This is a genomic window from Algoriphagus halophilus (assembly GCF_041729275.1).
In the GTDB taxonomy this organism is placed as follows: domain Bacteria; phylum Bacteroidota; class Bacteroidia; order Cytophagales; family Cyclobacteriaceae; genus Algoriphagus; species Algoriphagus halophilus_A.
On sequence record NZ_CP146486.1, the window covers coordinates 692,060 to 922,745 of the forward strand.

The 230,686-nt window shown below is 39.5% G+C and carries 217 protein-coding genes, 3 tRNA genes and 33 pseudogenes (1 of these 253 only partly in view); 93 read left to right on the forward strand and 160 right to left on the reverse strand.

The features are described from left to right. Positions 1-779, forward strand: the 3' portion of a protein-coding gene (locus V8V91_RS03675) for an ADP-ribosylglycohydrolase family protein (protein ID WP_373398821.1). 406 nt of this gene lie to the left of the window's left edge; 779 of the gene's 1,185 nt are visible here — the last part of the coding sequence; its start codon lies beyond the left edge, outside the window; it ends in the stop codon at positions 777-779. 33 nt (positions 780-812) lie between these two features. Here V8V91_RS03675 and V8V91_RS03680 read toward each other — a convergent pair whose 3' ends face one another. The 9 genes and pseudogenes from V8V91_RS03680 to V8V91_RS03720 form a co-directional block, all read right to left on the reverse strand. Beyond that, positions 813-1,217, reverse strand: a complete 405-nt coding sequence (locus V8V91_RS03680; protein WP_373398822.1) for a hypothetical protein — start codon at positions 1,215-1,217, stop codon at positions 813-815. Next, complete coding sequence (locus V8V91_RS03685; protein WP_373398823.1) at positions 1,193-1,393, reverse strand: hypothetical protein; 201 nt, start codon at positions 1,391-1,393, stop codon at positions 1,193-1,195. The genes V8V91_RS03680 and V8V91_RS03685 overlap by 25 nt, the downstream gene beginning before the upstream one ends. 547 nt (positions 1,394-1,940) lie before the next feature. Continuing rightward, positions 1,941-2,528, reverse strand: a complete 588-nt coding sequence (locus tag V8V91_RS03690) for a hypothetical protein (protein WP_074224448.1) — start codon at positions 2,526-2,528, stop codon at positions 1,941-1,943. A gap of 1,041 nt (positions 2,529-3,569) precedes the next feature. Next, entirely contained in the window at positions 3,570-3,989 is a 420-nt protein-coding gene (locus tag V8V91_RS03695) for a hypothetical protein (protein ID WP_373398824.1), read from the reverse strand. Between the two features lie 536 nt (positions 3,990-4,525). Further along, the gene (locus tag V8V91_RS03700; protein ID WP_074224450.1) at positions 4,526-5,044 is read right to left on the reverse strand and encodes a thioesterase family protein; all 519 of its coding nucleotides are present in this window, start codon (positions 5,042-5,044) and stop codon (positions 4,526-4,528) included. Then, a complete protein-coding gene (gene pncA, locus V8V91_RS03705) occupies positions 5,037-5,675 on the reverse strand; it encodes a bifunctional nicotinamidase/pyrazinamidase (RefSeq protein ID WP_373398825.1) in 639 nt (212 codons plus the stop codon). Before pncA ends, V8V91_RS03700 begins: the two co-directional genes overlap by 8 nt. Continuing rightward, positions 5,665-7,152: pseudogene (locus V8V91_RS03710) on the reverse strand (nicotinate phosphoribosyltransferase). The gene pncA and the pseudogene V8V91_RS03710 overlap by 11 nt, the downstream one beginning before the upstream one ends. Before the next feature lie 58 nt (positions 7,153-7,210). After that, a pseudogene (locus tag V8V91_RS03715) lies at positions 7,211-8,019 on the reverse strand (DMT family transporter). A 199-nt stretch (positions 8,020-8,218) separates the two neighbouring features. Continuing rightward, positions 8,219-8,869: an ABC transporter ATP-binding protein gene (locus V8V91_RS03720; RefSeq protein WP_373398827.1), complete on the reverse strand. Its 651-nt coding sequence runs from the start codon at positions 8,867-8,869 to the stop codon at positions 8,219-8,221. Positions 8,870-9,020: 151 nt separating this feature from the next. Between V8V91_RS03720 and sucC the strand changes: the two genes are divergently transcribed. Further along, positions 9,021-10,235, forward strand: a complete 1,215-nt coding sequence (gene sucC / locus V8V91_RS03725) for an ADP-forming succinate--CoA ligase subunit beta (protein WP_074224455.1) — start codon at positions 9,021-9,023, stop codon at positions 10,233-10,235. A gap of 23 nt (positions 10,236-10,258) precedes the next feature. After that, positions 10,259-10,335: transfer RNA gene (locus V8V91_RS03730), tRNA-Arg, on the forward strand. A 677-nt stretch (positions 10,336-11,012) separates the two neighbouring features. Here the strand turns inward: V8V91_RS03730 and V8V91_RS03735 are convergent. From V8V91_RS03735 to V8V91_RS03750, 4 genes are all read right to left on the reverse strand, one after another. Beyond that, complete coding sequence (locus tag V8V91_RS03735; protein WP_373398828.1) at positions 11,013-11,555, reverse strand: hypothetical protein; 543 nt, start codon at positions 11,553-11,555, stop codon at positions 11,013-11,015. Between the two features lie 399 nt (positions 11,556-11,954). Further along, on the reverse strand, positions 11,955-12,674 hold the full coding sequence (locus V8V91_RS03740) for a hypothetical protein (RefSeq protein ID WP_373398829.1): 720 nt from the start codon (positions 12,672-12,674) through the stop codon (positions 11,955-11,957). Positions 12,675-12,845: 171 nt separating this feature from the next. Further along, complete coding sequence (locus tag V8V91_RS03745; RefSeq protein ID WP_373398830.1) at positions 12,846-13,604, reverse strand: endonuclease/exonuclease/phosphatase family protein; 759 nt, start codon at positions 13,602-13,604, stop codon at positions 12,846-12,848. 74 nt (positions 13,605-13,678) lie between these two features. Continuing rightward, a complete protein-coding gene (locus V8V91_RS03750) occupies positions 13,679-15,250 on the reverse strand; it encodes an FG-GAP repeat domain-containing protein (protein WP_373398831.1) in 1,572 nt (523 codons plus the stop codon). A 185-nt stretch (positions 15,251-15,435) separates the two neighbouring features. On the opposite strand from V8V91_RS03750, the gene V8V91_RS03755 reads away from it, so the two are divergent. Continuing rightward, the gene (locus V8V91_RS03755) at positions 15,436-15,660 is read left to right on the forward strand and encodes a hypothetical protein (RefSeq protein ID WP_373398832.1); all 225 of its coding nucleotides are present in this window, start codon (positions 15,436-15,438) and stop codon (positions 15,658-15,660) included. 23 nt (positions 15,661-15,683) lie between these two features. Then, positions 15,684-15,812 carry a hypothetical protein gene (locus V8V91_RS03760; RefSeq protein WP_373398833.1) on the forward strand — a complete coding sequence of 43 codons (129 nt, stop codon included), beginning with the start codon at positions 15,684-15,686 and terminating at the stop codon, positions 15,810-15,812. 374 nt (positions 15,813-16,186) lie between these two features. Here V8V91_RS03760 and V8V91_RS03765 read toward each other — a convergent pair whose 3' ends face one another. Genes V8V91_RS03765 through V8V91_RS03775 form a run of 3 tightly spaced genes read right to left on the reverse strand, consistent with a single transcriptional unit; the run spans position 16,187 to position 17,078 of the window. Continuing rightward, the gene (locus V8V91_RS03765) at positions 16,187-16,624 is read right to left on the reverse strand and encodes a hypothetical protein (RefSeq protein WP_373398834.1); all 438 of its coding nucleotides are present in this window, start codon (positions 16,622-16,624) and stop codon (positions 16,187-16,189) included. Positions 16,625-16,650: 26 nt separating this feature from the next. Then, positions 16,651-16,884 (reverse strand): DUF3078 domain-containing protein, encoded by a 234-nt coding sequence (locus V8V91_RS03770; RefSeq protein WP_373398835.1) that lies wholly within the window; start codon positions 16,882-16,884, stop codon positions 16,651-16,653. 23 nt (positions 16,885-16,907) lie between these two features. Continuing rightward, positions 16,908-17,078 carry a hypothetical protein gene (locus V8V91_RS03775; RefSeq protein WP_373398836.1) on the reverse strand — a complete coding sequence of 57 codons (171 nt, stop codon included), beginning with the start codon at positions 17,076-17,078 and terminating at the stop codon, positions 16,908-16,910. A gap of 48 nt (positions 17,079-17,126) precedes the next feature. Here V8V91_RS03775 and V8V91_RS03780 point away from each other — a divergent pair, with 48 nt between their 5' ends. From V8V91_RS03780 to V8V91_RS03805, 6 genes and pseudogenes are all read left to right on the forward strand, one after another. Next, positions 17,127-17,402, forward strand: a complete 276-nt coding sequence (locus V8V91_RS03780) for a DUF202 domain-containing protein (RefSeq protein ID WP_373398837.1) — start codon at positions 17,127-17,129, stop codon at positions 17,400-17,402. A 3-nt stretch (positions 17,403-17,405) separates the two neighbouring features. Beyond that, a complete protein-coding gene (locus V8V91_RS03785; RefSeq protein WP_373398838.1) occupies positions 17,406-17,681 on the forward strand; it encodes an SLC13 family permease in 276 nt (91 codons plus the stop codon). A gap of 17 nt (positions 17,682-17,698) precedes the next feature. Further along, positions 17,699-18,034: an SLC13 family permease gene (locus tag V8V91_RS03790; protein WP_373398840.1), complete on the forward strand. Its 336-nt coding sequence runs from the start codon at positions 17,699-17,701 to the stop codon at positions 18,032-18,034. A 62-nt stretch (positions 18,035-18,096) separates the two neighbouring features. Further along, entirely contained in the window at positions 18,097-19,185 is a 1,089-nt protein-coding gene (locus tag V8V91_RS03795; RefSeq protein WP_373398841.1) for an SLC13 family permease, read from the forward strand. A gap of 45 nt (positions 19,186-19,230) precedes the next feature. Continuing rightward, positions 19,231-19,518: a hypothetical protein gene (locus V8V91_RS03800; RefSeq protein WP_373398842.1), complete on the forward strand. Its 288-nt coding sequence runs from the start codon at positions 19,231-19,233 to the stop codon at positions 19,516-19,518. After that, a pseudogene (locus tag V8V91_RS03805) lies at positions 19,448-20,334 on the forward strand (Ppx/GppA phosphatase family protein). Before V8V91_RS03800 ends, V8V91_RS03805 begins: the two are co-directional and overlap by 71 nt. A gap of 14 nt (positions 20,335-20,348) precedes the next feature. Here the strand turns inward: V8V91_RS03805 and ppk1 are convergent. The 5 genes and pseudogenes from ppk1 to V8V91_RS03830 form a co-directional block, all read right to left on the reverse strand. After that, a pseudogene (gene ppk1, locus V8V91_RS03810) lies at positions 20,349-22,472 on the reverse strand (polyphosphate kinase 1). 115 nt (positions 22,473-22,587) lie between these two features. Beyond that, positions 22,588-24,545, reverse strand: a pseudogene (gene gyrB / locus V8V91_RS03815) (DNA topoisomerase (ATP-hydrolyzing) subunit B). A 235-nt stretch (positions 24,546-24,780) separates the two neighbouring features. Next, positions 24,781-25,083, reverse strand: a complete 303-nt coding sequence (locus V8V91_RS03820) for a CoA-binding protein (protein WP_373398844.1) — start codon at positions 25,081-25,083, stop codon at positions 24,781-24,783. Next, entirely contained in the window at positions 25,064-26,029 is a 966-nt protein-coding gene (locus tag V8V91_RS03825; protein ID WP_373398845.1) for a GNAT family N-acetyltransferase, read from the reverse strand. The genes V8V91_RS03820 and V8V91_RS03825 overlap by 20 nt, the downstream gene beginning before the upstream one ends. Next, positions 26,026-26,839: pseudogene (locus tag V8V91_RS03830) on the reverse strand (1-acyl-sn-glycerol-3-phosphate acyltransferase). Before V8V91_RS03830 ends, V8V91_RS03825 begins: the two are co-directional and overlap by 4 nt. Positions 26,840-27,015: 176 nt before the next feature. On the opposite strand from V8V91_RS03830, the gene V8V91_RS03835 reads away from it, so the two are divergent. The 3 genes and pseudogenes from V8V91_RS03835 (at position 27,016) to V8V91_RS03845 (ending at position 30,040) form a co-directional block, all read left to right on the forward strand. Beyond that, on the forward strand, positions 27,016-27,840 hold the full coding sequence (locus tag V8V91_RS03835; protein WP_373398847.1) for an SDR family NAD(P)-dependent oxidoreductase: 825 nt from the start codon (positions 27,016-27,018) through the stop codon (positions 27,838-27,840). Positions 27,841-27,876: 36 nt separating this feature from the next. Further along, positions 27,877-28,774: pseudogene (locus tag V8V91_RS03840) on the forward strand (class I SAM-dependent methyltransferase). Positions 28,775-28,787: 13 nt separating this feature from the next. Continuing rightward, positions 28,788-30,040 (forward strand): annotated as a pseudogene (locus V8V91_RS03845) (aspartate aminotransferase family protein). Here the strand turns inward: V8V91_RS03845 and V8V91_RS03850 are convergent. The 4 genes and pseudogenes from V8V91_RS03850 to V8V91_RS03865 form a co-directional block, all read right to left on the reverse strand. Further along, positions 30,006-30,565 (reverse strand): annotated as a pseudogene (locus tag V8V91_RS03850) (1-acyl-sn-glycerol-3-phosphate acyltransferase). The pseudogenes V8V91_RS03845 and V8V91_RS03850 sit on opposite strands and share 35 nt — an antisense overlap. 11 nt (positions 30,566-30,576) lie before the next feature. Beyond that, positions 30,577-31,364 (reverse strand): annotated as a pseudogene (locus V8V91_RS03855) (patatin-like phospholipase family protein). Continuing rightward, positions 31,354-32,192, reverse strand: a pseudogene (locus V8V91_RS03860) (MBL fold metallo-hydrolase). Before V8V91_RS03860 ends, V8V91_RS03855 begins: the two co-directional pseudogenes overlap by 11 nt. A 54-nt stretch (positions 32,193-32,246) precedes the next feature. After that, entirely contained in the window at positions 32,247-33,194 is a 948-nt protein-coding gene (locus V8V91_RS03865) for an acetyl-CoA carboxylase carboxyltransferase subunit alpha (RefSeq protein ID WP_074225185.1), read from the reverse strand. A gap of 411 nt (positions 33,195-33,605) precedes the next feature. Between V8V91_RS03865 and V8V91_RS03870 the strand changes: the two genes are divergently transcribed. The 5 genes from V8V91_RS03870 (at position 33,606) to V8V91_RS03890 (ending at position 37,970) form a co-directional block, all read left to right on the forward strand. Further along, positions 33,606-33,679, forward strand: a tRNA-Asp gene (locus V8V91_RS03870). 798 nt (positions 33,680-34,477) lie between these two features. After that, positions 34,478-34,551 (forward strand) — tRNA-Asp (locus V8V91_RS03875). Between the two features lie 51 nt (positions 34,552-34,602). Further along, entirely contained in the window at positions 34,603-34,854 is a 252-nt protein-coding gene (locus V8V91_RS03880) for a GIY-YIG nuclease family protein (RefSeq protein ID WP_373398848.1), read from the forward strand. Between the two features lie 171 nt (positions 34,855-35,025). Then, positions 35,026-35,277: a GIY-YIG nuclease family protein gene (locus tag V8V91_RS03885; protein ID WP_373398849.1), complete on the forward strand. Its 252-nt coding sequence runs from the start codon at positions 35,026-35,028 to the stop codon at positions 35,275-35,277. 386 nt (positions 35,278-35,663) lie between these two features. Next, entirely contained in the window at positions 35,664-37,970 is a 2,307-nt protein-coding gene (locus tag V8V91_RS03890; RefSeq protein WP_373398850.1) for a GH92 family glycosyl hydrolase, read from the forward strand. On the opposite strand, the pseudogene galE reads toward V8V91_RS03890, so the two are convergent. The 5 genes and pseudogenes from galE to V8V91_RS03915 form a co-directional block, all read right to left on the reverse strand. Further along, positions 37,967-38,988: pseudogene (galE, locus tag V8V91_RS03895) on the reverse strand (UDP-glucose 4-epimerase GalE). The gene V8V91_RS03890 and the pseudogene galE overlap by 4 nt on opposite strands. A 66-nt stretch (positions 38,989-39,054) precedes the next feature. Beyond that, entirely contained in the window at positions 39,055-42,114 is a 3,060-nt protein-coding gene (locus V8V91_RS03900) for a PKD domain-containing protein (protein ID WP_373398851.1), read from the reverse strand. A 63-nt stretch (positions 42,115-42,177) separates the two neighbouring features. Next, positions 42,178-42,561, reverse strand: coding sequence for a gliding motility-associated C-terminal domain-containing protein (locus tag V8V91_RS03905; protein WP_373398852.1), 384 nt, complete (start codon positions 42,559-42,561; stop codon positions 42,178-42,180). Next, positions 42,534-44,054 carry a PKD domain-containing protein gene (locus tag V8V91_RS03910; protein WP_373398854.1) on the reverse strand — a complete coding sequence of 507 codons (1,521 nt, stop codon included), beginning with the start codon at positions 44,052-44,054 and terminating at the stop codon, positions 42,534-42,536. The genes V8V91_RS03905 and V8V91_RS03910 overlap by 28 nt, the downstream gene beginning before the upstream one ends. Further along, a pseudogene (locus V8V91_RS03915) lies at positions 44,039-45,312 on the reverse strand (IgGFc-binding protein). Before V8V91_RS03915 ends, V8V91_RS03910 begins: the two are co-directional and overlap by 16 nt. A gap of 162 nt (positions 45,313-45,474) precedes the next feature. Between V8V91_RS03915 and V8V91_RS03920 the strand changes: the two are divergent. The 13 genes and pseudogenes from V8V91_RS03920 (at position 45,475) to V8V91_RS03980 (ending at position 53,252) form a co-directional block, all read left to right on the forward strand. After that, positions 45,475-47,093 (forward strand): annotated as a pseudogene (locus tag V8V91_RS03920) (ABC-F family ATP-binding cassette domain-containing protein). 9 nt (positions 47,094-47,102) lie between these two features. After that, entirely contained in the window at positions 47,103-48,002 is a 900-nt protein-coding gene (locus V8V91_RS03925) for a sodium:solute symporter family protein (protein ID WP_373398855.1), read from the forward strand. Continuing rightward, positions 47,984-48,148 (forward strand): hypothetical protein, encoded by a 165-nt coding sequence (locus V8V91_RS03930; protein WP_373398856.1) that lies wholly within the window; start codon positions 47,984-47,986, stop codon positions 48,146-48,148. Before V8V91_RS03925 ends, V8V91_RS03930 begins: the two co-directional genes overlap by 19 nt. A gap of 41 nt (positions 48,149-48,189) precedes the next feature. Beyond that, the gene (locus V8V91_RS03935) at positions 48,190-48,495 is read left to right on the forward strand and encodes a hypothetical protein (RefSeq protein ID WP_373398857.1); all 306 of its coding nucleotides are present in this window, start codon (positions 48,190-48,192) and stop codon (positions 48,493-48,495) included. Positions 48,496-48,546: 51 nt separating this feature from the next. Continuing rightward, positions 48,547-48,951 carry a hypothetical protein gene (locus V8V91_RS03940; RefSeq protein ID WP_373398858.1) on the forward strand — a complete coding sequence of 135 codons (405 nt, stop codon included), beginning with the start codon at positions 48,547-48,549 and terminating at the stop codon, positions 48,949-48,951. After that, a complete protein-coding gene (locus V8V91_RS03945) occupies positions 48,878-49,498 on the forward strand; it encodes a class I SAM-dependent rRNA methyltransferase (protein ID WP_373398859.1) in 621 nt (206 codons plus the stop codon). Before V8V91_RS03940 ends, V8V91_RS03945 begins: the two co-directional genes overlap by 74 nt. Continuing rightward, positions 49,498-49,659 carry a hypothetical protein gene (locus V8V91_RS03950; RefSeq protein ID WP_373398861.1) on the forward strand — a complete coding sequence of 54 codons (162 nt, stop codon included), beginning with the start codon at positions 49,498-49,500 and terminating at the stop codon, positions 49,657-49,659. Before V8V91_RS03945 ends, V8V91_RS03950 begins: the two co-directional genes overlap by 1 nt. Positions 49,660-49,712: 53 nt before the next feature. Beyond that, a complete protein-coding gene (locus V8V91_RS03955; protein ID WP_373398862.1) occupies positions 49,713-50,168 on the forward strand; it encodes a hypothetical protein in 456 nt (151 codons plus the stop codon). Between the two features lie 164 nt (positions 50,169-50,332). Continuing rightward, a pseudogene (locus V8V91_RS03960) lies at positions 50,333-50,494 on the forward strand (hypothetical protein); the annotation flags it as partial. 47 nt (positions 50,495-50,541) lie between these two features. Then, positions 50,542-50,796, forward strand: a complete 255-nt coding sequence (locus V8V91_RS03965; RefSeq protein ID WP_373400870.1) for a hypothetical protein — start codon at positions 50,542-50,544, stop codon at positions 50,794-50,796. Between the two features lie 23 nt (positions 50,797-50,819). Continuing rightward, a complete protein-coding gene (locus V8V91_RS03970) occupies positions 50,820-51,548 on the forward strand; it encodes a TonB-dependent receptor (protein ID WP_373400610.1) in 729 nt (242 codons plus the stop codon). 65 nt (positions 51,549-51,613) lie between these two features. Beyond that, the gene (locus V8V91_RS03975) at positions 51,614-52,621 is read left to right on the forward strand and encodes a TonB-dependent receptor domain-containing protein (RefSeq protein WP_373400612.1); all 1,008 of its coding nucleotides are present in this window, start codon (positions 51,614-51,616) and stop codon (positions 52,619-52,621) included. A gap of 34 nt (positions 52,622-52,655) precedes the next feature. Further along, on the forward strand, positions 52,656-53,252 hold the full coding sequence (locus V8V91_RS03980; protein ID WP_373398864.1) for a hypothetical protein: 597 nt from the start codon (positions 52,656-52,658) through the stop codon (positions 53,250-53,252). A 65-nt stretch (positions 53,253-53,317) separates the two neighbouring features. On the opposite strand, the gene V8V91_RS03985 is transcribed toward V8V91_RS03980, so the two are convergent. Next, positions 53,318-53,782 (reverse strand): hypothetical protein, encoded by a 465-nt coding sequence (locus V8V91_RS03985; RefSeq protein WP_373398865.1) that lies wholly within the window; start codon positions 53,780-53,782, stop codon positions 53,318-53,320. Between the two features lie 213 nt (positions 53,783-53,995). Here V8V91_RS03985 and V8V91_RS03990 point away from each other — a divergent pair. Next, a pseudogene (locus V8V91_RS03990) lies at positions 53,996-56,453 on the forward strand (ligase-associated DNA damage response DEXH box helicase). Here V8V91_RS03990 and V8V91_RS03995 read toward each other — a convergent pair. The 4 genes and pseudogenes from V8V91_RS03995 to V8V91_RS04010 form a co-directional block, all read right to left on the reverse strand. Then, positions 56,450-57,897, reverse strand: a pseudogene (locus V8V91_RS03995) (TrkH family potassium uptake protein). The pseudogenes V8V91_RS03990 and V8V91_RS03995 overlap by 4 nt on opposite strands. A 2-nt stretch (positions 57,898-57,899) precedes the next feature. After that, positions 57,900-59,246, reverse strand: coding sequence for a Trk system potassium transporter TrkA (trkA, locus tag V8V91_RS04000; RefSeq protein ID WP_074224521.1), 1,347 nt, complete (start codon positions 59,244-59,246; stop codon positions 57,900-57,902). 165 nt (positions 59,247-59,411) lie between these two features. Next, positions 59,412-60,656 carry a DNA recombination protein RmuC gene (gene rmuC / locus V8V91_RS04005; protein ID WP_373398866.1) on the reverse strand — a complete coding sequence of 415 codons (1,245 nt, stop codon included), beginning with the start codon at positions 60,654-60,656 and terminating at the stop codon, positions 59,412-59,414. Further along, entirely contained in the window at positions 60,646-61,659 is a 1,014-nt protein-coding gene (locus tag V8V91_RS04010; RefSeq protein WP_373398868.1) for an alpha/beta fold hydrolase, read from the reverse strand. The genes rmuC and V8V91_RS04010 overlap by 11 nt, the downstream gene beginning before the upstream one ends. 60 nt (positions 61,660-61,719) lie before the next feature. Between V8V91_RS04010 and V8V91_RS04015 the strand changes: the two genes are divergently transcribed. Further along, positions 61,720-62,004, forward strand: coding sequence for a divalent metal cation transporter (locus V8V91_RS04015; protein ID WP_373398869.1), 285 nt, complete (start codon positions 61,720-61,722; stop codon positions 62,002-62,004). Further along, positions 61,995-62,963: an NRAMP family divalent metal transporter gene (locus V8V91_RS04020; RefSeq protein WP_373398870.1), complete on the forward strand. Its 969-nt coding sequence runs from the start codon at positions 61,995-61,997 to the stop codon at positions 62,961-62,963. Before V8V91_RS04015 ends, V8V91_RS04020 begins: the two co-directional genes overlap by 10 nt. Positions 62,964-62,969: 6 nt before the next feature. Here V8V91_RS04020 and V8V91_RS04025 read toward each other — a convergent pair. Then, a pseudogene (locus V8V91_RS04025) lies at positions 62,970-63,829 on the reverse strand (neutral zinc metallopeptidase). Between the two features lie 268 nt (positions 63,830-64,097). On the opposite strand from V8V91_RS04025, the pseudogene V8V91_RS04030 reads away from it, so the two are divergent. Then, positions 64,098-64,842 (forward strand): annotated as a pseudogene (locus V8V91_RS04030) (DUF1080 domain-containing protein). Between the two features lie 74 nt (positions 64,843-64,916). On the opposite strand, the gene V8V91_RS04035 reads toward V8V91_RS04030, so the two are convergent. The 4 genes from V8V91_RS04035 to V8V91_RS04050 form a co-directional block, all read right to left on the reverse strand. Next, positions 64,917-65,300, reverse strand: coding sequence for a hypothetical protein (locus tag V8V91_RS04035; RefSeq protein ID WP_373398871.1), 384 nt, complete (start codon positions 65,298-65,300; stop codon positions 64,917-64,919). Continuing rightward, positions 65,267-66,061 carry a hypothetical protein gene (locus V8V91_RS04040; RefSeq protein ID WP_373398872.1) on the reverse strand — a complete coding sequence of 265 codons (795 nt, stop codon included), beginning with the start codon at positions 66,059-66,061 and terminating at the stop codon, positions 65,267-65,269. Before V8V91_RS04040 ends, V8V91_RS04035 begins: the two co-directional genes overlap by 34 nt. 12 nt (positions 66,062-66,073) lie before the next feature. Further along, entirely contained in the window at positions 66,074-67,249 is a 1,176-nt protein-coding gene (locus tag V8V91_RS04045; RefSeq protein WP_373398873.1) for a histidinol-phosphate transaminase, read from the reverse strand. Positions 67,250-67,605: 356 nt separating this feature from the next. Next, the gene (locus tag V8V91_RS04050) at positions 67,606-68,073 is read right to left on the reverse strand and encodes a histidine phosphatase family protein (RefSeq protein ID WP_373398874.1); all 468 of its coding nucleotides are present in this window, start codon (positions 68,071-68,073) and stop codon (positions 67,606-67,608) included. Between the two features lie 155 nt (positions 68,074-68,228). Between V8V91_RS04050 and topA the strand changes: the two genes are divergently transcribed. The 11 genes and pseudogenes from topA (at position 68,229) to V8V91_RS04105 (ending at position 78,414) form a co-directional block, all read left to right on the forward strand. Continuing rightward, positions 68,229-70,184, forward strand: a complete 1,956-nt coding sequence (topA, locus tag V8V91_RS04055; RefSeq protein ID WP_373398875.1) for a type I DNA topoisomerase — start codon at positions 68,229-68,231, stop codon at positions 70,182-70,184. Further along, positions 70,154-70,579, forward strand: coding sequence for a topoisomerase C-terminal repeat-containing protein (locus V8V91_RS04060; RefSeq protein ID WP_373398876.1), 426 nt, complete (start codon positions 70,154-70,156; stop codon positions 70,577-70,579). The genes topA and V8V91_RS04060 overlap by 31 nt, the downstream gene beginning before the upstream one ends. Continuing rightward, on the forward strand, positions 70,566-71,816 hold the full coding sequence (locus tag V8V91_RS04065) for a carboxypeptidase-like regulatory domain-containing protein (RefSeq protein WP_373398877.1): 1,251 nt from the start codon (positions 70,566-70,568) through the stop codon (positions 71,814-71,816). Before V8V91_RS04060 ends, V8V91_RS04065 begins: the two co-directional genes overlap by 14 nt. A gap of 29 nt (positions 71,817-71,845) precedes the next feature. Next, positions 71,846-72,577 carry an NAD-dependent deacetylase gene (locus V8V91_RS04070; RefSeq protein ID WP_373398879.1) on the forward strand — a complete coding sequence of 244 codons (732 nt, stop codon included), beginning with the start codon at positions 71,846-71,848 and terminating at the stop codon, positions 72,575-72,577. A 45-nt stretch (positions 72,578-72,622) separates the two neighbouring features. Beyond that, a pseudogene (locus V8V91_RS04075) lies at positions 72,623-73,559 on the forward strand (DUF5996 family protein). A gap of 113 nt (positions 73,560-73,672) precedes the next feature. Further along, entirely contained in the window at positions 73,673-74,725 is a 1,053-nt protein-coding gene (locus V8V91_RS04080; RefSeq protein WP_373398880.1) for a serine hydrolase domain-containing protein, read from the forward strand. Next, complete coding sequence (locus V8V91_RS04085; protein ID WP_373398881.1) at positions 74,713-76,089, forward strand: YfcC family protein; 1,377 nt, start codon at positions 74,713-74,715, stop codon at positions 76,087-76,089. Before V8V91_RS04080 ends, V8V91_RS04085 begins: the two co-directional genes overlap by 13 nt. A 27-nt stretch (positions 76,090-76,116) precedes the next feature. Further along, entirely contained in the window at positions 76,117-77,139 is a 1,023-nt protein-coding gene (mgrA, locus tag V8V91_RS04090) for an L-glyceraldehyde 3-phosphate reductase (protein WP_373398882.1), read from the forward strand. After that, positions 77,136-77,384 (forward strand): hypothetical protein, encoded by a 249-nt coding sequence (locus V8V91_RS04095; protein ID WP_373398883.1) that lies wholly within the window; start codon positions 77,136-77,138, stop codon positions 77,382-77,384. The genes mgrA and V8V91_RS04095 overlap by 4 nt, the downstream gene beginning before the upstream one ends. Next, the gene (locus tag V8V91_RS04100; protein ID WP_373398884.1) at positions 77,360-77,671 is read left to right on the forward strand and encodes a hypothetical protein; all 312 of its coding nucleotides are present in this window, start codon (positions 77,360-77,362) and stop codon (positions 77,669-77,671) included. Before V8V91_RS04095 ends, V8V91_RS04100 begins: the two co-directional genes overlap by 25 nt. Beyond that, on the forward strand, positions 77,644-78,414 hold the full coding sequence (locus V8V91_RS04105) for an MFS transporter (protein WP_373398885.1): 771 nt from the start codon (positions 77,644-77,646) through the stop codon (positions 78,412-78,414). The genes V8V91_RS04100 and V8V91_RS04105 overlap by 28 nt, the downstream gene beginning before the upstream one ends. Here the strand turns inward: V8V91_RS04105 and V8V91_RS04110 are convergent. Continuing rightward, complete coding sequence (locus V8V91_RS04110) at positions 78,344-79,135, reverse strand: hypothetical protein (protein WP_373398887.1); 792 nt, start codon at positions 79,133-79,135, stop codon at positions 78,344-78,346. The genes V8V91_RS04105 and V8V91_RS04110 overlap by 71 nt on opposite strands. A 200-nt stretch (positions 79,136-79,335) precedes the next feature. Here V8V91_RS04110 and V8V91_RS04115 point away from each other — a divergent pair, with 200 nt between their 5' ends. From V8V91_RS04115 to V8V91_RS04125, 3 genes are read left to right on the forward strand one after another with little or no spacing between them, the layout of a single operon-like run. Continuing rightward, complete coding sequence (locus V8V91_RS04115; protein ID WP_373398888.1) at positions 79,336-79,665, forward strand: hypothetical protein; 330 nt, start codon at positions 79,336-79,338, stop codon at positions 79,663-79,665. Then, positions 79,638-80,459 (forward strand): histidinol-phosphate transaminase, encoded by an 822-nt coding sequence (locus V8V91_RS04120; protein WP_373398890.1) that lies wholly within the window; start codon positions 79,638-79,640, stop codon positions 80,457-80,459. Before V8V91_RS04115 ends, V8V91_RS04120 begins: the two co-directional genes overlap by 28 nt. Beyond that, positions 80,460-81,077, forward strand: a complete 618-nt coding sequence (locus V8V91_RS04125) for a GNAT family N-acetyltransferase (protein ID WP_373398891.1) — start codon at positions 80,460-80,462, stop codon at positions 81,075-81,077. On the opposite strand, the gene V8V91_RS04130 is transcribed toward V8V91_RS04125, so the two are convergent. The 8 genes and pseudogenes from V8V91_RS04130 to V8V91_RS04165 form a co-directional block, all read right to left on the reverse strand. Further along, entirely contained in the window at positions 81,067-81,768 is a 702-nt protein-coding gene (locus V8V91_RS04130) for a GIY-YIG nuclease family protein (RefSeq protein ID WP_373398893.1), read from the reverse strand. The genes V8V91_RS04125 and V8V91_RS04130 overlap by 11 nt on opposite strands. Next, a complete protein-coding gene (locus tag V8V91_RS04135) occupies positions 81,762-82,373 on the reverse strand; it encodes a PolC-type DNA polymerase III (RefSeq protein WP_373398895.1) in 612 nt (203 codons plus the stop codon). The genes V8V91_RS04130 and V8V91_RS04135 overlap by 7 nt, the downstream gene beginning before the upstream one ends. Positions 82,374-82,431: 58 nt before the next feature. Further along, a pseudogene (locus V8V91_RS04140) lies at positions 82,432-84,017 on the reverse strand (NAD(P)/FAD-dependent oxidoreductase). A 450-nt stretch (positions 84,018-84,467) separates the two neighbouring features. Then, positions 84,468-85,482, reverse strand: a pseudogene (locus V8V91_RS04145) (UDP-N-acetylglucosamine 4,6-dehydratase family protein). A gap of 263 nt (positions 85,483-85,745) precedes the next feature. Further along, complete coding sequence (locus V8V91_RS04150; RefSeq protein WP_373398896.1) at positions 85,746-86,354, reverse strand: nucleoside-diphosphate sugar epimerase/dehydratase; 609 nt, start codon at positions 86,352-86,354, stop codon at positions 85,746-85,748. A gap of 237 nt (positions 86,355-86,591) precedes the next feature. Continuing rightward, positions 86,592-87,200 carry a sugar transferase gene (locus V8V91_RS04155; protein ID WP_373398897.1) on the reverse strand — a complete coding sequence of 203 codons (609 nt, stop codon included), beginning with the start codon at positions 87,198-87,200 and terminating at the stop codon, positions 86,592-86,594. Positions 87,201-87,231: 31 nt separating this feature from the next. Continuing rightward, complete coding sequence (locus V8V91_RS04160) at positions 87,232-88,371, reverse strand: aminotransferase class I/II-fold pyridoxal phosphate-dependent enzyme (RefSeq protein ID WP_373398898.1); 1,140 nt, start codon at positions 88,369-88,371, stop codon at positions 87,232-87,234. Positions 88,372-88,733: 362 nt separating this feature from the next. Next, positions 88,734-89,657 carry a glycosyltransferase family 4 protein gene (locus V8V91_RS04165; RefSeq protein WP_373398900.1) on the reverse strand — a complete coding sequence of 308 codons (924 nt, stop codon included), beginning with the start codon at positions 89,655-89,657 and terminating at the stop codon, positions 88,734-88,736. A gap of 268 nt (positions 89,658-89,925) precedes the next feature. Between V8V91_RS04165 and V8V91_RS04170 the strand changes: the two genes are divergently transcribed. Further along, the gene (locus V8V91_RS04170) at positions 89,926-90,414 is read left to right on the forward strand and encodes a sugar transferase (protein WP_373398901.1); all 489 of its coding nucleotides are present in this window, start codon (positions 89,926-89,928) and stop codon (positions 90,412-90,414) included. Between the two features lie 20 nt (positions 90,415-90,434). Then, positions 90,435-90,626, forward strand: coding sequence for a sugar transferase (locus tag V8V91_RS04175; protein WP_373398902.1), 192 nt, complete (start codon positions 90,435-90,437; stop codon positions 90,624-90,626). A gap of 607 nt (positions 90,627-91,233) precedes the next feature. Here the strand turns inward: V8V91_RS04175 and V8V91_RS04180 are convergent. The 28 genes and pseudogenes from V8V91_RS04180 to V8V91_RS04315 form a co-directional block, all read right to left on the reverse strand. Next, entirely contained in the window at positions 91,234-92,391 is a 1,158-nt protein-coding gene (locus tag V8V91_RS04180; RefSeq protein ID WP_373398903.1) for a glycosyltransferase family 4 protein, read from the reverse strand. Positions 92,392-92,727: 336 nt separating this feature from the next. After that, positions 92,728-93,288, reverse strand: coding sequence for a hypothetical protein (locus V8V91_RS04185; RefSeq protein WP_373398905.1), 561 nt, complete (start codon positions 93,286-93,288; stop codon positions 92,728-92,730). A gap of 334 nt (positions 93,289-93,622) precedes the next feature. Next, the gene (locus tag V8V91_RS04190) at positions 93,623-94,126 is read right to left on the reverse strand and encodes a capsule assembly Wzi family protein (RefSeq protein ID WP_373398906.1); all 504 of its coding nucleotides are present in this window, start codon (positions 94,124-94,126) and stop codon (positions 93,623-93,625) included. Positions 94,127-94,400: 274 nt separating this feature from the next. Then, a complete protein-coding gene (locus V8V91_RS04195) occupies positions 94,401-94,571 on the reverse strand; it encodes a hypothetical protein (protein ID WP_373398907.1) in 171 nt (56 codons plus the stop codon). A 71-nt stretch (positions 94,572-94,642) separates the two neighbouring features. After that, positions 94,643-94,822 (reverse strand): WxcM-like domain-containing protein, encoded by a 180-nt coding sequence (locus V8V91_RS04200; RefSeq protein WP_373398909.1) that lies wholly within the window; start codon positions 94,820-94,822, stop codon positions 94,643-94,645. Continuing rightward, positions 94,815-95,447, reverse strand: coding sequence for a glycosyltransferase (locus tag V8V91_RS04205; RefSeq protein WP_373398910.1), 633 nt, complete (start codon positions 95,445-95,447; stop codon positions 94,815-94,817). Before V8V91_RS04205 ends, V8V91_RS04200 begins: the two co-directional genes overlap by 8 nt. 164 nt (positions 95,448-95,611) lie before the next feature. Then, entirely contained in the window at positions 95,612-96,007 is a 396-nt protein-coding gene (locus V8V91_RS04210; protein ID WP_373398911.1) for a hypothetical protein, read from the reverse strand. Next, complete coding sequence (locus tag V8V91_RS04215) at positions 96,000-96,152, reverse strand: hypothetical protein (RefSeq protein ID WP_373398912.1); 153 nt, start codon at positions 96,150-96,152, stop codon at positions 96,000-96,002. Before V8V91_RS04215 ends, V8V91_RS04210 begins: the two co-directional genes overlap by 8 nt. An 11-nt stretch (positions 96,153-96,163) precedes the next feature. Then, positions 96,164-96,664: a sugar nucleotide-binding protein gene (locus V8V91_RS04220; RefSeq protein WP_373398913.1), complete on the reverse strand. Its 501-nt coding sequence runs from the start codon at positions 96,662-96,664 to the stop codon at positions 96,164-96,166. Then, positions 96,550-96,864, reverse strand: a complete 315-nt coding sequence (locus V8V91_RS04225; protein ID WP_373398914.1) for an NAD-dependent epimerase/dehydratase family protein — start codon at positions 96,862-96,864, stop codon at positions 96,550-96,552. The genes V8V91_RS04220 and V8V91_RS04225 overlap by 115 nt, the downstream gene beginning before the upstream one ends. Continuing rightward, positions 96,861-97,472: a UDP-N-acetylglucosamine 2-epimerase gene (locus tag V8V91_RS04230; protein WP_373398916.1), complete on the reverse strand. Its 612-nt coding sequence runs from the start codon at positions 97,470-97,472 to the stop codon at positions 96,861-96,863. Before V8V91_RS04230 ends, V8V91_RS04225 begins: the two co-directional genes overlap by 4 nt. Beyond that, positions 97,469-97,984: a UDP-N-acetyl glucosamine 2-epimerase gene (locus V8V91_RS04235; protein WP_373398918.1), complete on the reverse strand. Its 516-nt coding sequence runs from the start codon at positions 97,982-97,984 to the stop codon at positions 97,469-97,471. Before V8V91_RS04235 ends, V8V91_RS04230 begins: the two co-directional genes overlap by 4 nt. Then, positions 97,981-98,142, reverse strand: coding sequence for a hypothetical protein (locus tag V8V91_RS04240; RefSeq protein ID WP_373398919.1), 162 nt, complete (start codon positions 98,140-98,142; stop codon positions 97,981-97,983). Before V8V91_RS04240 ends, V8V91_RS04235 begins: the two co-directional genes overlap by 4 nt. Further along, positions 98,139-99,001 (reverse strand): annotated as a pseudogene (locus V8V91_RS04245) (UDP-N-acetylglucosamine 4,6-dehydratase family protein). The gene V8V91_RS04240 and the pseudogene V8V91_RS04245 overlap by 4 nt, the downstream one beginning before the upstream one ends. Then, positions 98,988-99,422: a hypothetical protein gene (locus tag V8V91_RS04250; protein WP_373398920.1), complete on the reverse strand. Its 435-nt coding sequence runs from the start codon at positions 99,420-99,422 to the stop codon at positions 98,988-98,990. Before V8V91_RS04250 ends, V8V91_RS04245 begins: the two are co-directional and overlap by 14 nt. A 38-nt stretch (positions 99,423-99,460) precedes the next feature. Continuing rightward, on the reverse strand, positions 99,461-99,874 hold the full coding sequence (locus V8V91_RS04255) for a glycosyltransferase family 2 protein (RefSeq protein WP_373398922.1): 414 nt from the start codon (positions 99,872-99,874) through the stop codon (positions 99,461-99,463). Next, positions 99,871-100,449, reverse strand: a complete 579-nt coding sequence (locus tag V8V91_RS04260; protein WP_373398923.1) for an acyltransferase — start codon at positions 100,447-100,449, stop codon at positions 99,871-99,873. The genes V8V91_RS04255 and V8V91_RS04260 overlap by 4 nt, the downstream gene beginning before the upstream one ends. Further along, entirely contained in the window at positions 100,436-101,050 is a 615-nt protein-coding gene (locus V8V91_RS04265; RefSeq protein ID WP_373398925.1) for a glycosyltransferase family 4 protein, read from the reverse strand. The genes V8V91_RS04260 and V8V91_RS04265 overlap by 14 nt, the downstream gene beginning before the upstream one ends. 560 nt (positions 101,051-101,610) lie before the next feature. Beyond that, positions 101,611-102,717: a hypothetical protein gene (locus V8V91_RS04270; RefSeq protein WP_373398927.1), complete on the reverse strand. Its 1,107-nt coding sequence runs from the start codon at positions 102,715-102,717 to the stop codon at positions 101,611-101,613. Positions 102,718-102,920: 203 nt separating this feature from the next. Then, positions 102,921-104,332 (reverse strand): annotated as a pseudogene (locus V8V91_RS04275) (lipopolysaccharide biosynthesis protein). A 32-nt stretch (positions 104,333-104,364) separates the two neighbouring features. Next, complete coding sequence (locus tag V8V91_RS04280) at positions 104,365-104,883, reverse strand: DapH/DapD/GlmU-related protein (RefSeq protein WP_373398928.1); 519 nt, start codon at positions 104,881-104,883, stop codon at positions 104,365-104,367. A 97-nt stretch (positions 104,884-104,980) separates the two neighbouring features. Next, positions 104,981-105,637, reverse strand: a complete 657-nt coding sequence (locus V8V91_RS04285) for an NAD-dependent epimerase/dehydratase family protein (protein ID WP_373398929.1) — start codon at positions 105,635-105,637, stop codon at positions 104,981-104,983. A 2-nt stretch (positions 105,638-105,639) separates the two neighbouring features. Then, complete coding sequence (locus V8V91_RS04290) at positions 105,640-105,975, reverse strand: NAD-dependent epimerase/dehydratase family protein (RefSeq protein WP_373398930.1); 336 nt, start codon at positions 105,973-105,975, stop codon at positions 105,640-105,642. 4 nt (positions 105,976-105,979) lie between these two features. After that, on the reverse strand, positions 105,980-107,290 hold the full coding sequence (locus tag V8V91_RS04295) for a nucleotide sugar dehydrogenase (RefSeq protein WP_373398932.1): 1,311 nt from the start codon (positions 107,288-107,290) through the stop codon (positions 105,980-105,982). A gap of 1,134 nt (positions 107,291-108,424) precedes the next feature. Then, positions 108,425-109,591, reverse strand: coding sequence for a polysaccharide biosynthesis tyrosine autokinase (locus V8V91_RS04300; protein WP_373400613.1), 1,167 nt, complete (start codon positions 109,589-109,591; stop codon positions 108,425-108,427). Positions 109,592-109,658: 67 nt separating this feature from the next. Then, complete coding sequence (locus tag V8V91_RS04305) at positions 109,659-110,867, reverse strand: hypothetical protein (RefSeq protein ID WP_373398934.1); 1,209 nt, start codon at positions 110,865-110,867, stop codon at positions 109,659-109,661. A gap of 5 nt (positions 110,868-110,872) precedes the next feature. Beyond that, the gene (locus V8V91_RS04310; RefSeq protein WP_373398936.1) at positions 110,873-111,685 is read right to left on the reverse strand and encodes a polysaccharide biosynthesis/export family protein; all 813 of its coding nucleotides are present in this window, start codon (positions 111,683-111,685) and stop codon (positions 110,873-110,875) included. A 277-nt stretch (positions 111,686-111,962) separates the two neighbouring features. Next, positions 111,963-112,991 carry an Atu2307/SP_0267 family LLM class monooxygenase gene (locus tag V8V91_RS04315; protein ID WP_373398937.1) on the reverse strand — a complete coding sequence of 343 codons (1,029 nt, stop codon included), beginning with the start codon at positions 112,989-112,991 and terminating at the stop codon, positions 111,963-111,965. 157 nt (positions 112,992-113,148) lie between these two features. Here V8V91_RS04315 and V8V91_RS04320 point away from each other — a divergent pair, with 157 nt between their 5' ends. Then, the gene (locus V8V91_RS04320; protein WP_373398938.1) at positions 113,149-114,258 is read left to right on the forward strand and encodes a hypothetical protein; all 1,110 of its coding nucleotides are present in this window, start codon (positions 113,149-113,151) and stop codon (positions 114,256-114,258) included. 117 nt (positions 114,259-114,375) lie between these two features. On the opposite strand, the gene V8V91_RS04325 is transcribed toward V8V91_RS04320, so the two are convergent. The 4 genes from V8V91_RS04325 to V8V91_RS04340 form a co-directional block, all read right to left on the reverse strand. Beyond that, on the reverse strand, positions 114,376-116,079 hold the full coding sequence (locus tag V8V91_RS04325; RefSeq protein WP_373398939.1) for a family 43 glycosylhydrolase: 1,704 nt from the start codon (positions 116,077-116,079) through the stop codon (positions 114,376-114,378). A gap of 104 nt (positions 116,080-116,183) precedes the next feature. Next, a complete protein-coding gene (gene msrB, locus V8V91_RS04330) occupies positions 116,184-116,624 on the reverse strand; it encodes a peptide-methionine (R)-S-oxide reductase MsrB (RefSeq protein WP_373400614.1) in 441 nt (146 codons plus the stop codon). Positions 116,625-116,688: 64 nt separating this feature from the next. Further along, positions 116,689-116,868, reverse strand: coding sequence for a hypothetical protein (locus V8V91_RS04335; protein WP_373398940.1), 180 nt, complete (start codon positions 116,866-116,868; stop codon positions 116,689-116,691). Then, positions 116,859-117,590 (reverse strand): polysaccharide deacetylase family protein, encoded by a 732-nt coding sequence (locus V8V91_RS04340; protein WP_373398941.1) that lies wholly within the window; start codon positions 117,588-117,590, stop codon positions 116,859-116,861. The genes V8V91_RS04335 and V8V91_RS04340 overlap by 10 nt, the downstream gene beginning before the upstream one ends. A 161-nt stretch (positions 117,591-117,751) precedes the next feature. Between V8V91_RS04340 and V8V91_RS04345 the strand changes: the two genes are divergently transcribed. The 7 genes from V8V91_RS04345 (at position 117,752) to V8V91_RS04375 (ending at position 120,710) form a co-directional block, all read left to right on the forward strand. Continuing rightward, complete coding sequence (locus V8V91_RS04345) at positions 117,752-118,369, forward strand: glycerophosphodiester phosphodiesterase (protein ID WP_373398942.1); 618 nt, start codon at positions 117,752-117,754, stop codon at positions 118,367-118,369. 17 nt (positions 118,370-118,386) lie between these two features. Beyond that, complete coding sequence (locus V8V91_RS04350; RefSeq protein ID WP_373400615.1) at positions 118,387-118,533, forward strand: glycerophosphodiester phosphodiesterase; 147 nt, start codon at positions 118,387-118,389, stop codon at positions 118,531-118,533. A gap of 219 nt (positions 118,534-118,752) precedes the next feature. Continuing rightward, positions 118,753-119,169: a response regulator gene (locus V8V91_RS04355; protein ID WP_373398943.1), complete on the forward strand. Its 417-nt coding sequence runs from the start codon at positions 118,753-118,755 to the stop codon at positions 119,167-119,169. 68 nt (positions 119,170-119,237) lie between these two features. Further along, positions 119,238-119,663: a hypothetical protein gene (locus V8V91_RS04360; protein ID WP_373398945.1), complete on the forward strand. Its 426-nt coding sequence runs from the start codon at positions 119,238-119,240 to the stop codon at positions 119,661-119,663. An 11-nt stretch (positions 119,664-119,674) separates the two neighbouring features. After that, positions 119,675-119,998, forward strand: a complete 324-nt coding sequence (locus tag V8V91_RS04365; RefSeq protein WP_373398946.1) for a hypothetical protein — start codon at positions 119,675-119,677, stop codon at positions 119,996-119,998. Between the two features lie 2 nt (positions 119,999-120,000). Further along, positions 120,001-120,228 carry a LytR/AlgR family response regulator transcription factor gene (locus V8V91_RS04370; protein WP_373398947.1) on the forward strand — a complete coding sequence of 76 codons (228 nt, stop codon included), beginning with the start codon at positions 120,001-120,003 and terminating at the stop codon, positions 120,226-120,228. Then, on the forward strand, positions 120,225-120,710 hold the full coding sequence (locus tag V8V91_RS04375) for a LytR/AlgR family response regulator transcription factor (protein WP_373398948.1): 486 nt from the start codon (positions 120,225-120,227) through the stop codon (positions 120,708-120,710). The genes V8V91_RS04370 and V8V91_RS04375 overlap by 4 nt, the downstream gene beginning before the upstream one ends. Before the next feature lie 17 nt (positions 120,711-120,727). Here the strand turns inward: V8V91_RS04375 and V8V91_RS04380 are convergent, their stop codons facing one another. Further along, positions 120,728-124,489: a PAS domain S-box protein gene (locus V8V91_RS04380; RefSeq protein ID WP_373398949.1), complete on the reverse strand. Its 3,762-nt coding sequence runs from the start codon at positions 124,487-124,489 to the stop codon at positions 120,728-120,730. A 124-nt stretch (positions 124,490-124,613) separates the two neighbouring features. Beyond that, positions 124,614-125,072: a hypothetical protein gene (locus V8V91_RS04385; RefSeq protein ID WP_373398950.1), complete on the reverse strand. Its 459-nt coding sequence runs from the start codon at positions 125,070-125,072 to the stop codon at positions 124,614-124,616. A gap of 343 nt (positions 125,073-125,415) precedes the next feature. On the opposite strand from V8V91_RS04385, the pseudogene V8V91_RS04390 reads away from it, so the two are divergent. The 9 genes and pseudogenes from V8V91_RS04390 to V8V91_RS04430 all read left to right on the forward strand — a co-directional run bounded on the left by V8V91_RS04390 (position 125,416) and on the right by V8V91_RS04430 (position 133,203). Next, positions 125,416-126,821, forward strand: a pseudogene (locus tag V8V91_RS04390) (sulfatase). A 258-nt stretch (positions 126,822-127,079) separates the two neighbouring features. After that, positions 127,080-128,255 (forward strand): DUF4856 domain-containing protein, encoded by a 1,176-nt coding sequence (locus V8V91_RS04395; RefSeq protein WP_373398952.1) that lies wholly within the window; start codon positions 127,080-127,082, stop codon positions 128,253-128,255. 61 nt (positions 128,256-128,316) lie between these two features. Next, positions 128,317-129,444, forward strand: a complete 1,128-nt coding sequence (locus tag V8V91_RS04400) for an imelysin family protein (protein ID WP_373398953.1) — start codon at positions 128,317-128,319, stop codon at positions 129,442-129,444. An 85-nt stretch (positions 129,445-129,529) separates the two neighbouring features. Further along, positions 129,530-130,308 (forward strand): annotated as a pseudogene (locus tag V8V91_RS04405) (HTTM domain-containing protein). A gap of 32 nt (positions 130,309-130,340) precedes the next feature. Next, on the forward strand, positions 130,341-130,805 hold the full coding sequence (locus tag V8V91_RS04410) for a hypothetical protein (RefSeq protein WP_373398954.1): 465 nt from the start codon (positions 130,341-130,343) through the stop codon (positions 130,803-130,805). Continuing rightward, positions 130,786-131,151: a beta-sandwich domain-containing protein gene (locus V8V91_RS04415; RefSeq protein WP_373398955.1), complete on the forward strand. Its 366-nt coding sequence runs from the start codon at positions 130,786-130,788 to the stop codon at positions 131,149-131,151. Before V8V91_RS04410 ends, V8V91_RS04415 begins: the two co-directional genes overlap by 20 nt. Further along, positions 131,148-131,549 (forward strand): TonB-dependent receptor plug domain-containing protein, encoded by a 402-nt coding sequence (locus V8V91_RS04420; RefSeq protein ID WP_373398957.1) that lies wholly within the window; start codon positions 131,148-131,150, stop codon positions 131,547-131,549. The genes V8V91_RS04415 and V8V91_RS04420 overlap by 4 nt, the downstream gene beginning before the upstream one ends. Then, positions 131,540-132,421, forward strand: a complete 882-nt coding sequence (locus tag V8V91_RS04425) for a hypothetical protein (RefSeq protein ID WP_373398958.1) — start codon at positions 131,540-131,542, stop codon at positions 132,419-132,421. The genes V8V91_RS04420 and V8V91_RS04425 overlap by 10 nt, the downstream gene beginning before the upstream one ends. A 26-nt stretch (positions 132,422-132,447) precedes the next feature. Further along, positions 132,448-133,203: a TonB-dependent receptor domain-containing protein gene (locus tag V8V91_RS04430; protein ID WP_373398959.1), complete on the forward strand. Its 756-nt coding sequence runs from the start codon at positions 132,448-132,450 to the stop codon at positions 133,201-133,203. 91 nt (positions 133,204-133,294) lie between these two features. Here the strand turns inward: V8V91_RS04430 and V8V91_RS04435 are convergent, their stop codons facing one another. The 4 genes from V8V91_RS04435 to V8V91_RS04450 form a co-directional block, all read right to left on the reverse strand. Next, positions 133,295-136,024 (reverse strand): WD40/YVTN/BNR-like repeat-containing protein, encoded by a 2,730-nt coding sequence (locus V8V91_RS04435; RefSeq protein WP_373398960.1) that lies wholly within the window; start codon positions 136,022-136,024, stop codon positions 133,295-133,297. Between the two features lie 142 nt (positions 136,025-136,166). After that, the gene (locus tag V8V91_RS04440; RefSeq protein ID WP_373398961.1) at positions 136,167-137,201 is read right to left on the reverse strand and encodes a DJ-1/PfpI family protein; all 1,035 of its coding nucleotides are present in this window, start codon (positions 137,199-137,201) and stop codon (positions 136,167-136,169) included. Between the two features lie 107 nt (positions 137,202-137,308). Further along, a complete protein-coding gene (locus V8V91_RS04445; protein WP_373398962.1) occupies positions 137,309-138,001 on the reverse strand; it encodes a GlxA family transcriptional regulator in 693 nt (230 codons plus the stop codon). Beyond that, positions 137,965-138,222, reverse strand: coding sequence for a hypothetical protein (locus tag V8V91_RS04450; RefSeq protein WP_373398963.1), 258 nt, complete (start codon positions 138,220-138,222; stop codon positions 137,965-137,967). The genes V8V91_RS04445 and V8V91_RS04450 overlap by 37 nt, the downstream gene beginning before the upstream one ends. 286 nt (positions 138,223-138,508) lie before the next feature. Between V8V91_RS04450 and V8V91_RS04455 the strand changes: the two genes are divergently transcribed. The 14 genes and pseudogenes from V8V91_RS04455 to V8V91_RS04520 all read left to right on the forward strand — a co-directional run bounded on the left by V8V91_RS04455 (position 138,509) and on the right by V8V91_RS04520 (position 150,528). After that, a complete protein-coding gene (locus V8V91_RS04455; RefSeq protein WP_373398964.1) occupies positions 138,509-139,108 on the forward strand; it encodes a hemin ABC transporter substrate-binding protein in 600 nt (199 codons plus the stop codon). After that, positions 139,087-139,371, forward strand: a complete 285-nt coding sequence (locus V8V91_RS04460; RefSeq protein WP_373398965.1) for a hypothetical protein — start codon at positions 139,087-139,089, stop codon at positions 139,369-139,371. Before V8V91_RS04455 ends, V8V91_RS04460 begins: the two co-directional genes overlap by 22 nt. Then, positions 139,371-140,440, forward strand: a pseudogene (locus V8V91_RS04465) (FecCD family ABC transporter permease). Before V8V91_RS04460 ends, V8V91_RS04465 begins: the two are co-directional and overlap by 1 nt. Beyond that, positions 140,433-141,251 carry a heme ABC transporter ATP-binding protein gene (locus V8V91_RS04470; protein WP_373398967.1) on the forward strand — a complete coding sequence of 273 codons (819 nt, stop codon included), beginning with the start codon at positions 140,433-140,435 and terminating at the stop codon, positions 141,249-141,251. Before V8V91_RS04465 ends, V8V91_RS04470 begins: the two are co-directional and overlap by 8 nt. Further along, positions 141,238-142,287, forward strand: coding sequence for a hemin-degrading factor (locus V8V91_RS04475; RefSeq protein ID WP_373398968.1), 1,050 nt, complete (start codon positions 141,238-141,240; stop codon positions 142,285-142,287). Before V8V91_RS04470 ends, V8V91_RS04475 begins: the two co-directional genes overlap by 14 nt. Before the next feature lie 41 nt (positions 142,288-142,328). Beyond that, on the forward strand, positions 142,329-144,608 hold the full coding sequence (locus tag V8V91_RS04480) for a TonB-dependent receptor domain-containing protein (protein WP_373398970.1): 2,280 nt from the start codon (positions 142,329-142,331) through the stop codon (positions 144,606-144,608). After that, on the forward strand, positions 144,605-145,027 hold the full coding sequence (locus V8V91_RS04485) for a hypothetical protein (RefSeq protein WP_373398972.1): 423 nt from the start codon (positions 144,605-144,607) through the stop codon (positions 145,025-145,027). Before V8V91_RS04480 ends, V8V91_RS04485 begins: the two co-directional genes overlap by 4 nt. Next, positions 145,009-145,665 (forward strand): HmuY family protein, encoded by a 657-nt coding sequence (locus V8V91_RS04490; protein ID WP_373398973.1) that lies wholly within the window; start codon positions 145,009-145,011, stop codon positions 145,663-145,665. Before V8V91_RS04485 ends, V8V91_RS04490 begins: the two co-directional genes overlap by 19 nt. Positions 145,666-145,920: 255 nt before the next feature. Further along, on the forward strand, positions 145,921-146,568 hold the full coding sequence (locus tag V8V91_RS04495; protein WP_373400616.1) for a rhamnogalacturonan acetylesterase: 648 nt from the start codon (positions 145,921-145,923) through the stop codon (positions 146,566-146,568). 11 nt (positions 146,569-146,579) lie between these two features. Continuing rightward, entirely contained in the window at positions 146,580-147,317 is a 738-nt protein-coding gene (locus V8V91_RS04500; protein ID WP_373398974.1) for a rhamnogalacturonan acetylesterase, read from the forward strand. 110 nt (positions 147,318-147,427) lie between these two features. Further along, on the forward strand, positions 147,428-147,763 hold the full coding sequence (gene rhaM / locus V8V91_RS04505) for an L-rhamnose mutarotase (protein ID WP_373398975.1): 336 nt from the start codon (positions 147,428-147,430) through the stop codon (positions 147,761-147,763). Next, on the forward strand, positions 147,756-148,424 hold the full coding sequence (locus V8V91_RS04510; RefSeq protein ID WP_373398976.1) for a glycosyl hydrolase: 669 nt from the start codon (positions 147,756-147,758) through the stop codon (positions 148,422-148,424). The genes rhaM and V8V91_RS04510 overlap by 8 nt, the downstream gene beginning before the upstream one ends. A gap of 8 nt (positions 148,425-148,432) precedes the next feature. Beyond that, the gene (locus V8V91_RS04515; RefSeq protein WP_373398977.1) at positions 148,433-149,131 is read left to right on the forward strand and encodes a glycosyl hydrolase; all 699 of its coding nucleotides are present in this window, start codon (positions 148,433-148,435) and stop codon (positions 149,129-149,131) included. Then, complete coding sequence (locus V8V91_RS04520; protein WP_373398978.1) at positions 149,110-150,528, forward strand: glycosylhydrolase-like jelly roll fold domain-containing protein; 1,419 nt, start codon at positions 149,110-149,112, stop codon at positions 150,526-150,528. The genes V8V91_RS04515 and V8V91_RS04520 overlap by 22 nt, the downstream gene beginning before the upstream one ends. Before the next feature lie 148 nt (positions 150,529-150,676). On the opposite strand, the gene V8V91_RS04525 is transcribed toward V8V91_RS04520, so the two are convergent. The 27 genes and pseudogenes from V8V91_RS04525 to V8V91_RS04655 all read right to left on the reverse strand — a co-directional run bounded on the left by V8V91_RS04525 (position 150,677) and on the right by V8V91_RS04655 (position 172,124). Next, positions 150,677-153,112 (reverse strand): glycosyl hydrolase family 18 protein, encoded by a 2,436-nt coding sequence (locus V8V91_RS04525; protein WP_373398979.1) that lies wholly within the window; start codon positions 153,110-153,112, stop codon positions 150,677-150,679. 34 nt (positions 153,113-153,146) lie between these two features. Next, entirely contained in the window at positions 153,147-153,341 is a 195-nt protein-coding gene (locus tag V8V91_RS04530) for a contractile injection system tape measure protein (protein ID WP_373398980.1), read from the reverse strand. Between the two features lie 16 nt (positions 153,342-153,357). Beyond that, the gene (locus tag V8V91_RS04535) at positions 153,358-154,605 is read right to left on the reverse strand and encodes a contractile injection system tape measure protein (RefSeq protein ID WP_373398981.1); all 1,248 of its coding nucleotides are present in this window, start codon (positions 154,603-154,605) and stop codon (positions 153,358-153,360) included. Between the two features lie 112 nt (positions 154,606-154,717). Next, positions 154,718-155,725 (reverse strand): hypothetical protein, encoded by a 1,008-nt coding sequence (locus V8V91_RS04540; RefSeq protein WP_373398983.1) that lies wholly within the window; start codon positions 155,723-155,725, stop codon positions 154,718-154,720. After that, positions 155,695-156,306: a hypothetical protein gene (locus tag V8V91_RS04545; RefSeq protein ID WP_373398984.1), complete on the reverse strand. Its 612-nt coding sequence runs from the start codon at positions 156,304-156,306 to the stop codon at positions 155,695-155,697. The genes V8V91_RS04540 and V8V91_RS04545 overlap by 31 nt, the downstream gene beginning before the upstream one ends. A gap of 38 nt (positions 156,307-156,344) precedes the next feature. Further along, entirely contained in the window at positions 156,345-156,872 is a 528-nt protein-coding gene (locus V8V91_RS04550; RefSeq protein WP_373398985.1) for a hypothetical protein, read from the reverse strand. 47 nt (positions 156,873-156,919) lie between these two features. After that, positions 156,920-157,399, reverse strand: coding sequence for a contractile injection system tape measure protein (locus V8V91_RS04555; RefSeq protein ID WP_373398986.1), 480 nt, complete (start codon positions 157,397-157,399; stop codon positions 156,920-156,922). A gap of 73 nt (positions 157,400-157,472) precedes the next feature. Then, positions 157,473-157,907, reverse strand: a complete 435-nt coding sequence (locus V8V91_RS04560) for a hypothetical protein (RefSeq protein WP_373398988.1) — start codon at positions 157,905-157,907, stop codon at positions 157,473-157,475. A gap of 25 nt (positions 157,908-157,932) precedes the next feature. Further along, positions 157,933-158,556, reverse strand: coding sequence for a hypothetical protein (locus V8V91_RS04565; protein ID WP_373398989.1), 624 nt, complete (start codon positions 158,554-158,556; stop codon positions 157,933-157,935). 5 nt (positions 158,557-158,561) lie between these two features. Beyond that, the gene (locus tag V8V91_RS04570) at positions 158,562-159,419 is read right to left on the reverse strand and encodes a hypothetical protein (protein ID WP_373398991.1); all 858 of its coding nucleotides are present in this window, start codon (positions 159,417-159,419) and stop codon (positions 158,562-158,564) included. Positions 159,420-159,558: 139 nt separating this feature from the next. Then, the gene (locus tag V8V91_RS04575) at positions 159,559-160,188 is read right to left on the reverse strand and encodes a hypothetical protein (RefSeq protein ID WP_373398992.1); all 630 of its coding nucleotides are present in this window, start codon (positions 160,186-160,188) and stop codon (positions 159,559-159,561) included. Positions 160,189-160,250: 62 nt separating this feature from the next. Further along, on the reverse strand, positions 160,251-161,006 hold the full coding sequence (locus tag V8V91_RS04580) for an adhesin (protein WP_373398994.1): 756 nt from the start codon (positions 161,004-161,006) through the stop codon (positions 160,251-160,253). 19 nt (positions 161,007-161,025) lie between these two features. Then, entirely contained in the window at positions 161,026-162,669 is a 1,644-nt protein-coding gene (locus tag V8V91_RS04585) for a hypothetical protein (protein WP_373398995.1), read from the reverse strand. 5 nt (positions 162,670-162,674) lie between these two features. Further along, a complete protein-coding gene (locus V8V91_RS04590; RefSeq protein ID WP_373398996.1) occupies positions 162,675-164,159 on the reverse strand; it encodes a hypothetical protein in 1,485 nt (494 codons plus the stop codon). A 188-nt stretch (positions 164,160-164,347) separates the two neighbouring features. Beyond that, positions 164,348-164,599: a hypothetical protein gene (locus V8V91_RS04595; protein ID WP_373398997.1), complete on the reverse strand. Its 252-nt coding sequence runs from the start codon at positions 164,597-164,599 to the stop codon at positions 164,348-164,350. A 14-nt stretch (positions 164,600-164,613) separates the two neighbouring features. Next, positions 164,614-165,027, reverse strand: a complete 414-nt coding sequence (locus V8V91_RS04600) for a GPW/gp25 family protein (protein ID WP_373398998.1) — start codon at positions 165,025-165,027, stop codon at positions 164,614-164,616. Positions 165,028-165,032: 5 nt separating this feature from the next. After that, complete coding sequence (locus V8V91_RS04605) at positions 165,033-165,332, reverse strand: PAAR domain-containing protein (RefSeq protein ID WP_373398999.1); 300 nt, start codon at positions 165,330-165,332, stop codon at positions 165,033-165,035. A gap of 7 nt (positions 165,333-165,339) precedes the next feature. Further along, positions 165,340-165,837 (reverse strand): hypothetical protein, encoded by a 498-nt coding sequence (locus tag V8V91_RS04610; protein ID WP_373400871.1) that lies wholly within the window; start codon positions 165,835-165,837, stop codon positions 165,340-165,342. Then, a pseudogene (locus V8V91_RS04615) lies at positions 165,838-167,132 on the reverse strand (phage baseplate assembly protein V); the annotation flags it as partial. A 4-nt stretch (positions 167,133-167,136) separates the two neighbouring features. After that, positions 167,137-167,775, reverse strand: coding sequence for a LysM peptidoglycan-binding domain-containing protein (locus V8V91_RS04620; protein WP_373399000.1), 639 nt, complete (start codon positions 167,773-167,775; stop codon positions 167,137-167,139). Positions 167,776-167,800: 25 nt separating this feature from the next. Next, positions 167,801-167,983 (reverse strand): DUF5908 family protein, encoded by a 183-nt coding sequence (locus V8V91_RS04625; protein ID WP_373399001.1) that lies wholly within the window; start codon positions 167,981-167,983, stop codon positions 167,801-167,803. A 1-nt stretch (position 167,984) separates the two neighbouring features. Beyond that, positions 167,985-168,290, reverse strand: a pseudogene (locus V8V91_RS04630) (phage tail protein); the annotation flags it as partial. Between the two features lie 150 nt (positions 168,291-168,440). Next, a complete protein-coding gene (locus V8V91_RS04635) occupies positions 168,441-168,896 on the reverse strand; it encodes a phage tail protein (protein WP_373399002.1) in 456 nt (151 codons plus the stop codon). A gap of 40 nt (positions 168,897-168,936) precedes the next feature. After that, positions 168,937-170,130, reverse strand: coding sequence for a phage tail sheath family protein (locus V8V91_RS04640; RefSeq protein WP_373399004.1), 1,194 nt, complete (start codon positions 170,128-170,130; stop codon positions 168,937-168,939). Positions 170,131-170,263: 133 nt separating this feature from the next. Beyond that, complete coding sequence (locus V8V91_RS04645) at positions 170,264-170,458, reverse strand: hypothetical protein (protein WP_373399005.1); 195 nt, start codon at positions 170,456-170,458, stop codon at positions 170,264-170,266. A 174-nt stretch (positions 170,459-170,632) separates the two neighbouring features. Next, positions 170,633-171,535 carry a hypothetical protein gene (locus V8V91_RS04650; RefSeq protein WP_373399006.1) on the reverse strand — a complete coding sequence of 301 codons (903 nt, stop codon included), beginning with the start codon at positions 171,533-171,535 and terminating at the stop codon, positions 170,633-170,635. A gap of 7 nt (positions 171,536-171,542) precedes the next feature. Further along, the gene (locus V8V91_RS04655; RefSeq protein ID WP_373399007.1) at positions 171,543-172,124 is read right to left on the reverse strand and encodes a DUF4255 domain-containing protein; all 582 of its coding nucleotides are present in this window, start codon (positions 172,122-172,124) and stop codon (positions 171,543-171,545) included. 217 nt (positions 172,125-172,341) lie between these two features. On the opposite strand from V8V91_RS04655, the gene V8V91_RS04660 reads away from it, so the two are divergent. After that, entirely contained in the window at positions 172,342-172,647 is a 306-nt protein-coding gene (locus V8V91_RS04660; protein WP_373399008.1) for a hypothetical protein, read from the forward strand. Here V8V91_RS04660 and V8V91_RS04665 read toward each other — a convergent pair. The 4 genes and pseudogenes from V8V91_RS04665 to V8V91_RS04680 all read right to left on the reverse strand — a co-directional run. Next, positions 172,636-173,357 (reverse strand): annotated as a pseudogene (locus V8V91_RS04665) (ATP-binding protein). The gene V8V91_RS04660 and the pseudogene V8V91_RS04665 overlap by 12 nt on opposite strands. 244 nt (positions 173,358-173,601) lie before the next feature. Further along, positions 173,602-173,988, reverse strand: coding sequence for a hypothetical protein (locus tag V8V91_RS04670; protein WP_373399009.1), 387 nt, complete (start codon positions 173,986-173,988; stop codon positions 173,602-173,604). Between the two features lie 39 nt (positions 173,989-174,027). After that, positions 174,028-175,374 (reverse strand): hypothetical protein, encoded by a 1,347-nt coding sequence (locus tag V8V91_RS04675; protein ID WP_373400872.1) that lies wholly within the window; start codon positions 175,372-175,374, stop codon positions 174,028-174,030. A gap of 33 nt (positions 175,375-175,407) precedes the next feature. Beyond that, a pseudogene (locus tag V8V91_RS04680) lies at positions 175,408-175,830 on the reverse strand (DUF4157 domain-containing protein); the annotation flags it as partial. A 383-nt stretch (positions 175,831-176,213) separates the two neighbouring features. Here V8V91_RS04680 and V8V91_RS04685 point away from each other — a divergent pair. Then, positions 176,214-176,903, forward strand: coding sequence for a PAS domain S-box protein (locus tag V8V91_RS04685; RefSeq protein ID WP_373399010.1), 690 nt, complete (start codon positions 176,214-176,216; stop codon positions 176,901-176,903). Between the two features lie 8 nt (positions 176,904-176,911). On the opposite strand, the gene V8V91_RS04690 is transcribed toward V8V91_RS04685, so the two are convergent. The 6 genes from V8V91_RS04690 to V8V91_RS04715 all read right to left on the reverse strand — a co-directional run bounded on the left by V8V91_RS04690 (position 176,912) and on the right by V8V91_RS04715 (position 182,355). After that, on the reverse strand, positions 176,912-177,283 hold the full coding sequence (locus V8V91_RS04690) for a PH domain-containing protein (RefSeq protein WP_373399011.1): 372 nt from the start codon (positions 177,281-177,283) through the stop codon (positions 176,912-176,914). 193 nt (positions 177,284-177,476) lie between these two features. Further along, positions 177,477-178,211 (reverse strand): polysaccharide deacetylase family protein, encoded by a 735-nt coding sequence (locus tag V8V91_RS04695; protein WP_373399012.1) that lies wholly within the window; start codon positions 178,209-178,211, stop codon positions 177,477-177,479. Beyond that, on the reverse strand, positions 178,204-179,688 hold the full coding sequence (locus V8V91_RS04700) for a glycoside hydrolase family 9 protein (protein WP_373399013.1): 1,485 nt from the start codon (positions 179,686-179,688) through the stop codon (positions 178,204-178,206). The genes V8V91_RS04695 and V8V91_RS04700 overlap by 8 nt, the downstream gene beginning before the upstream one ends. Beyond that, positions 179,613-179,924 carry a hypothetical protein gene (locus tag V8V91_RS04705; protein ID WP_373399014.1) on the reverse strand — a complete coding sequence of 104 codons (312 nt, stop codon included), beginning with the start codon at positions 179,922-179,924 and terminating at the stop codon, positions 179,613-179,615. Before V8V91_RS04705 ends, V8V91_RS04700 begins: the two co-directional genes overlap by 76 nt. A gap of 366 nt (positions 179,925-180,290) precedes the next feature. Next, the gene (locus V8V91_RS04710) at positions 180,291-180,578 is read right to left on the reverse strand and encodes a hypothetical protein (protein WP_373399015.1); all 288 of its coding nucleotides are present in this window, start codon (positions 180,576-180,578) and stop codon (positions 180,291-180,293) included. A 139-nt stretch (positions 180,579-180,717) separates the two neighbouring features. Further along, a complete protein-coding gene (locus V8V91_RS04715) occupies positions 180,718-182,355 on the reverse strand; it encodes a beta-N-acetylhexosaminidase (protein ID WP_373399016.1) in 1,638 nt (545 codons plus the stop codon). Between V8V91_RS04715 and V8V91_RS04720 the strand changes: the two genes are divergently transcribed. Beyond that, complete coding sequence (locus tag V8V91_RS04720) at positions 182,356-182,559, forward strand: hypothetical protein (RefSeq protein ID WP_373399017.1); 204 nt, start codon at positions 182,356-182,358, stop codon at positions 182,557-182,559. 107 nt (positions 182,560-182,666) lie between these two features. On the opposite strand, the gene V8V91_RS04725 is transcribed toward V8V91_RS04720, so the two are convergent. From V8V91_RS04725 to V8V91_RS04770, 10 genes are all read right to left on the reverse strand, one after another. Next, a complete protein-coding gene (locus V8V91_RS04725) occupies positions 182,667-182,855 on the reverse strand; it encodes a hypothetical protein (protein ID WP_373399018.1) in 189 nt (62 codons plus the stop codon). Between the two features lie 259 nt (positions 182,856-183,114). Continuing rightward, positions 183,115-183,768 (reverse strand): DUF3748 domain-containing protein, encoded by a 654-nt coding sequence (locus V8V91_RS04730; protein WP_373399020.1) that lies wholly within the window; start codon positions 183,766-183,768, stop codon positions 183,115-183,117. A gap of 53 nt (positions 183,769-183,821) precedes the next feature. Then, the gene (locus V8V91_RS04735) at positions 183,822-184,022 is read right to left on the reverse strand and encodes a hypothetical protein (protein WP_373399022.1); all 201 of its coding nucleotides are present in this window, start codon (positions 184,020-184,022) and stop codon (positions 183,822-183,824) included. Positions 184,023-184,166: 144 nt separating this feature from the next. Beyond that, positions 184,167-184,568 carry an FG-GAP repeat domain-containing protein gene (locus V8V91_RS04740; protein WP_373399023.1) on the reverse strand — a complete coding sequence of 134 codons (402 nt, stop codon included), beginning with the start codon at positions 184,566-184,568 and terminating at the stop codon, positions 184,167-184,169. After that, the gene (locus V8V91_RS04745) at positions 184,565-184,969 is read right to left on the reverse strand and encodes an FG-GAP repeat domain-containing protein (protein WP_373399024.1); all 405 of its coding nucleotides are present in this window, start codon (positions 184,967-184,969) and stop codon (positions 184,565-184,567) included. Before V8V91_RS04745 ends, V8V91_RS04740 begins: the two co-directional genes overlap by 4 nt. Further along, positions 184,852-185,823: an FG-GAP repeat domain-containing protein gene (locus V8V91_RS04750; protein ID WP_373399025.1), complete on the reverse strand. Its 972-nt coding sequence runs from the start codon at positions 185,821-185,823 to the stop codon at positions 184,852-184,854. Before V8V91_RS04750 ends, V8V91_RS04745 begins: the two co-directional genes overlap by 118 nt. Then, entirely contained in the window at positions 185,784-186,131 is a 348-nt protein-coding gene (locus tag V8V91_RS04755; RefSeq protein WP_373399027.1) for a hypothetical protein, read from the reverse strand. Before V8V91_RS04755 ends, V8V91_RS04750 begins: the two co-directional genes overlap by 40 nt. A 170-nt stretch (positions 186,132-186,301) precedes the next feature. After that, positions 186,302-187,645, reverse strand: coding sequence for a Gfo/Idh/MocA family protein (locus V8V91_RS04760; RefSeq protein WP_373399028.1), 1,344 nt, complete (start codon positions 187,643-187,645; stop codon positions 186,302-186,304). Between the two features lie 496 nt (positions 187,646-188,141). Next, positions 188,142-188,831, reverse strand: coding sequence for a sugar transferase (locus tag V8V91_RS04765; RefSeq protein WP_373399029.1), 690 nt, complete (start codon positions 188,829-188,831; stop codon positions 188,142-188,144). A gap of 66 nt (positions 188,832-188,897) precedes the next feature. Then, the gene (locus tag V8V91_RS04770) at positions 188,898-189,581 is read right to left on the reverse strand and encodes a WecB/TagA/CpsF family glycosyltransferase (protein ID WP_373399031.1); all 684 of its coding nucleotides are present in this window, start codon (positions 189,579-189,581) and stop codon (positions 188,898-188,900) included. A gap of 786 nt (positions 189,582-190,367) precedes the next feature. Here V8V91_RS04770 and V8V91_RS04775 point away from each other — a divergent pair. The 3 genes from V8V91_RS04775 (at position 190,368) to V8V91_RS04785 (ending at position 192,168) form a co-directional block, all read left to right on the forward strand. Next, a complete protein-coding gene (locus V8V91_RS04775) occupies positions 190,368-190,646 on the forward strand; it encodes a hypothetical protein (protein WP_373399032.1) in 279 nt (92 codons plus the stop codon). A gap of 80 nt (positions 190,647-190,726) precedes the next feature. After that, positions 190,727-191,464, forward strand: a complete 738-nt coding sequence (locus V8V91_RS04780) for a hypothetical protein (protein ID WP_373399034.1) — start codon at positions 190,727-190,729, stop codon at positions 191,462-191,464. 11 nt (positions 191,465-191,475) lie between these two features. Then, positions 191,476-192,168 carry a right-handed parallel beta-helix repeat-containing protein gene (locus V8V91_RS04785; RefSeq protein ID WP_373400617.1) on the forward strand — a complete coding sequence of 231 codons (693 nt, stop codon included), beginning with the start codon at positions 191,476-191,478 and terminating at the stop codon, positions 192,166-192,168. Positions 192,169-192,208: 40 nt separating this feature from the next. Here the strand turns inward: V8V91_RS04785 and V8V91_RS04790 are convergent, their stop codons facing one another. Then, on the reverse strand, positions 192,209-192,370 hold the full coding sequence (locus V8V91_RS04790) for a hypothetical protein (RefSeq protein WP_373399035.1): 162 nt from the start codon (positions 192,368-192,370) through the stop codon (positions 192,209-192,211). 150 nt (positions 192,371-192,520) lie between these two features. Between V8V91_RS04790 and V8V91_RS04795 the strand changes: the two genes are divergently transcribed. After that, positions 192,521-192,892: a hypothetical protein gene (locus V8V91_RS04795; RefSeq protein ID WP_373399036.1), complete on the forward strand. Its 372-nt coding sequence runs from the start codon at positions 192,521-192,523 to the stop codon at positions 192,890-192,892. Next, positions 192,835-194,391 (forward strand): Ig-like domain-containing protein, encoded by a 1,557-nt coding sequence (locus tag V8V91_RS04800; RefSeq protein ID WP_373399038.1) that lies wholly within the window; start codon positions 192,835-192,837, stop codon positions 194,389-194,391. The genes V8V91_RS04795 and V8V91_RS04800 overlap by 58 nt, the downstream gene beginning before the upstream one ends. A 145-nt stretch (positions 194,392-194,536) precedes the next feature. Here the strand turns inward: V8V91_RS04800 and V8V91_RS04805 are convergent, their stop codons facing one another. The 25 genes and pseudogenes from V8V91_RS04805 to V8V91_RS04925 form a co-directional block, all read right to left on the reverse strand. Then, complete coding sequence (locus V8V91_RS04805) at positions 194,537-195,550, reverse strand: glycosyltransferase (RefSeq protein ID WP_373399039.1); 1,014 nt, start codon at positions 195,548-195,550, stop codon at positions 194,537-194,539. A gap of 4 nt (positions 195,551-195,554) precedes the next feature. Next, positions 195,555-196,421 (reverse strand): glycosyltransferase, encoded by an 867-nt coding sequence (locus V8V91_RS04810; RefSeq protein ID WP_373399041.1) that lies wholly within the window; start codon positions 196,419-196,421, stop codon positions 195,555-195,557. Positions 196,422-196,602: 181 nt separating this feature from the next. After that, the gene (locus V8V91_RS04815; protein WP_373400618.1) at positions 196,603-197,019 is read right to left on the reverse strand and encodes a glycosyltransferase; all 417 of its coding nucleotides are present in this window, start codon (positions 197,017-197,019) and stop codon (positions 196,603-196,605) included. Continuing rightward, a complete protein-coding gene (locus V8V91_RS04820) occupies positions 197,007-197,756 on the reverse strand; it encodes a hypothetical protein (RefSeq protein ID WP_373399043.1) in 750 nt (249 codons plus the stop codon). Before V8V91_RS04820 ends, V8V91_RS04815 begins: the two co-directional genes overlap by 13 nt. 10 nt (positions 197,757-197,766) lie before the next feature. Further along, positions 197,767-198,732 carry a hypothetical protein gene (locus V8V91_RS04825; RefSeq protein ID WP_373399044.1) on the reverse strand — a complete coding sequence of 322 codons (966 nt, stop codon included), beginning with the start codon at positions 198,730-198,732 and terminating at the stop codon, positions 197,767-197,769. Next, positions 198,704-198,880, reverse strand: a complete 177-nt coding sequence (locus V8V91_RS04830; protein ID WP_373399045.1) for a hypothetical protein — start codon at positions 198,878-198,880, stop codon at positions 198,704-198,706. The genes V8V91_RS04825 and V8V91_RS04830 overlap by 29 nt, the downstream gene beginning before the upstream one ends. A gap of 227 nt (positions 198,881-199,107) precedes the next feature. After that, positions 199,108-200,277: a hypothetical protein gene (locus V8V91_RS04835; RefSeq protein ID WP_373399046.1), complete on the reverse strand. Its 1,170-nt coding sequence runs from the start codon at positions 200,275-200,277 to the stop codon at positions 199,108-199,110. Positions 200,278-200,420: 143 nt separating this feature from the next. Further along, complete coding sequence (locus V8V91_RS04840) at positions 200,421-201,479, reverse strand: glycosyltransferase (RefSeq protein ID WP_373399047.1); 1,059 nt, start codon at positions 201,477-201,479, stop codon at positions 200,421-200,423. Positions 201,480-201,623: 144 nt separating this feature from the next. After that, the gene (locus V8V91_RS04845) at positions 201,624-202,541 is read right to left on the reverse strand and encodes an alpha-1,2-fucosyltransferase (protein ID WP_373399048.1); all 918 of its coding nucleotides are present in this window, start codon (positions 202,539-202,541) and stop codon (positions 201,624-201,626) included. Between the two features lie 9 nt (positions 202,542-202,550). Next, on the reverse strand, positions 202,551-203,843 hold the full coding sequence (locus tag V8V91_RS04850) for a lipopolysaccharide biosynthesis protein (RefSeq protein WP_373400620.1): 1,293 nt from the start codon (positions 203,841-203,843) through the stop codon (positions 202,551-202,553). Between the two features lie 112 nt (positions 203,844-203,955). Continuing rightward, entirely contained in the window at positions 203,956-206,271 is a 2,316-nt protein-coding gene (locus V8V91_RS04855; protein ID WP_373399049.1) for a GumC family protein, read from the reverse strand. A 10-nt stretch (positions 206,272-206,281) separates the two neighbouring features. Continuing rightward, entirely contained in the window at positions 206,282-207,061 is a 780-nt protein-coding gene (locus V8V91_RS04860) for a polysaccharide biosynthesis/export family protein (RefSeq protein WP_373399050.1), read from the reverse strand. Between the two features lie 21 nt (positions 207,062-207,082). Beyond that, on the reverse strand, positions 207,083-207,805 hold the full coding sequence (locus V8V91_RS04865; protein ID WP_373399051.1) for a 4'-phosphopantetheinyl transferase superfamily protein: 723 nt from the start codon (positions 207,803-207,805) through the stop codon (positions 207,083-207,085). A 9-nt stretch (positions 207,806-207,814) separates the two neighbouring features. Further along, positions 207,815-210,340 (reverse strand): amino acid adenylation domain-containing protein, encoded by a 2,526-nt coding sequence (locus V8V91_RS04870; protein ID WP_373400621.1) that lies wholly within the window; start codon positions 210,338-210,340, stop codon positions 207,815-207,817. A gap of 26 nt (positions 210,341-210,366) precedes the next feature. After that, positions 210,367-211,424, reverse strand: a pseudogene (locus V8V91_RS04875) (condensation domain-containing protein). A 20-nt stretch (positions 211,425-211,444) separates the two neighbouring features. After that, positions 211,445-211,840 (reverse strand): condensation domain-containing protein, encoded by a 396-nt coding sequence (locus tag V8V91_RS04880; protein ID WP_373399052.1) that lies wholly within the window; start codon positions 211,838-211,840, stop codon positions 211,445-211,447. Between the two features lie 22 nt (positions 211,841-211,862). Beyond that, on the reverse strand, positions 211,863-213,011 hold the full coding sequence (locus tag V8V91_RS04885; protein WP_373399054.1) for an aminotransferase class III-fold pyridoxal phosphate-dependent enzyme: 1,149 nt from the start codon (positions 213,009-213,011) through the stop codon (positions 211,863-211,865). Continuing rightward, positions 213,008-213,145 carry a hypothetical protein gene (locus V8V91_RS04890; protein WP_373399055.1) on the reverse strand — a complete coding sequence of 46 codons (138 nt, stop codon included), beginning with the start codon at positions 213,143-213,145 and terminating at the stop codon, positions 213,008-213,010. The genes V8V91_RS04885 and V8V91_RS04890 overlap by 4 nt, the downstream gene beginning before the upstream one ends. Beyond that, a complete protein-coding gene (locus tag V8V91_RS04895; protein ID WP_373400622.1) occupies positions 213,142-216,528 on the reverse strand; it encodes a beta-ketoacyl synthase N-terminal-like domain-containing protein in 3,387 nt (1,128 codons plus the stop codon). Before V8V91_RS04895 ends, V8V91_RS04890 begins: the two co-directional genes overlap by 4 nt. 16 nt (positions 216,529-216,544) lie before the next feature. Continuing rightward, positions 216,545-216,760, reverse strand: a complete 216-nt coding sequence (locus tag V8V91_RS04900) for an acyl carrier protein (protein WP_373400623.1) — start codon at positions 216,758-216,760, stop codon at positions 216,545-216,547. Continuing rightward, complete coding sequence (locus V8V91_RS04905) at positions 216,757-218,325, reverse strand: amino acid adenylation domain-containing protein (RefSeq protein WP_373399056.1); 1,569 nt, start codon at positions 218,323-218,325, stop codon at positions 216,757-216,759. Before V8V91_RS04905 ends, V8V91_RS04900 begins: the two co-directional genes overlap by 4 nt. A 48-nt stretch (positions 218,326-218,373) precedes the next feature. Further along, positions 218,374-219,518, reverse strand: a pseudogene (gmd, locus tag V8V91_RS04910) (GDP-mannose 4,6-dehydratase). Positions 219,519-219,563: 45 nt separating this feature from the next. Beyond that, complete coding sequence (locus V8V91_RS04915) at positions 219,564-220,523, reverse strand: GDP-L-fucose synthase family protein (protein ID WP_373399057.1); 960 nt, start codon at positions 220,521-220,523, stop codon at positions 219,564-219,566. Between the two features lie 7 nt (positions 220,524-220,530). Then, the gene (locus V8V91_RS04920) at positions 220,531-221,541 is read right to left on the reverse strand and encodes a mannose-1-phosphate guanylyltransferase (RefSeq protein WP_373399058.1); all 1,011 of its coding nucleotides are present in this window, start codon (positions 221,539-221,541) and stop codon (positions 220,531-220,533) included. Between the two features lie 775 nt (positions 221,542-222,316). Then, positions 222,317-222,595 (reverse strand): hypothetical protein, encoded by a 279-nt coding sequence (locus tag V8V91_RS04925; RefSeq protein WP_373399059.1) that lies wholly within the window; start codon positions 222,593-222,595, stop codon positions 222,317-222,319. Positions 222,596-224,209: 1,614 nt separating this feature from the next. Between V8V91_RS04925 and V8V91_RS04930 the strand changes: the two genes are divergently transcribed. Both V8V91_RS04930 and V8V91_RS04935 read left to right on the forward strand, forming a co-directional pair. Then, entirely contained in the window at positions 224,210-225,265 is a 1,056-nt protein-coding gene (locus V8V91_RS04930; RefSeq protein WP_373399060.1) for a right-handed parallel beta-helix repeat-containing protein, read from the forward strand. 191 nt (positions 225,266-225,456) lie between these two features. Continuing rightward, entirely contained in the window at positions 225,457-230,526 is a 5,070-nt protein-coding gene (locus V8V91_RS04935; protein ID WP_373399061.1) for an Ig-like domain-containing protein, read from the forward strand. Positions 230,527-230,686: the final 160 nt, after the last annotated feature.

Here is a 230,686-nt window from a genome sequence, read left to right on the forward strand (position 1 = left end):
CGCTCAAACTTACTTGGCTCCAAGAATGGGCAAAAGTGAGTCAACCTTATATCCAAGGGAACCTGGATGGATATGCCGATTCCTTAAGCAGGTTTTATGGAGGTGAAATGGTTTGTGCAGGCCTATTGTATGCCCCGGCCATTGGTGCCGTTTTTCCTGCCAATCCTGAAAAAGCATATCAAGAAGCCTATAAGCTCTCTATTTATGACATAGGATATGCTAGAGATTTAACGGCTTTAGCTGCGGCCATGACCGCTGCAGGAATGAGGCAGGGAGCTACCAAAGAAGATTTGTTAGCGTCTTTGAGAATAGATCCCAGAGGGTATTATGAAAGCAGATTGGTGGGAAGAACTGCTCAACGGATTTTGGTAGAGGCCCTTAGAATACATCATCAATCCTTGGAGTTAGATAGCACGGAATTCAGACTGAACCCCAACAGTGAAGGATTAAAATATGCCTTTGCAGAATTGGACCAACGGCAGCAGGACATGCCTTTTCATGCAGGTGAAATCTACCTACAACTATTGACAGCCATGCTGTATGCGGATTTTGATTTTCAGGGAACGCTGGTTTTTTTGGTGAATTATGGGAGAGATAATGACACCACCGCTGCAGTGGCTGGGGGTATTTTGGGTGCTTTTTATGGATTTGATCAATTGCCAAGCTCCTCCAAAGAAAAAGTTGTCCAGGTAAGCAAAGAAATACTGGGCATCGATTTAAAAGAACTGGCAAAGAATTTAACAGTACACATTAGTCAAAATAAAAAGCTCCCGAATTAATCCGGGAGCTTTTAGCTGTGGTAGTTGAATAGGTTAGAAAAACAGGGTTCTACTTCTTCCCAATGCATCCGTCAATTCCATGTACACTTGATCTGCTTTGAGGTCTTTTAAAGTGAAATCTTGCTTGAATGCCTCAGGCTGATCGATGAACTCTTCATAAATCAATTCTCCAGAGGAAGCAGAATGAATCTCCACTTTTACTCCCGGCTTGGTTAAGCCAATCACAGAAAGGTTGATGGTATTGTCATCTATTGCTTTTCCATATGCCATCAAAGGAAGGTGATCTGCAGGGATCGGTCTATCTATGGTTTCTACTTCATAAATCACTTCCTCCTCTTTGGTCTCAATTTTCACCAAGTAATCTCCTTCTGGCAACCCATTCAGGTTGAATGGAACCACTACATCTGTGTTTTTCAAATGAACTTTTCTGTCTGCCAATTTTTTCCTGACTCATCCAGGATGGAAATTTTGGCATTCCCTACTTCACTCTTTAAAGTGACATTGATTTTCTTGAATGTGGAATTGACTCCTGACAATTCTCTTAAGTCATCCTCTGCAGCAAGAGCGCTAAAAGATATTGCGCTGGCCATTGCTAATGCTAAAATAGTTTTCATAATTATGTTGGTTTAGATTTATACTTATCTTTTTACCAACGCTGTACCAAGTTTAAATCTCCCTGAAATTTCCAGGAGGAAGGATTTCCACTCTACCACAGAAAAACAGAATATTATTTGGATGCTCTTTAATAAAATGAGCTCAATCAGATAAAAAACCTACAGAATGCGGGTATTCTGTCATAAAACCGAACGATTTGGCTATGTTTTAGAAATTCCCAGGTTACAGTTGAGGGATATTTTTACTGCTTTTTAACATAAAAAATAAAGTGAAAAAAGTATGGAGATTCTTTGTTGGCCCAAGTACCTGTACGCATTTGTACACCTTTGTTCACCCAGAGTCATTTTCACGAAAGGGCAAAAACAATTGCAGCAAGAAACCGCCTAGCGTCCTCTTCCTCAATCAATTACCTCATCCTTTTATTTTTGAAGGTGTTACTCGCTTTTGATGAGTCAAGAACCATTTAGGTGATGTGTCCAATTTTCATGGATAAAAAAAAGCCCTGATCGTGAGATCAGGGCTTACTTCTAATAAGTTGGTTTAGAATTAGAAGAAAATGGTTCTTGTTCTTCCCAAAGTGTCTTTTACTTCAAGGTAAACATCCTCAGAGTTCATTCCTTTGAAGGAGAAGTCTTTTCTGAATCCTTCTGCTTGGTCAATCGTTTCCTCATGGATGACTTTTCCACTTTCTGAAGAATATACTTTTACTTCTACTCCAGGCTCGGTCAATCCTACTACCGCAAGACTTACAGTGTTTTCATCCACCACTTTTCCGTATGCCATTAAAGGTAGGTCTTCTACAGGAATTGGGGAATCGGTCGTGTTGACAGAATAGATTACTTCTTCTTCATCTGTTACAATTTTAATTTGGTACTCACCTGCCGGTAAATTTTGCATATTGTAAGGAACCACGATACTTTCATCCTTTACGTGAACCCTCTTTTGGTTCAGGCTTTTTCCTTCTTGGTTAAGGATAGAGATTTTTGCATTTCCAACCCCCTCTTTTAAAGTAACATTGATCTTTTTATAGTTGGTGTTTACAGCTGAAAGATCTTTCAAATCTTCGTTTGCGTTTGCTGTCAATGCGCTAAAAGATAAGGCGCTAGCCATTGCGAATGTGAATAAGGTTTTCATAACTTGTTGGTTTAGTGTTGTGCTTACCTTATTGCCAAGCTCGTACCAAACCAATGGCTTGTGCCAAAACCACATGTAATGATTCTTCTTTTATTTTACTTTTTTAACAGTTTATCAAAATTAAATTTTGAAAAATTCATGATTTTTTAACAAAATCTGTCCACTTCCAATTCACTTTACTGTTCGACTGTCTTACAAGCGGACATATTTCCGGGTTATCCAGGATTTTCAGGGTTACAAAAAAATGAACTTGTTAAGGAAATTTAATTTCGAAAAAGCTTCAAAATCTTTTTATAATTTTTGTTGCCAAAAATAAACTGTACGGTACTGTACATATTTTGTCCGTTAGGATTCAAGTATTCGGACAAAGCATTGACTCATCTTCTTTTCTCTTTTGATTATTTATGAAGATTTCGAGCTGGATTTAACTGAATCTGGATCTTTACTTCTTATCCAAGGCATGATCTCCTCAAATAGAATTATGTAAAGAATCAATTCACTTTATTTACTATTCTACAATTCTTTAGAAAGCTGGTAAAAAATAGCGGAGTCAAGGAAACGTAGGTAAACTTGAACCCCTCCCTCTCATTATTTATGAAGAAATTAACAATATAACGATTCATTCAATTTTTTTGATTGGTTTGGATTGGAATCTGCCTACCTGTTTGAGTGCCTCTTTACCTGGGTTTGGAATAAGTAGCCTTTGATAGTTGAACAAAGATTGAATCAACAGTTTCCTTTCCTGTTTAAAAAAAAGTCTGTTGTCCCCAAGGAATATCCACACATTATATAATCAGTCTCTTGGTAAATGAAACTGTTTTTGGTTTTCAAACAAGTTGCTCTCGTCTTTTCCCTGAAGCCAATGGTTCAGCTTTTGTGGGCTAGTTCAATCCCTCCAATTTCGTTTTAATAAACGACGGCAATTCCAACCCTCCTTTTCATCCTATTTGATGTGTTGTCAACTTATTTTAGGACGAGACACAAAAAAAGCCTTAACCCGGAGGTTAAAGCTCTTTCATCAACTAAACTAGGTTTGAAAGCCTAAAAATGAATGATTCTAGTTCTTCCTAAGGCGTCAGTTACTTCTAGGTAAATATCTTCTGGGTTGATCCCATTGAAAGTAAAGTCTTTCTTGAAACCTTCAGCTTGGTCGATGTATTCTTCATAGATTACTCTTCCTCCTTTTTCGGTTTTCACTTTTACTTCCACACCTGGTTCTGTAAGGCCTATGACAGCCAAATTGATCGTATCATCATCTAACAGTTTTCCATATGCCATTAAAGGCAACTCTTCAGTAGGAATCGGTCTCTCCTTTGTTTCTACCGTGTACACTACTTCCTCGTCGTCAGTAGATATTCGTACTTGGTATTCTCCACAAGGCAATTCATCCAAATTATAAGGGACCATGAGGTCGTCATTTTTTACATGTACCTTTCTTTGATGAAGTTTATGACCATTCATATCGATGATGGCAATTTTGGCATCACCTACACCTTCTTTAAGTAATACGTTGATTTTTTGAAATTTGAATTTACGTCAGACAAGGCTCTTAAATCGTCGTCTGCGTTGGCTAAAGCGCTAAAAGAAAGTGCGCCTGCCATAGCTAAAGTGAATAAGGTTTTCATAACAGTGTTGGTTTAGTGTTGTGCTTTCTATGATGCCAAGCCCATACCAAAACCTATTTCACTTGCCAAACCTTAAGATTTCAAACAATCTTATTCTTAATTTATTTTAATTTTTACGAAATAATATTTTAATGTATCGACATTAAACCGAACAATTCCGCACAGTTTTGAAACAATTTCTTGTTCGGTTGTCATGCATGCGGACAAATTTGTACCGTATTGCAAAAAACAGAGGTTACACTTTATTGCATTTTTTATGAAAAAATAATTTTTATTTTTTCTTAACCCATTGATTACAAAATGCTTAAAATCAAAAAACCTGTACGCTTATGTACAGGCTTTGTTCGCTGAGACACAGATTTTTGATTTATGTCAATTGTTATGGATCAAATGATCCTTCAGGGTTTTAACCCTTTCTTTGATGTCTATCGTGGAAATATCCAAGTTACCAGAGGTAGCTTTTAGAAAATCAGCCACTGCTCCTTCATGATCGGTAGACTTCCCTTCCGCCAAGGTAACATAGCGCATGGTCGTCCATAGCAGAGTCTTCAATTGCTTTTTACGATCATCAGTCATGTAATATTCAATGACCACCGTATTATGGTTATGCCAGATGATCCTACTCATGATCCGCACCCATTCCCCCACCATAGCCGGTTTGACATAACTGATATTATGGTTAAAAACCACCCACGCGGCTTTATACTTCCTAATTAGGTCCATTACTTCCAACCCATACAGTTTAGGCACCTGATCTTCTCTGGCATTGAAGAAATAATCAAAGTACTTCGCATTATTCAAATGCCTTAATGGATCACAGTCTTGAAACCGAATCACCACTCGGCTCTCCGTTTCCGAGGGGTAGTGTTTTTCCGGATCGTATTCAAACATGTCTTTTTAGTATTTCTTGACTATTAATTAATTTAATCCCTAACCCAAGCAGCTCCTCTATGGCAAAATCACCATCCATGGGATCCACATTTACCGCGCGGGTGGCATCCACAATCAGATAAGTTTCAAACCCCAAACCATGTGCATCCAAAGCTGTAAACTTCACGCAGTAATCCAATGCAAGTCCCGCGATGTAAACTTTCTTAATTCTATGAACTTTGAGGTATTTCCCTAATCCAGTATCTCCCTTTCTGGCATTGTCAAAAAAACCTGAATAGGAATCCACTTCTGGGTTTTTACCTTTTTGAAATATGGCTTTCCATTTATCCTGTTTTAAATCCGGATGAAATGAAGCCCCGGAAGTTCCCTGAACGCAGTGGTCTGGCCATAAAATTTGATCCATTCCCCCTAAGCCTATAAACTCCCCTACTTTTTTACCAGGGTGATTGGAAGCAAAACTGCCATGATTCGCGGGATGAAAATCCTGGGTAGCCACAATAAATTGAAAATGCTCCTGCAATGAATTAATGGTAGGAATGATCTGATCCCCCTCTTGTACCGCCAATGCCCCTCCCGGTAAAAAATCATTCTGAACATCCACTATGACTAAGGCTTCTTCTTTACTTTTCATCTTTCGGGTCTAACTGTTGTGCTTTTAAAACCAATTCTGTTCTCAAATGGTGCAAATTCTCCTCTAAGCCTACCGGATACAGGTGAGGGTTGACCATTCGTTTATGGGTTTTATCAAATGATTCTAACTGTTCCTTTGCCCTTTGACGAATCCTCTCCAGACCTGGGGATTTGTACACTTGCTTTCCTTTCCTGAAAATAGGCTGGAGCAATTCCTCTTCCTGGTAAAAATAAGGCATGATCCTTTTTCTTCTGGTACTATCAATTGGATCAATAATTACCAATCCTTTGGGATTGATTTCCTGATCCTCCAGGTAAATCATATCTGCTACAGCCTTTCCTTTCGAATAATACCGCTTTACATTATGGACACCTGGGATATTGATTTTCAATGACTGCTGTGAAATTTTTATTTTTGGAACATAGGTTCCATTCTCTATTCGAATGGCAGATAGCTTATACACTGCCCCCAAAGCCGGTTGATCAAAGGCCGTCACCAATTTGGTTCCTACTCCCCAGACATTAATCGAAGCTTCTTGACCTTTCAAGGAGGTAATGATATGTTCATCTAAATCGTTGGAGGCCACAATTTTGGCTTCCGGGAAGCCCGCCTCGTCCAACATTTCCCTGGCTTTGTTGCTGTAATAGGCCAAATCGCCTGAATCAATGCGTATTCCAAGCATTTCCTTCCCTTGCTTTCTTAGGGCCTGCCCCACTTTGATGGCATTTTTGACTCCGGTGATGGTATCATAGGTGTCTACCAAAAAAATGCAACGATCGGGAAAAGCATCCGCATATGCCTCAAAAGCCTCCATTTCAGTTTCGAAGGACATAATCCAGCTATGTGCATGGGTGCCTGACACAGGAATCCCAAACAGTTTCCCTGCCATGACATTGCTGGTGGAGCTACACCCCCAATATAAGATGCCCTGGAGGCCGCTAATGCCCCATCAATCCCTTGGGCACGCCTAAGTCCAAATTCCAACACGGGCTCCCCCTTGGCTGCTAAATTAATCCTGGCAGCTTTGGTGGCAATCAAGGTCTGGAAGTTGAAGATATTTAATAAAGGAGTTTCCAATAACTGGCATTGAATCAATGGCCCTTTCACCCGGATCATCGGGGCATTCGGAAAAACCACGGTACCTTCTTCCACAGCATCAATATCACAGCTGAATTTCATGTTGGATAGGTACTTGAGGAATTCGGATCAAAAAGCAATTCACCTTCTTGATTTTTCATTCCCGCTAAATAGTCGATATCCTCTGAACCGAACTTGAAGTTCTTGCAATAATCCATCACATAATCCAAACCTGCAGCTAAGGTAAAACCACCTTGAAATGGATGCTTTCTAAAAATAAATTAAATACGGCTTCCTGCTCCGCTTTACCTGATTTCCAATAGGCATAAGCCATGGTCAGTTGATAGAAATCAGTTAATAAGGCCAAAGAGCCCTGATAAAGATCTTTAGTGATTTTCATAAAAGAATTGCTAGCCTATAAAGGTACTATGGATGCGTACTTCCACAAACTTTTATCCCTATGCATTTTTAACCCGGTAATTCAGGATGACCCCTAATAACAATAGCCCCATTCCCACATAGGCCATGAACGTATACGCTTCTCCAAAAAAGAAGAAACCGAAGATTAATGCATAAAAAACGCCCAGATAACTCAAACTGGAGATCCTGGAGACATTGGCATTTTGGTAAGCAACGGTCATAAAATATTGAGCGGTCTGTGTACAGATTCCGATCCATAATAAAAAGGCCCAATCCCAACCCTCCGGTTGAACCCAAGTGAAGAAACTGACAACTCCGGCAATTGGAAGCGTCACTAAGGGGAAATAAAAGATGATCACTAAAGGATGTTCTGTGTTTTTCAGCTTCCGGATCACATTGTAAGCCAATCCGGAAAACAAGGCAGAAATGAATCCGATACTTGCATAAAGCAGGTTTACACGGGTATCAAACCCTTGTACCATGACCACTCCCGCAAATGAAATAGCGAAAAACAGAAACTGGATAGGCTTCACCTTCTCTTTTACCAAGAAGATCCCAAGAATGGTGGTCAAGATGGGAGATAGATATTGTAAGGTAACCGCACTGGCCAATGGTATTTTTTGCAGTGTATAGAAGAAGGAGATCAATCCCACAGAACCTACCACTCCTCTCAGTACCAAAAGTTTTTTATTTTTCCGAACACAGGCACATGTTGCCTTCTTAACATGGTAAAGCTGAACACCAAACTAAAGAGAGACCTGAACAAGATAATTTCTATGGCAGGAATATGAGGAATGTACTTGACAGAAACATTCATCAATGCAAAAAAAACTCCAGCCAATAACATGGACTGGACACTGCTTATCTTCACAAGTAATTCATTTGGTGGTTATCAAGATCAAATGTAAAAAACCGGAAGAAAGTTCAAGAAAATTGGAAGGAATTAAAAATAGGGAAGCCTGGATTAACTAACTGGTTTTAATTCATCTGCCACCCTCCTATTTCAACTATAAAAGCTGGAACCCATCAAGAGCTCATTGGACCAATTATATAATCAGACCATCTTTCATGGTTAATTGCCTATCCGCCATACCTGCCAGTTCTTCATTATGGGTGACGATTACAAAAGCCTGACCCAATTCCTCTCTCAATGTAAAGAACAGGGAATGTAAGGCTCTCGCATTTTCCGTATCCAAGTTTCCACTGGGTTCATCCGCAAACACCACTGCTGGATCATTGATTAAGGCCCTGGCTACAGCGATCCGTTGCTGCTCCCCTCCTGAAAGGGTGGAAGGTTTATGGTCCAGGCGGTGACTGATACTTAACAATTCTGCCAGTTCCCCAGCCCGCTTCTCCAATGCAGCGGGGTTCCCTCCTTTGATCATCCCTGGGATCTGGATGTTTTCCGATGCTGTAAATTCAGGCAATAAATTATGGAACTGAAAAATAAAGCCTATTTGTTGATTGCGGAACTTGGCCAGATTTTCCCCGGTCAATTTCAAGAGATCTTTGTCCTGCATGGTCAGGATTCCGGAATCCGGTTTGTCCAAGGTCCCCAAAATATGTAAGAGGGTACTTTTCCCTGCACCCGAAGAACCGACAATAGAAACTATTTCTGAGGATGAAATTTCTACATCCACTCCCTTTAATACATGTAGATTTCCATAGTGCTTATGGATACCACTGGCTTTCAGCATAGTAAGATTTTTTACAAATTTAAAATTAGGACAAATCTCTTCCAGATACTCAATTAATTCATAATAAACGCGATTTTTTGAGAAGAAAGGACAAATCTAGGTTTGATTTATCGGCTCTTAGGACTTAACTTCGGGCAAAAATTTTCATAGGATGAATATTCACGAATATCAGGCTAAAGAAGTATTAAAAGGTTATGGAGTTCGCATTCAGGAAGGTATTGTAGCCGACAGTCCAGAAGCAGCTCATGAAGCAGCAGTAAAGCTAAATGCTCAGACCGGAACTTCCTGGTATGTGATCAAAGCTCAAATTCATGCCGGTGGCCGAGGCAAAGGCAAAATCCAGTCTACTGGATCAAACGGTGTGGTTCTTGCCAAAAAACTAGAAGATGTAGCTGAAAAAGCTAAAAATATTCTGGGCGGGACTTTGGTGACGCATCAGACAGGACCGGAGGGGAAATTAGTAAACAAAGTGCTAGTTGCTGAAGATGTCTACTACCCAGGAGCATCCGAACCAAAAGAATATTATTTATCTATCTTATTGGATAGAGCAACTGGAAGCAATGTGATTATGGCTTCTACAGAAGGAGGAATGGACATCGAAGAGGTGGCTGAACATTCACCTGAAAAAATCATCAAAGAATGGATCGACCCTAAGGTAGGTCTTCAAGGTTTCCAGGTTAGAAAAGTAGCTTTCAAACTAGGTTTAACCGGCAACGCGTTCAAAGAGATGGTAAAATTCATTGCTGCTCTTTACAAAGCATACGAAGCCACTGATTCTTCTCAATTTGAAATCAACCCCGTGTTGAAAACTTCAGATGACAAGATCTTGGCAGTAGATGCAAAAGTAAACTTGGATGACAACGCACTATACAGACATAAAGATCTTGCGGAGCTAAGAGATTTGTCTGAAGAAGATCCATTGGAAGTTGAAGCTGGAAAATCCGGATTGAACTATGTGAAATTGGATGGAAACGTGGGTTGTATGGTGAACGGTGCTGGTCTGGCCATGGCCACTATGGACATGATCAAACTTTCAGGTGGTGAGCCTGCCAACTTCCTTGATGTAGGAGGAGGAGCCAATGCTACTACTGTTGAGGCTGGTTTCAGAATCATCCTTCAGGATCCTAATGTAAAAGCGATTTTGATCAACGTATTCGGTGGTATCGTAAGATGCGACAGAATTGCGAATGGTGTAGTGGAAGCCTATAAATCAATCGGTGATATTCGAGTTCCGATTATCGTAAGATTACAGGGAACCAACGCAGTCGAAGGTGCTAAAATCATTGACGAATCAGGATTGAAAGTTGCTTCTGCGATCACCTTGAAAGAAGCTGCTGACAAAGTTCAGGCAGTTTTGCAAGGATAATACATTACTGAAAATAATTTCAGGCACGCGTAGTTCAACTGGATAGAATATCGGATTTCGGCTCCGAGGGTTGAGGGTTCGAATCCTTCCGCGTGTACCAGAACCCCGGGTGAAAACTCGGGGTTTCTTTTTTTAGCAAACTTTAGTATAAGAAATTAATCACTTCCCATACCAGACAGACAAGATTAATTTGTTGGTATTTTATCCCTTTTTAGTGAAAAGTAGCGATAGCCAATAAATAATTAAAGTGAGAATGGTTCCGATCACAATTCCATAACTAAACCGCCAAAACCATCGCATTGCAAGCTGTCCTCCCTGAAATATTTCTTTCTCGGAAAACGAGAATGAAAGGTTACCCGCAAGTAAAAAAGAGATTGGTACCCAAAGAATTCCACTGATGATCATGAGTTTTAGGAATCCAGAAAGAATTTTGTTCAGTTTTCCAGTTGGTATTCTCATTTCTTCAATACCCCAATAAATGGTTAATGGTAAAGAAATCATCCCAGGCCAAGTTATCAGCGTTCCAAAAGGAATTGATGAGTCATTAACCAATGCTAGGGAAAGAACAGGTGAGCCTGTCACTAAAAGGACTATAGTGCAAAGTGTCAAAATTAAAGCCCCGAAAAAATATATCTTTCTTTTCTTCACCTTTTGTTATACGTGAATTGATTTCAAAACACTTTCAATTACTTGGTTTTGGCAATTATTTTTGGTCATTCTTTTAATCTAGGGAATCAAATGTATTTGAATAATATCTATTGTATTTGGACCAGTGTTTTACAACCTTTCTTTTTGGATACGGATTCTTATTAAAATCCAGCTCGCAAAAAGAAGCAGCATAACTGAGGTATAAAACGGTACAACCCAAATTATTTCAGCTTCAAATTTTAGGGTAATCAAAAAGGAACCAAGAGAAATTAATATAGCCCAAACAGCATAACCAAGTTCATCATAAAACCAAGCATAGGGAAATAAATGTGCTCCTGTTATGATGGCATAAGTCATGATAAAATAATCAGGGTACTTAATTAAAATAAAGATCAAGAATGGAAAATAAATAAGTTGAGCAAAATTCAACCAAAGGCCAAGTGGCTGCAATGAGTTGTCTTTTACTTTCCAATTTGTTTTCAAGATTTTTGATAATCCATAAGCAAGAGGAAGGAGAATTGCACCAATCATAAAAGTAAGAATACTCCTATTGTATGAAGAGTATTCTAAAGTCCATATATAGGAAATTAGTAACCATAAAACCCCAGCAGACAGTATGAAATCAATTCCATTTTTGGCTTGCAATTGAATTTCCAATTTTAATTCTTTCAAGTCTTTTTTTCCATAATTAATTTAATGACTTAATGAATGTTATTCGGTAAACCTTGAAAAGCCATTTCAGTTCAACCTAACTCGCAACTAACAGCTTTATCCTTAGGAATTTGATAATAGTTGAAATCAAATTAAGAATTTTGCCGATCTAATAAACTTTGCTTCCGAAAATTCCTTGAAGATTGAAAAGTTTTAATTGTCTCGACTCCTGTTTTGGGAAAATAAAGGTGAAAAAATCGAAAGTACATCGATAATGAACCCCATCTAATTAGATAAATTATATTGAGTAAGAACTTTCTAAAGTTCTAGTTTTATTCTCCAAAATCAACACATTATATACGAAGCCACATTACTATATCTTTATAAAGACACCTAGTATCCTTATATAAAAAAGGAGGACTAATATTTAAACAGTTCATCGGCGATAGAGCGCCAGAGATCACTTCTACCGATTGGTCTGATAAAAAGGTATAAAAGGTTGGCAATTCCCACAATGATCAAAGCCGGATGCCACCGCTTTAGCCTCCAACAAATAATTACAATGGGCACTATATAGATCAGGGTAGAGACAAAAAGTACGTCTATAAAGTCGTAAGGAGGAGGAAACCCAAAAATCAAAATGGTCGGAATGACTGCCAATCGACCCAATGCTGGCATCAAGGACCAAAAGACAGAAGATATCATCCACATGGCATGGTCTTCCAATTTATTTACTTTGATGATCGCCATCAGAACACTCACCCCAAATCCAATGATCGTTACCAAATCTGTAAAGGAAACTCCATATAAAAAATCTGCAGATATGATTGGATTCAGCTCTAGGTCAACCGCTGCTTTTAAATTCAGGGGAATAATGGTGATCGCTGAAAAGGTAACCCCTCCTGCCAGGAAAAGGGAAAGAATACCGTAGTATCTATGCTTTTTGACGTTCCCCCTTGTAATTAAATAGGGCTGGACAATCATCATGACATACCATAAGATGGCAGATAAACCATGCATATGTTGATGCCAAGTGGCTTCTGTCAATCTGAAAAAATATCCCCTTGAAAACCCCATCAATGCAATGACCAATGGAATAATGAGCCATTTATGTGCATTCTTAAAATTCGCTAGTGTCATATGGAAAAAAATTTAAGGAATTAAAATACAACTTTTAATCAATAAGAATGATCATCATATGGAATTGATGAATTGGAATCTACTAGGGCAATATCGGTATGGGGTATCAAAAAAAAATGCTGAAAATTTATTGAACCTAGAATAACGAACCCAGTAGAGGACTATTCATGCTTAATGGAACCTGATTTCTGATTGAATGGGTAAATGGTCCGATAGATGATTGCCTAGATAAACTTGTTTTTTAAAGGTCTTCTGTGGGAAATCCTGATCAATAAAAATATAATCAATCTTCTTGGTTGGGTCTTTCTCCGGGAAAGTAAGGTCATCCTCTGCTTGTGTCAGCTGAAATCTTGTTTTTAACAATTCGATTTCTGGGCTATTAGGCAAGGTGTTGAAATCCCCTGTTAAAACCACAGGATACTCTCCTCCCAAATACATCAAAATTTGTGATACCTGGGTCATCCTTGTCGGATGATCCAAGGCAAGATGTGCCGTAGCAAACCGTACCGTTCTCCCCGAGGCTAATTGAACCTTGGCAGAGAGAAATGCCAAGGTGCTGGTATCTCCATTGGGCCTAACACTTAAAATCCGATCATTTCTCACCTCTTCCAAGGGGAATTTGGATAGAATACCCAATCCATAAGCTCCCCCATCATACGCAAAATGTCTGGCGAATAGAGGATGCATCTTGGTGATTTGGGCCAAAATTTTCATTTGGTCCTGCTTCCCTGATCGATTACAGACACTGTCCACCTCCTGCAATCCTACAATATCTACCTGACTTTTTAGAATAAAATCACCTATTTCCCGAATACTCAATTTCTCCTCCCTTGTTGCACCATGATGGATATTGTAACTCATCACTTTGAGCGTTTGCGCATTTGAAATAATTGGGATTAAAAGTGCAAGGGTAAATATGATCTTGAGCATATAAAATAAATTTAAAGGACCGACTTGAAATTGACTTTTTAAGCTGGATAATTATTGCAAGGTTTAAAATTCTATCAATCTTTAATTTTATTCTCCAATATCAGCACGCTGGGGATTTCCTCCATTCCTTGTATCAATAGTTTGGTATATTCCAACACATTATGTGCATAAGCCCCTAAGACTATATCCTGATCTCCATCCTGATCTAAATCTCCCACATCCATGGTCAGCCACTTCCCCAATGCAGCATCCGGAATCACTTTTGGCTGAAAATCCCAGCCCCCCTGATTTTCGAACAGGATAAACTGTTGCCTGGGATCTTCCAGTTCATCATAAAAAGCAATGGTTGCCAAATCTAAATCACCATCTAGATCCACATCCAGCGCCATGGCCTTTGCAGCACCATATTGAGGATAAAACCAAACTTCTTCAAAATCTCCCTTCCCCTTGTTTTCATAGATACGGAAACCGTGGTAGGGTTTCAATACGGAGGAATAATCCCAGTTATCTCCATTGCTAACCAACAAATCCATTTCCCCATCTCCATTAAAATCCTGTAATTCAAAATAGCTGCTCCCCATGACCGGAGAGAACCTAAGCAGGACCCGTTCCTGATCAAATTGCCCATTACCCAGATTATAAAAAACGGAAATCCGCTCGTTTCCCTGGCAAAATAAGGCCACCAGATCTACCTGCCCATCCTGGTTCAGATCCGCCGCTTCTACTTTTCGGGCCCCTGCCCCACCCAGTTCTGTGGGGATTGAAGTCATATCTCCATTCCAATAGACCGAAATCCCTCCGCCATGATTCCCATAATTACATAAGATAAAATCGGCCTGCCCATCTTGCTGTAGATCTTCCCAAACTCCAAAAACGGGCCTTGGCAATCCATTTAAAACAAGGTTCCAGGAATTGTTGGTCAAATCCATCTCATACATGGCACCCTGGGAAAGATCATTGGGAGCAATGGAACCTATGCTGATAAAATCATAGACCTGAGGTGATTTCCGAATAAACTGAACTGCCGGACTTCCCATAGAAGGAAGCGTATACAACTCATCCTGTAGGTCTTTTGCATACAACTGGTTGTTGTTCCCATCAGCAATCAACAGCTCACCTCGCTCCTCATTGATTGCCACCAAACTTGTCTTGGGACTTTTGATGCCTTCAATGAACAAATTTTTGGCCTCAAACCCCTCCAATGCAACTCGATCATGCTTCGCTTCCTGCCCAGGTAAGCCATCGGGAGCCTGGGCTTCGTAAAACTCCATAATCCATTGAAAGTCCTCCTTTCCGATGATAGGTGTAGATGGATATATACCCATTGATTTCAACACCGCGGTCTCTTCTTCGGTCTTGTCCCAAACTCCCAAACTATCCTGGGCCTCCTTGATGCCCATCATAGCAGCCATCTGCGGCAAAACTTGCATTTTCCACACCTGTTTTGGCAATAGATCCGGACTGGGAAATGCATGACATGCCCCACAATAGCTTTCCGCGAGTTGCTTTCCCTTTAGATTTAATTCGTTTTGGGCCAATGTGAAATTAATTGGAAACATGAAGAGGACCAGCCACCAAATACAGCCTTTGATTGGTGTTTGGTGAAGCAAAAGCTTATTGATGAACCAATTGATGAACTCTTTCAAATTGCCTTGAATAAAAATTCATCTAAACTAAAAAAACGCCTCAATTTTAAAATCAAAACAACTTAATCTTTTATTTAAACTTCATTTTAAGTTTTGAATGGTTGATCCATCAGTTTTAATTTTCATTTTTTTCAACTGTTGGTTGCACTGTTACCCAAAGATCCGTACTGGAAAATAAAAGGGAAATGAAACAGTTAATAATCCTTCTTTTCACGGTTTTACTGGTATGGTCCTGCTCCGAAGAGGAACATCCAACAGGGGTTTTGATTCGAGTAGAAAATAGTTCTTCGGTGGATTTTGAAGATATTTTGATTAGTTCAGGGGCTAGCCAGGTGGAATTTGGAAAGGTAGCCGGGGAAGCAAGTCGGACTACAAATTCTTTGAATCCGCCTACCGGTATGGGTATGTAAAACTAAATGCAGATGGAAAGGAATTGGTCATCCAACCTTTCGATTACGTGGGAGAGACTCCTTTGTCACCTGGATATTATACCTATCAATTGGGTCTTGAAAATCCTGGGACTTCTTCCAGCAATTTGACCCTGAAATTAATAGTGGATTGATTTTTCTTGATTGAATTTATTCTTCCTAACAGGAAATGACATATTAATTCTCCATCATTCATCGTTTATAGGGGAAAAAGAACAAAAAGTCACCAATGAAATCCCGGGGTTTTCTTCGGAAGATTCCCTATATCTTCCAAATAATCGACTGTCTTCCTAAATGAGTTAAATAAAAAAATAGGATTATTTAAAGAAGAATATGGAGGAAGCACAAAAAAGCAAAAAACTGGCCTTAGGGCAATAAAAAAGCAGGAGAAGATCTCCTGCCCTTTATTTGAAAACTAAACCAACTATTATTTAACTACCACAATGAATTCAAAAATAATACAATTATAATTAAATCAAAATGCCAAATAAAAATTTGTTAAAATTTATTACTCTTCAGGGAAGTTTCCTCGCTTAAATGAAATACCCAATGCCAACCCTTGGCTAAATTGGATTTTATCGTCTTGATCAATATCGTAAATGCTTAAACTGGTCAAACTAACATTGATCAGGTTGGAAACTTTCGCCTCAAGACCTAGATCCAAGCGATGATCTATGGTATCAAAAGCCAAGGTTTCGTAATTGGCAAACATCTGATACCTCATTTTCAATGTCAGGTTCTCACTCAACTTTTTATTCCAGTCAGCCAATAAGTTAAATGCCAACCATTCAGTCCTTACTTTCTTTCCAACTTCTACTCCATAGTTGTTTTCCACATTGTTATAGAGTTCCGTATCTGTTACAAAAGTCCATCTTGGAGCTAAGGGAGAAATCCTCAGACTAAACTCATCATTGGGCTTGTATTCAAATCCCAAAGAAGTGGTCAAATAGCCTGGATTTAAAAATTTTGAGATTAGAGTTTTATCATCTTCTTCAAAATTGTAACCTGGGGCAAACTGAGATAAAAAGTTGACCGCAAAAAGTAATTCCACTTGTCATTAATTTTGTATCCTACTTTGGAGTCCAAATAAATTCTATCAGTAGACTTACGTCCATCTTCATCTTTATTCTTCACAATACCATAGGCAAAATCCATCGTATTGTCCCAAGTCCATTTGTCTTTGGCATAGTTGGCTCGACCGTTCAAATACGTACCGACAGCAATGGAATTCACTCCCCTCCTTGCCAATTGCTACTAAAGGAACCTTGATTCAAGTTTAAACCACCACTTATTTCTTTCAACCAATAACTAGTATCGGCAGGGATTAATTCTGTTTCAGTTTGGGCAATTAAATTCCCAGCTAGAAAAAGAAGAAGGAAAAGTGTAGAAATTCTTTTCATAATTTATCAGATTAGAAATAAATAAATTTTAAATAATATAATACAAATATGGAAAATGACTTTGAAAGTGAACTCATAATTAGAGATTATTTGGCTCGACAACGTACCAAACTGGCCAACCAGCGTACCCTACTTTCATTTATCCGGACATCTTTATATTTTTTAGTAAGTGGTATAGCATTGTTTGAGGTTGAGAAACTAGACCATGTGAAAGAGCTGGGATACTTGGCACTGGCCTTGAGTTTAACAATTTTAGGAACAGGTATCTATTCATTTTTCAGTACCAAGAAAAAACTCAAAAAAGGAAATTACCTTAATATGTGACCTATGACTTTTGAAATCGGTATGACACTGGGCATAATCCTATTGGGGGTTGTTTTGTTTTTTACAGAAAAACTCCCCATTGATGTGGTATCTATTTTAGTCATGGTCCTTTTTCTTCTCACGGGCATATTGGATATAAAAGAGGGTTTTGCTGGGTTCTCTAACTCAGCAACTCTTACAGTGGCCGCAATGTTTATTTTGTCTACCGCAATTTTCAGCACTGGAATTCTGGACTCATTCAGTTACAGGCTAAGTAAGCAGGCCCAAAAAGTGAGCTAAACCTCATCATTACCCTGTTGATTTCCTCGGGAATCTTATCCGCTTTTATCAATGACACGGCGGTGGTGGCACTCTTGATGCCTGCAGTAATACAATTGGCCAAAAACAATCAAATCCCGGCCTCCAAATTACTAATGCCTTTATCTTTTGGCGCGTTGATGGGAGGAGTATGCACTTTACTGGGAACCAGCACAAATATTTTGGTAAGTGGGATTGCAGAGCAGTCGGGGTTACCTTCCTTCGGGATTTTTGAAATGAGCCTCATGGGAATGATTTTCTTGGCTTCAGGTATCCTTTACATGGTGTTAGTAGGACGTTTCCTGCTTCCTAAACGAAAAAAAGAGCATGGCTAAACGATCACTTAGATTTAGGGAATTACCTCACCGAAATCATCATTGAAGACAATTATCCGCAGTTGGATGAACCCATTTCCAAGCAAAAACTTTTTAATCAATACCCGATTAAGCCCTTACAGATTATCCGGGACGATCAAAGAAAAATCAGGGTTTACCCCAATTCTCCCATCATCAAAGGAGACATCATCCGGGTGAGTTCAGACAAAGAGTCTTTAGAAAAACTGAAATCCTATCAAGGAATCAAATTGAAAGCAGAATTGGTCTGGGATGAAACATTAGTTACCGGTAATGAGGAACGATTGTATGAAGCAGTGGTGACTCCGAGCTCATTTTTGATCAAAAAAAGTATCAAAGAACTCAACTTCAAAGAATTATTCAACCAAGTCCTGGTCATAGGAATTCGTCACCGCTCAGGAATGCTGAAAACACAATTGACCAAAACCAGTTTGGCGGCAGGAGATATTTTATTGTTGAGAGGTACTGAGGAAAGTATTCAATCGGTGCATGAAACGGAGGGGTTATTAATTCTATCCGAAACAAAAAGTAAAGTCCTCAATAAAACCAAGACAGCCTTGACTTTATTGATTATGGCGACAGTATTGGCACTCGCAATCTTCCATATTTTTCCCATTGTGGTAGCTGCCGTGGCTGGGGCGGTGGCCATGATCGTGTTCGGGATCATCAATACGGAGCAAGCCTATAAAGCAATAGACTGGAAGGTTATTTTGATGTTAGCAGGAATCCTTTCCATGGGTACGGCCTTGGAAAAAACCGGTGGTTCCGCACTTTTAGGCCAAAGTATCGTCCATTTACTGGGTGATTTTGGGCCTCGGGCAGTGCTCTGTGGGATTTTTGGCTTGACCTTTATGCTCACCAATGTCATGTCCAATAATGCTACGGCCGCATTAATTGCCCCCATCGCAATCAGCATCTCAACAAACCTGGGCGTAGATTCAAGACCATTTCTCATGGCTGTAACATTTGCGGCCAGCCTGAGCTTCATGACTCCCATGGGCTACCAAACCAATACCATGATCTATTCACCTGGTAATTATATGTTTAAGGATTATTTAATCGTAGGAACTCCTTTGAACTTGCTGTTTTGGGTGATTGGAACGCTTTTAATTCCCGTTTTCTTCCCTTTTTAAGCTCCTTTGGCAAAATAGTTGCGCATCATTTAAAAAATCAGACGCATGAAGATCTTAGGGATAGTATTAATTCTTGCAGGAGCATTTATGTTCTTTAGCAATAGCATCAGCTTTACTACTAAAGAGAAAGTAGTAGATGCAGGACCCATCCAAATCAACGCAGACAAACAACACAAAGTCGACTGGCCTTCCTATGCCGGTGGAATTGTGGCAGCCGCAGGAGTTGTTTTATTGATATTCTCCAAAAAAATAACTCAGGAAGTTGAAATTCGCCGCCGTAGATATTGGTTCCAATGCCATTCGTATGCAGATCACGAATGTGACCTACTATGAGGGGGTTTACAATTTCAAAAAACTGGAATATTTAAGATTTCCCCTTCGATTGGGCCTGGATGTGTTCCATACCCAAAAAATCAGTGACCTGAACCGGAGGAAATTCATCAAACTGATGAAAGCCTTCAAAATCCTGATTGATCTATACGAGGTAGATGATTACATGGCCTGCGCCACTTCAGCGATGCGGGAAAGTTCGAACGGGAAAGATATTGTCGAGGAGGTCAGGGAGGATATCGGACTGAAAATCAACATCATTGATGGTAACAAAGAAGCGGAACTCATCAACAATTCCCTCAAAAGTCTCATCGATGAAAAAGCTTATCTACACATCGATGTAGGAGGCGGAAGTACCGAACTCAATATTTACCATAAACGGATAAAAATTGCTTCTAAATCCTTCCAAATAGGATCTGTGAGGGCATTGGAAGACAAAGTCCTGGAACCTGTCTGGAAGTCGATGGAGAGTTTCATCGCGAAGAACTTGGAAAAAAATCGAATATCATTTCCATAGGTACTGGTGGAAACATCAATAAAATCTTTGAATTGACCGGTCCTCGGAAAAACAGGAAATTCCTGGAGTATTCAAAAATCAAAGAAACCATTCATTACCTCGAATCACTGACCTTTGATGAACGGGTCAACAAATTGAACCTGAATCAAGACAGGGCGGATGTCATTATCCCTGCCGGAAAGATTTACCAGCGAGCGATGAATGCCGCCCAGTCTACTAAAATCATGGTCCCCGATCTGGGACTGAAAGACGGGATCATGCAGATTTTATTCGATAAGCACCAAAAGAAAAAGCCTCTTTAACAGAGGCTTTTTGATCAGGATTCTACCAGCTGGACTTGAATTACTTTTTCGGGGTCCAAATGGAAAAACTCTTTATGAACGTTGAACTCTTCCTCATCCCCTACTGGAGATTTGGCAATAAAGGTTCCGTCTTCCTGCATGACATAGGCATTGACATTGTCTTTGAGATTATAGGCCAGAATATTCATTAACTGCTTTTCCAACAAAGGAGCTTCTACCTTAAACAAGGATTCCAACCTTTTATCAAAACTTCGGACCATCATATCGGCACTTCCTGCATAGGTCCTGGTATTTCCATTGTTATGGAAGTGATAGATCCTGGAATGTTCCAAGAAATCACCCACAATGGAAATCACCTCTATCTTATCACTCAATCCTTCCCGCTGAGGGCGTAAGCAACAAATCCCTCTCACTATTAATTTAATGGTCACTCCTGATTGGGAAGCTCTATACAAGGCATAGATGATTTCTGAATCCTCCAAGGAGTTCACTTTAATAAAAATCCCACTTGGAAGACCTTTCCTGGCATTTTCTGCCTCTTCTTCAATGAACTCGATCAACTGGTTACGCATGTCCCTAGGAGCGGTAATCAAGTTGGTGTATTGGGAAGGCATGGAGTGCCCCGTGATTACGTTAAAGAATTCAGATACATCATTGGCCAAGGTCTCATTGGTGGTCAATAAACCAATATCGGTGTAGAGTCTGGCGGTATCCTCATTATAGTTTCCAGATCCCAAATGAACAAAGCGGGTGATTTCATTGGCATCTTTTTTCACAATGAGCAACAGCTTTGTATGGGTTTTGAGATGGGTAATCCCATAAATCACAAAGCAACCGGCTTTTGAAGTCTTTTTGCCTCCCGGATATTGTTTTCCTCATCAAAACGTGCTTTCACCTCAAACAACACGGAAACGTGTTTCCCATTTTCTGCTGCCTTTAACAAAGCCTTGGTAATCTGACTGTCTTTGGCCAATCTGTAAATGGTCATTTTGATGGCCATTACATCAGGGTCTTCGGCCGCCTTATTGATCAAATCCAAAATGGAATCGATGTTATTATAAGGGTGATGCAATAAAATATCTTTCTCCTTCAGTGTCTCAAAGATATCCGCCCTTCCCTCTTCAGGATAAGAAAGTGGATTGACCGGAGGATGGACCTGAGGCAAGCGTTCTCTAAACTTCTTGTTTCCAACAATCTGCCACATGCCCGTGAAATCGATCATACTGGCTCGCTTGACCAAGAAAACTGAATCCATTTTCAAGTTCCAACGCTCCAAGAGGGAATTGAGCATCCATTTGCTATACCCCTCCTCTATCTCAATCCGAACGACACGGCCGGTTTTTCTTTCCATTAATTTTCGCTTCACTTCCTCCAGGAAATTCGCGTCCATGTCCTCTGACTCCTCCAGGGTGAAATCCCCATTTCTGGTAATCCTAAACAAACTGATCCCCTCAATCTCCACATTCCTGAAAAGTGACACAATATGCTCACGAATCACTTCCTCGATCGGAATCAATAACAGGGAATTATCTCTTTCAATCTCGAAAAACCTCGGGATATTGGATGGAATCTGAACAAAACTCAGCTTCTTCATATCCTTCCGCTCTCCCGGACTGGTGGTCACCACACCAAAAATCAGCAGGCGATTCATCAAAATCGGAAAGGTTCGATAACCATCGTATACCATGGGGGTAAGCATAGGATAGATGGCTTTTTTAAAGTAATCCTTTACCGTTTGTTTTTCAGAATCAGTTAGCCTGGAAATATTACACAAGGAAACCCCTTCCTGATCTAGGCCAGGAAGAATCACATTTGTGAAATGCTCATGTTGATCTTTATGAAAAACCTGACAATCACTCATCAATTTAGTCTTGAAGGGTTCTTCCCGAAGACCTGAATAATCGACACGCTCTTTGTCATAATCCAGGTAGTTGTAAAGAGACCCGACCCTGATCATGAAGAACTCATCCAAATTCGAGGCAGTAATGGCCAAGAATTTTAACTTCTCAAAAATTGTCCGGTTTTTTCTTCGATTGATCTAATACCCGATCATTAAATTTCAGCCAGCTTAAATCCCGGCTTACCAGGTCACTTTTTTGGATAATCGATTCGTATTTATCTTTTAATGCCAGTTTCATAAAAGTTTACTATTTGGGTAGGCAATTTAAAATTCCTTTGTCAAATCCAAGTTTATCTCCTTGTTAAAGAATGAAAAAGGGGCACAAAGGCCCCTTTATTGTTTATTAAATCGCCTTAGGTATCAATTTTGGCATATTTAGCATTCTTCTCGATAAACTCTCTCCTTGGAGCTACCTCATCCCCCATCAACATGCTAAATAAGTGATCGGCCTCCGCGGCAGAATCGATGGTCACTTGTTTAATGGTTCTCACGGAAGGATCCATGGTGGTGGTCCACAGCTGCTCTGGGTTCATCTCACCCAGACCTTTGTATCGCTGAATCCCTACGCTATCTTCTTTTCCATCCTTCGCCATTTCCTTGGTCAATTGCTGACGCTCTTCTTCTGTCCAGCAGTACCGCTCGTCTTTCCCTCTCTTCAACAAATAAAGAGGAGGCAATGCGATGTATACGTAGCCATTTTCAATCAAGGATCTCATATACCTAAAGAACAGCGTCAAAATCAAGGTTCTAATGTGAGACCCATCGATATCGGCATCCGTCATGATGATGATCTTGTGATATCTCAAGTTGGACAAATCAAGCTCTTTGTCATCATTGACTGTTCCAAACTTCACTCCCAGTGCAGTCAGGATATTCTTGATTTCATCGTTATCGTAGATCTTATGCTCATGGGCCTTTTCCACGTTCAGGATCTTTCCTTTCAATGGTAAGATGGCTTGGAAATCACGATCACGACCTTGTTTGGCAGATCCCCTGCGGAGTCCCCTTCGACCAAGTATAGTTCACAAATTGATGGATCAGAATTCGCACAATCGGCAAGTTTACCTGGAAGACCTCCGCCACCCAGGACATTCTTACGTTGCACCATTTCACGGGCTTTTCTAGCCGCATGTCTGGCCTGAGCAGCAAGAATCACTTTTCCTACGATGATTTTAGCCTCTTTTGGATGTTCTTCCAACCAGGACTGCAAGGTCTCTGAAACTGCAGAATCCACAGCACCTACTACATCCGAGTTGCCTAATTTTGTTTTGGTCTGCCCTTCAAACTGAGGCTCTGCAACCTTCACGGATATCACCGCTGTCAATCCTTCCCTAAAGTCATCTCCGGAAACATCAATCTTCAGTTTATCCAGCATCCCGGACTTATCTGCATAAGACTTCAATGTACGGGTCAATGCTCTTCTAAATCCGGTAACATGTGTTCCACCTTCATAGGTGTTGATGGTGTTTACGTAAGAAACCACATTTTCAGAGTAGGAAGTGTTGTAATTCATGGCTACCTGAACAGGTACTGAATTGAATTCTCCTTCGATGTAAATGGGTGCTTCGATGATTTTCTCACGGGTATTGTCCAAATACTGAACAAACTCTACCAACCCTCCTTCTGAGTAAAACTCATCAGATCTTGCATTGCCATCTTCCTCGATTTCCCTCAGGTCTTTCAAGAAGATCCTGATTCCTGCATTCAGGAATGCCATCTCTCTCAATCGATTGGCGATGGTTTCATACTTGTATTCTGTATGGGTAAAGATGGATGCATCAGGCTTGAAATGAATCATAGTCCCTCTCTTATCCGTGGTACCCACCTGTTTGGCAGGATACTGGGGAACCCCAATCTTAAACTCCTGCTCAGTGATGACTCCATCTCTGTACACAGTGGCCTTCAAATCCGTAGAAAGGGCATTAACACAGGAAACCCCTACACCGTGTAATCCTCCGGACACTTTGTAAGTATCTTTGTCAAACTTACCCCCGGCATGAAGGACCGTCAATACCACTTCCAATGCGGACTTTTGCTCTTTTTCGTGCCAGTCTGTTGGAATACCCCGACCATTATCTTCCACCGTGATGGAATTGTCGGTATTCACTGTCACATGGATCGTGTCGCAATGTCCTGCAAGTGCCTCATCAATGGAGTTATCAACTACTTCCCATATCAGGTGATGAAGACCTTTGACACCGACATCGCCGATATACATAGCAGGCCTTTTCCGCACTGCTTCCAAACCTTCCAATACTTGGATGTTCCCTGCACCGTAATTCGCGGGTTTATTAGCTTTTTCTTCACTCATATTTTCTGGAGAAAACCCTCAAAAAGGGCTATAGAAAGGTGATTTTGTGTTCGTTTAAAGAATACGCAAGATAGAAAAAAGTGACTTAACCCAGCTTTTTTGAAGGCTCAAAATGTCATTTTGAAAGCTCCTAAACTCGGATTATTACTCCCTGATTTTCAGTACTGTCCAGAGCTGACCATGACCAAGGTACACCCATTGATACATTCAATGCCCTGCTTCTCTGCCCGCTCCTTCAAAGAGGGGTTCTCCGCTCCGGGTTAAAAATAATCCGTTGAGGTGCCAAGGATAAAAAATAGTCCTCCCATTCCTGCTGGTTCCTCGCGTTTAAGTATAAGGTGATGGTATGAATTCCTTGGAGTGCAGGTTTATTCCCCAAGGGCACAATGTCCTTTCCCAACACCGATCCATTCTTGATGCTGATGGGTATAAATGGTATATGGGCCCGATCCAGAAATACGGCAGCAGTATAGGCATACCTGGTTGGATCTGGGGTGGCTCCGGCGATTAAGGTGGTTTTATTTTTCTCTGCTTCCATACACCCTATCCCGCTCAAATGTATCCATATGCCGGTGTTTTTTGGTTTCGTAGATATCCGCCAAGGTGATCAATATCCCTGTTTCTTCTACTTCTCCAAACTCATCGTTCATCGCGGTACCAAAAGTCATCATGGTAGGCGAAAGATTCATGTACGTATTGATCAAAGGAGGTATGTTTTCACCATATCCCCTCACTCTTGAATTCAGGACTTTATACCCTTCCTTGTAAGGCAATCCCTCAAATGGATTACCCTGCGATGGCAAATCAGATTCATAGCCCAACTGAATTTCCGGCTTGGGGGTCACCAGGGCCTCCTTATCAGGAAAATAATGGTTCATGAACATCAGCAACAAATCCCTGGCTTCCCGATGATAATGGGGATACATGGTCACTTTCCCAAATAAGTACTTTACCTCTGGATTGAGCAACACCACTGCCCCCAATCCATCCCAGAGATTATCCAAACTGAAGATCCCTTTTCTATTATCTATACTTGGCTGATACTTAGGTTGTACAAAAGATCTACCTAATTCTATGGTATAAGGAAGAAAATCCTGGATAAACTTTTCGGAAAAATCAAATAAATGCGTGGTAGAAAGGTTGATCGTCCCGTCTTCTCCTATTGCTTTTTTACAATTGATCAATCGATATCCCGCAACTATTTCTTCATCCTCAGCACTCCATGTGATCAATTGATCATAGCAGTTTTCGCAGGTGTCATTTTCATCCAGATCCAATTCCAGTCCTGTTCCTCCCCCGGCGGCTCTAAATGTCAATTCCCTCAACCTACCTATCTCTCTCACCACATTTGGAGCATTGTGAATATTTACCAAAAAGACCAGATTATCCCCATTGTTCGCATACCGAAGAAACCGTTCTTCAGTAAGCTCGGCTTTGATCAAAGCCCTGTCCACTGGAGGAATAATGTCTGCTTCTTTACTCATGTTTTTCCTAATTTGTATACCATTTCCTTAACCTGCAAGGCCCATTGTGCATCGGTCTTACTAGAATCCATAGTTTGATAAGGAATGGCCTCACCAAAGTGGATCGTCACTTTTTTACCTTGCTGTTGGTACATTTCATCTGCAAGGTAAAACATTTCAATATTTGCCTGAATCCCGATTTTCTTTCTCCAATTAGCCAAATTGTAAAAAACTTCGAATTCTTCCCTTCAATGAAGCAAGGAATAATATTTTTTTATACTTTTTTGACTTGGTTATAAAACTTTTCTTCCACAATAAGTCACGAATCCCTTCCTCAGATTTTCTCGAAACCAAACCTGCTGGAAAAACCATTACCACATACTCTTTGGCATATACTTGGTCAATGTTATCCAGATTCTTTTGAGAGTTTTTCCCGAGTTTATTTACCGGTACAAACATGGGCTGAAAATTCTCGAATGACATCAATAAGTCATTGACCAAGAACCGGATATCCTTTCTGATCTTTCCCACTGCATGCATCAACGCGATTCCGTCAATACCACCCAGGGGATGGTTCGCTGCTATAATCACCCCTCCTGTTTTGGGAATATGCTCAGCGCCTTCTAGCTCCACCTCTATTTTCAACTCTTCGATGACCGCATCCACGAAATCCATTCCTCTCAAATGATGAATCCTGCCCATTATTTCATTGAGCCAATCCTCATGAATCACATTTCGTATATATGAAATCACAAATCCAGGAAGCCATTTTAATAGCTTGGGATTCTTTTCATGTATCACTTTCTTAACATCGATAAATTTATCGGGCATGGGGCAATTATCTCTTAACAAGAGCTCAAATCGGACAAAGCCAACTCAATCTCCTAGAAAAATAAGTTTAAAAATAAGAAAAAACAGAGTTTTTAAAGCTTTAGATTGAAACTTTACCACTAGTGCTCTGAAAACCAATTAACTTAATTTCTTATTCAACCAAATAGAAATCAACGATGAATCTAGTCATAACAGGAAGTACTTCGGGTATTGGAGTGGAAACGGTAAAAGCCCTTTATCCCCTTTTCGATAAACTCATTCTTCCTGTAAGAAATTTAGGAAAAGCAGAAAAACTGGTTTCACAATTTGACCATCCAGAAAAGTTTGACTGCCTGGAAATGGATTTGAGTTCCATGCAAAGCGTGCATCAGACCGGCAAACAAATTACAGAATCCTATGGTCAAATCGATCTTCTGATCAATAATGCAGGGGGAATGTTTCCAAAGGGCAAAAAAACCAAAGAGGGGCTGGACTGGTCGTTTGCAGTCAACCATTTAGGGCATTTCCATTTAAGTCAATTGCTTCTTCAAAATTTGATCCGTTCGAAAGGAAAACTCGTGTTTGTCAGCTCAGAATTCCATAGAATGGGATCAGTCAAGCTCCATGACTTGGGGCTTCATACAAGCACCAGTAGCTGGAAAAACTACAGCGACGCCAAACTATATAATATCCTGACAAGCAAGAAATTCCACAAACTATACTCGGAAAAAGGTTTAGCTTCCTATTCCCTCCACCCCGGAGCAGTCAACACTTCCTTTGGCTCTGAGTCAGATCCATTGTCCAAAATTTTCATAACGATCACCAAGCCCTTCTTTATCAGTCCTCAAAAAGGGGCTCAAACCTCCATTTTTCTCGCTAAATCCAATAAAGACGAGCTTCAGTCGGGAGGTTATTATGATAAAAAGAAACTAAAAAGCCCAAGTTCCAAAGCCAAGGATGCTGCGTTACAGGATAAACTTTACGATTTCAGTCTTCAACAGTTGGAAGAAATCCTTTCCTGATTATTTCCCTATTTTTGCATACTGAATTAAAAAGGCATGCAAGAAGAAACCATTCTATCACTTAGCCCTTCTGAATGGGCAGATTATGAACTTATAGACACAGGGGGATTTGAGAAGTTGGAACGGTTCGGACAATTTATTTTAAGTAGACCTGAGCCCCAGGCGATTTGGGATAAATCACTTTCTGATGGAGAATGGAAACAACAAGCCCATGCCCATTTTGCCAAGGAAAAAAACAACCTGAAAAAGGAAAATGGGAGCAACTGAAAAAGATGCCCCATAACTGGGCCATCAGCTATTCTAATCCGGAAGGATTGGACATCCGATTGAACCTTGCCCAAACTTCATTTAAACACATCGGTCTGTTTCCTGAACAGGCAGTAAACTGGGATTACCTCTATACAAAAATCAAATCTTGCCCGGTAGAAAAACCGAAAGTCCTGAACTTATTTGCCTATACAGGTGCTGCTTCTGTAGCTGCAAGGGCGGCCGGCGCGGAAGTCACGCATTTGGATTCCGTCAAACAAGTGGTCACTTGGTCGAGACACAATATGGAATCCTCAGAATTGGAAGGAATCAGATGGATCATTGATGACGCCATGAAATTCATCAAGCGAGAAGCCAGAAGAGGGAATATCTACCAAGGGATCATCTTGGATCCTCCTGCTTATGGCCGAGGACCCGACGGTGAAAAATGGGTATTGGAGGAACAGATCAATGAGATGCTGAAAGTATGCGCAGAGATCTTGGATAAAGAAAACCACTTCCTGATCCTCAATATGTATTCCCTGAGCTTTTCCTCCTGATCGCTGCAAATTTGATCAAAACGAATTTTGATGCTGTGAAAAATGCGGAACATGGGGAATTATATCTAAATGACCGATTCGACAAAAAATTACCGCTGGGCATTTTCTTCAGATTTTCTAGTTATTGAACCCTATCTATTCATGAATAATAGACAACTATTTCTTCAACATTTAGCACAAACCACTGACTTCCCTTTATTAATTGAAGTAGAAAAAGCGGAAGGAGTTTATTTACATGGCCCAAATGGTGAAAAATATATTGATCTCATTTCAGGTATCGGAGTAAGCAATGTGGGACATAGACATCCCAAAGTGTTGGAAGCCATTCAGGCCCAACTCGATAAATACCTGCACCTGATGGTGTATGGGGAGTATGTACAAAGCCCTCAAACCAAATTGGCGGAAGCTCTTTGTAAGACCCTACCCCCACATTTAGATAATGTGTATTTGGTGAACAGCGGATCTGAGGCGATTGAAGGAGCTTTAAAATTAGCAAAAAGGTATACCGGCAAAAGAAACATCATTTCCTGTGTCAATGCCTACCATGGAAGTTCCCATGGCGCCTTGAGTGTGGGAGGGAATGAAATTTTCAAAAGGGCCTATAGACCCTTACTCCCCGGTGTCACCAATATTCATTACGGGGCATTGGCTGATTTGGAACAGATCAATCCCGATACTGCCGCCGTGGTCATGGAGACCATCCAAGGGGAAGCCGGAATCCGAGTGGGAACCAAGGACTATTTCCAGGCGCTCAGAAAGAAATGCGATGATATGGGCGCGCTCTTGATCCTGGATGAAATTCAGGCAGGATTCGGAAGAACTGGAAGATTCTGGGCTTTTGAACATTTTGAGATCGTCCCGGATATCATTGTTTGTGCCAAAGGGATGGGGGAGGAATGCCCATTGGAGCTTTTATAGCCAACAAAGAAGTGATGGGGGTATTTAAAAACAATCCTTTACTGGGCCATATCACTACGTTTGGAGGACACCCTGTCTCCGCTGCAGCCAGTATTGCAACCATAGAAGTCTTAAAAAACGAGTCCCTGATAGATCAGGTCGAAGGGAAGGCCAACCTGATCAAATCCTTACTGATTCACCCCAAGATTCAAGAAATCAGAAACAAAGGACTGATGATGGCGGTAAAATTTGAGTCCTTTGAAGTATTGAAACCAATCATCGACCGGGCAATAGCGCTTGGTGTGATTACAGATTGGTTTCTGTTTTGTGATGACTCCATGCGGATTGCGCCCCCTTTGACCATCACTGAAGAGGAACTTAAAAAAGCCTGCCAACTCATCCTGCAGGCGATCGAAGCCCCTAAAAATAAACAAGGTCTGGATGGATTTCCAGACCTTGCTTTTATACGATACCTTTCTCGGGATGCTTTCCGGTAACGGTCCTTCCAAAGGCTTTTAATTCTTCAATTTGTGCATCCATATTACCATCAGGATAGACACAAGGTCCGATTCCTGCTTCCTTCTTATTATAATCCAGATACCCCACTACAATGGGAACATTGGCCCCTAAGGCAATATGATAAAATCCGGACTTCCATTTTTTCACCTGTGAACGGGTTCCTTCGGGAGTGACCATGATCACCAATTCATCCCGTTCTTTAAGCATGTTCACCATGGCTTCGGTGTAGGTTTGCTTTCGCCCCCAGGAATCCTTTTTCTGTCAATTCCTATTGCCCCCAAGCCTGATAGCAGCCATCCCAATGGCCCTACCATTACTTCTTTCTTGATGGTAAACCTGACCGGAATATCCATTAAGAAAAATGCAGCTCTTGCATATAAAATATCCCAATTGGAAGTATGGGGGATTGCGATTAAGACCGCCTTTTTTACCCCTTCAGGCCAGTTGGCATTCAAGGACCAACCCGAAATCCAAAACACAAAGCGGGACAATAACTTCATCATATGATTACTTTTTACTCTTTTTTAGTTGCCAGCTCCAAAATTGCAGGATTTTCGTCAATATATTGTAATGCCTGTTCATAACCTGCCTGAAATAATTCTGGTGCCTTTTTGATATCGAAGACTCCATATTTGCCCAAGCCCGGTGCTTCTATAAAAAAATCACATTTGGACTTCCTGCTGTATACATTGTAGTTCATCGACATGATAACGGACCGCTCGATCAGGCTTTTCATATTCCTGATATTGCTTTCCTCAGGCAAATGGTTGCAATTGATCCCAATCACAAAGTCACAGATCCCTTCCAATGGTTCAACCGGAAGATTATTCAGAACTCCTCCATCGACGAAAAATTTATCCCCGATCACAATCGGGTCAAACATCCCTGGAATACAGGAAGAAGCAAGAATTGGATGGATTAATTCCCCCTCTGAAAAATAGACAACTTTCCCTTTTTTGATATCCGTGGCCGCTACTGTCAAAGGAATTTGTAATTCACTGAAATTATTGTGCTTCAGATACAGCTTGAACAAATCCCCCACCGAATTCATCTTTAAGAAACCCGTAAGGGATATGGCGGGACGCATAAATTTAAAGTAATTGGTCTCCACTATGATCTTTAGAACTTCCTCTGGTTGATAACCATTGCAATACATCGCTCCTGCTATGGCTCCAGCTGAAGTACCGCTCACTTTGGTCGGGAATATTCCTGCCTCATTCAATCCTTTGAGAACTCCCAAATGAGAAATCCCTCTTACTCCTCCCCAGATAACGCAATCCCAACTTTTAAATCAGATTTCATGAAGCTTGAAAGTTTGATCCAACCTCACTCCTTTGTCGGTCATTTTAACGGTGCAGCACTCATGGACAGGATCATGCTCCAAGAATAGTATATACTTTTCCTGTGCTGCTTCTTCCAAAAATTCGGCTTTCTCATCCATGGTTAGTAATGGTCTGGTATCATATCCCATTACATAAGGCAACGGAATATGCCCTACCGAAGGCAATAAATCTGCCACAAAGACCAGGGTCCTTCCTTTGTACTGGATCTTTGGAAGCATTTGTTTATCGGTATGTCCATCTACCGTCATAAAGTCAAACCCCTCAAAAAGTGAGGGTTTTTCCAGATCGACAAAATCCAGTTGACCCATTTCTTCCATAGGTAGGATATTTTCCTTCAAAAAGGATGCTTTCTCTCTGGGATTCGGAACGGTAGCCCATTTCCAATGGGCTTTATTGGACCAGTAGGTTGCTCTTGGAAAAGTCATTTCATATTGGCCGTGGGAACCATAACCGACTCCCCCTCCACAATGATCAAAATGCAAATGTGTTAGAAAATTATCCGTGATATCCGTGGGATGAACCCCTAACTTCAATAGGTTTCCTTTCAGGGAATCCTCCCCATGAAGGTAATAATGGGAGAAAAACTTGGCATCCTGTTTATCGCCAATCCCATTATCAATCAATACCACCCTGTTTCCATGTACCACCAAAAGTGATCTCATCGCCCAGGTGCAAAGATTGTTCTCATCTGCAGCGTTGGTTCTTGACCAAAGGGTTTTGGGAACAACGCCAAACATTGCTCCTCCATCCAACTTAAAAAACCGGTATTTACTACGTATAAATCCATTTTGTATAGAAAGAAAAAGCCCGGGCTTTTTTAAAAGACCGGGATTCAACTTAGTTACTCAACTACTACGCCCATCGAGCAAAATTTGTCGATGCGCTGTTCAATTCTTTTTTCTGCTTTGATCTTATCCAGCTCTTTTAATGCCTTCACAATAGTTTCTTTCAATGTGAGCGACATCTGTTTCATGTCTTTATGAGCTCCGCCTAAAGGTTCTGGAATGATATCATCGATCAAGCCATTCCCTTTCATGTCTTTCGCAGTCAGCTTCAGAGATTCAGCAGCCTGCTCTTTGTAATCCCAGCTTCTCCACAAAATTGTAGAACAGTTTTCCGGGGAAATCACGGAATACCAAGAGTTTTCAAGCATCATCACCCGGTCTCCAATCGCAATCCCCAATGCCCCACCTGAAGCTCCCTCTCCTATGATAATACATATCACAGGGACTTTCAACATGAACATCTCTTTCAAATTTCTGGCAATTGCTTCTCCTTGACCTCTTTCTTCTGCCTCCAATCCAGGAAAAGCCCCTGGAGTATCAATCAGTGTGACAATTGGCTTACCGAATTTTTCAGCCATTTTCATCAGACGCAAAGCCTTTCTATACCCCTCGGGATTTGCCATCCCAAAGTTTCTCAATTGGCGCTGCTTTGTGTTTCTGCCTTTCTGCTGTCCGATAAACATGACGGTTCTGCCATCTATATCACCTAAGCCACCTACCATTGCTTTATCATCTGCTACGGTGCGGTCACCATGTAACTCAATAAAATCGTTGGTTATTTCATAGATATAATCTAATGCATAAGGTCGATCTGCATGTCTTGAAAGCTGAACTCTTTGCCAGCGGGTCAAATTTTGAAACGTTTCTTTTTTCAAAGTCAGGATTTTTTCTTCTAAAGACTTTATATCTGAAGTCAAATCTATGTTTCTACCCTGGGCTAAATCCTTCATTTCCTGAAGTTTCTGCTCTAAATCAGCTATTGGTTTTTCGAATTCTAATACCATTCTGGTGATTTTTGGAAGGTTAAAGATAAGCAATATACCCTTGAGAAATAAAATTTTTACTCAATCACTTTGGAAGCTATTGATTTTCAAGAGCTATTGTATTCAAAGTCTTTAAATTGTTAATTACTTCAATACTACACTAAATCTAAGGACTTCGCAAAGGTCTTTACTTTAGGCTGTTTAAACAAATCTCCTATTCTCTGGATACGTTAGGCACCTTGGTTTCAGAAATATCACCTCTTCAAATGCCTTTTCTCAAAAATTTATCTCCTTGAATCAGAAGTCAATACAATTTAACTCATCTTTTTTTTTGTCCTCCTTTTGTAAAAATGATTCAAAAACCTACCTTTGCATCACTCAAAAACGACGGGGATGTGAAATTCATGTTTTCAGGATGTTTTTGAAGTAAACGGAGTGGTAGTTCAGCTGGTTAGAATGCCTGCCTGTCACGCAGGAGGTCGCGGGTTCGAGTCCCGTCCATTCCGCTTAAACTTGATGAAAAAGTCATCATAGATTGGTTATAGTATTGGAGTGGTAGTTCATCCCGATATTTATCGGGAGGTTAGAATGCCTGTCCCGACACATCGGGAAGGTCGCAACTTCGAAAGGTTGCATAAAGAAACCTCAATGACATCACTTAAACTTGATGAATAAGTCATCATAGATTGTCTAAAATATTGGAGTGGTAGTTCATCCCGATATTTATCGGGAGGTTAGAATGCCTGTCCCGACACATCGGGAAGGTCGCAACTTTGAAAGATTGCATATTTAAACCTTAATGACATCACTTAAATTTGATGAATAAGTCATCATAGATTCTTTAAAATATTGGAGTGGTAGTTCATCCCGATAATTATCGGGAGGTTAGAATGCCTGTCCCGACACATCGGGAAGGCCGCAACTTCGAAAGGTTGTTTAAAGAAACCTTAATGACATCACTTAAACTTGATGAAAAAGTCATCATAGATTGGTTATAGTATTGGAGTGGTAGTTCATCCCGATATTTATCGGGAGGTTAGAATGCCTGTCCCGACACATCGGGAAGGTCGCAACTTCGAAAGGTTGCATAAAGAAACCTCAATGACATCACTTAAACTTGATGAATAAGTCATCATAGATTGTCTAAAATATTGGAGTGGTAGTTCATCCCGATAATTATCGGGAGGTTAGAATGCCTGTCCCGACACATCGGGAAGGCCGCAACTTTGAAAGATTGCATATTTAAACCTTAATGACATCACTTAAATTTGATGAATAAGTCATCATAGATTCTTTAAAATATTGGAGTGGTAGTTCAGCTGGTTAGAATGCCTGCCTGTCACGCAGGAGGTCGCGGGTTCGAGTCCCGTCCATTCCGCTTAAAAGCTTCGAGTAATTTCGAGGCTTTTTTTGTTTCAACTCATTTTTTATGTGCTATTACACATATATCATTCAATCCCTAAAAGATCAATCTTTTTATATCGGTTACAGCAAAGACCCGGAAGCAAGGCTCGTGAAGCATAATGGCCATCACAAAGGTTATACCTCCAGAAAACAGCCTTGGAAACTGGTCTGGAAAGAAAAGTTCAGCTCCAAATCGGAGGCTTTTGAAAAAGAAAAATTCCTGAAGAAACAAAAATCTAAAGCATTTTTATTGGAACTCATTCATCATTCCAAGTAGAAATAACTCATTTAACGAATGCTGGTTAGAATGCCTGTCCCGATCCATCGGGAAGGTCGCAGTTCAGTACAGTTGTCGGAACATGTCCCGTCTCCCGAATACTCGGGATAAACTATTCCGCTAAAAAGCTTCGAGTAATTTCGAAGCTTTTTTTGTTTCAACTCATTTTTTATGTGCTATTACACCTATATCATTCAATCCCTAAAAGATCAATCTTTTTATATCGGTTACAGCAAAGACCCAGAAGAAAGGCTCGTGAAGCATAATGGCCATCACAAAGGTTATACCTCCAGAAAACAGCCTTGGAAACTGGTCTGGAAAGAAAAGTTCAGCTCCAAATCGGAGGCTCTTGAAAAAGAAAAATTCCTGAAGAAACAAAAATCTAAAGCATTTTTATTGGAACTCATTCATCATTCCAAGTAAAAATAACTCATTTAACGAATGCTTGTTAGAATGCCTGTCCCGATCCATCGGGAAGGTCGCAGTTCAGTACAGTTGTCGGAACATGTCCCGTCTCCCGAATACTCGGGATAAACTATTCCGCTTAAAAGCTTCGAGTAATTTCGAGGCTTTTTTGTTTGTGATCAAACTAAATCTTTAGCTTTAGGACTTCCAGCCTCTGAATGCCTGTCCCGAATCATCGGGACAATACTTTAAACCTATTTCCTTTAAACCTATTTCCTGCCTACCTGAAACGATCCGGATCGGGTCAAGCTATGGAATCCTTTCCGAATAAAGCATTCGCCATAGTTATTGCTTTTTCGTTTCTTTGATTCCTGGCGACAATACGACACGTAAACCCAAAGTAAATGAACTTCCGAATACTACTTAGCCTCCTCTTTTTAAACTGTATTTCCTCCATAAATGCTCAGGAACCCAACTCCCCTGTGGATTTGGTCTACCCCTATGTGGACAGCAGTAACTCAAGGTGGTTCTTCTTTAATTCGGCTTCCCGCCCCTTCGGAATGGTCAATTTAAGCCCTGACACGGATATTGATGGTGCCTGGGGAAGTGGATATAGATACCAAAGCGATACCATCAAAGGGTTTAGCCATATCCATGCCTGGCAATTGTCTGGGTTATCCGTGCTGCCGTTGGTCAATTTTGACCTGGAATCTTCTAAAGATTTCGGCTCCCCTTTTAGCCATGCCCATGAAATCGTAAAGCCGGGATATCATCAGGTATACCTGGATCGTTACGGCGTGAAAGCGGAGCTTACCTCCACCTTAAGAACTGGTTTCCACAGATATCATTTCACCGAACCGGGCCAACAGCAACTCTTAATCCGTTTGGGTGGAAAGCTTGGGCCTTCCCAACTAATTGATGGATCCATTACACAGATCTCTCCAACCACCTACCTGGGATCCCTTGTCAATGGAGCTACTTCCCGAAGACCATTTGATACCCCGGTTTTCTTTGCCATCCAATTGAACAGAGCAGTTCAATCGCATATCGGTTGGAATGCCAAGGAAGTAAACTCAGACCTGGAACAAATCAATGGGCCGGATTCCGGACTTATTCTTTCCTTTGATGACAGTTCCGATGAGTTGTTGATGAAAGTAGGAATCTCTTATGTCAGTGAGGAGCAGGCCTTGTTGAACCTTGAAACAGAAAACAGCCAATGGGATTTCGATCAGATAAAGGAAGCATCTTTTACTGAATGGAATAATTACCTGTCCCGAATCCAGGTTTCTGGGGGGACAGAAAAGGCTCAAAGAAGGTTTTACACAGACTTATGGCATGCTTTGCAAGGGAGGAGAACCATCAGTGATGTCAATGGCCAATATGCTGACATGACTTCCGGGAAACATCGGATCAAACAGATTCCCTTGGACGCTTCCGGCAAACCGAAGTTCAGGCATTTCAATTCGGATTCATTTTGGGGAGCACAATGGACCCTCAACACCCTTTGGCATTTGGTCTACCCTGAAATTACGGAGGAATTTGTCAATTCCATGTTGCAATACTATCAAGATGGGGGATTGATCCCCAGAGGTCCATCTGGAGGAAACTACACCTATGTCATGACGGGGGCCTCCAGCACTCCTTTTATCGTCAGTGCTTATCAAAAAGGAATCAAGGGTTTTGATATTGAAATGGCTTATGAGGGCCTGAAGAAAAACCATCGCCCAGGAGGCATCATGGAAAAAGCCGGGTATGAGCACAAAACCAATTTGGGAGGAGGATTTCAATACTATTTAAAGAATGGCTATGTGCCTTGGCCAATTCCAGAGGGTCGTTTTGGTGCACACCAGGATGGACCAAGCCTTACCTTGGAATATGCCTATCAAGATTGGACGCTGGCTCAATTGGCAAAAGCATTGGGAGACCAAGCCGCCTATGAGGAGTTTTACCAGCGGTCTTTCAACTACAAAAACACGTTTGATCCCGAAACAGGCTGGATGAGACCGAGAAATGTTTCCGGGGCCTGGAAAACTCCATTCGATCCCCATGATTACAATGCAGGGTTCAACGAAGCCAACGGAAGCCAGGCTACTTGGTTTGTACCCCATGATTTAGAGGGGCTGGCAGCATTGATGGGAGGAAAAGACAAGGCCATTCAACGGTTAAATGAATCTTTTGAGCAAGCCGAGAAACAAGGGTTTACTTCCGGAACCTCGCATTCCCAGGAAGCTCATCCTGAATATCGAAGAATCCCTATCAATTATGGAAACCAACCTTCCATTCAGACCGCCTTTATTTTTCAAAAATTGGGAAGACCCGATCTGACCCACTATTGGACCAGGGCTATCGTGAACAAAGTATACGCTGAATTAAGTCCTGATTCCGGATACAATGGGGATGAGGACCAGGGCCTCATGGGAAGCCTGGCGGTACTGATGAAAATTGGTCTTTTTCAGATGAATGGTGGCACGGAAGCGAATCCTTCCTACCAACTAGGCAGCCCTATTTTTGATGAAGTGCTCATTCATCTTCATCCCAACTATTATCCAGGCAAGGAATTCACGATCCGTACCTTACATAATAACCCAAACAGCTATTATGTAAAATCAGGAGTATTTAATGAGCAGCCGCTGAAGGAATTGGAATTGACGCATCAACAGATCACCCAAGGAGGAACCTTGGTTTTGGAAATGAGTGAGGAGGCGAACTAAGCAAGTTCGCCACTCAAACTTTTTTCCCAGTTCCAGGAATCCCGAAGGGAATCCTCCAAGGAATATTGAGGATACCAGCCTAACACTTGGTTGATTTTTTGGGTATCCGCCCAGATTTTAACCACATCTCCAGGTCTTCTTGGACCAATGGTATAATTGAGTTTCAGGTCATTGACCTGTTCGAAGGTCTTGATGATCTCCAATACGGAGTTTCCGTTTCCTGTTCCCACATTGAACACATCGTAAAAGGAATCGGCTTGTTTTTCCAGATAGGCCAATGCCTTCACATGGGCATTTGCCAAATCCATCACATGGATAAAATCCCTGATGCAGCTTCCATCAACGGTATCATAATCATCTCCGAATACAGTGATTTTTTCCCTGATCCCAGCCGCAGTTTGGGTAACAAAAGGAACCAAATTATTGGGGGTACCATTCGGCAGCTCTCCGATTTTCGCACTGGGGTGCGCACCTACCGGATTAAAATAGCGCAAGGAAACCACTCTCACTTTCGCATTACTTTTCACAAAATCCACCAGGATATCCTCACAGATCTTTTTGGTATTCCCATATGGGCTTTCCGCATCTTTACGCGGTGTTTCTTCCGTAACCGGAAGTTGATCGGGCTGACCATACACGGTACAGGAAGAGGAAAACACGATATTTTTGACCCCTTTCTGCTGCATGAAATCGAGTAAAACAGTCAAAGAGCCTACATTATTCTGATAATACTTCAACGGAAATTGAGTGCTCTCCCTACTGCCTTAAAGGCCGCAAAATGGATTACTCCCTCAAAAGCATGCGCTGCATAAACGCTTTCCAGAACCTCTTTGTCATTACAATCGCCTTCGAAATAAATAACTTCTTTTCCGAGGATTTCAGACAATCTGTTGATGACATTTGGATTGGAATTCGAAAAATCGTCCAAAATAATGGGCTCATACCCAGCTTTGACAAGTTCCACAGCGGTATGTGAGCCAATATATCCAGCTCCTCCTGTGATTAAAATCTTTTTCATATTCTTAAAAATTTACTGAGGCAAAACTATCTAAAACTGGGCATTTAGAATAATAAAAATCAAAAATCACCGAATTAAGGTGAAGGTTCCTGTTTCAGAATCGGATCCAACCCCGTTTTCCAAGGAAAATTCATAGGTGATTTTATAGGTAAATACTCCGGAATCCACAGAAGTGCCTTTCAATTCCCCATTCCAGCCCTCATTTCCGGAATAAATCAATTGGCCCCATCGGTCCCAAATCATCAACTGATAGGTAATAGGGCAATTGGAAATAGGCTCATATACCCCCTCAGATGGCAAAAATCCCGAGGGCATCCGAACCTGGGGTATGGAAGGCTGTATGACCCCGCTTCCGGTCACCACACAACCATTGGCATCGGTGACAGTGACAGAAAACTCCCCTGAGGACAGGCCGTCAATGATCGCCCCGCTCAAACCATTGTCCCAACCTATTTCATAGGGAGCTACGCCTCCAGCGGGAATCACTTCCAACACACCATCCCCTCCTCCTGGGCAACTTGGGCTGATTTCATTGAACGTAAGCGTCAATGGTTCCGACCCCTCAATGATCCCTTCCACTGGTATGCTGCAGGACCTCGAATCGAGGATGGTATGGGAGAATGGCCCTTTTGGCAAGCCTGTCACTGTCAAAAACGATCCATCCCATTCTGATTGCTGACCTTCCACCTCATAAGGGGGTGTCCCACCCGAAACCCTCAATTGATACGAACCATCTGCAGCATCATGGCAGCTTACTTCATTGGTAAGGGGTTCATCAAGAAGACTCAAAGGCTCCAAATCTTCCAGTTCAATCATCAATACCTCTTCCCCGCAGCCAGATAAATCGGTGATTTTTACCTCGTATGTTCCCTGGGATAGATTGAAAGCACTAAAGGATTCCAACAATGGATCATGACTCCACTCCACCTGGTAATTTCCAGAACCACCTTGAGGATCCAACACAATGGAGCCATTCGATTCTCCAGGGCAAGCAGGGGATAATTTTTCAGAGATACTTACTTCAAATTCCGGGTATATGAATACGTCCAACACTTGCGAAATCCCAGCACATAAGGAATTGACCAAACTGGTGGATTCATAATACAAACTTCTCACTGGTGCATTCTCCTCCCATTGCACCTCCACTTCGATGGTATCCTGCCCATCTATAATAGTTCCTCCTGTTACCTCCCATTGATAGGTATTTTGATCGGAGGGAAAGGGAATAGAATAAGTCACCACATCGGACAATACCCCACAAATTCCCTCGGGACCTAATGGCATATCAGGTTCAGCATTATTGGAAACCTGCACTTGGATTTCTTGGATCTCCCCTTGACAACCATTTTCTGAATAAGGAATGGCTTTTACGGATCCATTTTGGGTTTCCACATCCCACTTTACCGTGATGGTAGAATCAGTACTCAACAATTCAATTCCATCAACCACTTCCCAAACTACTCTTTCAAAATTATCCGTGTTTTCAAAGGTATAAGTCACTTCATCAGCATTGAGGCATATGGAACTGGGGCCTATCAGTTCCCCTTCGATTTTATTCACCTCTACTTCAAACTTAAATTCTTCCTCGCTGTCACAGTTCCCTTCGCCGGTAGATGCCAATACCACCACCTCAAACACTCCCTCTTCTTCAAAAGTGTGGGCCACTTCTTTTCCGGATTTCAATTCAGTTCCATCTCCAAAATCCCATAGAAATGATTGGAACATTGGATTATCCGGTATGATTTCCCAAATTCCTTCCTTCCCAAAACAAGCCACCTGATCCCCTTCTACCTCAAAATCGTAGGTGGATTCTGCTTCAAACTGAACATTTTCCAAGCTGGCTCCGGTTGCGTATCCATAGGAGGAAATAAAACCATCTCCATAAGCATAGGCTATCAGGCCTTCTGGATTGGACAGGGAATTCCCTCCTTCAATGATGACCAGTTGGGCATAGCTAAAATCGGTGTTTCCAGGTACGGGAAGAAATTCAGCTCCTACATTTTGCCCATTTAATAAAGTTTGGCCTGCTGCCTCTGTAGGGACCATCACATTGGCGTAGTGCTTTAAAATTTCATCTCCAACGGGAGTGGAGAATAGAATGGACTTGATCCTTTGGTTGTTATCACTATAGGTGATCAACGAGGGATCTCCCTGTGCTGAGAAGGTGTCATTAAAATCATTACAAGCTTGGCTTTTTGCCAAAACGGAAACAGCTGTTGGGTTGGAGGATTCAATAGACACCACTTCTTTGGGACCAAACTCCAGTTTCAAAAATTCACCGGCGTCCAGGTTGCCCACCGAACCACCATTGACAGTTACCTCGGTATTATCTTCTGAAGCCAGCACCTTCACAATTTCTCCGGAAGTCCTACCTGCCAAAGGAACATGGATATAGGATTTTCCCCAATTTTTTACTGGATATGCCTGTTGAAACAAATGATCACCAGTGGTTCCACAATCCCCGGCACTGGTCAATTTATTCCCCCCAAAAACAGCGATATTTTTACAATCCCCATCCGTGCTATTCATCACCCTGATCCGGGAACCTGTCAAATCCCCTTTGGCTTTGATTTGGTAACTCTCCCCTGCATTCAAGAATATGGTTAAGGGAGCATTGGCAGGAATGGTATTGACGGTATTCGTGGAAGTCACAATTTCAATCTCTGTATTGTTTTCCACCGCCAAAATCAACAGCGTACTCTCATAATTCAAGTTTGCCCCGGGATCTTGGCCTGCTCCAAAAACATCGGCATGTGCGGTCACATAATATTCCTTCCCCAACGCCGTGATGGGTAACACCACCGTTCCATCCAGACTGCGTTGCCTTTGGTTAACAGCATGTACTGCAATCTCTCCTGAGGAGGAAATAAATGCGGCTTTGGTTTCAACTGTGCCGGAACTCCTATGAATCAAGTCCTCCCCATTGTTGAACTCATAATAAAATTGCTCTCCTTTTTGGATTGAAAACGGAATATCCTTACCTCCCGCTTGAATCATTCCTTCACTGTCTTCATTGGCTGTGATGATCACGGAGGCTAAATCCGGTTGATTGGGACGGTTATTGTTTTCCATAAATCCCAAAACAAACTTCTTCCCTAGTGTACTCAGTTGGGCGTACCCATTCAAGCTTACTAAAAAGTAAATACGCAAAACAGAAATAAGCGTCCTAATTTGGGCATCGTGTAAATTTCACCTGATTAAAGTAAACCCTCCTCGCTTCTCAATGGTTTGAACTTCTCCTTCCATTGGAAAAGAATAGTGGTATAAATAGGTATAGGTCCCGGACGGGGCCTCTTCATTTGACACCATTCCGTCCCAACCAGTGGTACCTGTATAAATCAATTGCCCCCATCTGTTATAGACCCAGAGCTCAAATTCAATTTCACAATTGGAAACACCTTGAAAGAGGTCTCCCGAAGCATCCGGCTTAAACCCAGTAGGCATTCGAACCTCCGGAGCTGCTTCCAACACTTCTCCTGTTCCTAAACTAATACAACCTGAATTATCCAGAACAGAAATCTGATAGGTACCTCGTGGAACTCCAATTAATTGATTCCCTTGCCCCTCTGGCACTTCCCATGTGTAAATGTATGGGGCATCTCCCCTCCTGGAATTGCCAATAACTCTCCGTTACTTCCTCCTGGACATGCAGGTTTTTCCAATCTCACCGATACTTCAAGTGCAGGCGGTGAAGTAATCTCGAAAGCCAGAGGAATTACACAGCCATTGGCATCGCTAAACTCCCATTCATAGATCCCTTGCGGTAAATCAATCAAATTTATTACTCCTGTAGTAGTCTGACTTCCTTGATATTCATAGGTATAGGGAGCCACTCCGCCAATCAGTGATACCGCTAATTTACCATCGGATTTCCCGTAACAGGAAGTTCCTTCTACTTGGACGGATAACACCTCCAGTTGATTTGGTTCTTTGACCTCCAGCGCTTCCAGGGAGAATTCACAACCATTGGCATCCACTACTTTTACCTCATAAGTGCCCGCCGACAATCCTGTTGCCTTCAACTGTTTCAACCCCGCATCATGAGACCAATTCACCTCGAAAGGTGCCACTCCTCCAATTACTTCCAACTCAATTTCTCCATTACTCTCCCCAGAACAAAGAATCGTGCTTTCTTGCACTGACCTTAATTCCAAGCGATCTGCCACCTCAATTTCCAACGTTGGTGAAACGCCTCCACAGGAATTATCCACCAAACTGGTCACCGTATAATTTACTGATCCCTGGATGCCGGGCTGATCCCAGATTACCTCAATGCTTCCATCATCTGAAGTCGAACGAATGGTACCCCCAAGGACATTCCACTCATAGGCTCTTCCCGGACTCGAGTCAGGCACTTCATAAACAAATGGAGTCGTTGGATCGAAACATACCTGGGTTGGCCCTTCTGGCATGACTGCTTCCAGCTGTTTATTGATGGTTACCTCCAACCGGATGGTGTCACCTGGGCAACCATTTTCAGAATAGGGAATTGCAATAATACTGGCCAGATCATTGGCGGGACCCCAGTTTACCAAAATGGAATCTCCATAATTTTCTACGATATCACCACCCTCTACTTCGAATTCAAGCGTTGAAACCTGATTGGAAATAGCATCTGAAAGCTTATAGATCATTGCTTCTTCCTCAGGACATACGCTGGATATTCCTTCTATTTCCAACTCAGAAGAGAGGTCTATCACTTCTACTTCAAAAACCACTTCCTCTTGTTCCTCACAGGTAGTTGGACTAATCGAAGCCTTGACCAAAATTTCATAATCTCCAGGTTCGGTGTAGGTATGGGTTACTTCCTTGCCTATTTTCACCTCGGAACCATCGCCAAAATTCCATTCAAAATAACTGAAGTTCGGGTTTTCAGACTCAATCACCCAGGTGCCTTCGTGGTTCAAACAGGCTACTTGTTCCCCATTTACCTCAAATTCATAAGAAGATTCTGTTTCAAAATTCAAATTATCCAATGCCGCACCTACAGCAAATCCATACGATTCAATAAACCCAAAACCATACACATAGCCATTGAACCCTTCGGAGTTCACCAATCGGTGCACCCCTTGGGAAATATTGATCCTGGCATAGGAATAAGAGGGATCTCCCGAACCGGGGAAAACCTGGTCCCTAGATTTTGTCCGTCCAAAAAGGTAAGACTCTCAGTCCCTGCTTTCACTACCAGATTTAAATAATGTGATACAATCGAGGGTAAATTCAAGGCATTGAACTGAATTTCCTTGAGCAACTGTTCACTAGGGCTATAGGTCATCATAAAGGGATCTCCATTGGAATAATTGGGATCGTTGGGCTCGTTGCATTCCTGGCTTTTTGAAAAGACGGTAACACTTGCCGGTTTGGAAGTCTCGATTTTTGCAGATTCATGGATTCCAAAGTCCACACTTAAAAACTCACCGGCATCGATGGTGCCTCTGTTTTGGCCACCAATTGTAACTTGGGTGCCATCTTCTGAAGCAAGTATTTTCACTAACTCCCGGAAGTCCTTCCCGAAAGTGCCACATGTACAAACGAGGTTCCCCAGCTGGAAGTGGGATAGGTTTGTTGAAATAAATTATCCGGTGCGCCTCCACAATTCCCTACGGTAGTCCATTTATTGCCTCCAAAAACAGCAATCTTTTTACAACTATCCGCATTTTCCCCGATCACCCGAACCCTGGAGCCCGTTAGATCCGCCTTGGCTTTCAACTGATAACTTTGTCCTCGATTTAAAGTAATGGTAAAAGGTACTCCAGGGACATTCCCACCATAAGCCTGCACAGAAGAAGTGATTTCAATTTCTGTATTGTCCTCCGTAGCCACCACCAATAATTCACTTTCATCATTGACATTGGCGACAAAGGGTACTGGAACTGTCAAAAGCTCATAATGGGAGGTGACTAGGTAATCCATGCCCAAGGCACTGACAGGCAACACCACTGTTCCGTCAGCAGAACGGAAACGCTCATTAAACGCATAAACCGCTATCTTTCCATTGGAGCTGATGTAAACTCCTTTGTTCTCAATAACTCCGGTATTCCGATGTAGTAAATCAATTTCTTCCGAAGGTACCATATGGGCAAATTGCTGTCCCTTGGAAAGATTAAAGGGAACGTCCCTCCCGTTATACTCGATGTAGCCCACCGCGTCTTCATTCGCAGAAATAACAATTACGGCTTGATCGGGCGCATCTGGCAAAACTCGATTATTGTCCATGAAACCCACCCAGAATTCCTTTCCTACTGTGGAGAGTTGGGCAACTGATTTTTGGCAATAAAAAAAGCAGCAAAAAAGAAATAAAAATCCAAGTAAAATTCTCTTCATAGAAACCCAACTAGTGGAAATTGCTTCAATATAAACAACCTGCGAAACAATAGTTTAAATATTCAGACTATAGACAGGATTTTAACTTAGAAAAGCGCTTTCCCAACCTGCTCAACAAAATTTTATTCCTATCTTTGCGGCTCAAAAAAGAAGCAAAACCGAATGATTTCAGTAGATAACCTTTCTCTTAAATTTGGAAAAAGAACACTTTTTGATGAAGTAAGTGTCAAGTTTACCCCAGGTAATTGTTACGGGGTAATCGGTGCCAATGGTGCCGGAAAATCTACTTTTTGAAAATTCTTTCCGGAGATATAGAAAGTACCAGTGGTTCCGTAAATATTACTCCTGGCCAACGAATGGCCGTATTAAGTCAGGATCACTTTAAATTCGATGAGGTAGAAGTCCTGAAGACCGTATTGATGGGCCATAAAAAGCTCTTTTCAATCATGGAAGAAAAGGATGCCATCTACCTGAAGGAAGACTTTTCTGAAGAAGATGGGATCAGAGCTTCTGAATTGGAAGCGGAATTTGCTGAAATGGATGGCTGGAATGCTGAATCCGATGCGGCTTCCCTACTTTCTGGCCTTGGCATCACGGAAGACCTTCATTACCTTCCTATGAACCAACTGGCAGGGAATCAAAAAGTACGGGTGTTATTGGCCCAGGCACTTTTTGGTAATCCGGATATTCTGATTCTGGATGAACCTACCAACGACTTGGATTCAGATACCATCGAGTGGTTGGAGAACTTCCTGATTGATTTCAAAAACCTGGTCATTGTCGTTTCTCACGATAGACACTTCTTGGATACCGTTTCTACCCACATCGTAGATATTGATTTCTCCAAAATCAAGATTTATTCAGGTAACTATACCTTCTGGTATGAGTCTTCCCAGCTTGCATTGAAGCAACGATCTGAGCAAAACAAGAAGGCGGAAGAAAAGCGTAAAGAACTTCAGTCATTCATTGAACGATTCTCTGCCAACGTGGCAAAGTCCAAGCAAGCCACCTCCAGGAAGAAAATGCTTGAAAAACTGAATGTGGATGAGATCCAACCTTCTTCCAGAAAATACCCTGGCATCATCTTCAAACCTGAAAGAGAAGCGGGAGACCAGATATTTATGACCGAAAACCTGGAATTGAAATCAGATGGGGTCACTTATTTCACGGATGTTAATCTAATGGTGGATAAAGGAGATAAAATCGCGTTCATCTCCAAAACCAAGCAGGCAGTCAATAAGTTTTTCCAGACAATCATGGAGGAAATCCCCGTGCAGACAGGGAGTTTCAAATGGGGGGTAACCATCAACAAAGCCTACTTACCGAATGACAACTCTGAGTATTTCAATTCTGACCTCAATCTGATCGATTGGTTAAGACAATATTCCTCTAATCAGGAGGAAGCGTATGTAAGAACTTTCTTGGGGAGAATGCTTTTCACAGGTGAGGAAACACTTAAAAAATCTTCTGTTCTCTCTGGTGGAGAAAAGGTACGCTGCATGATTTCCAAAATGATGCTTCAAAATCCAAACCTATTGGTCATGGATGAACCTACCAACCACTTGGATCTGGAGTCGATTACTGCTTTCAACAATGCCGTAGTGGAGTTTACGGGAACTGTTCTGATGTCCTCTTATGACCACGCATTTGTTCAATCTTCTGCCAACAGAATCGTGGAATTTACCCCAAATGGGACGATTGATAGAAGAATGCCTTATGATGACTATTTAAACTCTGAGGAAATTAAAGCGATCAGAGAAAAAATGTACGGAACTAGTTAAGCTTAACTCTTGCTGCTGACTTCGATCATTATTTATCTGGCAATTACGGTTGCCATCGGAGCCTGGTCCACCCGACTGGTGAAAAGCTCCAATGATTTCGTGTTAGCGGGAAGGTCTTTACCTCTTTTCCTATCAGCATCTGCATTATTTGCAACATGGTTTGGCTCCGAAACGATTTTCGGAGCCTCTTCTGTTTATTTGGAGGAAGGGTTGATAGGCGTAATCGAAGACCCCTTTGGAGGCGCACTTTGTTTAGTATTGTTTGGTCTGTTTTTTCTCCGTCCCATGTATAGAATGGGTGTATTGACCATTGGGGATGTATTCAGAAGGATTTTTGGGAAACGTGTGGAGTTTTTTGCCTCCGTCTTTATGATCCCTGCCTATTTCGGATATGTGGCAGCTCAATTGGTGGCCTTGAGCTTAATATTAGGATCCATTACGGATTTAACGCTGGTGGAAGGGATTTTAATCTCCTCAGGCATAGTGGTCTTTTACACCTTCCTGGGTGGAATGTGGGCCATTTCAATCACCGATTTTATTCAAACTACCATGATTGTGGTAGGATTACTATGGGTATCCATCATGGTTGCCTCAGAAGCAGGCGGAGTTCAGCATATTTTATCCCAAGCCCCGGAAGAAAGCTTCCAGTTTTTCCCTACAGGGGGTGCCATTTCCTGGATCAACTATTTTGGAGCCTGGATCATATTGGGTCTGGGCAGCATTCCAAGTCAGGATATTTACCAGCGAGTCATGTCCTCCAAGTCTGAAAAAGTAGCCGTAAGATCCACGTATCTGGCAGGGGGTTTTTATTTGACTTTTGGGTTATTGCCCTTATTCATAGCCCTGGGAGCAAAAGTGCTTTACCCGAACTTTATCTGGAAAACAAGCAAATGCTCCTGCCCACCATGATTCTTGCCCATGGGGGTCTTCCCATTCAGATTGTTTTCTTTGGGGCCCTGATCTCCGCCATCATGAGTACTACCAGCTCAGGCTTATTGGCACCGGCAGCCATTCTTTCTGAAAACCTGATCAAACCTTTTTCGGAGAAAAACTGAAAGACCAATCGCTGTTATGGATTCTGAGAGGCAATATAGTTTTGGTAGCCCTGGTCGCCACGTTCATTGCCACCATGGAATCGAATATTTATGACCTGGTCGCGGGAGCTTCCATTTTGATGCTGGTTTCCCTGTTTGTCCCTTTGACAGCAGGTCTGTACTGGAAAAGATCGCCTGCAGGCTGTCTGCTTTCCATGATGGTAGGAATGCTTTCCTACCTGATCTCCGATCAATTGAACCCGGTAATATATTCACATCTTATTGGATTGATATTTAGTATTTTAGCAATGATAATCGGAAGCATTAGTTTCCCAACACGAACCCCACAACTCGATGAATTATCCTAAGATCATATTAAAAAAGGAAAGGAAATCTCCTTAAAAAGGAAGCACCATTGGGTGTTTTCCGGAGCAATATTTCAAAAGCCGGATCACCTGGAAAACGGTGAATTGGTTGCTGTCTATTCCTCCAGAGAGGAGTTTCTAGGAATAGGGCATTTCTCTCATGGCTCTATCATGGTCAGGATCATATCCTTCGAAAACAGGGAAATTGACCAGGAGTTCTGGAATGTCAAGATCCAGTCAGCCTATGCCTTGCGGCAAAGTTTAGGCTTGACAGCCAATCAGGAAACCAATGTCTATAGGCTTGTTCACGGAGAGGGGTTTAGTGCCCGGTCTGATTGTGGATTTTTACAATGGCACTGCCGTCATTCAAGCCCATCACGTGGGGATGCATGCCCATATCCAAGAAATAGCCCAGGCGATACACCATACCTATGGGGAAAAGTTGGCCGGGGTCTTTGATAAAAGTGCAGAGACCCTTCCCAAGAATCTGGGGATCTCCTCCAATGAATGGATCATAGGGAAGCCTAACACTGATTTGGTAAAAGAATACGGAGCCACGTACAAAATTGATTGGGAGAAAGGGCAGAAAACCGGGTTTTTCATCGATCAACGAGAGAACAGGAAATTGCTTGCCTCCTATTCTTCAGGGAAAAAGGTCTTAAACACATTTTGCTATTCGGGAGGGTTTTCGGTGTTGGCGCTCAAAGAGGGAGCTAAGGAAGTACACTCCGTAGACATCTCTCCCAAAGCAATCGAACTCACGGAAGAGAACGTAGCCTTGAATCCTGAGATCAAAGGCAAACACAAATCCAAAGTAGCTGATGTGGTCAAATACATTCGGGAGATAGGTGATGATTATGATATCATTGTGCTTGACCCTCCTGCTTTTGCCAAGAACATGAAAGCCAGGCACAATGCCGTCCAGGCCTACAAACGATTAAATGCTGAGGCTTTGAAAAAATCAAACCAGGAGGAATCTTATTTACCTTTTCCTGTAGCCAAGTAGTGGATAAAGCGTTGTTTGCCCATACGATTACGGCTGTCGCTCTGGAATCGGGCAGAAACATAAAAATCCTTCATCAAGTTACCCAACCAGCGGATCACCCAGTGAATATTTATCATACAGAAACTGAATATTTGAAAGGACTCGTATTATTTGTGGAGTAATGCCTGATAATTCGAAGCCATTCAACTATTTTCACCTATCAAAATAAAAGATCATGTATACAGGATTACAACATTTACATTCAGGCCTTGCTTACTTAGTGCTATTGGCCCTCATTATTATAGTGATTTATGCCCTACTAGGCAGTTTATCCAATAGACAGTTTACGGATAAGGATAGAAAAATTGCATTGATCGGTTTTATCCTTTCTCACCTTCAATTGACAGTAGGACTCATCCTCTATTTTGTAAGCCCTCTCGGATTTGAAATGTTGAAATCAGGTTCGGCCATGTCGGATGCTGCAGTTCGATTGACGGCGGTAGAACATCCATTGGTCAATATCATTGCGATTGTACTCATTACCATTGGATATAGCAAGGCCAAAAAAGGAAGCATTCCCAGAGCTCGTTTCCGTAGCATTTACATGATGTATGCGATTGGATTGGTATTGTTACTTTCAAGAATCCCTTGGGCAGCTTGGTTAGGGTATCTTCCAAAAACTTCCATATAAGTCCGGCAAGTCATTGTCGGACTTTTTTGTTCCCGATTGCTCCAATTAAACAATCTGTCCTTTGAATTTGCCTTTTGAATAGTCAAATAAAGCCTATTTCACATTTTTGCAACTTTGTTTCATTTACGCTAGTTTAATCTAGAAATGGATTCTATTTTTGTTTCGTGAAACTTATACAATACGCCATTTTCTTTTCATTGGTCCTCCTTTTTGGTTCAAAAAATACCTATGCCCAAAAATGTGATTTATCCATAAGGGGCAGGATTTTGCACCAAGAAAACAATGATCCTATTGTAGGAGCCTATATCTGGGTAATTGAAAGTGCCACCGGGGCAGTTTCTGATGAAAATGGAAACTTTATAGTCAAGAATCTTTGTCAGGGGATTATCACCTCACCATTCAATACCTGGGACATAAGGAGATCCAAGACAGTATTTCATTATCCTCCAACAACTTCAACAAAACCTATAGACTGGAAGAAGAATCCCTTGATTTGGGAGGTGTGGAAATTCACGGTCATCGGTTTGCCGTGCAAACCACGACAGCGGTTACAGCCCTATATGGGGAAGCATTGCTGGAAGCGAGAGGTGAAAATTTGGGGAAAGTCTCAAGCGGATCTCTGGGGTAACCACCTTTTCCACAGGAAACAGCATCGCAAAACCCGTGATCCATGGGATGCATAGTAATAGAATCATGATTCTCAACAATGGAATCAGATTAGAGGGTCAGCAATGGGGAGCAGAACATGCACCGGAAATCGATCCTTTTGTAGCAGATGAGATTACGGTCATCAAAGGGGCTGAAACGGTAAGGTATGGACCTGAGGCAATGGGTGGGGTTATTTTGGTAAACCCTGCTCCTATTCCTACCAAGAAAGATCCCAAGACCAATATTTACCTCAATGGTGGAACCAATGGAAGAATGGGCAACATTTCCATTTCCCATGCGGATGGATCCAATAAAATCAAAGGATTGGGTTACCAGGTCCAAGCCTCTGCCAAGAGGGCTGGAAACATTAAATCACCGGATTACTTTCAGGGAAATACCGGATTGAGCGAGCTGAACTTCTCTGGTTCTGTGGGATATAGCAGCTCCAAATTAGGGGTAGAAGGGTACTATAGCTACTTCAATACCACCTTAGGGATTTTAAGGGATTCCCATACGGGTAATTTGGATGATCTACTTGCCATTATTGAAAATGGAAGACCCTTTTCAGATCCAGGCTTCACCTATGAAATCATCAATCCCAAGCAGGTGGTTTCCCATCATTTGGCGAAAGTCAAATCTCATTACCATCTTTCCGATACCTGGAAATTGAATTTTCAATATGGTTTCCAAACCAATAACAGACAGGAATTTGATAAAAGAAGGGGGATTTAAATGAAAGGCCCAGTTTAGACCTCCAGCTTTTCACGAATACGCTTGACTTATTTATTGATCATAATCTGAAAAATGAGTGGAGTGGAAGTTTTGGTCTAAATGCGATCCAACAGGCCAATAACAATGTTCCTGGAACAGGTGTCACTCCTTTGATCCCGAATTATGACATGATCAATTTGGGGATTTATGCCATTGAGAAATACAGTAAAGGGCCTTTGGAGTTGGAGGGCGGATTACGCTTTGACACACGATCCGTAAATACGGCCAGGTATGTGGATTCAGAACTACAGGAAGCGGACTTAAGCTATACCAATTTCTCGGCATTCATTGGAGGACTGTATCAGATCAGCCCAAAAGTCACTTTCAATTCCAACTTAGGAACAGCATGGAGACCTCCCAATGTCAATGAGTTGTTCAGTGAAGGGTTGCACCATGGAGCAGCTGCAGTAGAAATCGGAGATCCGGACTTGAATTCTGAAAAATCTCTGAAATGGGTAAATGCCTTTGAATACGATGGAGGAAGAACCCATCTGGAACTTACTGCCTACGCAAACCATATTTCAGATTACATCTATTTAAATCCGACGGGTGAAACCTATGTTTCCTTACGAGGTACGTTCAATGTCTATGAATATTTACAGGCCAATGCCTTCTTTTATGGATTTGATTTCTCGGGAAGCTATGTGTTTACTGAACGATTAAGTGCCTATGCGAAGGGTTCAATCATCCGGGCAAAAAACACCGATGAGAACAACTATTTCCCATTTATTCCTTCCGATAGAATGGACTGGGGGCTGGCTTACCAATTTGGATCCCTGAAAAATTCTCAGACCAATAAATTGACGTTGAGCAATATGCTGGTGGCCAAGCAACATAGGGAACCTGATTTTGATCTTGCTCCTGCCCCTTCTGCATATGCCTTGTTCAACCTGGCCTATCAAAAGAAATTTATCCTGGGTGAAAACCAATTGAATGTAGGGGTACAAATTCAAAACCTGTTCAATACCTCCTATAAGGAGTACATGAATCGATTCCGTATTTCACGGATGATATGGGTAGAAATATTCTCTTAAAAATAAATTACCAATTCTAAACTTTAACCAACGTATGAATTACTTCAAAAAACCTGCTTTTCTAATGGCAATGATGGTTTCACTGGCTTTTGCTTCTTGTAACAGTGAAGACCCGGTTCCTGAAAATGACGAGGAATTGATCACAGATGTGACTTTGAGATTTACAGAGGTGGATGCAACGGGCAATGCCATTGGAACCCCTTTTGAATTTGTCGCATCCGATCCTCAGGGAGTGGAATTAGGTGACCCAACCATTGAGACCGTAGAATTAACGAAAGGAAAATCCTACCAGATGGAAATCTTCCTTTACAATTCCATTGAGGATGAGGATATCACCGAAGAAGTTCAGGAAGAGGCTGATGAACATCAGTTTTATTTCTTGGGAACTGCGTTTGTAGGTTCTCCAGTCTTAACCTACACGTACGATGACGAAAATGGAGAGATCATTGGGCTGAAGGGGCAAGTGGAAGTCGCTGAATTCCCAGGATTCAACAATGCCAGCATGCGGATCATCTTGAGACATGATTTGGATAAAAATTATCCAGGAGCGGATAATCCTAACTTCGAAAATTACACTCAAGCAGGAGGTGAAACGGATTTGGATCTCACCTTCCCTCTGGTGTTAAACTAATTAAGACCTGAAACAGAAAAGCAGCTTTACCAGCTGCTTTTTTTGTTTGAATTCAGGAATGATTTTTATTCTTGATAGTTGGCTCCTACATCCCCCGCCACTAAAATCACTTCATAGTCTGGCCCCTCACTGGCAAGGTGTACTTTTACATGCCCATTGAAAGTCTGGAAACTTTCATAATTGATCACATTGCCATTGGAGAGCTCCGTCAAAATAGTGGCTCCCACCAGGGAGCTGGCATAAATTGGGCTCAACATCGCAGCCATGGGAGCATCAGGGGTTCCATAAGGACCATAATGCAAATGGGCAGGATAGGTTACTGCTGTACTTCCTTTCGCTCCTTTAAGGGTAATGACCAATTCCAATTCCCCGGTTGGTAACTCCCCTACCTCTAATTCTCCGGTATACTCATAATCGCTTGCCTGCTGCAACTCATAAACGGTGGATCGCACATACCGAGAAGGTCTCTCTACCTCTGTGCATCCAACAAACAATACTCCAATAACAAAAGCTAAAACTAGTTTCCTCATAAATAATTTCGTTCAACAGTAAAACGATTTCACTTCTCATATGTTTTCTAATCTCAAAAGTGAAACATTCCTGACCAATATACAACGTCAAACCTAAGCAATTAATGCTGTAAATGGCCAAAATAAAAATCGACAATTTCCTTCGATTGATGGGTTTCATCAAAGAATTCTCACATTTTCACAGGTGCAATACTTTTTAAAAAGTAACAATATATGAAGGACAAAAGGCTCCAAATCGCATTCAATTACTTTCAAACCAAAGGCTGGAAGCCCTTTCCTTTTCAAATTGAAACTTGGAATGATTTTTGGATGGCAAATCCGGGTTATTGAATGCCCCTACCGGATCAGGAAAGACATTCGCCTTGTGGTTTCCTGCAATTTTGGAATACATCCATCAACATCCGGACAGCTGGAAAAAGCCCAAAAACAATGGAATTCAGATAATTTGGGTAACCCCATTGAGGGCTTTATCCAAAGACATTCAATTGGCCATGCAGGAAGTCTGTGAGGTGATCGGGTTGCCTTGGAAAATTGCGGTGAGAAATGGAGACACGGATGCAAAAACCCGGGCTGCTTTGAAAAGAAGGCCTCCGGAATGCCTGATTACTACCCCTGAAACACTCCATGTGTTGATCTCCCAGAAAGATCATAAACAATTATTTCAAACTGTCAATGCGATTGTAGTAGATGAATGGCATGAATTAGTGGGCAATAAGCGTGGCGTCCAGGTTCAGCTGGCATTAGAATATATTCAATCCATCTGTCCTTCGACTTTTCGAAGATGGGCTGTTTCTGCCACCATCGGAAATTTAAAGAAAGCAGCAAAAGCTTTATTGGGGACCCATAATCCTACCCATATTGTAAAAGCGAACATCGGTAAGGAAATTTTGGTGCATCCGGTATTTCCGGAGGAAATTGAGAAATACCCTTGGTCAGGGCATTTGGGAATTCGGATGCTCGAAAAAGTCATTCCAATTATTGAAGCAGGAAAAACGGTGTTGCTCTTTACCAATACCCGTTCCCAAACTGAAATCTGGTATCAAAAGATATTGGAAGCAAGACCTGATTGGGCGGGCTGGATCGCCATGCACCATGGCTCTTTGGATATGTCCGTGAGATCCTGGGTGGAAGAGTCCTTACATGAGGGAAGGTTAAAATTGGTGGTATGTACCTCCAGCCTGGATTTAGGAGTGGATTTTAGACCGGTAGACCGGGTCATTCAAGTGGGAAGTCCCAAAGGCGTTTCCCGTTTTATCCAAAGGGCAGGGAGAGCGGGGCATCAACCGGGATTGCCTTCTGAAATCTTCTTTGTACCTACCAATGCCCTGGAATTGATTGAGTGTTCTGCTCTTCGAGATGCCATTGAACATAATGAGATGGAATCCCAATTTCCACCAGAACTTCCCTATGATGTTTTGATTCAGTTTTTAGTTACACTCGCTGTCGGTGAAGGCCTAAATCCTGAAGAAATTTATCTCGTTGCCAAAAAGACCAAATCCTTTGAAAACCTATCGGAATCAGAAATGAGCTGGTTGATGGACTTCATTACCAAAGGTGGTGCATCCTTGGGCAGCTATGAGGACTTCCTCAAAGTCAGTCTGGATGAAGATGGGCTATACCGGGTGAAAAGTAAACGGATCGCCATGAAGCATCGGCTTTCAATGGGTACGATTGTTTCGGAGGTGATGCTCAAAGTGAAATTTAAAAACGGAGCGTATTTAGGAAGCGTGGAAGAATTCTTCATTTCCAAAATGAAAATCGGAGATCGCTTCTTCTTTGCAGGCAGAAGTTTGGAGCTCTTACAGGTCAAAGGGCTTACAGCTACCGTAAAAGTTTCTGAAAAAAGACCAAAAATGTAGTTTCTTGGATGGGGGCCAGAATGTCCCTCTCCTCCAAACTGTCGGATAAAATCAGGGAAATACTCGAGTACTACAACCAAGGCAACTACATCTCAGAGGAGATTGTGAGGGTGTTGCCCATTCTGGATTTACAGAACAAATTATCCCTAGTACCCAATAGGGATACCTTCCTAATTGAATCCCATCAAAGCAAAGAAGGCTTCCACTTATTCTTCTACCCCTTTGAAGGAAGGATGATCCATGAATTGATGAGTGCGTTGATTGCCTACCGCATCAGCATCAGTCAACCGGTGACGTTCAGCATTGCCATGAATGACTATGGGTTTGAACTTTTATCCGATCGCTCCATTCAGATAGAGGAGCTGTTGGAGGAAGATTTGTTTTCACTGGACAACTTCCAGGAAGACATCCGGCATTGCGTCAATGAAAGTGAAATGAGCCGAAGGAAATTCAGGGAAATCGCCAGTATTGCAGGGTTGGTGTTCCAGGGCTATCCTGGAAAACCTACCACTTTTAAGCATATCCAAGCGAATTCAAGTTTGCTGTTTCAAGTATTTGAATCCTACGATCCGGACAACTTATTGCTCAAACAAGCGCATGCAGAGGCCATCAATCAACAAATGGATCAGGAAAAAATGATCAAGGCATTGAAGAAAATCAATTCCCAACGGATGGTATTGAAAAACCCGGTTCAATTCACCCCTTTTTCATTCCCCATCATGGTGGACCGATTGAGCCGCACGTCCATATCCTCCGAATCCATAGAAGATAGAATCGTCAAAATCCAATCACAATTCGAAATCCAGGATTAATTGGCTCTCCAGAAGAATGGGGTAAAAGAATCAAAATCGTAAATAACTCCAATCTTCCCAGCAGCATAATAAAGGAAAGAAAAATCTTCGCAGTCGGGCTGAAGAAGGAGAAATTATCAACCGGTCCTACTTTACCAATGGCAGGTCCCACATTCCCCAAACAAGTGGCGGTTGCCCCCAGCGAAGTCTCCAGATCATATCCCATAATGGATAGGACAAATGCTCCAAATACGAAGATCAGCAGGTACAACAACAGGAAGTTCATGATGTGGGTTACAATTCTACCGGTCACGCGATCCCCATTGATAATCAGAGGTACGATGGCCCTGGGGTGTACCAATCTTTTAAATTCCAGGTAGGAGTTTTTGAAAAAGGTGAGGTGCCTCACGAATTTGATACCACCGGCGGTTGAACCCGCAGAACCACCCACGAATAACAAAATAAAACAAATGAAGGTCATTCCCTGACCATATTGGGTATAATCATCTGACACAAAACCGGTGGTTGTAATGAGCGAAACAACCTGAAAGGCAGATTTACGGAATGCCAATTCGGCATCTGATCCAATTTTGGTGAATATTGGGAAAAACAAGACCACTGAGGTAGCGAGCACAATGAAAGCATAGGCCTTAAATTCATCGCTTTTTAGCACTCTTCTAAACTTTCCAACCAATCCGAAATAAATCACCGTAAAGTTGGTCCCCGCCAAAAACATAAAGAAGATGGCAGTATACTGGATAAATGCAGAGTCGTAATAGGCCATACTTGCGTTCTTGGTGGAGAAACCACCTGTTGCCAGCGTGGTTAAGGCATGATTGATGGCATCATAGAACGTCATCCCCCCTACCCAATACAACAAGGTAGCCGCGATGGTCAAACCTACATAAACATACCATAACCGCTTGGCAGTTTCTGAAATCCTGGGATGTACCTTGTCAGAAGTAGGTCCAGGGGATTCAGCCACAAATAATTCAATGCCACCAATACCCAATAAGGGAAAGATCGCGACGGTCAATACGATGATCCCTAAACCTCCTATCCACTGCAGCATGCTTCTCCAGAACAAAAGCCCTTTGGGCATGGCTTCTATGTCGTTCAGGATGGAAGCTCCTGTGGTGGTGATCCCGGAGGTAGTTTCAAATAAGGCATCCGAAAAAGAATAGATTTCATGGCTGAGGATGAATGGAAGCATTCCAAATCCCGCCATAAAAATCCAACTCAAGGAGACGATTAAATAACCTTCCCGCTTCCGGATATTTTGATCCTGCTTGGAGAAGGAAAAAAACAGAATCCCTCCGATGACCATGGTGATCACCGCAGAACTTAAAACCGGCCAGGGATCTTCATTAAAATGCAATGAAAAACCAACTCCAGGAAGCATCAACAGTGATATCAGCACCAAGAGGGCTCCCATGATTTTGGCGATCTCTTTAAAGTGAATCATAGTTAATGAAAAAGTTTTTCGAGGGGAAGTTTTGCTTCGGGAAGGGCCAGTACAATCGCTTTGTCGTCCATTTGAAGTAAAAAGTCTCCATCCGGAATAAATACCTTATCCCCTCTGATGACACCGGCTACGATGGCGGAATCCGGAAAATGAAGTTCTCTTAACGGTTTTTTTACCAATCGATTGGTTTTACATACCGAATACTGGATAAACTCTGCATCCACCCCATAGATCCCGGATACTGCATCCACCGTTCCTTTTTTCAGGTACCTTGAGATCTCATTCGCGGCTACCAGCTTCTTGTTGATCAGTGAATCCACTCCGATACTATGGGAAATATGAATGTATTCACGGGTGTCCACATGGGCGATGGTTTTGTATACTCCGTGATTTTTGGCAGTCAGAGAGGTAATGATATTGGTTTCTGAAGACTCCGTCAATGCCAAAAATGCATCCATTTGCTCCAATCCTTCCTCTACCAGTAATTCAATGTTTTTATAATCCCCATTGATGACCAGGGTATTGCTGAGGTTCTCTGCCAACCATTTACATCTTTCTTTATCCTTATTGACCAAGGTCACTCTAAAGTGGTCTTCCAAACGCAATGCAGTGGTCAGGGCCATGTCATCACCTCCAATGATCATCACGTTCTTGATGGTCACCTTCTTTTGGCCCAATACGTCCATGATGCTTTCAGTATTCTTTTTATTGGAAATAAAGAACACATGGTCATTGTTTCGGATGATGGTACTTCCTCTTGGAATGATCGTTTTTTGATCCCGTAGAATGGCGATAATCCGGATATCTTCAAATATGGGATTCGTCTTGGTATCCATGATCCTCTGGTTTACCAAGGGATTGGATTGGTCCAAGGTAATCCCAACGATATTCAATTTACCTCCGCCAAAGTCAAATACTTCGGTGAAGCTGGAATTCTCGATCATGTTAAAGATTTCCCTGCTGCATAGCATGGTGGGAGAAATCAAATTATCGATTCCTAGATTATTGAAATAGTTTACGTTTTCAGGATTCAAATAGGAGTGGTTCCTTACCCTGGCCATGACTCTTTTTGCCCCCAACTGTTTTGCCAAGACTGCAGTCACAATGTTGGTCTTTTCGGAAGTGGTCACACACAGTACCATGCTTGCCCGCTCCACATTTGCTTGTTGAAGGACTTCAAAAGAGGTAGAATCTCCCTGTACTGTCAATACATCCAACTTCGAAGCCACATATTCCAGTACTTCCCGATCTGTATCAATCAGTGTGATATCCTTATTATCATAGCTTAATTGCTCGGCCAAGTGATATCCCATATCTCCTGCGCCTGCAATCACGATATTCATCCCCATAGAGGTAATTCGAGTGATTTAAACAGCTGCAAAATTAACACCTTTCTACATGGCAATCAGCCATATATCCTAAATCTTTTGCAATTCAGGTTTCAAAGTAGTTAATATGATCTTTTCTGTTAAATATATTCCCAACTTTTTCTCCAAAAATTCGGATTTCTGGTTTTACTCCTCCAATAATTTGGAGCTTTCAATTTCCGGAAGTTCTTCCACATCTTTCAATTTCCGTTGAATGGCCCGGGTTCGTGCTCCAACCAATTTATCGAGTTCAGAATTGGCCTCTCCCAATTTCTTTTGGGTTTTCTCTATCAAGGCTCCAAACTTCCCGAATTCCGTCTTGATACCGCCCAAGACCTGCCACACCTCGGAACTCCTCTTTTGGATCGCCAAGGTTCTAAAGCCCATCTGTAGGCTATTTAAAATCGCTGACAAAGTCGTCGGCCCAGTAATCAATACCTTATATTCCTGTTGGATCTGTTGGGACAACCCTGGTTCTCTTAGGATTTCAGCATATAAACTTTCTACCGGTAAAAATAAAATGGCAAAGTCTGTAGTATGTGGGACCTGTATATACTTGTTGCTGATATCCGATGCCGCTTTTCTCACTGCTTTGATCAATTCAGCTCTTGCAAAATCAATCGCCGACTTATCGACCAAATCGTAAGCATCTACCAATCTTAAATAAGATTCCTGTGGGAATTTGGAATCCACGGGCAAAAGCACTTGGGATTCATTTCCCGGCATTTTCACGGCAAACTCCACCCGTTCTCTTCCAGTTTGCCCAATGGCCGCATTCAAGATATACTGATCCGGCGTCAATACATTGTCCAAAATGGCCTGAAGCTGATATTCCCCCAACACACCCCGGCTTTTCACATTGCTCAGCACCCTTTTCAAATCTCCGACCCCATTGGCTAAACTCTGCATCTCCCCTAAGCCTTTTTGTACGGATTGTAATTGCTTACTGACCATTTCAAAAGACTGACCCAGTCTGGTTTCCAAGGTCTTTTGAAGCTTTTCATCTACTGTTTCCCTGATTTTTTCCAGCCGAAGTTCAGTCGTCTTCATCAATTCATCCTGCCTTCGGTTGAGGTCCTCAAACTTTTCTTTTTGCAGGGAATTAAATTCCTGAACATTCCTTCTAAAAACCTCTCCAAAAGTCTTCAACGCTTCATTCTGATCCCTCGATGTGGCGCGTTGATTGTCAAATAGCAGCCGAAATTGAGCCGTTAGGTTTTCATTGGCTTCCTTTCTGGATTGAATCAATGCCAACTCCACCTCCCGGCTAACCCGTTGCAGTTCGGATTGCAGGAGCTCCTTTTGGGAGGAATCGTTCCTTCTATAAAAAATCAGTACAAGGATGATCACTTGGGCAACCAGGACAAGGATCAACAAAGATTCAGTAGACATGGGTTAGATAATTAGGCCCCTTAATGTAGTCCTTCCTGATTTCTACCCCCAAAAATGATAGATATTCTGCGACAGTTTCGGTCGGTAATTCTTCCATTGGAACATGTCCCGCCTCCTCAAATACCACTAAATGGGAACCGGGAATTGCATTTTCGATGAGGTATGCTTGTTTTAAGGGGATCCATTTATCTTCTTTTCCCCACATGATCAACGTAGGCATTTTGACCACATCGAAGTCAAAATCATATTCCCTGGGGATGGACAAACGGTCCAAAGTAGCCTGCCTGTTTCCATCCCGAAGCATGAGCTCATAATACCGGTCAATTTTATCACTGGTGATTTTATCAGAATCAAAATACACCTCTTTCATGTTCATGGCAAAGAGGAATTTGGGGGTACATTTCAGTAATAGTTTTGAAAAAATAGGATTGGAAGTCAGCTTGAAAATCAATCCTTGATTTTGACTGTCTTCCTCCTCATCCAGACTCCGGATGGAAGGCATAGGAGCACCTGAAGCATCAATCAAGTTCAGGCTCAATACCTTATCGGGCCTGGTCGAGGCCATTTGCAAGGCCACAGCCCCTCCCATAGAATTACCCGCAACATGGAATTTATCCAGCCCTAAGTTCTCTGCCAGGGTCAGGGCCAAATGGCTGTAATCTTTAATCGAATAGCGCTGTAAGTCATCAGGTCCTGTCAATCCATGGCCAGGAAAATCAAGGGAAATGGTCATAAAATAAGGGCTTAATTCCTCCTGCCAACTTTCCCAGGTATGGAGGGAAGAAAAGCTTCCATGAAGCAACAGGATAGGATCCCCTTCCCCCATGATTCGTACATGGACAATTTGACCGTTTACATTGATAAAGTGGGATTGAGGGGTGGCATACTTTTGATCCACTTCCTCACGGGAAATGTCATTTCTATATAAAAGCAATAAAAAGAACACCAATGCCAAAAGCAGGGTAAGAATTACTTTTCCGATTCTTTTTATCCAAACCATCATTTATTTTAAGCTTTTATTTGCTTTCAATTAAAATCTACAAAAATCTCTTAAATCTCTATTTTGCAGAAAACTTTCAATTTGTCTATTTCCCGATTTTTCAAAAACCTTGGTCCCGGACCGGTCATTGCCGCGGCATTCATTGGGCCAGGAACTGTTACGGTCTGCACCCTTGCCGGAGTAAATTTTGGGTACTCCCTGCTCTGGGCCTTGATTTTATCCATTTGTGCCACACTTGCACTCCAGGAAATTTCAGGAAGAATAGGCATCAGTACAGGACAAGATTTGAGCCAATTGCTACGAAACAGCAAATCCAATACTTTTTTAAACTTATTTCTATGGTTTTAGTTTTGCTGGCCATCGTATTGGGGAATGCTGCCTACGAATCAGGAAATATTACCGGTGCCAATTTAGGACTTGAAATATTTTGGAAGGCCCCCACCCTGCAGTTTGGAGTATTCACGCTACAGACCGGGAATTTTCTGATCGGAGCCGTTTCGTTGACACTCTTGTATGTAGGAAACTACAAAAGTCTCGAGAAGTTATTCATTGCGCTGGTCATTTTAATGTCCATTGCCTTTACGGTAACGGCCCTACTTACGAAGCCAGATTGGTCTATGGTTTTCAAAGGGTTTATTCCCAGCTGGAACAACCAGGAATTTCTGACCATCGTTTCTTTGATAGGGACTACCGTGGTCCCATACAATCTCTTTTTGTATGCCAGTCTAGCCAATAAAAGATGGAAAAAAGAAGAAGGAATCTCTTGGATGAGAAAGGATATCGGGATTTCTGTGATCCTGGGAGGCCTGGTATCCATGGCCATCCTTCTGGTAGGTGCAGGTAGCATGAGCACGGAAGTGAGCAATGTCCTAGATGTTTCCAAAGGATTGGAACCCGTCTTTGGTGCCACTGCAAAATACCTGATGGGCATAGGGTTTATGGCCGCGGGTTTAACATCCTCGCTAACGGCCCCCTTAGCCGCTGCTTTGGTAGTATGTGGGATTTTTGGATGGGATCAGGATCTAAAATCCAAAACCATGAGGATATCCATGAGCTTGGTCCTGATACTAGGCTTGACCTTTGCCTCCTTTGGAATCAAACCGGTCCAACTAATCACCTTGTCCCAATTGGCAAACGGGATTTTATTACCCCTGATCAGTGGATGGATCATCTGGGTAGGTGCTCAAAAATCCATCATGGGAAACCTCCAGAGCAGCTTCAGGAGCAATCTTTTATACCTGGCCATTTGGATCATCACCCTGGTCCTTGGGCTAAAAAGTATCGGTACAGTTTTCGGAATCTGGTAAGGTCTTTTATAAGTCTGTAGCGCTGAAGGTATCCCCTTGGGATAAATCCCCTGTATCAAATCCTTTCTTAAACCATCTCACCCGCTGGGCCGAGGTGCCATGGGTGAAGGAATCCGGAACAACTCTTCTTCCCGATTGTCTCTGTAATCGGTCATCCCCTATCGCATTGGCGGCATTGAGTGCTTCCTCTAAATCACCTGCATCCAACCAGTCCATGGATTCCTGGCTATGATGCGCCCATACTCCTGCCAGAAAATCAGCCTGGAGTTCCAACCTTACCGAATATTGATTGTATTCCTTCTCGCTTAGTTGCCCTCTCAATTGGTGGACCTCATCGGTGATCCCCATTATTTTTTGGATATGGTGTCCTACTTCATGAGCGATCACGTAAGCTTGGGCAAAATCACCCGGGGCATTTAATTTTCGCTCCATATCCTCAAAAAACTTAAATCCAGGTATAGCTTCTCATCTGCCGGGCAATAAAAGGGGCCGGTTGCAGCAGAAGCATTTCCACAGGCAGATGAAACAGCATTGGTAAACAACACCAGGGTGGGATTACGATAATTTTCCAATTCCCGGTTCCATACTTCCTCTGTATTGGCCAAAATCGTGGCACTGAACTCTTTCAACAATTCCTCTTCTGCCGTGGGCTCATACGTGCTTTCTGTGGCAAATCCCTGACCTCCCCCATTTATCATCCCTCCAATAAAAGTCAAGGGGTTGGTTCCTGTTGCAATGGAAAATACCACCAGGATCCCCACGATGATTAAGCCGGTCTTTGAAAAAGTATTTTTAACAGAGGGCCGATCAGAAGTGGATTGAATCCTCCTCCCCCATTCCTGAACCACTTTTTCCCCTTCTGTCATCTATATTGGAGCTTTGTCTTTTTCCTTGCCATTTCATTGGGTAAAAATTTGTTGGTTAAACATATTATTGGACCGGTATCGCCCTTTGAACAGATTAGGTAAATTGGACCACTGGGAATAGATTCGGTAAGTCCAATAACCAATCAATAGATAAAAATAGCTATTTTTCATATTCACAATCGTGGCTTAAATCAATTAATTTAAATTCAATCATACCCAGCACATGCTTTTAAAACCTACAATCCAACGATTTCTAACAAATTCAGCGATGGCAATACTCCTGATGGTTGCCATTTCAATTTCTGCCTATGCCCAAACAGGAGTTGGGGTCAAGCCCATTAAAGGGGCAAAACTTTTACTGGACGGCACCGAAAAAATGTTGCATAAAAACTGGGAATACTGGGAAGGTCCAAGGTTTTCCAGTACCCTGCCCATCAAATGGCCTGCTACCACGGATCCAGTAGACGGAGGACCAGTCATCAGCAGCAACGATCCTGCCGGTGCCGGAGGAAAATACGGAGCGGCCGATATCGTGACAAAAACCAAATACAGGGATTTCAGGGCACATGTGGAGTTTTTGTAAAAGATCCAGGAGGAAACAGCGGAGTATATTTGCAGAACAGGTATGAAATCCAAATTCTGGATGGAGACAATACCAACCATGGAATGGCGGCCATCATCAATGAAAAATACCATCTACCGATGCCTACAACGGTACAGGAAAATGGAATGCATATGATATTGTCTTCAAAGCGGCAAGATTTGAAAATGGCGTGTTGACAGAAAAGGCCAGAACCACCATATATTTCAATGGCATCAAAATCCATGAAGACGAACCCATCCAACAAGTGTGGGGAGGCCCCAATTCCGGCATCGACGGAGGAAATGACGGAGGGAAAGGAATTACTGACACTCCGGGAGGCTTAAAGCTACAGGCAGAGGGACATGATGTTTTTTATAGAAATATCTGGATCAAAAAATTGGATTTAGATGGTAAAAGCACTGATTTCTAAAAGGTACGCCCACCAAAAAAAGCCCCAGACAAAAATCCGGGCTTTTGCAAATTAATCAATAATCAAACCCATTGTTATGATCTGCTTTCAGCAGAACTGTCTTTCAATTCCTTTTGATCTAAAAAAGGAACGGTAAATTCTAAATTTCTTATCCAAGAGAATACTCTGGGAATCAATGGAACCAAAATCATCACGCTTCCTACCGTCAATACATGCAAGGGAACGGTGAAATAACTTCCAGAGCTGAACACTCCCAAAATCAACACCGTGCTCAATGGTAGGGAAACCGCCAGAATATTGATCCCTAATCCCAGGTCAAAGGTCCCTTGTTCAACCTCTATCTCCTGATCCCTTTCCAGGTGACGTACTGCCGACATATGTGCGAAGGGCCAAAATGAACAAGCCGAAAGAGGGAATACCACCGCTAATAATACGGCCGCTTCACTTGGCAAATCCACCAATGCAATAAATCCGCACTTAGAACCAAGCTGAAGCCCGCTCTTAAGATCAATACAGAAGCAATGGACTGGATCTGTTCTCTCTTCAGGATTACCGAAACCCCAATGAACAGCAATACCAAAGGAGTCATCACATCTTTCAACATCAGGATAGATTCACTGATGAATCCTGGAAGGTTCTCCAGTCTTAGGCCAAAAGAAAGCAATAGCAAGGCTACCAGGATCACCAAGTTGATCGGCTCCTGAAACATGGATAGAATCAATTCTTTTACTTTTTGCCCGTTTGACCGGGACCCCAATCCCATGTGCTTGTAATACCAGCCCATGGCCAGGAGGTAAGAAAAGATCAATACATATACTTTGTTGCCAATATCTGCCAAGGCTCCCCAGGCCAAGGCATCTTCTCCAAGATATTCCAGTAAAAACGGGAAACAGGACAATCCCGGGGCAAGGGATGGAATCATCAACAACCAAGTCCGCATCTCGGCACTATCTTTTGAGAACCCCAATAATGGCAAAATGAACTTGCTGGTAAAAAGCATGGTCACATTCCACACTAGAATCAATAGAGGGAGAAACATCAACTCTGAATCAACCTCTATTTTTAATAAGGCAACAAAGATCATGGCAGGTAATGCCAAATCAAGAATAATCGTTTTAAGGCCTTTTTTATGTTCATCTTTTACCAGCCTGTTTTTCAACAGGAACCCGATTAGGATCAGCAATAAAAGCGAACATGTTTTTTGTAAGGCGATGGACATATAAAGGCTGTCTTAGGCGGTTACTTTCTTGAATGTTTCGACGAAAATTTCCATTTCGGATTTGGTTCCCATACTTACGCGGCACCAGTCCTTATTATTAATGTCAAACACCCGGATTCCAACCCCTGAATCATACATGGCTTTCAAAAACTCCTTGCCATTCATTTCAATAGGGAAAATCATGAAACTGGTATAAGATGGAATGATGTCATAGCCCAAGGAAGCAATCGCATTCCTGGTAAATTCACGGCATTCTGAATTATATCCTCTGCATTCTCCCATAAACTGGGTTTCCTTCATACTTGCAATGGCTCCTTTTAAAGAAGTTGAACAAAGTCCCATGGTGCTCCTTACCATACTGGTAATGCTTTCAATTCTTTCTGGGGTAGCCACGATGTATCCGATTCTTAATCCGGCCATTCCGTGGATTTTACTGAATGTTCTCGCAACAATTACATCCTTTCCTTCGGCTACAAGGCCCACCATGCTTTGAGAAGCCGCATCATCCAAGAATTCCAGATAGGCCTCATCGACGAAAATCGGGGTCTTTTCTGATGCAGATGCACAAAACTTCTTCAGATCAGCTGAATTGGTAATAGAACCTGTGGGGTTGTTTGGATTACATACATAAATGAGCTTGGTCTCTGAATCGATGGCGCTTTCCATGGCAGGAAGATCATGTGCATAATCTGCAGTCAGAGGTACGGGCTTCCAGGTCCCTCCCATGGATTGAGCCGTATTGATCAAAGACATGTAAGAAGGATCTGCTGCAATTATATTTCCCCCATGTTGAAATCTGGTAATGGCCACTTTCTCCAAAAGATCCGTAGATCCAGGGCCCAACATAATATGGTCCGGGGTCACCCCCTCTTTTTCTGCGATCATGGAGATCAAGGTATTGGCATCACCATGCGCATAACGGTTTCCTGAGGCTGCTGCTTCGGCAATTGCTTTGATTACTTGGGGAGCTGGCCCATAAGGGTTTTCATTTGCATTTAACCGAGCGACCATTTTTGGTTCAGCGATCGGAAAATCCGGTAAATATTCTCCGAGTATACTTTCTGGAGCATATGAAAATGCAGTGCTTGCTTTTCTAGTTGGCAAAGCGAAAGAAGGAGCAGCTATCAAGGATCCTGCAGATAGCAAACTCGTTTTCATCCAATCTCTTCTGTTCATTGATTTAAACATGGTTTCAATGGTTAGGGTATATATTTCTTTGAAGGGTATTCAATTATAAGCACCCTCCTTCCTTGTAAGAAGGAGAACACAGGTATTCTTTAGGGAGCACTTTCCTTTAGGCTCTGGTAATCATATCCGGGATTAAATGCTTCCGGTCAGGTGGGTCTATTGTAAAAATCATTGGATTTTGCAGTTTTTAAAACATCAAGGTGTTTTAAAAAGCATTTACTCCATTTTTTTTGTGAATTTATAGAAAATAGGTTTAAAAAGAAATCACTAATCAGTGATATTTTGATAAAAAATAATTTTTGGGTTAAAAAATATACTAGAACTAACAGGGAATCATGGCAATCCCAAAAAACAGGTCATTGGAGAATTTCAATCAAAGAACCGGTGTTCACACCTACCATGCTCCAATCAGAGATTTCCAGATCCAGGCATGCCATCATTCCCGGTTGCATATTAATGTAGTTCTCCCCAGAAATATGAGAGACTAACAGACTCAGGATGGGATTGTGACCTATGATTAAGCAAGACTCCGCATGTGTAGGACATCCTTCCAGGATATGGATCAATCCACCGAGATTGCTTTCGTAAATATCCCTTAAGAATATCTCTTCTTTGATTGAGATATACTGCTGGATAATTCCGGCTGTTTGCATGGTTCGTTCAGCAGTGGAACAAAACATAAAATCAATAGAAAGCGATCTACTTTGGAGTTCTTTTCCCAATTGATTCAACTTTTCTTTGCCTTTGTTTGTCAATTGTCTTTGAAAATCTGTTCCTTCCGAAAAACCTGCTTCTCCATGCCTTAATAAAAATAAACGCTTCATATTGATAAGATTAGGTCCTTTATTTACACCAATATTTCATCAAAAATCCCTCCAATTCTTCCTTCATATTTTTTATTTATTTGGAACAAAAAAGTATGCCCTCTATTTTTAGCAATCCAAATCGGGCATAAGAGCCCAAAATAAAATTGATTTTTATGTCGAAAAACCTTGTCATTGTCGAGTCCCCTGCCAAAGCCAAAACCATTGAAGGCTACCTAGGTAGTGATTATAAGGTTGTTTCCAGCTATGGCCATGTGAGAGATCTCCCAAAAGGAGATAAAGCAATTGATATCAAAAATAGGTTTGAACCTACTTATGAGGTTACTGCCGATAAAAAAGAGGTCATCAAAAACCTTAAATCATTGGTCAAAGATTCTGAGATGATCTACCTGGCGAGTGATGATGACCGCGAAGGAGAAGCTATTTCTTGGCACTTAAAAGAGGTGCTGAAACTGAAAGATGAGCAAACGAAAAGAATTGTATTTAGGGAAATCACCAAAAATGCAATCACCAAGGCCATCGAAAACCCACGTGGAATTGACATCGATTTAGTCAATGCGCAACAAGCCCGGAGAATCCTCGATAGATTGGTGGGTTTTGAGCTATCCCCTATCCTATGGAAGAAAATAAAGACAGGACTTTCCGCGGGAAGGGTTCAGTCTGTGGCCGTACGATTAATAGTGGATAGAGAACGTGAGATAGAACATTTCAAAGCGAAGTCTAGCTTTAGGATTACCGCTATTTTTGAGGTTTCCGGAAAAACCTTTAAAGCTGAACTCCCTAAGCGATTTGATACAAAAGCGGAAGCAGAGGAGTTTTTAAAATCCTGCTTGGCAGCAGATTTCTCCGTGGGAAATCTCGAAAAAAAACCAGGCAAGAAATCCCCTGCGGCCCCATTTACTACTTCTACCCTGCAGCAGGAAGCAAGTAGGAAGTTGTATTTTTCTGTGGCCCAAACCATGTCTGTGGCCCAAAAGCTATATGAAGCGGGTAAAATCACCTACATGAGAACTGATAGTACCAATCTATCTGATGATGCCATGAATTCTGCAAAAAATGCGATTCATGATTCTTATGGAGAACAATACCATCAATCCAGAAAATACGCCACGAAATCGGAAGGGGCTCAAGAAGCACACGAAGCCATTCGTCCAACCGACTTTTCCGTCAACCAAATTTCGGGAGACAGAAACGAACAAAGACTGTATGATTTAATCTGGAAGCGAGCCATTGCTTCCCAAATGTCGGATGCACAGCTGGAGAAAACCACCATCACAATCGACATTTCCAATTCTGATTTGAACCTTGTGGCTACCGGGGAAATCATCAAATTTGACGGGTTCTTAAAAGTATACCTGGAAGACACAGATGATGAGCCGGAAGATGATGACAATGCCAACAAATCACTACTTCCTCCGCTTACGGTGGGGCAGGAACTGGCTTTGCAGGAGATGAAAGGGAAAGAAACCTTCTCCAGACCGGCACCACGATATACGGAAGCTTCTTTGGTGAAGAAATTGGAAAAACTGGGAATCGGAAGACCTTCCACCTATGCCCCAACGATTTCTACGATTCAAAGAAGGGAGTATGTCATCAAAGAATCCAGAGATGGCCTACCTAGGAATTATGTGGAACTGTCCATTGCAGATGGTCAATTCAAAGATGAAACCAAGACTGAGATCACCGGAGCAGAAAAACAGAAATTATTCCCTACCAATATTGCAATGGTGGTCAATGATTTTCTGGTGGAGCATTTTCCAAATGTCATTGATTTCAGCTTTACCGCCCGTGTTGAAAAAGAATTTGACGACATTGCCTCGGGAGGTCAGGTCTGGCAGGACATGATCGACTCCTTTTATGGCAATTTCCACCACAGCGTAGAAGAAACGGAACAGGTTTCCCGTCAAGACATCAATACCAGCCGAGTGATCGGAACGCACCCTGAAAATGGTAAAACCATCACCGCACGACTGGGAAGATTTGGACCTTTGGTGCAGATCGGTGACAATGAGGACGAGGACAAACAATTCGCCAGTCTGAAAAAGGACAATTTATTGAAAACATTACCCTTGAAGAGGCTTTGGAATTATTTAAGCTTCCTAGAGACGTAGGAATGTTTGAAGACAAAAAGATGGTGGCTGCCATCGGAAGGTTCGGTCCTTACATTCGACATGATGGTGCTTTCTTCTCTTTAGGCAAAGATCAAGACCCACTGAGTATCAATGAAGAGGAAGCCATTCAACTGATTAAGGACAAGCGAGAGGCCGATGCGAAAAAACACATCAAATCCTTTGATGAAAACCCTGAAATCCAGGTATTAAATGGTAGATGGGGACCTTATATCAAAATGGGTAAGAAAAATTTCAAAATCCCGAAAGATAAGGTAGCAGAAGACCTGACCTATGAGGAAACCATTGATATTATAGAAAATCAACCGGAACCAAAGAAAAAGGGAGATTCGCTAAAAAGAAAAGCTAAGAAATTATCGCCTTATGCCTTTCAATAGGATCATTTTATCCAAGCCAAAATCAGTTCATAGTCTACTGATTTTGGCTTTTTTGTTGGTAGTATTCTCCAACTCTTCCGAAGCCCAAAACACCTTGAAAGGAAGAGTGATTGAATACAGCACGGAGACTCCCATTCCCTATGCCAGCATCTTTTTAACCAATACCACCCTGGGAATCACAGCAGATGAACAGGGAGAATTCACCTTGTCCATACCCGATGGAAGTTACAATGTGCTTGTTCGAATGCTTGGGTATGAACCCTTGACATTTTCAATCAATACCAATCGTCTTCCCAAAAAAGGCTTTCAGGTTCAACTTAATTCCGAGGATCAGGAACTGGAGGAAATAGATGTGGAAGAAGAACGGGATCCGATCTGGTACCGCAACCTGGAACTGTTCAAAAAGTATTTCTTAGGCACTTCAAAAAACGGGCAATCCGTACGAATCGATAATGAAAAAGACTTACTTCTGGACAGAGAGTCCCATCCGGATATCCTTCAAGTGAGTGCCAAAAATCCCATTCAACTGGACAACCCCAATTTGGGGTATCATGTGGAGTTTTTATTGGTTGATTTTGAATATGATTTTAAAAAAGAAACCATCCTATATAAGGGATATCCCTTGTTCATTCCCTATGAAGATGTAAAAAGGGCAAAGGCTAAAAAATTCCAGAAAAACAGAGGCCTTGCCTACCGGGGAAGTTTGCAGCATCTTATTCATTGTCTGTATTTAGGGGTTAGCGAAGAGGAAGGGTATGTCCTCCAAAAAATGAAATCCATCCCTAATCCCGACAAACCTAGCCCAGCGATAATGGAGGAGGCCAGATCTTTAGTTAAAAGCAGTACCTCCACCGCTCTTAAGGACAGCATCCAAGTGCATGTCTTGTCCAAATCCACCCTACCTGATTCCATTTTAGTCCTACAGCAACAAGCACTTGATCCAGAATCCCTATTGGATAGAGAAAAAGAAGAAGGAAGGATATTTCTGAATTTTTCTGACCACATCCATATTACGTACACCAAGGAACCGATGGCAAGAGAATACCCTGGGGCCCCATTAGGTAGCTACAGAAAATCCAACCAGATTTCCAAAATAAAACTGAATGATCCAAGGGTGGAATTATTTGCATCAGGAAGCTTTGATGATCCTTTAGGGATCATGGTAGAAGGGTACATGGCTTGGGAAAGAGTCGGCGATTTAATGCCAATTGATTTTGTTCCCACCGATGAGAAATAGTCCATGGGGTTCCTTGCCTATGGATTTTTTTGAAGAAATTTGATTACCTACTATTTTTACCAAACCATGGAGAAAAAAAGCTGGTCGTTTTATCAGGTGCAGGAATATCCCAGGAAAGTGGAATAAAAACTTTCAGAGATAGCAATGGACTTTGGGAAAACCATGACATCATGGAGGTTGCTTCACCCGAAGGATGGAGACGGAACCGGGCGCTGGTCCAGGAGTTTTACAATCAACGGAGAAAGCAAGCGAGGGCCTGTCAGCCGAATGAGGCACATAAAATATTAGCAAGATTAGAGCAGCGGTTTAACGTCACCATCATTACCCAAAACGTGGATGACCTTCATGAACGTGGTGGATCCTCCCATGTCATTCATTTGCATGGGGAATTATCAAAAGCCCAAAGCAGCAAAAACCCGAATCTAGTGTATCCGATGGAAGGATGGGAAATCAAAGAAGGTGATTGCTGTGAACTGGGAAGTCAGCTCAGACCACATATCGTTTGGTTTGGGGAGCCTGTCCCGAAGATGGAAGAGGCAATTGATCATGCAGCATCTGCCGATTATTTTATAGTCGTTGGAACTTCCTTACAGGTTTATCCGGCAGCAGGTCTCATTGATTATGTCCCCAAAAAAGCTAAAAAGTTCTTAGTAGATGTGGTCATCCCAAACTCTGCTTTGACTAAAGATGTCTTTTGTATAGAAAAAAGGGCCAGTGAGGGATTGAAACATTTGGAAAGTGTTATTTTAGGAGAATTATAGGAATTCAGTTTTTCATTTTCATATCTTGAATAAAAAATTTTTACTATGGCAACTAAAAAGTCTCCTTGGCCAGTTTTTCAATTTGAGGAATGTAAAGAAACAATCACGCTTGTTCATCAATGGACCCAGGTTGTCGGCAAGGTTAGGCTTAAAAAACACCATGGCAGAACCATTCCTGGCATGTATCGCTCTACGTGGATCACCAAGGGCTGACTACCGGAAATATTCCTTATGAACACGGGCTTTTTGAAATCATGTTTGATTTCATCCACCATGAACTTAAAATAAAAACCAGTTCTGGTACCAGAGACCGGTTCTCACTGGGCGGGCAAACTGTTTCCAGTTTCTATGAATTGTTGATGGAAAAACTCAAATTCCTGGGAATTGAGGTAAAAATCCATGATATGCCAAATGAAATAGCTGGTGCCATTCCTTTTTCAAAAACTCCCAGCGAATCCCCTACCAAGCGAACCAAGCCCAAAACTTCTGGAAAATATTGGTTCAAACTCAAAATGTATTCTTGAAATTCAGAAGTAAATTCACCGGTAAACAAAGCCCTATTCATTTCTTTTGGGGCTCATTTGACCTGGCGTATACCAGATTCTCCGGAAGAAAAGCCCCTACATTCCAAGGTGAAATGCCCAATATGCCGCTAGAAGTCATGCAGGAAGCGTATTCCCATGAGGTTTGTAGCTTTGGTTTTTGGCCTGGAAGTAATGCATACCCTACCCCGGTATATTACGCTTATATTTACCCCAATTCACCAGATTTTCAGAATCAGCAAATTCAGCCCAGCACTGCCTATTGGAACGAAAGCATGGGGGAATTTATGTTGAATTATGAGGAGTTACGGACCTCTGCCAATCCGGCTGAAACACTACTTTCCTTTTTGCAAAGCTCCTATGAGGCAGCGTGTAAAGTAGCTGATTGGGACCGTGAAAATTTAGATTGTGATTTTTCTCATTTAGAAAAAAAATCATGAAAAACGGGTTCATTTTAGTTCTAAAAAACACGTAAAGTGTTACATTAATGAATTAACACCAACCCATTGATAATGAAAAATAAAACTAGAATAATCCTTTCGGCAATTGCCTTGTGGTTTGTTCTTTTTTAATTCTGGATTGGTGGAACAGTTATCCGAAAGTCAAAGTAATTCCCATAGTTACGGTTGAGACGGTGCAGGATAAAATTGATTCCTTGCTCCAAAACTCATTAAGGGAATATACGCTTGCAGGAATTGGAGTGGGAATTGTAAAAGATAGAAAAATCATTTATCAGAATGCATTTGGCTATCAAAACCTACAAACCCTGGATTCTTTTTCAGTCAAAACCTTAGTTCCAACTGCATCCATTTCAAAACTATTTACCGCCCTTGCGATCGCAAATTTCCTATCCACCATAGATATCAAGGCAGACCAACGGATTTCAAGTTTAAGCATTCCAACATCCGCTGAAAATCAGCTGGGGCAATTAACTTTTAGGGATTTTCTGGAACATCAAACGGGCTTGAAGAATCCGGGATTGGTCAAGAAACTATTTTCTCCAGATGTAGCGAAGCCTCTGAAGGAATACGGGGACCATTTATGGATGGAGGATCATCAGATCCCTGACAGTCTTCCGTATGAGTACCATGATGGGAATTTTGATATGCTTGGATTTTTCCTTCAGGAATCGTCGCAGCAATCCTTTGAGAACTACCTGAGAACCAATGTTCTTATTCCTTCAGGAATGACTCACTCGTTCTTTACCAAGCAATGGCCCATCGACACCATCCCCGCTGTGGGATACCAGGAAACATTAGTTTGGAGGAGAATGGAACCCCGCCCCATCACTTTTGAAAGAAGCCCATCCCCCTCTTCAGGTCTCATTAGTTCCATTGAAGATTTGAACCTGTTTCTCATTCACCTTCTTCGGGGTGAAATGGGAATATTTCAGGAAGAGCTGAACTGGCTTACCCCTGAAAGCGGCGAGGCTCCTTTGGGATTCCAGAAAATTCAGCTGGCAACCGGTGAATGGCATGGGCATTATGGGGGTCAAGCCGGATATAGCTCCCTCTTGATTTACTCACCTAACCAGAACTTGGGACTGATCCTTCTTGTGAACACCCGAGATTCAAAGAATTTCAGAAAAAAATCATGGATCAATTAGTGCAAATCCTCTCATCTATCCCCCTTCCACATGAAAAGAAACTTCCCCATCCGCTTATCATCATGTTGGTATTTATAGTAATTGCAGGGATCAGCACCTATTTCATACATTCAGGGGTATTTGAGAGGGAAATTGATGAAAGTACCGGTAGGGAAATTGTCATCGCGGGAAGTTTTCATGAAGTGGAGGATCAAAATGCAAGTGTATATGACATCTTATTGGCCGTTCCGGAAGGAATCATAGAAGGTGCGGATATATTGGTATTGATCTTATTGATCGGAGGGGCATTCTATGTAATTGAAAAAACAGGAGCGCTGCATATTGGCATTGAGGCATTGATCTATACGTTTCGAAAACGGCAATTTCTGTTGCTCCTCTTCCTGGGATTGGTATTTGCCTTATGTGGTGCCACTTTTGGAATGCAAGAAGAAGTCATTGCCTTAGCCCCTGTCTTATTGATTTTAGCCAAAAAGTTGCATTACGATATCCGATCCATCTTAGCATTGAGTTTGGGAACGGCATTGGTGGGAGGAGCTTGCTCCCCGATCAATCCTTTTGGCTCTTTGCTTTCTCTCAAAATTGCCAACCTAGAGTTAGGTGAAGGTCTTTGGTTTAGAAGCTTCCTATTTATTTTCATTGTTTTATCCTGGATATTATATCATATCTGGAATGGAAAAATCAAACATGTAGAACAGGCCACCATCACATTTAAGCCGGTTTTTATCTCTACCAGAAAGAAAATCATTCTATTCATCATGACGCTGGGGATTCTATCGATGGGTTGGGGCATCACCCAAAAAGATTGGGGGTTCAATGAAATGTCTGCCTTGTTTTTCCTGGTGGGATTTAGCTGTGGCATCATCGGCAACCTGGGAGTTAACGGAACAGCAAGGGCCTTTACCGAAGGTTTTGGAGAGATGATTTTTGCCGGAGTGATTGTAGGGCTCGCGAGAAGCATTTATATCATCCTTGAAAATTCTGCGATCATCGACCCATTGATTCAGGGACTCTTTTCCCCTTTGGAAGAACTCCCTACCCAATTGGCAGCCATTGGAATGTTTCTGGCGCAGGGACTGATCCATATTCCGGTACCCAGTACATCGGGTCAAGCCGTACTAACCACTCCTTTGACAGCCCCACTAACGGATTTGCTTGGGATTTCCAGGCATATCGCAGTCATGAGCTATCAATATCCCGCAGGATTTATGGATTTAGTAACCCCCACCAATGGCGGGATGATGGCAGTGATCGCCGCTGCAGGCGTGAATTACAACCAATGGTTCTCCTATATTTTGAAAAGCTGGTTGCTTTTGATGGTTTTGGGGTTGATTTCTGTTATTTTAGGCATAGTTTATTTTGCTTAGAACCTTTTAAAACCCAAAAAAACACGGATGAAAATCAACGATCACAATCCATTGCCTACCTATCATGCTGATTCTGAAAGGTATGATCACATGAAATTCAGAAAATGTGGAAACAGTGGATTAAAATTACCTGAAATAAGTCTTGGACTCTGGCATAACTTCGGCCATAATGCGGACTTTACCTTGGGTAGAAAAATATTGAGAAGAGCCTTTGATCTTGGAATCACCCACTTTGATTTGGCCAACAATTATGGTCCTCCTTATGGCTCGGCAGAAGAGAATTTTGGAAGAATTTTCCAAAAAGACTTTAAATCTTATCGGGACGAATTATTGATTTCCAGCAAAGCCGGATGGGATATGTGGCCGGGTCCTTACGGGAATTTCGGATCAAAAAAGTATTTGATCGCAAGTTTAGACCAAAGCCTCCAAAGAATGGGATTGGATTATGTGGATATTTTCTATCACCATAGACCCGATCCAGAAACACCCTTGGAGGAAACAATGGGGGCCTTGGATCAAATCGTTAGACAAGGAAAAGCCTTGTATGTTGGGATTTCTCAATACAGTGCAGAAGATACGATCAAAGCGTATGATATCCTGAAGAAAATGGGGACCCCTCTTCTGATCCATCAGCCAAGATATAGCATGCTGGACCGCTGGGTAGAAGGTGGTTTATTGGATGCAATTGGAGAAAGAGGAATAGGAAGCATCGCTTTCTCTCCCTTAGAACAAGGAATGCTGACCAGCAAATACTTAAAAGGTATTCCTGAGGACTCCAGGGCAGCAAAAGATGGCAGGTATTTAAAGGCTGAACAGATCTCTGAAGAAAAGCTTTCCATGATCAGTAAACTCAATGGAATTGCGAAGACCAGAGACCAGTCCTTGGCACAAATGGCGATTGCCTGGTTACTGAAAGACCCAAGAATTACTTCGGTTTTGGTGGGAGTTTCCAAACCTGAGCAACTCGATGACAATGTGGCGGCCATCAACAATACTGTTTTTGGTCCCGCGGAAATCGAACAAATAAAATCAATCATCGGGGCTTCATGAAATTGATTTCCAGCAGAAGTGCCTTGATTTTGATCGTCATTGCTCAATTTCTTGGCACTTCTTTATGGTTTGCCGGTAATGCGGTGGCATCTGAAATAGGTGCCTTGTTAGGCGAACCAGAATTAATAGCCTCCATCACCTCTGCTGTCCAGTTTGGATTTATCATAGGCACATTTTTTTATGCTTTTTTGCAATTCCGGATCGATTTCCTCCTGGAGATGTGTTTTTCTTCAGTGCCATATTAGCGGCCTGTTTCAATATTCTGGTAGTTCTTCTCCCCTTTCAGCTCCCCTTCATCTTGTTTTGCAGATTTCTGGTGGGTTTCTTCCTGGCAGGGATTTATCCCGTAGGGATGAAAATAGCTGCCGATTATTTTGAAAAAGGACTGGGAGCTGCATTAGGGTTCCTGGTGGGTGCGTTGGTGCTTGGAACCGCTTTCCCCATCTTATTCATGGACTCGGACTTCAACTTTCCTGGAAAATCATCTTTTGGATTACCTCTGCATTGGCAATACTGGGAGGAGCTCTTGTAGGCTTTTTTGTACCAGATGGACCTTTCCGAAAATCCAACCCCAAATTCGACATCAGTCTATTACCTAAACTCAGTAAAATAAATGCCCTTAAAAGTGCTGCTTCCGGCTATTTTGGTCATATGTGGGAGCTGTATACTTTCTGGGCTTTTGTGCCGATGGTGATCGCATTTCTATCAGAAGGGAGCTTCTCCTCCTCTAAGATTTCTTTATTATCCTTCTCAGTCATCGCTATCGGAGGAATTTCCTGTGCGGTGGGGGGAGTCATTTCCCAAAAAGCAGGAAGTAAAAAAGTGGCTTTATTCTCATTATTGGGATCAGGGGTATGCTGTATTTTCTTGGTAATTGCTCCCAGTGTTCCGAGCACAATTTGGATAATCTTTCTATTGATTTGGGGAATACTTGTGACTGCCGACTCTCCTCAATTCTCCACCCTGGTTTCGCAGTCTGTACCTGCTGAATTCAAAGGGACGGCCCTAACGTTGGTAAATAGTATGGGGTTTGCCTTAAGTATCGTCAGTATTCAATTCGCACAGTTATTACTGACTTGGTTACCCATAGACCAAGCTTTGGCTTTGTTGGTGGTAGGGCCATTGACTGGAATCCTCCTTTTCAGATTTTTTGCAAAAAAAAGAGGCCTCAACCTGAAGCCTCCTAGCGTAAAGTCAAACCGGACTATCGCACTACATTTTCTAAAGTGGCCAAGTACACCCACTTTTGATCTCTTGAATTTAAACCTTCATTGACAGCCTTTTGTTGCGCAGCAGTTTGATTTAAATCTTCATATGCCTGCGCATTAAAGAATTGCATGTAATCCTTATACATATTCAGGGTTAAATGTGTTGATTTTGCTTCTGACCCAAGGGGTAACGCAGTTCTCAGAAAGCTCCAATGCCCCATCAGCCCTTGCTCAATCCTACTTTGATGGATCGGTCTAAATACCTCCGTTTCCGCCTCTTCATATTGCTGAAATTTTCCCTCATAGGCTTTCATCAGGTCAAAGGAAGCCAGTACCCCTGGTTTCATTTGGAAATTATCATCTGTCGAGACTATTTCCTGCATGTAAAGCCTCATGGGAGTATCCTTGATGGCCAGGGCATTCTGAAACAGTTTAGCCACCTGGGCATCGTTTAAATGAGGGTAAGCAATTTTTGTATAGTCAATCAGCGTGGACTCATCCAGGCCATTCATCATCTTGACAGGATCATTGTAATAGGTGATGGTAATGTATTGAAAGGTACTTTGGTCTGCACCTGATTGTAATGCCCAAAAATCCCATCCTTTGATTTTATCATCATTTAATGCTTGACGGTAAACTTTCTCCATTAAATCTTTATACTCGATGTAATCGAAAATCTGATCATTTTCGACTTTGATGAAATCGAATACCATGTACTGAGTTTGCTGAGCCCGAATACCACTTGCCATGAGCAGGCCAAAAAACAAGAATATTATAATCTTTTTCATATTACTTTGGGTTTAGGGTAAATTGTGCTTTGCTTTAATTTAAAAAATAATTTTGTTGAATTATTAATATGAGAGAGATTATTTTATTTTATTGATTTTTTCAGCAAAAAAGCTAATTTTAATAAAGTAATGGAGAAAATGCAATATTTTTAAAGTATTGCACTTCTACTTAGAATATCAACAAATAAACCCTCAAATAAATGACAGGATTATCAAGAAGATCATGGTTAAAAAGAGCAACTCTAGGGAGCAGTTTTGCACTTTTGGGAGGAGCTGGACTCACCAATTCCCTTTCTGCAGAGGAAATCAGGAAGTTTAATCCTAGGCCAATGGATGGTCCCATCATGTTGGGATCGAATGAAAACCCCTACGGACCTTCAGAATTAGTCCGAAAATCCATGAGCAGTGGATTTGATTTGGGCTGTAGATATCCCTGGAGATACAACTCAGACCTGGTGAAAATGATTGCCGCAAAAGAGGGGTTCCTGAAGACCACATCGTCATGGTGGCAGGTTCAACGGAAGGACTGAAAATCACCGGATTGACTTTTGGAGGAGGAGGAGAAATCATTTCCTGCGAACCCACTTTCCTGGCGATGATGGATTATGCCAAGTTATGGGGAACTTCCATCAATTGGGTTCCTCTCAATAAGGACTATGATTTTGATTTGGATGAAATAGAAAAAAGAGTCTCCTCCAAGACCAAGCTGATTTTCCTTTGTAACCCGAATAACCCTACCGGAAAATTGCTTCCGGCTCAGAAAGTCCTTGATTTTTGTAATTCTGTCAGCAATAAGGCCATCGTGTTTTCTGATGAGGCTTATTACGATTACATCACGACGCCCAATTACCCCTCCATGGTGGAATTGGTAAAGCAGGGCAAAAACGTCATCGTCTCAAAAACATTTTCGAAAGTATATGGACTGGCAGGAATCAGGTTAGGCTATTTAATTGCAAAACCTGAATTGGCAGAAAAGCTCTCCGAAAGAGTGGTTGCCAACTTAAACATCATGGCCATCGAAGCGGGAAAAGCTGCACTGCAAGACCAGGAATTTTATGATTTTTCAGTCAGTAAAGCGAAAGAGGCAAAATCCATGATCATCCAAACCTTGGATGAGCTGAAACTCCCCTATTTGGAGTCGCATACCAACTTTGTCTTCTTTCAAACAGGGAGAGATATCGTGGAATTAAATAAACAAATGGCCGATAAAGGGTTTATCATTGGCAGGCCTTTTCCACCCTTAACGGATTGGTGTAGAATCTCGACGGGTACCATCGAGGAGGTTGCCTTATATAATCAAGCCATTCGAGAAGTTTTAGGCTAAATGTTGCATCAGCATCTGATTTTAGAAAATGACAAAGTCCTGCTTCGACCACTTCGAAAGCAGGACTTTCCCATACTCAGGGAATTATGCACGGACCCTAAGATGTGGACCTGGTTCACTTTTGACTTAAGTACGGAAGAGGGATTTACCAATTGGGCGGACCCTGCTTTACATGGGGAAAGGCTTCAATTTACCGTGGTGGATAAATCTACCGGTCAACTCGTTGGATCCACTGCATTTGGAAACTACGCCCCGAGGGACCAACGTATAGAAATTGGTTGGACCTGGCTAGGCAAAGCCGCCCAAGGAACGGGGATCAACCAGGCGATGAAAAAGGTCATGCTGCAATATTGTTTTGAAAAACTGAATCTAAAAAGGGTAGAAATCAAAACTGATGTACTGAACCTGCCTGCAAGACATGCCTTGTTGAAGTTGGGAGCAGTGGAAGAAGGGGTGCTTCGTAGCCATACCTTGATGGTACATGGCAGAAGAAGGGATACGATTTATTATAGTGTGCTTCCGGAAGAATGGGAAAAAATCAAAAAAGATCAGGAGACGGGGTTTAAAACCTGGATTTGGTCCGGAGCAAGTGAGGGAAGGAATTGTTTCAGAATGTAAAAGTTTCCGGAACAGTGGGAACAGGCTCCAGTTGTTCCAAAATGGATTCCAGCTCGGTCATTTCGTTGAAATATCCGTAGCTTTTTAAAACTCCCCTGTCAAATACACATGCGGCAATTTCCTGATCAGACCTCCCCTTAAACTTCACTAGAATCTCACGCTTACTTTCTTCTATCAAATGGATGAATTTCTTCGCATTCCGACTGTATTCCTGAGGAGGAAGTTGTGAGTTACAGGTGCCCTGACAGCTTAAAAAATCCCCCTCCTTACAGGGAGCTTTTCTCAATCCACAAAGTCTTGGACATAGGCCAAAAGTTTTGATTCCTACCTTCAAATAGGCATGGGCTTCTTCGGAAGAAAGGAATGATTCCAAAGGCCGTAAGTGCTTCGTTACTTTGGCGATTTGAAACCGGATAAACCCGGAACCATCTGTGTATTGAAATAAGCCCCACATGGTTTTTGGCAATTTGAGTGCGGAATTATACTTAGGCCACAAACGCTTTATTTCCAGAGCCTCTACCAATAATGCCATCATTTCAGAACCGGTCAATTCCCATTTCAAATCAAACACTTCCGATTTTAACTTTTGTTTGAGACCTGGCAATAGGTTACCGGAAAAATGGTTCTTAAATCGCTCTTTGATATTGATTGCTTTGCCCACATAAATCACCTTTCCACGCTCATTCAGCATGTAATAAACCCCGCATTTTTCGGGGAGTTGCCTGAATTTTGAAAGAGAAATATTCGGTGGCAAGAAGGCTTCGCCTGAATTCTTTTTAGGGAAGCAGCAATGATATCAGGCTTTTCCTTGATCATTTCATCAAATAAGATGGCAGTGGCCCTGGCATCTCCCATCGCACGGTGCCTTGCTAAAATCGGGATATTTCTATGCTCGCAAATTCTTCCCAAGCTATAGGAGCTTAGACCGGGAATGACTTTTCTTGCCAACCGTACGGTACATAGCTTATCGGCTTTGAACTCCCTGCCGGATCTTGCGAAGCTTTCCCTGACAAAGCCATAATCAAAATTGACCGAATGGGCCACAAATACCCTTCCATGAAGGAGGTTCCATAATTTCTCCCCAACCTCCTCAAAAGTCGGAGCATTCTGAACCATTTCATTATCTATTCCCGTAAGACCCGTGATGTAAATGGGAATGTCTTGCTCAGGATTTAGGAGGGTTTCAAATTCGGCGATGATCTTATTGCCATCATGGATCAAAATCGCTATTTCGGTGATCCCGCAATTTTTGGCGGTGCCTCCGGTAGTTTCAATATCCACGATTGCATATTCCATAGCCCAAGATAAAGAATTGGTAGGAGCTCTTAAGGAACTATGTCAGGAATTGACACAATCAGTCTCCTTTCCTACGATAGGTTTCAATTAATTTTTCAGCACATCGTTCCCCATCCATGGCCGCAGAAACAATCCCCCAGCATATCCCGCCCCTTCCCCGCAAGGGTACAGGCGCTTGATCTGAACATGCTCAAAGCTCTCCCGATCTCTTGGTATTCTTACAGGAGAAGAGGTCCGGCTTTCTACTCCAATCAACTGGGATTCATTGGTATAATACCCTTTCATTTTTTGGCCAAATGCCTTAAAAGCCATCGCCAGTCTTTCCGCTATTAAATCAGGTAAAACTTCCCTCATTTCCACCGAGGCCAGGCCCGGCTGGTAGGAGGTATCCAAAAGCGTCGAGCTATTCTTTTTAGTTACAAAATCAATCATTCTCTGCGCTGGGGCCACTTGGCTTTTACCCCCTAGTTCCCAAGCTTTCCTCTCCACCTCAGCTTGGAACTCCATGGCGGCCAAGGGACCATACTGCTGATAGGCAGGTAAATCCTCCAACTCTACTGACACCACGATTCCTGAATTGGCAAACTTACTGTCTCTCCTACTTGGACTCATGCCGTTGACTACTAGCTCCCCGGGAGCAGTTGCAGCAGGTACAATGTACCCTCCTGGACACATGCAAAAACTAAATACTCCTCGTTGTTTTCCTTTATAGGAAGTTTGTGTGACCAGTGAATAAGCAGAGGCAGGTAAATAAGGGCCTCGATCCACTTCACAATGATATTGAATCCGGTCGATCAAATTCTGGGAATGTTCGATTCGAACTCCTAAGGCAAAGGGTTTTGCCTCTATCGTGATCTGCTTCTTATAAAGTAAATGGAAGATATCCCGGGCTGAATGTCCGGTAGCCAGGATCACCCCGAGACCTTTGATTTTTTTCTGATGTTGGGTAATTACCCCTTTGATTTCATTGCCTTCCAAGATGAAGTCATCCACTCTACAATCAAAATGGATTTCCCCTCCTGCATCCAAGATGGTGGTTCTAAGGTCCGCAACCAGTTTCGGTAACTTATTGGTGCCTATATGCGGATGTGCATCCACCAAGATCTCTTCCGTGGCGCCGTGGGCTACCAAAATCTCCATGATTCGTCGTACATCTCCACGTTTCTTGGATCGGGTATACAGCTTTCCATCTGAATAAGTACCGGCCCCTCCTTCCCCGAAGCAATAGTTTGAATCTGGATTTACCAGGTGATGTTTCGTAATCGCTGCCAGATCCCTTCGCCGGGCCCTGACATCTTTTCCTCTTTCCAGGATGATGGGCCTGACACCAAGTTCAATGGCTCTTAAGGCAGCAAACAAACCAGCAGGACCAGCTCCCACGATGAGGATGGGATCTTTGGAACTCACATTTTGATAGGTAGGAATATGATCAATTAAGGAAGGAGCCTTCTCTTGGATAAAAAGTTCTGCTTGGACATTGATTTTAACTTTCCTGCCTCTTGCATCAATGGATCGCTTTACCTGCCGGGCAACCACATCAGTGGAGTCAATTGGAATCCCTGCCTTCTTTAAAACTGTTTCTTGAAATAGCTGAGGATCATAAGCCTGCTCAGGGCTCAATTGAAGATTGAAATCTTTTTTCATGGTAAGGTATTTATCCTTAAATAAGAAGACAAAGATAGGAAGGAATTTGGAAGATTGTGTCGGCAGTGGGCAATCCCAGTGGTAGGAAAGTCAGAAGTCTAACGTGAGAAAGCAGAAAAATTTGAGAAGTATGAGTTATGATTTGAAAAATAGGAAGTTGAAAGTTGGAAATAATGATAAAAGGAGGCTGCTGGATGTTTTGTTGTCAGCTTGAGCCTGTAATATTTTTCAATAACGCAAAAGGAAATGATTGATTTTTTTGTAACCAATATAGCGGTCACGTTGAGCACTTGAGAGACGAGAGTCTCGAAATTGAAAGGTCCTCGACTTCGCTCGGACTGACCTTCTTTTCATGTCATTAAATCAATCTGTAATTGGTAGCACTGGAGCGACGAAAGTCGCTTATTTGGAAGGTCAATTCTTTAAAATCAATTCATCCGGTCCAGCACTTCAAACCTGGATGAATTGGAGATAAATTCGGCGCACGATCACTTTTAAATGACTCACCAGATCATTTTCAGAGTTTTTACCGATCAAATTCATGAATAGTTCTATTTGCCCATCAATTTTGTGGTAAGCTGCTGGAGCCACCTGGGCAATCTTGATTTTCGGATGGTGCGTAATTTTCACTGTCTCAAAATCGTTTAACAGCTCCTCATACAACTTCTCTCCTTCTCTTAAGCCAGAGAATACAATTTTGATATCCTCGTCCACTTTTTTCCCTGAAAGCTGGATCATTTTTTTAGCCAAATCCAGAATTTTCACCGGCTGTCCCATGTCAAAGACATAGATCTCTCCCCTTCACCCATCACACCTGCTTCCAGCACCAATTGACAGGCCTCTGGAATAGTCATGAAATACCGAGTGATATCAGGGTGCGTCACCGTAATTGGTCCCCCATGGAGAATCTGTTTTTTAAACAGGGGAATTACCGACCCATTGGAACCTAAAACATTTCCGAATCGGGTGGTTATGAACTTGGTATGGTATTTTTTGTGGTTTCTTTCTAGGTACTCATTCAAAGCCTGCACATACATTTCAGCAGTCCGCTTACTGGCCCCCATCACATTGGTAGGGTTCACCGCTTTATCTGTGGATACAAAAACGAATTTATCTACTTGGGAAAGCACAGAAAGATCAGCTAAAATCTTGGTACCGATTACATTGGCATGAATCGCCTCTTCCGGATAATTTTCCATCATCGGCACATGCTTATAGGCGGCAGCGTGGAAAACCACCTGAGGTTTATAGGTTCTGAAAACCTCTTTCATTTTCTTTTATTCCTTACATCACCAAGAATGATCTTGATAGAGCATTTAGGCCATTTTTCCTTGAACTCTTGTTCCACATCATATAGTGCTGACTCGGCGATGTCTAATAAGATCAACAGTTTAGGTTCATAATGGGAGATCTGTCTACAAAGCTCGGAGCCTATGGAACCTGCAGCTCCCGTCACTAAAACCACCTTATCGATGAGGTCTTCCTGAATTCTTGGATTATCCAAACGAATTTGTTCCCTGCTGAGAAGGTCCTCAATTTTAATTTCACGGATAGCCCCGGCAGTCAATCCTCCATTGATCCATTGGTCTACGGGAGGGACGATAGAAACCGATACCTTTAATCGCAGGCATTCATCGATGATTTCATTTTTTCTCTGAACAGAAAGATCCCTAACGGCAATAATCAATTCAGTGATATGATTATCCTTTACTAATTTCTCCAATTCAGTTAAACCTCTGAAAATCCTTTTTCCATCAATGTTTTTCCCTTCCTTTTTGGATCATCATCCAAGAAAGCTACCGTATTGAACAGGCTTTTACTATCTCTTTTAATGGCTTCCTGCGCAATGATTCCAGCTTCTCCGGCACCGAAAATAATCCCGTTTTTCATCTCCCTGGCGGTAATCCCATTTTTCAGATAAACAAATAGCTCTTTGACCAAGAGGCGATAGAATATCAGCATGAACATAGCCGATAAACTGGCGATGATCAATACGGAAGTTGGAAGTAAGAACCGATCATTTAGGAAATTGCCATGGAAAAAATTCAAGAAAAGGAATAATACGAAGTTGATGATGACCGTTTTAAATATGTTCGAACCATCTCTGAATCCCGTATGCCTTACAATTCCTTCATAACTTCTTGTGTTTTGCATCACCAGAAGACCGCCTACCATAAATGTAAAGGAGCCTGCAAAAGCGTCGTTTTGCTCGATTAGTGCTAATTCAAAATTGAATCGGACTAAGTATCCAAAAAGGGCACACTGCAATAAGATAAAAGAGTCTAGGGTGGCTATAATCCATCGAGGAAGAATTTTTAGCCTTGTTAAAAAATTCATAGTAAAACTTTTGTCAAATGATCAATATTTGAATTCAAACATATTTTAACCAGAGTAAGCAAATATATGATTATTTCTCAAGAAAATTACCATTCAGCCAAAGGACCTTCAGTATTTTTCATTTAAATCCAATATTATTTTGCATTATTCGTATAATTAAGAATTATTTTGACGACTCCGCAAAATTATCAAATTTCAACTTAGAAATTAATCTTATTGTTCTAAGTACGAAAAATTTTATTGGAGTGGATTGTTCACCACACGTTTCGCAGGGGACCCTCTAAACTTTTCCGAACTGACATGACCCTTTTGGGTAATTCCTTTTCCGGCCAGTACATTAAAAAATGTCTCAAATAAAATCCTCATATCCAGCTGAAAAGAGCAATTAGTCACATATTCTACGTCGTACTCGAATTTCTTCTCCCAGGAAATGGCATTTCTACCATTAATTTGAGCCCAGCCGGTCACTCCTGGTCTTACCTCATGCCGCTTACTTTGCTCTTCGGAGTACAAATACAGATACTCTCTAAGAAGAGGTCTCGGCCCTATCATACTCATTTCACCCTTCAGCACATTAATCAATTGGGGAATTTCATCCAATGAACTAGCCCTGACCCATTTTCCCAATGGATTGATTCTTTGATTATCTGGTAATAAGAAACCAGATTCATCATAGGCATCGTTCATTGTTTTGAACTTGAGTATATAAAACAGTTTGCCATTGAGCCCCGGTCTGACCTGTGAAAATATGGGAGAGGATCTATAATACACTCCTAATACAAGATAGAGTAGGATAAAAACTGGAGAAAGTGCAACAAGCATTAAAAAGGATATGAGAATATCCATTGGCCTTTTTATGTACTTATTATAAAACACTTTAGAAATAACTTTTTTGAATTTCCTTCTCGATGATTCCAACAATTTCCTGTTGCTGATCCATGGTCAAACTGGATGAACTGGGTAGGCAAAGGCCATTACTAAATAATTTCTCAGCGACTCTTCCTCCATAAAATGGAGCTCTTTTAAATACAGGCTGCAAATGAAGAGGTTTCCACAAGAATCTGGTTTCAATTCCATTATTCAATAAAACAGACCTTAATCGATCATTGGAAAAGCCTGTTTTCTCCTCATCTATCAAAATTGTGGTCAGCCAGTAATTTGATTCACTTTCACTTCTTTCCTGATGAAAGGATATCCCAGGAAAATCCGCTAAAAGAGTCCTATATCGAGTATTGATTTCTCTTCTTCTCTTGACAAAACTTTCCAACTTTTCAAGCTGCGCCAATCCTACGGCTGCAGTCAAGTTGTTCATCTTGTAATTATAGCCAATCTCAAGATGCTGGTAATAGGGCAGGTCTTCTCTTGCTTGAGTAGATAAGTGTGCGGCTTTTTGAATTAACTCCGTATTGTTGGCGATAATCGCTCCTCCCCCACCTGAAGTAATGATTTTGTTTCCATTAAAGGAAAAGATCCCAATATCTGCGAAAGTACCACAGGATTTTCCTTCGTATTTACTACCCACCGCCTCTGCCGCATCTTCTATCACTGGGATATTGTACTTATTGGCAACCTCCATCAGTTCATTGATTTTGGCAGGCATTCCAAATAAGTGCACCAATACAATGGCTTTCGGTTTTTTCCCTAATGCAAGACGAGACAGAATAGCATCTTCCAATATCTCCGGAGAGATATTCCAGGTATCTATTTCACTATCCACGAAAATAGGTTGGGCTCCCAAATAGACGATTGGGTTTGCGGAGGCACAAAAAGTAAAAGACTGGCAGATCACCTCATCCCCAGGTTCTACCCCTAACAAAACCATGGCTAAATGGAGTGCAGAAGTACCTGAGTTCAGGGCTACAGCCTGATGTGTCTTGATCTTTTTGGAAAGTTTGTTTTGAAATCTATTAATAAAGGACCCAAAAGTAGCCAAATTACCCGATGATATAGCCTGTTCAGTATAACACTTTTCATTACCTTCAAATACCGGAAAGGAAAGAGGGATTTTGTACGCCATGTATTAATATAGTGTAAAACTTTTCTAAACATACTACTTAAAGTACAAAATCCCAACACTGAATAAAAATGTACAGCTACTATAGAGGCAGATTTGCTAAAAAATTAAGTATATCGGAGTTTCGGCTCCATTAATTTAAATTGATAGTACTGTCCTTAAGGCCTTCTCTATCCACCGTGGCTTTTCTTTTTTCTTAGCTCCTTTCTCCCTGATTTCCAATACTCTAGGAGAAAGATTCACCTTTTTCTTAACATATTTAATAGTGACTTGATCAAGCCTCCAACCAAGGATAAATACAATAATCGAGATCAAGGGGAGCAATAAAATATCTGAAAAATCCCTCATCACAAAAACCAGAAAAATTATTGTAAACTGCAAAAACCTAATAGTAAAGCAACTTGGTTATGCTTTAGGCCCATTCTCATCAAGAAATGGTGCACATGGGATTTGTCAGGGCTCATTGGCCCTTTACCTTGAGATATCCTTCTTACAAATACTCTTGCCATATCGTATAAGGGATAAATCATCAATGCTACAGAGAAGCCAAAGGTAGATTCAAACTTCATAAAAGATCCTTCCGGTAATCCTTCATTGACTTCCATAAAGCTTATAATTAAGGTTCCTAGGGTAAAGCCTAAAGTCAATGAACCAGTATCCCCCATAAATATTTTCGCAGGATGCCAATTAAATATCAAAAAGGCTAGGACACCTCCCAAAAAAGTAAAACTAATCAAGGCATAACTTTCTACCCCCTGAATATAAAACCAGGATCCCAGCAAGCTGAGTGAAATTACGGCAATGGTTCCTGCCAGTCCATCCAATCCGTCGATCAGATTGAATCCATTTGTTAATGCCAATAGAACCAAGGTAGAAAAGGAATAACTCGCAAATAGATTTAATTCCTCAATACCAAGAAATCCATGAAAAGTACGAATACGAATATCTGCCACTACCACGACCAATAAAACAGAGATCAATTGACCCAGCAATTTCTTGGAAGCCCTCAATTCCACAAAATCATCCCTCAACCCTACAAAAAACATCAATAAGATTCCACCATACACAAATCGTATATCCGGTAATGAAAATTGCCAGATCCAGATTCCCAAGGAAATGGTCGCCGCCATGAAGAACCCGATTCCCCCCATGGAAGGAACCACATGTTGATGAATTTTTCTACCACCTGGGGAATCTGACAACTTATATTTGGTAAAAAGTTGAATCAGTACCGGAAAAAATAAGACTGCTGTTGCAAAAGATGATAAAAATGCAAGTATATAATACATGTTAATTGGTTTAGAATAACAAAAAAACAAAAATAAGGTCCAATAATGAAAACAATTCCATCTTTTAACGTATTTAAGTCAGAAATGGCAACAATTTTGGACTAATTTTTCTGAATATTTTAAAAAAAATCAAAAATTTGCTTTGTTTTGATGACCATCTGCAAATTTATGTATTCACAAATATTCAATCTTTTTTTTGAGGAATTTTCAAAATTGACCAATTTTAAACTTTAATAGAATTCAAGTTTCCTAAAAAGCTTTTTTAATAATGACTAATAATATTTTCAGAAAAAATGAAGAATTTGAGGTATATGTTAGTCCAACAAAGCCCAAAAATGAAAGTAATGATTCTATTCACTCCCCTTATTATAATTGGTACAATCTAACTTTCAAGAGGGTAGTTGATTTAGCTGGAGCTTTTGGGTTTATGATCTTCTTTGGATGGTGGATGTTTCCCATCGTTGCGATTCTAATCAAGCTGGATTCAAAGGGACCTGTATTTTTTAAACAAACGAGGGGAGGAATCAATAATACAACTTTTAATTGTTACAAATTTCGATCTATGAAGATTGAAAAAGAAGATGATCTAAAGCAAGCCACCAAAAATGACCCAAGAGTTACGCGAATTGGAAGGATTTTGAGAAAAACGAGTATTGATGAATTACCCCAAGTCTTTAATGTCATCTATGGAAACATGTCTATTGTAGGGCCACGACCTCTGATCGTAGCTCAAAATGAAGAGTATTCTAAAAAATAAAGGGCTATGAAAATAGACATTTGGTAAAACCTGGTATCACCGGTTTAGCTCAAATTAAAGGGTATCGAGGAGAAACAGTTCTTTCACACTCCATCTACTTTAGATATAAATTGGATATCTATTACATTAAAAATTGGCACCCTTTATTTGATATTAAAATCATGCTCACCACTATTAAGTCCTTATTTGAGGGAGATGATATGGCTTACTAAGAAGCCTTTCTGCATTATTTTTAAAGATTGTCCAGCAAACAAAATGAATTTTAGCACATTCCTGATGAATTTTACTGGGAATATTTTTTTCAATAGACTGGTCACTGTCAAGTCGCCAAAAAATCAATAATTAAACAATTATCCATTCATTAACTTTATATATTCGATTTCTTTCCCAAAATTAATCTCCTCCTAAACCATCAATTGATAATTGAGCAGGGAGGATCTCTAATTACCTATTTAACTCCATTATTGCAAAAGATCATATTTTACCAATGAAGGACACCAGGTCAGATCAAAAATATTGGCTTTTACTTTAAAGGCTAGAGATTTCTTCTCGAAAATGGAAAGCGAAGAGAAGATTAAAGTTCATTTCCAAAAAGATCATATCCAAATAGAAAAAGTTCTTCAAATGAAAAGAAACAACGGGTGTCTTCTATTCAAATAGAAGAAAGGATGATACTATTACACTATTACAAATAGTAGTAATATCAATGAGTTTAAAAAATGATACATGTTCTACGGCATAAAAATGCCCCCAAAAAAATCAATCTTTTGGGGGCATTTCCTTAATTAATACCTTTATTCTTAGGACTCAGAATATATTTTAATTCAGATTAACTGGACTTTCACTTAAGGATTCTGTTTTGACTTTAACTTTTTTAATCTTTTTAGCTTTCATCTCCCTTAATTCCAAAACTTTAGGTTCAAGCTCCACCTTCTTCTTTAGATAAACGACAGTGACTTGATCTAATCTCCAACCTAAGAAAATTACCAAAACAGCTAAAATCGGCAAAACTATATGATCTGAATAGTCTCTCAGGGTAAATGCTAAGACTATCATTAAAAATTGTAAACTTCCTAAAATCAATGAAACTTGATTGTGCTTTAATCCCATACGCATCATAAAATGATGTACATGAGATTTGTCTGGAGTCATAGGGCCTTTCCCCTGTAAAAGACGACGCGTGAAGACTCTTGCCATGTCATACAATGGAAAGATCATCAACGCTACGGCAATCGAGAAAGTAGAATCGAATTTCAAAAAGGTTTCAGTTGGAAGACTTTCATTGATTTCCATAAAGGCGACAATAAGAGTCGCCAGTGTAAATCCAATCGTTAATGAACCTGTATCCCCCATAAATATCTTTGCTGGATGCCAATTAAAGACTAGAAAAGAAAGAATACCTCCTATGAAAACAAAACTAATCAATGCATAACTTTCAATTCCTTGTACTAAAAACCATCCTCCGAGACAAGTAAGCGTTATGATAGCAATAGTTCCAGCTAATCCATCAAGGCCATCAATAAGATTAAATCCATTTGTTAATGCTAATAAGACTATTGTCGTGAAAATATAACTTGCTGAAATAGGCAATTCATTTATTCCCAGGAATCCATGAAATGTTTTAATTCTAATATCAGCTAGAACCACCACTAATAACACAGCCATTAATTGTCCAAGCAATTTTCTGGAAGCCTTTAATTCTACAATGTCGTCCCTCAACCCAACAAAAAACATGAAAAGTATCCCTCCAAAAATATACTTTATATCAGGTAAGGGGAATTGCATGGTCCAAATTAAAAGAGAAATCGCTGCGGCAACAAAGAAACCTATCCCTCCCATAGAAGGGACAAATGATTTATGAATTTTCCTACCACCAGGAACATCCCCTATCTCTGCTTTTCTCAATACTTTGATTAAGATGGGAGTTACTAAAAAACCTATAGAAAAGGCAGTTAAGGCAGCAAATAAAAAGTACATATAATTGGTTGGTTTAATGGCATAAATTTATGAAAAACCTACGACAAAAGCTTAGCCATTAACGATTTGATAATTTAAACTTATAATAATTAAATATTGTAAAAAACACTTTTATTGATCCAAATGATTTGAAAATCTATTTGATCAACATTTCCTTGATTGTAAAATTTATTCAAACACATCAAATTTATATTATTAAAAACTTAGTTACGAAATTTATATTTCCTGAAAATGATGTTCTGAAAAACAAAATGGGGAGTTTCTCAACAAATTAAACTAGAGAAACACCAAAATAACTCGAAAATTTATTTGAATAAAATTACAAATCACACCTTACTATTGCTTATTCCAAAAATATATCAAACTAGTTTGAGCTAAAAATGATGTTAAATTTTTCCCTTTTGGAAAATCAGGAGTGCTACTTGGGTCTATCTGCCATTGATAATTTCGGGCATGGATTATTTGTAATTTTGAGCTTAGTAAAAGGTTAATGAATTGCTTGTCGTAAAGGAATCCAAATGATAGGTCTACCCAGGGCTTTCGCTCTGTTTCTTGTAGTTGAGCTTTGTAGTAAAAGTCTTGATTATTGTCTAGCCTCTCCATAATAAATCCAATTTTATCTAATCTTTCAACTAAAGATAATTCTAAAGTTTGAACATTGGATCCTACGCCTACTCCAACCCCCAACGGTTGACCATAATTAACAAAACCTCTCGCTGGATTATGGGTATGCCAAGACAGTCCACCTTTAATACTATGCCTAATAATTCTATTTAGAGATTCTTGTTGATGCGTAATTTCACTTCGAATTAAAAGTTTTTTACTAAAGTTTTGAATCTTAATTAATTTATTGAAACCAAAAATATAGGCTCTAGCGTGTTCAGGGTTCAAAATCAACTCCCTCCAACTGTAAGGATGATCCCTTCTACCATATTCAAAGTAAATTTCTGCATGAGCCTTTGGAACAATAAATCTACCAAATAAAGTAAACGTTTGATCTCTACCATTCCCATCATAACCTACCGTATTTCCATTATCAAAAACATTTTTTTCTGAAAACCTTCAAAAACTGGAAACCAATCTAAGAAGGTATTTCCTCTTTTAGCATTATACTGTTGAAAAGTTCGCGCAAAACCAAGAAATAATCCAGGTATCCATTTAGGGTTATAAGAAATAGAAATGGCATTTAAATACCTCCAATCTCCAGAAAATTGAGTAAAATAAAGGGAATTCAATTCTTGGTTTTGAGAGGAGAAATTCCCGAGTTTTCCAACCTCCCCATTATCAATTGTCCTTCAAAATTTCCTAAGAATGTTTTCGCAGGCTTGGTTGTATTGAATGTTAAATGGGGAAAACCTTGGGCATTATTCGAAAAAGTTAAGGAATTAAATTGACCAGGACCCCACCAGATATTTTCTGTAGCAGCCCCAATTTCAAATGCTCCATATTGAAAAGTTAATTTTGACTGCCCCCACCATGGGCTGTAATACCATCCTTTTCCGAATCTTTCTGGAAAATCTCCCCAATTCCAAAAAAAGAATCTATCTTTTATTTGGGAATTGGACATCCCCTCCAATCCTGTTGTAAAACCTGAATTCTGCGCTAAGACCATCTCTGGTCTAAAATCAAAATTCAGAAATTCCCACCTGACATTAATTCCTGAAGATAAATAGGTTTGAAAGCCAGGATTTGGTATTAAGCCATAATCGGCCCATCCATAAGGTCGGCCTGTCAATAATTTAGATGTATTAATTACAGGATAAAAAGAAAATTTGACCTTGCTTTCAATGCTATTTACTTGTAATAATTGAAAATATTTTGAATAAAAATTTGATATAGGCCTAAATAAAAGAGATTTCTTTGTGGTGGTTGAATCTATTAATTGATGTCTTCTAACTTCCTCCTCCAATGACGGGAATCCAGCAGGAATAGTTTGAGAATAAGTTCTATAGCAAAAAATAAAGTACAAAAATAAAGTACACCTAAAGAACAATTCCTTTTTCATCATTTTACCAAGAATAAAACAAATCCTTTTCAAATCGATAATCGTCTTTTTGAGACTCCTCTAGTAAGTAGTCTGAAAATACTAAAAGTTCTCCTTCCTTTGTCAAGAATTGGAAGCCGTTGGCATATCCACCTGGAACAATTACTAGTTGAGGAGACTCATAATCTAATTCCATCACAATAGGTTTATCGGCTTCATTAGTTTCCCAATTCAGAATTCTTGTTAAAACTAGTTTCACCCTCCCTTTTAATATAAGAAAAGCTTTTTCTCCTTTTTGTGTGCTTGCCAGGCCCTAATTTGGCCAAGTGATGCTGGAGAAATGATATAGAACCTTTTAAATGGAGCTAAATCAAATGAGTTGCAAAAAGCTAATCCTCCCCTTGAATCTTGAAATTTTTCTAATTCAAAAATCTTTAAATTATTCAAAAGTAATCTTAGTTAATGATTTAATATTTCTTTCTCTCAAAAAATAATTATTCAATAATTTCTTCGATTCACTCCCCATATATCTTAATTCCTTCTCAGATGAATTAATAAATTTCTCAAAACCATTTTGTATATCAACAATATTATCAGGATCAGAACTTCCACCAATATTAAATTGGGAAACCATAGCAGGTACCTCTCCTTTCATTATAGCAAAAATTGGCTTTTGATAACTGAGGTAAGTTTGAAATTTACTAGGAATCATAATCTCATAAATTGGAGCATCGATCAAGGAAATAATCAAAACATCACTAGCTTGAAAGTAATCTGGCATTAACTCCAATGGCTTTCTTCCTTCAAAATTGACATTCAAAATATTTTCCGAATCAACAAACAATTTCAACTCTTCCATAGCAGAACCATCTCCAATCAAATTAAACCATGCATTTGGAAATTTGTTAGAAACCGATTTAAAGCCTGCTAATACGTTTCTCAGATTTTGAACTTTTCCCAAATTACCTGCAAATGTAAAGTTAAATTCTCCAGGCAATTTTATTTTTGAAGTAGACTCAGATTCAATAATTGGCCAATTTGGTATCCAATTAGTCGATTTTTGACCTTTCAAATAAGGTTGGAGTTTGGGTATAAATCCTCTGCAGGATAAAGCAATTCTATCAGAATTATTATAAACAAAAGAAACAAGGCTATTTAATCCAAATTCGAGTGCTTTTGACTTCTTAAACCCATAAGCATAAACAGTATCTGGCCAAAGATCTTGAGTCCAAATAGTTAAAGGTTTTTAAAAAGAATTTTAATCAAATTACCTGGTAAAGCTACGGTTAAAGGACCGGTTTGGTAGACAAATATTCTATCAAATCTTTTTCCTATCAAAAGAGCAACAATTGAGGCAAAAAATACAAAGCTAAAATAATTCAAGACTTTAATTAACTTGTTTTTTTGGTATCCTGGAATAACTAATATTCTATGAACTGGTATTTTATCAAAAAAAGTTTTTTGATAAAATTTATTCTTAAATCCCTTGAAGGTTTTTCCAAAAGGATAAGAAGGAGTCCTAGTCAAAACTTCAACCTCATACCCATTAGAATGCCATTCTTGTGCCAGATCATTTATAATAAAATCCTCTGGAAAAAAAGCTTCACCTATTATCAAAACCTTTTTAGCCAAGGATAGGATAAATTTTATTGTACAAAGTTGGATGAGAATCCATAAAACATTTCATTTCCTCAATCATTTCCTGATAACTAGTAATTTGACTAAATTCATTTTTAAATTCAGTCATTAAGCTTTTATCAACTTCTTTTCCATCCACAGCATTTATTTTCAAGAAGGAACCGAATGTGGAATTGAAAATTTCCAAAAGGTCATATTTTGAAATTGGTTCACCATTAGTAATGTGAAACAAGCCCTCTCTTTTTTGAAAACGCAATCTTTAATGACTTTTGCCAATTCAAAGGTGGTTACACCACCCCAAATTGCCTTAGTATATCCATTGGTTTCTCCTTTTTGATTCATAAACCAATGAAAGAGTCCTTCGCCATTCGATTTTAATTCAGGGCCAATTATAGAAGTCCTTAAAGTAAGATGCCTCCCTCCTATTAATTCTCCCAAAGCTTTCCCCCTGCCATAAATATCATCTGCATCTCTAAAATCAGCTTCAATATATCCGCCTTTCTTACCGGAAAACACACAATCTGTTGAAATATGGATTACTTGTCCTCCATATTTATCTGCCTCAGATACCAGCCAGTGAGGAAAATATGAATTAATGAATATCGAATTTTTGGATTTTCTTGAGAACCCTTTATCAAAATGCCAATGCAATTGATAAGATAATCTGGTTTAAATTCTTGAATTATTCCAGATAATCGAGCTGAGTCAGTAATGTTACAAATTATCGTGTCCTCATGAAGTTTATTCCGATACGATAGATCTTTGAGATTTATTGAAGAATCATTTTTCAATCGAAAATAAACCTGATGCCCCAACATACCAGTGGAACCCAGCAACAATACTTTTTTCATATTTTATTCCAGGTTACTCTATTTACAATTGAAGTATAACTTTGGATAACGCGAATCACCCTTGTGGAACAGTTTCTTACTTCATATTCAAATGGAAGATGTTGTTGCCCACTTTCATTTAATCCTCTGGCTATTGGGATTGATTGAAGCATGCTTTCTTTGGAAATCCCACCCAAAACAATGGTTCCTGCATCGATTGCTTCTGGTCTTTCGGTACTGGTCCGGATACTTACTGCAGGGAAATTCATCATGGCAGATTCTTCTGAGATAGTACCTGAATCGGATAAGACCACAAAAGCTTCCTTTTGTAACTTTACATAATCAAAAAATCCCAAGGGCTCAACATTTCTAATCAATTCATGGAAAACAATTCCCCTCTCTTGAATTCTCTTCTTTGTACGCGGATGCGTACTGAAAATAATTGGCATTTTATATTCTTCAGCGACACCATTCAAGGCTTCAGAGAGAACCTCAAAATTATTTTTCAAATCAATATTCTCTTCCCTATGAGCACTGACAACTAGATATTTCCTTGGTTCTAAACCTAATTTAAATACGACATCAGAAGATAAAATCTCTAATTCAAAATTATCCAATACTTCTTTCAAGGGGATCCTGTAACGAAAACATGATCTTTACGAAAACCTTCACTTAATAAATATCTTCGACTGTTCTCCGTATAGGTCAAGTTAATATCTGAAATATGATCAGATATTTTTCGGTTAATTTCTTCCGGTACATTCTGATCAAAGCAACGGTTCCCTGCTTCCATATGAAAAATGGGGATTTTAAGGCGTTTTGCAGCAATCGTACATAATACACTGTTGGTATCACCTAAAACCAAAAGCGCATCAGGCTTAATTTCTGTAAGAACTTCATAAGATTTAGCAATTACATTTCCAATGGTTTCGCCAAGGTGACTACCAGCAACATTCAAATAAAAATCAGGTTCTCTTAGCTGAAGATCTTCGAAAAAGATCTGATTTAGGGTGTAATCATAATTTTGCCCGGTATGAATCAATGTATGATCAAAGAACAGATCACATTTCTTGATGCATTCTGCAAGGCGAATGATTTCAGGTCTAGTACCAATTACTGTAACAACTTTCAACTTACTCATGAATTTCTCCAATTTTTAAGTTCCTCTTGAATATAATCAAGAGCTAATAGCTTTTCTTTAATCTCGGAAATAGAAAGTCTCATTGTATTATGAGAGTTATAATCTTCCAATTCAGCAATTTTGGTGCTACCCTCAGTAAAATAATTTCCGTAATTCAAATCGCGGTTATCAGCTGGAATTCTAAAAAGTCCCCCATATCTTCAGCTTTTTCCATTTCCTCTTTTGTGCATAAAGTTTCATATAGCTTTTCTCCATGTCTAGTACCTATCACGCGAATAGTGTTATCTACTTCAAAAAGTTCTTTCAATGCTAACGCAAGGTCTCCAATGGTGCTAGCTGGTGCTTTTTGAACAAAAAGGTCACCTTGATTCCCATGCTCGAATGCAAAAAGAACTAGATCCACTGCTTCTTCTAGAGACATGAGATAGCGTGTCATCTCAGGATTGGTGATAGTTAATTCCTTTCCTGACTTTAATTGTTCCACAAATAAAGGAATAACAGAACCTCGTGACGCCATCACATTTCCATATCGGGTCAAACAAACTTTGGTTTTATCCTCCTTAATATTTCTAGATTCCGCAACCGCTACCTTCTCCATTAAAGCTTTTGTCATCCCCATAGCATTTATGGGGTAAGCAGCTTTATCGGTACTCAAACAGATTACATTCTTCACTTTATTTGCAACACATGCCTTTATCACATTCTCTGTTCCCAATACATTTGTTTTCGTTGCCTCAATAGGGAAAAACTCACAAGAAGGTACCTGCTTCAATGCTGCTGCTTGAAACACATAATCCACTCCCTTTAAAGCTAAATCCAAGCTATGGTAATCACGAACATCACCAATGTAAAATTTAATTTTAGGGTGATTTAAAGCTACCCTCATATCATGTTGCTTTTTCTCGTCACGAGAAAAATTCCAATTTCCTCAATATCAGAATCGAGAAAACGAGAAAGTACAGCATTTCCAAATGAACCGGTACCTCCGGTAATTAACAGGGTCTTATTTTTGAACATTATTAGATATTCTAGATTGAATTTTTAATAAAACAAACGAAGGAGTATAAAGAATCTTAGATATAAATTCAGATTGACTGGAACTTATTTTAAATTTTTTAATTAAAAAATAAATTAATTGAAAATTCAAAGAGGCAAAATAGTAAGCTGATTTTACAAAAAAAGGAATATTATAAAAATTTGATTTGAAATGATTCAAATCAGTTAAAGAATCCCAAATTTGGGCCTTTACTTGAAGATGAACTTTAGCTTTTAAAGCAGCATTAGAACCTCTAATTCTAACTTTAGATAAAGTTTCATTTATAACTCCCAAATCATATTTAGTAGCTAGACTAAGCCACAGAAAACCATCTTGACCAAAACGCATATCCTCAGCAAAACGAAATTCTGGATTGTCATCAAAAACTTGTTTTTTAATCATTACACAGGGTGTAGCGACAGGTGAGGATATTAATGATTTCAAAAAACATTTCCATAGAAATTTTTAACATTAATGCTTTTTAAAATTTCACCAGAATCATTAGAAAATAAATCATATCCTGTATGAGACCAAGAACAATCATTATTGATCATATAGGATAATTGCTTTTCAAGTTTCTTTGGATACCAGAGGTCATCTGAATCCAAAAAAGCTATAAAATCTCCATTTGCCTTAGAAATACCAAAATTCCTTGCATAAGCTGGCCCTGAATTTGAAATTTTAAAATAATTAATTTTATATCTATATCTGGTCAAAAAATCCGAATCATCTTCCTGACTTCCATCATTAACAACAATAATTTCATAATTATCAATAGTCTGAAAAAAAATACTACCTATTGCTTCTTCTAACCAAGAAAAATTAGAATAAAATGGAATAATAATAGAGATCATATATACTTAATAATCTTTGCAGGATTTCCTGCAACAATTACATTTGAAGGAATATCTTTTGTGACTATTGAACCAGCGCCAATAATAGAATTAGAACCAATATTATTACAATTGGATAAAATAATTGAATTCATACCAATCCAAACATTTTCTCCAATAATTAAAGGTTTTCCAATAGGTAAACTCCTAGGATCAACACCATGATCATGAGTTTGAATACTTACATTTTCTGACAATAATGAATTTGAGGAAATTTCAATTCCACCACTAAAATCTATTTTACAAAATCTACCAATAACAACATTTTTGCGTAAATTAATATAACCACTATTTAACTCAGAAGTAAAACTTACAAACTCACCAATAGATACATTATTATATAATTTAATTGATTTAGGAAACCTATATTTAAAACCACGAAGGATAGAAACATTAGATCCACAAAAACCTAAATTCTTGTTATTGACAAAATAGGAATATTTATTAGATATTATTTCAAAAGTCCTAGAAATAAAAAGATTAAATAATCCTATTAATCCTAATAGTTTGTAGTTCCAAAATTTATTCAACATCATTTCCTCCTAATGAGTGTAGTAATAATTCTAAATGAGTTTTTGAATTTTTCGAAAGATATAAAGTAATATCCGCATAGGAATTGGTAGTTAAATAAGAAATTAAACTAATATCAGAACACAATTTTATAACATTACAAAAAATACTATCAGAAGATTTAACATCAATTTTTAAGCAGTTCTTATTATTTTTCATTAAAAAAGGAATCCCTCCAACAAAGCTTGTTATTATAGCCACTCCAAAAATCATAGATTCATATAAAACTCTAGGAAAACCTTCATGATATGTAGGTAAAACCAAAATATCACTTTTTAAATATAATTTTTTTAAAAGCTCAGGATCCGAAACAGATCCAAGAAATTCAATATTTTCAGAAAGATTATTATTGATAACCAATTTTTCCAATTTATCTTTTGATTTTCCTGATCCTACAAATCTAGCTTTAAACAAAAAATGAGACTCATTTTTAAGTTTAATTAAGGCGTCAATAAGTTCAAAAACACCTTTATCTTCTTCAATTCTTCCAACAAAAAGCAAATTAAAAACATTATTATAAAAATAACCACGATTTTTAAAAATATCTGAACAATCATAATTTATCATCGGTTTTATCGTAAAAACATTTGAATTAAAATTAGAAATTTGTTTAGAAAAAATGGAGAAACTGTGTTTATAAAGCTTGATTTTGAAAAAGAAATTTTGAAAATTTTGAATTAAAACCCTTTTGTCCCCTTACATACAATCCAAAAGGCTTTCGTAATAAAACACAAAATAATGCAGAATATTTAAAGCTATTGGGATAAAAAAGATAAAAGTAATCAACTTTAAACAACAGAAAAAATAAGTGTAAATATGCTTTAATGTAAGAATAAATTTTATTACCGCTTTTATTAATTGCAATACATTTGACATTAGTAACTGAAAGATTATAATTATTAACAGTATCTAAATCACTTTTTTTTCCTTAAAATGAAAAGTAGAAACATTAAAATGTTTTGACAAATCATAAAGAAATTCACCAGTTTTATCATAAACAAATAAATTCTTTGATTCATCTTCAAACAAAGCATTACTATTAATAATAAGTAAGGATTTCAAAATCTAATTTATTAAAGAATATGCTATAATGTGAACAATAAAATAACTCAAAACAGAAATAATATTTATATAAATTTTATTGCGATAAGGAACAGATAAATAAATAAATATAAAAAAAGTATAAAAAAGAAATAAAATCCGATTAACCGTCTTTGATCAATAACACTAGCTTGTACAACCAAGAAAACTAATCCGATAAAAATTGATATCAAATACTTCTGATTTAAAAACAAATTAACATTAATACGAATATTTTTAAAAGATAGATAACAAAATAAATAACAAATAAATAACCAATTAAGAAAAGAGGAAAAAAGTAAAGGAAAGTTCATGAAATTATAAACTTCAGGACGACTTGGATCATAATTACTTGAAAGTTTAACCCAAAAAGGAACAGGTTGAATTGCATTGTAAAAGATTGATAAAAAATCACCTATAAAAAAAGGAATAGTTTGCAATTTAGAAATTAAACCATTTGTTTCTTGGACACTAGATATATAGTAATCATTAATAAATAAATAAATATTAGATATTGAAGATAAGTTTCCGTATATAAAATAAACGCCTAGACCAATAAAAATAGATATAACAAAAGAAGTGAAAAATCTATTAGACTTATTCTCTTTATAGCCCATAAAACTATAAACAAACAGATAAACACTTAAAAATAGTCCAGATTCAATTCTAAATAAAGATGTAATTAAAACAATCACCAAAATAACAAATAAATTATAATAACTAAATTTTTTTAATGAAGTGTATATTACAATTAAATAAAAAAGACCGATATGACAATCCCTAAGAATTTGACTAGAATAAAAAAACAAAACTGAAACTAAAGGCAAAATTAATGAAAAACGAAATGCGATAGTAGCACGAACTTTACTAATTAATAGAATTTTATAGAATATTACTGGTATAAATGAAGAAATAAATAAAGATGATAATTGTAAAACAAAATAAATATCTAAATTAAACATTTTAGCAATCCAAGCCCAAGATGTAGAATAAGATAAATATCCAACCATATTCCTATTTATCAAGGTGAAATCTTCCCAAATATAAGACAAACTATAATAAAATGAAGATTTGCTCAAGGCATCAAAAGTCCAAGGAAGAAATGCATTAAAAGTATCATAGGCTAAAAGATAATTAAAATTATTATCAAGCATATACCAATAACACATTACTAAGTAAATAAATCCATAGATAAAAAATTTTGATAAATTAATAATTCATGATTTGAATTAGTAATTTTTGAAAATAATTTTAATGTATAACCACCAGTAAAAAACAATTATTGTAAACACTATTGCAGAAATTGTTACAAAATTAGCAGAGAACAATAAACATAATATAAACAACAAATACTTAATCACTTCTTCCCTAATATATTACTTAATAAGAACTTAACTTCCAACAAAGGTTTAGAATTAAAAATCATACTTAAAGAAAAATACATAAATGTCATTGAGAATATTTGAATAAATAATTTTAGAGTATTTGATTCAAGAATAAAATACTTTCCAATAAAATAAGTTATAATTGATGACAAAATAGAAAAAATCAAAATATATTTAATATCAAAAAACACTTCTTTAAATGTGTAATTAATAAACTTACCCCCTATATATATATAAATAATTCCAGAAATAATTGTCACAATAGTTATACCATATAATATTGAAATTACATCCATTTTAAGTACAAAAAACAACATTACTAACCTTAAAACTTGCCTAATAATTGAAATAATTAACAAAAGATTAGTCTTACTTAATACTAAAAATATATTTATAAAAAAAGAATACAAGGTTATGACTAATCCGCATATTGACCAAAGACGAAGATATTTGGCACTATCTAACCATTTTTCTCCGAATAAGCTAATAATTATATTTTCTGAAGAAATATAGATAAAAAACATAGTAGGGAAAATAACAAACATAGAAACCTCAATAACCTTCCTATATCCATTTTTTAATTCAGCTTTATTGTCTCCTAATTTAGATAAAAGTGGATATGTAACCCTTTGCAATACAATAGAGGAAGTTTCAACAACATATGAATTCAATTTTCTTGCCTGTGAAAAATAACCCAATTCAATCTTTGAATAATATTTTCCAATCAAAAGAGACTCAAAGTTAGAAACAATTTTGTCAAATACACCAATAATAAGCAATCTACTTCCAAATGAAAGGTGTCTTTTTAGAGAGGATATGCTAAACACCAACTTGGGACTCCAATCACTAAAATACCAAAGTAATATTGATTTAAAAATAGGCAGTAACAATAAATTTATTGCCAAAGCCCATATTCCATAATTATTATTTGCCAAAAAAGAGTAATTACAAAGGCAATAATTATTCCTATAAACGAAGATAATGCGATTGGCTTAAAATTTAAATCCCTACTAAAATGAACAATTTGTACTAATGATAAAGATCTGAATATTATTGTTAAAAATACTAATCTGGAAAGCCATAATAGAAGTGGCTCGTCGTAATATGATGCAATAAAAGGTGATAAATTATACAATAACAAATACAAAATCAAGGAAACACCAAGATTAAAATAAAAAATAGTTGACAGATCTTTCTCCGTAACTTCTTTTTCACGAATTAAAGATTGACTAAATCCTGCATCAACAAATGAATCTGATACAATAGAAAAAATAATTAATAACTCAATAATCCCAAAATCACTTGGAGATAAAATCCTAGATAGTATAATTGTTAAAATAATATTAATTACACCTGAACCTACCGTACCAAATGCATTCCACATAACCCCTTTAAAGGCAGATTCTCGTAATCTTTTCAAATTCGAGTTCTTAAAATTCTAGAAGGATTTCCAACTATAATACTATTTCGGAGAACGGATTTAGTTACTACAGATCCAGCACCAATAATTACCCCGTCTTCTATTTCCACTCCATCCAAAATTACAGAGTTAGCTCCTATCCAAACATTACTCCCAATAATAATTCCTTTTGAGGTAAAGCCTTGTTCATTAATATTTTTATTAATATCTGAAAATGAATGATTTGAACCTACTATCACACAATAAGGAGCAATTAGCGCATTTTCTCCAATTTTAACATTCCCAATTAATATTGTCCCTTTATTTATTGTGGTATATTGGCCAATGCTAACATTATCATTAACCCCTCCTCTAATTTCAACAAAATCTCCTAAATATGAATTATCTGACAATATTACATTCCTGAATAATTTAACATATTTCCCTAGAAATACATTATTACCAAACATTAGGTTTCCCCAAATTTCAACATTCGAAGATATTTTGAGATTTCTTAATTTACCTCCAAAATACAAATAATTGTAAATTAAACCTCTAATATAAATGAAAGCATTACTAATTTTATTGTAATGATTCAACAAATTATTTGATTTGATAAGATTCAAAATATTCTTAAATAATATTATAATGCCAAAAACTCACCTCTTTAATTCCAGAACAAAAATCCACTAAAACATTATATCCTAATTTATTTTGCCCCTTCTCAATACTTGCCAAAGAATGAGGAATATCTCCATTTCTAGTTGGACCAAATTTTATTTCAACTTTTCCAATTTCAGGATCGAATTTGGCTAGGTTCATTTTCAACAGTTCTACCAATTGTAAAAGGGTGGTTCTTTCCCCACAAGCAGTGTTATAGACCTGGTTCAAAGCCTCTTGATTTTCAGTGGTCAAACTTAGGAGGTTCATCTGGATCACATTATCAATGTAGGTGAAATCCCGCGAATAGGAGCCGTCACCATTGATCACAGGACTTTCATGATTCATCAATTTCTTCACAAAAAGTGGAATTACAGCAGCATAGGCTCCATTTGGATCCTGACGTCTACCAAATACATTAAAATATCTTAAGCCAATAGTATCCAAACCGTATGTTTTATGAAAAATATCTGCATACAATTCATTCACATATTTTGTAATTGCATAAGGGGATAATGGCTTTCCTATTTTATCTTCCACTTTTGGTAATACCTCTGAATCACCATAGGTAGATGAACTTGCAGCATAGATAAATCTCTTTACCCCTTGATCTCGTGCGGCAACCAACATATTTAAAAACCAGATACGTTCACCTCATTGGAAGTGATAGGATCATAAATGGATCTAGGTACCGAACCCAATGCTGCTTCATGCAGCACATAATCTATTCCTTCACAGACTTTTTGGCATGTTTCCAAACTTCTGATATCTCCTTCTATTAATTGGAAGTTTTCATTTTTCAGAAATGGCTCAATATTATGGAGATGGCCCGTTGCGAAATTATCCAAGCAAACCACTAGTGCTTCTAGCCCTAACAAAACTTCACAAAGATTTGAGCCGATAAAACCAGCTCCCCCAGTTACCAATACTTTTTTGCCTTGAAGGCTGTCTTTAAATTGTTCGAACATTTTTCTATAACCTTGAATCAACCAACTCTTTCCCCAACACTGACTTCACATCATAAATCACTTGATTATCAGACTTTTGAAGGGGCCAGTTTTTAAATTCTTTATGTGCAACTGCTAAAATAATGGCTGAATACTCTTCCAAATTAGGTTTCGTACCTCCATTGATAATATCGATACCATATTCATGTTTGACTTCAGCAGCACTAGCCCAAGGGTCATATACATCCACATTGATATCATAAGAAAGTAATTCTTGATAGATATCAATCACCCGGGTATTTCTTACATCTGGACAGTCCTCCTTAAAGGTAAAGCCTAAGATTAAGACTTTTGAATCAATCACTTTAAGATCCTTACGCATCATATGTTTGATCGTCTCAGTCGCCACATGTTTCCCCATGGAATCATTCAATCTACGTCCTGCCAAAATAATCTCTGGATGATATCCTACCTCCTGGGCCTTTTGAGCCAAATAGAATGGATCTACCCCAATACAATGACCTCCTACTAATCCCGGACGGAAAGGAAGAAAATTCCATTTGGTACCAGCTGCCTCCAAAACTTCCTGCGTATCGATATTTAGCAGATTAAATATCTTACTGAGTTCGTTGACAAAAGCGATATTGATATCTCTCTGAGAATTTTCGATTACTTTGGCAGCCTCAGCCACTTTGATGCAAGATGCTTTATGAGTTCCTGCAGTAATGACTGATTTATATAACTGATCCACATACTCTGCAACTTCTGGAGTACTACCTGAAGTCACTTTTAAAATCTTGGTTACTGTATGCTCTTTATCACCCGGATTAATCCGTTCAGGGGAATACCCTGCAAAGAAGTCCTCATTGTATTTCAGACCAGAAATTCTCTCTAAGACAGGTACACATTCATCCTCAGTCACTCCAGGATATACAGTAGATTCATAGATCACCACATCTCCCTTTTTCAAAACCTTGGCTATCGCTTCTGATGCTTTTAGCATAGGAGTCAATACCGGTCTATTATGCTTATCCGTAGGTGTTGGCACAGTGACTATGTAGATATTTGCAGTTGAAATAGGAAGGATAGCATCTGTGATTACCAATCCTTTTCCTTTTTCATCCAAGTCCTGAGCGGTTTTAACTAGAACAGCTTGAAGTAAATTATCTTCTACTTCCAATGTCCGGTCATGGCCCTTTTGGAGTTCATCTACGCGTTTGGGGTCGATATCATAGCCTACAGTTTTAAATTTCTCTGCAAAGGCCACAGCCAAAGGCAGCCCCACATAACCGAGGCCAATGATGGCTATTTTACTATTTTCTAGGTTGGTTAGCATTTTAATTAATAAACTTATAAAGTCGAAACTATGACTCCAACATAAATACTAGGTTCAAGTCTTTCACACTCAACTTTAATTTGAAAAACTTTAATTTTTAAATTTTAAACTCTAATAACAGCTTCGCCCTTTCAGTCCCATTTTCTGAATTGGATTGAATTAGTATTCAATTAAACTGATTCAATTCCCATTCATTTGGAACTTAGCGCAAAATCAAATTCACCGTATTTTGATGAACTTTTCAGATTTTTTATTAAAAAAAGAGCCTCTTTTTTAAGAAAAAGGCAATAATGGTTCAAAGATACATAAAGCGAGTAGTTTTTGTACTCATTTTTTATCCTATTTTTAAGTGGAATTTTAATATACTTAAAACTGCATTTGATATCTTAAAGGGTGATTGCTACTCTCCGAATTCATCAAACAAAGCTCCAAATCTTAAATACTTGGAAACCATATTTTTGAGGAAATTTTCATTTTTTTGCTCTGTACATAGAAGAATCAAGTTGGGGAATAAGTGAACAAGAAGAAATGTATGATATCAGATTTTTGATATAAGATTAGAAATTGGTTGGCAAAATTTGAGGGTACGAAGGACAACGTATTTGGTATGTGGTATTTGGTGTGTGGAATACACGGTCTGTAGTATAAACTGAAGACTGCTTTCACCCCTAGCCCCCTAAAGGGGGAACGGATACGTTTACCACTCTTTATTCATTCTTCTGAATTCAAACTTCTGACTTCCCTTCGTACTTCGTATTTCCAACTTCGTTATTCTCTCACCTCCTAGCCCAAAAAAGGTGAAACGGATTCATTTTCAGACAAGCCCCTTTCAGACTTCTAATTTCATACTTCTGACTTCCCTTCGTACTTCCAACTTCGTACTTCTCTCAACTCCCAGCCCTCTAAAGAAGGAACGGATTCGTTTTCAGACAAGCCCCTTTCAGACTTCTGAATTCAAACTTCTGACTTCCCTTCGTACTTCGTATTTCCAACTTCGTTATTCTCTCACCTCCTAGCCCAAAAAAGGTGAAACGGATTCATTTTCAGACAAGCCCCCTTTCAGACTTCTAATTTCATACTTCTGACTTCCCTTCGTACTTCGTATTTCCAACCTCGTATTTCGTAATTCAGATACTATTTCCTTCTCAAAGCTCTTTTCCACCAGGGAAGGGGTGTAGCTTCTTCATGGTAGCCATAGGAATTCCCTCCGTATCCATAACCATAACCATAGCCATATCCATAGCCGTAACCTTTGTCAATATGCATGTCATTCAAAATTCCATAAATTTTGGTTACCCCTCCTTTTTCTACCAAATTATTCAATATCTGGGTATTCCCTTTCATGGAATAACCTTGACGGAATACGTAGAACGAGATATCTGCCAAGGCAAATAACTCCTTGGTTTCAGAAACTAAACCTACAGGTGGACAATCAAAGATGACCACATCGTATGCTTGCTTGATTTCGTTGATAATATGAGTGAACTTATCCTGAAGTAATAATTCTGCCGGATTGGGCGGAATAGGGCCCGATAGGATCACGTCAAGATCTTGATGACCAGATGATTTTACTACAGACTGCCATGGGGTATCCGAACTCAGACAAGTACTCATCCCTTTATCATTAGGCAATCCAAAATCTTCCGCGATCTTAGGTTTCCTTAAATCTAAACCTATCAAAATGGTTTTCTTTCCCATTAAGGCATAAACGGAAGCCATATTGATGGATACAAAAGTTTTCCCTTCGCCAGAAATACTTGAGGTAAATAAAATAGTCAAATTCTCCTTTTGCTGACTTAGGTAGGACATATCTGCCCTCAAAGATCTAAATGACTCAGTAACAGTAGATCGAGGATTATTTAAAACCGGTAAGGCATCATCAGAATTATTTCTTCCCACCATCCCAATTAAAGGAACCTTGATCTGATTTTCCAATTCCTTAGGATCCTCAATTTTGGTATTCAAGAAATCTTTGATGGTAATAAATCCAATTGGTACAATCATACCTAAAATCAATCCTATCAATAAGTTTAAGGTACGCTTAGGTGCTACTGGTTCTTGCCCCGCCTTCGCAAAATCCAAAATGGTATTTTTGGGCATATTGGAAGCTTTTGTGATTTCAGCTTCCGCTTTCTTTTGCAGTAAATACACATAAATATTCTCGTTGATTGTGAACTTACGTTGTATTCCTATTAAATCTCTTTCCGTCTTGGGAAGGGAGTTGATATCAGCTTGAATTAATCGAATTCTATTATTCAAGTCTGCTAATACATTTTGAGTATTGCTTAATGCCAGATTCACATTCTCCTGCAATTGCTTTTTAGTGTTGGCGATCCTGGTAGCATTTTCCCGAACTGCAGGTGCTTGATCAGAAAAATTGGATTTTAAACGAATTTGATCCGCTTGTAGCTCGGCTAAGGCATTGACCAAAGAGTTTAATAAAGGATCTGTTACCCCAATAATGGATGGAGCTACCAACTCTCCCCTGACTATTTTCAAGGTAGGAATTTAATGTCTGGTAATATTTAAGACTTACCTCCGTTTCACCTTTTTGTTTTTCTAAATCCTGTAATCGTTCAAAAATAACAGATCCCTCTTCGGAAAGATTAAACACATTATTTTCCGATCGGTATTGTTGCAGTCTGTTTTCAGAAATTTCCAAGGAATCAGAAATCCCCAACAATTGATTTTCTATAAATCGAATAGTGCTCTCTGAAGCCCTGTTTTTCTCATCCAATTCACGCTTTAGGTACATCTCCATCAATTTATTGATGTAGTCTTCACCCAGTCTCCTAACAGGAGTTTCTAAACTTAATGATAGAATAGATGCTTGTTTGTTGATTGGAGATACTGATAATTCCTCCTTGTATTTCAATGCTAGAGTTGGTGTATCAGTTATTCTGAACTGATAATTCTCTCCTGGATTCGCATAAATACTATTGATTTTAATAAAAAGGTTTCCTTCTTCAATTTGCTCTCCAAAAGAATAAACTGATTTCTTCAAAGAAGCATCTTCCAATTTGGATTTATAAAAAGGGTCTGCAGGATCGTAAATGCTAAATTCATCATTTTCAATTTGCAATTCAAAGGAGTTTTCATCCAACACTTCAATTCGGAACATTCCACCAACCCATTGAGGTTGTTTCCAATCTACTGAAACGATAATTGGAAGCTTATCATATAGTTGATTCGTTGTGATAAAACCTTCTCCGAAATACTGAACATTCAAATTCAATTCAGAGATGGTCTCCTCTGCAAGGGAAAATGACTTTAGTATTCCAATTTCATTTTCAATATTGTTCTTTCCCTGTAAGCCAAAACCTGCCGACTCGAATAAATCCATACCCAAGGAAGGTTCTTCATCTTCAATGAGTACACTGGATTGAACACTATAAATATTGGTTGCATATCTATTGAATAAAAATGCTGAAACTAATCCCGCGAACATAAATGCAAGAATCAAAGGCCAATATTGTAGGTAATTAAACAATAAAACCTTTAGATCAATTTCATCTTCCTTTTGTACCATAAATGGATTCTGACCCGAATTTGCTGGGTTTGGAGTATTGGGGTACATATAACTTATTTGATTAAATTAAGAATAAGTGCTAAAGCCGTTATTGCTGAAATAACTAAAGCAATGGATTGGGCCGCATTTTCACCTGCTCCCACTTCTCTCACTTTCATGGGTTCTACATAAATCTGATCATTCGGCTGTATAAAATAGAATTCCGATTCTACTACATGCCTGTCATTTAAGTTCAATCGATGGAGACGAGTTCCCTCAGGATATTGTCTGATCAATAATACTTCGTCTCTTTTAGCAATAGGAGTTAAATCACCGGCATTTGCTATTGCCTCAAAAATGGTCATTCTGTCCTGCAACACCACAAACTTTCCAGGTCTTCTAAATTCACCTAGTGCTGAATAACGTATCCCTCCCAATTTTACTTTTACGTATAATTCTGTAGTCACATAAACTCTTAATTTTTCCTCAATGGCAATTCGTGCTTCTTCCAAGGTTTTATCTTTAACCACTACTTCTCCAACGATCGGAAGTCTAATTTTACCTTCATTATCAACGGTATAGCCGGTCATATAATAGATATCACCTCCAGATTGGGAAGCTACATTTCCCATTTGTCCAGATATCCCACCCATTGCTTTATTGTTAAATCCATTTTGGATCATATCATCAACTGTTTGGATGTTCACATCGATGATATCATTGTATTGCAATCTATATTCAGGGATTTCGTAGGAAATTAACTCCCCATCTTCAATTGGAGTATCTCCTTCTTGGTTTTGGAGATAAATAATCTTCTCATTGGATACACAAGCTGAAGCAGCTATGAAGGCTAGGATAGAAACCATCCCAAGTCGGAATCTCCGCATAAATGAATTTTTAATAATCTTCGTCAAAAACTGGGCAAACTTAAACATTTTAACAGAAAAGAAGGATAAAATTTACGAATTCACAATAAGAGAATGGTAAATAACAGTTTTATAAGGATGTATCTCAAGTAATAGGGTTTAAGAGGAGCATGAAAAAATGAAAATTAGACCTAATTAAATCTATCGATCCTATAGGATGAATTTGGATGAGATTTGCTTTATTTAGAAAATAGGATTTATACCTTTTCTTTACATGGAAACGTCAAATTTGTTTCCTTTACCCTCTTTTCACCAAAGGAATGACTTCATTTCCAATCATTTCAATGGCTTCCATCAACTGCTCATGTGTCAATCCTGCATTATCCATCTGGAACTTAAATCTTGAAATTCCTCCCAGCGCTTCACTGTGTCTAAGGATCTTTTCAGCCACTTCCTCTGGATTCCCAATCACTAAAGCTCCTGTCTTTCCGGTTTGTGCATAAAAATGATTCCAGATGACCGGTGGCCAACCCCGTTCTTTCCCAATTCTGGTAAATGTCTCGGCATAACCAGGATAATAATTTTGTAGTGCCACTTCCTTGGTTTTTGCAACATACCCCAAAGAATGCAATCCCACTTTCAGATCCTCCTCAGCATAACCTGCTTTGATGCCGGCCTCTCTATATAAATCGATCAATGGCCTAAAACGATGGGTCTCTCCCCCAATCACCGCCACCATCAATGGCATCCCCAATTGACCTGCCCGGACAAAAGAACCTGGAGTACCACCCACCCCTAACCAAATAGGAAGCTTTTTTTGGAGCGGCCTTGGGTAAATGCTTTGATTGTTTAAGGCAGGTCTGAACTGTCCCTGCCAAGTGACAGTCTCCTGATCCCTGATTTGAAGCAAGAGACCGAGCTTTTCGGAAAAAAGCTTGTCATAATCATTCAGTCTTAATCCAAACAAGGGGAAAGCCTCGGTAAAAGAACCTCTGCCAGCCACTATTTCTGCTCGCCCTTTGGATATCAAATCCAGGGTTGCGAACTCTTGAAATACTCGTACGGGATCAGCTGCACTGATCACGGAAACAGCGGAAGTCAATTTGATACGTTGGGTTCTTGACGCTGCAGCAGCCAATATAATTGCTGTAGCTGAATCCAAAAACTCTTTTCGGTGATGCTCTCCTATCCCAAATACATCCAAACCCATCTGGTCTGCATATTCTATTCTTGCTAAAAGTTGTTCCAATGACAAAACGCTCTTTTGTCCGTCTATTTGTACATCACCTGCTTCTGTGGCAACAAAACTATCTATTCCTATTTCCATTATTCTCCAAATCCATTTGGCATTAAACCAAATTCCTTCACACTAAATTCCCTTCCTCCACACAATAATTGAGTGAATTCCTTAGTTAAAAAATTTTAAGTCAATTTTCTCTTTATCAATTTTCAATAGTTTTGACTTTATTTTTTTCTCAACGCTTATGAACAACTCTAATCCAATCAAGCAGTTTGTTTTTCTTTCACTGGGAGTCTATATCCTTTCCTATGGGTTTCCTTTTCCGCTGGACAACATCCCCTTTACTCATGAGGTCTTTTCAAAATATGTCCTCTCACTCCAGGAAAAGTATATTCTGTTTTTCGGCAAATCTTTCTTGGGTCTTCCTGAGCTGGAAAAAATCCAGAGAACGGGAAGTGGTGACACTACCTTTGATTATGTGAAAATCCCGGCTTTGCTCACCTTTTCAATTTTAGTGGCCATCGGGCTATTCTCCCTCAAAAAAGTACGTCTCCATGCGGTTGATTTCTACCAATGGGTATTGATTTATGCCAGGTATTATGTAGGCTTAACGCTCATTTCCTATGGCATCGCAAAATTTCTAATAGGTCAATTTCCTGGACCAAGTTTCTATTCCATGGATATTTTGGTGGGAGACATATCTCCCATGGGCTTGGCCTGGAGATTTTTTGGATATTCAGACACCTACAAAATATTTATGGGCTTATCAGAGCTGATCGCGGGATTTCTATTACTATTAAGAAGGACAGCCATCTTAGGTGCACTGGTAGCTATATCAGTTTGTCTCAACATTGTATTGGTCAACTTCTCCTTTGATGTACCGGTAAAGCTTTTTTCCTCTCATCTATTGTTCTTTTCCATTCTAATTCTTCTCCCTGGAGCGAAAGCATTGTTTGATTTTCTGATTCTCCACAAGTCCAGCAAATTAGAATCGATGTCTCCTCTTTTTACCTCGAAAAAGTGGAAAATAGCATGGGTTATAGCCAATATCTATTTGGTAGGAATAATTCCCTTATCAAGAATGTATGGGCATTACAGCAGCCAGGAATTCCGAGCCATGGAAAATGAATGGGAAGGTTTGTATGCTGGATTTGAAAATGAGGCTGCCAGCCCATGGACCAAAATCATTGTTGAAAAAAACTACCTGGTCTTAAAACCTGAAGGAGGAACCCAAGAATTTTATACCATTCAAGAAATAAAGGAGGGGGAAATGTTTTGTGGAAAAACACCGAGGATGAGGATACCCCTCATGAACTATCCATTAAAGCACTGCCCACCCAGCAATACGAACTGAAAATCCGAATTGGAGAAAAGGAAAACACCCTTGTAGGAAGTAAAAAGTCAGTATCCGATTATCAATTGACAAAGCGAGGTTTTCATTGGATCAATGAATACCCTTTCAACCGCTGATTTATTGAACTTTCAGCGTTGCCACTTTTTCACTCATCCCGTTTTCATTAATGGCTTCAATGGTGAAATAGTAATCCTTCATCCGGTCCATGGTCTTGAGCCAATACTCATTGTTGCCAAGAACCATGATGCTGGTATAGAGTTTATCGGGAGCAGTGCCGTAATAGATGTTGTAGGCATAAGCATCATCCACAGGTTGCCATTTGATAAATGCACTTCGCTTGTCTTTCTCGGTCCTCAATACCACAAATCCATTGACTTTTTCAGGCGCTTGACCGGCTCCTTTACCAAATACCCTCAACCCACTCAATGCAAACTCCCCGGTGGGCATGTGAACATTTTCCAATCGGATAAACCGGGCCTTGACAGGGCTTTTGAGTTCTATATACTCATGTGGAACATCTGTATGGTTTTTGCTTTTGTCTTTCAAAACCTTCCAGTTTTTACCGTCCTCTGAATACTTCAATACATATTGGTGATACTGATCATTGTATTTCCCCAATCGGTTGGCTGCCACATCCTGGTCTGCATAATTAATCTGTACCGCATGCACGGTACTCACTTCCCCTAAATCTGATTGGATCCACTCTCCTGCATCCCCCGTCTTGGCAGACCAATAGGTTTTCAGATCCTCATCGTTGGCCTTATTCGCAGTATAACTCCCCAAGGTAGAAGAGACTTGCATGGGTTTACCATAATTCAGGAGCATCCAACCCGTAAATGCACCCGGCTTATCCGTAGCAGGCAAATAATGGGGGTAATCGCCAAAAGCGGTATTGGCCCACATCACATCATCTTGATCAAACCCCGCAGGCCAAATCCCCAATCTTCTTTCAAAGGTATTTTTGACCGAAATCATGATGGTACTGACATGCCAATAATTCCCTTGATTATCCTGAAAGGTTGCTCCATGCCCAGCTCCCCTGGCAAAGCCTCCCAGCTTCATACTTAGGGGATCGGATTGGGGTGTAAAAGGTCCCAAAGGGGAATCTCCCACTACCACTCCATCGGAATAGCCACTGAACTCTGTTCCAGGAGCCCCATATTGCAAGTAATATTTGCCATTGTGCTTGGTCATATGTGCTCCTTCCATAAATGGATCCAGAAAGGTATTGTCCATATGCTCTCCAAATCGTTGCCAGCCATATCGCCAGGGCTCCAGCAGATACATTTCCTTTCTAGTGCCAATCGGATTTAGCGTATTGGAATTCAGTTCGATCCCATAAAGGGGATATCGATTGGAGCTTCCGTTGTACATATACAGTCTGCCGTCGTCATCTGTGAAAAAATCAGGGTCCCAGCCTCCTATTTCAAATTTCTCCACCAAGGGTTCCCATTCATTCGCCAGGGGGTTCGTACTCATCCAAATGGTAAAATCCGGTTCATAGGTAGATCCCATCACGAGGACTGTATCGCCTTTAATGCCTACCGCCGGCGCACAAAGTTCATCATAGACCTGATTCCATGGATTCAGAAAAAACCTGGAATGAAAGGTCCAGTGATACAAGTCCGGACTAGTCCAATAACCCCATTGGTTGGTACTGAAAAGGATGTAATCCCCTTTGTAATTGACAATGACCGGATCTGCCGTGGCCCGGTGACGGCCCCATTCGGCAAAATTCGGGATGGGTGTATACCCATAGTCCAGATTGATAGGATTGCAATAGGTTAACTGCTGGGAGAATACAGGGAAAATGCCTATCAAAAAAAGGCGAACAATAGAAGAAAACGGTTCATTTGGGTTGAATTAATCTTCTACAAGTTAAAAAAAGAAAAATCCCCTAGGTAGTGCCGGGGATTTGGATTGATTTATAATTTCTTGAGTGAAACCGCATTGATGCAATATCGAAGTCCACTGGGCTTAGGACCATCTGGAAAGACATGTCCCAAATGGGCGTCACAAACATTGCAGGTCACTTCTACCCGGATCATGCCAAAACTGACATCCTTGGTATAAGCCACATGGGACAAATCAATAGGTTGTGTAAAAGAAGGCCATCCTGTGCCACTTTCAAACTTTACGGTAGCATCAAATAGCTCCGTACCACAACATACACAGGCATATTTACCCGGTTCAAATAAACTACATAGCTCAGAACTATGCGCCCTTTCAGTTCCTTTTTGTCTGGCAACCCGGAACTCTTCAGGACTTAACGCTTCCCTCCATTCAGCATCCGTTTTCTCCACTCTCCTTGGAGGCTTGGGATTGCCCTGATTCGTAAACTTGATTACATCATTCCAATTAATCATCATTCGTATTCTCCTTATTTTTTTTGAGACGGAAACAGGTCTAAGTAACAGCAGTTTCTTTTAATTAATTCTGAATGGCCTCAAATTGTTTTTGAATATGTTCCAAATCAGGTTCCTTTCTCATCCAATTCATTGCCTCGTCCTGATCTTCCATCCATCTATAAAACCAGGACACTCCCCATTTTTTATCGTAATAATTGGTCTGATGGTATGCTGGGTCATCCAAAGCTTCCTCTACCCCCACAAATTCATAGCCTTGATCTCCGAGTCTTTGATGATCGCCGGCAAATAGGCTTCATTGATGGAATTATCATGACATAGGTAGATCTGTGGTATCAACCTCCCGTATTTTTCCCCTGATAGGGCTTCAAAGAATTCAAATAAGGCCAGGGTCTGGGACACATATTCCTCCCCAATTGCGGCTGCTTTCGAGCGATCTCCTTGTTCAAGGAAATGCTCATACAAAGCATTATACATCCAATCCGCACTTTCCACTGTAAAAGGCATGATTTCAAACCCCAAGGACTCCAGCCGTGCTTTAAAGGCATTTTGCTGCAGGGAATCCTTCCCTAAGTCATTGAAAGGAAACCGAAAGTATTTCAAGTCTTTTCCATAATACCTGGCAAGCTCCCTGGAAATGCCCTCCCCTTTCACCACTTCCTGTTCCAAGTCCTCCACCGTCAATTCGGAAGACCTTTTATGGTTGAAAGAATGATTTCCTAAGGTGGTATAAGGCCTTTCTGTCCATTCCATTAGAAGGGAATAGTTTTTTGAAATGGAATCGGTTTTATAAATCAACCCCTCAATCACAAAAATTGAAATGGGAATTTGGATTTCATCCAACTTGGAAAGAAGTCCCAGTTGGAAGTCATCCTTTTCATACTTTTTGGTATTTGGAATATCATCAATGCTGATGGCTACTTTCTTTTGAGCTGAAACCGAGAAGGCAAGGATCAAGCAAAGCAAAAAGTAAGACTGTTTTTCCAGGGAAAAGAACATTCGACGGACATTGAACACCATACTCAAAATTAATATTTAACATGAAGTTTATGTAAAGAAACCAAAATCAGGTCCCCTTTTTCTATTTGAAAACTTATTTTTAAGGAAATAAAAACTGTTTACCATCCATGAAATTGTCCCTCACACTTTTCCTTTTAGCAATGCTCGTTCAAATTCCTTCTGGTTTTGCTCAAAAATCCTTCCATCAAAACAAAGTAATTGCCCACCGGGGCGCTTGGAAGTCAAAAGGACACCCACAAAATAGTCTTGCATCCTTGAATGAAGCGGTGTCTTTGGGTTGTGAGGGGTCGGAATTTGATGTTTGGATGACAGCGGATGGAATACTCGTGGTCAACCATGATGCAGACTTCATGGGAATGCCGATAGAAACCAGCACCTATGATCAACTGTTGTCCAAAACGTATGAAAATGGTGAAAAACTGGCGACGGTCGAGGAATACCTTGCCGAAGGCAAAAAGCAAAAAGGCACCAAACTGATTTTTGAAATCAAACCATCCAAAATTAGTGTGGCTAGATCGGAGGAAATAGCGATCAAATCTGTGAAAGCCGTTAAAAAAATGAAAGCCAGGAAATGGGTGGATTACATCACTTTTAGCTACGAAGGGGGACTGAAAGCCATTGAAACAGATCCTAAGGCAAACGTTGCCTATTTAAGCGGAGATAAAACCCCAAAAGAACTGAAGGAAGCAGGTTTTTTGGTTTTGATTACAATATTGGCGTATTAAAGAAAAACCCTCATTGGATTCAAGAAGCGCAAGAACTAGGGCTCACCGTCAATTCCTGGACGGTCAATAAAGTGGAAGATATGAAATGGCTGTTGGAACAAGGGGCAGATTTTATTACTACTGACGAACCGGCATTACTGCTGGAACTCATCCAATCCAAATGATATCCTTTTTTGGATTGAGCAAACCTATCTATGCTATTTTTTAGGTTTGCACCACTTATTTTTTGATGCATTTGTTCGGTCTATATTTTTTTATCACCCCTCTCAGGCCGCATTAAGGAAGGATTTTCGATTTTTTCAAATCCATTCGTCTACAGATAGCTGCAATTCGTCGATAGATAATTCAGTGTGACCGAATAGTTCAGTTTCATGGTTTTCAAAATGATGAAATTTGAAGAAAAAAGAGGGAAAGTCTTGCTATTAGAAGATGTTTTATTGGAGCAACTCAGATTTCAAAGGACCATAGAAATTCTGAAGCTCGGGATCGATCTAACCATTGCAAATAATGGCAAAGAAGGAATCAGCCTTTTGAAAAACGAAGAAACAATCCCTGACTTGATTTTAATTGACATCAATATGCCAGGGCAAAATGGAATTGAATTTTTGAAAGAACTTAAATCCATTTCCCATCTCAAAAATATAAGAACAGTTGCTTTCACCACATCCAATGATCCCCAAGTCATTGACATGTGCTACGAAAATGGAATCTCGAGTTTTATTCACAAACCTATGAATCCCAACCAATATAAAGAAACAGTAAAGTTGCTAATCACCTATTGGAAGTTAAACATCCGATAATAACAAAAAAGGAGAGTAAGTTGTTTGTCACCCAAGCCTTGCCCCTCACCAAAAAATCTTTATCAAAGATGACAAATCCAAACGACTTATATATAACCTACTCCGGATTTGCCAATAATGATCAAATCATTGATAGCTATGAATTGATTCATTCCTTGATAACTGAATTTGGGGGGCAGGCTTCCTTCCGTTTTCTGGTGGACCCCACACTCCCCATGATCAAGGGTGATCGTGATTTTATTATTGGGGTTTTTAAAGATTTTATTCTTAAAACCATTTCGGAATTCAAACAACATTTAGGGATCGTCAACGTCGTGCATATCAAAGACCCGAAATCCTGGATTTTTGCATTCTCCATTGACCAGAAATCCTCTGCAAACGAAAAACCATCAGCTCCTGAAATTATAGACCCTATTCAGGAATTTAACCTGGCCATTTCAAAAAAGGCATTACAGAATTTAAGTGAGGTACCCTCAGTAATAGCATATCTTTAAATAGAAAAATTATGGAAACTCCATCTTTACACTATCTGAAAGAGTTGTCTTGTGGAAATAGACTATTTGAGAAAAAAATCCTAAAGCTATTAATTGAGGAGTTGCCTATGGAGTATAAAACTTATAATCAGGCAATCAAATCCAATAATTATTTCTGGGCATCTGAAACCGTCCATCGAATCAAACATAAAATTGCCTTTTTCCAAATGCAAAACGCCCTAAATATCACTGAAAAGCATGAATCTGCATTAAGATCGGGAAAACTAAATTTTCAAGAAGAATTTCAGGATATAGTAACTAAAATACTTAAATTTCTACCTGAACGACCAGAGTAGACATGACCTGCATAATTGTTGACGATGAAAATGTGTCAAGAGAAATATTAAATTTTTTATGTGAAAAGGAGCCCGGTGTAGAAGTAGTTGGTAATTTTTCGAATGCGATGGATGCATTTCGTTTCCTCAATAAGGAAGATGTTGACCTGATTTTTTTGGATGTTCACATGCCAGGTTTTACAGGGTTTGATTTTATCCAAACCTTAAAAACCCTCCCTATGTCATCTTGACCACCTCAGATCAAAATTCTGCAATTAAAGCATTTGAATACGAAAGCATTATTGATTTTTTAACCAAGCCTATTGATCCCGATCGATTTAAAAAATCCGTCAAAAAGGTGTCTAAATTACTTGAATCAGGAAGTCCTGTTTCCAGTAACCCCAAAAAGCCTAAGGCCAGTAAAAATCAATTATTCATCAATATTGATAAGCGACTCATAAAAATCAATACCGAAGAAATTGATCTGGTAGAAGCAAGTGGGGACTATGTACTGATCAAAATGGAAAAAATGGATTATAAAGTACATACCTCATTGACAAAACTTAAAGAAAAATTGCCTTCAGATACTTTTTTCCAGGTTCACAGATCGTATATCATCAATCTTAAAAAGATCGTAGATATCCAAGACAATACGGTATTGATTCATAAATCAGTAATCCCTATCAGTAGATCCAAGCGAGGAGAACTCATGGGAAAATTAAACTTAATTTAAGTCCTGAGGCTTTAACTTCATCTAATACTATCTTCTTGAGACTGAATTTGATTAAGAATCATTTTAATCTCTTTTTCCACTTCAGTTAATTGATGCTCTAAAGAAGGTTTGTCCAGTAACTTAAGCTTTTCAATTTCAGCAGCCATTTCCGATAAATAAAACATCCCTGAAGAAACTGCTGTACCATATAATTTATGTCCTGCCTCTTTCAATCCTACCAAATCCTCAATCAGCAGTTTTTCCTTAAGGGCAGTAAAAGAAGTGGTCAATTCGGACTTTACAATCTTTAAAATCCCCTTCAAAATCTCCATATTATTATCCGTGTAAGCAATCAAGACTTCCTGATCATAATGACTTTTTGAGGATACTTCTGGTTCATCAAAGTCTAAAGAATCCAGCTTTTGAAGTGGTAACCATTTTTGAAAAATTTCATGAAGTGTCTCTTCTACTACAGGCTTCACCACAAAGTCATTCATTCCTGCCTCTAAACACTTCTCTCGCTCTCCCTTTACATTTCCAGCAGTCAATGCCACAATAGGTACCCGCTCTCCATTTTTTAAATCTCTTATTTTTTTGGTTGCTTCATAGCCATTCATCTCTGGCATTTGAACGTCCATCAAAATGATATCTGGCAATTCTTCTTCACAATATTCCAAAGCCTCTTTACCATTGACAGTCTTAATTAGAATTGCATTAGGAAAGGATCTCTTGATAATGGTTTCTGCCAGCATCATATTGACCATATTATCCTCCGCAACCAATACCTTATAATTCATGTCTTGTGAGGGAACTTCATTTTCTACCTTTTTCCCTAAATCAAATTCACTAGTATGAAGTCTCGAAAGTGCATGGTAGAAATCCTGTAATTTGAGTGGCTTAATCAAGCGATGTTTTACCCCTAATTCCTGGCATGCTTGTATGATTTTCTGATCATCTGAAGAGCTATGCAACAACATAATAGGCATGTCATCCAGATTATCCACAAAACTCTCTTTGATCTTTCGAATAGTTTCCAAGCCATCCATGAATGGCATATGGTAATCCATCAATACTACGTCAAACTTCTCTCCTTTTGATAAAAGTTGAAGAGCTTCAAAACCATTGGTAGCTTCGGTGGCATGAATGTTCTTCAACAACAACATCTGATTGACAATCAATCTATTATTATCATTATCATCCACTACCAACACATTTTTAATCTGATCTACATCAAACCATTCAATCGCTTCTCCCTGTTCCGTTTTGAAAGTGACATCAAAGAAAAATGTGCTTCCTTTTCCAACTTCTGATACCAATTGAAGTTTTGATCCCATTAAACCTAAAAGACTATTGGAAATGGTTAGACCAAGACCTGTTCCTCCGTATTTCTTAGTCGTGGAACTATCCTCCTGGGAAAATGCCTCAAAAATCTTTTTCTGTTTTGAAGCATTGATCCCGATTCCAGTATCTCGAACAGAAAAGCGGATTTTATTAAAATCACCTTCTGAATGAAGGTTTTCTATTTTCAATTCTATCTCTCCTTTTTCTGTAAACTTAGAAGCATTGCCCAGTAAATTCACCAATACCTGCTTTAATCTGACTGAGTCGGCATAGATAAATCTTGGTAAATCGGTTCCAATATTCAAAAGCATTTCCAAACCTTTGTTTTGAATTTGGTATGTGATGATATCCGTAGCTTGGGAACTCATTTCATAGAGGTCGCACTTTTCAATATCAATTTCCAGCTTACCTGCCTCAATTTTTGAAAAGTCCAGAATATCATTGATGATACTTAATAGAGCATTGGCAGACTGGTTGACGATCGATAGATATTGATGTTGGGTTTCATTTAAATTGGTTTTCAACACCAAATCTGTGAACCCAATCACGCCATTCAGTGGTGTCCTAATTTCATGACTCATATTCGCCAAAAATTCAGATTTGGCTTTACTCGCTTCTTCTGCCTGTAGCTTTGCATGTTTGAGCTCTTCACGCTGAGCAATCAAGGACGTGATGTTTTGGGTAAAAACCATCATCCCACCAATTTCTCCATTGTGAAGGAACCAAGGTCTCATCTCCCAGGATATATATCTTGGTTGTGTTTCCCCAGGAAATAAGATTTTCTCTTCCTTATTAGTTAACACTTCCCCACTTAATACCCGATTATAATTAGCGATTCTTTCTTCATTCATCAATTCACTAAAGAGATCATAATGTGAATTTCCTAAAACCTCTTCAGCTTTAAAGTCGTATTCTTCCTCCCATCTATTACTCACAGCAATATACCGCATGTCGGTATCTAACATGGCCACTGCTGCCGGAGTATGCTTCACAAATGCCGCTAGCCTGCTTTTTTCATTGATCAGATCAATCTCAATGTTCCGCTTCTCTGTAAAATCAATAGCTATTCCCAAATAACCGATACTTAACTGGTCGGGGTCTTTAATGGGAGTAACGACCAAAGAAACCAAACGCTCTTCTCCGTCCTTTCGAATGTAGGTCCAATCTCGTTGTTCAGAACCGTCTCTTTCCGGTCTGGCGATAAAGGTTTCAAATCCAGAAATAGGCCTACCGAATTCCTCCGAAAGTTCTTCCGCAACTTTCTCAACCTCTTCTTGGGAATGAATGATACTAGGAGTATGCTTTCCAACCATTTCTTCGGAAGAATAACCTAGCATCTTTTCAGCTCCCTTATTAAAAACGGTAATTACACCTTCTACATCTGTAGCAATCACACTTACTTCCGAAGAGGCATTAAATACGTCATCTAATACTTTCCTGGCTCTGGAAGCCTCCAATTCAGCTCTTTTTGTTTCATCAATATCCTGAAACGTCCCAAACAGCCTTACACATTCCCCGTTTTGAAATTCTGGCTTTCCAATTGCTCTAACCCAGATTTCCTTTCCTTTATAGGTAATCAATTGCAAATCCAAACTCCATGGAGTCCCATGTTGGATTGCTTCTTCCAAGGCTTTGGTAATCTTATACCTACTCTCTCCCTCTTTGTAAAATTCAATTCCTGTTGTAATATCCGGTACAAAGTCCTCAGGAACTTCGTGGATCAGCCTAGTAACGGGTGTCCAGGATATTTTCTGATGTACCAAATCAAAGTTCCAACCTCCTACCCTGGCTACTTTACCAGTCTCCTCCAGCATCTGCTTGGTCTCTTTGAGGTCCTCTTCAAGCTTGGCCCTCGTAGTAATATCTATTGCATTACCGATCACATACTGAGATTCATCAACTCCACTTTTTTCAAGGACATTATTGAACAACCAAGTTCGGATAGTCCCATTTTTATGCATCGTCAACATTTGACCGCTGGCTTTTCCGTTTGTGGAAATGGCTTTTAAATACCCATTTACCTCATGATGTCTTTCTTGAGGTACGATATCAAATAAACTTCGAGAAAGTATCTCTTCAACGCTATATCCCAATATTCCTGCCCCTGAAGAGTTTACAGAAAGGAAATTTCCTTCTAAATCATGGGTACACATCAAACCTTGAGAATTTTCAAAGAAAACTCTCAATTTCTCTTCACTCTCTGCCAATTTTAATTCGCGAGTTCGTTCATTGGTGATATCTCTCCCTATAGCGAATATGCTTCCTGTTTCAGGCTCTGGAGAAGCTGTCCATTGTAAATATTTAAAGGTACCTTCACTGGTATTAAATCGATGGGTGAAATTGATGGTGGGAAGTCCTTCTGAAAGTTTTTCAATTTCTTGTTGAGTCTTCTGTAAATCCTCTGGGAAAATCATTTCAAAGAATGATTTCGTTAATAGAGTCTTCTCATCCCAACCCAAGATTTTCTGAAATGAAGGGCTTACTTTTTAAAAAATCCATCTACTCCAGCAAGACATACCAAGTCTGAGGATAACTGGAATAGCTTTTCAAAATGATCAAGTTCTATATTCTTTTTTCGATCCTTCAATAAACTCTGCAATCCCCCAAAAGCGTCATCAGACTGGATTTTTGATCCTCATTGATCTCAACCACCTGATGGTTTAACATTGCCAAAGCTCCTAAAACATAACCTTCTTGGTCCTTTATTGGACAAGCAGCATAGTATTCAAAACCCCTTTCTTTTAAAGAAGCTGGAAAGTTTTCATCCCCTGAATTGAATGATATAAACGAAGTTTCTTGGTGAGCACCAAAAATTGAATTTAAATCCAGTGACTCTATCGCATCAATATCCCCAAAAACTGATTTTATGAAGGTGTTTTTCTCTTCAAAAAAATAGATCAAGGCAACAGGCACATTACATAGCTTACTGGCAAGTTTTGCAATTCCATCAAATTCTTTCTCTTTTTCAGTAGTTAAAATCTGATAACTCTTCAATGAGTTTATTCTGGAACTATCTCCAAGTAGAGATGGGGTATTCATCATTTTTGAGGGATTACAATAAACTAATCAAGAGGTTGGCCGGGTTGTTTTCCTCTTAATTACCAAGTAAATTATCAGGCTAATTTTACATTAAAAAGTCTAAATTCTTAAAATTTTAAGGGAAAATAATCAATATTTTTTAACACAAGATTTCACCATATCATTTCTAGATTATACGCTTACAATTATGTATTTCACCTAAATAAATCACTAAGTTCTTTGCTAGAAAGAAATATTGTTTCACCCCCAATTTTTTGATCGCACCACAATTTCAGGATAATTTCAATCTATATTCCTTATATTTCTTCTGATAAAATCAACCCAATAGATAGCCAAATTTTCAATTATGAAATCTTCTTTTAAAGTTAAGCTATTCAGCTTATCACTTTTTATTGTCTTTTCTACTTCAAGTTTCATTTTCGCCCAAAACTCTAAACCCAATTTCATCATCATTTTTACTGACGATCAGGGTTATGGAGATATAGGGATCTTTGGACATCCCACCATCAAAACTCCAAACTTGGATCAAATGGCCATGGAGGGACAAAAGTGGACCAATTTCTATGTGGCAGCAAATGTCTGTACCCCCAGCCGATCTGCAATTATGACGGGAAGACTTCCAGTAAGAACCGGGATGTACAGCAACACCAGAAGGGTTCTTTTTCCAGACTCGGATGGAGGACTACCAAGTTCCGAAAACACCATCGCAACCTTGCTAAAAACCACTGGCTATGCCACCAAAGCAATCGGGAAATGGCATTTGGGTCATCTGCCCCCTACCTCCCCACGAACCATGGATTCGACTCTTACTTTGGCATCCCGTATAGCAATGACATGGACCGAATCAACGATGTTTCCGCTAAAGAGGCCTTCGCAAATCCAAAATACAATTATTTCAACGTTCCCCTGATGAGGGACACGGAGATTGTGGAAAGACCCGCCGACCAAAATACGATCACCAAACGCTATACAGAAGAAGCCATTCAATACATCCAGGAAAATAAAGACCGGCCCTTCTTTATCTATCTGGCTCACTCTCTCCCCCATGTGCCATTATTTGCAAGCCAAGGATTCTTAGGAAGCAGTGAAAGAGGATTATTTGGAGATGTCATTGAGGAAATTGATTGGAGCGTGGGGCAGATCCTAACAACACTTAAAAAAGAAGGCTTAGATACCAACACCTACGTGGTCTTTACTTCAGACAATGGTCCTTGGCTTGTTTACAATGAACAAGGGGGAAGCAATGGAGGCCTTTTCGGGGGAAAAGGCACTAGTTATGAAGGTGGAGTCCGTGTGCCCACTATCATTTGGGGCCCCGGAAATGTGGAACCAGGGGTCGTATCAAAAATTGGAAGTACCCTGGATTTGTTGCCTACCTTTTGCAGTTTATCCAACACAGTCAAACCAAACGATCGGGTTTATGACGGGTTTGACTTAAGCCCTGTATTGGCAGGAAAAGATGAAACCCCAAGAAATGAAATGTTTTATTATCATGGAGATCGATTATTTGCCGTAAGAAAAGGGGATTACAAACTCTATTTTTACCAAAACAACCCCATGGGCTATCCTGCCAAAGTCGAAAAACTGGATACGCTTCAACTCTTTAACTTGGCCCATGACCCTTCCGAGAGGTTTAATATCGCTTCGGAAAACAGTCAAATCATTGAGGAAATCCAAGCCTTGATCCAGACACATCAATCCAATATGACCTTTGGTCCTACACAATTGGAAAAACGAATTGAAATGGATTAAGTACTGATTCGTTTCTTAGGTATGGGAGTATTATTTGGACGTGTCAAGGCTGTTTAGCTTTGACACGTTTTTTTGGTATGCTTCCTTCTTTTGGATTCTCCTATACTACTTACTGCTTTCCAAAAGGATACTCACTTTAAAAAAGCACTTCTAAAAAACTCGTTCTATTTTTATTTAGATTTTTTCTAAACAATTGTTTTAGAATTAATCTAAATAAATAACTTTGCAGTCGAAATCAATTACCCAATCAACTATAAAATGATGAAGTTTTTAAAAAGCCCTCAATTCCTTTTGGGGTTAACCCTATTAGCTGCAACCTCTTGTGAGAATGAAACCACAGAACCCAACCTTCGATCTGAAATAGGCTATGGTGAACTGAACGCCACCGAGGCCTACTCCACTCAATTTTTGGATCAATCTGGAAATTCAACGGTGGATCTAACTGAAGGTACTATTTCATTAAGCATGTTTCAGTCGATGGATAATTACATAAAATCCAGCGTCAGTACTAATTCAAGAATTGATCAAAGCCTTTTATCAAACCTCTTCAACAATACTGGATCTTCTTTTACACAAATAGAGGTAAAAGGAGGCTTATTCAATGCTTCTGACCTGGTTAATTCTGAAGTTAGTATAAGTGAAAGAGTGGCTCCATCCAGGTCACAAGCTGAAATTCTAGCCACCCAGGCCTATTTTGAATCCCTATTTGAGGAAATAGATGCAAACAGTTTATCCATCAATGAAGAAGCATCCATCAACCAAGCAGGTAAACTTGGAAGTTACCTGTTAAATGACAAGGGGATTGAAGTAGCACAGGTCATTCAAAAATCTCTTTTAGGGGCATTCCAGTTGGACTTTATAGGAAATGTCCTTCTAAACGCTGGGCTGAATGCGGATAACTCAACACTTGTTTCGGATAAAAACTATACCCAACTGGAACACAATTGGGACTTGGCCTATGGCACACTTACGCTGAACCCTATCTATTTAGAAGGATTTTCTGATACTGAAAAAGGTCCTGTTTCTGAATTCGGAGCAGGAGCTTACATCTGGGAATATAATAAAAGCGGCTATGCGAAAATCTATCCTGCATTTCTGAAAGGAAGAGCTGCCATCGTCAACAACGACTTGGCTGAAATGGAAAACCAGGCGCTTATCATCAGACAGGAATTCGAAAAATCAATTGCAAATGCAGCCCTTGGCTATTTGGGTAAATGGAGATCCAGTACCACAGAAGAAAAAAGAGCACATGCAATCGGTGAAGCCTTGGGATTCATTTATTCACTGAGATTTGCCAGTACTTATCAAGCAGATGCAAATTTCTCTGATTCTGTGATCGCTGCTCTAATCAATAGTGAAAATGGTTTCTGGGATATAGATGCAGCTAAAATCAATGCTGCAGAAGCTGCCATCAAATCAAAATTCAACTTGTAAGAATTCATATCATCAGGCCGGAGGAGTTCCGGCCTTTTATTCCACCTTAAACACATTGGAGATGAATTACGGAAAGTACCCTATTATTCTCTTTTTGTTGGCTTTGCTTTTCGGTTGTGTTGACTCAACTGATGATCAGGATGTTCCTGAAGAAAACAGCGATCGAAAAGAAATGCTGAAGTTTTGGGCAGAGGAAATGATCATTCCTTCATATACAGCCTTTGATCAAGACCTGCAAAACATGGTAATCAGTGCCGATCAATTTGTGAACAGCCCCACTGAGTCCAACCTTCAAGCGTTAAGAAATACCTGGGTGCAGGCCTATGTTTCCTGGCAACATGTAGAATTATTTGAAGTAGGTCCTGCGGAAAAATATACCTTAAGGAACTTTTACAACATTTATCCCACCAATGTTTCAGGAATTGAATCCAACATCGGTTCCTCCACATTGAATTTGAACCTTCCCTCTACCTATGACCAGCAGGGATTTCCAGCCTTGGATTACCTGATCAATGGTGTGGCAGAAGAGGACAGCAAAATCCTGGAATTTTATACAAACTCAGACAAGGGCGAAGATAGACGTGCTTACCTGAACGCGCTGGTTACCAGAATGGAAGTACTACTCAATCAGGTAATCACAGATTGGAATGGTCCTGCCAAAGAAGAGTTCATTTCAAAGACTGGATTGGATATAGGTTCTTCCACAGCTTCCATGGTCAATGCTTATGTGCTTTATTATGAAAGACATGTGCGTAGCGGCAAATTTGGTATTCCTTCCGGAGCAACTTTGGCAAGTTCCGGCACCCCAAACCCAGAAAAAATTGAAGCTTTTTATAAGCAGGACATCTCTCTTCAATTGGCGAAAACTGCCCATCAGGCATTCACCGATTTCTTTAACGGGAATGCCAATGGCAAACATGGTCCTTCCCTGAAATCCTATTTGGTAGCCATCGGCGCCAAAGACCCAAGTACAGGGAAATTATTGTCTGAATACATCAATGAACAATTGACAGTCATCAGCAATCTCCTCAATGGATTATCCGAAAACCTATACCAGCAAATCATCACGGATAATGACTCCATGATCCAAGTGTACCAGGAAATGCAAAAAGCTGTAAGACTTCTGAAAGTAGATATGACTTCAGCAATGAGTATTACGATCACTTACTCGGATAACGATGGTGACTGATTTGAAAACAAGGTTTTCATCTTATTTAAACCAAACATCTTCTCCAGCAGCCTTAGTTGTTTTCAGAATGATGTTTGGTTTATTGATGTTTCTAAGCCTCTTGCGATTTTGGCTTAAAGGCTGGATACACCAATTATATATTGCACCAAAACACCATTTTAGCTACTACGGATTCGAATGGGTACAACCGGTGGGGCAATATACTTACCTCCTTTTTTTAGTAGGGATGATTGCTGCTTTGTTGATAAGCATAGGCCTTTACTACCGATGGGCTGCCCTCCTCTTTTTTTAAGCTTCACCTACATTGAATTGATGGATAAGACGACTTATCTAAACCATTATTATTTTATTTCCCTCTTAAGCTTCTTATTGATTTTTCTTCCTGCAAATGCCTACTTTTCTGTAGATGCCTGGAGGAAACCCAGTCTCAATTCTTCCAAAATCCCCTCTTGGTGTACTGATTCCATCAAGTTCATGGTCATCATTCTTTATTTTTTTGCAGGATTGGCAAAACTCAACAGTGATTGGCTGTTTTTAGCTCTGCCCATGAAGATTTGGTTACCGGCAAAAAATGACCTTCCTCTGATCGGAACACTATTGAATGAAACTTGGGTTGCATACCTCTTTAGTTGGATCGGATGTATCTATGATTTAAGTATTGGATTTCTCTTGCTCTATACTCCTACCAGGAAATTGGCCTACGCCTCTGTCATTGTATTCCACCTGCTCACTTCTTTGCTTTTTCCGATAGGAATGTTTCCTTATATCATGATAGGTACGGCACTGATTTTTTCTCCCAGGACTTTCACCTTCGCATCATTCATAAAATTGGAGGAATACTGCATGCCTCTTCCTCCTTTTTAAATCCCCAAAGATCTTTCAGCTATTCCAAAAATTTGACTAGTCTATTAACTGCCTTTTTGATCCTGTTCTTTGCCATTCAAATCCTCCTTCCCTTCAGATATTTCCTATACCCGGGAGAATTGTTCTGGACCGAAGAAGGATATCGGTTCAGTTGGAGGGTGATGCTGATTGAAAAAATGGGATCTGCCACCTTCTTGGTCAAAGGGGAAAACGGAGAAATCAAGGAAGTGGATAACAAGGAGTTTCTTACTCCCCAGCAAGAAAAGATGATGGCAACACAACCGGATATGATACTGGAATTTGCCCATATCCTACAACATCATTTTGAAAAAACAGGAATTGAAAATCCACAGATCTTTGTGGACAGTTATGTTTCCTTAAATGGAAGAATCGGAAAAGCATTGGTTGACCCAACAATTGACCTTTCCAAAGAAAAAGAATCGCTCGCTCCAAAAAACTGGATTTTAAAATTTGAAGATGAAATTAAAGGTTTTTAATACATTCCTAATAGGGTTATTTCCAATGTTCTTGGTGGCTCAATCCAAATTGAGCGGTACCATCAGATCATCTGAAAACAACCAGGCTGTTTCTTCCTGCATCGTCTATTTAAATGATGGGTCAAAATTGGTAGAAGCCTCTTCCAAAGGTGAATTCTATTTTGAAAACCTGGCCAATGGCTCCTATACCGTTCATTTCACCAGCGAATTTTTTGAGTACAAGAAAATTCAGGTGTCCATTGCAAATAAAGACCAGAACCTGGAAGTGTTTCTTGACCCTAAAAGCATGAATCTGGCGGAAGCGGTGGTCACAGAATCCGCATCAGATTTTGGCCTTTCCGGATGAACGCGGTGGATAACATGGGCCTGTACGAAGCCAAAAAATCAGAAGTGATCCTGCCTGAAAATATGACGGCCAACCTGTCTACCAATAACGCAAGACAGGTCTATTCCAAGGTAGTAGGATTAAATATTTGGGAAAATGATGGAGCCGGTCTTCAGTTAAGCATTGGAGGAAGAGGGTTGGACCCTAACCGCTCCTCCAATTTCAACACCCGGCAAAATGGGTACGATATCAGTGCGGATGCACTAGGTTATCCTGAAAGCTACTACACTCCACCTTTGGAAGGAATTGGTAAAATACAGATTGTAAGAGGGGCAGCCTCCCTGCAATATGGAACTCAATTCGGAGGACTGGTGAATTTTCAGATGAAGCGTCCGGTGGAACATAAAAAATGGAATTAACCGCCCGGCAAACCCTTGGTTCATTCGGCTTCTACAATGCCTTCACCAGTCTTAGCGGGACCCATAAAAAATTCAGCTACTATACCTTTTTTCAATACAAAAAAGGGAATGGTTGGAGACCCAACTCTGAATTTAACAGCTATAATTTCTATACCAATCTTAATTACCAAGTCACAGAAAACACCAAAGTAGGTATTGACATCACGAAAATGACCTACCTATCCCAACAGCCTGGGGGTCTAACCGATGAGATGTTTGAACAAGACCCAAGACAAAGTAATCGATCAAGAAACTGGTTCAATGTGGACTGGAATTTATATGCTTTCCATTTGGACCATAAATTCAACCAGAATAATTCGGTCAATCTTAGATTCTTTGGATTGAATGCCAATCGCTATTCCGTTGGTTTCAGACCCAATAGGGTGGCCACCATAGACGATAATTCCGAAAGGGATCTTATCAAAGGTGATTTTGAAAATTGGGGCACTGAGTTTCGATACCTCAAAAGGTATTCGCTGGGCAACATCCAATCCATAGGAATCACCGGAATCCGTTATTACCATGGATATAACCATAGTACGCAAGGGTTTGGCAGTACTGGGTCAGATGCTAACTTTAATTATTTGCCAGGGGAAGACAACCTGCTCAATGACTATGAATTTCCAAACAAAAACCTCTCCCTGTTTTGGGAAAATATCTTCTTCCTAAATGATAAACTATCCATTACTCCCGGGGTCAGGTTTGAAAACATCAAAACTTCAGCGGAAGGCTATTATGCGGTCGTTTATAGAGATCTGGCAGGGAACATTCTTGAACGAAATGTGGTGGAAGAATCCAGGAAAAATAACCGGAGCTTTCTGTTGGGGGTGTAGGCCTGAGTTTCAAGCCAAACGAGAAATTGGAGGCCTATTCCAACATTTCGCAGAACTACCGTTCCATCACATTTAGTGATATGCGGATCTCCAACCCTTCCGCCACCATTGATCCGGACCTGGAAGATGAAAAAGGTTACTCCATCGATCTTGGAATCCGTTCTGATCAAAACAGGTTAATCAATTATGACCTGAGTCTCTTCTACTTGAACTATAACAACAGAATTGGGGAAGTCCAGTATTATGATGAAAGCAATCGGGTATTAAGACAGCGAACCAATATCGGTCAGGCCATCATCAGTGGCTTTGAGAGTTATGTAGAATGGGATTTCCTATCTACTTTATTCCCTGAAAATGTGTCATGGAGGGGCACTGTATTTAGTAACCTCGCAATCATTAACTCCACCTATAAAGCCAGCGATATCAATGGAATTGAAGGTAATGAGGTAGAATTTGTCCCAAATATTAATTTCAAAACCGGACTTTCTGTTGCCTATAAAAACTTTAAATCTTCCCTTCAATTCAGTCATCTCAGTGATCAATTCAGTGATGCCACCAATGCCATCGATGGGGGTGTTTCAGCAGTGGTCGGTTTAATTCCTGCTTATTCCATCATGGATTTCAGTTTATCCTATGAGTACAAAAAATTGAAGTTTGAAGGATCTGTCAACAATTTGACCAATGCGATTTACTTTACCAGAAGAGCGACAGGGTACCCTGGTCCTGGTATTTTACCCTCAGATGGAAGGGGAATTTATTTAACTGTACAGTTTCAACTCTAGTCAACTATTAGCTAGGCTTTACTCTGATTTATTCAGACACAAAAACAGCCGATTTTTTACAAAATCGGCTGTTTGTTTTTTTAATATGTAATTAATTCAACGTCCAATAGTCCTTCATGACTACCGCTTCCTTGGTGGATGATTGACCATTCATTTCAACCTCCACGGTGTAAGTACCAGGGTTCACGGTACGGGTAATGAATCTCATCGATTCAATTCTCCTCTGGATGTCTTCCTCTTCCATTCCAAATCCACGGAACCGTTCAGCGGTTTGATCCAACTGCTTCTGGGTCCGCTCTCCTGTAACTTCCTCAAATTCCCAAACAAACTTATTTAAGCCCGCTTTTGAATCTATAGATTTGGTGAAAATCTCTTTGGCACCTTTATAGATTTTAATCGTTGCTTGACCCGCATTCTTGGCGTAGAATTGAATATGGTTACCTGGGCTTCTGCTCTCTCCATCAAAGTTGGTATAAGCAGTCACATTGCTCAAACCTTCGATGTATTGCACGGCAGGTTGGATATCAAATAAAGTCAATTCCGTATCCAGCACAGTTTGATCCAATCCCTGAAGAGGACTGATATCCGCGATAAAAATACCTCTACCATGGGTAGCAACCACCAGTTCATTTTCTCTTGGGTGAATCACCATATCATAGGCCGGATTACTTGGCATATTGGTCATGAACCTGGTCCAATTGGCTCCCCCATCGATACTTGCATAGGTTCCCAATTCTGTTCCCACAAATAATAAATCGGGATTTTTAGAGTCCTCTCTGATGACATTTATTCCTCCTGCTGGGATACCCGCGGCAATAGAAGTCCAGGTTTCACCCCAATCGGTTGTTTTGTATAAGAATGATGAAAAGTCATCTCTTCTCATTCCATTATAAGAAAGGTAAGCGGTACCCGGATAATGTGCAGAAGCCTCAATTCTTGTTACCCAATACTCCGGATTGTTTGGAATGTTCTCATTTAATAAGGTCCAGGTTTTTCCACCATCTCTCGTTACTTGGACGTTTCCATCATCCGTACCTGCCCAAAGCTCATTGGGGTCCAATGGAGATTCCTCCAATGTGGTAATCGTTCCATACTGGATATTTCCGGTTCCCAATGCCTTGATAGAATCATTTTTAGATAAGTCAGGACTGATTTCAGTCCAATTTTCGCCTCTGAAACTGGATCTTAGCACCTTGTTGCCTGCATGATAGATCACATCTGTATCATGTTGTGAAACCACGATAGGTGAATTCCAATTCCAGCGCATCTCTCGTGCCCCAGAATACCGGATGCTCTTTGATTCACCTGTTTCCAGGTCCAAGCGTTGAATTGGTCCAAATTGAGACTCGTTATACAGGTATCGATTATTGGATCGATCAATCACGTTATACATTCCATCTCCTCCTCCTACTCTTTGCCAAGCTTCAAAAGGAATGGAGCTTCCGTCTTTCATGGAACTTGGACCTCTCACAGAACCATTGTCCTGTAATCCTCCATACACATTATACGGATAAGCCATGTCCACATCTACCGCATAGAACTGAGCCAAAGGCAATTCATCCGGATGATACCAGGTCGCCCCTGCATCATAGGTGATGCCCATTCCATGGTCGTAGCCAAGCAACATATGCTCGGAATCCGCCGGGTCAATCCACATCGCATGATTGTCCCCTCCAAATCTGAAAGGCATTCCCCAGGTTTTACCCCCGTCTTTGGTTTCCCAAACACGAATTCCCAGGACATACACATGGTCCTCATCGTTCGGATCCACGATTACCTGTTGATAGTAATAGGAAGGGTATCCTCCTACATCCTCCCCTTCTGGGCTTATTTTTCTCCAGCTTTCACCTCCATCATCAGATCGATACATTTCTGTTCCAGCTGTTTTTTGATCGTTGCCCAGAGGAAGTCCGATCTCAAGCATTCTTTTTCTTTCTTCCTCAGAAATCCCTTCCACATTGACGTTCTCAACATTGGCATAGACCACATTTGCATTGTTAGGTGCATAGGCAAGACCTATTCTACCTAAAAATCCACCGGGGAACCCATTGCTTAGCTTATTCCAGGACTTCCCTCCATCCGTGGATTTGTACACCGCACTTCCTTCTCCCCCTTCATTGAAAGTCCAAGGTCTTCTGATTTTATCATAGGCCGCAGCGATCAGGGTATTTGGATCTTCAGGACTCATGATTACATCCACCACTCCAATATATTTCCCGTCTTCACGCTGGATATCCAACACCTTTTTCCAGGTTTTACCTCCATTGGTTGTCTTGTAGAGTCCTCGCTCTTCATTCTCAGAATACAAATGGCCCAAAGCGGCCACGTAGACCACGTCAGAATCTGTGGGATCTATGACGATTCTGCCAATATGATGGGACTCTGGAAGCCCCATGTTTGTCCAGGTCTTTCCGGCATCCTTAGATTTATAAATCCCATCTCCCCAATAGGAACTTCTGGAGTTGTTTGCTTCTCCGGACCCCACCCAAACCACATCGGGATTTTTTTGGTCAACGGCTACCGAACCAATGGAAATCACTGATTCATTGTCAAAAATAGGAGTCCAGGACTGTCCATTGTTCACGGATTTCCAAAGTCCCCCTGAAGCAGTAGCTGCATAGATTACTTTCGTTGAATTGGCCACTACTGCGAATTCAACATAACGACCTCCTTGCCTGGTAGGACCTATTTCCCTGAATCTAATAGCCTCCACGACTTGGTCAGGGATTTTCTGCGCATGAGCATTGGGAAGTGAAACCGCTGAAATTAACAGTCCCATTGCCAAAACACTCTTTAATTTTTTTGTAGATTGTTTGATCATAGAATTAAGGTTGTGCCACTTAAATTAAGGTAAAAAGCAAGCACCACAAAACCCCATGAACTCAATTATGTAAGTGGTGGGAATGCACGGCTTTTTGGCAATGCCAACCGGAAATCCCGGACTAAATACAAGATAAGCATGGCTATTCTTTGATTTTTTTGAAAAGGACTCCTTCCTTTTGAATCCGATAGCCCCTGACTTTCCCCACGCTATCACGCTCAAAATAAACCAAATCCCCATCCACATCAGAAAAGATATTTTCTGATTCAAAGAACAGCGGGAATTTCACCCCCTTGATGATCGCATGCAAATCAGGAGAATGATCCACTAAAACAAATTCCAAAGTCGCTCCCTCCTTGTATTCAAAGACTCCCGTATAGTCTGACAAGCCAAAATCGGTATGCAGAAATTCATAGGGATCTTCCTCCGTTAAAATCAACCCGTCTCCCGGAACCCAGTTGTCATACTCCATATAAAATGCAGTCCGCTTCGCCTTGGTCAGCCCCTGGAATTTGGCTACCAAATGCAAAGCCCCATCTATTCCTGCAGAAATCCCGGCAGTGGTGACCACCTTCCCATTATCTACAAAACGAACATCCTTCCGGACATCTATAGTTGGATAATTTTCTTCCAGGTTGTCTAATGCGTCATGAAAAGTAGTGGCCGTTTGACCATCCAGTATCCCGGACTCCGCCAATAAAAACGCACCCGTACAAACAGAAAAATAATAGTCAGTATCCACTTGCTTTTTGATCCAATCAATCACCGCAGGATCTTTGTAGGCGCTGGCAGCATTCCCTCCGAAAAAAGCAAGTACATCCGCTTTGGGGGCATCTTCAATGGAATAATCAGGGGTCACCTTTAAAACGCCTTGTGATTTTATGGGATTTTTGCTTTTGGAAACAGTAAATACCCGATAGCCGGCATAAGAAAATACTTCCAAAGGGCCGGCAAAATCCAACACCTCTACTCCATCCTGAAGGTAAAAGGCAATTGTTTTTACCTCCTCTTTACGAATCAAAGGCATGTGACAATGAGGGCAAATACCCGGTTCCTCATAAACTAGGGAATCACATGCAGCTCCACATGGGGGACAAATGTACTGGGAGGGGTTATTGGAAAATCCTGGAACGAATAACATCAAACTTAAAAGAAGGGATAAAATAGGTTTGAGCATGATTCTTTTTTCTCAAAGCTACCTTAGCCATGGGCAAATCGAAAGGACAAAACAACTCACTATTGGGACAATTGATGGGGTAAAAACCCTTCAAATTTCCTGATAAGTTAACGAAGTTGATTGCTGCTTTTTAACCCGCAGCTGGTGCTGATCACCTCCAACTTCTGACCACTTGCCAACATTTTCACCGCTTTTTCCACCCGTAGTTTATCTCGATACTCCCCCAGGGTGATTCCTGTGGTCTTTTTGAAATTCCTGCTTAAACTTCTTGGGCTCATGCAGGCCTGTTCCCCCAATCTTTCTAAGCTCAGATCCTGATCAAGATTCCCTGCCATAAAATCCTGGATTTCATGGATCCGGGTATCCAGGTGGTTTCGGAACTGAAGGAACACACTCAATTGAGGGTCTTCTTTGGACCTTCTCACATACAAAACCAATTCCTTTGCAACCTTCATGGCCAGAATGGGCCCATACATTTCTTCCAACACATACAAAGACAAATCAATCCCGGAGGTAACCCCCGCGCTGGAATAGATATTCTCATCTTTGACAAACAACCGATCCTCCAACCAGCTGGTCTTTGGGAATCGCTTTTGAAATTGTTTCAGGTATTTCCAATGGGTGTTACAGCTTTTCCCTTCCAGAATCCCGGAAAGCGCCAGGATAAAGGTCCCGGTACAGACAGAACAAATCTTGGCTTTTCGGTCATGTTGCTGCTTTAACCATTCCAAAAATGGGACAGCGGCTTGTGCAAATTCCCTACTCAGAAGAAGTTCGGAATCAATCCCAGGAATAAACACCCAATCCTCCGAGTGGAGCTGAAAGTCAACAAAGTCCACCAGTCAAGAAAGAGCAAGCCCCGCACTTGATTGCTGGGTTTCCCTCTTTCTGTGCTGATAAAGTAAGTCTCCAAACCCGACTCCATCATTCCTGCCTCGTAAAAAGCATGGATTGGACCACTGATATCCAACAAATGAACTTGGGGAGGCACCGCAAAAAAGACCCGCTTTACTTTTTCCATGGTCCTAACCTAAGCTTTTATAAAGAATTTTGACAGGCTATTGGAATGAAAAAACAGGTAAATGAGGATTTCAATCCAAGGAAGCCCACCCCAAAAAGGGAGCATTTCAGATCAACTAGTGATCCTTCGCTTCTCTGATGCTATTTTTTTCCTTTCCCCCATCCATTCAACCCTAAACCCTTGCCAAAGTCCATTCAACATTTTTTTTGTAAAATTAATCTTATCCCTATTTGGATTAAATCTAAATAAATCTACTTTTGTCATGTATTTATAATTGATCTAAATAATGATAAGGAAAATAATTCTGGTATTCTTGGCAGGGGCCCTGGTGTCATGTGGATCTCCTGAACAATCCAAAAAGGTGAACACGGATCAACCCTCCAAAAAAATAATTACAGCCGGAGGCACGATCACGGAGATGGTGAACGCATTAGGCCATGGGAATGAAATCATTGCAACGGACTTAACCTCAACCTATCCGGAAGCGATGAAGGAATTGCCTTCCATCGGCTATAGGAATCAGATAAAAGCAGAAGGGATTTTAGCTTTTGGGCCTGATTTGGTCCTGATAGAAGAGGGTTATTTAGCTGCAGATGTCATAACCCAACTAAAAGCTGCCCAGGTTGAACTGGAGGTGTTTACCAAACCCAAGTCCATCGCAGAGACCAAAACCCTGATCACAGCGCTTTCTGAATTTTTTCAGGAAAAGGAAAAGGGACTCCAACTCATTTCAGAAATAGAGGATGATTTAGAGCAATTAAACGGGTTTTTAGCCACCCAAGATCGCAAGCCCAAAGCTTTGTTTGTCATGGCAAGGGGACCGGAAACCCTATTCATGGCTGGAGAAAAACTTTTGCTTCTGAGATGTTTAAACTGGCTCAGTTAGAAAGTACAACTACTGGCTTTGATGAGTTCGCTCCTTTAAGTCCCGAATCCTTACCCTCATTAAACCCAGACTTTATTGTGCTTTTCACATCAGGTATCCAAAGTTTGGGCGGATGGGAAGGCTTATCAAAAATTCAGGGAATGGATCAAACTACCGCCTTCCAGAAAAACCAAGTTATTTCAATGGATGGTCATTACCTGTCCAGCTTTGGACCCCGTGTAGGGAAAGCTGCCTTGGACCTTGCTAAAGCTGCCAGACCCTAATGCTGATTTCAACGTCACATAGGGATAAGTCCAAGTGGCAAAACCTCATCCTGTTGGCTTTTGCGCTCTCCTTGACTGTATTACTTGTCCTCTCCCTCTCTCTGGGAGCCTATTCCATTTCCCTATCACAAAGCTTTTCCATTTTGATGGATCAGGTAGGCATTCGTATTGGGTCACATCACATACAGCAGGAAAATGTGCTGCTTCAGATCAGGTTACCCAGGGTAATGATGGCTACCCTAGTAGGAGGAGGATTGGGAATTGCCGGGGCCTCCCTACAGGGAATGTTCAGGAACCCCTGGTAGAACCCGGTTTAATCGGAGTCAGTAGCGGAAGCGCACTCTTCGCGGTCATCTTCATGGTATTCATCCCTGTCTCGTCCGGCCTGTTCGAAGCTTTGCAACTCGTAGGACTGCCCTTGTTCGCATTTTTGGGTGGATTATTACATGTCATCGGGGTCTATCAACTTTCCAAAAGCCAGGGAAAATCTGAATCGGGAATGTTGATATTGGCAGGTGTTGCCATCAATGCTTTAGCAGGGGCCTTGATTGGACTCGTGCTATTCTTTGCGGATGATACGGCCTTAAGAAGTTTTACCTTCTGGAGCTTGGGGGACCTGGGAGGTTCCGTCTGGAATAAAATCCCAATCAGCATCCTATTTATCGGGGGCCCTTCCCTCTTGCTGCTCTTCCAACATCAAGCCTTGAATGCGCTGGCTCTTGGAGAGCAAGAAGCCTTTCATATGGGGGTCAATGTGCAGAGAATCAAGCTGCTGCTTTTAATCTGCTGTGCATTAATTGTAGGAACCGGAGTATCCATGGTAGGAATGGTCGGCTTTGTTGGATTGGTGGTTCCCCACCTGATCCGGATTCTTTTTGGGGCTGATCATCGACTCGTCTTACCGGGATCCTTTCTGCTTGGCGCCATCTTGATGAATGTCGCAGACCTGATTGCCAGAATCATCGTAATCCCTGCAGAGATGCCCATTGGGGTCATTACCGCTTTAATCGGAGCACCATTCTTTATCTGGTTGATTTTTAACCTAAACCATTCCAAAACCTATGCTTAGAGCTTCAAACATTCATTTTTGCATCAAAAACAGGGCGATAATAGATCAGATGAACCTGGAATTGAATCCAGGGGAAATCCTGGCAGTCTTAGGCCCGAATGGGGCAGGGAAATCCACTTTATTCAAATTCCTATCCGGAGAAATCGCTTGTAGGCAAGGTACTGTTTCTTACAATGGAAAATTGGTTCATCACCTCAAACTAAAACAATTGGCGGAGATCAGATCGGTGATGCCCCAACATTCCCAGTTGAATTTCCCTTTTTCCGCTGAAGAAGTGGTCCGGCTGGGTTTGATCAGTTCCAGTTCAAGGTCCCCGCAACACCTGATTTCCGAACTGATGGAAGTGACCAATACGGCACATCTCAAAGAGAAAGCCTTCAACCACCTCTCTGGAGGAGAAAAGCAACGGGTTCATTTGGCAAGGGTCCTGGTTCAAATCTGGGAAAACAAACCCTTTCCAAGATTTCTGCTGTTGGATGAACCTACTTCCAGTCTGGACATTGCCCAGCAACATGCAGTCTTAAAAATACTGGACCGCTTAAAATCCAGAAACATTGGCATTCTGGTGATTTTACACGAATTGAACCTGGCTATTCAATACGCGGATAAAATAGCCCTGCTAAAGAACGGAACCCTTGTAAAGACCGGAGAAGTGCATGCAGTCATGGAAAAAGAAACCTTGGCCCATGTGTTTGACCACCCCATCCAACTGATCAAAAACCCTTATACCGGAGGACTTATAGTCTCGTCCTCCCCTGAAATAATGTCAACATTATCCTCTTCAAAACTAACCTACTATGGAAATCTTTAATGAAGCTACCCAAACCCTAAAGCAAAAATGGGAAGCATTAAAAACAGAATCGCCTCAATTGAGAATCCGGGATGCCGCAAAAAGACTCGGGGTTTCTGAAGCCGAACTTTTAGCGACCGGGATCGGTGAGCAGGTGATTAGACTTCAAGACAATTTTGAATCCCAGGTACTTGATTTCCCGCAGCTTGGGAAGGTCATGTCTTTGACCAGAAATGAAGCATGTGTCCTGGAGCATAAAGGTCCTTTTCAAAAAATCGAACTACATGCCGCCGGTTCTTCCACCATCGCTACCGTGATTGGCCCCATAGAACAACGTGTGTTTTTCAAAAGCTGGAAATTCGGTTTTGCCGTGACTAGCCCCTCTCCAAAGGGAATATTAAAAAGCCTACAGTATTTTGACCAGACGGGAGAGGCCATTTTAAAAGTCTATTTACAGGAGCAATCCAATCCAGCCGCTTATGAACGAATGCTGGAAAAATACGCATCGGAAAATCAACATGGCACTCTGGACATAGAAACGCCTGAAATGCCCTCCTACTCCTCTTTCAATGAGCTGGATATGGAAACATTCCAATCTGATTGGGCCACTATGAGAGATACCCATGACTTTTTCGGGATGCTTCGAAAGCACCGGCTGAACCGATTGGATGCTGTAAAATGGATTGGGGATAGATGGGCTTACGAAGTAAACAAGCTTTCGGTGAGGAAAGTACTTTCTGTTGCCTCTGAAACACAATTACCCATCATGATTTTTGCCGGTAATAAAGGGAACATTCAAATCCATCAGGGAAAAGTAAGAACCATCAGACAGATGGGAGATTGGATCAATGTACTGGATCCTGATTTCAATATGCATCTCAACGAATCGGAGGTGGATTCCGTTTATGTGGTACATAAAAACACCACAGATGGATATGTATCCGCACTTGAACTATTTGACAAAAACGGGGAATTGGCTGTTCAATTCTTTGGTCTTAGAAAATCAGGATTACCCCAAAAACCCGCCTGGAAAGAATTATTGGATCAATTGACTTAATACGGATGGGGAGGTAACACTCCCCAAAAAATTTTAATCCTATGTTTAGATTTAGTCTAAATAAAATTATCACTTCTATCCTATCTATCCTCTTTTGGTTTCCTCCCGGGTTGGCACAGGAAAAAGCTAAAGTGATCAGTAATTCCGGAGAGACGATTCCCTTCGCGACGATTCAGGTAATGAATGGAAAAGGGATCACAACTGACCTGGAGGGGAAGTTTGATTTGGATCAAGATTTGAGAAATAAACGGTTCCAGATTTTGGCATTAGGCTACCAGTCCAATTGGTATTATTTAACTGATAATGATACGATTAAAGTATTTAAGCTAAAGGAGGAAATCAATGACTTGGATCCCGTGGTGGTCACAGGAAATTACGAGCCTCAATCTGCCAGGAATTCGGTTTATCAAGTTCGTTCAATTGAAAAAGAAACGCTTCAAAACAGGGCCTCCACTACCATTCAGGAAGCATTAAATACCCAGCTGGGAATTCGGTTCAGTCAGGACAATGCATTGGGATCATCGAATATGGAACTTCTTGGATTGTCCGGACAAAATGTGAAAATCCTTATCGATGGAGTTCCCATGGTTGGCAGACAAGGCACGTCCAACGAAATCAATATCAATCAAATTGATGTGAACCGAATTGAACGCATCGAAATTGTAGAAGGACCCATGTCGGTGGTATACGGAGCGGATGCACTGGCCGGAGTAATCAACATCATCACCAAGAAAGACCTTGGAAACACCTGGAGTTTGTCGGCTAGAATCCAAGAGGAAACTGTTGGATCCGAATACCAACCCTTTACCCGCAAAGGCAACCACACCCGCAGTGTTTCCGGAAATTATGGGATTAATAAATGGAACTTCGGAGCCTCTATTTCACAAAACAATTTCGGGGGCTGGAAAGGCAAAAAAACAGGTCGGGACTATGAATGGCTGCCAAAAGATCAGATTTTTTTGAATCTGAGCGCTTCCTGGACAGGAAAATCTTTCTATGCGGACTATCAATTGGACTACCTGGATGAAACAGTATTTTCTTATGGTGCGGATGCACGATTTGAAATTTTAGATCAACAGTTCATCACCTCGAGATGGATGCACAGAATAAGTGGAAGATGGGAATCATCAAACGGCATTGGCCTTACCTGGCAAGGTGCCTATACCGATTACTCCCGGGACTCTGAGACCTGGGTGACGCAGGTCTACAGTGGCGAAAAATACCAATCCCAAGCAGAAGGGGCCAATTCCACCATCCATTACCAAGGCTTCACCTGGAGAATGATGGTGGACTGGAAATTAGGGAACACACTACGGCTAAATCCAGGGGTAGACATTCACCTTGAAAAAGGAGCAGGAGAACGAATTGTATCCAATGAGGGAATCCGGGATTATGCAGTTTTCCTTTCAGCAGAATGGGCGCCCAGCCCGAAAATCAGTATCAAACCTGGAATTCGGAAAACCTGGAATTCGGCTTATGAGGCACCTCCAATCATCCCTTCGATCAACAGCAAATGGAATCTCTCAGATCAGTTGGCCATTCGGTTTGCGTATGCTTATGGCTTTAGGGCCCCTTCCACCAGAGAGTTATATTTTAATTTCTTCGATGCCAGTCATAGCATCTCTGGCAACCCAAACCTCAAAGCAGAAAACTCCAATAGCGTCAACGGTTCCCTGGATTGGAAAAAGCAAGTTTCCCAAGGGGTTCAATTGAAAACGGTCCTCAGTGGGTTCTATAATGACCTTTCCAATAGAATCGCCTATGCTCAGGATCCTGACAATTTGCAGGTCACTACCTTGATCAATGTAGATAGGTACAAAACGACTGGACTTACCCTAGGAGAAAGCCTTTCCATGAAAAACTGGAATTTCAACCTGGGCTTTTCCTACATAGGAAGGTATAATCAACTATTCCAAGAGGAATCCGACCTTCCCGCTTTTGTTTGGACCCCAGAAATCACCTCTGATATTTCCTACCAGATTAAACCATGGAAAACCACGGCCAGTCTTTTTACAAATGGACGGGAAGCCTGCCTGGTTATGAAATCTCCCTGGATGAAAATGGAAATACCCAACCAAAAGAAATTGAATTGGACGGATTCCAATGGATGGATCTCACCTTCAAAAAGAAATCCGAACAAACCTGAACCTGCATGTGGGCATAAAAAACCTGTTCGACATTACCCAAATCAACAGCAGTTCGGGATCCGGCGCTGCGCATGGCATGGGGTCGCAAAGACCCATAGGCTATGGAAGATCCTATTTCCTGGGGCTTACTTATCAATTAAAAAACTAACCAATTTTCAATATTCTATACCATGAAAAACAATCGAATACTCACCATCTGCTCATTATTCATAGGAGCCAGTCTATTTTCATCTTGCAAGGATGATTCAGCTCCAATGGTCATTCCCCCGGATGAATCCGGATGGATGGAGGTAAATGGCGGTGGAGCTACCTATCCCAATACTGCTTTTATCAAATTGAGATCAAGTGAACAAACTGCCGTCAAGAGATCGGATTGGGACCTGGCATTTTATACCGGATCCGACTTCAAGGTGTTGATCAACGGAACGACAGGAGCCATGGCCTCTGCCACTGGAAAAATTCTTTGGAGGAGGTTGGAGCCGAAGAAATCTCAGCGGCTGAATCGTCAGGAGAACTCCTGCTCTCCTTTACCAACCTGGAGGGGATTCTTCATGTGGATGACCCTTCTAATCCCTTGGAAAACCCCACTATAGCCCCAATCAGTGCATCAGATGATGAAAATGAAGTATACCCCTTAAACAGAGGAACCAGTGGAGCCACTGAAAGAACTTGGAAAAAAATCAAAATCACGAGAGCTAATTCCGGATACCTTTTGGAGCATGCTGATGCAACTGGAAACAGCTCTAACTCCCTTGAAATCCCCAAAGATGATTCATACAATTTTGTGTACGTTTCCTTCGAGCATGGAATAGTGGAAGTAGAACCCGCCAAAGAAGATTGGGACATTGCCTGGACAGCAGGCACCTCCTCCACTCCTTACCCACAGGCATCCAATGGAACCTTGGCTTATTTTTTCCAGGATTTGGTTTACCACAACATCTACGGTGGAACCACCACGGCAGAAGTGCTGGAAGAGGCTATCCCTTATGAAAACTTTCTCTACTCAGATATCGCTTCCCTGGACTTCAATTCAGACAACAGATTAACTATTGGCTCTTCTTGGAGAGGAGGAGGAGGTCCAAACTCAAGTCCCGCGGTTCTTGAAGACCGGTACTACATTGTCAAAGATTCAGAAGACAATTATTACAAGTTAAGATTCCTCTCATTGACAAAAGATGGAGAAAGGGGAAGACCCTCTTTTGAATACGAGCTGGTGAAGGAAGATGTATAGTAATGGGTAGTTCACTATTCACTTAGAGGCTGCTTTTGCAGCCTCTGTTTATGTATTCCTACTCCCCACTATACTTTTAAAAAAAGAATCTTTTCCTACCTTAGAAACTGAAAATCCCAACTCTTTTTAGATCGTTCTAAGCATGTTTCAGAAAAGACCAATCTTTATCGTTATCCCCTTTCTTCCTCTTCTCTTTTTAATACTGGCTTTTACTACGCTGAATACAAAAAATCCCTTCCCAAAACGCTCTATTTAATCGGAGATTCGACGGTTCGAAATGGCGGAGAGGGAAATCTTCAAAGAGGATGGGGAAACTTTTTACAGGAGTTCTTCGATAGCAGCAGATTGAACGTCAGCAATCAGGCCATGGCAGGAAGAAGTAACAGAACCTTCCTGAAAGAAGGAAGGTGGGACAAGGTCTTGAGTACGCTCCAGCCCGGAGATTATGTGATCATGCAATTTGGTCATAATGAAGGATCAGTCCCTGATACCACGAGAGCAGGTTACCGGGGAGTTCTGAGAGGCATGGGAGAGGAAACCAAAGAGCTGATTTGGCCAGATGGCACCAAAGAAACGGTGCATACCTATGGCTGGTACCTGGAAAAGTTCATCCAAGATACCAAAGCGAAAGGAGCCACTCCCATTGTGGCATCCATGATCCCCAGAAATAAGTTTCAAAATGGTGAAGTGGAAAGGGCCAACCAAGATTTTGGGAAATGGGCAAGGGAAGCTGCAAGAAGACATGGGGTTCCTTTCCTGGACTTAAATACCCTTATTGGGGACCAATACGACACCTGGGGACCAGAGGTCGTGAAAAGGCTATTTGAAAAAGATCACACACATACCAATGAAGCGGGTGCCAGAATCAATGCCTGGTCAGTGACCCAGGGAATAAAAACCTGAACAATACTGATTTGAAAGAATACCTGAAAAAAGATCAACCTACTTTGTTCCTAATTGGGGATTCTACCGTGAAGAATGGTCAAGGTGATGGAGCAGGCGGGCTTTGGGGTTGGGGAGATTTTTTAGCTCCTTACTTTGATTCCGATCAGATAAAAGTTCAAAACCATGCCCTTGGAGGCACCAGTAGCAGAACCTTTCAGACGTATGGGCTTTGGGAAAAAGTGTTGGATAAAATGGAGCCGGGAGATTATTTGATCATGCAATTTGGCCATAATGACTCCAGCCCCTTAGATGACACTTTAAGAGCCAGGGGAACCATCAAAAGTGCAGGGCTGGAAGCCGAGCATATTTACAACCCGATCACAAAGCAACAAGAAACCGTTTACTCCTATGGCCAATATCTAAGACAGATGATCTTGGCAGCCAAAGCCAAAGAGGTATCTCCCATCGTCTGCTCCTTGATTCCAAGAAATAATTGGGAGAACGGAAAAGTGGTTCGAGCGGACCAAGGATACGGGCTTTGGGCTAAACAAGTAGCTGAAGACACCCACACGGCTTTTATTGATTTAAACACGTTAGTGGCAAACCATTACGATAGCTTAGGTGAAGAATTCGTGAGAACTCATTATTTTAACGAGACTGACCATACCCATACCCTACAAGAAGGCGCTGAACTGAATGCCCAACTAGTGGCAAAAGCAATTGATGAGCTGACGAAAATTGCTTTGAAGGAATATTTAATAAAGTGAAGTTCGTCATGATTCGTCTTGAACAATGTACCAAGAGCAGAATAAGGAATACCTCGTTAATGGTTTGAAAACAAATTCTCCAATCTGAAATCTGATATCAAAAATTACCTATGTTGAAAAAATTAGCTTTCCGAATGAAATTGATTCCAGGATTTGAAGAAGAATATGAAAGGCGTCATCAAGAAATCTGGCCTGAATTGGTGGATTTGTTAAAAGACACAGGAATCGTGGATTACCATATATTTCTGGATAGGGAAACCTCCAATCTTTTCGCTTTCCAAATAATCGAGGGAGATGCAAATTCACAGGACCTAGGAAACACTGAAATTGTTCAGCGCTGGTGGAAATACATGGCAGATATTATGGAAACCAATCCAGACAACTCTCCTGTGTCTATTCCTCTTTTACCGGTTTTCAACTTAAATGAAGCTCAATCCCATGAATAGATTTTTACTTTTTACCTATTTGGCTTTCTCCTCGGTCTTTTTGTGCTGTGCTCCCGATAATAAAAACGCCGTAGGCACTGCTGATTGGCCTGAAATCACCCCTACTTCAAAGCCTTGGACTAGATGGTGGTGGATGGGAAGTGCTGTAGATCAACAAAACCTCTCTTCCCTACTGGAACAGTATCAGGAAGCAGGGTTGGGAGGCGTGGAAATCGCTCCTATCTATGGAGCGAAAGGGTATGAAGATCGATATTTGGATTACCTGTCGGAGGATTGGTTGGAGGTACTAAAATTCACCGTACAAAAAGCAGATTCCTTGGGTATGGGAGTGGATTTGACCCAAGGTACAGGCTGGCCATTTGGCGGTCCTCAGGTAAACTTGGAGGAAGCTGCCAGTGCCATGAACATACAGGATTATGAAATTCATGATGGCAAGAGGCTTTCCGACCCGATAATTTTCCAAAGAAGGAATGAAAACCAACCTATGGCCAAACTGGTTGCCATCATGGCTTATGATGAACATATGCATGCGAAAGAGGTGACCGAATTCTTAAAGGAGGATGGGATGTTAGAATGGGCAGAACCTGGAAACTGGAACATCAAAGCAATCTTTTTAGATAAAACTGGGCAAAAAGTAAAAGAGCCGCCCCTGGGGGAGTAGGATTTACCTTGGATCATTTCAGCAAGGCAGCAGTTGATTCCTATAACCGCTATTTTGAAACTGCACTGAGCGGAAAGGATTATGGATTCAGGGCTTTTTACAATGATAGTTTCGAGGTATATGGTGCTGATTTCACCGCTGGTTTTTTTGAGGAATTTGAAAAATTAAGAGGATACGACCTGAAGGAATATTTACCTTATTTGGAAATGGAAGAGGGTTCTGAAATCGTCCGCAGGGTAAAATCGGACTATAGGGAAACCATCAACGATCTTCTCCTGGGTAATTTCACAAAAAATTGGACTACCTGGGCGCATACCCAAGGAAAGATCACCAAAAATCAAGCACATGGTTCTCCGGGAAATTTATTGGATTTATATGCAGCGGTGGACATTCCTGAATGCGAAACGTTCGGGTCCAGTTATTTCCCTATCCCAGGATTGAGGAGAGATAGTGCCGATATCCGAAATGTGGACCCAGATCCCATCATGTTGAAGTTTGCTTCTTCAGCAGCACATATCACCGGAAAAAACCTCGTTTCTTCTGAAACCTTTACCTGGCTGGGAGAGCATTTCAAATCCTCCTTTTCCCAAATGAAGCCAGAAGTGGAACAGGCCTTTTTAGCTGGTGTCAATCATATATTTTACCATGGGGTCACCTACAGCCCCGATGATGTCTCTTACCCGGGATGGCTTTTTATGCTTCCTTAAACCTCACCCAGCAGAATAGTCTTTGGCCACATTTTAATGAATTTAATCAGTTCATCACCAGGACTCAATCCATTCTCCAAACAGGTAAACCCGACAATGAATTATTGGTCTATTGGCCCGTGTATGATGTTTGGTCAGCGCCAAAAGGAAAGATGGAAATGATTACCGTGCATACAGTGGATGAATGGCTTCACCCAACCGAATTTTACAAACAGTCCAAAAACCTGATGGATTCTGGATATTCCCTGGATTTTATTTCAGATGACATGATTTCAAAATCAAGGGTGGAGCAAGGAAGAATTCAAACTTCCGAAAAGAACCAGGCTCAGGTATTAATCATTCCCTCAACGGAATTCATGCCCATTGAAACCCTCAAGAATATCTTAAAACTGGCGGAACAAGGGGCTCATGTGATCTTTCAGTCAAAACCCAAGTCCACCCCAGGTTACCCTATCGATCAAGCTGCAATGCAAGCAGAACTGGATCAATTATGGGAAACGCTCAATTTTGAAAATGGGAAATCCGAGCATGGAAATGGACAAGTTATTTTGTCCAATTCCATCCAATCTGCCTTGGAAGAACTAGAGATAGAAAGAGAAACCTTGGTAGATTCAGGGCTGGATTTTATACGTAGGAAAACGGAAGATGGTACGTATTACTTTCTTGTCAACCACAGTCCTCATGAAATCCACCAAACTTTTTCACTGAATGTCACTGCCGAACAATTGGTGGCAATGGATCCATTGACCGGAAGCAGGGGAATATTGGAATCGAATATTCTGGGAAGCAAAACCAACATGTCAATCTTTCTCAAATCTGGGGAGTCCATTTTTATCAAAGCATTGGAAGAGTCTATAGAAACTGCGCTGCCAAGTTGGCCCGATTACAGCAAGGCAGAAAGAAAACAAGACCTCTCTACCAATTGGAGCTTAACATTTAAGGAGGGTCAACCCCACCTTCCTTCCTCCCAACAAATGGAGACCATCCATCCATGGACCAACCAGGGAGATCCTAGTGCGGATGATTTTTCAGGACAGGCAAACTATACTTCCAATTTTGATTTAGAAAAAAATGAAGGGAAACGCTATGTATTACAGGTGGATCAAGTATATGAAAGTGCCAAAGTTTGGATCAATGGGGAGTACGCTGGAGCCATCTGGAGTATTCCTTTTCAACTGGATGTAACCGAGCATCTTAAAAACGGTCAAAACAGTATCAAAATAGAAGTGGCGAGTTTGATGGCCAATAGTATCCGTTATTTAGACAGGAATGGAATTCAATGGAGGAATTACCATGAAATCAATTTTGTAAATATTGATTACCAACCCTTTGATGCAAGCAACTGGAATACCATGCCTTCTGGGATTGGAGGGAAAGTTCAACTATTGGAATTTTAAATCTCAGCAACCTTAATCTTCTCTGTCACCTACTCTTTCATTTCCATGACTGGAGGCAAGCCATGGTCAGAATCAATAAGCTGATTTTCTTTTGGGAAATCCCAACTTCCCTGGGGTAATAATCCATTGCATAGCCCACTTCAACTTATTATGGTAAGTCTTTCTTCTCATAGGTCTTTTTGAGGATAAACCAGATGATGTAACAACCTATGATCAGGCCTGGAACAAAAGACACAATAATAACGGTAATACCTGTTGACTCACTTCCTGCGCCTATAATATCAAAACTCCCATTAAAGAAAAGAGATAAGGAAATGGTGAAAAAACACAGGATTAAAAACACCAAAAACAAAATTTCCCTGTAAATCATATAGGGCCAATTATCTCCGTAATTCACCAATATCACATATTGGCTCAAAAACAAAACCACAATAACAATCAACAAAATCAGGGAAATCACCATAAATCCATCTCTATAGACATCCCATCTGTCCAGTAAGCAAGCACATTCCGCATCATTTTGAAGTTTATTTTCATATGGGCTGATCTTGAAATTATAGGCCGCAACTGAATCCCATGGACTTGAAATGGAATCTATTTTCATAATTAGATTCTTTCGGGTAAACATAAAATTGGAATCCAGTTCACTCTTCGCTTTTCTATCTAGCTTTGAATAATACGGATCCGTTTCAAGATCTGAAATTGGGATGATGGAAGTATACTCAGAATACTCACAATAACTATTGAAATCCAACGGGTAGTCCCGATTATATTTTCCTTGAATGATTTGAATATTATTACTGGATGCCCAATATAGATCTGAATAGATATAGTTTAAGTTCCTCAAGAGTTTTCCGAGATTGGCAATCCCGCTTTTTAGATCAAATGAAAAAATTGTGGACCATAGGGATTCTTCTTCTGAAGACGCTTCATTGTTTAAAGCATAATAGGATGAATTGAGCAAGGGAATGGTGTCTACCTCAAACATAGCCGCAGCCAGTGCATCCTGGAACTCAAAGTTGAAATCATCATTTCCATACCCCCAAACAGCCACTCCTCCCAGTTGTTGCTCCACGGCCCAAACGTATTTTAAATAGAGGCTCCGCCCATCTTCAAACCACACTTGCCTCAATTGATCATTTTCCTGATAATTTATATAGGGAGAGGCTTGCTCTGGATCAAACCCAGAGATATAGATGGAATCATTGCTAAAGGAAATTTCGGACTGAATCCTATTCAGGGTCATCTCTCTTCCGGATCCCGAAGATTTGGAATAGGGTTCAAAGTCCTGCTTAGGCCAAGTAATCCCAAGATATCCTACCGTCATGATCACTTTACTCAATGGCAAATTCGAGTTCAAATAAAAATTGATGGTTTGCTCAATAGACCCCCTGCTTACTTTGGGATCATGATATAATGGGCTCGGAGAAAATGGAACATAGGAGGCGGTTACATTCAACTCGTTGGTATGAATTAAGTAATAATCAATCACTCGGTTGAGCGCTGTAAAATCATAGGAATAAGACTTTTCCCTGAATTTCAAGGTTCTTAATGCAGGCAAACTCAGACTCAATTCAAACCCCTCAATTCCACTCAACTGACTCTTTAACTTACTGATAAATGAAGAAAATCTACCTGAATATTGCTCTCCGAATTCTTCAAAGTAAATAGTAGCTCCTTTGAGGTGATAGCTTTTGGCATACTGGCTTAAATTCTTTATTAAAGTATTTTGAGCACTAGTATCTTGAAGGAACCTATTGACGACATAGGCTGATTCACTGAAAATAGACAGCGATAGGTTTTTTCCTTCATTGATGGCATTTTGAACAATCTGATCAGTTAGGAGGGCAGTTAACTCTGTGGAATTTCTGGGTGATCCATCTGTATTTAAATCGTATCCATACAGAATTAAATCTGTCAAATAACCCAGGTTTTTATTCCTAAGTTGGGACCCCTCTCTATTTGAATACCATCCAAACACCTTTCCTTTGGGTTGTAGGCAGTAAAATTGATTGGTCTCCAGTACCAAGGAGTCCAAACTCCCTGAATCGCACCACATGTTCACTTGTCGGAGTTGTTGCAACTTATTGGAAACTAGCGTAGCATTTTCCTTGGATTCCTGTTGAGCCTGATCTGACAATCCTTTTAGAACGGACTCCAGCTTAAATTGGATGGAATCAATTTTCTCTTTGGAAGCCTTGGTATCCAATAGGCTGATCGCTTGTTGAATCTGATTCCCCAACTCCATTCCTGTAGTATCATTTGCAGAGATCTCTTGGGCCATTTTCACCAATTCATCAGAGATTGCCGAAATCGTCGCTGTATCGATGCTTAAATCCTGTTCATTTGTCAATTCCTTCAGAAAGTCATAAACTGTCTGGCGCTCTCTTTTGATTCTATTATCACGGAATCGAATAGGCTGAATGATTTTTTGTATCAGGGATTTTTTGGTGGTATCCGCCAAGTTGACTGAATCCAAAACAATTTTAGCTGGAGGGATTTCGGTCTGGGCATAATTCTTCGTCGAAACGCAAAAAACCATGATTAAAAACCCAAGCCAAAAAATAGAATAGGAGCATTTCATACGATAAAATTTAGCCGTTGCTTTCATAGTAATATCATCTCCAGTTTATCTCGATTCCTTTCTTCATCCAGGGTAGTTTGACCATAGATATTCCCCAAGGAATACTATCCAATAACACATCCACGCTCTTCTTTTCCACCACCAAAACCAGTGAACTAAAGCCATGTTCAAGGCTTCCTTCCCGTTGTAAAAATGTTTCCCTTACTGCATCATGGGACACGTTTTTCATTTTTCCCAATTACTTTTCATGCCTCCCAACATGGCATCTCCCATGCTTTTTCATGCTCGGTTAGTACAATCTCTGCCTCCAAATGCTCCTCCGGAGAAATCCCGGTCAAAAACTTATTGAGAACGAGTTCGTATTCTGGAAAATCTGTATGCCCATATGCGATGTATTGCAAGAGGTGGCAGGCCCTATGTTGTGCCTCTGGAGAAACAAAGCTGGCATTTTCAAGCCATTCCAATTTGGTGAAGAGCATCGTTAAAAATGGCCAGCAGAGTACCAGCCCGGCATTTTTTACAAACATTTGATCCCCTTCTTTTAGGTCAACACTGTTATTTTCTTCCATTAATTCAACCTTTAAAAATTGTTCTATTGACATTACCAATTCTGGAGCTACCCTGCTCTTAAAAGAATCCTGCTTATAGGCCTGGTGAAGAATTGATTTCCAAGGGTAGCCGGAAAAATTCTTGAGTAAATAATGGTAGAATATCAAATAATACCGGGAATCAATCTGCGAATTACCTGACCTGACCTGAAACCATGCAAATGAATAAACTAACCACCGCCACTTGGCAGGATTGACATTTTTGATATAAACAAAAGGTGCCAACTCCAAAAGTGTAAGGATGTATTCCTTTTGCCTGGAATCGGAAAAGAGCGATTCAAAAACTCTTCGATCTCCAAACTTCAAAAGCATTTCACGAAGCGGTTCCAAATATTCATTCCCTGCTACCTCTAAAGTCTCTAAAAGATTAGTCTTGGAAGTTTGATGGAACTTTACTTCCTCGTCTTTGGAGTATTTTTGGATCTCCAAATTCCTCTTTAATTCATTCTTGGAATTTCCCGGATCATCGAATGAAGCAATTAACTGTTGAAAATCGGGTATTTCCTGACTGAGCTTCTTGGTATTTTTAAGTAGCAATAGGATGGTGTTCCTCTGTATCAGCCCTTGTTTTGAAAGTAGGCTTTCCAAGGTCCTAGAATCTAGTTGATACCGCAATAATTTTCGTTGAGAATCAGTGGCATGATCAACCAGGGTGATATATTCCATTAAAAACACTGAAAGGTTTTTGATGGGGCTCCACCAAGGCAAAAACCCTCTCTCTTTTAGAAAACCAAAAGTTTCACTCCATCGAAATAACTCTGCCTCCTTGTTAACTGAAGCGGCATCCTGAATGGACTCTAAATGCTTTAAGAAATGTGACTTAATCCTTGAATCCAATTGACTTGATTGCTCAACTTTTAACTTTAGGTAGATTTGACTAATCACTTCCTTGTTTTCCCAAATCAACCTATTGACCACTTTCTTAAAGAAAAATCCAGGTATCCGTCCAAAGAAATGGGCTCGGAAAGCTCCTTCCCTTCCCTCAAGAAACCGAGCATTAATTCCTCCAAGTGGGATGGTACCGTATTGTTAGATGATAAGAAGTCCAAAAAAAATGAATGCACACGAAGTAAACTGTTGGCCAACTCCTTTTAAAAGGCCTGTTTTCCAATAAATCTGAAACCTGTTCATGAAAAGATAGGGGCCTTTTTTGAGGAATGATGGATGAAGGAGGCAATTCCAAAGACTTCTTTTTTGACTCTAGAAAACGTCTGGTTTCATTGGGAAAAACTGTGGTCAATTGTTGCCATTCCTTGGGCTTAAGATGGGTGAAAAACACTTCTAAAAGTGCTTTACTAATTTTCCCTTTGATCAATTGATCGCCCCGGTTTAGGAGCTGTGTTTCATAAATCAAGGTCCAAATTCTTCTTACCTCCAACCGTACTTTCTGTGAATCAACCATCGAATGTTCACCTTTCTTAACCAAATCAGTAAGATCACGGAGACTCGAATTGATGCGTTCTGAAATGATTGCTCCAAGAACCTCTTTCACCTCTACATCACTTGCTGTATCTCTCAGAAAAGGATAAAACAAAGCCTGCAGCTCAGCCAGATCTTTTCTGGCGGTAAATTTCACCGCTGATAAAAATGGGAGCCTAGCGTCCTTGGCAAAAAATGTTTTTGGGTAATTCCTGAAATTCCTCACCTGGGAAAGGGGAACCAGACTTAAAAATAGTTGCAAATGGAATGTTTTGGAATCCAGCACATTTTGGGGATTGATTACTTCTAAGATCCGTCTCCACAAAAATTGATTTTGAGGATTTCGATTTGAATGGGAAAGGGCTATTTTATTAATCAAGGTCAATCCAGCCTTGAGCTTTGCCATTGATTGTTCGGAGCTGATTTTATGGAGCTCTCCAAATTCGGAAACCACTAGTTTAAGTTGATCTTCTTTACTGAGGGAACGCCCTTGAAACAAAGATTTTAATTCTTCAAAATAACTCCCCATCTGTGGCAAGGAGCGGGATAAGGCCTTTAATAAATCATCCAAATCAACGGTTCCCAATAAGCCGAGTAAGCGTTGTTTTTTGCCGCTGTAGATTGCGTGCCATAACTGGATAATATTGATCTCACAAATGCAGGGTTTGTTGCGACCAATAAATTCATTCCCTGTTGTAGATCAGAGAGACTTAAGTCTTGATGATCGGTCGGTAAAACACCAATAGTCAAATAGCTTTCAATGAGGGTTGAATAATTTTTCCATAGGAGTTCATTGGATAAATCCTCTAGCTGTTTCCTGTTTTCTTGGTGTGGCTTTTGAATATGATTTTGGGGTTCCTCAGGCATCAAAGTGGCCGCAAGCAAGATTTTTTCAGGGTTCTTCAGATTTACTTTCTGCGCTATTTTCACCAACTCATCCCACACCTGATATGAACCAGAAGATAAATTGGTGGAAACCTGTACCAATCCCCCAAACCAGGCTCGGATCGATTCATCATTGATTCTAGTACTCATTGAAATATAGGATCTTACCCCATTGATTATCAATTGGTTTTTACTAACACTAAAATCAATTCCTTTCAAGGGATGAAGCAGTATGCTATCCAGCAAAAATGACCAAGAGTCGGACTGATTTCCAGCAAGCATAGAAATGATCTGTTGAAGCTGAGTTTCAGAAAGTCGCTCTAAAAATCAGGATGTTGTGAAATCACATACTTCAATTTAGAGGCATTGGACAAAGCATCCCACCCTTTAAGATCTGTCAAATATGCCAATTGATAGGCATCTAATAATTCAACCCACCCATCTGGCACTTGGGTTTCTGCTTTGACAACATCCTCCTGATTAATTGAATTTTTCTTAATTAAGGATACCACTTCCTTCAAGTCTTTGAGTACAAAACTTTGGTCCGCATAGGTTTCTATCGCTGCCTCCAACCTTTGTAATAAAGTGGAGAAATTGAGGTTGTAATGAGCAGCGATCTGTTCTAGCATCTTCTGGGAAAATGCAACTCGGTTCATTTTTGGACCGCTGTTCTTTAGGATAAAATTTAAAATAAAGTAGTTCAGTGCCTTCTCAGTGAGATTAATTTGGGTCTCCTCTTTTTCCTCCTTTAATCGGACCTTCCTGATATGATGCTTATAAGATATAATCCATCCCCCTTCCACAGGTTCTAAAATCCGGATCAGTTTTTCAACCTGCTCATTATCCATCCCGTAGGCAATCCGCTTCCTTGCATTTTCATTGGAAGCTCCCAGGTTTAATACAATGGATTTAAGTGATTCGGTTCGTGCTCAATTAATTGATTTACCAAGTCCATCAACTCAAGTTGATTACCCAGCCAAGAAGGGAAATAACCTTTTTGGAGAAATTGGAAAAATGCCTCGAGTAAAAATTCGAAGTTTCTTCCACCGGTTCGGTTTATGGATTTGATAGAGGAAGCATATTTGGAACTCAATATTCCCAATAAGCTTTGTTTTAATGCTTTCTGAATCAGCTCATCCAATGAGTTCTCGAGTTCAAAGGGAGTAATCTTCCCTAAATCAATGGATAGTTCATCCAGCTCCAATAGAACTTTTCCGGGCAAAACCTCCTCCAAAACAGTTTCGATGCATTGAGATAATTTGCTGAAAAACACGCTTTCTAAAAACTCATTGGATTTTTTGGCCTGATTCAAGTTGGAATAAGAAAAATCCAAGGCTAGGTGTTCGATGATATGGGATGAGGAGTTTTGCATCATTTATCTTTCCTCCTCCCATTTGTGAAGCAATCGATACAAACTTAAAGAAGTGGAATACAGCTTTTCGCTTTTTTTATGAGCGCCTCTTTCCAAGCGAAGAATCTTTTTGAAACTCTTTTATCTCATCCAGGTTTTTCCAATAAACCGATAAATTCAAGTGTGCTGGGATTCTGTTTTTGGCCAAGGTCTCCACAAAATATCGGAAATGATGCTCTTGGAATCTTGCGGGCCAATCCGGTAAAATCAGACTTGCCCTTAAATTGAAAAATGATTCTCCGATAATATCTTTTGAGGGAAGCCTTCTTGCCAAGACCAATTTGTTCTGCTGAACTCTCCCTTCCTTACTGAGTGTCCCCGTCAATCTGATCTTTTCTACCTCTTTTAACGCTAACACCCCTTGTAATTCCACATCCCCATTCATTAAGTAAACCAATCGACGGGTTTCTTCCCATAAATTCTCCACCAATTGATTTTTGGGAAGGGATCCTACCAGTATAGCAGTGGCCAAGGCTTTGCCTTGCTCACTTTTTAGGTTACTTGTATGCCATCGACCTGATAGTTTGAAATGGAAATAGCTGCTTGAAAAATTCATTTAGCAATTCAGTTCTACCTATTAACGCTTGGTTCCAGTTGGAAGTAAAGGTAACCTCCCCTTTTCCATTGGTCAGATAAAATCCATATTCGGAACCCTTTAGCATCTCTTTCAACAGAATATGATCTACCAAGAAAAGTCCTTCCGAATCCAGGTTCATCATCCGGATATGCTGAATGGTAGCTCCAATTCTCCTAAATCCTTCATCCAGTTTTTTGCCTTCCCAGATTCTTACCCAATTAGTAGAAGTTTTTTGGAATAAAATCTCCCAGTTTCTCAACAGTGATTTCTTTTGAGAAATCATGTAACTATCCGATTGAAGAGGATTTGCAAAGAGATTCTTGACCGGTATTTTACCAAAACTCAAGCGTTCAGAATTGGAGGGTTCATTGATCCTCTCCCATTCGTGTGGATTTAAAGGACGATAGGTATTCGTTAATTTATCCTTATCTAGGTGGGTTTTGGAGGTGGAAAGCTGCTCATCATAGGAAGAGGGGTGATGTTTGTCAATCTCCCCTAGTAAAGACTCCTGAATTTTACTGATACCAGCCTTCAGAGAAATCAATTTTTCTATCCCGTAGGTCTCAGAAGCTTTTTACCAGAAAATCTTTGTCCGATTCCACGGTAATAATTAAAGCGATCAATTTTTTCCAGTAGGCTTGCTTTGGCGTTTATCAACGATTCCTGAAAACGCTGTTCAGAGAATATCAGGTTTACCTGCCTCGCTACTTTAAAAGGAACTTCACTCAAGTCCTCACCAAACCTCCCCAGAAAATGATCTAAAATCCTATTCTTCCGGTCATACTTTTGTTGAATTTTCTCTCCTGAAAAATGATTCGAGGATTCGTTGGTCCCTGTCATCTCATCGGGAACGCCCGAAGTATCCAGCAATTCTGAAAGGCCAACCACCGAGTTGATCTTCTGGGAAAAGTAGGTGTGGCCATCTACACCCGATTTAGGATCTATTAAATCAGAAAAATTGGATAATTGAGACAGGTAATTCCCCATCAATTGCTCCATCAACAATAAATATCCTTTCAGCTGATTTGCCTTTGCTTTACGTTCCTCCGGATCTTGAGTGGACAATCCCTCTTTCCCAATGCCATAGATCCTTGGAAAGTGATGGGAGATGGATGTATAGTTACCAAGATTCCTGAACCTCCCCTTCAACTTGCTATCAAGGAAGCTGTCCTTATACAAATCATGCTGATACTGCCGGAAATTTTTAGACCACAATTCCAATAAATATTCATCTACCATAGATTGACTAATCAACTGTGGGTTTTCGTTGATTCGAATTTTCAGGGTATGATAGATCGCAGCAGGATTGGTGATTTTGGTAATCAGATTGAAATATTTCCCTTCACCAACCTGTTGGGGATCTTCTCCATTTGCAAGCTTTAACTCTAGGTTCCAGGTCTTTTTCACCCCGTCTATCTTTGAAAAAATGCTTTGAAAATTTTCTTCGAGCAAGCCTCTCGCTCTCGGTTTCAATTCTTTTGATTTAATAAAACCACCTTGTAGCCTTGGCCCAGAAAAATCTCCTTCAAGCTGAGCCCTTCTACCATCAACTCTTCAAAACTGGAATAGGCCACGGTTTGATAGAGGTACTTTTCCAATTCAAAAGGATTTCTGCCATCACCTTATTGGGTTCAAGCTCCTCTTTAATTTCTATCTCCGCACTCAAGACAAATGGTTCGGGCTTTAATAAAACCACCTCTTCAAAATACTCTCCCATATTCCTAATTCCTTCCAAGTACTCACGCAGGGATTTTAAAAAACCATCTTCCCTACCGGGATTTTGCTCCAGTTCTTTGGAAAACGCCAATGAGGGCATGATCTCCAATTTATAGAGGCCATTTAAGGATTCTGCTTTATACTCCTCTTGAAGAGGAATCAACCAGGCATTTTGAATCTCCTCAAAGGAATCAATGATCAACTTTCTAAAATCTACTAGCGTAACCGGGTGGTTACTAAAAACAGCAGAGGGTGAATGGAATGAATTTTTACGGGGGCTAATGAGGCCTTTGGGAGGGGTAGCAAGAATATCCTCTATGGGGAAATTTGTCCGAAAAGCAATATCTGTGAGACCAAAGCATAGTTGTTCTAAAATGGTTACTCCTGGGTCATGGGCGTTATAGTCTGTCCACTCCTCCCCACTTAGTTTTTGGACATAACTTAGCCCCAATTTTTTCAATTCAAAAAATCTTCAGCAACCGCAAGTTTCTCGTTTTTTAAAAGTTGTTTGCTTTTGGCCATTTAAAAATTAGTTAAAAAATCATCATCCCAAATTTTTGATATCTGATAATATATTTCACAATCGCCCCCATAATTACTAAGGGTTTTGATTTGAAGTCCATAGTCAAAAGTATCACCCACCCATTTCAGACTGATTTTGTTCCACCAATACCCGTAATAAGCACATGTCTTTCTGATTTTTGGTTTGGACTTTCCATAGGTACTCAAAGCAGTTGCATGAAGTAATGCATACTTCCCTTGTTGCTTCTTTCCTGCATAGGCCATGATTTCAAATCCTTGGCATCCTGTCAGGCCGCTGAGGATCTGATGCCATTTTCCATCGGCTGGAACCCGATCACTTTTGAAACTCCCAACTCTTCCCTTGGAAGCTATTAGGCCATTGACATCTAATTTTTGGGTTGGAAACATGGTGCCGATTCCAATGTTTCCTTCTTTTTGAAAGTATATAGTGGGAAGATCAGAATCTCCTTCGCGAAGGATCAAGCCCTTGGTTTCTCCCTTTCCATTGGAAATTATCCAACTCGACTTCTTGTCTTTGAGACTATCATAAAAACTGAGTAGTTTCTCCTCATTTCCAACTGGAAAAATCATCAATCCATCTTCCTCCGTTTTGTTGATTCCATCATCCACTTTATTGAACATAGAATCGATCAAAATCACAAAATGATTTTCTAAGGGAAGGGCTCCACCTCTAAAATACTTTTTAAGCTGCTCCCGATTATTAATTACTATTCTACCAGAATTTAGTTCTTCCATGGAGGGTCTTTTTTCCTATTTATTTAATAATAAAGTCCGAGTCTATCGTCAAATCACCAATCCCAGCCAATTTGGGCTCTTCCAATCGGTCTTCAGTGATGATTTCAATGAGATGATCTTCAGCAGAGGTGAGTATGGCGTAGGGAGTAATCGTCCTGAGTAACTCTATTTTGAATTCTGATTTGGCTGTATCTATAATTTTGTGGTTCCCCTGAACATCAATAATCTGCAATACCGATAATCTGGTCACAAATTCCACATAGGGCCTATTCTCTATAAATCTCTGGATTTCAGATATATAAATCGAATTGATAAAACCTTTACCACTGATATCCTTGACCGGATCAGGAGCGAGAAATGCAATCAGCTCTTTTTCTAAAAGATCTCTAAAATACCCCGCTCTTAAATCATCTGTGAAGTTTACCGCGCACCTTACTTTTAGTTTTTCAAACACGGGATTACATACCTCCACCTTGGAAAATGCGGATAGGAATCCTTTGAGATAGGACTTAATATCCTGAAGTAACCCAAAAGGCACCCTGAGTGATGAAACAATATCCTGAGTAGAATCAAATGAAGCAGGAACCACTACCACCTGCACATTACTTCCACAAACGATGCTTTCAGGATAATCACTTCGGCCGTAGACCATCACTCTCCCTATTTCGGGAAATTCTTCCAGGATTAACCGTTCTATATCCCAGCCATCAATGGCCCTATTGCGATGTCTAAGCAACTCACTGGTTGAGGCCTTCAGTTGATCTTCTATCAGAAAATCCGAAAGGAAACGAAGGCCAAATGGACCTGAAACTTGATCAATGGCTTTCACACTTGGAATGGCAATTTTGGTCACTTCCCTTTTGACTACTCCCTGCTGCTTGATCGAACCATCGGATTTCTGAATCTTACAAGCATTGATAAAAATTGATTTGATCCGTGCATTCAGGTCTGAATTCCCTTCATTGGAAATCCTTAGCCAAAATTTCCCTTGGGGTAATTTGGTATTATCGGTACTGATTTGGGAAGGAAATTTAATGCGGATGATTCCAGGATGGATCAACCCCTTGGTACTGTCCTCCAACAACATATTCCCTAATTGATACCATACATTATCCTCCAAATATTCCCAGGTTATCTTTGGGGCTTTGGTAATGGTATGAAGAAAATAGGCTGGTATGAGGTCTATTCCTATGCTGATTATTTCATTCGGCTGCACATTTGTTAAACCCAACAGCAAATTCCCCTTCTGGTTTATTTGAGGCAATAAATAGGCGAAATCCTTTTTCTTTCCTGGATACACCTGATCATATCCAAAAGGATATACATGAAATAATTTAACTGCCTCTTGGGTATTTGGACTATACCGAGCTAAATTTTCTTTGGCTCGATTAGAATAAGAAATATCAAAATGGTCAATTACCGGGGTATAAGGCACATTCGGAATTTCCTTATGCTTTCTAAAAAACAAACCCGTACGAACTGAAGCGGCCGTGTACAATTCCGGATAAATATCATGACCAAATGCCAAGTCTTTAGGTTCGGAAAATTTGAGGTAGAAAGAAGGTTCTAATTGATTGGCTTGATTTCTTCCTAAGGCCGGAAAAATGGAAGGGTTCAATAAATCCAAATTCACATCCACCTGCTTTTTGGAAACCAGATACAATCCATCTACTTTCTTTTCAGTTTCAAATAAGTTGAAAACCTGTGTTTTTTGATCACTTTTTTTCCTTTCAAATGGCCATCCACTGAAAGTATTTCTGCTTTAAAACTATCATTTTTGATTTCTCCGGGATATACTTCGTACAGGGTTTCAAAACCTCCTCGGGCAAGCGGCAATCCGGACCAGTAAATAGTAATGGAAAGTTTCTCCAAAAAACTGGATAAAATAAGAGGGCTTTTTACCTTGAGGTAGGAGTCATAGGAAGGAATGGGCCCGAACGGTTGAAATGGATTGCTTGTGTCTAAATTCCCTAATTGGTTAGAAAACTGTACTCCAGAGGTGACTTCCGAACTTTTGGTCAAAACCTCCACTTCTACTACTTCCAACAACTCCAATGGGGTCATGGGAGGCAAAGAAGCTTTGTTATTTATTTTTAATTTAATGCAAGGCCAAATAGGCCCTTTCAGACCAAAATGGATTTTCGGATCAAAGGGAACTAATTTTTCCTGTTCCCCTTCAGGCTCAAGAATCAATTCAAGGGTGTTTTCTTCAAAATGGAATAAGAAATAACTGTAATCTAAATCCACCCATCCATCTTTGCCGGTAATAGCAATGATGAATGCATCATTAATAAAAGCCTGGATAAAAGAATTGATCTCTTGTCTAAACCCTCCCTCAGATTTTTCTTTCTCACTCAATAAGGCCTGCATGATCTCCTCAAATTGGCCCAGTGAATTGGGAGTAAATTTTATGGAAATATGTATTTTATGTTTTCCATCGGCCAAGTTTAAGACGGGAGAGGTAATCACAAAACCTAATTCGCTGGGATTCATATTCCTTTCAAACCGACCCAAGTCATCCTGGTCTTCTCCCATCACCAAAGGATATCCCTCCAACCTTCCTGAAAAATCTATCGTTTCTTGCCCATCTCCAATGAACAAGCAGGAATCATAAATGGAGTTTAATTCGCTGTGGTCATTTAATATATTATCCGAAAAAGGTTGGTAAGAATTTCTATAAATGGTCCAAACTTCTGAAATTTTTGCAGCGCTCAGGTTCACCGGAGTCAAGGTATGGAAGCTCATCGTTTCCTTGTTGGAAAAGGTGAGGTCAACAGGAACCCCCATTTCCAGTTGATCCAATTGTTTGGAACTGATTCCTACATAGGCTGTTGCTGGTTTCTTCTCCTTTTCAGTTTGTCCCAACACTTCCTGGTAATAATAATCAAGGTGCCTTTCCAACAGCTTGTTGAGTTCTTTTTGGGCCAATTGAAAAAGCTTTAGAAAACTCAAAATCAATCCTAAATGAGGTGGATGAAAATTAGGTTCTACTTGACTGAATTCGAATTTTTGTGATGCTTTTTCCTGAACAAACATCAGGTTTTTAAAAAACATTTTAAAGGACTCGTTCAGGTCTATGCTTGGATCATCAATTACTTCTTCGGCAGTCAAATCAAAGTCCTGAGGGGAATAGCGATGCTGTTGAGGAATCAATCTTTTGATCCTAGGAACTAAAAAATTGGAAGCATTGAGTATCTCCTTAAGCAGGGCCCCATGATATTCAGATTCAATTAACAGTTCTTTCCAAATAAATAAGTTCTTGACCAGTGAGAGGGAATTTGCCGTTAACTCTTCCTGTATGGTTTTCCGCTTCTTTGCTCCTGACTCTTTCCTGAGAAACTCTAGTTCTTCATGCTTTTTTTGTAAAAATTCAAATCCATTTCTGCAATGGAGCCAATGATAAAAACCGAATCACTCATCAACATTGACTTCCAAGTGGCACTTGGAGTATTCATCAGATCAAAGAATTTCACTTTTTCAGCATACTTTAAAGTGAATTGAACCAAGTCCAAAAAGGTACGCTCATCCGTCTTTACATAAGACGGATCCAGTACAGTCAATAACCTCCCTTTTTGATTAATTCCTTTCTTCATACACGGACAATTCTTTAAATATTGGTTCCTTCATTGAAATAGAAGGGGTAAACCATGTTGCTTCTGGTATTGGTAATGATGATGGTATAGTCAATAAAGATTTTTAGTATCCCCTCCATAAATTGAGACTTATCAAATTTTATCTCCTTCACTTTTATCCTTGGTTCAAAATATAGCAGTGCATCTGAAATGGTATCCTTTAGCATGGTATACAATGTGGGATCATTGGATTCAAAGACATAAGAAATCAGATCACACCCAAACTTGGGATACATGACCCGTTCAGTGGGAATCGTACCTAATATGATCCGAATGCTTTCTTTGATATCCTCTTCCCCTGCCACCATTTTCAACTTCCTGGAGTCTTTGTCAAAAGACGGAGGAAAAGCCCAGCCAACACCTAAAAATGAATTGTCGTTTGAGTCCATATTTTTTACCCTCCAATCATTACCGTGGGACATCCAAGAACTATAGCCCCTCCATGAGCGGTGGTATCACCCATTCTCGCCGCAGGGCTACCTTCTATCATCACGGTCGCCGAACCCATCACAATGGTATCCGGTGGACCTACACATACTAAACTATCTCCCATTTTTGCGGCAGGTAATTTCCCGATCAATACAGTTGGAGCTCCCGGCCCAACAATAGGCCCTCCTACATGGGGTATCGGTGGTAATCCCGGGGTTACCATTGGGCATGTGTGCATATCTGTTAATCTAGCTGCTAAAGGCATATTCTTTTTAATTGATCATAACCATTGCTCCCTTTACTGTCGTTTGTCCTGATGCGGAAAGCTCAGCCGAGGCATTCCCAGAAGCTTTAAATCCTGTATCTGCTGACATCTCCACATTCATACCTGAGCCCTTTAAATCTGAGGTGGCAGAAAGATCGATCGTTCCGGTAGCACTCATCTTTATATCCCCTGTGGCTTCTATCGTAATATCTTTTGGACTTGATAGGGCAATGCCACTTTCGTCCATGGTTATTGTATTTCCATTTACATCAGTCAATTTGATGTTTTTGTCTTGATCCGATAAGACTACTTCATGACCGTCTGGCGTCTTCACAGTCAGGATCTTCTGCTCATCTTCAAATGTGATGGAAATCCCGGATTTGGAATAAATGGATTTGATTTCATTGTTTTCTGAAGGAGTCTCTTTTGGTTTGTTTTTGCTGGAATACAAACTTCCTGTGATCACTGGGAATCGAGGGTCATTTCCAAGGAAGTTCACCAACACCTCATCTCCAATTTCAGGGAAGAAAAAAAGCCGGCATCGGCACTTGCATAAGGAAAAGCCAGCCGAGCCCAAATTTTATTCTCACTATTGGAATTATTGAAGGCGGGTAATTGAAGCTCCACCCTAAATTCATTGTCAGGATCACTATCAATTTTGGTCACCACCCCTATTTGATACCCAGTGGCAGAAGGGGTTAGTCCAATGGCTTTGTTGTCATCAATATCTGGTAAAGAGGAATGCCATCGGGAATTAGATCCCAAATAAATGGTGGTTGACCATTGTCCATCAATTAATTCTTGGATCACTTTGGAAACAAACCCTTTTCCATTGAACCGGTCAGAAAAATTGGATAATTCAACAAAATCTCCGGCTTTGATACTGGTAGTCCCTACCACTTTGACCTTTCCTTGAATCTTCGACAAAACTGATTTGCTGATCCAACTATCGGAAAAAGTCTTAAATTCCTCAGAACCCACCTTTCCAGAAGTGTATTTACTCATTTTTGGGATGGACAAACTCTCCGAAATAGCGGTTGCAGTCAAATTCCCCTGGCTCAAGGAATCACTCAAACTTCCTGTTTCCAAGATGACCGCCTGGGTACTTTGATCCCAGCCAGTAAATTCAAATTCTGAGAAAAGATTTTCTCCATTCAGGTCTAAATCCACCTCTATGACCACTAGGTCAGCTGAAATAGTAATGTCACTGGCAGTACCAAAGTCAAATTTTTTAATCGATATACTGTTTTCGGAAGTACATACATAGCAATTGCTCACTTCGGAACGAATCACTAAAAAGTCCCAGTCTGTACAATTATGCTGAACTACAGGATATGGATAGGTAGTGAGGGAATCACTGGTAATAGAAACTCCGGTAGTACTGGCCATCGCGGAAAATAAATCACTATCTGCTTGTTGGTCCAGAATGGCGTTGGCCCGGGTCTTGGTCAATAAAAATGATTTGTCCTTACATAGAACTTGGATGTAAGAGGAGTTCTTTTTGACGATGAGTCGTTGGCTGACCACCACCCCTTTAAAAGCAAGACTTCTATCATCAGCATATCCCAAATTGATTTCTATCTCTTTTCCTGGAATAAAATTATCCCCATTGCTATTCGTAAAAGGCTCATTGACCAAGCCAAAAGAACCACCGTCTACAATTTTGATGACAGCATTGGTAATTCGGTTGATCTCTTGTTCAACTGTGATGGAAATCACTTCAATGGATCCATCTATGACAGATCCATCAACTTTTATTTCAATACTTACCGGTTCGGAATTTTCTTCCAGCTGGGCCATGAGTTTACACGATTGGTGGGAAAATTATTTGATCTCCAGGAAGGATCTCCCTAAAATTGCTGATGCCATTGAACTTGGCTACTTGGATATAATATTTGCTGTCTCCATAAATCTTATAGCACATAGCAGGTAAATGATCCCCGGATTTCACTTCCCGAACATGGGTCAAATCCGCTGAATTCTTATTCTCCAATAAAGCCTTTTTCTTCGCTGTAATGGAATAGATAAACCCGCACTTCACTTCTGCTCTCAGGGGCGTTCCATCCGTATCCATCATGGTATAGTTGGGCTCCCATGATTGTAATCTTCCTTGAAACAAGAATTGGGTCCCCCAAAATATCTTGATGTAATTGGGCTCGTGAATATCCCCGTTATAGGTATAAATCAGATCCTTTAAATTTTGGATCTGAAGGTCTACCTTTTCGGAGTTGAGGATTCCCGTGCCATCAAAAAAGAAATCCATCGTAAAAACTTTTGGGCCTGCCCCACGGAATTTGATCGATTCAAAGGAGGAGCCGATGGGTGACAAAACGGTAGAATACTTGATTTCTGATTTATCCTTGTACTTTTCAGGATTGACCAAAACTTCATACTCCCCTATCTGACCGGAAAAATCAGGCTCTTTATAAGCCACCAATTTCATTTTGGTAAGTTTACCTGTATCCATTTCAACGCATCAAATAATTTTCAAGGGCCTCATTCATTTTTTCGAGACATTCCTCTTTAATTTCCTTTTTCATCTCTTCCAAGGTTTGTTCTAACCGACTCTCAGAAATTGGGGAAGAAGGTTCAAGGGCCTCCTCATTCAACACCTCTCCTTTTATAGTCAATTGTTTAATAATCAGAGTCATATCAAGAATCTTTTGTGAATTTGGTATACTTTAATGTCAAGGTCTCGATGGCGAGCTCATTCTTCGTACTGTTTAGTGGAGATAACTCCCAGGAAATCGGGAACGCTTTCTCGACTGTCCAGGATGCCATACTTTCACGGTTTGGCCCCAATAGGATGATTTGTAAATTCAATGGTTCAAACTTGAATTTCTCCAAGGCATCTCTACACCAATTCGTCAAATCCTCATTCGGCAAAAGGCACCTTTTCAGTACCAAATCCTGAAACACGGGAGGGTTCGGGAGATAATGAACATATTCATTATCTCCTCCCTCTTTTTTCCGTTACTTTGACAGAAACTTTAAGACCGGAAACCTCCTGGAAACTGCTTTCCATATCGCCATATTTTAAAAATTTGACGCTAAAGTGAAAAGCAGTGGGTGGAGCATACCCATCTTGAAAAAAACCGTAATCCATTGTTAACTATTTGCAATCACCAAGCCTTCGTGTGATATTTCAATGGTTTCTATGGCAACTTCATTTCCGTCAGATTTCATATCTGTAGAACTGATTTTTGTAGGCCAGGCATTATTCAAAGTCCAAGTCATGGTAGGACTTCCTGACTCATCCAAAAGCTTGATCACCACAGTCTGTCTTTCGATGGTATTCATCTTGATTTGATTATACCAATCCCAGAAGTTGTTGTCTTTCACAAAGACTCCTTTCTTCATGGTCACTTTATTGTTCTTAACGATTCCCGGCATGTTGATCGTTGAAAAAACCGGGCTGTTACCATGTCTATACTCAATGGGTTGTGCTTCAATTTCCAATCCGCTCACCTCCTGGAAAGACATATTCGTATTGCTACTTCCCCAATCTACCGTAAAATAAAATTTCGGTAATGGCCATACATTATCTTGTTTTTCTCCTGCCATAATTAGTACTATTTAAAGAATTAAGTTTGTTAAAATTGAATTAGGATTTTTGCATCTGCTGCTCGAAGGTCACCACAATAAATTCTGCTGGTCTGACAATCGCCAGTTTCACGGAAATCAACATTCTACCTTCCAAAATATCCAAGGCAGTCATGGTGGTACCTAATCCTATTTGAACATCAAAAGCATCTTCAGGAGAGGATCCTGCCAATGCACCTTGTTTCCATTTTTCATTCAAAAAGTTGGAAATCATGCTTTTTACGGTCACCCAAGTATTCGCATCATTCGGTTCGAAAACATAGCCTCTTAAAGCCAACTTGATGGATTGCTCCAACATGATAATCGTTCTTCGAACGTTAATGTATCTCCAATCCAAACTATTTCCATCCAAGGTCCTACCTCCCCAAACAAGCGTTCCTACTCCAGGGAAAGTCCTAATCGCATTGATGGATTTTCCAGACACGGCATTAACATTCAGGTCCTGCTGTTGGTCGTGCGTGATGTTCACCGCAGGCTTCACCACGTTATTCAAACTCACATTTGCCGGAGCCTTCCAAACACCTCTGCTATTGTCTACCATGGTATAAATACCTGCAATGGCACCAGCAGTCGGAAGTAAGTTCATAATGGCCCTCACCTCATCCAATAATGCTGAATAAGTCGGACTGGTTGCCATCAGTCCAAGGTGTAAATTCGTTTCTTTATTAGATTTATATTGCGGTAAAGCTGCTGCTGCATCTTCATCGGATATTCCCGGCTTATCAGCTTTAAGCTTTGCCAGAAATTCATCATCTGTTTTAGGAAAAGTAGAAACTAAATTCTTTGCCTTTTCCTCAGGAAGGATCGCTGAAAGATCTACTGAGTCGTCAAAATTCTTGAAAGAAACTTCAGGTTTTTGTACCACATTGGTATTTAACCAGGGATAATAGGATGCAGAATAACTCAAATTCTCTGAGCCAATATTCTCTCTGAAAAAATTAACATTATCCACATCCATCTCACGTTTGTTATAGCCGTCAAATAAATCCAAAATCGCAAATCGATTTTGCATTTTGGAACAATGGGCCATGGCTTGCTTATAGACCTCGTAAGCATCAGCTCCGAGTGCTACGGCGTCAGGAATCACAATCATGGTAGGCTCTTGTTCTTTGACCAACTTAGCTAAACCTCCTTCGATCAATTTGCCATCTTCTCCTTTTGAAGTACCCAATAATTGATCTTTGTCGATTTTCAAGCCTTCTTTTCCGCCATAAGTGCCTACGGAAACGATGTAACAGGTACCTCCGCCATTCGAATAAAATAACCTGAGGCTATTATAGAGGTAAAAAGGTTGTCATCTTTGTAGGTGATCGTTTTATCTCCATCACTCAATGAAAAAGATTTCTATCACCTGGTTTAGGATCTTCCAAGGTGAACTTAGGACTAAAACCACCGCCAAATAGCTCTAAATAATCTGCATAAGATGTAATTCTTGTGGGCTCATTCACAAGAGATTTTCCGTTTCTCGATGCTTTTTCCGTATATCCAATAAATGCCGGGATAGCAGTTGCTACCTCGACCACTGAGCCAGGAAAAGCATTTTTTCAACAATGTAGACTCCGGGAGTCATTAGATTTTGTGCCATAAAATAGAAATAGTTAAAATTTAAAATTGATTATATAAAAATGTGAGAGTAAAGAATCCCCTCTTTGGAAGGGTCCGGATAAATCATGTCGGCATTCGCTTTTGGCAACGTTTTAGTCACAATTTTTCCTGTTTTTTTCTGGATTATATTGATCTATAAGTTGAAATCTGTATTCCTCTTCGCTGCTTAGTGGAATGGATATATCTGACTGCAAGCAGGAAAATGTAAGCGTCGGGGAAACCTGCACTTCCGATTTAGAAAACAAAAGTTCTTTCGAATTGAGGTCAAGAATGGTTAAATCGGCGAACTTCTCATAAAACTTCTCAGCCAAGATATACCTCCATACCGTGGATCTACTTTGAAAATCCGCATGGAATTCTTTCGTCCCATTGGTAACGAAATCCTGATAAATCAAGCCAAGGTTCAGCGAAACAATGATATGGGGTACCCGAAAGCTTCCTTCATTCAAATAGTAGCATGAAATCGCTTTCCCATTGGATTTAAACTCATACAATCCTTCTTCTAAATCCTCAGGAATATGGTCCACATGTTCATACTCAAAAACCACATTTTTAAAGGAATCCACTAGGGTGATCTTACCAGAGAAGCCAACTAATTGATTTTTAAGTTTGGGAAAATCAACGATGGGAAAAATATCTTCGGATGTTACTTTCTCGCCTTTTTGAAGTGTTTCTTGATTGGGTTTATCCAAAAAATTAGATAAGAACAACACCTCATGACCTAATCTAAAACGATCCAAATCTGTATAATTTAGAAATTTAGGGTCTTTGATACTGAGGTGAAAATTCAGGTTTCTTCGTTCATTTTTTAAGACTTCCAAATCTGAACAGAGCAGATGAAATCCTGCAGGGCTGTTCTTCAATAGCATGGAATAATTGGTTAAAATTTTCGCCGTCCTATTTGAATAGGATAGTTCAAACCCAGTAAATCCAGAGGTAGGGAAATAACTATGAAAAAACGTAACGGAGGCTATATGGGAAAAAATCTCATTCATTTCAGTATCATTCTCTTGAATTTTCCCCTGTCGTACTTACTGCTGGTACAAAACCGGTCATTGGCGAATCATCGATTGCTATTAAACTGATTTTATAAATGGAAGAAGGCAATATCTTGGCCCCTATGGAAGACCAGATATGACTCATGCTATCAAAGCTCAATGAACAAAGTTCAAAGCTTATTTTTTCTATTTTTTTAGAAACCCCTGCTCCAAAATTACACGTGTCGATGATCCTGTTTTTATTAAAAAAGCTAACAATCTGGGAGAGGTAATTTAATCCCTCTATGTATTTTTTGTTTCTAAAATTTGCACAGAAAACGACGTGGAGATGGAGGTATAAGATGGGGGATTTACTTTGAAATCCAGCCCCGTCAAAAGCACCTAATCGAGAGGAGTGGTTTTTCAGGGAAGGCTCTTCCCCTAAATTGAGCAGAAACATCACGACTTTATCATCCACTTCTAAGGGAGAACTTCCATCCAGATCAACCAAATTAGAGATAACTACCTTATTTTCAGAAAATCCATGCTGGTTCTTAAAATTCTGATTGATAAGATCCCTAACCTGAACCATCACCGTGTCGATCATTAACCTAAAATTTAAAACGAAAAATACCCATCCAAAAATACTGCAACATGGGTTCTACCCTGTTATATTATAAACAAAACAGGTATAATACAAGGATTTCTCATTAAAGAATTTCATATTTATATATTCCTTAAAATACTTAAATCTGCATATACACCATCATGTATTATTTATTGATTTTTATAGTAATTATTTTGTTTTTGGTTTTATTTTTTACTTGGAGATATTATTCAAAAAAGATGAGTTTTTAGCACAACAATTACTAAAAAGAGACCAAGAGTTATTTGAATTCAAGCATGCATTAGATCAAGAGAAATCACTTCGTAGAGAATATTTATTGCAATCAGAGAATTTAAAAATCCAATTGACAGAAAAAAGCGATGATTTATTAGAAAAGGAAAAAGAGATCAAATCCCTATATATTTTGATAGAAGATCTGAAACAAAAAAACAAAAAAGAGGAGGATGATATTATCGTAGAATATTTTGCTGAAAAAACTAAATCAAAGGAATCACGCGATTAAACTTTTACCTTCTTTGATTTTTTCAATCTTGATTCCATTTTTTAGATCATGTTGGAGAATCACGCTACTTTTCCTGGCCATACATTTTAGCAAACAAAAATGAAGTACGTTGATGATGGACGCAGCAGAAAGCTCGTATTTCTCGGCGACTCTTTCTAAGTCGATGGCAGGTTCGTATTCAAATTCATTCCCTAATGCCGTATTCCATAGATGAAGTCGCTGGGAAAAGTCTGGAAGTTCAAAATCCAACACCAATTGAAATCTCCTAAAAAAAGCCTCATCTATGTTATTTTTGAAATTGGTACAAAGAATTACCAATCCTCTGTAATCCTCTATTCTTTGCAACAAAAATGAAACTTCCTGATTGGCATATCGATCATGTGAATCGGAAGTTTGACTTCTTTTCCCAAATAAGGAGTCCGCTTCATCAAAAAATAAAATCCAGTTTTTGTTCTCAGCTAGATCAAATACCTTGGAAAGATTTTTTCAGTTTCTCCTATATATTTGGACACTACCATGGACAAATCCACTCTATAGACATCCATTTGACAGGATTTACCAAGTAAGCTTGCTGTGAGCGTTTTACCTGTTCCAGGAGGTCCTGTAAAAAGCACTTTAAAACCTGGCTTTATTCTTCTTCCAAAATCGAAAGCGCTTTTCAGTTTATACCCATGTTCCAACCAATTTTTAATTTCTATCACGCCTTCCATCACAGATTCATTGACAATTAAATCTGACCATTCCTGTTCTGTTTCCACCTTACAGGCTGGAAACTCCTGATCAAAATTCGGGGTATAGGTGCCTCCCGTGGTTAAGTAGGTGAGGTATTCTTTGGAAATCCTCAACGTGCCGCTTAAAAAGGGTTCCCCAGGATTAGGCGGATCTATGAACAGGATGTTTTTCCGAAAAAGAAGTGATCTTTTTCGAACATGGATTGAAGACGGAACCTTTTGTTTAAACCAGTACCTGCCAATAAAAACATGATGGTTTCACCGGTAGGTAATAAGCCACGATGTTTTTCGCCTTTGACTCCCCAAATTCGGTGAAGGGCAAATCAAAATTTTGATTTTTTATCTGAAGAATATCTAACTGGGCCGGTTTGATATAGGGAATCAATGCAAGCAACAAAACCAATCGTTCCTCCATAGTCATCCCATATTCAGCAATCAATTTCGCATAATTGCTAGATTCCGGAGGGTATGAAGGAATCGCGAGTTGATCTAATGCCGATTCCTGTTCCGACAGTTCAAAGGTGATTTTTCCCCGAAGTAACCAAAGTGTTTGAAACCACTCCAATTCACTTTCCAAACAGGTTGCATTTGCCTCAGAAATCAACTCCATAATAAAGATTAATTTGTTTTAATCTCTTCCTGTAAAAATTCATAACTTCTCTTCAACTTCATCTAAAAAAGAAATCTTCTTATCAAAGATAGATCTATTTGCCTCCTCCTTAATTTCTCCAAATGTTTTCTTTGCCGAAGTAGCTGTTTCACTTGCAAAGTTGCTTATGCTTTTTGCACCTGATGAAAAGGCATTTCCAATAGCATTGAATACACCTTTTGTTTTTCCCAAAATTCCTGGTTCACCAGGATTTGTTTCCTGTAATTCAAATAGATGTTCTTGTGCTCTATTCTGCGAAGCCTTTGGGTCAGATTTATATTCTACTATTAACATTCTAAATCTTTCAAGATGGTTAATTGCAGCTTGGTCACGTTGATGATATAAGTCTTTTGCCTGCCTAAACGCTTCTGGATCCTTAATTTGATCAATTTTGGAAACTATTCTTTGATATTGTGATTCAAGAGACTGAATATCAGATTCACCTTTAGATACTAGACCATTGTCAGCAAAAAAATCTTCTACTTTGCCAATACCTTTACCTAAAAACCCTCCTATTCTTCCAAATGTATTGACTACTCCATTTTCCGCTCTTCTTTGTCCTTCATCTACATTCACCTTTGCTTTGGCACCTTTGACAAGAATTTTGCTTGCAGCTCTCAATTCTCCTTCATTTAATCCTTCTAATATTCCACTTGATGTACCACTACTTTGTTTTCCTTCTCCTCTTGAGGTAGGGGAATCTTTATTTGAGAAAAAAGATGAAAAGATCGATGGACTTTCATTCTCAACTTTTCTCTTTTCTTTTTTAGGCTTTTCTTTAGGCTCTGATGACGAAAAAAGATCGAAAGAATCTAGAAAACCTCCTTTTGCTGATTCATTTTTTTCAGTAGAGGTTTGATTCGAGGGTGAACGTCCCTCCGATTGGTTTGAAGAATTTGCACTTCCCAAAAACGAACTTCCTATTTCAGATGCTTTTTTCAGAAGGTCAATTTTGTCAGAGGTAGTAACTTGTTCTGAAACAGCACTACTTAATTTTTCTTCTCCTTTTAATACTTTAATTCCTGATTTAGCAAGGGTATTCCCCCTTTCTTGAAAATCCGAACTTCTTTTTTCCTCATTTGATTTCTTTGGTAAGAATGGTTTTAAAGCATCCTCTAACTGTCTAAAAAATTCCAAAAAATCTTTATCCATGGTTTCTATCTCTTCCTCACTTAATTTTCTTAATTGAAACACTTGAGGATAAGATTTCATTTGAGTCAATGCTGAACTTGGGGCATCTGAAAGTGTTTTTCTGATAGCTATTTGATTACCATTTGCCTTTCCTCCCATTATATCGGCTTCCTTTTCAAGGCTATTATCATCATTAACTGGGACTGATCCATTCATTTGAATGGTCGGTTTGACTCTTCCTTGTTTTTGTTGGACTACATGCCAGGCTTCATGAGGAAGATGTTTTTCCTGACCAGGTGATAAATGTATATCTGTGCCTTGGGCATAAGCATGTGCCTGAAGCTGTTTGGGTTTACCTGAATTCCTATGTACCTGAACATCATCCATAGATATTCCTGATAGGTTTTCAATTCCAGATTTCAAATTATCCGGTAAACCAGTATTGTTTTTCTTTTGTTGGATCACATTTTTCTCCTTTTTGTCAATTGAAACATCGACAGTTGGGTTAAGGGAAGGTGTCAACGAATGAGTATTTGCCATGTCTTTCACTTTCCTTTGAATCTGAGATTCTGGCCTGTTATCTACCTGTGATTTTAAACCATCGGGAGATTTTTTGGGAAAAATATTCGCTGTACTTGGCTTGTCCTTTGAAAATAATACTTGCTTGCTCATACATTCAATCGAAAAATTTTAGAAAAAGAATCAACCCTATTTAAGGGAATAATTTAAAAGATAACTAATCCTAATTTAGACAAATAAGTTTTAAAATCAATTTTCAAAAAGCCCCCCAATGCTAAACCTAAGCTATTGGACCCACCAAATTTTGAATTGTAGATAATGAAAGAATAATTATTTTATTCTAAAGTGGGTCCATAACAAAGTTTATTCAAATATCTTTAAGCGAAAATCACTTCCTTGCTAGGTAAGGTCTATGTCAAAATCATCAAATATAAATAAGCCTTGGACTATTTCACTTATCTATTTGATAGTTGGAGTAAGCTGGATTTTTTAGTGACAAGGCTGCGGAATATTTAGTCAGCAATGATATTAGGGAAATGTCAAGGTATCAATTGGCGAAAGGAATTTTCTTCGTTCTTGTAACAAGCCTTTTGCTTTTTATCCTGATCTATCGCCTTTATAGCCAAGTCAACAAAAGGAAACAGGAACTAGAATTACTTTTCACCAACCCCAATCTTGGAATATTAAAGCTGGATGAAATGGGGTATGTTACCTATATCAGTGAAAACATCCGCAAAATCACAGGATACAAAGCAACAGAAATAGAAGGAAAACATATTATCCATTTTACTCCTGAAGAATGGAAGGAGATTGACTTAGAGGAGCTTAAGTTAATTTCTGGATCAAAGGGAAATGAAGGGTTTACCTTTACCAAGCGTATTTTATGTAAAAATGGAGAGATTATTATTCTTAAAGCTTACGGAATGAAAGTTGTCAATGAAAGATTAAATTCCGTCCATTATATTACCACCTTCCAAAACATCACCGATCAGGTCAAATTCTTAAATAGATTAGAAACTCAAAATAAAAAATTAAAAGATATCGCTTTTGAACATTCCCATGTCGTTCGGGCTCCATTAGCAAGAATTATGGGGATAACAGACTTGGTTCAAAACCATAAACTGGAACAAAATGAAAAAAAACAATTGCTATCTAATCTAAAATCATCAAGTGAGGAGTTAGATAAAGCATTGAAAGAGATCAACGAAAAAATGAAAGAGGTTTGATATCCATCCTATTTGGTGACTTTATTTTTTAAATATTCAACAAATCGATCGTCATCTGGTGATAAAATAAACTGCTTGTCATCCTTCTTTATAATAAGCACTTTATTCTTTCTTTGGGTAGCAAATAACATCACCCTCCCGATTTTAGGAATATAAAACCTTCCAAAATAGCCAAATAGCCCTCCTACACCAAACGTCCTGATCATCCCTTTGGTCTCTTCCCTGGAAAGTGCTTTAACTTCGGTGATTTCATGAAGACGTATGTGTACATCTCCAATAATTCTTTTGATCGTTAATTTCCCATCTCCAATCTTATAACCCTGAGGAGAAAAAACCCAAGTACCAAACAGGACCAAGATTAAAAAAAAGTATAAATACATGGAGATAATAATCTGTAGGATCAGTTTCTGAATCCAAAATGATGTGGAAACTGCGCTGTCCCAAATAAATGAAAAGTAAAATAATAAACACTGTAATGCCTTTTGCCAGCATATCTAAAGATGCATTAAATTTCATTGTTTAAATTTTTCAGTTGAAATGTTTCAAGATTACTGGTTTTCTAAACCAATAAAGTTACCTGGATAGTTTTGCAAACCTATATCCTTTACCCTCGAGTCTAGTAATTAATCCTTCCAATTGTAGGTAGAATTTATCCTCTCTTTTTGGGGTGGTACCCGGGTGAATTAACAAATGGAATCCATTCAACCCAGCCTTCGATTCATAATCGAAAATACTTTCTAGGATGGTAGATGAATCGACATAATTGTCCATGTCAGGACTGGTATAATCAGCATTTGACCTTGTCCCAGAGCTGAAATTTATGGTAAGCTGCCCCAACCCTCCCGCGATTTCCACGACTTTCTTATTGTACCATTCGTAAGGAGGCAAGAAAATATCAGGATGGACTCCTAGATTCCCCAACGCCCTCAAATTATCCATGATATCTTGCCTGATCACCTGTTCATCCACTAATAAGCTATCTCGGTTTCCCCAATCACAGTACAATAAGTGTTGATCAGAATGGGCTCCTATATAATGATCCTCATTCGCTATCTTTTTCACCAGTTCCTGATTAGATCGTACAAATTCTCCCGTAAAAAAGAAGGATCCTTTGATCTCATGTTTTGCTAGTACCGATAAAATATGCTCAAAACCTTCCTGATAATCATGTCCGGAGAAAATCAGGAAAATGTTCTCCTCCTTTTGGTCGGATCTGGTCAAAGCTCCGTATGCATCATAAGTAACTTGTCCTTGAACAAAAGAAACACTACCCATTAAACACAGTAAGAGCACCCAGACTTTAATCATGATTTAAATAAGTAAGTATCATTAGCAGCTCTGCGGATCCATCCAGAGTAGGTTCATTGGTGCTATAATCCATCCAATCGTCCATGTATTTGATATGATCCGGTTGTAAATGTGCATATTCATCGGGCTCTGAAAGTTCAATTCCCAACATATTCTCATGAATACTTGACCAGATAGGCCCATCTACCAAACTGCCAGCAATTGAAGTATTGAGCAATCTCCAAAAAGGCATATGCACATCCAAAGGGAAGTCCGCATGTTCAGGAAGTCCGGTAATCATACTGGAGCCCCATGGATTTAATCCCAGCAGCCAGTTGACATGATTGACCAAAAGGGGACGGTATTTGGTTGAACCTGTCATTTCTTCGTACAACATGGCCTGGGTAGCTACTGCCGCTGCCAGGTTATTGGAACACCAAATAAATAAATGCCCCACTCCATAGGGGTTCTGTTCCGCTCGTTTTTTTACATGTTCCAGATTTTGTTCGAAGTAAGCGACCATCTGCTTCTTATCCTCTTCTTTACCGATTTGCCAAAGGGCATAATGTCCCATGTTTAAAAATGGATACATTTCGTAATGGCTGGCAGAATCACGCTCCATCCAGGACCATTCTTTGATGATGGATGCATATTTTCTGGCATCCTCCAAATATTCTTTCTCCTTAGAAATTTTAAACAATTCTGCAGCAGCCCATTCCATGTCATCTGCCCAGGTATTTTCTTCATACCGGTAAGGCGCACTAAAACTATTCCCTTGCTGAAAGCCTTCTTGTTTCTTCCCCATTTGGTATAGTTCAACAGCGGCCTTCATGCATTTCTCAGCAAATTCATGAAACTCCGGAAAACTAATGAATACTTGGTAACCCAATGCAAGCGTGGCAGCTGACCTACCTGCAAGGTTCCCAATACCTGTGGCTTCGCTTTTGTATTCAGAAAGTCCCTGCGGTTTGCCAGTTGCAAAATAGACTGGCCTAAAACGATTGGCTCCCCATCCATAGTCGGCGTTGTCTTCATGAGGTAGTTTAAAGCCTCTATGGTCCCGGTCATCTGCTACTTGATGGTATAATTCATTGGGTCCTGGATGTAATTTCAGGATCCATTCCAAGCCCCACTTGGCTTCATCCAAAATATCGGGAAGCTCATTATTCATAGGAAGACCCTGCTCATTTACTTCATCTTTAAACCGCTCCGGTCTCATTTGATAGGTCATTAAAAGTCTGGCAGTGGTATTACTGCTGGTGATCAAATATTTCAGTTGATCTCCGGCATCGTGCCAACCTCCTGTCGCATCCATTCTGGTGGAATCAGACCATATCCCGAAAAAACTCAACCCATCTTCCTGATGACAGTACTCTTCAGTAAAGGGATTAAACCCACATCTTTGGGTCCTGATAAATGAAACTACCTCCTCTTGCCAAGCAGGATATGCTCCAATCCAAAAGTGCTCACTTTTGATAGAAGATTCCGGTATTTCCAAATAGAACTCTCCCTCTTCCGTAAATCCTGAAAAATCAACTTCATAATAATAGGAAAAAGGGCTCCATGGATTTCCCTTTTTTGAAGCTCTAATCGCTCTCTTGTTTGACCAGCAGACGTTTTTAAATACACTTCTCTTGTCCCTAAATCCACTTTGCTCAGCACCAATGCCGTTTTAGGCATATCTGAAAGATACCCCTGTAAGTTGACCCGGAACTCCACATCAGGGGCAGCCATCACTTCAGTGGAACGTAGTATAAAAACAAGGACAACAAGAACAATAGGGAGGTTTTTGAACTTCATATCGAACAAATGAGGTGAATTATTGGAATTTGAAAAATAGATCTAGCTGAGAAAATACTCCATTAATTATTTATAAAAAAGAGATTCTAACTAAAATACCTTTAGTATTAACATCATTTAATTATTGGGGGAACCGATTCCATCCAAACCATCTTTTTGCAGAAATTAAGTATGATCAATTTCATTTCAGGTAAACTCTTTCTGGATGGCCTCGAACCCCATAAGAATGGTTCCCAAAAACCCAATAAATTAAAAAAAGGGGCCAGATGCCCCCTTCCTGAAAATTCCTGATTAATTAGATTATTGTATGACTAGCTCATCCACAAACATAAATCCGGACTGGGTATTTTTTGCAATGACATGAATATACCTTGCATTTTTACCATCCAGCGAGCCTTTAAAATCATGAAAGATCAAGCCTTTTTCCTCAGGAGAAATGGAATGATCCATGGTCAACACTTTTTGATAGGTTTCCCCATCCCCAGAAATGGAAACTTCTACCGAGCCAGGTAGGAACACGCCCGGTCCTATGACTTGCATAAAAGTGGCGGAGAAAGAGGACAGTTCATGGATTTTTTCCAGGTCCACCACGACATCCAGGTCATTGGTAAATCCCTGCCAAAAACCGTCATTGTAAGAGTCTCCTCCCTCAATCCATTGGTGAGGCTTCCAGCATCTCCTGCCGGATAGGAAGGGTTCCAGGCTTTATTATAAACTACAGGCTTTCCTATCGCCAGATGATAATCCACCTGCTTTCGCAAAATCGGCTCTTTGGCCTCCCCTCCTCAAATACTGCTGCCACAATGGAAGCGTTTCCATTTACAAAAAACTCCCCCTTGTACTGATTCGAAGCAGCGCTTGGCATACTGCCATCGGTGGTATAATAGATGATTGGATCATTCAAGTCCGTTTCAAATGAAACACCTATTCTTTTATTCTCCAGATCCACATTCATAAAGGGAATCAAGGCATTACTTTGCTTATACTCATATTTCACCCCCATGGACTCCAGTCGATCCAATTGGCTGGGAAGCCTTCTTTTAAAAGAATCCCAATCCTGAACGGATTTGGGTGACCATGCCCTTTCGGCTAGCGCCAATACATTAGGGAATAACATGGCATCAGCCAAGTCTTCGGAAGGAATGGTTTCCGTCCACAGACATGCTTGCAGACCTTTGATCTGATGGGATAGCTCCTCTGGAAATTTAGCTCCTACCAGCTTCTTATTGTAGATATCAAACAGTTTGGAATTGGGACTCGAAAAGTAAAAAGGATCCCCTGGGGCTAAAATCAAATCATTCCCGTTTTTTACTACGTTATCAGGGACTTCAGCCACCCAATTTCTCCAGTACATCACATTCAGGCTCTCATCAATTCCCCCAGCTAAGGCATCATCCCAAACAACGACTTCTTTCCCTCTTGCTTGGAGAAAGGTGGTGACTCGCTCGACAAAATAACTTTGTAACTTCTCATAATCTTCGATCCCATTTTCTCGCATGAATTCATTGCATGCTGCAGATTCTTTCCAGGTGGATTTCCCCACTTCGTCTGCACCGATATGTATAAACTTGGATGGAAAAATTTCACTTACCTCTGTCAAAACATTTTCCACAAATGTATAGACCTCCTCGTTTACAGGACAAAGCGGCGTGGAAAACACCTCTCCCCATGCTGCCTCTCCGTTACAGGCCAACTCCGGAAAAACCGAAATTGCTGCCATCATATGACCGGGCATATCTATTTCAGGAATAATCTCCACATGCCTGGTACCGGCATAGGCCACCAAATCCTTCAATTCCTCTTGTGTATAATACCCCCCGTAATGAAGTTGATCATCGATCACTTGGATGTGTTTAGGGTCCAAGGCAAACCTTGGATCTTCCATGGATTTAGCTATGCAAATGGAATCTTGATCATTGAAGGTCCTCCAAGCTCCCTGTTCTGTCAGTTGGGGATATTTCTTGATTTCAATTCTCCAACCTTGGTCATCAGTCAGGTGTAAGTGGAGTTTGTTGAGTTTATACAAGGCCAATAGATCCACATACCTTTTCAAATAATCCATGGAAAAGAAGTGCCTGGAAACGTCCAAATGCATTCCCCTCCACTCATAAGTTGGCTGATCGCTAATCTCCAAAACAGGAAGCCTGATCTCCTTTGCGGAATTGGAAGGGGGAATTAACTGGATCAAAGAGATCAACCCGTAAAAAACACCTTTGTTATGACTGGCTTTTAAGGTGATTTTATGTTCCTGGATAGCAAGCGCATAGGATTCCTCCCCTTCAATTTCACTGGACTTTACAATTTCCAGACTAGTTCTCCCCTCTGAAAAGGAAAGCTTCTCCCCTAATTGTTCTGAGATGTACAATTGGAAAAATCAATTTCATGTTGGAACCCATCTGCTTCCGAAAATATCAACTGGGTTTCAGAATCCAACAAAAATTCCCCTTCTGCTAGATTGAGATGGGCAGGGACAGGTATAATGGATACCTGGTCTGTTGCAGGTCGGGAACAAGAAAAAGAAGGCAAAACCCAAGGAAGTAAACTAGGTGTTTCAAAACGAATAAGCTAATGTGAAACGCCAAAGATAATAGGGGATTAAAAATAAATCCATCCTTTAAAAAACCTCTATTCAAAGAGTCACGGAAAATGAATGCAATCGCATCTCAAAAAATTTCCTTATTGGTGAATTTCATCCGAAAGAGATAAAGAGAAAATTTGAAAATACGGACCTTCTGGACTGTTCACTTTTCGGTTATAAGCCAATTGATAAGCAGAATTTGCCCAATTGATATTGCTAAGTCCATGGGAGCTGCCATGTGGAGCAGCCATCAACTGTGTGGTCTCTCCATCTTCTACTTTGGTCAAGTAAATGGATTCCTTTGCCCCATAAGCCAGATACTTTCCATCAAAACTTAAATCAAAGGAGGTGTCCGCGGAAAAATCATTATGGGTGACCTGAACGATGGATCCGTTTGCTGGTGAAACCGAAAAATTTGAACCAGTCCCTTATCATCCTTTTTGTAAAAATAGATGTTACTGCCATCTGGTGAACTTCTTAACCATTGCCTCGGTCCTTGAACTCCCGGATAGGCATGTGAAGCAGTATAGGTCAGCCTCCTTTGTTTTACCCCTCAGGAATAGCAGGAAGGCTGGTCTTAGTACCAGTGGTAACCCCTCTTTTCAATTGTTCAAGTTCCTTAGGCATATCAGAAATAAAGACTTCGGTCGCTTTTTCACCTGTTGCCAGCACTACATCTCCCAAATAGGCCAAAGCTCTTGTTTGAACGGTTCCATCTTGCCTTTGGTAACCCGATTTTCCAACCCAGCACTCTTCGTAGGCTTTACTTATTTGATCGGTCCCTTTTTCAGGAGATGCAGTAACTTTCGCCAATAAGACGGCAAAGCCACTTCCATTGAAATTTTCATGATTGATGCTTCCATGAATTGAAACTGGATCATTGGTCAAAATTGCCCCCACGGTTCTTAAATCGACTATTTCTGGGTTTTCCTGAGACGCTAGGTCCACTACTTCGTCGTTGTAGGTAAAGCTGACCATATGGCCATCGGAGCTATAAGAGTAGGCATGGGAACCACCTCTTAATGCTCCCAAAGTAAAAGGTTCCTGAACATCACGTGCATCCAATGGATTGGCTTTCAAATCATCATCCAAATCAAGCTGCATGGCAAAACGCCTCGTTATGGAATACGGCTTTTTTTCCGAAGCATTCCATAAACCATGAATAAAAACAATCTTGTTTTCTTTGGGGTGAAAGCTCACTGCTCCTGCCCCGGGGCCAAATTTTTGTTGATTTTCAATCGTGTAAACCCTGCTTACTTTTTCGTGGACAAGTCCAAAAGTTCAATGGAAGCATTCTCTCCTATTTTGGAATCCTCATTTCTATTGTCAAACACCAACAATTGATCATTCGGGGAAAATGCCTGTCTTTGATTTAAAAAATGACCTGTTGGCCCTTCCGTCATTTGAATTTCATGGAGCTCCATGGGATGGGTGAATACCTGATTTAAGTCCACATTTTTATTTTTTGGATGACAACTAGCACACAAAAATACAAGGGCAAGGATAAACTTTGAAAGAAGCCTCAAAAACCTGGACAGGCTGTTCCTGATCAAAAAGACCCTGTCCCTAATTTGGAGAAAGCCAGTTTCCATTTTTCACTATCTCTTGAAGTAGTAAAAATGTCCGTCTTCAGCTCCTACTACCAGTTCCCATATCCCATCTTTGTTCCAATCTACAAATGTGGGGCTGGTTGTATGACCTGCCAGCACTTTATCCGACAAAGGTCCTCGATGCCTAAAAACCACCTTATCAGGAGTTTGGCTAACATTTTCAAAAAGAGACACATTTACACTATTCACCAATAAGTCCATGTCTCCATCCTGATCCCAGTCCACCAAACTTATTTTCCTTCTTCCACTTCCCCCAGCTTCCGCATGATTCAACTGCAAAAGACCTCCTTCCTTTTTGATTGCAACATCTCGATTGCTGAAAACTGATGCGTTTTCACCATAAAATATTCTTTTCCCGGGTAATACAGCCTGTTGCCCATTTGTTTTCACTCCCTCAAAAATGCCAAATACCCTTCATGGTCCAACATGATCAAATCCATCACCCCATCCTGATTCCAATCCATCGCATAAGGAGTGGTTCTCCATTGCGTGACCAATTCATCCGGTGCCGATTCCCACCAATTCCATGCAGGATAGGTAGCAGGCTCGTTTTCTCTTTTCACAAGAACGGGCTTGGGAGATTCTAAGTCATCTCCAGTATTTCTAATCCATTCTACCCTGCCCCAAATCGAATTGAAGAGGATGTCGGGATGGTTATCTCCATCCCAATCTGCTACGGATAACGTGGTATACCCCCATTTAGCTTCTGCTGGCCCTTGGATCGAACCATTGGAACCTGCCTGGATTCGAATGGCCTCCCTTTTGATTTCAACAAGGCTGGCTCCGCCCAAATTGGATTTTCTCCTCCTCCAAGGTTTTCGATGAAGGCAAAATATCCAGCAGAATTCCCTGTAATAAGATCTTCATCTCCATCTCGATCCCAATCCACACTGACGGGGGTGGCAAGTGCACCAAATTTAAGGTTATCCGATTGCTGTCGGAAGTAAACCGGAGATTCGAACAAAGGCAAACCTTGGTTGTTAGCGCCGGTATTCCTGACCCAAGCCACTCTCCCATCCTCATCCCCAATTACCAAATCCACATGCCCGTCTTGATCCCAGTCCACTGCAACCGGAATAATCATTTCCAGATCCATTTTGATAAGCCCAGCTGCGTTCTCCAGAAATCTTCCTGCAGCATAGGTGGGGTTGGATCTATCTCCGATATTCTCGAAATAACTTAATCGGTCCAAAAACTCACCACAAATCAAATCCAGGTCTCCATCTCCGTCATAATCCGCAAAATTAGGAGAGGGAGCTCCATACACGTCCAGTATTTCCCCACCAGCTTTTAGTTCACCCCGGTTGACATAATCCCCATTCACATTTTCCAATAAAAACACAAAACCATGCAGAGGGCCATTCGTCCACTCTCCTTGTTGGTTATAGGCATTGTCCCAACCATAATCAGCCCAATCGTCAATCCCTACGACTACGTCAAGATCCCCGTCTCCTTCGTAATCCACCATCTTCCATTGATTAAACCTGACTTTTTCAAACCTGACTTTTAATTCATCAGCATCATATAGGTCCCTCTTTTTTCCATCCATATGGATCTTGAAATCCAGCAATTCCGCTCCAGGGACATTCACTTTCATTCCCTCTTCTATGTGGGATACCTGCACATTCCGAATGGCATCTCCCAATCGGACCGGTGGTGCAAAATCAGGGAATGATTCTCCCGTGGTATTTTCAAAAAATACAGGCCATTAAAGGGCTTATCCGGACAGGATACCAGCATATCCATATCCCCATCTCCGTCATAATCCATAGGCAAGGGCCAAGCCCACAGCCCCACTCCCAAAAAGGAAGTGGTTTCTGGATTATTATATTTAACAATTTCAAAATCAACCATTTGACCATTATCAAGTAAAGTACTTTCTTGGGCAACAACCCGCTGGTTTCCGAATCCAAAGAAGGTCAAAAGAATGAAGGCAGAGAATGCATTTTTCATAGTATAAAACAGTGGATCAAAGGGAATTCAAAAAATTGAGAAGGCCATTGTTCCTTAGGTACAAAGGCCCTATTACAGACATGTTAGATTGATTGAATGAAACGAAATAGCCGTCAAGGCAATGCCTTGACGGCTTTTGGTATTCGTACTTGCTTCAAACAAAGACCTGATTAAACGATATCCGGAACCTCAAATCCCGGTCTATAATTCCTTGTCAGCATTTTGTCTGCTTCAGGATCATTGACGAATTTCTCTGATTGGGGGTCAAAATGTAGTACTCTTCCCAATCGATACGCGATATTACCCAAATGAGCTAGTCCTGAAGATAAATGTGCGGTTTCCACAGGGCCATTCAAAATAGATCGATCATGTTTTCTAACGGCTTCAATAAAGTTGGCAAAGTGCCCGTCTGTTCCACCTGCTCCCCGATCCATTCCGGTGGCTGCTTCTCCTCCATCATCACCGGAAATCCCTGGCGTCCTATCTGGCCCTAAGAATGACTGGAATTTATCATATCCATCCACCACGATGTAGCCTTTATCTCCATAAAAAATATTTCCCACAGTAGCTCCTCCCTCTGTATTGGTATACCAAGGCCTCACCTCAAATTGGATGATTTTACCTTCCTCAGGATAATTATAAATAGAAGTCAACACTTCAGGTACTTCTTTACTGTCGTTCCAAAGGTATTTACCTCCCATGGAAGTAATCTCAGTAGGGAAACCTACATCCAATCCCCACATGCACAGGTCTGTTTCGTGAATTCCCTGATTCCCCACATCTCCATTTCCGTAATCCCAGTTCCAGTGCCAGTTGTAATGCACCAAATTCCGGGTAAATGGCCGTTTTGGAGCTGGGCCAGTCCATAAATCATAATCCAATCCTTCTGGAACCGGTTCAAAACCTTTATCTCCAATATCCCCTCTCATTCTAAACACCAGGCCTCTTGCCATGTAAACACGACCGATGTATCCTTCTCTCATCAATTTAATTGCTTGCTGAACAGCTGGAGAGCTTCTCAATTGAACGCCATGCTGTACGATTCTATCGTATTTATTGGCAGCCTCAATCATTTTTCGACCTTCCCAGATATTATGAGATCCTGGTTTCTCCACATACACATCTTTTCCCGCCTGACAGGCCCAAATAGTTGCCAATGCATGCCAATGATTGGGAGTCGCAAGACTGACCACATCGATATCTTTATTGTCAAAAACTCTTCTCAGATCCTGCTCCAACGCCACATCTTGGTTATATTTCTCTTTAAACGTTTTTTGACGATCCACCAACAAGTTCATATCAGGGTCACATAAAGTAGTTACCTGCACGTCTTTTTGGGCCATAAAACCTTGAATATGTGAGTTTCCTCTCCCGTTGATTCCTAAAACCGCTGCATTGATTCTATCGTTTGCACCAAATGCTGAGGCGGGAATAATGGTAGGAGCGATGAGCGCTGCAGAACCTGCAATAGCCGTTTTTTTAATAAACGTTCTTCTTGATGAGTCTTTCTTCATTATTGTTAATTTTTAAGGGTAAGTGTCTTTATAGACGCCTCTTTGTATTCTTGAAATAGATCGACGGTGGGATGCACGAGAACCATTGCAAGCAAAGAAGCTATTTTGGGCGGTTTGGGAATGAATGTTCAAGCATTAAACAATTTAAATCATGTATTTCAGATGAGATTTCTGTCCTTTTTACCATTCTAAAGGGTCTCCAGAATTAGAGAAAATAGACATCATCCAATCTTTTCAAAAGAATAAGTCCTCCATTAAAAATACTTGAATAAATTACCTGATTAAGATAAAAAGCAAACAGCAAATCACCTAATAAATCGCTTTTCTATTATTTGAGCGGTAGCAAACCCTATTTAATCTATCCCCCTCCCGATTCAACTGATTAATCCAAGACAGCGTCATCCATATAAAATTCAGTCCCTAACATTTAGGATAAAAAAAGAGATGGTTAGAACTTAACCATCTCCCGATTCAAAAAGTAATTAAAACAACAGGTTCAATACGCATTTTCATTGTTAAAAAACACACATTTAAAAGTCAGTACTGAGATATACAAATCAAACAACACAGACCATTTTTTGATATAAAAAAGGTCATATCTCAACCTAAATCGAATGTCTTTATCATCTTTAATTTCACCTCTATATCCTTTGCATTGTGCTAGCCCCGTAATTCCGGGTTTCACGTAATGCCTACACATAAACCTGGAAATTTGAACAGAATATTCCCTATTCATGGTTAAGGCATGGGGCCTAGGGCCCACAACGGACATTTCACCTAATAAAATATTGAAAACCTGAGGGAGCTCATCCATGCTGGTTCTTCTTAAAAACCTCCCCACCCTTGTAATACGGTCGTCATTTTTCTTTGCCTGAACAAACTCCTTGGAAGGATTATATTTCATGGTCCTAAACTTATAACAATAGAAGGGCCTATTGTTTTTACCATGTCTCAACTGTTTAAATATCACCGGACCTTTGGAGTCTATCATGATCAGCAAAGAAATGATGATAAATAACCACCATCCAATGATGGTGATAAATAAAAAGCAAATTGTCAGATCAAACAATCTCTTAACTGCAATTTGAGAAGAATCAAGATAATTGATAGAGTACGAGTTTAAAATAAACTCACGGTCTCTATTTAAATCTTCTATTGCAATGAATTTCTCAAGTGTTAGCGACATGGGTATCCGGTTTAAAAAGTTTAAAAGATCTCACAAACTTATTTAGTGAAATATATTTCACGTAGATCAATCCATAAAAAAGTATCTCTTCCAAAGTCTCTTTGGCTCTTTCATGAATCGACCCAACCATTCCAAGCCATATTTTACCCAAACATCATTTGGCCTTTCTATTGTACCAGAAAAATAATCGAAGACAGCACCTATAGAACAAATATAAGTTGCCTGAATTCTATCTTTATTCTGATGAACCCATTTCTCTTGTTTAGGAGCAGTCATTCCCACGAATACCACATCCGGATTGAACTCATTGATTTTCTGTACCATCAAATCGTTGTCTTCCTCAGTAAAAGAATCTTTAAATGGAGGGGAATAGCTTCCACAATTTACATTGGGGAATTTCTCCACAATTTTACTCTTTATGACCTCTAGAGTCTCATTCTTGGAACCTAAATAAAAGCAGCTTCCATAAACACTATTCAAATATTTTAAAATAAATTCATGTAAATCCGCCCCTGCAATTTTATGAATCTCACTACCGCTCAAAAACTTAGCGGACAACACAATAGAGATCCCATCGGGCAAAAGTACATCTGACTGCAACAATGCATTTTTGAAATTTTTATCCTCTTCTGCCAAACAAAAAGAGTATTGGTTCAGGGTATTTACTATGGTTTTACCTTTAAGCAAAATATCCATCAACTTACCATTGTACATGGAATACCCTAAAAATTCGGAATTGACCGTTTCCATATCTATTCTATTAAAAATTAGAAAAATTTATTTTAGACTCATTAAAAGGTAATGCAATATACATTTTTTTAGGTTTAAAAACCATTTTTAATCATGTATATAAAAAAATAAGATTTTTTTTCACACTATTTTTTGTCCAGTTATTTTATTCTGCTTTTATCATTTTTTCAAAATAAAATACCAACCGAACTGCTCTTTTTTAAAGTTTACCTAAAAATATTTTACATTTTCTTATAACTAAATAATACCTATAGATCAGCCCACTGATTATTCATTAGGATGTGGACTTCTAAAACCCCGTTTTCAAATGAAATAAAACGAAAAATGAAGTGAAATATTTAATTATAAAGATTCCCTCTATTGAATTCAAGATCAAATAAACACTAAATAAACAGTTATAATTTCATCTTATATATAGAATTAATTCATCATAGCCCCATAAAAATTAAAATAACTTCCTCTTTATTAAATATTCATTATTGTTATTTCTATTTTTTAACAAAAAAACATTTCATCTATTTAAATAAGATAAAATTCTAAGTACACATTGTATAAAACCAATAAGAAAATTTCTCCCCAACTAATAAAATAAAATTATAGGATTATCCACTGTTATCATAACGGAAAAATACAAGTCGAAATTAAAAATAAACCAAAGCAATTTTTCGAATTATAAAAAATATAATTAAGTAATTAAGAGAAGTGTTTAGAGAATTTTTACTCATCAAAAATTATTGTCTTATGGAATAAACTTTGACGATAAAAACAAAAATTAATCAGCCTAATATGAGAAAAATTACCTTTACGCCAACCTTTCTCTTTCAAAAGAGCATTTTATTTAAATTCTTATTCCTAGTCACCTTATTTTACTCTCCACTTCAAATTAGTTACGCGACTGATTATTATTTCTCCACCTCTTCCGGGAATGATGGTCGGTCAGCCACCCAAGCCCAAAGTCCTTCAACACCTTGGAAATCCATTGACAAACTCAATTCCATTTCTTCCACTTTAAAAGGAGGAGACCGGATACTTTTTAGATCAGGAGAAGTCTTTTTGGCACTATAAAAATTACGAATTCTGGTGGTTCAGGAAACCCAATCGTTTTCACATCCTATGGAAGTGGAGCCAAGCCGATCATTACCTCCATGATTACTATTTCCAATTTTTCCTCCATTGGCAACGGGATTTATCAAGCAGATCTAAGCAATTTCAATTTGCCAAGGATTCAAGTTGTCTTGGTAAACAATCAAATTAAAGAAATTGGCCGGTACCCTAATTCAAATGCAAGCAATGGTGGATATTTAAAAATTGGGTCCGTTCAAAGTCAAACTGGATTCACCTCTACTACTGGAAATCCCTACAATGGGTCTGGTGGCGAAGTAGTAGTAAGAAAAAACAATTGGATTATTGATAGGCACAGAATTAACTATATCTCAGGTAACTTTATTTCTTTTCAGGGAAATGAAAGTCACTATGCACCACAAGCTGGTTTTGGTTATTTCCTTCAAAATCATCCTAGCTTATTGGATCGTGCAGGTGAATGGGCTTATGATCCTGATAGCAAGAAATTCACGATAAACCTTTCTGGATACAATGTCTCCAATGTATCGGTATCCGTTTCTACCCTTGAAAACCTGGTTTCCCATACCCCCTATGTCACCAACTTCAAATTCTCCAACCTTCACTTTAAAGGTTCAAATGGGAGTATTTTTGAAATTTCCAGAAGTCAAAATTTCACTGTCGAAAACAGCACATTGGAATTTGCAGGTGAAAATGGGATCAATGCGGCTGATGTCAGAGGCCTTGTAATACAAAACAATCAAATACTTTCCCCTTCAATAACGGCATCAATATTAAATACGGAGCGCCAGGGGCAATCATAAACAATAACGTCATTGACAAAGCCATGCTTTTTCAAGGGATGGCAAAAAGTAGTGATTTGGCAGGGATCGGTATTTTCGTTGCGAGTGATAGCGATAACTCAATCGTTCAAAAAAATAGAATTACGAATATAGGCTTCAATGCCATCCACTTTGGCGGAAACTACACCAAAATAATAAATAACTACATCGACAATTTTTGCCTATTCAAACAGGATGGTGGAGGAATTTACAATAACTCAGATGGCCTGATTGGAAGAAATAATATCGGAAGAGAAATTTCGGGAAACATCATTTTGAATGGAAAAGGAACAAAAAACGGGACCATTGAAGAAGTCGATATGGCTGAAGGTATTTACCTAGATGATAATAGTGCAGGGATAAAAATTGCAAACAACACCATCGCATTTATGACCGGAAAGGGGATTTACCTGCACAATGCCAATAATATCGAGGTCCTAAACAACCTATTTTACCGTTCCAAAGTCCAATTACAATTAACTCATGACTATTACGGGGACCCTAATAGAAATATTCGAATCTCCGGAAACCAATATTCCAATGTTGATGAATTGGAAGAAATATATTCCGCCTATTCTGTAATAGACGATATAGGTTCTGTTGGCACCATCAATTCCAATTATTTTTGGATCCATTCAATCAAGACTTCTTTATTCATACTAGGTCTTCCTCTGATCCTGCAGTAGGAATCAATAGAAATTTAGGAAACTGGGCCAGTAGTTTTGGTTATGATTCAAATAGCACCAAGCCTACTTTTGATTTATCTACCACGAAAGTTCTTTCGTCTAGCTTAATCAAGCAAAGTAATTTTAATTCAGGAAGCGGAATTATTTCCGGTTTATATAATGCAAGTTCAAGAGTACTTTCCAGCGGTATTTCAGGAAACACCTTGGTGATTTATCCCAATAGCTCCAGTAGCGCCACTGCATACATACAAATTGGAGCAGTAAGTTCTGGGGAAAAAATACTAATGGAATTTGATATGAAAGGTAATCCAGAAAATAAGCCCATTGAATTTTTTCAGAAGCTACTTTTAATGTGGATAAAGGAAAAGGAAACAAAATCGTTGCGACTAAATCCGGAACTACACATTATAAGGTCTTCTTAGATGCCAAAGCCACAAAATCCCCTGAAAGTATTGTGATGAGAATTCCTAGTTCATCACAAGAGGTGTACCTAGACAACATTGAAATTTCAAAGGTTCAAACTGAAGAATTACCTAAAGAAAATTTCATATTCTTTGATTACAATGCCAGCTCCTCTCCTGTTTCGGTACCTTTGGACGGAACCTATAAGAAGGGAAAAACCAACAGTTCAGCGGCTCAGTCACGATCCCTGCTTATGGGTCAGTGGTGTTGGCAAAAATCTCCAATGAAGGTGGTAGCCCTGACAACCAATTACCAACGGTAACATTAACTAGCCCTACCCAAAATCAAGAATTTATTTTTGGGGTTAATACGGTTCAATTGGCAGCAAATGCATCTGATCCAGAAGGTCAGATTAAAAGTGTTGAATTTTACAATTGGGGAAATTTAGTCACCACGGTGACCAGCCCACCTTATGTGTTTAACTGGACTAGTGCAGAAATCGGAAATTATCAGGTCTATGCAAAAGTTACTGATGGTGCAAATCAAACTGCGGTTTCTCAAACCATAAATTTTACCGTAAAAAACCAACCTGATAATGGCCCAGGTTTTAACGCCCAAATGGTAAATCCTAGCAATAATTCGGTGTATGAAAAAGGAGCCAATCCTGTGGTATTGAGAACCAACGCAACTTCCTCTGGATTAGCAATTCAAAAAGTAGAGTATTTCAACTGGGGATTCCCTGTCATTACTATTACTTCTGCTCCTTTTGAACATAATTGGAGTACCATAGAGCCGGATAATTATCGGGTTTTTGCCCAAATCACGGATCAATCTGGAAAAGTTTACACTACGAATGAAGTAAACTTCAAAGTTACCTCTGGATCTAGTGCTCCCCCACCAGCAACAATCAAAATGGATACACCATATAATGGACAAACGTTTACGTTGAATCAGGACTTGGTAACACTGAGAGCATTGGTTTCCGATCCAACCCAAGTAAAGTCACTTCAATTCTATAATTGGGGATTCCCATTGGTACCGGCGAATTCCTACCCTTATGAATTCGATTGGACCAGAATTGAGGTCGGTGATTATAAGGTTCATGCCGAAATGGTGGACGTCAACGGAAACCTGATCAAATCAGATCCAGTTACTTTCAAGGTCACCGCAGGATCTGGCGATACCACACCTACCGTGACCATGGCTCAGCCGTATAACGGACAGCAGTTTGTGATCGGAAGAGATTTGGTTTCCCTCAAAGCCAATACAAATATTGACGCGGCAAGAGTAGAGTTCTTTAACTGGGGATTCCCTTTGATCACTGCTCCAACATCCACCAAGCAATTTGATTGGACAAGAATTGAGGTAGGTGAATATCTGGTGTTTGTCAGGATAACGGATAAAAATGGAATTACCTATGATTCTGAACCAGTAAGGTTTAGGGTAAATTCAACTTCTGCTAGAATTAATGAGACAGAAAACCAACTTTCTACTAGCTCCGGTACTACTTCAGAAATACAAAGTACTGTGAACTCTAACCAAGAAGTTCAAATCTTTGATCAATCTTCCATCTATGGAATTAAGATGGGACCAAATCCTACAAGCGATGAGGTCACTTTATATTTCGATGACTATCCTAAAAATTTAGACGGTAAAATCAAATTGGTTGACACGAGAGGTGTAGAACTTAAGTCACAAGATTTCTCAACTAGTGATGGCAGCGTTACTTTCAATGTGTCCTCCTTCCCTGAAGGAGTGTATATCATCCAAGTTGACTTCGGAAATAAGGGTGTTCAAACCAAGAAATTGATCAAGTATTAAGCAAAATTTAAATAGCTCGCCAATGTCTGTCTGCAGGTATTTTCCCAGCGATATTGCGAGCTATTTTTTATTCCTTCTTGAGAAAGAGATTGAAGAAAATCTGAATCATACAAAGCATTCAACACTCTTTCTACTTCAGACTCCTTTATTTCTTCTTGAATAAAAAAGCAGACCCGTTCAAGTTTTCGCGGAAAACAGGGATATCTGAACATAAAACAGGTTTTAAAAATGCTTGAGACTCCAACACTGGAAGTCCGAATCCTTCATATTCCGAAAGAAGTAAGGTCACGTCGTACTTATCATATATTTCTTTAATAGTAATGGAAGGCTCAAACTCCTCAAAAAATATAAACTCTTCCAAATTTTCCTTTTGTACCAACTCCTTGATTTCCGAATAGTACTCAGGATAAACCACACTTCCCCTGAAAAAAAGTTTAAATGACTTTCCTCTTTGTTGGTTGACCAACATTTTCATCAAGCTGATCGCCCTTTTATGGCCTTTGTGAGGATAAAAACCAGCGATATAGCCAATTTTTATCTCTGAATTCTCGGCTATATTTAGTTTCCCTTTTTTATTCAATCCCTCAAAGGCTGTGGCAAGTTTTGTGACTTTAATCTTTAGTTCTTTCTTTGGAAATCTTCTTTTCAATTCATTAGCAATAGATCCAGAAGGAACAAGTACCACATTTCCTTTTTTCAAGCCACTTTGCATCAACCAGCGCAATACCCTGAATTTTAATTTCTCCTTAAATCCCAGATACCTGCCCAAGCGTTTATTGCTCAGATAAAAATCAAACATAAAATCATGCAAAGTAAACATGGACTTAGTGTTTGGAAAGATGGGCAATTCTGGAATCACACGGTGTAAAACATCAACTTGATGATCTTTCAGAAACTTGGGCAAGGAAAAATTCAACCAATAAAACCTGGAAAAAAAGGACTGATTGTTGACCACTTTATATTCAACGGTCATATTCTTGATTTCAATTTTCTTCAAAAACTCAGGATGACCAACAACCAACATCTCCACTTTTTCTTCAGCAGAATCTAACAATTGGTCAATCCCTAAAATCAAGTTTTTGGAGTAAGTAGATATTCCTCCACCTGCCCCTCCCAATCCAGGGACAATATTTGTCACATCAATGCAAATTCTAGTCATCTTGTTATTTACTTTGAACTTGACTTAATGTCTCTTCTACTTTATCCACAAAACCTTTTGCTACCACGGAAGCGTCAAAAGGTTCACTAGACAAAAAGGCATTACCCGCATAATGCTTATACCGGGAAAGTATCTTGATGATTCCAGTGGCATAATCCTCAAAATTAAAACCCACAGGAAAAAGAAGGCCATTCTCCTCATGCTTCACAAATTCAGGAATATCACCTACGGCAGTACTAATGACAGGAACTCCAACAGAAAATGCCTCCGCGATAACCATCGGAAAGCCTTCGAAGCTTGATGCCATCAACAGAATTTTCTTCTCAGAAATAACTTTTATCAAATCCCGATTTTCCAGATTCCCTAAAAAAGTAATGTTGGTCTCCAGTCCCAGTTTTAAAACCAGGTTTTTTAATCGTTGCAGCTCGGATCCAGTCCCGGCAATTTCTAATGGATTATGTTCTTGAACAGATTTAGGCAGTAAATAATATACCTTAATTAATTGATCTACCCCTTTAGGCTTTTCAAGCCGACCAGCAAAAATGAATCCTTTTCTTTTATCCTCAGCCTGCACTCCAATTTCATGTGAAATAGGGTTGACAAACTTAAAAACCCCTTCTCGTTTTTCTCCAACTGAAAATAGCAAGCTTGCTTTTTTGGTAATCACGGCATGAATATGGTCGAAAACAAAATTCAAATACTTGCCAAATTTGAATCTGGAAATTGTCATAGGATTGGTATTGCCATGAAATACATGGATCAATGGCTTATGGGTAAAACTTGCGACATAGGATCCTTCGGGACTATGGGAAATTATAAAGTCATATTTCTTTAGTTTGAAAAAGCTTAAGACCAAAAACACCACATACATCAAGCGATGTGGTACCCACCTGATTTTTCAAAACTAGCAGGAAGAAAAAAGTATGAAAGATTAAAATATGAATTTAAATCCTTATCCAAGTTTCTGACAAAAGGCCCAATCCCCCATAACTAGTCAAATAGGAGTTAGTCAATAAGACGGCCGCATTCCTTTTAGCTGTGTTCATGTCTATTCAGGTTAAACAGTTCATCCTCTCAAAAAGCAAGGAGCTATATTTTCTATTATCAAAAATTTCTTTGGCAGCAATCCTACCTGCTTTCCCATATTTTTCAATCAAAGACCTATCTTCCAATACTCTTGAAAAAGCATCAAATAAAGCGTCTTCATCCTCTGGGGGAACCAACATCAAATCTCGATCCCCAACCAATAATTTCCCCACATCTCCTACATCCGAGGCAACTACTGCTTTGCCGGAAGCTAAAAATTCAGCCAATTTGGAAGGAAATCCAGTATTTGCTGCCAAAGAATTATTTCTTGTTACACAAAAGATGTCACAATCACTTAGTACAGACAGGTAATCTTCTGAATTCAAAAACCCTAAATATTTAATATTTCTTGAAGCTTCACTTTGCTGAATCAGATTAAAAATCTGGTCAAAATCCTTTTACTTTCTCCCTTTCCAGTCAATATCAACTCGGTGGAAGGATACACTTTATTTAGCTTATTAAAGGCTCCAATTAAATATTCCAGTCCATCTTTTTTACCAAAAGAACCTCCATAAAATATTTTGATTGTTTCTTTCTTGCCAGCTTCAAAGACTTTGATTTTTTGGAGATCTACCGTAACTGGTATATAAATCACCCTGGAAATGTCTTTGACAATACCACTTAATTTTTTGTGTAAATGATGGGAAATCCCAATCAATAGGTCTGCATAGTATGGAGCCAAATTGACAAAGTATTGACCACTTTTTATACGTACCCAATTCCAAAGTCCATCGATACTAGAAGCCACACTGTTGTCCTCTACGATGTCTAAAATCACTTTATAGCCCTTCGACTTGGCATAAAGTATCAAAAAAATAGTTTTAAGATCCGGAGTATCATAGGCGTAAAATAGATTTTTGCTCCCTGACACCTTTCTGCTCTTGATAAATCGAAATGAATCTCTAAGAAACCTGAAAATAGAGGGGATACTCTTCATGCTCATTTCAACTTCCATCACATGGGCTTCTCCCTTGTTCTGATAATTTCCGGCTTGTTTTGAAAAATATAAATTACTCCATTCAATCTTGTCCTCCTGGATCAATGGATCCAGCAAGTTCCTGACCCGTACAGAACCAGCCATTCCCTCAAATAAAGGCACACCTAAAAGTAAAACATGCATAACAAAAAGTTTAAAAATCTATTTTTTGTGCTACTAACTTATCATTCGGCAAATCATTGATATCCAACAATTTTATAAAATCAACTAAAAACCTATTTCTGATCAATTGGCTATCATGATTCTTCATCGCTAACTTGAGCGCTTTACTGGAATACTCATATTGCAGCTCTTGATTAAATAAGAATTCTTTTAATTTCTTCTTGATGTTTGGTACTGCATCATTGTCAATAGAAAAAGCCCACTTTTGACTACTACCATATTGATAAACAGCCGTTTCTTTCGGAGCCAAAAGAATGGTAGGTGTCCCTGAAATCATGTATTCCGGAGCTTTGGTAGGCATGGAATACCTTAAAAATTCGATTGATTTCTGAGAAAAATCACAGGGAAGCAACAGAAAATCAGCTCCTCTGAATAGTTTGGGCAGTTTAGAATAGGCTACTAATCCTCTATAATGTGTGAATTCAAAATCATCGATCCAAGATAAAGGCTCTACGGTCTGTATATAAAATTCTATCCCTATTCCCTCCTCTTTGTTTAATTCTTCCACTGCCTGAGCAAAACTCTTTAGGGAAGTCCCAATCCCGAAGCCTGTCCTTCCTGCATATAAAACGGTAATCGCCTGATCATTTAGGGATATTTCATCTTGGTTTGCGTTCCAAAACGATAGATCCACAGGATTATGATAAGTCACAAATTTTTTCCCAAACCTCTTGTAATATTCTATCCCCATTAAGTCAGAAATACTCAAACAGAGCGTAGATAAATCTACCAACTCTTGAAATTCCTGATTGATCTTCTTCTTCCAGTAATTACTAAACAGGCCGCCAAAACTAATAGAATGAAGCCAGTCATCCATTTGGTGTAATACTACCGGTATATCTAATTCTTTCGCAAGTGCTTTTCCAAACAACAAGGAGTCGCGTGTGGAAACTTGGATGTAGACGATATCAGGATTGAACTCTTTTACCCAATCCATCAAATTGTCTGTTAGGGTGATTCTTGAAAGCACATGAAACAGCCCTGTCCACATCAAGAACGGATAAAATAATTGATTGATGATCCTTGATCTGATATTTGGCTTCTGAGATACTACCTCCTGCTTTTTGAGAATTTCTGAACATCAATTTTTCCTGAAGGAATATTTCTCTGAAAGAAATTGAATGGAAAAATCCAGCTATTTTCTTTATTCCCAATGAAAAAGTAATTGTCACAATAAGAGAAATTAATATTATTGATAGCATGGCTAGTAACTATAACAGCCAAATCTTCTTTATTCCAATCGTGAAATAAATTAGATAATGTAACTCCTCCTCCGGTATTAGAGTTGAAGGACTGGCCAAAAATCAAAACCTTAGGCTTCTTCACGATGATTAAACTTTAATTCCATGTTTAAATATTTTTTAAAGACTTTATCATTCAAGTTTCTGAATGAACCATTGTAACAAATTGAAACCATGAGCCAAATGCTAACATGGAACACTGAAAAAGTAAATCCATTGGACGGATATAGAAACACTAGCCAGATTAAAATCCAGCAAGCAGCAGATTTACAAAACAGATTTTTAGAATAAAAGAGACCAAGGACGGCAGCAGGAATCATTAGGAACAAGATCATGCCTAAATTCAAGATTCCTCCAGTCAGTATAAACTGTAAGTAATCTGTTTCAATTACCCTCCTTACTCCTTGCTTAAATATTGATTCATCTATTCCTGGACATAAGTATCCTGCATTGTACCCTTTTCCTATCACCCAATCCATTGTGGACATACTACTGAAGAAACAATTTTCAACATAAGTCCTGGTATTCTCCAATCCTTTGTCAAACAAGCTGGAAAACACTTGAACTTCCGATAACGAAAACTCAATTAGAAATAATTGATAAGCAAATACCATGAGGTAAATACCCACTATAATCCAAGGGATTTTATTAGAACTCCTAACTAAATTTAGAATGAGGGAAATCGCCAATACGAACCCTCCCATTAATAAAATACCTCTTCTTGCCTTGATCGCACCCAAGGTCATAAAAAGCACGAATATGATTAAAGACAATACTTTATTCCGCGTAGATTGGTAGGGTGATGTTAGTAAAATAAACATCGTAGGAAATGCCAAGAATTTAAAAGAGGATTCTACTAATTCCCTGGAAAAAGTATCCAACATGTCTCCTTGGATCATTTGAGGGAAGAAAAACACGGTATAGCCAAGGTATACAAAAGAACAGATGATCAGTACTTTCATAAACTTCTTCAATTGAACCAAATTCGGTTTGATCAAAGAAATAAGTGGAACAAACAAACAGAAAATCCCATAGTTCGCATCGAAAAACATGGATTTTGTATCCTCATAATCCATAAAATCGTAATCTCCCCTTATTAACAAAAGAACTTGCCAGATTGAAAGTAGCGTTACAAAAAACAAGAAATACCTATTGGTGCCTTTAAACTTGATAAGATGAAATAGAGAGAAAATAAATGCGCAAATAGCAATGATCTGAATTCCTTGGAAAATCGCAGCCATAGAGTATAAGCTGGAAGACAGCACATAGCAGATTGAGAACAATAGTATGCTTATCCAAAATATATTAATCATCTTAATATAGGAGGTGCTAATAGTCCCTATCTTGAACTCCAATCTTTTTCTATATGGATAAGTCAGTTCACTCATGCTTCACTTAATAATGATAAATGCTTATCTAACACATATTCAGGCTGGAAATTCTCTAGCTTGAACCCTTTCAAATTATTCTCCAAACAATATTTGATTCCTTCTGCCAAACTCTTATGATCTAAAGGCTCTGCCAGGTATCCATTGTTAAGATGATCGATCATGTCTGGGATGCCCCCTATTTTAAAGCCAACCACGGGAACCCCGCAGGAAAGACTTTCAATGATGATGGTAGGTTGATTCTCCATAATAGAAGGAATGACATATAGGTCTGAAATCGACAAGGCATTTGCCATTTCCTCTTCATCTGACAAATAGCCAAGACAGTTCACTTTATAAGGAATGGTGGATAAATCTCCCAAATCTCCTGCACCAATCATCTGTATTTCGATAGGCTGATCGGGATAGATACTGGGTAAATATTCCAATGCTTTTTTTAAATAGGTAAAGCCTTTATATACACTGGTAATGTCTACCGCCGCAAAAGAAATTACTTTGACTTGAGGATTTCCATTCGCGGTTCTTTTGTGGAGCTTATCAGGATCCGGCTTAAAACTTTTGGAATCAAAGTAATTGGGAATATTGATCACCTCACAACCATTTGCAGCATAGGAATCCATCGCACATTCCGCCAGCCATTTACTTGGCGATATGATGGAGACGTTCCTTCGGGAATAAATCCTTTTCTTTTGCGCTGCCTGTTCTTTAGTGATCGTCCCCTTGCCCAAGAGGATAGGACATTTGAAACATCCATTTTTATACTGATCACAAGTACCTGCATGATGACATCCACCAGTAATTCCCCACATGTCATGTAGCACAAAAACCACCTTCTTTTCTGTATTGACAATATTCTCTAGTTCATTGAGCGTCAAAAAACCCATCTGTACCCAATGAATATACACTACATCTGCCCTCTTAAAACTTGGATGATTGGTCAATCTACTTCCGATCAACGGGTTGGAAAAAAGACCATATTTTTCTTTGCTATACTTATAAAAATACCCCTCTAGCTTATTATTGATTTTTGCAAAAAGTTTAGCATACCGCGGCATATAATACACCCCATCCTTTTTTCTTCATCCCTTACCAATGAAATCACTTCACTGGAATACCCCGAATTTCCTTCAAGGCATTATGTAACCTCCAGGCGGAAGAACCAGCGGATTTGGTTGAAAACTGTATTTGCAAAATATTCTTCATACCTCTATAAATTCAATGTCCTGAGAGCTTACTGGAACTACTTTCCATCCCTCTGGATAAACGGTTCGATTGGGACACTTGGCCTCCCATGTATCAGGAGAGACCACAATCTTTTCTTCACTTTTGGATAACCAGGCAGGCCACCAACTGAATGAACTGTTCGCAATAATGAAATGCTTACAAATACTCATTAAATACATATCCAAATAACTATTCGGACCTGTATTATGAGAGATATAAAACACGTTATCTCCTTTTATATTCTTTCTAACCCACTCTGGATCATCTGAGAAAATGTAAAAAACCGGATTAGTGACATGTTCATTGATATATTGAAATGCATTTTTATAATAGTCAGTTGCATCTAAAAGTACCCTATTTTGATTTTGGGAAGGATCGGAATAATTACCTCTTCTAATATGTACTGCAACTGAATTACAAGATTGAATTTTCCTGGAAACGGATAGATTCACATCATCTATTGGCTTTTTAAAATTAAAAACCTCTTGAATCAAACTTTTATGTGAATCAAAATATAAGGTTGACTTCCAACCGCCTATTAAATAGTAATTATCTAATTCATATATTTTCTGATCAAAACAAAACTCATCTTTTTCATAATATATATTATCGCTAAAACGAAATATATTTTTAGCAAACTTTTTAAACCAATTTAATTTAGAATGAACCAATAAGGGCCTTAAAAATTTAGAGACATAAATCACTCTAAATCGATCATCAAAACAAATAGGTATATCAAATGCTTTAATCAATTCAAAACCCTGGTAATGCTCATGTAAAATATAATCATTAACAGATATTTTAGTCGGCTTACCAATTGAATCCATCACAATTGCCAATGCAAACTGAAACATTTGATTTCCCAAACCACCAAAAATAACAACTTTATTCATAGCTATATATTAATACCAAATTGGATTTTTTGATTTTTCAATCAAAACCTTAAATACCTGAATGGGTGCTATAAAATAACCGTACACATTGCTTAAAATAGAAGCAAATATGATGGACCAAACTCCAAAATTGAACATTTTAATAAATAAAAATGACAACACTAAAAATAAAATAGAGGTAACTATTGAAGATATAAATTGAATCTTCAGTGTACCCATTCCATTTACCACATTAACAAAAACACTAGAAAACATAGAAATAATAACTGATAAAAAACAGAAAAATGAAATAGTAAAATCGATTTTAAAATAGGATGACCCTAACCAAAATTTGTAAAAAACATCAGAGAATAAAAGCATCAAAAGTCCCAGAATAAAGAAGGGAATAATCAATAACAAATATTTCTTAACCACACGGAGAATCCAATCAAACTCCTTCATAAAATACGCCTCCGTGGTACTACTCCACAAGGGAGAAATAAAAATCATGAAAATAGTCTGTAATGCTACAAAATATCTAAAAGCGATATTATAAGACGTAACCGACTCTGGATTGAAGAAATGTGCAATTAAAAACAAGGAAGTACTATACTGGATCATCGCTGCCAACTGAAGTACAAAAAACTTCCCTCCCATTGACATTAGTTCTTTGGAATGCTTCTTATCCACAAAAGACAATGAAGGTCTATAATCATAATAGTCATGACTGAAGAAATAAATGTTCGCAATGATTAAAATCAAAACGGGGATGCATCCCATGGCCAATCCCAGATAGATCAATGATCCCTGAGTGAATTTGGTCAACAGGAATACCGCAACCAATACCAATACTTGCCCTATTAAATCAATCAAAGATGCTAAGGCAGGTTTCTGATCAGAAGTAATGACTGTTTTGACGATCTGAAAAATAAACTGAAGACAGAAATAAGAAATAATGATGGCAATCAAACCTACGATCTCCTCATTTCCTTCTTTTGGAATATTGATGAAACTGTACCAATCGACAAACTTACTTACGATAAACATCAGCACACCTGCCAGCAAGAATATGATCGCCACATAGTAATAAGTCGTACTCACAAAAGTTCTGGCTAGCTGCTTATTGCCAGTGGCTTTTGCTTCCGCAAACTTATTCCTCAGCCCTTGGGTCAAGCCTACATCAAATAAGGCAACCCAGGCCACCATAGAGGTCAAGGTAAGCCATACCCCATATTGACTTGGATTGATGTAATTGATGGTAATCGGAACTAGGACAAAGGAAATCAGCATGTTCATCGCCTTGATTAAAAAGGAGCCGATGATATTTTTTTAGCTACAACGGAACGCTTTTCACCCCGTTGAATTAAATTCTTAATCCAGTCAATCTTTATATCAACTTCCCTACGTAAACTAATAAGCCACATTTTTAAAAAAATTAATTGTATTGGTAATTACCATAAGAATATCCTTGCCCTGCCCTACTACCATTTAGCACCAACATTGGGTTATTTATTTTTGCTTCCGCTTTTAATTGGTGGAAGAACTCAATGTCATGTTTAGTAGTCCAATTGTAGCGCATCATATAAATGGTAGCGTCAACAAGTGGAATTAATGAGAAGGAATCTGAAACCTGCCCTACTGGAGCACTGTCCAATACGATGAATTCAAAATGCTTTCTCATTTCATTAATGAGCTCCTGATTCCTGGGGCTAAGCAAGATTTCAGCTGGATTGTGAGGTAGTTTACCTGTATGAAACAAGGTAACACCTTGGTATTCCAGTCCTCCCTCCAAAAACTGCTTAAATGAAATATTCTCGTTATTAATAAATTCTGAGATTCCAATTGCCCCTTTATCAAACAGGTGGGCATACTCCAGAGGCTTTCTCAAGTCATAAAACAACACAGCCGTCTTCTTCCCAATCAAACTCATTGATTTGGCAAAGTTCAAAGCAAAAAATGTCTTCCCTTCCCCTGATACGGTACTGGTCACCAGGGTCACCTGAGACTCTTTCCCAAAATCATTCAGGCAATAACTTGTCCTGACGTACCTCAGTTGTTCCGCTATTGGCGTTTTCGAATTTTGGTCAATTATTGGCCCATTTGGTTTTTTGTCGATCTGGGACAACTCTCCCAATACACTGCTGGAAGATGGAACAACAATTTGACTCCTGTCTTCCAATTTCCCCTGAAAAGTCCTTTTTACAAATAAATAAGAGAAAGGTGCAGCAAATGCGATAAACAACCCAATCAATCCTAAAATCGGCTTATTTGGACTTACCGGTACTGGGCTGAAATAGGACTTTTCGATCGTTTTGGAATGGGTAGAAGAGACAGAAGCTAGGTAGAGAGAAGTCTCTTCTCGCTTCTCAATTAAGTTGATGTAATGGGTTTTCTTAAAGTCCAGGTCTCTGGTAAGAGCTTCATATTGCCTTTGGATCATAGGACCCGAATGGTACTTACTATTATAAGTATCTGATGCCTTTTCCAAGTTTCTGGTAGAAATTTCAAGAGCATCTATTCTATCATCTAAATGCGCAACAATTTTATTTCTAACACTGGCAATTCGCTCAGTAGTATTAACATATACCGGATTTTCTGGGAGAATTGCCCCTTTCAATCGGTCAAGCTTATCTACTTCATTATTGAAGTCCTGAATCATGAGCAACAACGCCGGATCATCATTTGACAAAGGTCCCAACGTAATACTTTGCTCTGTGCCCGATAATACCTCGCTCTTAAGATTACCGAGTATTTCCAATTGACTCCGATTGATTGATATCTGCTTGGAATTATCAAAGGCATTTTGCTGATAAAATTTCGAATCATTTTCTACATCAACGACATCTTTGTTGTATTTAAAAGTTTCAATATTGGATTGCATCCCGCTTAATTCTGCCGATAACATTGCTAATTGGGTATCTAAAAACTCCAAAGATTTTAATGCAACTTCCTTCTTCTCAGCAACTGCATTTTCATTGTAAGTATTCACTAGCTCATTGACTACCTGAACTCCCATGTCTGGAAATTCCGTTTTCAGGGAAACATATAGAATACTACTGTTTTTATCTTTTGGCTCCACTTTCAGGCTGCCTGACATCATACTTGCTAATTGCGCGTTATTAAACAAGTTCACAATGAGCGGATAGTTATCAAACTCCTTTACCTCTTTATTCCTGTGAATTTTCAGGATGGCAAATTCATTTTGAAATGTTTCCTCAAACTTAATTTCATTGACGGCATCGCCATTGGAATAAATGATGTAATTATTCTCAATCCCCAAGACTTCAAACTCCTTATCCAATAAATAATCCTCATCAATATTGATCACCTCAATAATGAATGGAAGCTCACTGTTTGATACTGTATTGAGTTTGCCTAGGAAGTTTTTATGATAGGCTAAATAGTTAAAATTTAAATCTTTAATTGCCTGTCTCATTAAATCTGAAGATTGAAGAACATCAATCTCGTTATCAGTAATCTGATAAGACTTAAAGTCGCTTAATTCACTTAAAACAGGATTTTCCAAAAACACAGAACCCTTCGATTCGTCTTTGAGCATGATTACACTATTCACCTGAAATAAAGGAATCGCAAAATAGATATAGGCAAACACCAGGGAAAAAACCACCACAAAGGAGATCAAAAAGAGTTTCCAATACCTTAAATAGTAAAGTAAGCTTTTCTTGATATGTGATGACTCAAATACCTCTGTGTCAACAATTCCATCCAATAAAACATCTGAAGCTTTCATAAACAGTTATTTAAAAAATATTCTGATAGTTAAATATTAGTGCCACAGCAACAGAAGATAATATGGTCATGAACGCAATGGTAGTTGGGTTCATTTCCGCTTGAATCAGCTTCTTTTTATCCGCTTCTATGTAAAGCACGTCGTTTTGTTTTAGGAAGAAATTGGCAGACCCCAACAACTCTTTATCATTCAAATCAATACGATAAAGCATTTTTTCTCCACCATGTTCTCTGATCACTAAAACATTTTCTCTTTTACCATACACAGTCATATCTCCTGCCAAGCCCAATGCTTCTATAACAGAGATATTGTCCGTAGTGATGGTAAATGTATTAGGTTGATTCACCTCTCCTAAGACCGTAATTTTAAAATTGGTTATGGTCAGTTCTACCCGTGGGTTTGTAACCAATTTTTCTAATGAGCTCGTGATTTTTTCTTTTGCCTCATCTCTTGTCAGGCCAAGCAGTTCTATTTTCCCAACAATTGGAAAATCAATCTCACCACTTTCAGAAACCTTATATCTACTTTGGGTATAGGTAGTCCTAGGCCCTATTTCCTCATCCCCACTAGCAATCACACCGTAATTGAATAAAAGGTTAGATTCAGGATCTAAAGTGGTTACCTTAACTTCCAGTTCATCTCCCTTTTGAATTCTAATAGGATCTATTGCATTAGTAGTAGTGTATAATTCACCCTTTTGTAATTCTAAATTGGAGAAATAGGTAATATTCCTTTTAGAACAAGATGCTAAGAGAAATAGCACAACCAAGTATTTAAAAAAATATTTCATAAAATTATAGTTATATATCTATTACAGTTGATAAAATCTAATGATTCTTACAGCGGAATCATGGGCTATGCTTACACAATAATCTCCCATTTCAAAACTCCATATCTTCCAGGAAGAGGCAAAACTTGAGAGGTCGGAAGGAATTAAATTTAAGCCGTCTACACAGGCTACATCTTTAATTCTATCGGTTAATCCTAAACCAACTCCTTTCAATAATGACTCTTTCCTAGTCCAGTGCTTAAAAAACACAGCTCTAGGTGCCTCAGAGTTTAAAATCATGCTTATTTCATAATTAGACATACAATTAATAATCATATCATATAAGTCTAACTGTGAATTCATAAACTCAATATCAACACCTACAGACCATCTATTTGCAAAACCAATAACAATGTAATCTCCTGAATGAGAGATGTTAAAATTAAAATGAGGGAAGTATTTAAAATAAGGTTTGTTGTTCTCTAAATAATCAATCTGAAATGAATTAGGATCAACTTGTAGATAATTAGAACTTATTTTTCTAACAAAATAACGAGCCAACAAATGTCTATTTCTATCCTCCGTATCTTTATAATTATTAAATTTATTTATCTCCTCTTCTGACAGCGTATCACTTAGATGTTCTAACCTATCTAAATGATCAGGGATATAAATTCTCCATATATCAAAATGATTATCTAAGTTGAAATCACATGATTTCCTCCATTCAATCACCTTAATTTGATCACAGAAAACCTTACCCATAATCATAGCTTAGTTAGTATAGGAGTTCAAAATATTCTGTAATGTCTTTGTAAATTCTGCACCGTGAGGTGGTTTTAGCATATTGGCATGCTCACCTGGCATCCTGATTACTTTTATATCTTTTGCAAATGGAGTCCAACCAAAGGTTTTGAAATCCTCCACATAGAATGTCCTTCTGTTTGCAAGAAATAAGGTAATGTTTACGTCAACTGGCTCATGAACATAATTTTTCCAAGCCTCCATATTGACATTTTCAATCTCCTTGATTCTAGAAAATAAATTAGATTTCTTCTGGAATCTTGCTCTCCAATTATCCCGCTTTTCCAATAAATATTTCTTTCTGTAGCTTAGGTAAAATCCTGGATCTCTGATTATGAACTTGATTTCATACCATAACCTCTTGAAAAGTTTAGATAGCTTATTGAAAAATCCTGCAGGAGCCTTATCTGTATTAAAAGCAATCGTATCAATCATTCCTAAAAACTGCACCTGATCCCCCATTTTTATAAACTGCTTCGCCATTTCAAAAGCAATCAAGCCGCCCAAAGAATTTCCCATCAAGTGATAAGGACCCTGAAGTCCTGCTATTCTGATCTGTTCAATATAAACTTGAGCGATCTGTTCAATACTGCTTAGCGGCGCTAAAGAAGCATCTAAAATTGAGGGAGATTGAAGTCCCCAAATCGTTTGATCCTCATCCAGATTATCCACCAACGTATTGATTTCCAAAGGATTCAATCCTACCCCGTGAATAAACAGCAATACTTTATTAGGGTCACCTTCCTTGATTTTCACCAAGCATTTGGATTGTCCTTTATTCTCTTCTTTTTTACAATGTTCGATGTGAGAGGCAAGCATCTCAATAGTAGGAAACTCAAATAGTGTAGAGAGTGGAAGGTTTATTTTGAAGTGTGTTTCAAGCTTTGATAATAAATCCACCGCAAGAAGAGAATGTCCTCCTATTTGGAAAAAATCTTCATTCGTTTCATGCAATTCTCTTTTTAAAACTTGTTCCCAAGCTTTCTTTACTGCAAGGACTGAAGAATAAGAACTTTTGATTTCTTTGTCTTGATTTGAGGTATCGCTAAATACTGAAGTTGGTCTAAATCTCTCCAATAACTTGCGATCAATTTTACCATTTGAATTCAACTCAAAACTTTCCTGTTGAACGAATTCACTAGGTATCATATAAGAAGCAAGTTTTTTGGACAGCTGCCCTTTTGTGATGTCTATCCAATTAGAGAATTTAGAATCAGCCATTTGCCCTTCAACAAAAGAAACATGTGCACGCAGCATGCCTTCTCCATTGGCATCGAGTACTTTAATGACCACTGCATTTTTAATCAAAGCATCCTTGGCAAGCTCACTCTCTATCTCTCCTAATTCTAATCTTTGACCCCTTATTTTTACTTGATGATCTATCCTTCCCTTGCATAACAAATCCCCTTCCTCATTCCAAAGGCCTAAATCTCCTGATTTATAAAATTTCCCATCGTAGCCCTTAAATGGGCTTGGAACAAAACGTTCCTTGGTTAATTCTGGCCGATTCAAATATCCGTTTCCAACGCAAGTTCCTCCAATCCAGATCTCTCCCATTCTACCTGGAATAGGGATTATTTTACCTTGCTCATCGACCAAGATTACACAGGAATTTTTGACCGGTTTGCCTATAGTAATTTCCTCTTCAAAAGAATTAATTTTCTTAATGGTGGCAAATACAGTGGTTTCTGAAGGACCATATATATTATATACCGAATCAGCAACATTAAGTAAAGAATCTGCTAGCTTTCTAGATAAAGGTTCACCCGCAGAAATAATGGTAAGTCCTTCTAATTTCGGCTCTCCCATGTATTGAATAAGCGACTTTAAATGGGATGGAGTAATGTACAATTTGGTAATACGTTGATCTTTCAGCGCATTAAAAATTTCGCGTTGATCCTTTCTTTCATATTTACCCAATAAATAAAGACTAGCTCCGAATGTGAAAGGTAGGACAGTCTCAAGCCATGCCATATCAAAACTTATAGAAGTCAATCCCAGCACTTTATCTTCATTACTTAGCCCTGGCTGTTCAATTACCTGCTGGGTGAAGTAAAATAAATTCAAATGGGATAATTCGACCCCTTTGGGCTTACCCGTGGAACCTGATGTATAGATAATCAGCGCTGGGTTTGTCGGATCAAAGTTTTGAATGATAAAAAGTTCGTATTGATCCAGGATCTGACTGATTGGAATCCCCAATTTTTTAGATTCCAAATCACCCCATTTCACTGTATCGTTATCCGAAATGAAAAACTTCACGTCGGCATCTTCAAGCATGAATTTTACCCGTTCCTCAGGGAAATCAGTATCAATGGGAAGAATCCCAGCTCCCACACTGATCACTGCTAATTCAGTAATAATTAGATTTTCATCTCTTTCTAAATGAACACCAATAATATCTCCTGATTTTACTCCTTTGTTATGGAGGAACCCCGATAGATGTTTCACCTTTTTCCCCAATTCCTGGTAAGTGAATTCTTTGTGATTCACCATCAAGGCTACTTTATTTGGATATTTTCTTACCGAGTCAAAAAGTATTTTCCAAAGGAAACAAACTCTAATTCTGTTACATGAAGATCAATTGTAGGCTCTTTTTCTTTTGGAGAATTCTCTTCTATCTCACGAATAATCTCCTGAATAGTAAGTATTCTGTCTTTAGTAAAAGCCTTCAGGTAACTGACAAAATCATTCCCTGCATGATTGATGTAATCTCGATCAAACAAACTTTTATTATAAGTCCACTCGAAAATGAATTCATCCGAATTCCCATAGAGGTTTAATATAATTTCAAAATTTGCATAGGCTTTGGGATTAAAGGAGAGTTTATGATCCAACCCAACAAAATCCACTTTGGCATCCAAGTCCAAATCAATATTGAAAGTAATCGGAATTAAAGGGACTTTTGAGGAATCTCTTTTGATGGGAAGATCCTGAATCATATTCCCAAAACTTAAAAATTGGTGATCCAGCGCCTGATTATAATTCGCCTTTCTTTGTTGCAAATACTGGGAAAAAGGCAAGGCCATATCAACTTCACTTCTCAAGGGTAATAAATGGACACAATGCCCGATCAATCGAGGTCTATTTAGACCAAGCTGCCCAGATACTGGCATCCCAACTACTACTTCCTCCTCACCAGACCACCTACTTAAGAAAATCTCAAAAATGGATAGAATTACTAAGTTCAAACTAACCTTCTCCTCTGAGGATGTTTTTTAATTTGCTTTACTATTTCTTTTGGTAAAGGAAATCCGAGTACATCCGAATCATAGGTTCGATGAATAGGTCTATCTTTCGAAATGGGTAATGAAAAATCTGGAAGAGGATTGGATAAGTAATTTTTCCAATACTTTTTGGTCTCCTTATGTTCGAACTTTCTACTTCTGTTGATCAGTTCTGCTGAATATTCTCCCAATAAATCTGGATCAGGGAGTTCCATTTCCAGGCTTTGAACACTTTTGGAATATAATTCACTTAATTCCTCCAACATCAATCCAATAGACCAGCCATCGAATATGATATGATGACCTGTAAATGAAATTTCATGGAGCAGGTCATTAATTTTAATCAACTCCATCACATACAATGGTCCTTGACTCAAATTAAAGTGATAATTACCAATCTCCTTGGTATGCTTTCTAAAAAACACTGCTGCTCTGCCTCAGATAAGTGACTGATATCCCGAAACCTAATTGGCAGTTCATAAGAAGAAAACACCAACAAATTCTTCCCATTAGGACTTATGATGGTCCTCATTCCATCATGTCTCCGAATCAGCTCTAAAAATGCTTTTTTCAAATTTTCAACAGAAAGGTTGCCTTTCAATTGAAGAGAGACAGATTCATTGTAGGCCATATTGGCTTCCTTTCCTCCCATTTTACAAGCCAACCAAATTTCTGTTTGAGAGGGAGTAGTCTTAATCACCTTCTCAATTTCCACAGGTGCTTTGGTCAGCATGGATTGATTCAATGTCTGTTCTAATAAGTTGTTCATAAAAAAATCAGATCAATAAAAATTAACTATTCTCTTTAGGTGAAACCCACATCGGGTTTCCTTCACTGTCTAACCCGATTTTTGCACCTGGAAATGGGGGATTATGAGTATCCATCACCAGCTCTTCTAAATCAGGAAGATCTCCTCTCACTACATCATTTTCAATCATCAGTGCCAATGCTTTTTCAAGCTTCACTAAAGTTTGTTCGATGTCTATTCGAGTATGCTTTTCGGTAAAATAACAAGGGATTCCCCGCATCATATGAATTCCCTCATACCTCAATAAAACGAAAAGTAAAGGGGTTAAAGGAGTGCGTTCTTTCTCTTTAATTCTCCAGATAGAGCGAAAATTAGCTGCCTCATAAGGGCTATTGTATTTTTCAAAAAGCTCATTTACCCGAGCCACAAATTCATCTGTCTTTTTAGATAATTCATCTTGAAAAACTGGACCTCTTTCCTCAATCTCCTTCAGTAATGCCACAGTAGCTGCCAAGACAAACGCATCTCCAGTATATTCTCCCAGGTCTTGAAGCATTCCGAACTGGGTTCTATTAGTGGATGAGGTGATACCTGAATAATCTCCTAAAATCCCTAAATGCAAACCCTCTCCGATCAAATTTCCAAAAACGACTAAATCTGGTTTTACATCCATCAAGTGACTTACGCCATTGGAATAGGTGTTGAAACCTGATAATACCTCATTCATGACCAATAGCATATCCTCTTCAAGAGTTAGTTTTCGTAAGTCTTCCAAGAAAACTTCCAATTCTTCAGTATTCAAATCATCACAACGCACATCATATAATACGGTCCCGATTTCTGAAGATCGATCTTGCAGGATTTCCAAAGATTCTTCTAAACTTCCGGTCAAGACCAGTAAGTCATTATGAAAATGGTCCTTTAGGAAGCCTAGGCATTCAGTATTACCTAATGAGCCACAAGGTAGATGAGTATCAATATTTTGTGTTTTGCATTTTCTAGAGACTACTGCAATCAGTTTTTTATCACTGAGGGATTGACATCCTATAATCGCTCTCAATAAAGCTTCAGAAAAGTGATCGAATAAATAGGATTCTTTCACTTGAGTTAACCTTTTAAATTTCCTGATTAACTCTTTTTCTTGATCTAAATGAGTTCCAAACTCCAAACCATCACTTATCTGTGTTTTCAATGCTTTTTGATAAAATCAGCATTGTATCCAAACAATTTTGATCCATAGCTAAAATGCCAATCCAAATATTCATTCCCATCTAAATCAATCAATTTTGACCCGTCTGAAAACTTGGATATAATTGGATAATTCAATCGCTTAGGGCTCCATACTTGATCATTTTCCTCTTGTGAACCAGATCCTTCCTGATGGGAATCGTGATAATCCTTACTTTTCGAGGTTCTTTTTGATACTTTTCTTTCAATTCATCGAAAAACTCCTGAGCCTCTTTACTAAGGTTAGCCGGATCAATTTCTTCCTCTATTTGTGAAGTGTTTCGTTCTACTGCTGCATTTTTATTTTTTGCTCTCGGCTTTTCATACTTACTGATAGATTGTTTCACTCCTCCACCATTCGTCTGAAGTTGGGAAATTTGTGTTTGAATTGCATTCAATTGTTGTTGAATCAATTGAATCACATCACCACCTACAGATTCTTCCTTCCGCTCAGCTACAGGCTCCTTCTTTTCAACCGCTGCTTTCTTAGGTGGATTAACTGGCTTAGGAGATTTCGATTGGATAAAAGATAATAATGCTCCTGGGGTATTTAACTCATCATTGATTTGCCTGAACGTGATCGTTACTCCAAACTCCTTTTTGATGGAGAAAGTAAATTGAGTTAGTACTAATGAATCAAGGCCCAGTTCAAAAAACGAGGAACCAATATCCTTACGCTGAATCTGAACGCCAGAAGCTGATTCCAGCATTTCTTTGATCTTCTCAAAATTATCTTGTTCTACATCTTCCTCTTCAAGAATGGATTCTTCCAACTGACCATTTTCTTGGATACTATTCAAACGGTTCGCATTTACTAAGCCTTTTGAGAAAGCTGGATTTAATAAAGCTCCTTTTTGAGTCCAGCAAAGTTTGGGTTCAAAAGAGTAAGTTGGAATATCCATAAAAGAATACTCCCCAATTCCATTTAGTTTAAACTGATCAACCGTAGCCCCAAAGGAAATCAGCCTTCCAATTTGATTCATCAAATAGGTCAGTTCGTGTTCTTCATTTTTTCTGGAAAGTGTATGAATAATTGCCCGATCTTTTGCCTCCCCCTGCTGTTGCATGAGGCTTGAAAGCACATTTCCAGGTCCTACTTCGATGAAGTAGGAATCCTCTAATTCTTCCAGTAAAGCTTTGGCACTGTCATGAAACAAAACCGCATTTCGAATATGATCTACCCAGTATTCAATAGAAGTAGCCTGAGCATCGGTTAACCAAGCTCCGGTTTGGGTAGATTTTATCGGGATTTGAGGAATATTCAGCGTAACACTTTCCAATACTTTGGAGAAATCATCCAAAGCCCCATCCATCATTTTAGAATGGAAAGCATGACTTGTTTTTAATACCTGATTGGCAATCCCATACTCTTCCAGAACTTTCTGAAATTCTTCGATTACTTGATGCGCTCCAGAGACCACACATAAATTAGGTGCATTATGTGCAGCAATTGACAACTCATCAGGAAGAATTTCTTTGACAATATCTAATTGGGACCGAACAGATAGCATTTGACCTGTGGGCAACTCGTAAATCAGCTTTCCTCTGTTAGCAACGACTTTTACAGCATCTTCCAAACTGAACACACCAGCTAAATGTGCCGCAACGTATTCACCGATACTATGCCCACAAAAGGCAACAGGATCAAACCCTTTACTAATCAGCATCTTGGCCAAGGAATATGAAACCGTGAAAATGGCTGGTTGAGTCAAATAGGTTTTTGACAGGTTTTCTTGGGTCCCATTGAAAATTTCTTCTTTCAAAGAACTTTCCAAATAAGAATCAAATAACTCACAGCATTGATCAAAAGCATCTTTGAAAACTTGATTGCTCAAGTAAAAATCCTTTCCCATCCCCACATATTGTGAGCCTTGTCCAGGAATCAAAAATACAGGAGTATTAAATTCACCTTTTTTATATAAAGCCGGAATGGCTACTTTTTCGACCTCCTCTAAATTCTTCATCAATTCGGCTCTGTTGGAGGCTAAAAAATGAAGACTCACTCCATAATTCAAATACCTTTTGATAAGGTTCGCATGGAGATTTTGAAGCTCTAAATCAGGATTTTCCAGCACATAGTTGTGTAATTTTCTCGCGTAATCTTTAACACTTGACTCAGATTTTGCCGAAAAAACAAACAAACCTGCTTCTTTATCCTCTTTGGAGGTCATGACTTTTTGTTCTGGCTCTGCTTCTTCAAGGATTACATGAACATTAGTACCTCCAAAGCCAAAAGAACTTACCCCCGCGATCCTCTTGGTATCACTTTCCCAGCTTTTGGTTTCATTATTAACATAAAAAGGTGATCCTTCAAATTTTATCTCTGGATTAGGTTTCACAAAGCCCAAGGAAGCAGGAAGTATCCGCTCATGGAGAGCATACACTGTCTTAATGAACCCTGCAATACCTGCAGCGGCTGTCAAATGTCCCACATTACTTTTTACGGATCCAATGGCGCAGGTGCTGGATAACCCTTCCCCAAAAGCCAACTTTAATCCTTCTACTTCAATGGGGTCCCCTATAGGGGTAGCCGTGCCATGCGTCTCCACATAACCAATTTGCTCTGGCTTAATTTGGGCATCTAAAATGGCATCTCTGATGGCAGAAGCTTCTCCTCTTACGCTTGGGGATGTAAAGCTTGCTTTTTCAAACCCATCATTGCTGATCCCAATTCCTTTAATTACAGCATAGATTTTATCTCCATCTTTTACTGCTTGTTCATAATCTTTCAGTAGAACTGCTCCTGCCCCATCACAAAACATGGTTCCAGTAGCTTCTGAATCAAATGGTTTACAATGACCATCGATACTGAAAATAGCACCCTCTTGATAGCGTTGTCCACTATTTGCGGGAAATGTAATGGAACTTCCTCCGGCAATTGCAGCAGTACATTGCCCAGATCTGATACTCATCACCGCATGGGCTACTGCCAATAGAGAGGTGGAACAAGCGGTGTAAACACTAACGGCAGGCCCGGTGAGATTTAACTGAAATGCCACTCGACTTGCTACATAATCTTTTTCATTAAGGGACATAACCTGATTTGGCCCAAAGATTTCCGTTGCCTCATGATCAAAAACAATATTTCGATTGTAATAAGTGTTGTTATTAGTCCCAGCAAACACGCCAATTCTAAAGTCCGGCCGATTGGCAATCCAACCTGCTTTTTCCAACACCTCATGAGAAATCTCCAAAAACTTACGTTGTTGGGGATCCATGATTTCAGCCAATTTTGGATTCATCCCAAAAAATTTAGAATCAAACTTATCATAATCGGCTACGACCCCTCTTGATTTGATGTAATTGGACTCTTCTGCCTCATGTCTCACTAAAGGATCAATTTCCTCTAATGAAAAGTGGGTAATTCCCTCTTTTTTGTTTTTGATCATTTCCCAGAAGCCAGCGGTATCATTTGCCCCTGGAAATCTTCCAGACATGGCAATTACTGCTACATCTCTATTTTCGGAAGCAGTTTTTTGGATAGCTTTTCAGGACTTTTCAAGTCCCCTTTTTTTCTCCTTTCAGGAAAGAAATTTGCTTACCCAATGTAGGGTTCTGATAAATTAAAGCGACAGGAAATACCGTTTTCAGCTGATCGTTGATAGCCAATGAAAGTTTTTGTACCAAAATCGAGCTGCCTCCCAGTTGGAAAAAGTTACTGTCCAGATTAAACTCCGTCTCCTGAAGAAGATCCTTCCATATCTCCGTAATTATCTCCTTATAATTTGTTTCATCCTTCGCCTGGGAAACTTTCTGGTCTTTTTTTCGGCTAGGGAATTTTTCAACGTTTTTCTATCAATTTTCCCGCTTCCAGTCCGTGGAAATTCTTCAATTCTGATGAATTTGTAAGGAATCATGTATTCAGGAACAGATTTTCTCAATTCCTCTTTGATCTCCTCAATTTTCAGATCTTCTCCGGTAGTCTTGTAGTAAAGTGCTACATAGTTTTGTCCATCCTTGAAATGGCCTATCACCACCGCATTCTCCACAATTCCGCTAATTTTTGAGGCATTTACCTCAATCTCCCCAAGTTCTACCCGATGTCCATTAATTTTAACCTGATCATCGACACGGCCCAGGAACTTAATGCTTCCATCTATATTCCATTCCGCCAAGTCACCTGATTTATAGTACCGTTTGATTCCGGAACCATCCAGATTCATTTCCACAAATAACTTATTGGTCAACTCCTCATTTTGATAATAACCTCGAGCTAAACAATCTCCAGTGATGTAGATTTCGCCCACTTTATTCATGGTGGTAATGGACTTCCCTTCAGGGCTTACAATCAACATTTCTACATTGGAGATTGGCCAGCCTATACTTGGAAGATCCTCCCATTGTGATGGTTCCCCTTCTAAATATTTCTGTGAAACAATAATGGTAGTCTCAGTAGGGCCATACTGATTATAAAATTTGCAGCTTCGTAGTTCTTGGAAGAACTCTCGTATCGTATTACTTACTTTTAACTGTTCTCCACAGGTCATGATCTCTCGTATGGATCCCGGGAAAATTTTGTAGGAAACGGCTGCATTGGCCAATCCTTGAAGAGCAATAAAAGGTACAAACAACCTATTAATGCCTTTTTTCTGTATGAATTGTAATAACTGATAAGGGTCTTTTAGGACCTCATTGTCTTGAATGTACAAAGTACCACCACTTACCAACGTCGTAAAAATCTCTTGAAATGAAATATCAAAGGTCAACCTAGCAAAATGTAAGGTCTTAAAACCAGGTCCAGACTGGGAATTTTCAAGTTGCCAATTCACTAAATTGACCAAACTAGGACTACAAACCTCAATTCCTTTGGGTACTCCTGTTGTGCCAGATGTAAATAAGACATATGCCAGATCGGAGGTGTAATTAGGAGCTAAAGTAGATTCCCTATATTTCCCATCAATGGTTTTGATTGAAAGTGAAGCAAAGTCCTCAGAATCCAGCCCTTGTAATCCAAAACGAACATTCGTTTCAGATACAATTTTAGCGAGCCTTTCTGTTGGCTGATCAAAATCCAAGGGCAAATATGCCTTTCCAGCAGCCAATACTCCCAACATATTAATGATCGTTTTTACAGATCTGGAACAGGAGACGGCAATTAGTTTTTCTTCTGGAGCCTCATTTCTGATTCTTTGAGCAACTAAATCTACCAGGATCTCCAATTTACCATAGGTGATGAATTCGTCCTCATGAACGAGTGCATCGTATTCTCTAAATTCCTCGAATCTCCTTTTTAAAAGATCAAAGATATTTGGTGTAGTTGAAGTTGAAAAGTTTTCCATCTCAAGAGACGTTTAATTAAAAAACTGATTTTTGTCGGAGAGCTGAACTCAATATTCCAAATGAGATACTACCTCAAAGCCTCCATTCACTAAGCAGATATCTTTATTCAATTGTTGCAAATCTGCATGCATCATATCCTCCACAAGCATTTCCAAATCATATTTAGGTTTCCACCCAAGATTCCTTAATGCTTTATCCGGTTGCCCTATTAACAATTCTACTTCGGTTGGTCTAAAATATTCTGGATCCACTTTCACTAAAATTTCACCGAGCTTAGGGAGCTCTTCTTTCGTTTTCCCAAGCTTTTCAAAGGCCAGCTCATAATCAATTGAAGAAAGAATACCCATTTCTCCCACACCAACACCCGCAAAATCAAGTTTGAAACCAATCTTGGAAAAAGCCATGCTCAAAAACTGACGAACACTGGTAGTCACTCCTGTAGCAACAACATAATCTTCTGGCTTATCTGCCTGAAGCATCAGCCACATTGCTTCCACATAATCTTTGGCATGTCCCCAATCTCTTTTGGCGTCTAGGTTACCTAGATAGAGTACCTTCTCCATCCCCATTCCGATTCGAGAAACTGCTCTTGTGATCTTTCTTGTCACAAATGTTTCTCCCCTCAATGGGGATTCGTGATTGAAAAGAATCCCATTACAGGCAAACATGTCATAGGCCTCTCTATAATTCTTCACGATCCAGAAACCATATAATTTTGCTACTGCATAAGGAGATCTTGGATAGAAAGGTGTTCTCTCTGTCTGTGGAATTTCTTGGACCAACCCATAGAGTTCAGAAGTACTGGCCTGATATACCCTGGTCTTCTTTTCCATACCCAGCAATCTAACTGCCTCCAAAATTCTAAGAACACCTAGGCCATCCGCATTTGCGGTATATTCCGGAGAGTCAAAACTCACTTTTACATGACTCATAGCTCCTAGATTATAGATCTCATCTGGATTAGTTTCTTTGATGATTTTAGTAAGATTCATGGAATCAGTGAGATCTCCATAGTGCATAAAAATCTAGCATCAGCCTGATGTGGATCTTGGTATAAATGGTCTATTCTTTGGGTATTAAAGGAAGAAGATCTTCTTTTTATCCCATGGACCACATATCCTTTGTTCAGTAAAAACTCAGCCAAATAAGCACCGTCTTGACCTGTTACTCCAGTTATTAAAGCGACTTTCATAAATAGTATTATTAAAAATTGATAGGATTATTTAACAATGAACTTTTATAATGCAATGGAATGCATTTTTAAACTCTTTTGATTTTTTTGGAACCAATTATAGGTCTGGGAAATACCTTCCAGTAAATTCAATCTTGGCTCCCAACCCATGGATTTTATTCTGCTGACATCCATCACTTTCCTAGGAGTACCGTCTGGCTTACTTTCATCCCAGAGGATATCGCCTTCATGCCCCACTACACTTTGGACCATCAATGCCAATTTTTTGATTTCTATATCGTAACCAGTTCCCACATTGATCAAAGGGTATCTTACTTCTCTATTCAATAAAAACATGACTGCATCAGCCAAGTCTTCTACATGCAAAAATTCACGCAAAGGACTACCTGTCCCCCAAAGCATCACTGGTTGATTTCCATTGATCTTAGAATCATGAAATTTCCTGATCATGGCAGGCAATACATGGGAGCTGTTCAGGTCAAAATTGTCATAGGGACCATAGAGATTGGAAGGCATAATAGAACTATACCCTTTACCCATTCTAGTAAAAATTGCCTCACAAGCCTTGATTCCTCCTATTTTTGCAATCGCATAAGATTCATTTGTAGGTTCCAAAGGACCTGTTAATAGATACTCTTCTTTTATAGGTTGGATAGATCTTTTTGGATAAACACAAGAACTACCCAAGAATAGAAATCTTTCGACCCCAGATTTTAAAGAGCTATCAATGATGTTATTTTGAATCATTAAATTATCCATCAAAAACTCGTAGGGGTAGGAATCATTTGCCAGGATGCCTCCTACTTTCGCGGCTGCATTGATGACTATTTCTGGCTGTTGGTCAGCAAAAAATTCACGAACCTCATATTGATCTCTCAAATCAAGCTCGGAACTACTCTTTCCAATAAGGTTCATTGCCCCTCTGGCTTTTAAAAGTCTCCATATAGCAGAACCTACCATTCCTTTATGCCCTGCTACGTAAATTTTCTTTTTAAAAATATCCATTGTAAAATCAGTTAACTAAGCTTGGATTTTCTGTTTCAAATTGTTCAAATAGGTTTTTTACTTTTTGACAATCAGACCTATTCAAAATCAAAAATGCATCTGGAGTCTCCACAAAAATCATATTAGAGACACCTAGAAAACTCGCATGTCGAGACTTGCCTATATAGACATTCCCAAATTCATCTTCCTCGATTTGATGGGTTTCACTCAAATAATCGCTCAGTGCTTCAAAAGAACCAAGGTCAGACCACTTAAAGTCTCCCTCTACCATTACCAATTTCTTGGAATGCTCCATCACTGCATAATCCACACTGAGAGAATCAATTAATTCATTATCTGATTTCTGAATGAATCCATCTTTAGAGTTTTCAAAAGCTATTTTTACTTGATGGAAAAGATCTGGCTGAAAAAATTCAAGTTCTCTTAAAAAGAGTCCAGCCTTAAAACAGAACATTCCGCTATTCCAAAAATGATCCCCCATTTCCAAATAAGTCCTTGCAGACTCAATACTTGGTTTTTCTTTAAATCTTTTAACAATCCCATCTTCCACTTGGATGTAACCATATCCTGTTTCAGGACGAGTTGGGGTAATACCAAAAGTTACCAAAAGATCTATACTAGCAAGTCTCACAGCATTATCCACTGCACGCTCATAAGAGGACTGATCTTGCACCAAATGATCTGATGGGGTTATTAATAAAATGTCATCTGGATGACTTGAAAAAGCTGCAAAAGCAATAGCAGGAGCTGTATTTTTGGGTAAAGCCTCTACTATCTCTTGGTAAGGATCAATCCCCATCTTTGCAAAGGTCTTTCTGGATAATTCAAAATTCCCCAGACTTCCTACTACAATCCCTTTTTCGCTAAGAAAGCGGTTACGCTCCAAACACAATTCAAACAAGGATTTTCCATCAAAAATCTCCAAATATTGTTTGGGACAGGATTTTCTGGAAAGAGGCCATAATCTACTACCAGTTCCACCAGATAAAATGACATGAGTTACTTTTGAAGGACTCATAAAACAATAAGTTTAAAAGGTTAAATAACAATATTATTTACTGCTAAAATATTATTAGAAAAATGACAAGATTAATTATATAACAATCATCTGACGATTCAATATTAGGAAATAGATTTTGAAAGAAAAAATGCTGAAAAGCTCTTTTTTTAGGATGAAATACGTTTTTTTGTTTTCCAAATACAGTTATATCCCAAATAAAATTTTAGAAATATTTATAAAATACTATTTACAAGAACAAGATTCTGGATAGAATACAACACAATTGAAATTAAATATTAATTTAGTAGATAATACCAAATTTTAGTATTGAAGGAAAAAATGTATAAAAATAAAGTTACACTAAACCAGGTATAATGAAACGAAAATATTTATTTATACCTATAGTACAATTTTTACAATAAATTTATAGGAAAATTCAAGACTCAAAAATTGATCAATAAAATTTAAAAAAATTATTTTTTTCAGGAAAAATCATTTTTAAATCAAAACTGAATCTCAAAAGCTAACAATATCAAATTTTGAAAAATAAAATTATTAGCAAAATACAATGAAAATCGGAGAAATTATGAAGAGATGCAGCACATTTCCTTCCATGATGATTTAAAAATATTCGTGGTGAAACAGAAGAAGAAACAAGAAGCAATTGAGCCACTCTACATTCTTAATACCTGGTAGTAAAACAATATCCATTTAAAAAAGTCCTTCTCTTAACAAAGAGAAGGACTTCAATAATCAATGGAATAAGATTATTATTAATGCATATATATAAGTACTAAAAAATAGCTTTTAATTTAGGATTATCATTTAAAACCACCTCCCAATACCAAGAAACAACACCGCCATGTTCAATAGTGATAGATAAAGGAAAACAAAACTTTAAGACTGGCATTTTATCTTCCATCACTAATTGAACTGTATGAATAATATAAGGTCTAGGTAAATTAGATAAGTCCAAGTTTTTCGCATCTTCAGACTTTGTCCATTCTAATATTTCTTCCACCAACTCATCTGGCCAAACCCAATTTTGAGGGATAGGGCGATTGGTAAACATCCAGGTCCAGGAGTCAAAGTTGAAGAGGCGATACACTCCCCCATTTTATTTAAACGTTGTTGGAGGATGCCATTATAAGTAGAACTATAACACATCTCAAATCCTAAAATCTCCTTCTTTGCAGAAGAAATGATTTCAGAAAAAGTCAGAAATTGATCTCGTTTTTTTGCAAAACGTAGTAGATTATTTCCAGAGCTTCGGAAACCATTAATTCAGATTTGCTCATAAAAATTAATTTATAGTTTAGATAAAAATTTAAGTTCAATAAATAATTGAAAAATTTATATTTTTTTATTTGAACTTACTAATGTATCAGCAAATTTAAACAAATAAATTATTAGATTCCTAGCGCCTCCTACATTATTTTAGATTTAAAATTCATTTTAATTGCCTTAAATGTGATCATTGCAAATCAGAATTTAATTTTTCTAAAATTAGTAAAATACAATTTTTTTAATTGGAATAGTGATATAATTCAATCGACATGAAATTAACTGATGAAAATCATATAATTTTTTAATTCCGAATTGCATAGTTCTTCTTTCCAGCTCATTTTTAATAGAAACACTTTTTACAAACTACATATTTAATCTTCAAATAATTGATTTTCAATACTTTAATAAATTTAAAACCTCAAATGTTAGTTATTTGATTTAATTAAAAAATCATGTTTTTTTTAAGTTTTCATTTCGGGAGTATCGCAATGAAAAAAATTGCATTGAACATGGTGGAACAAACACAAATGCTTCTATTTATTAACCTGTATCCTTTTCATTTATCAACTTGAACTTCCCTGGCTACCATAGGCAGGCGGATGAACTAGGTCTCCCGGAAGTTCTTGAATTACCAAGATCTAATTCCTTCCCAAGGCAACCCTGTACAAGCGGCTCTCCCTATTAATAATCCTTACCAACACTTCGAGAACCTAAGCATACTCAAACTCATTGGAGAAACACCACTCTAAGTGTCAATTCTTTTTAAGTACAGAGAAAGTAAAAAACATTAAATACAGGATATAGACAACACTAAAAAGTTCAAAATATAGTAAATGAATCACCTATAAATACAATGTAAATTCAATTACATTTTTTAGTAAGCCAACATTAAATTATTTTTTTTACCAATAAAATAAGAATGAATAAACATTTCAATTACTCAATAGTTTTGCTAGATATTGATCTTGAATGATTTTCTTCATTTAAGTAATTGTGATAAGGTTAAAAGTAATGATGGTAAAAAAATTAACTACAACCCAATTTCAATTTAGAAATTTTATTTATATTAAAAGTTCTTTCTTTTTGAAAATGATAACTTAATTTTCCCATAATTATTTTTATATATGATTTAAGAAAATTGTATTAAATTAATTTTCACCTAACCTTTACTAGTTATGAGTTTTTTAACATTCTTACAAAAGTATTTTTAATACCTCCTAAAAATGAATATTTCTATAAACTTATTAAGCTATGGATTATTCTATTCATTGTCACCGTTCCAAGTATTTCATATGCAACTGATTATTATTTCTCCTCGAGCAGAGGTGATGATAGCAGAAGTATCACTGAAGCGCAAAATCCAGATACACCTTGGAAATCGATTAGCAAACTCAATTCATTGGCCGCAGGACTAAAAGGAGGAGATCGGGTTTTATTCGCAGCAGGAGACATTTTTTATGGGACAATCAATATTGTAAAGGGTGGAGAGCCTGGAAATCCCATTGTTTATACCTCTTATGGCTTAGGACCACAACCCATTATCACCTCTTTGGAAACTATTACCAATTGGAGGTCTTTAGGTAATGGAATTTATGAGGCCAAGCTACCCAACCTCGAAAGTTCATTAATTCAAATTTTAGAAATTGATGGGATCCCTAAAGAGATTGGAAGATTTCCCAATTCAAACGAAGAAGAAAGCTTTCTTGAAATAGGAAGTGTGATCAGTCAAAACTCCATCTCAGGTCCGGCTAACTTTCCAAATTTAGACGGAGCTGAAGTGGTCATCAGGAAAAACAATTGGGTGGTGGATAGACATCCGATTACCTCTGCTTCCGGTAATGTAATAAATTTTGAAAGCATCAATACACCTTATCCTGTCAGACAAGGCTATGGCTATTTTTTACAAAACCATATTTCGTTGCTAGATAGTTTCGGTGAGTGGGCATATAATTCTACCTTAAAAACTATTTCAGTTTATCTAGGCGCGAAAAAACCGGAAACTTTTAAGATCAAAGTAGCAAACAAGGATAATCTCGTTAAAAACCAGCCTTATGTAAAGAATATTACTTTTGACAACCTGCATTTTGTGGGTGGTAATAAGAGCTTAATTGACATCCGAAAATCCGGCAATATTACTATTCAAGCCTGTACCATGGAAGCTGCAGGAGAAAACTCAGTGTATATAGAAGAGGTTCCAGATTTAAAGATCAACAAGAGTACTCTAAGAAATAATATGAATGGAGGACTATTTGTTTTCTATGGCAGCCCTAGAGTAGTTGTTACCAATAATTTGTTTGAAAACTCCATGCCTTATAATGGAATGGGTAGAAGTAGCGATTTGACCGGGATTGCCTTATACATTGGTTCTGATTCTGATAACTCCCTCATTGAAAAAATCAAATTATCAATACCAGCTACAATGGGATTCATTTTGGAGGTAATTACACCATTGTAAAAAACAATTACATCGAACGATTCTGTATTTTTAAACAAGATGGTGGTGGAATCTACACCAATGCAGATGGTCAAACGAACCGGAATAATACAGGAAGAGAAATAGTCGGTAACATCATCCTCAATGGACTTGGAAACATAGATGGGAATGAAGAAAAATTATACTTAGCCAATGGCATTTATTTGGATGACATGGCAGCGGGTCTAAAAGTCTATAAAAACACGATTTCAAATATCAATGGAAATGGGATTTTCCTTCATAACAATAACAATGTGGAAGTCTCTGAAAACCTATTCTATGACATTCCTACTCAAATTCTAGCTTCCCATGATCCCATTGGAACTCCCATCAGAGACATTATTGTGAAAGAAAACCAACTATCCAGAATTTTTGATGGAGAACTCGTGATGGACTTTAATTCAATTGATTATGATGTGGCTCAATTTGGTCAGGTAGATAACAATTATTTTTTAGACCCTTACCATACCAATTTCTTTTTCTACTCTAGAGAACCTTCTGATGGCCAAATAGGCCAAACCAGGAACTTAAAAAATTGGGGAGATGCATTTGGATATGATTTAAATTCAAAGCAACCTCGGTTCAACCTAGACCGCTATGAAATTCTTACTAAAGATCCTATCAAATCTACTTCATTTGACTCCAATATTGATTTTGTAGCGGGAACTTATGGAGGCACGGGTCAATGGATCCCAGATGGAATTGAAGGTGGATCACTTTCTCTTCAACCCAATCCTGGAAGTGATCTTCTCTCATACCTTCAGATTGGACCTGTTGAGGTGGGGGATCAGATATTGATTGAATTTGATTCTAAAAGTGTGGAAGACAATAAAGAGGTCATTTTATTCTTAGAAAAAACATTTGACCAAGATCAGGTGGGTAGCCTTAGGTTTTTTGGTACCACTACAGATCCAGAAAGAATTCAAATTGGTTTTATTGCAGATGTGGCAGCTGCCAACGAAAGTGTCGTCATCAAAATACCCGATCCTTCGGAACCCGTGATTTTTGATAACATAGAAATTTCCAAGGTCACCACAAAGGAATTAGATATCTTAGAATTCATCTATTTCAATTATAATAATTCGAATCAACCAGTCACCTACCCACTTCCAGGGGTGTATAGAAACGCGAAGAATGAATTCTTCTTCCAACAGGTTACCATTCAGCCTTACGAATCAGTGTTATTGGTAAAATTAAACATTGATTTACCAGCCCTTCCTCCATCAAATATTGACATTTCCATTACAGAACCAACTGCAAATCAAGTGTTTTTTAATGGTGAAGATGTTTCCATAAAAACTCAAATTGAGGATCCTGACGGATTGATCAGTAAGGTATATTTATATAAAGGGGATAGTGTGCTTACTAGAATTTATAAAGCACCATTCGAATACAATTGGCAAAGCCCTCCGCCAGGAGAGTATAATTTAAGAGCGGAAGCCTATGATCTAATTGGAAGGACGTCTGAATCCCAAATTGTTCCTATTACCATTTCGGAAGAGACACAACAGAATATCCCTCCTACTGTGGAGATTCTCACGCCTTCTGATAATCAAGCTATTGACTTAGGAACAGATGTATTGATTAGTACATTTCCGCAAGATTCTGATGGGACTGTAGATCGAATAGAGATTTATGAGGGGAATAATCTTTTGGGGACTGCAAACTCATCTCCCTATGAAGTCACCTGGACGCCCTCTAGCATCAATAGTTATACCCTTTTTGCCAAAGTATTTGATACAGAAGGAGCAGAAGGACAATCTGGAAATATTATCGTTAACATTACAGAGCCTTCCAGTGCCAACCTCCCTCCTTTGGTATCCATTGTGGATCCTGTAGATGATGAGTTCAAAATTTTTGGACAGGATATTTTGATCCAAACAGACCCTTTCGATCCTGAAAATGACATACAAAAAGTAGAGTTTTATTCCGGCGCTGATCTAATCGGAACCTCCAACTCTGCTCCTTACAGTTTTAATTGGACGAATGCTGAAGCGAAAGACCATGCTTTAAAATCTATCATTTACGATGTTCAGGGGGCTAATTCAGAATCTGAAATTGTCAATATTCATGTGATCGATACCTCTATGGTGGATTTCCCACCAATAGTGAAGCTGGTACAACCAATAAAAGACACTGTCTTAAACTCAGGGGTATTACTTGAAATTGCTGCAGAGATCCAAGACCCGCAAAATAATCTTGAAAGAGTGGAAATCTATAGTAATGGAAATCTTATTGGGACCATCTTTGCTAATCCATTTGAATTGGACTGGACTGCAGATGTTCAACCAGGCACTTATTTACTTTATGCCATCGCATACGACAAAAACGGGAACAGTAAACAATCCCAGTCAATCATAGTCCACATTGTTCCTCCATTAGAAGGAAATCTACCACCAACAATCTCTATCAGCCAACCATCAATGGGTGAGGATTTTAATTATGCCCAAAAGCTATTAGTCAAAACCAATCCTTACGATCCGGAAAATGACATTAAAAAAGTTGAAATCTATACAGATGGAAATTTAGTGGATGTGATCAGTGAAGCTCCATTTGATTATGCCTGGACCAAAATTCCAATTGGACCTCATGAGGTATATGCCGTGGTAACAGATAATGATGGTCAAACAGGCACTTCGGAAAAAATCCAATTTACTGTTTCCAATTATGGACCTTCCATCTCCATTGTAAACCCGATGGATGGACAGACATTTACCAAAGGCGAAGATGTATTGATACAAACCAAACCAATAGATCCTGAAAATGAAATAGAACATGTAGAATTCTTCTATAATGAACAGATCTTTGCGATTGCCTTTGAAGCTCCCTATGAAACCAACTGGGAAAGCCCTGCTCCAGGCACCTATACTTTAAAAACAAAAGTATTTGATCGATATGGTTTAACTGCTGAATCCAGCAGACCAGTCATCACAGTTCTGGATAACCAACCTCCTAGCATTACGATAGAGGAACCGGTAGACGGACAGAAATTCAGCTTAGGTGAAGACATACTTATCAAAACCAATCCAATTGATCCAGAAGGAGATATTGACCATGTAGAATTCTTCTATAATGAACAGATCTTTGGAATTGCCTTTGAAGCACCTTATGAATTTAATTGGGTGAGTCCACCGGCAGGAACCTATACCTTGAAGGTTAAAGTCTTTGATGGAGAAGGTTTGACTGCAGAGTCCAGCAGACCAGTTATTACCGTTCAGGATAATCAACCACCTACCATAAGTATCGAAGAACCTGTAGACGGCCAAATATTCAGCCTAGGAGAGGATATTTTAATTCGAACCAACCCAATTGATCCGGAAGGAGATATTGATCATGTAGAATTCTTCTATAATGAGCAGATATTTGCCATTGTGACTGAGGCCCCTTATGAATACAATTGGGTTAGTCCACCAGCTGGCACCTATACCTTAAAGACTAAAGTCTTTGATGGTGGAGGTTTAACAGCTGAGTCCAGTAGGCCAACCATTGTCGTAAATCAGCCTCCAGCAGTTAACTTTATTGCTCCAAATGATGGACAAAAGTTCTACTATAACGAAAGTATATTATTTAAGCTTTCGGCTTCAGATCCTGAAAATGGATTGCAAAAAGTAGAACTTTATTCTGATGGCGAATTAATTGCCGTCATTGTTGAACGAGCTCTTGAATTCCACTGGACAGAAGCTACTCCTGGTTCTCATAGAATTGAGGCAGTTGTATATGATCGAGAAGGTTTAACATCGAAATCTGAAATCAATATTGAAGTATTAGAAAATCAACCTCCTTCTATAACGATTGAAGAACCTTTGGATGGACAAAGCTTTAATTTGGGTGAGGATATCTTGATTAAGACCAATCCAATTGATCCAGAAGGAGATATTGACCATGTAGAATTCTTCTATAATGAGCAGATCTTTGCCATTGTCACAGAAGCTCCGTATGAGTTCAATTGGGTAAGTCCTCCTGCCGGTACGTATACCTTGAAGACCAAAGTGTTCGACGGTGGTGGATTGACCGCCGAGTCCACTAGACCTGTAGTCACTGTTTTGGATAATCAACCTCCTACCATCACCATCGAGGAACCCGTAGACGGACAAACCTTTAATTTGGGTGAGGATATTTTGATTAAGACCAATCCGATAGATCCGGAGGGTGATATTGACCATGTAGAGTTCTTCTATAATGAGCAGATCTTTGCCATTGTCACAGAAGCTCCTTATGAGTTCAATTGGGAAAGTCCTCCTGCCGGTACGTATACCTTGAAGACTAAAGTGTTTGATGGTGGAGGATTAACAGCAGAATCTTCGAGACCAGTGGTCAATGTAATAGATAATCAGCCTCCTACCATCACCATCGAGGAACCAGTAAATGGACAAACCTTTAATCTGGGAGAGGACATCATGATTAAGACCAACCCAATAGATCCTGAAGGGGAAATTGACCATGTAGAGTTCTTCTATAATGAGCAGATCTTTGCCATTGTCACAGAAGCTCCGTATGAGTTCAATTGGGAAAGTCCTCCAGCAGGCACCTATACCTTGAAGACCAAAGTGTTTGATGGTGGAGGATTAACAGCAGAATCTTCAAGGCCTACTGTGACAGTCATTAATAATTTGCCACCAAGCATATCTATCATTTCTCCTACAGATGGTCAGGTGTTCAAAGAAGGTGATAATGTATTAATTCAAACTAACCCAGTAGATCCAGAAGGTGATATTGATCATGTTGAATTCTTCTACAATGAACAGATCTTCGCAATCGCCTTCGAACCGCCATACGAGTTCAATTGGATCAGTCCTCCTCCTGGAACCTATACCTTGAAGACAAAAGTGTTTGATGGCGGGGGTTTGACGGCAGAATCCTCAAGACCAGTCATTACTGTTGCTCCGAAAAACAATGGTAACAATGGAAACAATGGTAATGGAGGAAAAAGGTTAAGTAGTGAAGGCACTTCTTCAGAAAATAATCCAACGGATTTGAATCCACTAGAAGTGAAAGAAAGAACAGTAGCACTTCCTAATCCTGCCATTAATGAGGTCAGAATCAGGTATGAGAATAGATTCCTACCTCTGAATGCAACAATCAGGGTGTTTGATATGAATGGAAAAGAAATAAAAGTCAAAATAAGAGATCAAAGTGACTACCAAGTAACTTTGGATATTTCAACCATTGCGCCTGGAAACTATGTGATCGTAATTCATCATAGTAATGGAATAATAGAATCTAAAAAAATCATCAAACTATAGGAAGTTATTATGAAGTTTGTTGAATTGAATAATTAATTCAAAAACCCGGATAGCCTTATCCGGGTTTTTTTAGAAGCAAATCTTTTAACAGCTACCCTAAAATTAATCTGTATTCAAATAAAAATCATCTTTTCATTAAAAGGCACCTTCTTACGATGGT

Excerpts from the sequence above, each read along its gene's own strand:
- V8V91_RS03685 (WP_373398823.1), bottom strand. The coding sequence starts at position 1,393 with ATGAAAACTATTTTAGCATTAGCAATGGCCAGCGCAATATCTTTTAGC.
- V8V91_RS03690 (WP_074224448.1), bottom strand. The coding sequence starts at position 2,528 with ATGAAAACCTTATTCACATTCGCAATGGCTAGCGCCTTATCTTTTAGC.
- V8V91_RS03695 (WP_373398824.1), bottom strand. The coding sequence starts at position 3,989 with ATGAATGGTCATAAACTTCATCAAAGAAAGGTACATGTAAAAAATGAC.
- V8V91_RS03700 (WP_074224450.1), bottom strand. The coding sequence starts at position 5,044 with ATGTTTGAATACGATCCGGAAAAACACTACCCCTCGGAAACGGAGAGC.
- pncA (WP_373398825.1), bottom strand. The coding sequence starts at position 5,675 with ATGAAAAGTAAAGAAGAAGCCTTAGTCATAGTGGATGTTCAGAATGAT.
- V8V91_RS03720 (WP_373398827.1), bottom strand. The coding sequence starts at position 8,869 with ATGCTGAAAGCCAGTGGTATCCATAAGCACTATGGAAATCTACATGTA.
- sucC (WP_074224455.1), top strand. The coding sequence starts at position 9,021 with ATGAATATTCACGAATATCAGGCTAAAGAAGTATTAAAAGGTTATGGA.
- V8V91_RS03740 (WP_373398829.1), bottom strand. The coding sequence starts at position 12,674 with ATGACACTAGCGAATTTTAAGAATGCACATAAATGGCTCATTATTCCA.
- V8V91_RS03745 (WP_373398830.1), bottom strand. The coding sequence starts at position 13,604 with ATGCTCAAGATCATATTTACCCTTGCACTTTTAATCCCAATTATTTCA.
- V8V91_RS03755 (WP_373398832.1), top strand. The coding sequence starts at position 15,436 with ATGAAACAGTTAATAATCCTTCTTTTCACGGTTTTACTGGTATGGTCC.
- V8V91_RS03775 (WP_373398836.1), bottom strand. The coding sequence starts at position 17,078 with ATGAAAAGAATTTCTACACTTTTCCTTCTTCTTTTTCTAGCTGGGAAT.
- V8V91_RS03780 (WP_373398837.1), top strand. The coding sequence starts at position 17,127 with ATGGAAAATGACTTTGAAAGTGAACTCATAATTAGAGATTATTTGGCT.
- V8V91_RS03785 (WP_373398838.1), top strand. The coding sequence starts at position 17,406 with ATGACTTTTGAAATCGGTATGACACTGGGCATAATCCTATTGGGGGTT.
- V8V91_RS03800 (WP_373398842.1), top strand. The coding sequence starts at position 19,231 with ATGAAGATCTTAGGGATAGTATTAATTCTTGCAGGAGCATTTATGTTC.
- V8V91_RS03820 (WP_373398844.1), bottom strand. The coding sequence starts at position 25,083 with ATGGAAGCAGAGAAAAATAAAACCACCTTAATCGCCGGAGCCACCCCA.
- V8V91_RS03825 (WP_373398845.1), bottom strand. The coding sequence starts at position 26,029 with ATGAGTAAAGAAGCAGACATTATTCCTCCAGTGGACAGGGCTTTGATC.
- V8V91_RS03835 (WP_373398847.1), top strand. The coding sequence starts at position 27,016 with ATGAATCTAGTCATAACAGGAAGTACTTCGGGTATTGGAGTGGAAACG.
- V8V91_RS03865 (WP_074225185.1), bottom strand. The coding sequence starts at position 33,194 with ATGGTATTAGAATTCGAAAAACCAATAGCTGATTTAGAGCAGAAACTT.
- V8V91_RS03880 (WP_373398848.1), top strand. The coding sequence starts at position 34,603 with ATGTGCTATTACACATATATCATTCAATCCCTAAAAGATCAATCTTTT.
- V8V91_RS03885 (WP_373398849.1), top strand. The coding sequence starts at position 35,026 with ATGTGCTATTACACCTATATCATTCAATCCCTAAAAGATCAATCTTTT.
- V8V91_RS03890 (WP_373398850.1), top strand. The coding sequence starts at position 35,664 with ATGAACTTCCGAATACTACTTAGCCTCCTCTTTTTAAACTGTATTTCC.
- V8V91_RS03930 (WP_373398856.1), top strand. The coding sequence starts at position 47,984 with ATGCTCCTGCCCACCATGATTCTTGCCCATGGGGGTCTTCCCATTCAG.
- V8V91_RS03945 (WP_373398859.1), top strand. The coding sequence starts at position 48,878 with ATGCATGCCCATATCCAAGAAATAGCCCAGGCGATACACCATACCTAT.
- V8V91_RS03955 (WP_373398862.1), top strand. The coding sequence starts at position 49,713 with ATGTATACAGGATTACAACATTTACATTCAGGCCTTGCTTACTTAGTG.
- V8V91_RS03980 (WP_373398864.1), top strand. The coding sequence starts at position 52,656 with ATGAATTACTTCAAAAAACCTGCTTTTCTAATGGCAATGATGGTTTCA.
- V8V91_RS03985 (WP_373398865.1), bottom strand. The coding sequence starts at position 53,782 with ATGAGGAAACTAGTTTTAGCTTTTGTTATTGGAGTATTGTTTGTTGGA.
- trkA (WP_074224521.1), bottom strand. The coding sequence starts at position 59,246 with ATGGGGATGAATATCGTGATTGCAGGCGCAGGAGATATGGGATATCAC.
- rmuC (WP_373398866.1), bottom strand. The coding sequence starts at position 60,656 with ATGTCTACTGAATCTTTGTTGATCCTTGTCCTGGTTGCCCAAGTGATC.
- V8V91_RS04010 (WP_373398868.1), bottom strand. The coding sequence starts at position 61,659 with ATGATGGTTTGGATAAAAAGAATCGGAAAAGTAATTCTTACCCTGCTT.
- V8V91_RS04020 (WP_373398870.1), top strand. The coding sequence starts at position 61,995 with ATGGTTTTAGTTTTGCTGGCCATCGTATTGGGGAATGCTGCCTACGAA.
- V8V91_RS04040 (WP_373398872.1), bottom strand. The coding sequence starts at position 66,061 with ATGTCCATCGCCTTACAAAAAACATGTTCGCTTTTATTGCTGATCCTA.
- V8V91_RS04045 (WP_373398873.1), bottom strand. The coding sequence starts at position 67,249 with ATGTTTAAATCAATGAACAGAAGAGATTGGATGAAAACGAGTTTGCTA.
- V8V91_RS04050 (WP_373398874.1), bottom strand. The coding sequence starts at position 68,073 with ATGAAGCGTTTATTTTTATTAAGGCATGGAGAAGCAGGTTTTTCGGAA.
- topA (WP_373398875.1), top strand. The coding sequence starts at position 68,229 with ATGTCGAAAAACCTTGTCATTGTCGAGTCCCCTGCCAAAGCCAAAACC.
- V8V91_RS04065 (WP_373398877.1), top strand. The coding sequence starts at position 70,566 with ATGCCTTTCAATAGGATCATTTTATCCAAGCCAAAATCAGTTCATAGT.
- V8V91_RS04085 (WP_373398881.1), top strand. The coding sequence starts at position 74,713 with ATGGATCAATTAGTGCAAATCCTCTCATCTATCCCCCTTCCACATGAA.
- mgrA (WP_373398882.1), top strand. The coding sequence starts at position 76,117 with ATGAAAATCAACGATCACAATCCATTGCCTACCTATCATGCTGATTCT.
- V8V91_RS04095 (WP_373398883.1), top strand. The coding sequence starts at position 77,136 with ATGAAATTGATTTCCAGCAGAAGTGCCTTGATTTTGATCGTCATTGCT.
- V8V91_RS04110 (WP_373398887.1), bottom strand. The coding sequence starts at position 79,135 with ATGAAAAAGATTATAATATTCTTGTTTTTTGGCCTGCTCATGGCAAGT.
- V8V91_RS04115 (WP_373398888.1), top strand. The coding sequence starts at position 79,336 with ATGACAGGATTATCAAGAAGATCATGGTTAAAAAGAGCAACTCTAGGG.
- V8V91_RS04120 (WP_373398890.1), top strand. The coding sequence starts at position 79,638 with ATGGTGGCAGGTTCAACGGAAGGACTGAAAATCACCGGATTGACTTTT.
- V8V91_RS04125 (WP_373398891.1), top strand. The coding sequence starts at position 80,460 with ATGTTGCATCAGCATCTGATTTTAGAAAATGACAAAGTCCTGCTTCGA.
- V8V91_RS04130 (WP_373398893.1), bottom strand. The coding sequence starts at position 81,768 with ATGCTGAATGAGCGTGGAAAGGTGATTTATGTGGGCAAAGCAATCAAT.
- V8V91_RS04135 (WP_373398895.1), bottom strand. The coding sequence starts at position 82,373 with ATGGAATATGCAATCGTGGATATTGAAACTACCGGAGGCACCGCCAAA.
- V8V91_RS04150 (WP_373398896.1), bottom strand. The coding sequence starts at position 86,354 with ATGAATTTTTTAACAAGGCTAAAAATTCTTCCTCGATGGATTATAGCC.
- V8V91_RS04155 (WP_373398897.1), bottom strand. The coding sequence starts at position 87,200 with ATGGATATTCTCATATCCTTTTTAATGCTTGTTGCACTTTCTCCAGTT.
- V8V91_RS04160 (WP_373398898.1), bottom strand. The coding sequence starts at position 88,371 with ATGGCGTACAAAATCCCTCTTTCCTTTCCGGTATTTGAAGGTAATGAA.
- V8V91_RS04165 (WP_373398900.1), bottom strand. The coding sequence starts at position 89,657 with ATGTATTATATACTTGCATTTTTATCATCTTTTGCAACAGCAGTCTTA.
- V8V91_RS04170 (WP_373398901.1), top strand. The coding sequence starts at position 89,926 with ATGACTAATAATATTTTCAGAAAAAATGAAGAATTTGAGGTATATGTT.
- V8V91_RS04180 (WP_373398903.1), bottom strand. The coding sequence starts at position 92,391 with ATGTACTTTTTATTTGCTGCCTTAACTGCCTTTTCTATAGGTTTTTTA.
- V8V91_RS04195 (WP_373398907.1), bottom strand. The coding sequence starts at position 94,571 with ATGGAATTAGATTATGAGTCTCCTCAACTAGTAATTGTTCCAGGTGGA.
- V8V91_RS04225 (WP_373398914.1), bottom strand. The coding sequence starts at position 96,864 with ATGAAAAAAGTATTGTTGCTGGGTTCCACTGGTATGTTGGGGCATCAG.
- V8V91_RS04235 (WP_373398918.1), bottom strand. The coding sequence starts at position 97,984 with ATGAGTAAGTTGAAAGTTGTTACAGTAATTGGTACTAGACCTGAAATC.
- V8V91_RS04250 (WP_373398920.1), bottom strand. The coding sequence starts at position 99,422 with ATGATTAAAAAACAAGTTTTTGATGACAATCCAGAATTTCGTTTTGCT.
- V8V91_RS04255 (WP_373398922.1), bottom strand. The coding sequence starts at position 99,874 with ATGATCTCTATTATTATTCCATTTTATTCTAATTTTTCTTGGTTAGAA.
- V8V91_RS04260 (WP_373398923.1), bottom strand. The coding sequence starts at position 100,449 with ATGATGTTGAATAAATTTTGGAACTACAAACTATTAGGATTAATAGGA.
- V8V91_RS04265 (WP_373398925.1), bottom strand. The coding sequence starts at position 101,050 with ATGATAAATTATGATTGTTCAGATATTTTTAAAAATCGTGGTTATTTT.
- V8V91_RS04270 (WP_373398927.1), bottom strand. The coding sequence starts at position 102,717 with ATGCTTGATAATAATTTTAATTATCTTTTAGCCTATGATACTTTTAAT.
- V8V91_RS04285 (WP_373398929.1), bottom strand. The coding sequence starts at position 105,637 with ATGTTGGTTGCCGCACGAGATCAAGGGGTAAAGAGATTTATCTATGCT.
- V8V91_RS04290 (WP_373398930.1), bottom strand. The coding sequence starts at position 105,975 with ATGTTCGAACAATTTAAAGACAGCCTTCAAGGCAAAAAAGTATTGGTA.
- V8V91_RS04295 (WP_373398932.1), bottom strand. The coding sequence starts at position 107,290 with ATGCTAACCAACCTAGAAAATAGTAAAATAGCCATCATTGGCCTCGGT.
- V8V91_RS04305 (WP_373398934.1), bottom strand. The coding sequence starts at position 110,867 with ATGTACCCCAATACTCCAAACCCAGCAAATTCGGGTCAGAATCCATTT.
- V8V91_RS04310 (WP_373398936.1), bottom strand. The coding sequence starts at position 111,685 with ATGCGGAGATTCCGACTTGGGATGGTTTCTATCCTAGCCTTCATAGCT.
- V8V91_RS04315 (WP_373398937.1), bottom strand. The coding sequence starts at position 112,991 with ATGGAAATAGGAATAGATAGTTTTGTTGCCACAGAAGCAGGTGATGTA.
- V8V91_RS04320 (WP_373398938.1), top strand. The coding sequence starts at position 113,149 with ATGAACAACTCTAATCCAATCAAGCAGTTTGTTTTTCTTTCACTGGGA.
- msrB (WP_373400614.1), bottom strand. The coding sequence starts at position 116,624 with ATGATTAATTGGAATGATGTAATCAAGTTTACGAATCAGGGCAATCCC.
- V8V91_RS04345 (WP_373398942.1), top strand. The coding sequence starts at position 117,752 with ATGAAATTGTCCCTCACACTTTTCCTTTTAGCAATGCTCGTTCAAATT.
- V8V91_RS04355 (WP_373398943.1), top strand. The coding sequence starts at position 118,753 with ATGATGAAATTTGAAGAAAAAAGAGGGAAAGTCTTGCTATTAGAAGAT.
- V8V91_RS04360 (WP_373398945.1), top strand. The coding sequence starts at position 119,238 with ATGACAAATCCAAACGACTTATATATAACCTACTCCGGATTTGCCAAT.
- V8V91_RS04365 (WP_373398946.1), top strand. The coding sequence starts at position 119,675 with ATGGAAACTCCATCTTTACACTATCTGAAAGAGTTGTCTTGTGGAAAT.
- V8V91_RS04370 (WP_373398947.1), top strand. The coding sequence starts at position 120,001 with ATGACCTGCATAATTGTTGACGATGAAAATGTGTCAAGAGAAATATTA.
- V8V91_RS04385 (WP_373398950.1), bottom strand. The coding sequence starts at position 125,072 with ATGATGAATACCCCATCTCTACTTGGAGATAGTTCCAGAATAAACTCA.
- V8V91_RS04395 (WP_373398952.1), top strand. The coding sequence starts at position 127,080 with ATGATGAAGTTTTTAAAAAGCCCTCAATTCCTTTTGGGGTTAACCCTA.
- V8V91_RS04400 (WP_373398953.1), top strand. The coding sequence starts at position 128,317 with ATGAATTACGGAAAGTACCCTATTATTCTCTTTTTGTTGGCTTTGCTT.
- V8V91_RS04415 (WP_373398955.1), top strand. The coding sequence starts at position 130,786 with ATGAAATTAAAGGTTTTTAATACATTCCTAATAGGGTTATTTCCAATG.
- V8V91_RS04420 (WP_373398957.1), top strand. The coding sequence starts at position 131,148 with ATGAACGCGGTGGATAACATGGGCCTGTACGAAGCCAAAAAATCAGAA.
- V8V91_RS04425 (WP_373398958.1), top strand. The coding sequence starts at position 131,540 with ATGGAATTAACCGCCCGGCAAACCCTTGGTTCATTCGGCTTCTACAAT.
- V8V91_RS04435 (WP_373398960.1), bottom strand. The coding sequence starts at position 136,024 with ATGATCAAACAATCTACAAAAAAATTAAAGAGTGTTTTGGCAATGGGA.
- V8V91_RS04440 (WP_373398961.1), bottom strand. The coding sequence starts at position 137,201 with ATGCTCAAACCTATTTTATCCCTTCTTTTAAGTTTGATGTTATTCGTT.
- V8V91_RS04450 (WP_373398963.1), bottom strand. The coding sequence starts at position 138,222 with ATGGAAAAAGTAAAGCGGGTCTTTTTTGCGGTGCCTCCCCAAGTTCAT.
- V8V91_RS04455 (WP_373398964.1), top strand. The coding sequence starts at position 138,509 with ATGATAAGGAAAATAATTCTGGTATTCTTGGCAGGGGCCCTGGTGTCA.
- V8V91_RS04460 (WP_373398965.1), top strand. The coding sequence starts at position 139,087 with ATGTTTAAACTGGCTCAGTTAGAAAGTACAACTACTGGCTTTGATGAG.
- V8V91_RS04470 (WP_373398967.1), top strand. The coding sequence starts at position 140,433 with ATGCTTAGAGCTTCAAACATTCATTTTTGCATCAAAAACAGGGCGATA.
- V8V91_RS04475 (WP_373398968.1), top strand. The coding sequence starts at position 141,238 with ATGGAAATCTTTAATGAAGCTACCCAAACCCTAAAGCAAAAATGGGAA.
- V8V91_RS04480 (WP_373398970.1), top strand. The coding sequence starts at position 142,329 with ATGTTTAGATTTAGTCTAAATAAAATTATCACTTCTATCCTATCTATC.
- V8V91_RS04485 (WP_373398972.1), top strand. The coding sequence starts at position 144,605 with ATGAAAAACAATCGAATACTCACCATCTGCTCATTATTCATAGGAGCC.
- rhaM (WP_373398975.1), top strand. The coding sequence starts at position 147,428 with ATGTTGAAAAAATTAGCTTTCCGAATGAAATTGATTCCAGGATTTGAA.
- V8V91_RS04510 (WP_373398976.1), top strand. The coding sequence starts at position 147,756 with ATGAATAGATTTTTACTTTTTACCTATTTGGCTTTCTCCTCGGTCTTT.
- V8V91_RS04520 (WP_373398978.1), top strand. The coding sequence starts at position 149,110 with ATGGCTTTTTATGCTTCCTTAAACCTCACCCAGCAGAATAGTCTTTGG.
- V8V91_RS04525 (WP_373398979.1), bottom strand. The coding sequence starts at position 153,112 with ATGAAATGCTCCTATTCTATTTTTTGGCTTGGGTTTTTAATCATGGTT.
- V8V91_RS04530 (WP_373398980.1), bottom strand. The coding sequence starts at position 153,341 with ATGAAAAACGTGTCCCATGATGCAGTAAGGGAAACATTTTTACAACGG.
- V8V91_RS04545 (WP_373398984.1), bottom strand. The coding sequence starts at position 156,306 with ATGCTTGCTGGAAATCAGTCCGACTCTTGGTCATTTTTGCTGGATAGC.
- V8V91_RS04550 (WP_373398985.1), bottom strand. The coding sequence starts at position 156,872 with ATGGATAATGAGCAGGTTGAAAAACTGATCCGGATTTTAGAACCTGTG.
- V8V91_RS04555 (WP_373398986.1), bottom strand. The coding sequence starts at position 157,399 with ATGATGCAAAACTCCTCATCCCATATCATCGAACACCTAGCCTTGGAT.
- V8V91_RS04580 (WP_373398994.1), bottom strand. The coding sequence starts at position 161,006 with ATGGAAGAACTAAATTCTGGTAGAATAGTAATTAATAATCGGGAGCAG.
- V8V91_RS04595 (WP_373398997.1), bottom strand. The coding sequence starts at position 164,599 with ATGAAGAAAGGAATTAATCAAAAAGGGAGGTTATTGACTGTACTGGAT.
- V8V91_RS04600 (WP_373398998.1), bottom strand. The coding sequence starts at position 165,027 with ATGGACTCAAACGACAATTCATTTTTAGGTGTTGGCTGGGCTTTTCCT.
- V8V91_RS04605 (WP_373398999.1), bottom strand. The coding sequence starts at position 165,332 with ATGCCTTTAGCAGCTAGATTAACAGATATGCACACATGCCCAATGGTA.
- V8V91_RS04620 (WP_373399000.1), bottom strand. The coding sequence starts at position 167,775 with ATGAAATTGGTGGCTTATAAAGAGCCTGATTTTTCCGGTCAGATAGGG.
- V8V91_RS04625 (WP_373399001.1), bottom strand. The coding sequence starts at position 167,983 with ATGACTCTGATTATTAAACAATTGACTATAAAAGGAGAGGTGTTGAAT.
- V8V91_RS04635 (WP_373399002.1), bottom strand. The coding sequence starts at position 168,896 with ATGGCAGGAGAAAAACAAGATAATGTATGGCCATTACCGAAATTTTAT.
- V8V91_RS04650 (WP_373399006.1), bottom strand. The coding sequence starts at position 171,535 with ATGAATGAGATTTTTTCCCATATAGCCTCCGTTACGTTTTTTCATAGT.
- V8V91_RS04655 (WP_373399007.1), bottom strand. The coding sequence starts at position 172,124 with ATGATCGACACGGTGATGGTTCAGGTTAGGGATCTTATCAATCAGAAT.
- V8V91_RS04670 (WP_373399009.1), bottom strand. The coding sequence starts at position 173,988 with ATGGAGTTGATTTCTGAGGCAAATGCAACCTGTTTGGAAAGTGAATTG.
- V8V91_RS04675 (WP_373400872.1), bottom strand. The coding sequence starts at position 175,374 with ATGAATGGATCAGTCCCAGTTAATGATGATAATAGCCTTGAAAAGGAA.
- V8V91_RS04685 (WP_373399010.1), top strand. The coding sequence starts at position 176,214 with ATGTCAAGGTATCAATTGGCGAAAGGAATTTTCTTCGTTCTTGTAACA.
- V8V91_RS04690 (WP_373399011.1), bottom strand. The coding sequence starts at position 177,283 with ATGTATTTATACTTTTTTTTAATCTTGGTCCTGTTTGGTACTTGGGTT.
- V8V91_RS04695 (WP_373399012.1), bottom strand. The coding sequence starts at position 178,211 with ATGATTAAAGTCTGGGTGCTCTTACTGTGTTTAATGGGTAGTGTTTCT.
- V8V91_RS04705 (WP_373399014.1), bottom strand. The coding sequence starts at position 179,924 with ATGGCTGCCCCTGATGTGGAGTTCCGGGTCAACTTACAGGGGTATCTT.
- V8V91_RS04755 (WP_373399027.1), bottom strand. The coding sequence starts at position 186,131 with ATGAAAAATGCATTCTCTGCCTTCATTCTTTTGACCTTCTTTGGATTC.
- V8V91_RS04760 (WP_373399028.1), bottom strand. The coding sequence starts at position 187,645 with ATGAAGAAAGACTCATCAAGAAGAACGTTTATTAAAAAAACGGCTATT.
- V8V91_RS04765 (WP_373399029.1), bottom strand. The coding sequence starts at position 188,831 with ATGTCGCTAACACTTGAGAAATTCATTGCAATAGAAGATTTAAATAGA.
- V8V91_RS04770 (WP_373399031.1), bottom strand. The coding sequence starts at position 189,581 with ATGGAAACGGTCAATTCCGAATTTTTAGGGTATTCCATGTACAATGGT.
- V8V91_RS04775 (WP_373399032.1), top strand. The coding sequence starts at position 190,368 with ATGAGAAAAATTACCTTTACGCCAACCTTTCTCTTTCAAAAGAGCATT.
- V8V91_RS04780 (WP_373399034.1), top strand. The coding sequence starts at position 190,727 with ATGATTACTATTTCCAATTTTTCCTCCATTGGCAACGGGATTTATCAA.
- V8V91_RS04805 (WP_373399039.1), bottom strand. The coding sequence starts at position 195,550 with ATGACTAGAATTTGCATTGATGTGACAAATATTGTCCCTGGATTGGGA.
- V8V91_RS04810 (WP_373399041.1), bottom strand. The coding sequence starts at position 196,421 with ATGTATGTGGTGTTTTTGGTCTTAAGCTTTTTCAAACTAAAGAAATAT.
- V8V91_RS04820 (WP_373399043.1), bottom strand. The coding sequence starts at position 197,756 with ATGCATGTTTTACTTTTAGGTGTGCCTTTATTTGAGGGAATGGCTGGT.
- V8V91_RS04825 (WP_373399044.1), bottom strand. The coding sequence starts at position 198,732 with ATGGATTGGGTAAAAGAGTTCAATCCTGATATCGTCTACATCCAAGTT.
- V8V91_RS04835 (WP_373399046.1), bottom strand. The coding sequence starts at position 200,277 with ATGGCTGCGATTTTCCAAGGAATTCAGATCATTGCTATTTGCGCATTT.
- V8V91_RS04840 (WP_373399047.1), bottom strand. The coding sequence starts at position 201,479 with ATGCCGCGGTATGCTAAACTTTTTGCAAAAATCAATAATAAGCTAGAG.
- V8V91_RS04845 (WP_373399048.1), bottom strand. The coding sequence starts at position 202,541 with ATGAATAAAGTTGTTATTTTTGGTGGTTTGGGAAATCAAATGTTTCAG.
- V8V91_RS04855 (WP_373399049.1), bottom strand. The coding sequence starts at position 206,271 with ATGAAAGCTTCAGATGTTTTATTGGATGGAATTGTTGACACAGAGGTA.
- V8V91_RS04860 (WP_373399050.1), bottom strand. The coding sequence starts at position 207,061 with ATGAAATATTTTTTTAAATACTTGGTTGTGCTATTTCTCTTAGCATCT.
- V8V91_RS04865 (WP_373399051.1), bottom strand. The coding sequence starts at position 207,805 with ATGGGTAAGGTTTTCTGTGATCAAATTAAGGTGATTGAATGGAGGAAA.
- V8V91_RS04870 (WP_373400621.1), bottom strand. The coding sequence starts at position 210,340 with ATGGTGAATCACAAAGAATTCACTTACCAGGAATTGGGGAAAAAGGTG.
- V8V91_RS04880 (WP_373399052.1), bottom strand. The coding sequence starts at position 211,840 with ATGAACAACTTATTAGAACAGACATTGAATCAATCCATGCTGACCAAA.
- V8V91_RS04905 (WP_373399056.1), bottom strand. The coding sequence starts at position 218,325 with ATGGAAAACTTTTCAACTTCAACTACACCAAATATCTTTGATCTTTTA.
- V8V91_RS04915 (WP_373399057.1), bottom strand. The coding sequence starts at position 220,523 with ATGGATATTTTTAAAAAGAAAATTTACGTAGCAGGGCATAAAGGAATG.
- V8V91_RS04920 (WP_373399058.1), bottom strand. The coding sequence starts at position 221,541 with ATGAGTCCTTCAAAAGTAACTCATGTCATTTTATCTGGTGGAACTGGT.
- V8V91_RS04925 (WP_373399059.1), bottom strand. The coding sequence starts at position 222,595 with ATGTTTACCAATCGCCCTATCCCTCAAAATTGGGTTTGGCCAGATGAG.
- V8V91_RS04935 (WP_373399061.1), top strand. The coding sequence starts at position 225,457 with ATGGCAGCGGGTCTAAAAGTCTATAAAAACACGATTTCAAATATCAAT.